Here is a 226,206-nt window from a genome sequence, read left to right on the forward strand (position 1 = left end):
GCTGCTGTGGCTGGTCGAGGCCGTCTGCCTGCAGCACCAGCTGCAGGTCGGCCAGGGCGGGCGTGCCGAGCAGCGTCAGGACGCAGCCGAGCAGCCAGGCACGCGCGCGCATCACAGGGCGAGGATGGCTTCGGCCAGCACCTGGTCGCTGGCGTCGCGGGCTTCCGGCACACGGGTGCGCAGGGTGTCGAAGGCCGCTTCGAGCTGGGCGCCACGGATGTTGCCGTTGCTGGCGACGAAGCTGGCGGCGTCGTCGTGGGCTTCGCGGATGACTTTCGAATCGCGAATCGAGGTGGTGGTGTCGGAGGTGAAATCGATCGTGCGCGCCGAGGCACGGACGATGATATTGCTGGTAGCCACCAGCGTGTGAGCCTGGGCCATGTCGGCCAGCAGCAACATGCCGAGGGAAGCGGCGATCAGCGATTTACGCATGGAGCATCTCCAGAAGGTACAAAGGCGTAACAGGTAATTATTGGACGAGGATGGCTTCGGCCAGTTCAAGGTCGCCGACAGAGTGACAACTGTGCACCTGGCGCAGCGAAACCAGCGCCGCCTGAAGGCGCGCACCGCGAATCAAGCCATCACTGGCAACGAAGGCAGCAGCGTCGTCACGGGCGGCGGCGACGATCTTGCGATCGAACGGCGCGGTGGTCACCTGGCTGGTGACATAGCCGGTGGCAACGAGGCTCTGGGTGGTGACATCCATGGCATGGGCGCTTCCCATACCGGCGAGGGCTAACAGCACTGGCGGCAGATAACGCATGGGCTCTCTAGGCGGTGGTTTCGGGCAACGAAGGCTACCCCGGATGCACCGGCCGGGGCCAGTGAATCCGGGTGTGAAGGCTTGTGCTAGAGCGCGAGGATGGCGCGGGCCAGTTGCGCGTCGCTGGCTTGCAGCGTGGGCTGCTGCTGGCGAATGTGCACCAAGGCGCTTTCCAGCTTGGCGCCGCGGATCGCGCCTTCGCTGCCAACGAAGCTGGCGGCGTCGTCACGGGCTGCCTGCACGATCTTGTCATCGCGGAAGGACGAGGTTACGTCGGAAGTGGCATCGGTGGTTGCGGCAACGGCACCGACTACCGCGTCAGTGGTCACCACGAAGCTGGTGGCATTGGCCGCACCGGCGAGGGACAGCAGCACGGCGGCGCCTAACAGATGATAACGGGACATGATGGGTGGACTCCTGCGCAGGGTCTGGATGGTTCTGGTTATCGGACGCTCGCTTGGCTCGTCACGGTACGGTGTTGCCAGGCGTGTAGGACAAGCGTAACACGCCTCGGTTCAAGCGCCTGGGGCGGCGAAAGACCACAATTGGTAACTGTACCTGCCAATATACAATTTTGTGAAACTGTACCTGTTGTGTTGCGATGGCTCTATCTCGCGGCGGACAAACAAAAAACCCGTCGCGGTTTCCGGCGACGGGTTCTTGTGTATTCGCGGTGCCGGCGTTGGCCGGCGGCCGAGGCTTAGCGCCAGAACGGCTTGCTCAGCTCTTCGTAGCGCTGCGACTCGCTGATACCGGCGTCGGCCAGCAGGCGGGAGTCCAGACGAGCCAGCTGACGGCGGCTGGCCATGCGGCGTTGCCACAGCAGCAGGGTCGACAGGGCGCGCAGAGGCAGGGAAGCGTGGGAAGCTTGGGCGTTGCTTTCGAAAACCAGACCGGAACTGAGGGTGCGTTCCATGATGTTTCATCCTTCCGCTTGTGGCGGCATTAGGGAGTGATTTAACTGGTGCCCATCTTCCTCCTCTGCTGTCCATAACAGTAGATACAGTTCTGTAGTAAAGCGATGGCTCAGTTAACTGTGTAACCCTACTGTTGCACCTGAAATTGGCGTAACTGTACTGGTCTGCACTGATTTAGTGCGAATTCTAGATTTTGCAGGAAATGAGGCGAGGCCAGAGCAGATAATTACCAGTACAGTAGTACAGTTTTATCTGTGCATTTGGCAGGGGACTGTGTGAGCGGGTTCACCCGAAAGTGTCTGTATGGCCACTGCAGCATTCGCGGGTAAACCCGCTCCCACAGATAGCTCATTTGGGTGAAACGATCGCGGGGCAAGCCCGCTCCCACAAGTACCTGTGGGAGCGGGCTTGCCCCGCGATGGTTGTAGCGTTGACGGGTCAGCCAGCCAGCATGCGCCCGCTTTCTTCCAGGTTCTCGTGCCAGCTCAGGGCTTCGCGCAGGATGTGCGGGGTGTGGCCGCCGCGCTGGCAGGCGCGTTCGAAGTAGTCGTTCAACGCAGCGCGATAGTCCGGGTGCACACAGTTGTCGATGATCGCGCGGGCACGCTCGCGTGGCGCCAGGCCGCGCAGGTCGGCCAGGCCCTGTTCGGTGACCAGGATGTCGACATCATGCTCGGTATGGTCGACGTGGCTGACCATGGGCACGACGCTGGAAATCGCGCCGCCCTTGGCGATCGACTTGGTGACGAAGATCGCCAGGTGGGCGTTGCGGGCGAAGTCGCCGGAACCGCCAATGCCGTTCATCATCCGGGTGCCGCAGACGTGGGTGGAGTTGACGTTGCCGTAGATGTCGAACTCCAGCGCCGTGTTGATGCCGATGATGCCCAAGCGACGCACCACTTCAGGGTGGTTGGAGATCTCCTGCGGGCGCAGCACCAGCTTGTCCTTGTAGCGCTCGAGGTTGCCGAACACGTCGGCATTGCGGCGGCTCGACAGGGTGATCGAGCTGCCCGAGGCGAAGCTCAGCTTACCGGCGTCGATCAGGTCGAAGGTCGAGTCCTGCAGCACTTCGGAGTACATGGTCAGGTCTTCGAACGGCGATTCGATCAGGCCGCACATCACGGCGTTGGCGATACTGCCGATGCCGGCTTGCAGCGGGCCGAGCTTGTTGGTCATGCGGCCGGCGTCCACCTCGCCCTTGAGGAAGGCGATCAGGTGGTCGGCGATGCCCTGAGTCTCGTGGTCAGGCGGCAGCACGGTGGACGGCGAGTCCGGCTGGTCGCTGATGACGATGCCGACGATCTTGGCTGGGTCGATCGGGATTGCGGTGCTGCCGATGCGGTCATCGACTTTCACCAGCGGGATCGGCGTGCGGGTCGGGCGGTAGGTTGGGATATAGATGTCGTGCAGGCCTTCGAGGTTGGCGTTGTGCGACAGGTTGATCTCGACGATGACCTGCTTGGCGAAGATCGCGAAGCTGGCCGAGTTGCCGACGGAGGTGGTCGGCACTATATGGCCTTCTTCAGTGATCGCCACTGCTTCGATGACCGCGATGTCCGGCAGGGTCAGCTGCTTGTTGCGCAGTTGCTCGACGGTTTCCGACAGGTGCTGGTCGATGAACATCACCTGGCCGTCGTTGATGGCCTTGCGCAGGGTGCTGTCGACCTGGAACGGCATGCGCCGGGCCAGTACGCCGGCTTCGGTCAGTTGCTTGTCGAGGTCGTTGCCCAGGCTGGCGCCGGTCATCAGGCTGATTTTCAGCGGCGACAGCTTGGCGCGCTCGGCCAGTGCGTGGGGCACGGCCTTGGCTTCGCCGGCGCGGGTGAAGCCGCTCATGCCGACGGTCATGCCGTCCTCGATCAGGCCAGCGGCGTCAGCCGCACTCATTACCTTGCTGTGCAGGGAGGACAAGCGGATGCGATCACGGTACATGGATTGTTATCTCAGGCTACTGAAGCTACTGGAAGCGCAGTCTAGAGATTTAGCCCGGTGCCGTCCCGCGACCATGGTCGTAGGCGAAGCCTTGGAATAGAGCCGTTGATCTGGATCATGCAAATGAAAAAGCCCCCGGGCATAACACCCGGGGGCTTTAGACGCTTCTATATATAGAGGCGGGTGTCAGTCCACGGCCTTGACCATGTCTTCGATGACCTTCTTCGCGTCACCAAACACCATCATGGTCTTGTCCAGGTAGAACAGTTCGTTGTCCAGGCCGGCATAGCCGCTGGCCATGGAGCGCTTGTTGACGATGATGGTCTTGGCCTTGAACGCTTCGAGGATCGGCATGCCGGCGATCGGCGACTTGGGATCGTTCTTCGCCGCCGGGTTGACCACGTCGTTGGCGCCCAGCACCAGCACAACGTCGGCCTGACCGAATTCGGCGTTGATGTCTTCCATCTCGAACACCTGGTCGTACGGCACCTCCGCTTCGGCCAGCAGTACGTTCATGTGGCCTGGCATACGGCCGGCAACCGGGTGGATCGCGTACTTCACGGTCACGCCGTTATGCACCAGCTTCTCGGTCAGCTCTTTCAACGCGTGCTGGGCGCGGGCCACCGCCAGGCCGTAGCCGGGAACGATGATCACGCTGTCGGCGTTGCTCAGCAGGAAGGTGGCGTCGTCGGCCGAACCGGACTTCACCGGGCGCTGCTCCTTGGAGCCTTGCGCCGCGCCGACGTCGGTGTCGCCGCCGAAGCCGCCGAGGATGACGTTGAAGAACGAACGGTTCATCGCCTTGCACATGATGTACGAGAGGATCGCACCGCTCGAACCCACCAGGGAGCCGGCGATGATCAGCATCGAGTTGTTCAGCGAGAAGCCGATACCCGCGGCCGCCCAGCCCGAGTAGCTGTTGAGCATCGACACCACTACCGGCATGTCGGCGCCGCCGATCGGGATGATGATCAGTACGCCCATGATGAAGGCCAGGGCCAGCATCAGGGTGAAGGCGCTGTAGTGGCCGGTGAAGGTGAACAGCAGGCCCAGGGCGATGGTGGCAAGGCCGAGGATCAGGTTCAGCTTGTGCTGGCCGGCGAACTGTACTGGTGCGCCTTGGAACAGGCGGAACTTGTACTTGCCCGACAGCTTGCCGAACGCGATGACCGAGCCGGAGAAGGTGATGGCACCAATGGCCGCGCCGAGGAACAGCTCCAGGCGGTTACCGGTGGGGATCGGGTCGCTGATGCTGGCGACGATGCCCAGCGATTGCGGCTCGAGTACCGCGGCAATGGCGATGAACACCGCGGCCAGGCCGATCATGCTGTGCATGAAGGCGACCAGCTCGGGCATCTTGGTCATCTCGACGCGCTTGGCCATGATCGAACCGGCGCTGCCGCCGACCAGCAGGCCGACGATGACATAACCGATGCCGGCAGTGGCAAGCTCGGCGCCCAGCTTGTAGATCAGCCCGACCGTGGTGAGGATGGCGATACCCATGCCGATCATGCCGAACAGGTTGCCCCGGCGTGAGGTAGTGGGGTGCGAGAGGCCCTTGAGCGCCTGGATGAAGCAGATCGAGGCGACCAGGTACAGAAGCGTTACCAGATTCATGCTCATGCTTACTTCTGCGCCTCGTTCTTGGTTTTCTTCTTGAACATTTCCAGCATGCGGCGGGTGACCAGGAAGCCACCGAACACATTGACCGCGGCCAGCGCCACGGCGAGGGTGCCCATCACTTTGCCGGCCGGGGTGACGGTCAGCGCGGCCGCGAGCATGGCGCCGACGATGACGATCGCCGAAATGGCGTTGGTGACGGCCATCAGTGGGGTGTGCAGTGCCGGGGTGACGTTCCATACCACGTGGTAGCCCACGTAGATGGCCAGCACGAAGATGATCAGGTTGTAGATGCCGTGGGAAATCAGCAGGTCTTCCATTGTCGAGCTCCTCAGCCGTTCTTGCGTACGACCTGGCCGTCGCGGCACATCAGGCACGCGGCGACGATGTCGTCTTCGAGGTTGATCACCAGCGCGCCGTCCTTGTCGAACAGCAGCTTCATGAAGTCCAGCAGGTTGCGGGCGTACAGCGCCGAGGCGTCTGCGCCGACCTGGGCCGGCAGGTTGGTTGGGCCGACGATGGTTACGCCGTTTGCCTGTACCACCTGGTCAGCGACGGTCAGCGGGCAGTTGCCGCCCTGGGCCGCAGCGAGGTCGATCACCACCGAGCCGGGTTTCATCTGCGCGACGGTCTCGGCGCTGAGCAGCGTCGGCGCCTTGCGCCCGGGGATCAGCGCAGTGGTGATGACGATATCGGCCTGTTTGGCTCGTTCGTGCACGGCCTGGGCCTGGCGTTGCATCCAGCTGGCTGGCATGGGGCGGGCGTAACCGCCGACGCCTTCGGCGCACTCGCGCTCTTCATCGGTCTCGTACGGCACGTCGAGGAACTTGGCGCCAAGCGACTCGATCTGCTCTTTCACGGCGGGGCGCACGTCGGAGGCTTCGATCACCGCACCCAGGCGCTTGGCCGTGGCGATGGCCTGCAGGCCGGCGACGCCAGCGCCGAGGATCAGAACACGGGCGGCCTTTACGGTGCCGGCGGCGGTCATCAGCATGGGCATGAAGCGTGGGTAATGATGCGCGGCCAGCAGCACGGCCTTGTAGCCGGCAATGTTGGCTTGCGACGACAGCACGTCGAGGCTCTGGGCCCGCGAGGTACGAGGCGCGGCTTCCAGGGCGAAGGCGGTGATGCCACGTTCGGCCATCTTGCCGATCAGCTCGTTGTTGAACGGGTTGAGCATGCCGGCCAGCACGCTGCCGCTGTTGATCAGCGCCAGTTCCTGGTCATTGGGTGCAACCACCTTGAGCACCAGCTGCGCGCCGAAGGCATCGGTCGCTTCACCCAGTGTGGCGCCAACGGCCTCATAGGCACTGTCCGGAATGCTGGCGTTGAGCCCTGCCCCCCGTTGCACGGTGACCTGATGGCCCTGGCTAACCAGTTTCTTGATGGTTTCCGGGGTCGCAGCGACCCTTGTCTCACCCGTCTGCGTCTCGAGAGGAACACCAATGTGCACGACTTTGTCTCCTGCGGTGACCTTTTGTGTTTGTTTGAACCAGCTCACTTCGGGTGGCGCGCTGGGTGGTCGTAGAGCACGACCCCGCCTGAATCCGGGGCGGGGAGGCATTTTGCAGATGAACCATTGGGGCTACAACCGGTTCTGAAGCGAAACGAACTCAAAACTACAAGTCACCCTGTGACCGTATGTCGCAATGATTCGAAACAAACCCGTCAAGCACGCGCTATTCGGAGCTTAGGGGAAAATCTGAAAAAAATTCTGCTGTTTTCGGCCTTGGCGCTGTGAATGTCGCAAAATAACCGTCAAACCCGCATGGCAACTAGGGTTGATAGGGATTTTCAGGTCAGCCGGAACAGATTACGTATTTGCGACAAATACATATATCTGTAGGTGTTTAAAATAATTGACTACGGGGTCAGCTTATCGGCTTTCGCAGTGTACTGCTGTGCCTGCGCTATTAGCCAGTCGCGAAAAGCCCGTAGCGAAGCCGACTCCACCTTGCGCTCTGGAATCATCAGATAGTAGGCCTTGTCACTGGACAGGGCATGCCTGTTAGCGACCACCAACCTACCCTCCTCGAGCTCGCGCTGGATCAGGAACGGTGGGATCAGCGCAATGCCCATTTCGTGCATGGCCGCCTGGGCGAGCATCGAGAACAGTTCATAGCGCGGACCGGCCATGTCGCATTCAACGCTCATGCCCAGCCCATCGAACCATTGCCGCCAGGCATACGGGCGGGTGGTCTGCTGCAGCAGTGGCAGCTCGGCGATGCGCTGGGCGTCGAGGCCGCCCTGCCCGTCCAGCAGCTTCGGGCTGCACACCGGTACCGGGTTTTCTCCCATCAGGCGGTGGGCCTGGGTGCCGGACCAGTCGGCGTCGCCGAAGTAGATGGCCGCATCGAAGGGCGTGTCGGCGAACAGGAACGGCCGGGTGCGGTTGGTCAGGTTGACCGTGACCTCCGGGTGGCGTTGCTGGAAATCCTTCAGGCGTGGCAGCAACCACTGGGTGCCGAAGGTCGGCACCACGGCCAGCTCGATCACGTTGGCGCCCTGCTGGCGCATGACCGACAGGGTGTCGCGCTCTACGGCGTCCAGTTGGCTGGCCACCTGACGACTATAGGACAAGCCTGCCTCGGTGAGCTTCACGCCCCGGCGCGAGCGGCGGAACAATTCGACGTTGAGAAACGCCTCCAGCCCACCGATCTGCCGACAGACGGCGCCCTGGGTCAGGGCCAGTTCGTGGGCGGCCTTGGTGAAGCTCTCGTGACGCGCGGCCGCCTCGAAGCAGACCAGGGCGGTGGTGCTGGGGATCTTGCGGCGCATGTACATCAACCTCACTTGTATGCTTGTCAGTACGGCGTTTTGTCGATCACGGAGTGAGAAAATATCACTAAAGCGTGCGCAATCCTCGTTTGTCCCGACAGCCGATCAAGCCTAGGATCAATCCAACGCAAGAATCCGCTCCCATCTTTGTTTCGAGGAACACGCACATGGCCGGTAAAGCAAGCTTCAACTGGATCGACCCGCTGCTGCTGGATCAGCAGCTCACTGAAGAAGAGCGCATGGTGCGTGACAGCGCCTTCCAGTTCGCCCAGGACAAGTTGGCGCCGCGTGTGCTGGAAGCCTTCCGTCACGAACAGACCGACCCGGCGATCTTCCGCGAGATGGGTGAAGTCGGCCTGTTGGGCGCGACCATCCCTGAACAGTATGGTGGCAGCGGCCTCAACTATGTGTGCTACGGCCTGATTGCCCGTGAAGTGGAGCGCATCGACTCTGGTTACCGCTCGATGATGAGCGTGCAGTCGTCGCTGGTCATGGTGCCGATCAACGAATTCGGTACCGAAGCGCAGAAGCAGAAGTACCTGCCCAAGCTGGCCAGCGGTGAGTGGATTGGTTGCTTCGGCCTGACCGAACCCAATCATGGCTCCGACCCGGGGTCGATGATCACTCGGGCGCGCAAGGTCGACGGCGGCTATCGCCTGACCGGTAGCAAGATGTGGATTACCAACAGCCCGATCGCCGATGTGTTCGTGGTCTGGGCCAAGGATGATGCCGGCGACATTCGCGGCTTTGTTCTGGAGAAAGGCTGGCAAGGCCTCAGTGCCCCGGCTATCCACGGCAAGGTTGGCCTGCGCGCTTCGATCACCGGCGAGATCGTCATGGACAACGTGTTCGTCCCGGAAGAGAACATCTTCCCGGATGTGCGCGGCCTGAAGGGTCCGTTCACCTGCTTGAACTCGGCCCGTTACGGCATTTCGTGGGGTGCGCTGGGCGCCGCCGAAGCCTGCTGGCACACCGCGCGCCAGTACACCCTGGACCGCCAGCAGTTCGGTCGCCCGCTCGCTGCCAACCAGCTGATCCAGAAAAAACTGGCCGACATGCAGACCGAAATCACCCTGGCCCTTCAAGGTTGCCTGCGTCTGGGGCAGATGAAGGACCAAGGCACCGCTGCGGTGGAAATCACTTCGATCATGAAGCGCAACTCCTGCGGCAAGGCCCTGGATATCGCCCGCATGGCGCGTGACATGCTGGGCGGCAACGGTATCTCCGACGAGTTCGGCGTGGCCCGCCACCTGGTCAACCTTGAGGTGGTCAACACCTATGAAGGTACCCACGACGTGCATGCGCTGATCCTCGGGCGTGCGCAAACCGGTATCCAGGCGTTCTACTAATAGAGGAGCCAGGCCATGGGTGCGCTTTCACATCTGCGGGTGCTGGACCTTTCTCGGGTGCTCGCCGGCCCATGGTCCGGCCAGATCCTCGCCGACCTTGGTGCCGATGTGATCAAGGTCGAGCGCCCGGGCTCGGGTGACGATACCCGTGCCTGGGGGCCGCCCTTCCTCAAGGACTCGCGTGGCGAGAACACCAGTGAGGCGGCCTACTATCTGTCGGCCAACCGCAACAAACGCTCGGTGACCATCGATTTCACTCAGCCCGAAGGCCAGCGCCTGGTGCGCGAGCTGGCGGCCAAGTCGGACATCGTCATCGAGAACTTCAAGGTCGGCGGGCTGGCGGCCTATGGTCTGGATTACCAAAGCCTGAAGGCGATCAACCCGAAGCTTATCTATTGCTCGATCACAGGCTTCGGCCAGACCGGGCCGTATGCCAAGCGTGCCGGCTACGACTTCATGATCCAGGGCTTGGGCGGGCTGATGAGCCTGACCGGGCGGCCGGAAGGTGAGGAAGGTGCCGGGCCGATGAAGGTTGGAGTGGCCTTGACCGACATCCTTACTGGCCTGTATTCGACGGTGGCGATCCTGGCTGCCCTCGCCCACCGGGACCAGGCTGGGGTTGGTCAGCATATCGATATGGCCTTGCTGGATGTGCAGGTGGCTTGCCTGGCCAACCAGGCGATGAACTACCTCACCACAGGAAACCCTCCACGGCGGTTGGGTAATGCGCATCCCAATATCGTGCCTTACCAGGACTTCCCGACGGCGGACGGCAATTTCATTCTTACCGTGGGTAATGATGGGCAGTTCCGCAAGTTTGCCGAAGTAGCTGGGCAGCCGCAGTGGGCGGATGATCCGAGGTTCGCTACCAATAAGCAGCGTGTGGCACATCGGGCCGAGTTGATTCCGCTGATTCGCCAGGCCACGGTGTTCAAGACTACGGCTGAATGGGTGAGTGAGCTGGAGAAGGCTGGTGTGCCTTGTGGTCCCATCAATGACTTGGCGCAGATGTTCCAGGATCCGCAGGTATTGGCTCGCGGGCTGGCGGTGAACATCCCGCATCCGTTGGCGGGGAACGTGCCGCAGGTGGCCAGCCCGATCAGATTGTCGGAGACACCGGTGGAGTACCGGCAGGCACCTCCTCTGCTGGGGGAGCATACCGAGGCAGTGCTGCGTGATGTGCTGGGGCTGGATGCGATGGCGGTGCACGAGCTGCGTACTGCTGGCGTACTCTGACGCTGTAGCTATGTAGAGAGCGGGGAGGCCGACAGGCCTCCCCGCTTTGTTTTTGAGGTAAATAAAGCTTTCTTGAAATTAAAGGTTGACGGGGTTTCAGATCCCCTTATAATGCGCCCCACTTCCAGCGACAACGGAACGCAAAACTCCTTGAAATTCAATGAGTTAAGCGATTCGAAGGCTCCGGAAGCGTTTCGGTCTCACGATCGGCAGCGGTGAAAAAGGTGGTTGACAGCAGGTTGTAACGCTGTATGATTCGCCTCCCGCTACGAGGGATCGCAGCGAGTTAAGCGGTTGAAGCTAAACGAGTTTCTCGGAAAGAACTTCAAAATAAACGCTTGACAGCAAATGAGGAAAGCGTAGAATGCGCGCCTCGGTTGAGACGAAAAGTTCTTAACCAAACGCTCTTTAACAAATTGAATCAAGCAATTCGTGTGGGTGCTTGTGAGTACGGACTGATAGTCAAAAAGATTATCAGCATCACAAGTGGCCATGCGAGAAATCACATAGTCATTTGAGATTGCTGAGCCAAGTTTAGGGTTTCTTAAAAATCCAAGCAGTATTGAACTGAAGAGTTTGATCATGGCTCAGATTGAACGCTGGCGGCAGGCCTAACACATGCAAGTCGAGCGGATGAGAAGAGCTTGCTCTTCGATTCAGCGGCGGACGGGTGAGTAATGCCTAGGAATCTGCCTGGTAGTGGGGGACAACGTTTCGAAAGGAACGCTAATACCGCATACGTCCTACGGGAGAAAGCAGGGGACCTTCGGGCCTTGCGCTATCAGATGAGCCTAGGTCGGATTAGCTAGTTGGTGAGGTAATGGCTCACCAAGGCGACGATCCGTAACTGGTCTGAGAGGATGATCAGTCACACTGGAACTGAGACACGGTCCAGACTCCTACGGGAGGCAGCAGTGGGGAATATTGGACAATGGGCGAAAGCCTGATCCAGCCATGCCGCGTGTGTGAAGAAGGTCTTCGGATTGTAAAGCACTTTAAGTTGGGAGGAAGGGCAGTAAGTTAATACCTTGCTGTTTTGACGTTACCGACAGAATAAGCACCGGCTAACTCTGTGCCAGCAGCCGCGGTAATACAGAGGGTGCAAGCGTTAATCGGAATTACTGGGCGTAAAGCGCGCGTAGGTGGTTCGTTAAGTTGGATGTGAAAGCCCCGGGCTCAACCTGGGAACTGCATCCAAAACTGGCGAGCTAGAGTATGGTAGAGGGTGGTGGAATTTCCTGTGTAGCGGTGAAATGCGTAGATATAGGAAGGAACACCAGTGGCGAAGGCGACCACCTGGACTGATACTGACACTGAGGTGCGAAAGCGTGGGGAGCAAACAGGATTAGATACCCTGGTAGTCCACGCCGTAAACGATGTCAACTAGCCGTTGGAATCCTTGAGATTTTAGTGGCGCAGCTAACGCATTAAGTTGACCGCCTGGGGAGTACGGCCGCAAGGTTAAAACTCAAATGAATTGACGGGGGCCCGCACAAGCGGTGGAGCATGTGGTTTAATTCGAAGCAACGCGAAGAACCTTACCAGGCCTTGACATGCAGAGAACTTTCCAGAGATGGATTGGTGCCTTCGGGAACTCTGACACAGGTGCTGCATGGCTGTCGTCAGCTCGTGTCGTGAGATGTTGGGTTAAGTCCCGTAACGAGCGCAACCCTTGTCCTTAGTTACCAGCACGTTATGGTGGGCACTCTAAGGAGACTGCCGGTGACAAACCGGAGGAAGGTGGGGATGACGTCAAGTCATCATGGCCCTTACGGCCTGGGCTACACACGTGCTACAATGGTCGGTACAGAGGGTTGCCAAGCCGCGAGGTGGAGCTAATCTCACAAAACCGATCGTAGTCCGGATCGCAGTCTGCAACTCGACTGCGTGAAGTCGGAATCGCTAGTAATCGCAAATCAGAATGTTGCGGTGAATACGTTCCCGGGCCTTGTACACACCGCCCGTCACACCATGGGAGTGGGTTGCACCAGAAGTAGCTAGTCTAACCTTCGGGAGGACGGTTACCACGGTGTGATTCATGACTGGGGTGAAGTCGTAACAAGGTAGCCGTAGGGGAACCTGCGGCTGGATCACCTCCTTAATCGACGACATCAGCCTGCTGATGAGCTCCCACACGAATTGCTTGATTCATTGTGTAAAGACGATGCTGTAACGCAACCCTGTTATAGGTCTGTAGCTCAGTTGGTTAGAGCGCACCCCTGATAAGGGTGAGGTCGGCAGTTCAAATCTGCCCAGACCTACCAATTACTTGGTGCGGCTGGTCAAATGGGGCCATAGCTCAGCTGGGAGAGCGCCTGCCTTGCACGCAGGAGGTCAGCGGTTCGATCCCGCTTGGCTCCACCACTCTTTCAGGTTTCGCAGCACTGCTCAGAACTTAGAAATGAACATTCGGCAATGAATGTTGATTTCTGACTTTTGTCAGATCGTTCTTTAAAAATTCGGATATGTGATAGATAGACTGACATGCACTTTCACTGGTGTGTGATCAGGCTAAGGTAAAATTTGTGAGTTCTGCTCTTAACTGAGCGAAATGCGAATTTTCGGCGAATGTCGTCTTCACAGTATAACCAGATTGCTTGGGGTTATATGGTCAAGTGAAGAAGCGCATACGGTGGATGCCTTGGCAGTCAGAGGCGATGAAAGACGTGGTAGCCTGCGATAAGCTTTGGGGAGTCGGCAAACAGACTGTGATCCAGAGATCTCTGAATGGGGGAACCCAGCCAGCATAAGCTGGTTATCTTGTACTGAATACATAGGTGCAAGAGGCGAACCAGGGGAACTGAAACATCTAAGTACCCTGAGGAAAAGAAATCAACCGAGATTCCCTTAGTAGTGGCGAGCGAACGGGGACCAGCCCTTAAGTTGGTTTGAGATTAGTGGAACGCTCTGGAAAGTGCGGCCATAGTGGGTGATAGCCCCGTACACGAAAATCTCTTATCAATGAAATCGAGTAGGACGGAGCACGAGAAACTTTGTCTGAATATGGGGGGACCATCCTCCAAGGCTAAATACTACTGACTGACCGATAGTGAACCAGTACCGTGAGGGAAAGGCGAAAAGAACCCCGGAGAGGGGAGTGAAATAGAACCTGAAACCGTATGCGTACAAGCAGTGGGAGCCTACTTTGTTAGGTGACTGCGTACCTTTTGTATAATGGGTCAGCGACTTATATTCAGTGGCGAGCTTAACCGAATAGGGGAGGCGTAGCGAAAGCGAGTCTTAATAGGGCGCTTTAGTCGCTGGGTATAGACCCGAAACCGGGCGATCTATCCATGGGCAGGTTGAAGGTTAGGTAACACTGACTGGAGGACCGAACCGACTACCGTTGAAAAGTTAGCGGATGACCTGTGGATCGGAGTGAAAGGCTAATCAAGCTCGGAGATAGCTGGTTCTCCTCGAAAGCTATTTAGGTAGCGCCTCATGTATCACTGTAGGGGGTAGAGCACTGTTTCGGCTAGGGGGTCATCCCGACTTACCAAACCGATGCAAACTCCGAATACCTACAAGTGCCGAGCATGGGAGACACACGGCGGGTGCTAACGTCCGTCGTGAAAAGGGAAACAACCCAGACCGTCAGCTAAGGTCCCAAAGTCATGGTTAAGTGGGAAACGATGTGGGAAGGCTTAGACAGCTAGGAGGTTGGCTTAGAAGCAGCCACCCTTTAAAGAAAGCGTAATAGCTCACTAGTCGAGTCGGCCTGCGCGGAAGATGTAACGGGGCTCAAACCATGCACCGAAGCTACGGGTATCACCTTTTGGTGATGCGGTAGAGGAGCGTTCTGTAAGCCTGTGAAGGTGAGTTGAGAAGCTTGCTGGAGGTATCAGAAGTGCGAATGCTGACATGAGTAACGACAATGGGAGTGAAAAACTCCCACGCCGAAAGACCAAGGTTTCCTGCGCAACGTTAATCGACGCAGGGTTAGTCGGTCCCTAAGGCGAGGCTGAAAAGCGTAGTCGATGGAAAACAGGTTAATATTCCTGTACTTCCAGTTATTGCGATGGAGGGACGGAGAAGGCTAGGCCAGCTTGGCGTTGGTTGTCCAAGTTTAAGGTGGTAGGCTGAGATCTTAGGCAAATCCGGGATCTCAAGGCCGAGAGCTGATGACGAGTGCTCTTTAGAGCGCGAAGTGGTTGATGCCATGCTTCCAAGAAAAGCTCCTAAGCTTCAGATAACTGGGAACCGTACCCCAAACCGACACAGGTGGTTAGGTAGAGAATACCAAGGCGCTTGAGAGAACTCGGGTGAAGGAACTAGGCAAAATGGCACCGTAACTTCGGGAGAAGGTGCGCCGGCGAGGGTGAAGGACTTGCTCCGTAAGCCCATGCCGGTCGAAGATACCAGGCCGCTGCGACTGTTTATTAAAAACACAGCACTCTGCAAACACGAAAGTGGACGTATAGGGTGTGACGCCTGCCCGGTGCCGGAAGGTTAATTGATGGGGTTAGCGCAAGCGAAGCTCTTGATCGAAGCCCCGGTAAACGGCGGCCGTAACTATAACGGTCCTAAGGTAGCGAAATTCCTTGTCGGGTAAGTTCCGACCTGCACGAATGGCGTAACGATGGCGGCGCTGTCTCCACCCGAGACTCAGTGAAATTGAAATCGCTGTGAAGATGCAGTGTATCCGCGGCTAGACGGAAAGACCCCGTGAACCTTTACTATAGCTTTGCACTGGACTTTGAGCTTGCTTGTGTAGGATAGGTGGGAGGCTTTGAAGTGGGGACGCCAGTTCTCATGGAGCCATCCTTGAAATACCACCCTGGCAACCTTGAGGTTCTAACTCAGGTCCGTTATCCGGATCGAGGACAGTGTATGGTGGGTAGTTTGACTGGGGCGGTCTCCTCCCAAAGAGTAACGGAGGAGTACGAAGGTGCGCTCAGACCGGTCGGAAATCGGTCGTAGAGTATAAAGGCAAAAGCGCGCTTGACTGCGAGACAAACACGTCGAGCAGGTACGAAAGTAGGTCTTAGTGATCCGGTGGTTCTGTATGGAAGGGCCATCGCTCAACGGATAAAAGGTACTCCGGGGATAACAGGCTGATACCGCCCAAGAGTTCATATCGACGGCGGTGTTTGGCACCTCGATGTCGGCTCATCACATCCTGGGGCTGAAGCCGGTCCCAAGGGTATGGCTGTTCGCCATTTAAAGTGGTACGCGAGCTGGGTTTAGAACGTCGTGAGACAGTTCGGTCCCTATCTGCCGTGGACGTTTGAGATTTGAGAGGGGCTGCTCCTAGTACGAGAGGACCGGAGTGGACGAACCTCTGGTGTTCCGGTTGTCACGCCAGTGGCATTGCCGGGTAGCTATGTTCGGAAGAGATAACCGCTGAAAGCATCTAAGCGGGAAACTTGCCTCAAGATGAGATCTCACTGGGATCTTGAATCCCCTAAAGGGCCGTCGAAGACTACGACGTTGATAGGTTGGGTGTGTAAGCGCTGTGAGGCGTTGAGCTAACCAATACTAATTGCCCGTGAGGCTTGACCATATAACACCCAAGCAATTTGAGCACGTAATGCCAAATTGTGGTGGTGAAGACGAAAGACCCGAAAGATTCGCAACATCACAAATCACATATCTGAATTAGCCAAGAGTGTTCACAAGACATTCTGGGCAACCGAATTTCTTGACGACCATAGAGCATTGGAACCACCTGATCCCATCCCGAACTCAGTAGTGAAACGATGCATCGCCGATGGTAGTGTGGGGTTTCCCCATGTGAGAGTAGGTCATCGTCAAGATTCATTTCGCAAAACCCCTATCTGCGCATGCAGGTAGGGGTTTTGTCTTTAAGTAGGAACTACAGAGATTCGCAGGCACGTCCGAGAGACGGGCCAGCACACAGAATTTCTTGACGACCATAGAGCATTGGAACCACCTGATCCCATCCCGAACTCAGCAGTGAAACGATGCATCGCCGATGGTAGTGTGGGGTTTCCCCATGTGAGAGTAGGTCATCGTCAAGATTCAAATCCAAAGCCCCTGATCGCAATGCGATCAGGGGCTTTGTCTTTTCAGGGCCGTAGCCTGCAACGCATGGCGTTACGCTAGCGCAACCAGCTCAGGAACCCACCTTTCTTCACTTCCGTAGGCTTCTGCATGAGCAGTGACTCTCTACTCTGCCGGCGGAACCGCTGCAACTTGGTCAACGCCGACTGCACCTCACTACGTTGCTCAAGGCAACTGCGTACCTGTTCCTTCTCGATGCGGTAAAGCAGGCATCCGGTCAGGGTACGGAATTCGGCGAAAGAGTCATCGTCGTCAACCAGCCCCTCGATCCCGAGCACCTCGCCCGGGCCCATGCGGCCGGCTTCTACCAGTTTGTCCCCATTACGCACCGAGGCCTGAATCACACCGCTGCCAATCACCAGCAGGTGGTCCGAGTTGTCGCCGATGCCCAGGATCACCTGGTTGGCCAGGTACTCCACCGCCGTCATGCGCTGGCTCAGCGTGTCACGCTCCTCACCGCTGAGCGAGCGGAATACCCGCACCTCATCGATGAGCTCGCGCTGACGGCTGCGTGGCGCAAGCGTCAGGTCGACGTTCCACATCACCCCGCTGGCCTCCAGGTGGCGATGGGCAAGGTCGAACAATTGGTTGCGTACCTCGGTCTTGAGCGCCATGTCGGCAACGAAAGCACTGGCCTCGTATTCCACCGACTCCAGGGAAGAAGTTTTAACCGTTACCTTAGGGGCAGGAGAGGCGAGCAAGGCACTGGTGCCTTGCAGGGCCTTCTCCAACGCATCGAACACGTGCTTTGGCCGGACCTTGGCCGGCACCACCACGCTGATCACAATCCCATGCCGATCAGCTGGGCGGCTGTGGTTAAGCAGCCGCGCCTTGGCCGCCACCGAATTGGGTATTACCGCCAGGCTACCGGTGCCGGTGATCATTCGCGTGGCGCGCCAGTCGATATCCACCACCTTGCCTTCGGTACCGTCGATGGAGATAGAGTCGCCTATCTGATAGGGCCGTGTGGTATTGAGCACGATGCCGGAGAACACATCGCTCAACGTGCTTTGCAAGGCCAGGCCAATGACGATGGCCATCACCCCGGACGTGGCCAGCAACCCCTTGACCGGCAGCTGCAGCACATAGGCCGCTGCGGCCACCACTGCGGCCAGGAAGATCAGCGCCCCAATCACATCCTGCAACAGGCGCCCGCCATGGCTGCCACGTGCCCCCAGCAGCAGGCCGAACACCACCGTCACCGTGCGCGCACCGAACAGCCACCAGCCAATGGCGAGCACCGTTGCCATCAGGTTGCGCGACACTTCGTCAATCCAGGGTGGTGGCTGCAGCGGGCTCATGCCGGCAGCGACCAGCACGGCGCTGAACAGCAGGAAGATCACCAGCCGTGAGGCAATACGCCAGATGCGATGCTGCTGGGGGATCAGCTGCCAGAGCAACAAGTCGCCAATGATCAGGCACGTGCCGAGCAGCAAGGGGTAGGACTGGATGAGCGCCAGCATGGTGTTCTCGCTGCAGGGGGCTGAACGTCAGTAATAGAGCAGGTTGAGCGGGCAGGCAATGGGTGCCCACCCCATGCAGTTCAATCCACATCCGACTCGAACAGGCGCGCCAGTTCCACCCGCGCTTCCTTGGCCGTCTGCATGACCTTGGCCCGATCGTCACGCACCCGGCCCTGGGCTTCCAATACCTGCTCGTCATGCTCGGTAAAGCGTGCGATGCGGTCGGCGGCCTGCTCATCCGATAGCCCCAGCCCGGCCAGCGCACGACGGCTCATTTCCAGGCTGGAATAGAACGTCTCGCGGATCGGCTCCGCGCCGACATCCATCAGCTTGTGCACATGCTGACGGTTGCGTGCCCGAGCGATGACCTTGAGGTGCGGGTACAGGCGCTTGACCCGCTCGGCGGTGCGAATGGTCACCTCGGGGTCGTCACTGGTAATGATGAAATACTCGGCCTCGCCGACCTTGGCCGCATGCAGCACTTCGGGGCGCAGCGGGTCGCCGTAGAACACCGGCGCCTGTTCGAACATGCGCGTCATCTCGATGGCGTCCACCGAGGTCTCCAGGGCGATGAAGGGGATCTTCTGTGCACGCAGGATGCGCGAAACGATCTGGCCCATGCGGCCCATGCCGACAATCACTACCCGAGGGCTACCGGCATCTATGCTCTTGTACTGCTCGGGCACCTCGCGCACTGCTTGCGGGCGCTTCAGGGCGCGGGCGCAGCCGAGCATCAGCAGTGGGGTGATGGCCATCGACAGGGTGATGGTCATCAGCAGCAGGTCGTAGGTTTGCGTATCGAACAGGCCCTGATCCTTGCCCAGCTTGAATACCACGAAGGCGAACTCGCCGCCGGCCGCCAGCACCATGCCCAGGCGCAGCGCGCTTGCGCTGTTGAGGCCACCGGCCAGGCGGCCGACGCCGATCAGCAGTACCAGCTTCACCGCGATCAGCAACAGGGTCAGGCCCAGCAGCACCAGCGGCATGTCCACCAGCAGGCGCAGGTTGGCGCCCATGCCGACACTGATGAAGAACAAGCCCAGCAGCAGGCCCTTGAACGGTTCAATCTGCGACTCCAGTTCATGACGGTACTCGGAGTCCGCCAGCAGCAGGCCGGCCAGGAAGGCGCCGAGCGCCATGGAGATTCCTGCCTCTTCCATCAGCCAGGCGGTGCCGATCACCACCAGCAACGCGGTGGCGGTGGACACCTCCGGCAAGCCGGTGCGGGCCACGGTTCGGAACAACGGACGCAACAGGTAGCGGCCGCCGACGATGACGATTGCGATGCTGGCAAACACTTTCAGGCCATGTTCGAGGCTGTCGCCATGGCTGGTGTCCGGGCCACTGGCGGCCAGCAACGGCACCAGGGCAATCAGCGGGATTGCAGCGATGTCCTGGAACAGCAGGATGGCAAAGGCCAGGCGGCCATGGGGCGCATTGAGCTGCTTGCTCTCGGCCAGGCTCTGCAAGCCAAGGGCGGTGGAAGACAGTGCCAGCCCCAGGCCGAGCACGATGGCGGCCGGCAACGTCTGGCTGAAGCCGAACAAGGCGATGGCGCCGATCACCGCGCCGGTCAACAGCACCTGGGCGGTGCCCACGCCGAACACCGATTTGCGCATCAGCCACAGGCGTCTGGGGGACAGCTCCAGGCCAATGATGAACAGCAGCAAGACCACGCCCAGTTCGGAGATGTGCGCGACGCTTTCGGTGTCGCGGATCAGGCCCAGCGCTTGCGGGCCGATGGCCACACCGGCCAGCAGGTAGCCGATCACGGCGCCCAGTTGCAGGCGCTTGGCCAGGGGCACGGCGACCACGGCGGCAAGGAGGAAGATGACTGCGGTTTGTAGAAGGCTGCCTTCGTGCGGCATTGCTCGTACTCCTTGAACTGCGTGAGGCAGCGCTTTAGGGAACGGATGACAGGTTGCCGAAGCTTATGCCATCGGTGGAAGAGGCGAGCATTTTCGGGTGCTGCGGGAAACAGGACAATTCCAGCCTAACGGGAAGCATCGTTCTGAAAGTGGAACCTTTGATTGGCCAATCGCGGGGCAAGCCCGCTCCCACGCTTGCGGCTGTGGTAGCGGGCTTGCACCAACCCCTTACTGCAGATGCGCTTTAAGGGCCTGTGCCGCCTGGTCCATGGCACTGCGGACAGTGGGTACGGTGCTCAGCACATTGAGCAGGCCATAGTCATGGATCATGCCGTTGTAGCGCACCGCAGTCACCGGCACCCCGGCGGCGTCGAGCTTGCGGGCGTAGGCTTCGCCTTCGTCACGCAGCACGTCCATTTCGGCGGTCTGAACCAGGGCCGGTGGCAGGCCCTTGAGTTGCTCCAGGCTGGCACGCAGCGGCGAGGCATGGATGTCGTCGCGCTGACGCGGGTCTGTGGTGTAGCTGTTCCAGAACCACTGCATCATGTTGCGGGTCAGGAAGTGGCCCTCGGCGAACTGGTTATAGGAGGCGTTGTTGAAGTTGGCATCGGTCACCGGCCACAGCAGCGCCTGGAAGCGCAGCTTCGGCGTGCCGGCCTCCTTGGCCTTTATCGCCACCACCGCGGCCATGTTGCCGCCGACGCTGTTGCCGGCGACCGCCAGGCGGCTGCCGTCGACGCCGATCTCCTGGCCATGCTCGGCGACCCAGCGGGTGGCGGCATAGGCCTGGTTGATCGCGGTGGGGAATTGCGCTTCTGGCGAAGGCGTGTAGTCGACGTATACCGCCGCTGCGCCGGAGCCGACCACAAGATCGCGGATCAGCCGTTCGTGGGTGGGGTAGTCGCCCAGCACCCAACCACCGCCGTGGAAGAACATGAACACTGGCAGTTCGCCCGTGGCGCCCTCAGGGCGTACCACGCGGATCTGCAATGGCTGGCCGTCGGCCTGAATGGTCCGGCGCTCAACGCGGATACCCGACACATCGACTTTCACCCCGGCCTGGGCTCCGCTCAATACGGCGCGTGCGTCTTTCGGCGCCAGGGTTTCCAGCGGCTTGCCGCCGCCTGCGGCAAGCGCATCGAGGAAGCCTTGGGTGTTGCGTTCGACGCCAGGGCTGCCAGCGGCGAAGGCGCTGTTCACGGCCAGGGCCAGCAGGCCGGCGGTCAGAGTACGGGACAGTTTCATGTGCGGGTTCCTCTGCGTACGAGCCGGCGGCTCAGTTCTGGTTGGCAAGGGTGGTGGGCTGGCTGTAGCTCACGGCTTGCAATTGGCCGTTGCTGTCGCGGTAGGTCAGGATGGCGGTGCTGGCGTGGCCCTCAATCGCGCTGGGAGCCTCGACGGAGACCACCTGAGCGATGTCCAGCTTCATCCCGTAGCGGTAAGCGCTGGCTTCAGTGGCGAAGGCCCCGGCGCTGGTGCCGATGGCCAGGGTGGTAACGCCGAGGGCGAGGATTGTGCGAAGGGTCATGATCGTTCTCCAGGATGTGTTGAATGGGTTTGGCGACTGCTTGCTGCGTGAGATGAATATTGAGCGCAAATAGTTAGCGCGCAAAATATATTTCAGCTATGGAGAAGATTGACCCTGTGCATGATCCGTCAGCTGCCTGGTCGGTACTGCATCGCTTCGGCCAGATGGGCCCGACCAATGGCCTCGGCTTGTTCCAGGTCCGCCAGCGTACGCGCCACCTTGAGCAGGCGATGGGCCGCCCGCAGCGACAGCGTGAGGCGTTCGCAGGCGGTTTCCAGCCAGGCCTGGTCGGCCGATGTCAGCAGGCAATGCCGGCGCAGGCCGTTGAGATCGAGGAAGGCATTGGCGCAGCCCTGGCGACGTTGCTGCAGCGCGCGGGCCTCGGCCACGACAGCGGCGACACTGGCGCTGGTTTCGCCACTGGGTTGGTTATCGAGCACGGTATTCTCCCGGGCCACCGTCAGGTGCAGGTCGATGCGGTCGAGCAGGGGGCCGGAGAGTTTGTTGCGATAGCGTTGGATCTGCTCGGGGCTGCAGCGGCAGCGGCCGGTGGGGTCGCCAAAATAGCCGCAGGGGCAGGGGTTCATCGCCGCCACCAACTGGAAGCGTGCCGGGAAGCGCACCCGGTCCCTGGCCCGGGCGATCACGATCTCGCCCGATTCCAATGGCTCGCGCAACACTTCCAGCACGCGCCGCTCGAACTCTGGCAGTTCATCAAGAAACAGCACGCCATGGTGTGCCAGGGTGATTTCGCCCGGCTGCGGGCGGCTGCCGCTGTGACATGGAGAAATAGATGCAGGTTTTGGGTTGCCGAGGCCGCATTCCTCCGTAAGCTTTTGGAGCAATAGGTGCAAGAAATTTTACCAATAGCTGCCACTGGCCGAAAAATGGATAGAAATAGCTGCAACCAGCCTCATCTCACCCCTGTTCGGCGTATCAAATCTACGCGTCGTAGCCTCTCTGGCGTGTACGCTTTCCGCGGAGATGCGGTTGCGTACGAGTCGACCCTCGAGCGCGACTTCCTGCAGCGCATCGACTTCAACCGGAATGTCGTCGCGGTAGTCTCTCAGCCGGTGAGCCTGGATTTCGTCGCGCGCAACGGGCGGAGCTACACCTACACCCCAGACTTTCTCGTTTACTTCAAACCTGATAGTGGCCTACGGCCGATGCTGGTGGAGGTCAAGCCGGAGGACCAGTGGCGAGCGAAGTGGCGGGAATGGCTCCCCAAGTGGAAGGCGGCCTGGAGGTATGCCTCTGAGCAAGGTTGGAGCTTTCACATCTACGACGAGTCTCGGATCAGAGACCAAGTGCTCGAGAAAATCCGGTTCCTCGAGAGATTCAAGCGAGGGGACTTCGCGCGTGAGGACTTGGATGCCGTTGTTCAGTCCGTGGCTGAGATGGGCGTAGCGCGTTTTCAGTACCTAATAGCTCGACATTACACAGGATTCGAAGGCGAAGGTTCCTCAGTCATTTTCCATCTGCTGGCGACGCGTGAGCTGGATTGCGATGTCAGCGAATCGTTTGACGACTTCCTCGAGGTGTGGGTGGTGAAATGAGCGATCAAGACGAGTCGCGGCCTCAAGGCATCAAGCTGGACCGATCGTTTGTGAGTCTGACGGTGGGCACCTTGGTTTGCTGGCAAAAGGAAATTTTCCGCATCACCCAGGTGCTGGATTTCCAATCTGTCATGGGTATCAATGTTGAAACAGGTCGCGCGAAGCTATTGCAGATGGCGGAGCTTAAACCTGTGCTGGCCGAGAAGGTCAAGGGCGCCTACATACATCATGACTTGGAAGACATCACAAGCGAGGAGTGGGCTACCGCCCAAATGCGCTACTCGGTGATCGCGCCCTTGCTGGTTGGGGTAAAGCTCGACAAAGGAGCTGTAGAGGCGCGGGCAAAGGAAGCTGGCATTGATGCGACCACGATCTATCGGTGGATCAAACGGTACAAAGATTACCGCGAGGTCACGGCGCTGATCCCCATGAAGCGGGGCTGGGCGAAAGGACGTGTCAGAGTTACCGATAAAGTCGAGGAACTCATCGGAGAGGTGATCAATGAGTTTCACCTCACTAGGCAGCGGCCGACGCTGACGGCGACTTATGAGAAAGTTAAGGATCGTTGCAAAGCGTTGAGGATTGACCATCCAACGCTTAAAACGGTCAGGGCGCGTGTCATGCAGATCAGCGACAAAGAGCTGCTGCGAGGGCGCGGTTACAAGGAACTCGCGGACAATAAGCATTCGGCGCGCCCTGGTAGCCTGGAGGCTGAATATCCGCTCAAGATCGTACAGATTGACCACACCCCCACCAACATCATGCTGGTTGACGATGTCCATCGCAGGCCGATTGGGCGACCTTGGCTCACGTTAGCTATCTGCGTCCACTCCAGGATGATCACCGGTTACTTCCTGTCGATGAATGCCCCGTCGGCCGTCTCGGTCGCTATGTGTCTGGTGCACTCGATCCTTCCCAAGGAACGTTGGCTAGCGCTACATGGTGTAGATGCCAAATGGCCGGTATGGGGTAAGCCGGTCACGGTTCACTCCGACAATGGCCCTGACTTTAAAGCCCGTAGTCTGGTCCAGTCGTGCATCAATCACGACATCAAGCGCGAATTCCGCCCGGTCAAAACCCCTCATTGGGGAGGGCATATCGAACGGCTGCTGGGTACGTTTTCTTTGCTGGATAAGAAGGACAAGGGCACAACGTTCAGCAATCCAACCGAGCGCAAGGGTTACGACTCTGAGAAGGAGGCCATCTACACCTTCGAGGAGTTCGAAACCCGGTTGGTACGCAATATCATCAAGTACAACAACACCTTCCATTCCGCGATCAGCATGGCCCCTCTGCGTAAATGGAATCTGGCTTTCTTCGGCGATCAGGAAAACGCTCCACTGGTACCGCTGCCACCCAGGGTGGCTGATCCTTGGGCGTTCCAGCTGGACTTTCTGCCTTCAGCCCGCAGGGTCGTTCACCACTACGGCGTTGAGTGGGATGCCATGTATTACGCAGAGGCGTTGCGGCCATGGATCGGCGTCAGTGACCCTGAAACGGGCAAGGCAAAACAATGCCTGTTCAGGCGAGACCCGCGCGACATCAACCGCATCTGGTTCTATGACCCTGTGCTCAAAGAGTATTTCGAGGTCCCCATTACACATGCTAAGCATCAAGGGACCACGGTTGCTGAGTACGTTGCCGCTAAGAAAAAGGCGAGAAAGCAGGGTATGGATACGGTTGACGAGGAAACGATCGACCGCATGCTTGAGGAGAATCGCCAGCAAGAAATTGAGGCTGCGGCGAACACCAAGGAAGCCCGCAGGAAAGCACAGACGCGTACCAACAATACCAAGGGCGTCACTCCTGCAAGGCCTGAGCGACATATGGCACCGACCAAAGCGCCATCGGCGCTTCCCATGCCAGATGCATCCGGCCTGCTGGCAGAAGACGACGTCGACACGTTTGGAGATGTCTTTTGACCGACTACTCGCACATCGCCCCTCAGTTTCGCTCAGTCATGGAGCGCTCCGATGTCGAGCGGATTGAGTTTCTGAATGAGGCTCGCTGGATTGAGTACCGTGCCGGCAGCAAACTTCTCGAGTTGCTGCAGTCGCTCTTGTTCAAGCCGCCTCGGCCGCGGATGCAGAACCTCGTGATTGTCGGGGACTCCAATAGCGGCAAGACCACTTTGATCGACCGTTTTCGCACAACGACGGGCCAGCCTTACATCAGTGATGATGGCGTGAGTGTCCGTCCGGTGATCTACGCCGAAATTCACAAGCCGAATGAGCAGGAGCTTTTCAGCGCAATCCTCGACGGTTTTTGGGCACCTCACAATCCGGCAGCGCCGCTTCCTAAGCTCCGTCATCAAGCGATGCACCTCATCCGCAGCGCTCGGACTCGCATGCTGATCATTGACGAGGCACACACCATTATGAATGGGTCGCCGGTGCAGGTGATCAACCTCATGAATGAGCTGAAGATGCTAGCCAACAAGTTGCAGATCCCACTTGTATTGGTAGGCACCCGGTTGGCGGCGAAGTTGATTGACCTAGATCCTCAGTACTCGAGTCGTTTCGAAGTGATCTCGTTGCCGAACTGGGCGGTGGACGTGGATTTCCAGCGGTTCCTGAAGACGTTCGAGTCGGTGCTGCCATTGAAGAAGCCTTCGAAGCTGTACAGCCCCGACCTCGCTACACTGATTCATGCGATCTCGGATGGGGTTACAGGGAACGTTGAATACCTGCTGCAGGAATGCGCGAAAGAAGCTATTCAAAGCGGCGCGGAGGAGATCGACCGCGCCCTCCTTCAGAGGAACAAATGGATGCGCCCCACCAATGGCAAGCGGGAGCGAACCCTCTAGCTCCCATTTGGCCGCTCGTACCTCCGCTCAAGCCGGACGAGGTTTTTTCGTCTTGGCTCGTAAGGTGTGCTTTGGCAATGGGGTGTGACCCTCTGACGCTTACCAACAGCCTGTGGCCGGGGGTTCGTTTCTGGTGCCGCGATCCTGACCGGAATCTCAATCCCCACCAGGTCAAAGAGTTATCCGTGCTTGCTGGTATTCCAGCTGATCTCTTTGCTGCATCGGTGCTCTCCAGGATTCAGAGTCTCTTAGTTGGCCGGCGGGAAGATCCAAACCATGCTGCCCAATGGGTGCTGTGTTTGGGAGCACGCAATCGTCGTAGAGCTGGTGGTCTTCAGTATTGCCCTGCGTGTTTCGCAGAGGAAGGTGCCTACTACAAGGTTCAAAGTCGCTTGGCCTGGCATTGCTCCTGCCCAAGACACCGGCTCACGTTGCTGAGCAGCTGTCAGTCCTGCAATGCGCCCCTATGTCCTCACCTGTTGATGCCGCCCGAGATCGACCTGCGTTGCTGCCACCGATGCCACTTTGAGCTCGCATCAGCGTTGGCGCGGCCGGCGCTGCTGCCAACGCTGGATTTTCAAGAAACCGCAGATGGTTTGTTTTCAGGACGCCAAGCAGTCTACGGCTCGTATCTACTTGAGCTGGAGGAATGGTTCTACGTTTGTCGCTGGCTGTTGGGCATACTGCGTTGGGCCGCTCGGTTTCACAGTGCGTGCACCCGACCGTTCTTCACGAGCTTCGGTGTGGATTACATGGGCCTAACAGTGCCGGCATTGGGTCTGCCTTTTCAATACCTGCCCCCGGCTGATCGGGCGAGGTTACTGGGGGATACGTGGGCAATGTTGCAGGCTGGCCCCGATAAACTCTCGGCCGCCGCGCAACGGTTGCCGGTACCGCCTTCGATGATGCGCTTGCCTGCAGGTGATCCGCCGGCGTGCGTTCAGTCGATTTTTGCCGACGTACATGGTCGGCACAATACCGAGGCAGTGCACCACCGTGCTCACGCTGATCATACGACGAGGAACGTGTTGATGCAGTGGCAGAGATTGCTTAGGAAACTCCAACGATGACTGCCATTGAGGCCCCCCTTCAGGCTTGCGACGAATGCTGCAGGTCCATGGCGAAAGCCAAGAAGGTCCATCGCGGCAAGCGGTACTGCGAGACATGTTACGCACGGCTGTTCAAGCGGCGGGCATGTCCAGGCTGTGGGAATTTCGCGCGGCTACCCATCTTCCACATCGGGGCCAAATGTCGGACCTGCGAGTTGAATGAGCCGTGTGTTCGGTGCAAGCGGGCTGGTCGGTCGGTGGGCATGCTTACGCCGTACGGTCCTGCCTGTAACAGCTGTGCTCACTACTTCAGGACCCCCGAGGCTTGTGATGTTTGCGGGGAGCATTCGACGCGATTAACACGAGTGCTGAAGTCCGGTTCTGATGTCCGCTGCTGCCCTAAGTGCGCCCGCAGCGAGGCCGCAACCTGTCCGAGTTGCAGGAGGCATCGGGTGTTGATCCCTCAGGGTGATGCTCCGGCGTGCTGTCGGGCATGCGCAGAGCAGGGAGAAGTACCGTGTCAGCGTTGCGGCGAAGCAATGCCAGCGGGGTATGGGAAAACATGTGAGTCGTGCTACTGGAAGAACTCGTTGGTGCAGCGCTTGGCAATCAAGCAGGAGGCCTTTGAGCAACCGCATACTCGGAGCTTGTTCGTTGAGTTTGTTCAGTGGCTGGAGACTCACGTGGGAGCCCAGCGCGCGTCGCTCAAGATCGGTCGATATCATCCTTTCTTCGAGTTCATCGAGCGCTACCCTCTGGAGATTCCTTCTTATGCTGACCTGTTTGAGCACTTTCAGGCAGAAGGGCTGAGACAGTTCCGTACACCGATGAAGTGGCTGAAGGAACACTATGGCGTGTACGCTGACCCTGCTTTGCAAGAGCGAGTGACCGAGAGTCGCAGAATCGAGGCGCTGCTCGGTAAGCCTGTACCAGGACCGGCAAGGACGATACTGCATAGCTTCCATGCAGAGATGATGGCCAGGCTCGCTGCGGGCACCGTCGCGTTGAGAAGCATACGAATCTCGCTCAGGGCTGCGGTGGCCTTACTTGAGGAGGCATCAGCGAGCTTTGGCAAAGTACCTGACCAGCCTGATGTGCGCCGCTACTTGCTCAAGAAACCTGGGCAGCGGGCAGCCGTGCAGGGCTTCGTTCTTCACTTGAATCGGACTCATGGGCTGACCTTGAGTACGGATGTTGACGATAAAGCCATATCCAGGGCCCGGCGCAAGTATCTGGAAGCGCAGCTCATCGGCATGATGGGTAGCGGCGAGTCAGGTGAGCAGTTCGAACGCAACTGGATCAAGGTAGCGCTCATGCTGTTCCATGACGTCGCCCGACCAAGCAAGCGCAAGCTCAGCTACGAACACCAGGTGATCGATAGTCAGGAAGGGTTTGCCGTGCGCAGCGGTAGCAAAGATTATTGGGTGCCGGCACCTCTTCGCCGGTAGCGCTAGGTGCAGTCGCTCCGGGTTCAATGGCTGACGATAATTTTGAGCGAAAGCTCTTAACGTTTCGTTAGCGCATTGAGCGCTAGCCGAAGCGTACGTGCGGCCAAAAAAGTTTCGCCGGCCATGTAATGCCGGTAAAAATGGGGCGTGTACCGTTGAATATCCGGAATTTTTCTGAATTTCCCCATCTGTAGTCGTACTTGTGAGCAGATGTAGGGGATTTCTGCTTGGGCCGGTTTATCGCCGGGAAGTGTTATGACAAGGCCAGATATTTTTTCTTCGTAGCTAACGCCTTTTTTTGCTTTGCGCTTTCTCTGAAGTTCAAAGAGGTAGTAAGGCTTGCCCGACATCTTGAAGCGAGCAATGAGTATTCCGCGTCTGCCGCTTCTGTTCTTGAAGGAAAGCCAGTTTTTAAGACCTGAAGGACCACCTTCATCGAGATCTGGAAGCGTATGGAACCGATATTCCCTGTCATTCCTAAAGCCGAACTTCTCGTGGTACCAGCCGAGTTCCGAAATACCCTTCCGGTTCTGTAAGTCAACTAACGCGCCCCAGATCTCATTGACGATACCGCCATTGCCGATGATCATTTCAGCTTGGGGAACGACCCTGCCCACACCGTCTTCGCCTTTCCCGTCGCCGGTCGAGTTGCGCTCCTTGTCGACATGATCCACAGGAACCTGTGTCTTCCTCGAGTACGTGAGGTTTACTTTGGTTACCTCGTGGGGACAATCCTCCCCCAGCATTCGAAATCCAGGATCGCCTATGACTTTGGGCCTGGCATTGGCTTCAGGCTCTTCATCATCGGTCACGTAAATCGGCGTCTTGGGTTGATCTTCCGGACCATCAGGTACAGGGGTGACGATCGGCTTGCCTGTTTCTAAATCCTTCTCCGCATACACTGCCTTCGCAAGGACATAAGAATGAAACCTGGGCCGGCTCATGCCAGTTAGCTCGGTACACAGAAACGTCTTTCCACCGTTCGTCCAGATGCCGCGGCACGCTACTTGAGCGATTCCTTCAAACCACGGCTTGACCTCCAAGCCCGCTGGCAAGCGGCCCTTTGCGAGGGCGTGGTCGAACTGGCTGTAAATGTATTTAGCGGCGCTTCGGCTATAGGGCGAGTACAGCATGTGCGCCAGGATTAGGGCGTCCTGGTCGGGGATGAAATTGGCAGGTGTGACTGTCCATCGGACGGGATCGGGATCAATGCACCCGTAGAGACGCTCTTGTACGCCGTCCCAATCGTAGGTGGTCAGGACGCGCCTGATCTCTGCCGAGGCTCCATAGCCACGAGCCAGGAACTCAAGGCACGGGATCAGCAGGTTCTTGCCTTTTTTCCCTATGATCGGGAAGTTGAGGAGCTTCGCATCTGACCGGTTGAAGTGCAGTTCATAGTCATGTTTGGAGAATGGCAACGTCCGATCTCCGAAGGTGGAGAAGCTCCACTTCTTTTCGGTGAAGTCGACAGTGAACTCCTCTTCTGGTCCTCGATCGATCTCATTGATGCAAACGCCATTCTTCCAGATGGTACCCTTCCGGAAGGTGCCCAGTCTGCTGATGCCAATCGAGAATGGCACATAGCCATGCGGGATGTCGTTTTCATCCAGATAACGAAAAACAACATCCGCTCTGATAATCGTGGAAAACGAACCATCAGGCTTTTCAACCACGTGGCGGTGAGGCCGTTCGTACCACCATACAACCATCTCCTTCGCGACGTGCTCGATCACTCCACCATGGTTTTCAGAACAGATGGTTTCCCTTGGCAGGGTTCGGATGACCGGGCTCGTCACTGCAACATCTCCTTGTGAGTACGGCGGGGAAGCTAGTCCAGCTTCCGCTCATCACTGATCAGCCCATGAGTACGGGCATTACTGATCCTCTGCAGGAGGCCTTTGAGGCGAGCATGTTCAAGCCTTGGCCACGTCTGGCGATCACGCGGGTTCGTAATCAGAGAAAATCATGTCAGAGATAGCGAATTATGCTGTCAGGATATCGAGCATAGCCACTATAGGGCCATTACTTTCGAAGGCGCCGCTGGAAGGTACAGATGGCCCGATTGAGGCGGCCAGCGGGATCGTGTAGCTAATGAGGAGGCGGTTTTCGTCGGCGCCGCGGCTTAAGTCGGATAGGTAAGCGGCATTCCTCCAGTGAACCCCGACATCTTTCAACGGGCCGCTTTGAAGGATGTACTGCAATTCGGCGTTTCGCTCCTATTCCGTACCGTCTCCGCTATTGGGTCTCTGAGCGTTCCAGTCGTTGATGTGCCGGGTCATGAAGGTCAGGCCTGCTAGGCCGATGTCGTCGAAGTTGAAGTCATACCGCAGCTGCCAGGACTTTTCCTTCGCGCCGGCGAAGTCATTGATCTGGAAAAAGTTGACAAGGTAAGGGGCTATCCCATCGATGTAGGGGAAGGCAGTCGCGCCTGACATTTGCTGACAACCCGCCCCCAGGCTGTGGCCATCTAGGCTGTAATAGAGTGCAGATGTCCACATTCCATGGAACGTGGACGATTTCTTCTACAAAACTCATGGTAGTCAAGTGAAATCTACACAATTTGGGATATTTATGTCGGGAAACCATCTGCATGCGCTCTTAAGCCTGAAGCACGCGCATCCATTACCCGGTGCCCTAGGGGTAAACTGAATACTGCGCTACCAGATGACTCGCGAGATACGATCACTCCCCTGGTACGGGGCGTAACGCCGTCAAAGCCGCTGCTCGTTACAGCCAGGCAGAGAGGGCCTGAAGAATGCTGCAAGAGTTGCTTAAGGGGACAGCGGCGACAAGCGTATTCGCACGGACGAGCCGCAAGGTTGCAGCGAGCTGCGATAGCACTGTCACGACTCCAAGGTTTACACCACCAAGTGTAGATGCTCCAGTTTAAATTTCGCTTCTGTATATTCAACGGCGGTTATTAACGTGTGCGCCGTTCCAATGAGTTTTGGAGCGGGAGCGCCAATACTCTAAAATTCCTCTAGCTATTGCCCGTCGGCCAAAGTTACCATCACATGGCTGGCATTCAAGAAGACTTGCCAGTCTGAGGTGTTGAGCTGACTATCTTGGTCTGAGCAAATCATCTCCTGGTACTGCGGGTTGCTATTTGTGGATATTATACTTTAGTAGAGGTCGCCTCGATTAAATTGTTACTGTTTGTGATTTGACTGAAATGTTTGGCGGCTCAGCGGCATTCGACCATAAATTGCTCTTCTGTTACGGCTAAAGTTGATCGTACTCCCAGCGCTCTGCTGGTGACCGAAGTGGTTGCCGTATTAAAGAATTGTGTATGCCTGCCGTTAAACAAGATGAGGTGTCTCTTGCACCACTGTAAACGCACTGAATTACCCTTCTTGCACTTTAGCGGAGGGCTTCGGGGCAGCATGCGCTGTGAGCTTCGGGTAGCTAAGGAAAGGGATTTATGAACAGTATTCCGACATTCAATTCATATTCTGTTGCCGACAATAAATCTAGTCAGATTTTTCAGGTAACTAAACCAGCCGAAGCCAACCTTGGCAATGTGCCCGCTGTCAATGAGGGTGCAGGGCGGACGGAGTCTGGCAACAATGTGCAAATTAGCCAAGAAGCATTAGATAAATATAGAAACTACGCCGAAGCGTTAAAGGCGGCCAACTCTAGCGGCGGTAAGTCAGGGCTTTCTGACGGAGTCCAAATTGTTGACCCCAATGCACTGAGCGAAGAAGAAAGCAAAAAATTAGTCTCCAGCATGTCTAGGGACTCCCTTGCCATACAGTTGGATGAAATAAGCAAAAAATTTGAGTCCATTGAGGTGGCATATGTTCGCCACCGTGCTGTGGATGATCAGATAGATAAAACTTATCTCGATGTTCTTAAAAAGATAGCTACCGATCACCCTGACTTAAAGGGTGCGTCCTTCGGTTTCAGTGTCAGCGCAGCGAGGGAAATAGTCCTCGTGAACGCTGATGAGCTTACCAAGGACCAAGCGGATCGGCTGCTCAAGGTACTAAACGGATCAGAGCTCTTAGTGAAGCAGGCCAATGAATTGGCCGACGCTCAGATTGCAGTCTTCGCAGCCGAAAGCTTCAATGATAGTAGCGTGGAGTTCAATCGACGAAACTACGCCAAAACTATTGATATAAGTGCACAGGTCCTGTCCAGGATTGAGGCTCGTAACGCGCCTCGGGACGGTTCTGCGGTCGAGGTGCATCAAAAGAACTGGAATAATAACTGGAGGCAGCAGTTGTGGGCCAAAGGAGAGAGGGTATAACTGCACACGATTCGCCGCTTGGGAGCAGAGCCTGTGGGTGACTGGTAAGCCCGCTCACAGGCCCGCCTCGACATTGGGGCTCAGTCATAAGCTTTCGCCAGCACTCGACTCTTTTCAAAATCCCGCTTGAGCAGTCCGGAGAGCACTATGGCATTCGGATGGACTGCCTCGCCTCTGGCAATAGTGTCAGTATCAGCACCTCAGTCGCCGCCCACATCTGGTAGTCGTTGATGGCTTGGACAGCGACTCTGCCTGAGTTTTCAGGCGCTCAACAGGTGGCGCCCCAAGAAACTTCGCTCCGTGCTAGAGCTTCATGGCCTCGGCTGTCTGGAGCATCTGCTGGGTGTCCGGCATGATTATCTTTTCAACACCGCTTTTCACAGCTCAGTTCCAGTCATTTGATCAGTGCACTGTAGGAGACTTGGTAGCGACCAGGAGAACCTACAAGGCGGTGGGTGCCAGCAGAAACGGGCAAGTGGCTGAAGGTGCCATCACGAGTTGATCATCGTGATGGTGTGTATAGATTGTTAAATTTCCCCCATACCTAACGGAGTAGAGTACCTGATGAGTTTGATGGTCACGCGCAGACAGTTGATTGGGGCAGGCATTGGTTGTTCGGTTGCTATGGCAGCGCCGGCCTGGGCCTCCAGTTCACTGGCGCATGAGTTGGAGGCGCTGGAGCACTCATTGGATGTAACGCTCGGATTATGGGCGCTGGATACGGGCACAGGAAAGATCGTCTCTTATCGTGCCGGAGAACGATTCGCCTTCTGCAGTACTTTCAAAGTCGTGCTAGCTGCTGCAATTCTCGCGAAGAGCGCTGACGACAAGGGGTTACTTGACCGAAGGATCACCTACTGTGAAGACCAACTGGTCGTTTACTCGCCAGTAACGGAGAAGCATGTGGGCGATGGTATGACGGTGTCTGCGCTGTGTGCCGCGACCCTACAATACAGCGATAACACGGCTGGAAATATCCTCCTAGAACAGGTCGGTGGGCCAGTCGGATTGACAGCCTTTGCTCGTAATCTCGGCGACCCGGCATTCCGCCTGGACCGCAATGAGCCTGAACTGAATACTGCGCTACCAGATGACCCGCGAGATACAACCACTCCGCTGGCAATGGGTATGACGCTGCAAAAGCTGCTGCTCGGTAACAGTCTGGCAGAGGCGGGCAGACTACAGCTGCAAGAGTGGCTCAAGGGGAACACTACCGGCGATAAACGCATTCGCGCGGGTGTGCCGCAAGGCTGGGTAGTTGGAGACAAAACTGGTTCAGGCGATTACGGCGTTGCCAATGACGTTGCGGTCATATGGCCTCCCGGTAAGGCACCGTGGATTCTGGTTGTATTCACTCGGGGGCAGCAGAAGGCCTCTTCATGGAGCAATGAAGCTATCTCCTCGTCTGCACGGGCTGTGGTGAAATCTTTGGGCTAATAGCGGTTCTGATGTTATCCGGGGCTGAGCTGTCGTGACCCATTAGGCTCTATACAGCTGGCGCCGTTTACGGCCCTTCGCAGCACAAAGAATTACTGCCTCTCTATGGCGCGGCCTCCTGCTGCGCTGCGAATAAGCCCCAGCCCTTTGTATTAGATATGGCCGGTCGCCCACATGGCTGCGGGGACGAAAGCAATAATTCACCACTGGCAGCTAGCGACCCAAAGCAGACACTTGATAACGAGGCCGCTTAGCGACCCACACAAGCTCCACGCTTGTGCCCGTGGCCACCTTACTATCACTCAGATGCTGGGGCTCCGAGATTTGCTTAAGCGCGATGGCTCAATCTGTCAGCAGTATGAAGCGCTGAAGCTTCAATTGGAGTCGAATAGTACTGGTGGGATGGTTGAGTATCTGGAGAAAAAATCTCCGCTTATTTTTGCGGCACTACTTCATTCCGGTATGACCATTCCTGAATGGCCGATTGGGCCCGGCGGTCTGATATAAAACGTCTCTGGTCAGCGTGGGCGCACACTCGATGTAGCTCAGAATTTCTGAGCATCGAGAGGTGAGTATGACCAGAGACAGGTATGGGTTAGATAACGATCGGCTGGGTAGCAAGCCAGCCAAAAGCGACGGTTCGTCGGAGGGGCAAGGTGGCGAGGGAAAAAGAGCGCTCCCCGAGGATCGCGATGACTACATCGACAAGCGCCCCTTTCATCGCGAGAAGAGGCAGGGGCCGCCGGACCCATCGCGGGCCTCCAATGCCGAGCGCTATAGCCATTACAAGCGCCCATTGGAGTAATTCACAGGCCGGCATCTGACTGCATGGCTGATGAGCTTCTTCGGCAGCTCGAACAGAGAACCTCGCGCCAACTCAAGGCACTGGCATGTAGGGCAGCAGGCGTTCGGTCTCTTTCTTTACCACGGCGTAACATTCGCAGCTCAGCAGTTCCAAGCGTGCCCTGTCGAGGACTTTGATCTGCCCGCGGTTGTACTCGATCACCCCAAGGCGCTGCAGCTTGCCTGCAGCATCCGTCACGCCCTCGCGGCGCACCCCCAGCATGTTGGCGATCAGCTCCTGGGTCATGCACAGGCGATCGCCTGGCAGGCGGTCGAGCGACAGCAGCAACCAGCGGCACAATTGCTGGTCGATGGAGTGATGGCGGTTGCACACTGCCGTTTGCGCCATCTGGGTGATCAGTGCCTGGGTGTAGCGCAGCATTAGCATCATCATCTCGCCATGGCGGTTGAACTCGTCCTTGAGCCTTTGCACGGGTAGGCGGTAGGCATGTCCTGCACTTTGCACGATGGCCCGGCTGGGTGTGCTTTCCCCGCCCATGAACACGGCGATGCCCACCAGCCCCTCGTTACCCACTACCGAGATTTCGGCTGATGCGCCGTTTTCCATCACATAAAGCAATGAAACGATCGCATCGGCCGGGAAGTGGACATAGCGCAGGGTGTCGCCGGACTCGTACAGAGCCTTGCCCAGGGGCAGGTTCACGTGCTCCAGGTCCGGCGCCAGCCGGCTGAACGTTTCTGCCGAAAGTGCAGCCAGCAAGTGGTTCTGCAAGGGTGGGGGAGCGGGATGCATACGCGGGACCATTGACGGCAAGGGGTGTCGGAACAAGATTAGCCTAGCGAGGCCGAGGCTTGTGTTCGTCAGGCCTTTGCTCGCCCAACGGTTCAGTTTATGGGCAAAGAGCAGCTCTGGCACTGGGCCATGACGTGGTGCAGGAGCCCATCATCCTCCAGCTGCAGCCAGGCTTCGGCAAGCGCCTCACCGTCCAAGCTCAGGGCCAGTTCGTCGCAGTTGCCGTTGCATACCTCGATGCGGTACCAGGTGCTGCCAAAACGGTAGTGCAGGACATACCCCGGCCAGCCTGCCGGCAACAGTGGCTCCAGGCGCAGGGTGTCGCCATTGCGTTTCAGGCCGAGCAGACTTTCGATGATCAACCGGTACATCCAGCCGGCAGATCCGCTGTACCAGCTCCAGCCCCCCCTCCCGGCGTGGGGCGCAACGGCGTAGACATCGGCGGCCATGACATAGGGTTCGACCTTGTAGGTGTCGATCAACGTGCTGCAGCCCTGACGTACCGGGTTGATCAGGCGCAGCAGTTCCCAGGCTTCATGGGAGTCGCCCAGGCGTGCATAGGCCATGCTCGCCCAGATGGCCGCATGTGTATATTGCCCGCCGTTTTCACGCACGCCTGGCAGGTAGCCTTTGATGTAGCCAGGGTCCAAGTCACCTTGGTCGAAGGGCGGGTCGAGCAGTTTGACGATGCCGATGTCGCGGCGTACCAGGTGGTTGTCCAGTGCGGCCATGGCCTGGCGGGCACGTTCGGGCGAGGCGACCCCGGACAGCACGGCCCAGCTTTGCGCCAGCGAGTCGATTCGGCACTCCTGATTGCTCGCTGAGCCCAGTAACTGGCCATCGTCGAACCAGGCGCGGCGATACCAACCGCCATCCCAGGCATGCGCCTCCAGCTTTTCCGCGAGTACGCCGGCCTGGTTGGCGCACTGCAGCGCAAAGCCACTGTCGCCGTGTCGCAAGGCGACGCTGCCGAAAGCCCGCAGCACCTCGTGGCCAAAGAAGCCCAGCCATACGCTTTCGCCTTTTCCTTGTTCGCCGACCCGGTTCATGCCGTCATTCCAGTCGCCGCTGCCCATCAACGGCAAGCCGTGAGCCCCGCACTGCAGGGCATGGGCGATGGCGCGCTGGCAATGCTGGTAAAGGCTCTCGACCAGCTCCGAGTGCGCGGGCAGATCATAGTAGGACTCCTCACCGGCATTGAGTGCACGCCCCTGCAGATATCCGACCGGTTCGTCGAGCACGCTGTAGTCCCCTGTGACTTCCACGTAGCGGCTGGCTGCCAGTGGCAGCCACAGCAGGTCGTCCGAGCAGTGGGTACGCACACCTCGCTGCAGCGGTGGGTGCCACCAGTGCTGTACATCACCTTCGGCATACTGGTGAGCGGCGCAGGTCAGGAGGTGTTGGCGCACCGCCATCGGGGCTGCATGGACCATGGCCATGCTGTCCTGCAACTGGTCACGGAAACCGATGGCGCCCCCGGACTGGTAGTAGCCGCTGCGCGCCCAGAACCGGCAGGCGATCACTTGGTACATCAACCAGCCATTGGCCAGCACATCAAGCTCGGGTTCCGGCGTCTCGATCTGTACGGTTTCCAGTGTCCGTCGCCAGTAGGCGCGGACCTTGTCGAGCGTGTCCCTGGCGGCTTGCAGGCCACGATATTGCTGGACGCAGCGGGTGGCGGCACTGGCGTCCTGGGCGGCGCCCAGGCGAAACACCACTTCATGACTTTCGCCAGGCTCCACCTGCAGCGCCACCTGCAGCACCGCGCACGGGTCCAGGCCCCCGCCAGTGCGTCCCGACAGCCGCGTCTGGCGCATACCCAAGGGTGCATGACAATCGCCGTTGGGTCCCAGGAACTCGCTGCGATCACAGGTCTGGCACTGCACGGGCAAGTCGCAATCGAGAAACGCCACCTGGGTGGAAAACTCCACTGCGAAACTGTTACGGGCAAACATTGCACCGCTGACCGGGTCAGTCTCACTTACCACATGCATGGCGGTTCTGCGGCGCAGGTCGCCCAGTACCCACTCGGCGAAGCAAGTGACTGACAACCGTCGTACCCGAGCTGAGGTGTTGTGCACCTTGAGCCGGCTGAACTTGACCGGGGCATCCAGTGCAACATGCACCCAGAGCTCCGTATTTAGGCCGTCTTCGGCGTACTCGAACACGCTGTAGCCAAAGCCATGGCGGGTGCGGTAACGGCCAGGGCCCGGGCAGGGCTGCGGGGTCGGCGACCAGTACTCGCCGCTGTCTTCGTCGCGCAGGTAGAAGGCTTCGCCGCTGGGGTCGGCGACCGGGTCGTTGTGCCAGGGCGTCAACCGGTACTCGTGAGCGTTCTCGTACCAAGTATAGGCGCTACCGACCTCGGAGACCACGCAGCCGAACTGCGGGTTGGCCAAGATGTTGACCCACGGCGCCGGCGGCGGTGTGCCGGGAAGCAACGGGATGACGTATTCGCGGCCGTCGGCGCTGAACCCGCCATAAGGGTTGCGCAGCATCAACGCCGCCTGCTCCAGCGGCAGATGGCTGGCGGTTGATGGCCTGGGGTTAGGCGCACTGGCCTGGAGGGCTGGGGGAACCGGTGGCTGTCGCCGCAAGTGCAGTTGCTCGGCCAGCGTACCGAGCCTGTCATCGAGCACCAGCCGCGCTACCGACAGGGTCAGCAGCCGGTCCTCGGCGGACAGTTGCTGCGCAGGACGTACGAAGATGCCGCCGGGGCGGTCGAGCAGGGCCGCTTCGCTGCCGGAAGCAACGATTCCCATGATCAGTTCCTGCAGTTGCTGGCGGTAGCCCGCCTGGTCCTCGTTCCAGATCACCAGGTCGAGCGCCAGCCCTTTCTGGCGCCAGTAGGCATGGGCCAGCACCATCTGCTTGACCAGATGGATGTTGGCCGGGTCGCCGATCTGCACCAGCACGATCGGCAGGTCACCGGACAAGCCCTGGCCCCACAGGCCGGACTGGCTTCGTCGGTTGCTGGCCAGCAGTGCTCCGCTGGCGCGCAGGCTGGCATTGGGGTAGAGCACCGAGGCGGCCATCTGCTCGAAGAGCCGGGCGTCGGTCAGCGAGCCGTTAAGCTGGTGCAGTAGCACCTGGCTGTGCGGCCAGGCCAGGTCGAACACCCGGTCAGCCAAGTGTTGGTCGCGGTACTTGGCGACCTGTTGCAGGCAGGCGTCGCGGCTGTCGGCCACGCCGGTGACCAGATCAAGCGTGGTCGCATGGCCGGGCATCAAGGTGATGCGGCAGCGGATGGCCACGATCGGGTCCAGCACGGCCCCTGCGCTGCCGGACAATGCTTCGGTGCCGCGGTCCAAGGCTGCCGGCCTTGCCAGAGTCCGCCCACGGCCTATGAAGCGAGCCCGATCGGTCTCGTAGGACAGCGCATCGATGTTGGCCCCGTGCACTGCCAGCACGTGGCACATCCACGGCACGGGATCTTGTTGCGAACGCGGCCGCCGCGTGCAGAGAATCGCTTGCAGCGGGCGGATCAGTTCGGTCTGGATGAACAACTTGCTGAAGGCCGGGTGCAGGGCATCGCTCAAGGCCGGTGCCAGCACCACTTCAGCGTAGCTGGTCAGCTCAAGGGTGCGGGGCTGGTCGCCATGGTTGGTCAGGTGCAGGCGGCGCAGTTCGATGTCGTCCTCGGGCGACACGGCAATTTCTGTGTGGCAGTCGAAGTCTCGCTCGCGCACGCGAAACTCCGCGCGGCCGTCGCTGAAGATCGCCTCCTGGACTTTCGTGCGGTGCCGTGTCGGCTGGTAGGTGGTGGACCAGTAAGCGCCACTGGCAACATCTCGCAAGTAGCAGAAGCTGCCCAGGTCGCTGCAGCTGGTGTCTTCGTGCCAGCGAGTTACCGCCAGTGAATTGTGCTGACTGTAGCCACTGCCCACGTGATTGACCATGACGTGATAGCGCCCGTTAGACAGCAGTTGCACGGCCGGGTGGCGCCGGTTTGGCTCGACGAACACTCGGAGGCGTATCTCGGGGGCGCGCTCGGCAGTCTCCACGATCGGGGCCTGGAGAGTATGCAGGTACGGCGCAGCGGTTTTCGGTACGCGCTCCTGTAAAAGCAGCATACTGGCCTGGAACTGTGGGTCGGATGCAAAGCGCCGTTGCATGGGCTTGTTCAGCAGCACAGCGGTCAGAGCCAGGAAACTCATGCCCTGGTGGTGGGCCATGAAGGAGCGGATTATCACGGCGTCCTGCCCGGGCGGCAGGCGTGCCTCGCTGTAGTCCACGGCTTCGTACAGCCCGAAGCGGCCAGCCAGCCCGAGCGTGGCCAGTCGTTGCAGGTTACGACGGGCGGCATTGGGCGCCACCATCAAGGCCAGCGCGCTGGCGTAAGGGGCCACCACCCGGTCTTCACCCAGGCCGCGCTTGAGGCCGAGTCCCGGAACGCCGAACGCCCGGTACTGGTAGTTGAAGTGCGCGTCCAGCGCATTGTAGGCCGACTCCGAGACGCCCCAGGGCAGGCCAGACTGCCTACCATGTTCGATCTGGCGATTGACAGCGGCCTGGCAAGTCTGGTCGAGCAGTGTGCCCTCATAGTTCGGCATCACCAGCAGCGGCATCAGGTACTCGAACATCGAGCCGGACCAGGAAAGCAGCACAGGAACCCCAGCATTGCTGGTGAGCAGCCGGCCCAGTGCGAACCAGCTGTCCTGGGGCACCTGCCCCTGTGCGATGACCACGAAGTTGGTCAAGCGCATCTCCGATGCCAGCAGGTCGTAGAACGCGGCATCCAGGCGATGCTCGTCGGCGTTGTAGCCGATGGAGAACAGGTTGCGATGGCTGTCGTAAAGGAAGGTGAAGTCCATGTCGGCCAAGGTTTCAATGCGGCTGGCCAGGGCGTGCGCCTGGGTGATGCGTTGGCGGGCAAGCGCCCTGACGTTGGCCACGGCAAGTCGCTTGGGCTCCGGCCACTGCTCTACGTCCAGCTGTGCCAGATGACGCCAGCTCAACGGGGCCGGGGGCTGCTGATCGTTGCCTGACGGCAATTGCAGTTGCTGCAATTCTCCGCTCAGGTCCACGCATTGCCGATACAGGGCATTTAGCCAGAATGCAAAGTCGTCAGTCGCTTGCGCCCCTGGCGCAACGGCAGCCGGTTGCGTGATCAGCGCCTGCAGCTGTTCTACAAGCATCGGCAGCAGTGCGGCCGACTCGTTGCCCGCCTGCACATGGGCCTGCCACACCTGCTCGCGCAGAGCCTTTATCGGCTGGGCGTCACAGCTTGTGCTGGGGCAGACGTCCAGTAGCGTGTCGAAGGTGTCGAGCAACCCCTGGGTCAGGCGCAGGTCAAGCAGCGGCGTTTCGGCCATTTCCAGGAGCCCGGGCCTGAGTGTCAGCAACAGGGCGGCCAGGTTTCCGCTGTCCACGCTGGAGATATAGAGCGGCGACAGCGGCTTGAGGGTCTGGGTATCGTACCAGTTGTAGAAGTGCCCTCTGAAGCGCTCCAGGCGGTCCATGCTGTCGAGCATCTGGGCTAGGCGTTCGAAAAGACGACCGGCACTGAGGTAACCAAAGTCATGGGCCGCCAGGTGCGAGAGCAGGGCCATGCCCATGTTGGTCGGCGAGGTGCGATGAGCGATGCTGGCGAAGGGTGGCTCCTGAATGTTGTCGGGCGGCAGCCAGTTGTCGGCAGGGCCGATGTGGCTGTCGAAGAAGGCCCAATTGGCGCGGGCCAGTCGATGCAGGAATGCCAGGTCTTCAGCGCCTGGCATGAACTCGGCCCGGCTGTTCGGGCGGCTGAGCCACCAGGCCAGCGCCGGGCCGAGCAGCCAAAGGGCAAGGATCGGCGATGCCATCAGCAGCATCACTGGCTGCATCGCCAACGCACCGCCCAGCAGCAGAACCAGGACCGGTTGCCCCCATTGCTCACGGTACATCGCCTGCAGGGTGTCGGCGCTGCTGCGTTCGTCTTCGCGCGAGGGGTTCCACTGCAGCAGGCGCCTTTTGCTGACCACGAGCCTCCACAGGGTGCGCATGATGGCATCGAGGCTGAAGTAGGCCTCGAAGGGTAACCAGGCCAGAGACAGACCGGTACGCAAGAAATAGGTGCCAGATGTGTGCAAAGCCGCCAGCAGGTGTTCTGAAACGGGCACATCGGTGGTCTTGCCCAGCACTTCGAGCAGAGAGTCGAGCAGTGGGCGCGTCAGCAGCAACGCCAGCAGCGATAACATCCAGGCAAGTGGCGTGACACTCGCCAACCAGCCCCACAGCAGCAGGGTCAGCAGCGCCGCCGGCTCCAGGCTGCGGCGCAGGTTGTCGAAAATCTTCCAGCGCGACAGGGCGCTGAGCGAGCTTTGCGCCAGGCCCTGAGTGCCAGTGCGCAGCCACGGCAGCAGCCACGGCAGTAGTTGCCAGTCGCCGCGTATCCAGCGGTGGTGGCGTTTGCTGTCGGCGCTGTAACGGGCCGGGTAGGCTTCGAACAATTGCACATCGCTGAGCAGACCAGAGTGAGCGTAGCAACCCTCGATCAGGTCATGGCTGAGTATGCGGTTGTCAGTGAAGCGGCCCTCCAGAGCCTGCTCGAAGGCATCCACTGCATAGATGCCTTTGCCGATGAACGAGCCGCTGAGAAACAGGTCCTGGTAGACATCCGAGACAGCCTGTGTGTAGGGGTCGACCCCGGCGTCGCTGCCAAACAGCCGCGCATAGCGCGAGCGCGACACACTCGGCAGGCTGATGCCCACCCTCGGTTGCAGGATTGCATAACCTGCCTGGATACGACCGGTATGTGCGTCGAAGCGCGGGCGGTTCAGCGGGTGCTGCATGGCGCCGACAAATTGATGGGCGGCACCGCGAGGCAGCTGGGTGTCGGTGTCCAGGGTGATGACATAGCGCACGTGGCCGAGGGTTTGCAGGTTGCCGACGATGCGCATGAAGCACTCGTGGCCGTGGCCGCGCAACACCGCGTTCAGCTCGGCGAGCTTGCCGCGTTTGCGCTCGCGCCCCATCCAGCAGCCTTCGGCGTTGTTCCATATGCGTGGCCGGTGAAACAGAAAAAAGCGCTCGCTGCCAGGGCCTGGATACTTGTGGTTGAGCCCCCGGATGCCTTTGCTGGCGAGCTCGAGCAGTGCTTCGTCTTCGGGCCGTGTCTGCTCGCGGGCATCCATGAAGTCGCTGAGCAGGGCGAAGTGCAGATGCTCGTCACGGTTAGCCAGGAAGCGTACCTCCAGCCCTTCGAGCAGTTCCTCGACATCGTCGGCAGTGGCCAGCAGGGTTGGCACCACCACCAATGTGCGGGCCTCTGCGGGAATGCCGGCGGAGTAGTCCAACCGCGGCAGGAAGGACGGTTTGACGGTCAGGGTCACCAGCCAGTTCACCAGGCCGATGGCCAGGCGGCTGGTGCTCAGCAGTATCGGCACGGCCATGCCGGCGAGCACCGCGATGGGCCATCCCTCCAAGTCGATGGCGCGTATGAAACCCCACGCAAACAGGCAGGAGAGAAGGGCCACAGGCACCAGATAGAACGCCAGCGGTGCCCGGTGCAACAGGCGCTGCCACCGCTCGGCCAGCGGCACCCGCGCAGCCAGGCGCTGCTCCAGCAAAGGCAGTCCGGCACCTGCCAGGTAAAAGCCCACATGTTCGGCCTCTTCACCGTGTGCGGCCCCCGCCGCCTGGGCCAGTTCGATAGCCGTGCGTGCCACGGCGGCTTCGCTGAAGGCGCAGTGGCGTGCCAGGCGTTCGACAACGTGCCGGTAATGGTCGCGGCTGGTGAAGTCCATGGCTGGGTAGACGGCGGCCGGGTCGCGGCACAGTGTCTGCTCTACATGGCTCAGGTGCTCGACGAACAGTCGCCAATCGATGGTCGACAGCAGTCGCAGGCTGCCGATGCTGTTACTGATGGAGACCTGATCGATGGCTTGCTGCTGAGCATCGAGCTGCACATAGCGCTCGATGCTCAGTGCCGACTCGCTGAGCATCTGCTCCACCCACAGCAGCGGCTGGGTCAGCGAAGCGCTGTGGCCCTGTAGCCTCCTGGCCAGCTCGGCAACGAAGGCGGCGGTCATCGGCGGTTCCGAACGGGCCATGTCGGCGACCACAAGCACCACGCTCTTGGCATCGCGCTCGGCGGTATCGCCAAGCCGGTCGGCCCAGACATTGGCCAGGTCGCGGTCAGCCCAGTTGGCCATTACCCGCGCCGCCACCCGTCGCAGGTTCTCGATCAGGGCCAGGCGGAGCATTATCGGGATCGCCCAGAGCTCTCCCAGGGTCAGGGTGGCGGCCTGCTGATAGGCCTCGGCGAAACGGCTGAGGCTTTCGGCGTCGATCCGCCCGTCACCATGGGAAATGGCCTCCAGCGCGATGTCGTAGACACGCGGCAGGCCGGTGGAGGGGCCATTGTCCAGCCTTGGCAGCTGCAGGCTGTAGTCGGCTGGCAGGTGGCGTTTGGCAATACGTATCTGGGTTTCGACCAAGTAGAAGTTGTCGAGCAACCACTGCGCAGCGGGCAATGCCGGACGCGAACTGGGCAGGGTGCCGGCGAGGGCAGTGCAACTGGTGGAGAGCATGCGCTCGTTATCGGCCAGGCGGTCGAGCAGCGCGTCGTCCGCCGGCAATCGGCTCAAGCGATGATGATGGGCCAGCCAGAGGCCGTGCTCGGCCATCTGGTCGGCGTTGTACAGCTCTGAGCGCAGCAGGCTTTCATAGGTGAATGTATTTGGGTACGAGCGCCAACGCCCGACATGTGCGTACAGGCGACGAAGGTAGGCGAGTGCATTGAGCCAAGGACTGTCCATGGTGTGCTGGTTTGCCTATCTAGCCTTTCAGCTGTCAGTCTGCGGCGGTCGTTGAGCAGAGTCTGTACGGTAGCGAACAGACGCGCACCGGGCCGGCGCCCAAGCTGACTACATGCACCGTTTGACATAGCGGCGGTGCTTCTAACCCTGTCTACCCGGCAGGGGCGGCAATATCCGCTCGCTGGAGGCCCCCCTTGAACGCGCTTTTAAAGGAAACCGTTAATTTGGCGTGCATCTGCACGGACGTAGCATCGCAAATACGGGAAGACACTTCAGATTGCGGGTTGCTGTTGACATCGCAGAACGGGCAGATCGCCAGCGCGAATGCGGCATTGTGCCGCCTGCTGGGGTACAAACATGAAGACTTGGTTCGCATGCGGCTTCAGCAACTTCTTACAATAGAAGCCAAGGCCCTTCACCAGTTGTACTGGCAGCCACTGATGGGGACATTGGGGGCGGTGGCAAACGTCAAGTTTGATTTCGTGCACTGTAAGGGCTTCACCCTGCCGCTGATATCTAATGCTATTACCTGCGCGCATTCGAATGGCATCGTTCACGAGCTGACCATGTTTAACTCTGACGAACAGCGTTACGAGCGTGATCTGCTGCGCGCGCGCCTATTGGCCGAACGCTGTCTGGCTAAAAACCTCAAGACACAGCGCGCATTACTGTCTCCTAGCCATGTCTGCGTGATACAGCCTACTGAGAGTGCACAAACCCTGCCGGCCGAGCAAATACTTGGTATCGTCAGTCATGAACTGCGTACGCCACTTCTGGCAATCAGAATGGCGACCGACTTGTTGACACGACGCTCACATGCGGCCGAAAGCCCCAAGTTGCTCACAGCGATCAGCCACTCCGTATCACGCGCGCAGCGGCTCGTGGCGGACTTGCTGGATTTCACGCTCATCCAGGCCGGGCGCGGTATCTCCATTCAGCCCAGGGTTGCTGACCTGCCGCACACCGTGGAGGGGTGCCTCGATGAATTGCGGCTAACGTTTCCAGGTCGTCAACTGACTTATCAGCATACCGGCGAACGTAGCGCCCTGATCGACTCCGACCGCCTGTACCAGCTGATCGGCAATCTGGTGGCTAACGCAGTGGCCTATGGCGATCCAAGCAAGTCCGTTTACGTGACATCCTGCATCAAAGAAACGACAGCAACCCTGACGGTGCACAACAGCGGCGCGCCGATTTCCCTTGAACTGCTAAAGCATGTTTTCGAACCTTTAGTGCGTGGGAATCAGCGACTTGGGGGCGCTACCAGCATAGGCCTCGGACTCTTTATCGTGAGCCAGATAGCTAAGGCTCATGCGGGATGTGTGTCAGTCGATTCTACAAAGCAGAACGGCACCACCTTCACTGTGAGACTATCGCAGCAGAGTGCAGGCACAGACTCGACCTCGACTCCCACTTTTCCGTCACCTTGAGCTTCATCCTTGGGAAGTTTTATACGGCATGAGCCTGTGCAGGCTTCGGTTTGCAGGGGAAGTCTCTTGCAATTGCAGATTTAAACAAGAGAAAGACTAACCAGCTTGTAAAAGTAGCCCGCATCTAGGCGGATGATTTCGCCACAGAGTCCCTTGCTGCTTTCCGCGAAGGGCAGCTATGGGTCGTTAGCAGCCGGTCGCGGACGACCGCTTTTGACCCATGGCGGTCACTGGGAGCATTAGTATCAAAAACTGCCGCGAAACCTGTGGGAGCGGGTTTATCGAGGCGTCCCGCTCCCACAGAGATCACCTCTGGCATGACTGTCAGCTACGGGTCGTTAGCGGTCAGTCGCAGAGCCCCATGGCTGCCGTTCGTTGAGGGCGGCTAACGGCCAGAAGCGGACAGTCGTTCAATCAGGATGCGCTAATCACAATACTAATTGTGAATCGCCCCTGGTTTCGTAGACACTTCGAAGGCTGCAAAGGGTCTAAAGCATCCGCTCATAGCTGACCGCTAACGAACAGCTGGGTTTGCGTGTGGGGCGTCCTATAGTTTTCTAGCCAAACCAGTAAGGTAATGTCATGAAGCGAAGCATCGAAGGGCTAGCTCAGGCAGGCGAGCCGATTGTCCGCGAGGCCCTTGAGGCAGTACGCATGACTAAAGACGCTGCTGCACCAGTCGAAGAGGTGAGATGGCTCAAGCTGCTTGCCGATTCGCTTTACCAGGCAGTAACTGACTACCAGCTTCTTGGTTGCTGGCAGTCTCTCGTCGACGATCCAATAAGAAGGCCGAGAGCATGAAACGACCGGTACCACTCCTGCCTGACCACCCGATGTACACAGATGCTGTAGCTGCATTCAAGCGATACAAGGAAGCACAGGATGCCGGCGCACCCGCAGAAGAGCTCGACCAGCTACGGCAGCATGCTGAGTTCCTGCACCAGTCAGTGACGGACTACCAGCTTCATGCATTGGGAGGCCAGCCGCTTATCTGTCACTGAATCGCCTCGATGAGATCTGCGCCCTGATCTCGCGCGTATCCAGCGCAGCATCACTCGAAAACAGTGAATTGTTGCTGTCTAGCTGTCCGACCGGCAACCGCCGTCCCATAGCTGCCAATGAGGAACAGCTGCATCCTTTTCTACAGCCAGCCCCTGACCTGTCTGTAGTGAAATAGCCCGTATCCTGCTGCGCTGCGAATCAGCCCCAACCCCAATTAAGCCGTACGGAACCGGCTCACCAGTTTCTGCTGATGCTCCGCCAGACGCGCCAGCTCTTGGCTAGTCACCGCTGTTTGCTCTGCACCGGCACTTACCTGAATTACTAGGTCGTTGATCTCGTTGACGTTGCGGTTGATGTCTTCGGAAACCGCACTTTGCTCCTCGGCTGCAGAGGCAATTTGAATGTTACGGTCACTGATGCGTGCGACGCCTTCAGTGATTGAGGCCAGCAGCTCGCCGGCGCGGCCAATGCGGCTAGCGCCCGACTGAGCCTTACCCAGCGTTTCGAGCATTGAGCTGCTGGCACGGTCGGAGCCGGCCTGCAGGTTACTAATCATTTCTTGGATGTTTCCGGTCGACTCCTGGGTGCGCTGCGCCAGCGTGCGCACCTCCGAGGCCACCACTGCAAAACCTCGACCATGGTCGCCGGCACGGGCAGCTTCGATGGCCGCGTTCAGCGCCAGCAGGTTGGTTTGTTCTGCAATGCCGCGGATCACGTCGAGCACCGATGAAATCGCATCACTTTCCTGCTTCAAGTCATCGATGATTGCCGCTGTCTGCTCAGCCTGGGTCGATAGTTCGCGAATCAAGTCGATTGTGCCGTCGACTTCTATACGGCCTTGGGTGGTGCTGGCGTGGATCTGTTGCGACAGGCTGGCCGCATCGTTGGTGCTCTGCGCCACCTCGCGCACGGTGGCGCTCATTTCGTTGATGGCGGTGGCCACCAGCTCGGTGCTCTGGCGCTGCTGCTCGACGCTGCGGCTGGTTTGCAGGGTCACTGCTGAGGACTCTTCGGCTGCCGTGGCCACCTGCGCCGTGGCGTTGCCGATTTCCTGGACTATCTCGGCCAGCTCGTTGGCCATGCGGTTAAGGTTCTCGGCGATCTGGCCGAATTCATCCTTGCTATGGTAGCCAGCACGTGCGGTCAGATCACGGCGCGCCAGGCCGTCGAGGGCAGCATTGATGTCTTTGACCGCCAGGCCGATGCTGCTAATGATGAGCGACGACAACAGCGCGACCATCACCAGGGCCAGCAATGCGCCAGCTATAGTCAGCCACAGCGCCTGACTGGCTTCGCCACGGGCGTCGTCGGCCAAACGAGTAACGCCTTGTGCCAGCGTCTGTTCAACCTCGCCCATTTGATCGATGCGCTGGGTAGCCGTTTCGAACCAGGCTTCAGGCTTGACGCCCAGCGCCTCGCCCAGTGGTAGCTCGAATGCCAGGCGTTGAAGCTTGGCCACTTCTATTGCGGCCGGGGTCTGTTGGCTTTGCTGGTACTGGCTGAGCACCGCTGCAGGGGCCTTGCGCTGGAAACCTTCGGCATACGCGGTGAACTCGCCCAGATTGCGGCTGAAGCGCGACAGCAGCGAGGCATCGAAGTGATCTTGGTTGAACGCAAGGCCGAGGATCACGCGCTCGCGACCAGCCCGCTCTTTAAGTTCGATGAACTGGTTCAACGCGCTGAGGGCATGGACGACATCGGTATTACTGACGCGGTTCTCCAGGGAGTGGGTGTAGCCGACCAAGGTCTTGATGATCTCGGTGTAGCGGGAGCCCGACTCGCCGCTGTCAATCGCCAGCTTGTCGACCTGCTCGCGCAGTGCTGCGAGGGTTTCGAGGGTGCTACGCACTTTACCGATCTCGGCGTCGCCATGGGTCGGCAGACGGCGCACAGCGTCGATTGCTGCGTTGCTTTCGCTGCGCATTTGCGCCAAACGCCTGCCCATCGTGGCGCCGCGGCTGCCGATGAACACCCCGCTAGCGCCTCGCTCGCGTTGCAGCAGAGTAATCAACTGGCTCAACGACTGGGCGTTGCTGCTGGTAGTGACAGTGTTTTCCATGTCGCGCAGCGTGCGGTAGTTATCGGAGATATAAACCGCGGTCAGAGCCAGAAAGCCAAGGAGTGGGAAAAACAGAATCAACAGCAGTTTCAGGCGAAGCGGCGCATTGGTCAGCATCCTTCTGGCCTCATAGGTAGTGGAAAAATTGGGGGCGGGTGTGCGCCGCTGAGCGACTGATAGATGGCTAATGGCCATTATTGTACGGTCATTCAATAAAAAAACAAAGACCACAACCACATGCCGTTAGAAATATCAATCAATTTCGGGAGCCAGCTATGCATCCCCTCATTGCGCTTTTCCATGACCTCGGCGGATAGATTCAGTCCGATTTATGCTGAGAGGGTGTTCTGCATCTATTGGTAAAAACCTGCATTTATTTGTAAATGTCACAGCCGCCACCGACCAGTGCCGGGCCCGAGGCGGAGTGATGGGGGTGGCGAAACGGCCGCTGCGGCCAGCTGTCCAGCGGTGCGTGGCCGCTGACCGAGCGGATTGCCGCCACCTCCAGCGCCTCGCGCTCGTCCAGCGGCGGCAGCAGGCCGGGCAGGCGGCTGGCGAGCAGGGTCTTGCCGGTGCCGGGCGGCCCGGTGAACAGCAGGTTGTGTCCACCGGCAGCCGCCACCAGCAGGGCACGTTTGGCCGCGGTCTGGCCCTGTACTTCGCTGAGGTCAGGGTAGGGCCGCTGTTCCAGCAGCAAGCCGTTGGCCGCAAAGGGTGGCAGCGGCAGTTGCCCGCTCAGGTGCGCCACCAGCTCCTGCAGATGCCCCACCGCGTACACCACCAGCCCGCTGGCCAGGCTGGCTTCCTCGGCGTTCTCGCGTGGTACCACCAGCGCCCGCCCGGCGTCGCGTGCCGCCAGCGCGGCGGGCAGCACACCTTGTTAGTGTGACTAGCGAATCCCACCTGCGCTGTTAGCCCCTTTCTATATATCGCAAAAGAGTGCTGTGGAGATGGTCTACCGTTGATGACTGGATGAAAAGTTTTCCTTTAACAAAGCGGAGAACCGTCTATGGCGATCCTGGTCCACGTCGATTTCACTTCCGCTGAGGATCCTCTCCTCGCTCGCGTTACATATAAACTTCCGCAGTTTTTTTCTTGCGATGGGGTCCCCTACGGCCCAGAGAATCAGTACATTCGATTCCTCGCACTGAGACTCAGCGAAAAAAGTATAAAGACAGTTAGTGAACACATTAAAGAATTTCTTTTATGGCGAGTCGCTCTCGGGATAGAGCTGGTCGATATCTGTGATAGGGATGTTGATTACTATATCGAGGCGCAGTGTGCTCACTCTAAAGCTCCGGGAGTAGGGCTCGCGTGGAATACTGTGAATAGTCGAATCTCCGGCGCTCATCGGTATCTTATTTGGTGTCGAAATAGGGGCCATAATATAAATATCTCCTTGGAGGAGGAAGGCTCCAGGTACTTTGGAGCGAGAGTCAGATTTGTAGTCAGGGGTCATCCAAGTCGAAAGCTGATTCAGTCAACCAAATTCCTGTTATTAGATGTCGCCGTGAATTTAATTGCGGAAGTTACCTCGGTTTCCGCAAAAAGAAATACTGGTCTGGGCGTACGTAATTCTCTGATTGCAAAGCTAATGCTCCAGTGCGGGTTGCGTTTATCTGAAGCGGTAAATTTCCCATTGAACGACCTGCCAGATATAAACCACCGAGGGCACTCTACACCTGCTCGAGTTTTAGGGAAAGGGAATAAGGCAAGAGTTATTTTAGTGCCAAATCGGCTTTTGGCAGATATCTGGGGATACGTTGACATGGAAAGAGCACTATGGCTTGAGAGGATGGCGTATAAGAAGCCTAGTACGACGACGCCACCATTTCTATTTATCAGTCCAATAGGAAAGCCACTAACTGGAAATTGGATTGAAAAAATATTTGCAAAAGCAAGTAAAAATCTTGGGATAGATGCGGTGCCTCATTCTCTGCGGCACACATTTGGCACGTATCATTACTTATACAATAAAGATCTCTTGGCTTTGTCCAAGATTATGGGGCATGAGAGTGAAAGGACTACAGAGAAATTCTATGTTCATAACGCAATATTAATTTCGCATGCGGCTACATACGAACAGTTGCAAAAAGATATAGATAAGATGTGCGGAGGCATATCGTGAGGTCCGCAAATGGAAAAACTATATCTGGCCTGCTTGCCGACGAGGCTCGGGTTGTTAAAGATTTAGCATTTACAGCAGTGTGCAAAAATACCGGCAAGGTTAATGTTTATAATTTCGGCGGAAGATCAGAGTTTGAAAGTCTGCGGGACATCGTTGGGATTTTTGCGTGGGCCGTTTACAAGCGAAGAAATAATGTGGGGCACATAACTAGGATCACCGTACGTGAAAACCTTTGGCGCTTCTTAAGATTCCTCAAAGAATTTCGGATAGAAAAACCGGAGCAATTGCGTGGTACCACTCTTACTTTGTACGCAGCCTGGTTGAAAAGATCCGTTAATATCTCGTATTCGTCGGCTGCAGCAAGTTATAGGCTTCTTGTTCCATACTTCAAGGTAATGAGTCAGCACGAGTCGATTAACAACGACTTTAAGCCGCAAAAAAATGCTTTTCCGAAAGCCTCTTCTCTGCAAGTCGCAAACCCTGGATATGATCAGAAAGAGCTAGAGGCCATAGTCCGCGCAGCCGTGGCGGGTATGCGGCAAACTATGAGTAAATGTAATAATAAATATATACCAAGGTGGTTGGGAAAGGCTGCCCCCCTTGATGACGTTGCTCCGCTGAGCGACGTAGGTGGTAGAAGTTTTTGGAATAGTTTCGAGTATAAAGTTTGGTGGTGGGAAAATAAGTGTGACTGCAAAAGGCTTGGCTTTGCAGACTATCGTGTTATTGCTCAGGGGGAAGTGTTTGTATCAAGCTTTAAAGAGCCAGGAAGAAAAAGAATGAGAGGTGTCGAGGCTTTTTACGAGCTGATTGGCGCCGGTCAGAATTACGTTCCTAGATATTTAGGTAGACCGTGTCCGGTGAGTTATCTATCTCCTTGGAGGAAAATGGATTATTTGATTTGGTACTGGGAAAATCATCTTGGTTGTGAATTTCTTACTGAAGGAGAGTTGAGAAAGCGTGCTCCGAAGTTTATGGGGGCTATCCATGACCACTACAAAGGGCGTCTTAACGACTTTTTTACTGCATTAGGAGTTTATCGGCAAATTAATGCTGGGGACTTGGTGCCTTTTTTCATCATGCTGCTAATTAGGACGCAGTTAAATCCATCTACAATAGAAAGATTGAAGATAGATTGTCTCGTGCCGGACCCCACAGACTCGTCACGGTTTCACTTAGAATGGGTAAAATACCGCTCATCGAAAAAAGGTAAAACAGTACCTTTAAGTGAAGGTCACAGCAGCTGGCCGATAATGTTGGTGAAGAAAGTCAGGGCAATTACTAGTCGTATAAGAGGAGAAGGGCAAACGGAATTATGGATTACTAATGGTGCTAAGCTCGGCATGTCAAAACCATTAGCGCATGGGGGATTTAGAAAAGCTATGAGGGAGTTTTCTGCTGAACATAATTTGAAACATACTTCGGGAGAGCCTCTTTTCATTCAAGCGCGCCTAATAAAGCCTACAATGGGTTGGAAAGAGTATATTCGAACGGAGGATATGCGTTTTCTCCAGGCGATTTTGGGGCACGAAAAAATCTCAACCACAGCAGATTATTTACGGAGGGTAGGTGACCCCGTATTCAAGGTTCGGCGGGGATTACATATAAATACAATGTTCCTGACGCTCGGGGGCGATCAAGAGTCGGGGGCATTGAAGGGTAAGCTAACTGAAGGGTTCTTAAATCATTGCGCGGACCCTAAAAATTCCCCAGTGCCGGGGCAGAAAGAAGGCGAATACTGCAGCGCTAAACACGAAGTTTGTACGGGCTGCCCTAATTTAATAATCACATTTGAGGATATAAAGAAATATTTTTGCTTCATTGCGTATCACGAGAGATTAAGAGATGCAGGGTTAGTTGATGATGTTGAGTTTCGGATTGCTACGTCAGAAAAAATATTTGCATGGGAGAACTCAATACTTCCGCGCTACAGTCTAGAAGTGATTGAGAGAATTAGAGAGGATGCTCGTATTAATCCGATAGATATTTGGTCATTTAATAGTTAGGAAATATACATATGGTGAGGGCGGAACGCAAACAGATCTTCGCTGGTCACTTGATAGCAAAGTCGGAAAGTTCGCATCTACTTGATACGTTGATTGGAGTGTCAGATGAAAGACGTAACATAATCAGGCTCTCAAAAAAGTCATTTTACGCCGATGATGTTTGGGATCTCTCCGATGAGCATCCGGATCTACGCCCTGTTGAAGTGGCTCTCACAATTTCTAGGCTAGTAGGGGTTGCAGACACTTTAGGTAGTAATCACCGCGAGATTAGGCTTCTCAGGAGTGTCAAGGAGTATCTGTATTCACTTATTGTTGATCCTCCGGCGATGCATCCTAAATGGTCAACAATTTGTAAGGTGGCGACGAAAGGTCTAAGGCAGTTAGTTTCCTATATGAGGAAATCGAGAATCTACCAGTTCTCTGATATTACGGAATTAGACCTTGAATTGTTTCTGGAGGAAGTGTCTTCAGCGCCGGTTAAGGGAGGTGCTGTAACTACAGATCGCACTTTGCGCTCTAGGGTTGCCGGGTTGGATTGGGTTTTCGAGCAGTCGTCAAAAGTCGAGGATGGGTTGAAATTTGACCCATTTAGGCAGTACGGATCAATAAGCAAGTGGTCGAATAAATTGTGTCGGCGGGTAGCGCCGAGAGTTGGGCTTACGAGAGAAATTCCTGATGAATTAGCAGTTCGGATTTTTGAGTGCGCAATTAGTGATATTGGTTTGGTAGATTCTATAGTTGAAATAAATTCTGCCAGATCTGTTCATGCAGCACAATCCGCAGTAGATGTTCGAAATGGTTCAAATAATATTTTTCCATGGCGCGACTATGCTATCAGTTCATATCCGGCCTTTAGAGGTTTGGAGAGCAAGTTCACAGTTGCTTGCTACATTTTGATCGCAATGCTAACTGGGATGCGGTTTCACGAAATAGTTGCGCTACGGTCTGGTGGGAGGAATAACTGGCAGGAGGAGGAACTGGAAGTTGATGAGAAAGTGTTTAGGGTTTATTTTGTCGTTAGTAGCACGAATAAGCTTCAGGCAGAGCCGACAAGTTACAAGTGGCAGACAGTGCCATTCGTGAAAATTGTCTTGGATTCGGCCGAGCGTGGGTTAGCTGCAAGGCGCGGGGGTGGCACTTTTCTCTTTCCCTCTCATAATTATGTGAACGGGAGGATTTCATCCACGGTAATCTGTAGGCAGTTAAAAGAATTCGCAGTTCGCCATGATCTGAAGTTTAATGATTCAATTTGGGCTTTGGCCTCTCATCAGTTTAGAAAAACATTTGCCAGGATAATGACTAGGCAAGGGCTGGGGATCAAGGAGCTACAGGACCAGCTGAAGCATTTCGATATTGAGAATACCCGTATTTATGGCGATATGAGTCTCTATTTGGAGCTGCAGCAGGAAAAGTTTAAAATTTCAGAGGAAAAATATGATGAACTTTTATCAGGCCAAGTTCCAATTATCGGAGGTGGAGCAGCCGAATTTGGTGAGTATCAGAAAAAGTTTTTAGGTATGACAAAAAATGAGCAAGCAGCTTTTCTTCAAGAGCTTCCTAAAAATGCACTTATTGAACAGGTGGATGATGGGCTGTGCATGTTTAGGTCTGCAAAGGCTTTATGTGGGGGTGATAAGTCTTCTTGTCGTCCGGCGGACTGCAACAACTCAATAATGCCTGCGGCATCCAAGCGGAAGGTTTTCGAGTGGCGATTACGTGAAAATACACGGATGCTCGAACATTTCAAGAAAGACCCGCTTAAAGTTTCTTACCTGCTAGGCCGAATATCGGAGCTCAATAAGTTGATCTCGCAATTGGATGCTTTAGACCGGGAGGCAGGGGATGCGCGCTAAGCCACGAGGCAGCATGAAGGGATTGCAGAAAAGCCAGTGCGAGATGAAAGCACGTAATACTTCCGCTTTACTGGGGGTGATCGCTGATTTTAGGATTGAGAAACCTAACACACGGTGGACGTATCGAGAAATTTGCTCTCGTGCTGGGTTGAGGAGCCCAAATGCATTAGATCGCCCGTGGAATGCACACATTCGCGCTGAGATTGAGGCGCATAACTCCCGAGTAAGGAGTTCTCAGCTGCCTCTCTTAGAAACTACTGAAAAAGCTACTCCTCGACATGAGATTAAAGATCTGAGAAGCGAGCTTACTATCTGTAAAGCTCAGCGAGACAGTGCTCTCTCTCGTATTGCTCAATACTCGGCAGATTCAGAGTATCTTCGAAAGAGATGCGATGATCTTCAGCGGATCATAGACCGGCTTTTACGCGAGCAATCTGAAGCAACTAGCTAATTCAGAATTTACCTACAAAAGGTAATGTCCAGCTTTCATTCTACTTCACCATCCGTTTTTTCGTATATGCGAATGTGCTGCTGCCATCGGAAGTTTCTTGTCCTGTGTCAGGTGACCACTCATGCGTAAGCAGATTTTTCGGATCACCTGCTCTGTGGTTTGGCACACCACTAAAAAGATATTTCGGGTAGATGAGGCAACTTTAGGCTTCTAGGAGACAGCCTCGCGTTTTGGCATCAGGCGGTCTCAGTCCGGCCCGTTCTGTGAAGCGGTAGCCACATATCTTGCTGCAGAATCTCTGAGCTTATGAAGGTCTCATTCAGCTCCTTGTTGCCGAGTTTCATCCCTCTGAGTACTCTTAAATACCTCATGTCCGACACGGATGAATTTATGAATAAGCCTGGCAGAAATAGCCCTTGCTACTGTAACAGCGGAAAGAAATTTAAGCGTTGCCATGGGGCGCCGGCGTATGCGGATCTGCAGCAATCTGCTTACTTTCAACGACATGAGGCGCGTGAGTTTCAGCGTCGGGAACAACAAGGCTTGGGTAGGCCAATTATCTCTGCAAAGGTTGATGAGCATCGGCTTGTCGCTGTAGGTAACCGGCTTCACGCCGCTAAGAATTGGGGGACATTTCATGATTTCTTGCGCGACTACCCCAGGATAGCGCTTGGAGAAGACTGGTGGCAGGGCGAGATCCAAAAGTCCACAGACTCCCAGCATCGAGTCGTTGCCTGGTATACGAGAGCTTGCGAACAAGCGGCACTTGAGCTTCCTAGCGACAAGGTTGGAACTCCATCTACAGGTGCTCTGTCAGCGTATATGCACTTTGCATATGACCTGTATGCACTGAAGCACTCTACTCATGTTGAATCGCTGCTCATTGAGCGGATAAAGAATACTCTAAGCTTTTCAGGTGCTACGTATGAGGTGAGGGTAGCAGCTTCGTTCTTACGGGCGGGCTTCACTATCGAATTCGAAGATGAAACAGACCGTCGCTCAACTCATGTGGAGTTTGTGGCCACCCATACGCGCACTGGTGCGAAATTTTCGGTAGAAGCTAAGCGCCGGGAAGGCGCTAGGCTCAGGGTTAATAAGCTTTTGTTCAGCGCTCTAAATAAGGAAGCCAAGTACCCTAGAATTGTTTTCATTGATACGAACGACGGCAGGCTAGAACATCATAAGCGTGAAAATATACCCATGCCTTTGTCAGAAACAAGGACGATGCTTAAGAAGTATGCTGAAGACCCTATTGGTCGAACACTGCCGGCAGCTTATGTGATTGCGACACATACTCCTCAAGAGCATCACCTCGCCACAGTTGGCGTCCCACTCGCTTTATTGCTGTTGGGGTTCCATGTGGATGACCTTCAACCGGGCTATAAAAATCTCCTAGCGCAGGTAGAAGTAAGAAGGCGAAATTTGCCCGTGTTTGAATTAATCGAGTCGATGAGTGAGCACATGAGGATACCGGTGTCATTCGACGGTGAGGCGGACGTGTTTGCTACTCGACAACCGTCGGATAAATTTCAGATTGGTTCACGCTTTATCGTTACTAGGCCCGACGGTGTGGAAGTTGATGGGCTTTTAGAGAGCGGTTTTGTCATGTCGGGGGAAAAGAAAGCGTATTGCATATTTGTTACCGCTGACGGGACAAGGTTTATGGGCGCTGTGCCTCTGACGGCGGTTGAGTTGGAAGCATACAATCAACATCCATCTACGTTTTTTGGAACGCTTGATTACAGTGCTCGGCGCAAGCCTATCAGAACTGAGATGGATTGTTTTAATTTTCTTTGGGCGTCATACGAGAAAGCTTCTAGAGATGATCTTTTAGAGTGGATGAAAGAGTCTGCAGATATATCTGATCTGCATTTGCTATCGCAGCCAGATATTGCTACGCACTACTGTGTGCGCATGGCGGAACAAATGATGTCTGGCATGCGTGTATCTGCCGGTTATGAAAGCTAATTTTGGAAGAGATTTTTAAATTGGGAAGGTGAGTGGCATGGATTACGCAAAAATATTGAAAAAGCTATATAGATTGCCATCATTGAGTCCTTCTTTAATAATAGAGGAGTTCAAGCGAAGGGAGGGTGTTTCGGTTTCCGTCGAGGAGGTTGATGTAGGAAAGCCGGGGTTCAAAATTCTTAGCGGCAGTAGGTCTTTTCTTCTGCTTGAGCATTCTGTTGAGCATTACAATAAAAAGTGGGGCCGGGCAACCAGTACCCAGTCTAGGTTACTACCTTTCGGAATTCCTATTCCGCTATACCTTGGTCAAGGAGAAATGTCGAACGGCATAAACAAGGCAATAAATTCAGAAGATCCGTCCGCTGCTATGGAAGAGTGGTTGCATAATATTTTTGAAATAGATCTTGTTGCGGCTTATTTCTTGAATTTTTTTTCGAAAAGCGAATCGCTTAAAGAGTATCGTTTAATAATACTTGAAGCGATTGAGTCTTTTTATATGGGGCTAGATCATGCTGCAATAATGTCTTTGATTCCTGTTTTTGAAGGCGGCTTGCGTAATCTTCAAAATCTACTGCTTGAAGAGGATTGTGGGAATGTAGCAGGAGTGGTATTTGAAAAAAGATTAAGAGCCATATTGAAAGGTTGGGGTGCTCGTAGGGTCAGCGGTTACGACTGGCATCCGGGCGTTTATGGGGTGGAAAGTGTTGAAGTGGATTTTTATACACATATCTGCCCTCAGTCAGACGTCATAAACTGCTTTAGTCTGTTCTTCAAAGATGTCCTGTATAAACCCGCTGGGCTGGGTAATATTGGATTTAATAGGCACGTAATAGTTCATATGTTGGGAGGTGATTTCAATAGGTCTGCGAATTTTTACAGGGTGTTCCTCGCACTTACGCATATTACGTTCATTGAAAGTCTGACGAGCGAGAATGTGCCATTTTTTTGGACTGGTTATGATGATGAATCGAGGCGGATGGGGGAATACCTCAGGAAAATATCAAAAATCATGGATGGTCGGCGTAACTTTATAAGAACTTTTGGAGTGCCAGATTATCCTCGTGAACTTTAGAGGTCAGATTTGATTTGATCTTCGAAGGAAATCCCTGCTGAGAAGAATTCAGGCTATGATTCTGAGCAACAACGCAGCCTCAATTTTTGTGTTGAGCATTTTTGCAGCGTGAATAAATGTCATGTGCTGACGCGCCAGGTTCTCTAGTTTTTCTGCGCGCCATTCGCATGGGTGCCTAACGGGAGCTCGTGCGAGAATTGTGACCAATCTTGCCTGGGCAGGAGTAGATGGCTTTTGAAACTCAGAGTCGTTCGGCGGAGCGAACCCGCTTAATCTGCTAGTCAACCCTAAGATCCTGAAGCTCTTGTTTTATTTGCACGAGTAGTGCGTCTAGATCGCCGTCAATCAATCCGTCTTTCTCCAGATAGGTTGCGATTAGTAGGGTTGCGGGATGGACGCCCAGAACCCCTGCCAGCTGATCCACTTTTTCGATCGTTGCTCCTTTCAGGCCCCGTTCCAGCGAACTGAGATAGGTCCGACTGCTTACCACGGAAAAATCCTCTTGGGTCAGATTTTTGAGATTGCGAATGTGCTTTAGCGCAAGGCCGAACGCCGTGGTCAGTTCCATTTTGTAGTATCCACAAAACGGAAAATCAAGCCTTGTTGAGCCCTATAGGGCTACAATCTATAGGATTCATTTTTGCGGAGGCATTATGTTTACGACTCATCGCGCAGCAGAAATGCTTTTGGACTTGGGGCCAGAGTATGCCGATAGACAGATATGGGCATTCATCGAGCAGGAGATTATTTGGCCTTGGTTCTACGTGGGGGTGGTTCGAGGGCGCGGCCGGGACCAAGTCACTAGCATGCTGATGCTTCCTCATGCTCAGGACCTTCAGCAGTTGCTCAAAGCATCCCCAGCGGCATTTCGGGTCGAGAGTGTCAGCCTTGTGAGCCCACCTCATATCAACGGCAGTGAGGAATGGTGTATGGAACCGCTACTGGAACTGAACACAATTAACTACGAAGGGACAGATGAGCATGGTTTTCTGTACGTAGTCGCTGGCGGTGAGACCTACATCGTAGCGCCGGAAGGAAAATCGGGGAGCTACAGAGTGATAGAGCAAATTTTTTCGTCGCTTAGTCTTTCGTGATTCCTGCACGGGGTGGAGGCGCCTGCGTTCTGAACTAGCTATTTACGTAGCTGATATTTTCGAAATCCTATCCACGTTGTGAGGCCAAGAAACTTAGAGGTTAAGGGAGATAGATTGTTGACAGTCCTCCTAATGCCTGCACTGGCCGCAGCGCCCCGGACAGGGCCAGTTCACCCAGGCATTCGATGTCTTCGAGCGCAGCCACCGGCACCTGGCCATTGGCGGCGAGGATCCCCAGGGCGATGGCCAGATCGTAGCGCCCACCGTCCTTGGGCAAGTCGGCCGGGGCGAGGTTCTGGGTGATGCGCCGGGCCGGGTATTCCAGCCCGGCGTTGACGATGGCGCTGCGTACCCGGTCCTTGCTTTCCTTGACCGTGGCCTCCGGCAAACCAACCAGGGTAAGCGACGGCAGGCCGTTGGCCAGGTGGGTTTCGACACTGACGGCGGGTGCCAGCACGCCCACCTGGGCGCGGCTGTGGACGAGGGCGAGGGACATGGGCGCTCCGTGTTCGCGTGATTCAGGCCGCATCCTGCGGCCCGGCAAAGCATAGTGGTGTCCCTGGCGGGCACGCTGGAAAGAGTGCGTCGAGGTTTTTCCGCAGCCTCATCTAGCGGCGAGGCTGCTTGCCGCACACCACTGCAACCCCCTCACCCCGCGCCCGAGCCAGCAGTTCCTCGGTATCGTCTGCGCCCGGCAAAGCCAGCACCAGGTCTGGCCGGCTGTCACGCAGCATGAAAACGTTGCGCAAGCGCTCAGCCAGTTTGCCGTGCAACTGCCAGTTGGGCGGGTAGCGGACGATGTCCGCACCGTGCTCCCGCGCCCAGGCTTCGATATCGCCACCCAGGTACTGGCTGCCGCCGTGTATGAGCACCTGGATCGGTTGCTGTCGCTGCAGTTCGTCCAGCGCCCGACGGCAGCGCTGGTGGTCGGCGTAGTTGCGCCCCGCACAGATCAGTACACGCATACGCCCCCCTCAGAACCACTGGCCGAAGCGGCGGATGTACAGGGTCTTCATGCCTTGCGCCACCAGGCAGTAGCCCAGCAGGGTGGCGGCCAGCCAAGGGAAGTACTCCCACGGCAGCGGCACCAGCCCGACCATCGCCCCCAGTGGCGAGAACGGGATGTAGATACCCAGGCACATCACCAGGCCCGTGGCGAGGATCACCGGCAGCGCCGCAGTGCTCTGCAGGAACGGCACCTTGCGGGTGCGCAGCATGTGCACCACCAATGTCTGCGACAGCAGCCCTTCGATGAACCAGCCGGACTGGAACAGCGCCTGCATCTCCACGCTGTTGGCAGCGAACACGTACCACATCAGGGCGAAGGTGGTGATGTCGAAGATCGACGAGGTGGGCCCGATCCACAGCATGAAGCGGCCGATGTTGCGGGCATCCCATTTGCGCGGCTCGCGCAGAAACTCCTTGTCCATGCGGTCCCAGGGCAGCGACAGCTGAGAGAAGTCGTACATCAGGTTCTGCAGCAGCAAGTGGATCGCCAGCATCGGCATGAACGGGATGAAGGCGCTGGCCACCAGTACCGAAAACACGTTGCCAAAGTTGGAACTGGCAGTCATGCACAGGTACTTCATGATGTTGCCGAAGGTTTCGCGGCCTTTGAGCACACCTTCTTCGAGCACCATCAGGCTCTTTTCCAGCAGGATGATGTCGGCCGATTCCTTGGCGATGTCGGTGCCGCTGTCCACCGAAATGCCCACGTCGGCGTCACGCAGGGCTGGGGCGTCGTTGATACCGTCGCCGAGAAAACCGACGGTGTGGCCGTTGGCCTGCAAGGCTTTGAGCACCCGCGACTTCTGCAACGGGGTGAGCTTGGCGAACACCGTACGTTCTTCGACCAGCGCCTTGAGCTGGGCGTCGTCCAGCCGCTCGATGTCCTGCCCAAGCAATGGCTGGCCGGGCTCCAGGCCCACTTCGCGGCAAACTTTGCAGGTGACCACAGGGTTGTCGCCAGTCAGCACTTTCACCTTCACGCCCATCTCACGCAGCGCGGCAATGGCCGGGCCGGCTGTTTCCTTGGGCGGGTCAAGGAAGGTCAGGAAGCCGCGGATCACCAGGCTGCGCTCGTCAGCGGTGCTGTACTGAGCCTTGCGCTCGGTGGCGGGGATTTCGCGGGTGCCGATCAGCAGCACGCGAAAGCCATCCTGGTTGAACGCGCTGGCGGTGGCCAGCAGTTGCTGGCGCTGGGCCTCGTCGAGGTGGATGCGCAGGCCGTTCTCTTCTACATGGGTGGCGATGGCGAGCATTTCCTCGACCGCGCCCTTGCTGACCAGCAGGTGATCGCCGAGCGCATCCTTGACGATCACCGACAGGCGCCGGCGAATGAAGTCGAAGGGCAATTCGTCGACCTTGGCGTAGGCGTAGGGCGGCTGGAAGCCGCTGTTCTCGCCAGCGAAGCGCAGCACGGCCTGGTCCATCAGGTTCTTCACGCCGCTCTGGTGGTGGCTGTTGAGCCAGGCCAGCTCGAGCAGTTGCGGGTCGGTGCGGCCGCTCGGGTCGACATGGTGTTCGAGGATGATGCGGTCCTGGGTCAGGGTGCCGGTCTTGTCGGTGCACAGCACATCCATCGAGCCAAAGTTCTGGATGGCGTTCAGGCGCTTGACCACCACTTTGCGCCTGGCCATGGCCACGGCGCCCTTGGCCAGGTTGGCACTGACGATCATCGGCAGCATTTCCGGGGTGAGGCCCACGGCCACGGCCAGGGCGAACAGGAAGGCATCGCTCCAGTCGCCCTTGACCACGCCATTGAGCACGAACACCACCGGCACCATCACCAGCATGAAGCGGATCAGCAGGCTGCTGACGCTGTTCACGCCGCGGTCGAAGGCGGTCTGGCTGCGCGAGCCGGCAATCGCTCTGGCCAGCGAGCCGAAGTAGGTGCGCTTGCCGGTGGCCACCACCACGGCGCGGGCGCGACCGCTGACCACGTTGGTGCCCATGAAGCCGATGTTCGGCAGGTCGAGCAGGCTGCCTTCGTCAGTGGCGCTGTCTGCGGCGGACTTCGGTGCGATGTGGCCGAGGGTGTCGTACTTTTCCACCGGCAGCGCTTCGCCGGTGAGCACGGCCTGGCTGATGAACAGGTCGCGCGATTCGATCAGGCGGATATCGGCAGGGATCATGTCGCCAGCGGCCAATTGCACGATATCGCCGGCCACCAGCTCGTTCATGGGCACTTCGCGCAGCTGCGCGGGGGTGTCGTGGCGCTCGCGACGCAGCACCGTGGCGGTGGTGCGGACCATCGCCTTGAGTGCTTCGGCCGCCTTGCTCGAACGGTATTCCTGCCAGAAGCGCAGCAGGCCGCTGACGCTGACCATGGTCAGGATGATGATCACCTTGGTCAGGTCGAGGTCGTCGAAGTCACCGGCGCGCAGCGGCAGCCAGTAGTCAGTGACGAAGCTGATGGCGGCGAGGGTGAGCAGTACATAGATGAAGGGGTTGTGCAGCGCCTTGAGCAGTTGCACCAGGGCCGGTTGCGGTTTGTCGTGGGCGACCTCGTTGGCGCCATCGCGCTGCAGGCGCTTGGCGGCTTCGTGCTCGGTCAGGCCGAGCTCGCTGGCGTCGAGGTTGGCGAGGGTGACGGCCAGGCCATTGCGCGCCTCACGGGCGGCGCGCATGGACAGGCGAGCGTCCGGAGTCGTGGTGGTGTTGCGGTCTTTGACGGTCATCGGGCTGTGCTCCTGCCGCAGGAGGCGGCACGAAACACAGTCGACTCACGGTTGGGCGGGTGAGTGCGCGTGTTTCGGGCCGCGATCATTCGATCGGTAAATAACGTTGTCTTTCCGGCGGTTGAACGTTCGCTGGCGCGTGCCGGAGTTAATGTCGGCAGCGAACTTTCTACTGGCTGAGTCCATGGTGTCGTTATTCCCCTGGTAACTTTCAGGCAATAAGAATCCCGCGAACTTTAATGATGGAAAGTTCGTGTCTTATTGGTGGCAATTCAATAGGTAAGTGGCGACGCGCCCGTCAGCCGAAACACAACAAGGCGCGCCATCGACTCGGCGGTTCCTGGCCGTCGTCGGCATGCCAGTGCAGGCGCAGGCAGCCTTTGCCAGGTTGCGATAGCCAGGCGGCACGCAGGCGAGAACCACGCGCGACGGGGGCGGGGAAGGGCGGCGGGGCCGCATGGGTGCAGGTGTGCAGCGCCCCGAGTCGGGCGTGCAGGTGTGTACGGATAAAGGTGATGAGGTTCATGAGCTTGCCTCCGACCGGGCTGGCACCCGGGGCGGCAAGCTACGGCGGAGCATCAGGCTCTGGCGCGGCTTGCCCAGCCAGGGAGGCGGGCCCGGAGTTCCGGTTCAAGTGCCTGACAGCCAGGGGCGGCCAGGCAGCGACTAGATACTGTGTCCATTGAATTCTTCGTGAGTTGAAATAAAGGCCCGGTTTTCAGGGCGGGTGAACTTTATGCAAAGCATAGCGGGCAAGTCAACCCGCAAGGTGAAACTGAATTAAGTTTCATCTGGTTTAATCAGCGCAATTATATGTTGGAAACTCCAACGGCAGGGTGCGCTGCCTGCAGGAGCGGCAGGGCCGCTCCAGAGACGGGATGATTATTGCTCTGATGCTGGCGCTGGCGCGATCCGCGCTTCCAGCTCGGCGAACTGTTTCTCCAGCGCTTCAAGGCGGGCGCGGGTGCGGGCCAATACCACCATCTGGCTGTCGAACTCCTCGCGGCTGACCAGGTCGAGCTTGCTGAAGGCACCCTGCATCAGCACTTTGAACTGGCTCTCCAGTTCGGCACGGGGCTGAGCGGTGTCACCGCTGAACAGGCGCGAGGCCTGGTCGCTCAGGGCATCGAGAAGGGCTTTGGGCGCGAGCATGTCAGGCTATCCGTTGATGGGTGAAAGGGCGGCAGTGTATCACGCCCCTTTTCGCGGGTTGCCCTGCACACTTTTTGCGCAGGGCGGCCAAAGGTCGCGCACCGAAGTTGTGCAGCTTTTCCCTGCTGGCGACTGGCCAATCCCGACTGTTTCACGCAACTACCTGTTTTCTGGCGTTTTCCCGGAGCTGGCAAGGTTTCTGCAAAGACCTGGGTGAGCCATGCACTGATGCGGTCCGCTGTGACCAGGCAGTGCGTAGCCCAGTGGTAAGGCCCTTGGTCACCGCCACAAGGTGTCGCGGCGGGGAGGATGGAGCCGACGACGCGTTACAAAGCCAGGCGCTGCGCTTAGACTTGAGACGGGTTTGTTTTCCTGGGGCAAGTCCACCAAATCGGGAGAGAGTTTCATGAAGCTAGTCACTGCCATCATCAAGCCGTTCAAGCTGGACGACGTGCGCGAGTCGCTGTCGGAAATCGGCGTGCAGGGCATCACCGTGACCGAAGTCAAAGGCTTCGGCCGGCAGAAGGGTCACACCGAGCTGTATCGCGGCGCCGAATACGTGGTCGATTTCCTGCCCAAGGTGAAGATCGATGTCGCCATCGACGACAAAGACCTTGATCGGGTGATCGAGGCCATCACCAAGGCGGCCAACACCGGCAAGATCGGTGACGGCAAGATTTTCGTGGTCAATCTGGAGCAAGCGATCCGCATCCGTACCGGCGAAACCGATACCGACGCGATCTAAACGCTACAAAAAAGCCTCACCAAACCCAACGCCCCAGGAGAAAACAACATGACTCTGCGTAAGATCGCAGGGCTAGGAGCCCTATTGTCCCTCGTAATGCCAGGGTTGGCCCTGGCCGAGGAAACTGCCGCCCCGGTGCTCAACTCCGGCGACACCGCCTGGATGCTCACCTCGACGGCGCTGGTCCTGTTCATGACCATCCCGGGCCTGGCCCTGTTCTACGGCGGCATGGTGCGTTCCAAGAACGTGCTGTCGGTGATGATGCAGTGCTTTGCCATCACCGGGCTGATCAGCATCCTGTGGGTTATCTACGGTTACAGCCTGGCATTCGATACCGCGGGTATGGAAAAGGGCGTGCTCAACCTGAATTCCTTCATCGGTGGCTTCTCCAAGGCCTTCCTCAACGGCGTCACGCCGTCGGGCCTGACCTCTGCCACCGCGTTGTTCCCTGAAGCTGTGTTCATCACCTTCCAGATGACCTTCGCCATCATCACCCCGGCGCTCATCGTCGGTGCCTTTGCCGAACGCATGAAGTTCTCGGCCATGCTGATTTTCATGGGCGTGTGGTTCACCCTGGTCTATGCGCCGATCGCGCACATGGTCTGGAGCGGTGACGGTGCGCTGATGTGGGATTGGGGCGTACTGGACTTCGCCGGCGGCACCGTGGTGCACATCAACGCCGGTATCGCCGGCCTGGTCTGCTGCCTGGTGCTGGGCAAGCGCAAAGGCTACCCGACCACGCCGATGGCGCCGCACAACCTGGGCTACACCCTGATGGGCGCGGCCATGCTGTGGATCGGCTGGTTCGGCTTCAACGCAGGCTCTGCGGCGGCCGCTAACGGCACCGCCGGCATGGCGATGCTGGTCACCCAGATCGCTACCGCCGCCGCCGCCCTGGGCTGGATGTTCGCCGAGTGGGTCTTCCACGGCAAACCGAGCGCACTGGGCATCGCCTCGGGTGTGGTAGCCGGCCTGGTCGCCATTACCCCGGCCGCCGGTACCGTCGGCCCGATGGGCGCGCTGGTGATCGGCCTGGTCTCGGGCGTGGTCTGCTACTTCTGCGCCACCAGCCTCAAGCGCAAGATGGGTTATGACGACTCGCTCGACGCCTTCGGCGTGCACGGTATCGGCGGCATCGTCGGTGCGCTGCTTACCGGTGTGTTCGCAGCGCCGGCCCTGGGCGGCTTCGGCGCGGTCACCGACATCGCCGCGCAGTTCTGGATCCAGGCCAAAGGTGTGCTGTTCACCGTGGTCTATACCGCCATCGTCACCTACGTGATCCTCAAGGTGCTGGACCTGGTGATGGGCCTGCGGGTCAGCGAAGAAGAAGAGTCGGTCGGCCTCGACCTGGCTCAACACAACGAGCGCGGCTACAACCTGTAACCGCCACGCTGGAAATCTTGCCCGGTTCGCCGGGCATTTTTTTGCCTGTAGTTTGCCGTTTTACGCCCGGCAAACGGTTTCGCTGTCCTGTTCGCGACCCAGGCAGAAAACTTACAAGTCATTGGGCGTTTCTGGTGCTTTGCTTTTTCTGCGAGCGCGCTAGAATGCGCGCCGAAGGGTGTGGGACGAGTAACCCGCACACTTCGCCACCCTTTGCTAGGCTTGCAGTAGCCTGTGGCCAGCCAGGGTAAGAACAGTGTTGTCAGGCCTTGCCAGGAGCAGGGCCTGCTGGGTGCCGGGCCTCCCATCAGGAGCTGGACACCCGAGGCAGTGGCCAACCCACGGCCAGTTGAATTTTCACCGGTGACTGCCGTCTACGGTCGCACCGGTCTATAACTAACCTGCTTTTCGCAAGTCATGAGGTAGAACATGAGCGACGACGATCTGGAAAATGATGACCTCGAAGTAGGTGACGAAGACGAGGCTGATGAAGGCCTCGAGGCGGCAGCCGACGATGGTGCGGAAGATGCTGGCGATGACGACAGCAGCCCCGCGCCGACCGCCAAGGGCAAGTCCAAGGCGGCTGTTTCGGTAGACGAAATGCCGAGTATGGAAGCCAAGCAGAAGGAGCGTGATGCCCTGGCCAAGGCGATGGAAGAGTTTCTTTCGCGCGGTGGCAAGGTGCAGGAAGTCGAGGCCAATGTGGTCGCCGACCCGCCCAAGAAGCCGGACAACAAGTACGGCAGCCGCCCTATCTGAGTGGCTGATAGCAAAGAAGCCCGCCGTCGCTGCGGGCTTTTTTGTGGCTGTGAGATCTGTGTTGCCTGTACCGGCCCAATCGCCGGCAAGCCGGCTCCCACAGGAATCGCGCAAGTACCAGGCCCATGCAGTACTTGTGGGAGCCGGCTTGCCGGCGATTGGGCCGCAAAGCGGCCCCTGTCAGCGCCAGCGCGCCAGCACCTCGGGCAACTGCGACAACCGCTGAATCTGCGCATCCGGCGCTTGCTCGCCCGTCCAGGCCTTGTGCTGCGGGTTGAACCACACCGCGCGCAACCCGGCCCGCTGTGCCCCGGCGATGTCGTCGCCCGGGTGGTCGCCGATGTGCACCGCCGCCCCAGCGTCCACGCCACCCAGTTTCAGGGCCTCCATGAACGGTGCCGGATCCGGCTTGCCTACGCCCAGGTCCTCGGCGCACAGGGCAAAGCGGAAGTAGTCCGCCAACCCGAGCCGGCGCACGTCGGCGTTGCCATTGGTGACCACCCCGAGCGTGTACTGGTGGCGCAGGATCTCCAGCACCGGCTGCACCTCGGGGAACACCTCGACCTGGTGCCGCGCATGGAGGAACACCTCGAAGCCTTCGTTGGCCAGTTCCTGGGCGTGCTTCTCGCTGTAGCCGACCTCTTCCAGGGCGTGGAACAGCACACGCCTGCGCAGGGCGCTGATGCGGTGCTTGAGGCCGGGTTCGGCCTGCACCAGGCGTTCACGGATGGCGAACAGGTGCTCGACCGGCACCGCGCCCAGAACCGGCGCATTGGCGGCGAGCCAGTCGCGCAGGACGGTTTCGGCACTGGCGATGACCGGCGCGGTGTCCCACAGCGTGTCGTCCAGGTCGAAGGTGATCAGCTTGATGCTCATGAGTCTGTGCCTTTGCTGCGTTTGGCCCGGGGGTGGGCGCTGTCGTACACCGCGGCCAGGTGCTGGAAGTCCAGGTGGGTGTAGATCTGCGTGGTGCTGATGTCGGCGTGGCCGAGCATTTCCTGCACCGCGCGCAGGTCCTGGGACGATTCCAGCAGGTGGCTGGCGAAGGAATGGCGAAGCATGTGCGGATGCAGGTGCTGGCCGAGCTCACGCTCGCCGGCGGTCTTGACCCGCAGCTGAATGGCCCGTGGGCTGAGGCGCTTGCCCTGGCGGGTGATGAACACCGCGCCGTCCTGGGGGCCACCGATGCCGCGCAGGCGCAGCCACGCCTGCAGCGCCTCGCGCGCCTTGCGCCCGACCGGCAATACGCGGCTCTTGCTGCCCTTGCCCTGCACCTGTACCAGCCCGGCGGCCAGGTCGAGGTACTCGAGGTCGAGGCCGGCCAGTTCCGACAGGCGCAGGCCGGAGGAGTAGAACAGTTCGAGGATGGCCTGATCACGCCGAGCGATGAAGTCATCGTCAACGCCGCCATCGAGCAGCTGCAGCGCGCGGTCGGTGTCGAGCACTTTGGGCAGGCGCCGCTCGCCCTTGGGGGGCGCCAGGCCATCGGCCGGGTCGTGCTGGCACAGGCCTTCGCGGTTGAGGTAGCGGTACAGCCCGCGCACCGCCGAAAGCAGGCGCGCCAGGCTGCGTGAGGACTGCCCGTGATGGTGCTGGCGCGCCACCAGTTGGCGCAGCTGCTGGACTTGCAGCGCAGGCCAGCCGCCAATGCCCTGGCTGTTGCAGTAGGCAATGACCTTTTCCAGGTCGCGGCGGTAGGCCAGCAGAGTGTGTTCGGACACCTGGCGCTCGTTGCGCAGGTGCGCGCAATAAGCCTCCAGCTGGCGCTCCATCAGCGCACCGAGCGTAGCGTCTGGGTGAAGCGTGGCACCACGCGGCCCAGCACTTCGGCGATGTAGCTGAGGAACAGGGTGCCGACGCTGCTCTTGTAGTGTTGCGGGTCGCGGCTGCCGATCGCCAGCACGCCATGCAGGCCCTGGTACTCCAGGGTGGCCACGGCGCTGGAGCCGACCTCCTTGTGCTGGTCATTGCCGAACAGGAAGGCCAGCTCGTGCTCGCGCAGGCTGCCGCTGATGGTCTTGCCGCCACCGATCAGCCCGCCGATGGCCTGCTGGGCCTCGCTGCCGGACACCCAGCGGCCGACCGGCGCGGCATTTTCGCCGAACAGGATCAAGCTGACGAAGGGCACCTTGAACTCCTGGCGCAGGCTGTCTTCGACCGCCATCACCACTTCTTCCAGGCTGCCGGCATCCAGCAGGTCGAGGATCAGCCGGCGAGTCTTGTCGAACAGCCGGTCGTTGTCACGGGCCACGTCCATCAGTTGCGACAGGCGATGGCGCATCTCGATGTTGCGGTCACGCAGCAGCTTGAGCTGGCGCTCCACCAGCGACACGCTGTCGCCGCGCTGGTGGGGGATGCGCTGCTCGATCAGCAGCTCGTCATGCTCGGCGAAGAACGTGGGGTGGGCGCGCAGATAGGCGACCACCGCGTCGGCGTCGAGCTCGGGTACAACGTGCGGCTGTTCAGTCATGGCGGCTACTCGCTTAAAGACGAACCTGTCCTTCGAATACACGTACGGCCGGGCCGGTCATCAATACCGGCTGGCCGGGGCCAGCCCACTCGATGCTCAGGCGCCCGCCGGGCAGGTCGATGGTCACCGGCGAGTCCATCCAGCCCTGGGCGATGGCCGCGACGGCGGCGGCGCAGGCTCCGGTGCCGCAAGCCTGGGTCTCGCCGGCGCCACGCTCCCACACCCGCAGGTTGGCGCGGTGGCGGTCAACGACCTGGATGAAGCCGGCATTGACCCGCTGCGGGAAGCGCGGATGGTGCTCGATCTTCGGCCCCAGCTCATGCACCGGCGCGCTGCGCACGTCATCGACGCGCAGCACCGAATGCGGGTTGCCCATCGACACGGCAGCGATCTGGTGCACCTGGCCGTCGACTTCCAGCGGGTAGCTCGAAGCCTGCTCATCGGCGATGAACGGGATGTCGGCCGGGACGAAACGCGGCGGGCCCATGTCGACACAGATCTGGCCGTCGTTGCGCACGTCCAGTTCGATGATGCCGCTCTTGGTTTCGACGCGGATACGCTTTTTCGCGGTCAGGCGCTTGTCCAGCACGAAGCGGGCGAAGCAGCGCGCGCCGTTGCCGCATTGCTCGACCTCGGAGCCGTCCGCGTTGAAGATCCGGTAGCGGAAATCCACGTCCGGATTGTTCGGCGCTTCGACGATCAGTAGTTGGTCGAAGCCGATGCCGGTGTTGCGGTCACCCCATTGCTTGGCGTGCTTGGGCTGGATATGCGCGTGCTGGCTGACCAGGTCGAGGACCATGAAGTCGTTGCCAAGCCCGTGCATTTTAGTAAAACGCAGCAGCATGGGTTCACTCCGGCAGCAGGCTTTCGCCGGCGAACAGTTCAGCGATGGTTTCGCGGCGACGCACCTCGAAGGCCTGGTCACCATCGACCAGTACTTCGGCGCAGCGGCCACGGGTGTTGTAGTTCGAGCTCATGACGAAACCATAGGCGCCGGCGGACTGCACGGCCAGCAGATCGCCTTCGGCCAGGTTCAGCACACGGTCCTTGCCCAGGAAGTCACCGGTCTCGCAGATCGGCCCGACCAGGTCGTAGGCGCGGCCTTCACCTTCACGGGGTTTGACTGCGCTGACACCCATCCAGGCCTGGTACAAGGCCGGGCGGATCAGGTCGTTCATTGCCGCATCGATGATGGCGAAATCCTTGTGCTCGGTGTGCTTGAGGTATTCCACGCGGGTCAGCAGCACGCCGGCGTTGGCCACGATGTAGCGGCCCGGTTCGAACACCAGGGCCAGGTCACGGTCGCCGACACGCTCGCGGATGGCCTTGATGTAGTCGGCTACCAATGGCGGCTGCTCATCGCGGTAACGCACGCCGACACCGCCGCCCAGGTCCAGGTGGCGCAGGTGGATGCCGCATTCGGCGAGGCGATCGACCAGCACCAACAGGCGGTCCAGCGCATCGAGGAACGGCTCGACGGTGGTCAGCTGCGAACCGATGTGGCAGTCGACGCCGACCACTTCCAGGTTTGGCAGCTGCGCGGCGCGCACGTAGATGGCTTCGGCATCGGCGATGGCGATACCGAACTTGTTCTCTTTGAGGCCGGTGGAGATGTACGGGTGGGTGCCGGCATCGACATCCGGGTTCACCCGCAGCGACACCGGGGCCACCTTGCCCAGCTCGGCGGCTACCACTTGCAGGCGCTCGAGTTCGTCGGTGGATTCGACGTTGAAGCAGTGCACGCCGACTTCCAGGGCACGACGCATGTCTTCGCGGGTCTTGCCGACACCGGAGAACACCACGCGATCGGCACGCCCGCCGGCTGCCAGTACGCGCTCCAGCTCACCGCCGGAGACGATGTCGAAACCCGAACCCATCCGGGCCAGCAGGTTCAGCACGGCGAGGTTGGAGTTGGCTTTGACCGCGAAGCAGACCAGGTGCTCGACACCCTGCAGGGCATCGGTATAGCTACGGTACTGGGCCTCGATGTGGGCGCGCGAATACACGTAGGTGGGGGTGCCGAAACGCTCGGCGATGGCTGACAGGCCCACCCCTTCCGCGAACAGCTCGCCGCCACGGTAGTTGAATGCATCCATGGGATTTCCTTACTGCGCGGGAGACTGCTCGGGCTGCTCCAGCTCGTCTTGCTGTTCGGCCGGCTGGGCGTGCTTGTGCTGCTGGTGCGACTTGCTCGGGCCTTTGCCGTCCTTGCCGTCTTCCGGCAGGTACAGGGGGCCCTTCTGACCGCAGGCCGAAACGAGGCAGGCAACCGCGACCAGCGCCGCGAGGGAGGAAATCAGGCGCTTCATTGGTGAAATCCTTTGAAATAAGCAGTATTGCGCCCGAGTATACCGAGCGACCACCCGATTGCCTATGCAAGGGCCGGCCCGCCGGGCGGCGTTATTCTTGGGCTGTCAGTGCCAGCCCCGTCACGGGTAAACCCGCTCCACAGGAGCGTTGTGGGAGCGGGTTTGCCCGTGACGGGGCCCGCCCAGGCATCCGCTAGTCTTTGCATTCAACTGCTGGCGCCCGTATCTTCCCCGCCTTGCTTGCAACGCAGCCATTATTCGAGGTCCATGCACATGAGTTTGAGCGAAGCGCGTTTCCACGACCTGGTCGACGCGACCCAACAGGCCCTGGAAGACCTGTTCGACGAGAGCGGCCTGGATCTGGACATGGAAAACTCCGCCGGTGTCCTGACCATCAAATTCGACAACGGCAGCCAGCTGATCTTCAGCCGCCAGGAGCCACTGCGCCAATTGTGGCTGGCGGACAAGTCCGGCGGTTTCCACTTCGACTACGACGAAGAGAGCGGCAAGTGGGTGTGCGAGAAAAGCGAGGAGCTGCTCGGCGAGATGCTCGAGCGCATCGTCTGGGAGCGTGCCGGCGAGAAGCTGGACTTCGACGAAATCTGACATGAGCGACCAGCCTCGGCCCCCCAAGCCGCTGTACAGCAATGTCAGCCCAGCCGTGCCGTCACCCTGCATCAGCGTGTGCCGCCTCGATGAACACAAGGTCTGCACCGGCTGTCATCGCCATGTCGAGCATATCCGCGAGTGGCGTGCGGCCGACGACGACCGGCGCCGGCAGATCTGCCGCGAGGCCCTGGCCCTGAAAGCGCGGGCCCAGGCATAACCCCATTGATGCTGCGGGCTTGAGTATTTGCCCTGCTGTGGTAGTGTCGGGTCTTGCGTCGGTGACGCCACAGCATTCACAAACCCCGCCCTTGGGCGGGGTTTTGCTTTATCTGCCTCAAGCAAATTGCCTGTTCAAAGGAGTCTGACTGGATCATGAGCACCAAACCTTCCCTCACCCTCACCCGATTGGACGTACAGCGTCTCGAGCGCCTGATCGACAGCCTCGATGAAAGCACCCCGGGTGTGCTCGCCCTGCAGGACGAGCTGGACCGCGCCGAGCAGGTGGTCGGTCACGAAGAGGTGCCGGCTGGCGTGGTGACCATGAATTCGCGCGTGCACTGCCGTGAGATCGCCAGCGGCAAGGACTATCACCTGACCCTGGTTTATCCGAAGGATGCCGGCCCCGAGGGCAATGTCTCCATCCTGGCGCCGATCGGTTGTGCGTTGCTGGGGCTGTCGGTGGGTGACCAGATCGACTGGCCGGCCCCCGGTGGCAAGACCCTCAAGCTCGAACTGCTGGCCGTGGAGTACCAGCCGGAAGCAGCGGGTGACTTCGACCTCTGACGCGGCCCTTGGGCCTCAGGGCTCCAGCGCCGCCTGCAGTTGCTCCAGGCCATCGTTCAAGGCCTGCTCAAGCTCGCGCTTGTAGCGCAGGCACAGGCTCGTCGAGCCTGGGTCGTCGCCCAGCAGATCGGACAGGTCCAGGTCGGTGATATAGCAGCGGTAGCTGCCGGCGCTGTGGCGCTGGCGCAGGATCTGCCGGGCGGCCACGGCATACAGCTGGTCGCCGTGTTCCAGCTCGGAAAATTCCTGCTGATCGCAATAGAGCGTGACGTGCACGGCGCCGCCCGCACCGCCCTGCACAATCGCCTGGACCTCGTAGTAAGGCTGGCTGCGGCCGTCCAGCGGCGCCTGGCGTGGCTCCAGGCTGCGAGCCTTGCCCAAGCCTGAAGGCAGCAACTGGCAATAGGCGATCTCCAGCGACGCTTGCTGCAGGCTCTCCAGTGGCAGTTGGGCATCGCGGCGCATCACCATCGACCGCAGAAAACGATGCAGTGGCAGCAACAGGTGTTGCTCGTCCTGCAGCACCACGCGCTGCTGCCACAAGACGTTGTGCTCATCCAGTACATACAGGTCGGCCCAACCATCGAGCAGGCGGTAGAACACCTGGATACAGCCTGGCCGGCCTTGCTCGAGGACCAGCGGCAGGTCGTGGTCCTGCAGGGCGTTGGCATCCAGATGCAGTGGGCTGTAGGCGCTGCGGACCTCGCCCAGTGCCGCCAGCACGGCATCCTGGTCGTCGAGGGTGGCCAGGGTGACCTGCCCCGGCAGCAGCTCCAGTACATGGGTGTGCTGGGCCACCTGCAGCAGGTAACGGTGGTTGAGGCCTTGATCGAGCAGCCGTTGCGCGGTCGCGAAGATCTCCTCTACCCGCTGGCTGATGGCCTGGGCGCGGTTGTGGCAGTAGCAGCGCACCCGCACCCGCGGGCGGTGGTTGCGCCGGCCAAGGCTGTTGAGGTGGTCGCGCAGGCAACGCATCAGGGCATGCTCGCCGTCATAGCGCTGCACCAGCACCTCGTTCCAGCTGTTGAGGGTGATCTGGTCGAGGGTCAGCACCAGGTTTTCGCGCACCCCGGCGTAACTGAGCGAGTCGGTGCGCTCGGTGGTCATCAGGATGTTCAGGTCGCGGTGATGGCGCAGCGGGTCGACAGCGACGTTGACCAGCAAAAGGATTTCGTCGGCCACGCTCGGTTGCAGCAGGCGGGCTTCACTGACCGTCTCCAGCGGCAGCACGATGCTCTGCTGCAGGCTGCCGATCAGGTTGAACAGCTCGAAATCATTGAGATCGCTGACACCCGGGTGCAAGGCGATCCGCGTGCTGCCGTCGATCACCCCGTTGCGGTGGGCCCAGGTGAGCAGTTCGAGCAGTTCGCGGCAGCGCTTGATCGGGCTGAAGTGCTCCCATTCGTGCACTCCCAGGTTGCCGTTGTACAGCCCCCAGTGATGCGTGCCGGGCTCCTTGCGGTTGGCCGACTGCACCAGGGTCAGGGTGTCTTCGGCCAGGTCCGGGGCGATGCCCGGATTGATCACCTCGATCTTCCCGGCGCGGCGCTCGAAGGCGGCGTACAGGCGCCGGCCGAGCACGTTGAGTTCGCGCGGGTCGGCGCGGCTGTCGGCCTGTTGGTTGCGGGCAAACTCGCTGAGGAAGCGGTAGCTGTGGTTCAGTTCGGCCACCAGCTCACGGCGCTCGACGGCCACCTGGCGCACCTTCCATTGGCTGCGGCTGTCGAGCAGGGCCAGTTGGCGCTCGTCCCAGCCCCACTCCTCGGCCAGCTTCGCCAGCAAGCGGCGTTGCCAGCCACCGCTGCGCGAGGCGAGGTTGCTGAGCTTCTTGTTCACTTTCAGGTAAAGGCTGCGCCGCACCCGTTCCAGGCGGGCGGTTTCGCCGCGTTGCAGCAGGTAACTTTCGATGCGCCGATAGACCATCACGTAGGGGTCGAGCGCGTCCAGCTCCAGGTGGTTGGCGAACACCGCCTGCTTGAAGTCCAGGCTCAGGCAGCGCACCTGTGGGTGTTCGCTGGCGTAGACCTCGGTGAGCAGCAGCTTGAGCAGTGACTTGTAGGGCGAGTCGATGCCCTTGAACAGCTGCCACAGCCCGGCGCCAACGTATTCCTCCTGGGGAATGTGCGCCAGGTGGCCCAGGTCGATGTCGTCACGGGCCCGAATGAAGCGCTTGGACAGCAAGGTCTGGGTGTAGTCGCGGTAATTGTGCTCCTGGTAGACCGGCACCAGCCACCACAGCGGGGTGCGCCCGGCCAGCCAGATGGCGGTGCGGTAGAACTCGTCGAGCAACAGGTAGTGCTGGGTGGTGCCGCAGTCGTCCGAGCTGAGCTGGCTGTCGCGCGCGCCCTGGACGAAGCCCTGCGCATCGATGAGGAAGCAGTGCACCTCGGCCCCCTGGCTGGCCGCCCAGGCTTCGAGCAGCTGGCATTTGCGGCGCAGTTCGCCCAGGGCCTGTTCGCTCAGGTCCGGGGCGTGGCACACCCACACGTCCATATCGCTTTGCTCGGCCTGGGCCAGGGTGCCCAGGCTGCCCATCAGGAACAGCCCGTGGATCGGTTGCGGTGGGTTGCCGTGGCGGGCCTTGTAGGTGAACGAGCGGGTCAGGCGCTGGGCTTCGGCCAGCAATTCGGCGTCTGGCTCGAAACCCGAGACACCTGCGGGTGTAGTACTCGAGACATAGCCTGGCAACAGAGGGTGGTTGACGTGGAAGAACAGCGGCAACAGCGTGATCACCTGTTGCTGGCGCGTCGACAGACCCTCCATGGCGCGCCCCAGACGCCCCTGGCTGACCTTCAGAAAGCGCGCGCGCAGCCGCGACAGCTCCTTGCGGTCGATGCCTTGGGCGATATCGGGGCGAATTTCGTGAGGGTGGTTCATTGCGCACTCAGGCGGGCTGCGGAGCAGTGGCGAGTTTAGCCTGAGTGGTGCGGTCGGATAAGGGGTTGCTGGCTTTTTGGCGTCAGATTTACAGCGCCGGTTTGCGGCGCATCGTGGGGCAAGCCCGCTCCCACCAGACGTGGCAGCGGGCTCGGCGAAATCAGGCCGGCTGTGGTGTCTTGAGGATGTTCAGGAGCAACCGGACGCTTTCGGCGGCATCGTTGCCCAGGCTGGTGAGGTAGCCACCATCAGGCTGGTCGGTGAGCTCTTTGTCGTACAGGCGCTGGGCTGCGGCGATAAGGGCGGGGGAAGCGGTGCTGCCTACCTTGATGCCTTCCTGGTGATTGTCCAGGTTGAACAGGGCGAGCACTTCCAGTTCGGCGATCAGTTCGGGGGTGAAGGACATAGGGCGACTCCTGACTTCCAGACAAGGATGAAGTCAGGAGTGTAGTCAGGGTTACTCGATGTCGCCTTGATCCGCCTCAGGTGGCAGCTCCGGCAGGGCGCGTAGGGCGGTTTCGTACCACTCGGTGTCGAACGGGCGGTCCTCGTCGAGCATGGCGTCGATCTCGATGGCCAGCACGTGGGCCATGAGGTTGAGGATGTCTTCACGCTCGTAGCCGACCAGGGTCAGCTTGTTGAACGTGGCCTTGGCCGCGGGCGGTTCGCCGCTTTCGATCTGGTTTTCGATGGCCTGGGTCAGTGTGGCCTCGGCGAAGTCTTCTTCATCATTGCTGTCGATGTCTTGGGGTTCGCTCATGGCGGTGCTCCTGTGGTGAGGTGCACAGTTTGCCATGCCTGCTTCGGCAATGCCCGGCCATCGACCGCGCCCATGACGCTGGCCATGGTTGGGGAAGGGCGCTATAACAGCCCGGCCATCCCCACACGGCCTGGAGGCTGTCTCAATGCTCAAGCTTCATGGATTCGCGGTCAGCAACTACTACAACATGGTCAAGCTGGCGCTGCTGGAGAAAGGCTTGCCGTTCGAAGAGGTGCTGTTCTTCGGCGGCCAGGCGCCCCAGGCCCTGGCGGTGAGCCCGCGCGGCAAGGTGCCGGTGCTGGAGACCGAGCATGGTTTTCTCAGCGAGACCGGCGTGATCCTCGACTACATCGAGCAGACCCAGCCCGGCAAGGCGCTGCTGCCCGCCGATGCCTTCGGCCAGGCCAAGGTCCGCGAGCTGCTCAGGGAAATCGAGCTGTATATCGAGCTGCCAGCCCGTACCTGCTATGCCGAGGCGTTCTTCGGCGCGGCGGTGGAGCCGCTGATCAAGGAGCGGGCGCGGGCCGACCTGCTGGCAGGCTTTGCCACCCTCAAGCGCAATGGCAAGTTCGCGCCGTATGTGGCGGGTGAGCAACTGACCATCGCCGACCTGATGTTCTGCTTCTCGGTGGACCTGGCCTGCCTGGTGGGCAAGAAGGTGCTGAACATCGACTTCCTGGAAGACTTCCCGCAAGCGAGGGCGCTGCTCGACAAGCTGCGCGAGAACCCGCATATGGCGCGGATCGTGGCGGACAAGGACGCGGCGATGCCGGCGTTTATGGAAATGGTCAAGAGCGGCAAGCGCTAAGGCCTGAAACGATCGCGGGGCAAGCCCGCTCCCACGCAGCCTTGCACGGGCTGCGTGGGAGCGGCGGTGCGCCGATGCGACTTGCCCCGCGATTGGTCCTACGGCTGATCGCTTAACGCGAAGCCAGCAGCTCTTTGCCGCGCACCACGGCCGCACGCACCTGCGCCGGCGCGGTACCGCCGATGTGGTTACGGGCATTGACCGAGCCTTCCAGCGTCAGTACGGCAAACACATCCTGCTCGATCTGGTCGCTGAACTGGCGCAGCTCGTCCAGGCTCATCTCGGCCAGGTCCTTGCCGGTGTCCACGCCATACTTGACCGCATGGCCAACGATCTCGTGGCAATCACGGAACGGCAGGCCACGGCGCACCAGGTAGTCGGCCAGGTCAGTGGCGGTGGAGAAACCGCGAAGGGCCGCTTCACGCATGATCGCGTGCTTGGGCTTGATCGCCGGGATCATGTCGGCAAAGGCACGCAGCGAGTCGCGCAGGGTGTCGGCGGCGTCGAACAGCGGCTCTTTGTCTTCCTGGTTGTCCTTGTTGTAGGCCAAAGGCTGGCCTTTCATCAGGGTCAGCAGGCCGGTCAGGGCGCCGAACACACGGCCGCTCTTGCCACGCACCAGCTCGGGTACGTCCGGGTTCTTCTTCTGCGGCATGATCGAGCTGCCGGTGCAGAAGCGATCGGGCAGGTCGATGAACTGGAACTGGGCGCTGGTCCACAGCACCAGCTCTTCGGAGAAGCGCGACAAGTGCATCATCGCGATGCTGGCGGCAGCGCAGAATTCGATGGCGAAGTCACGGTCCGAAACGCCATCCAGCGAGTTGCCGGCCACGGCTTCGAAGCCCAGCAGCTTGCAGGTCAGCTCACGGTCGATCGGGTAGGTGGTGCCGGCCAGTGCGGCGCTGCCCAGGGGCATGCGGTTGGCGCGCTTGCGGCAATCGACCAGGCGCTCGTAGTCACGGCTGAGCATTTCGAACCAGGCCAGCAGATGGTGGCCGAAGGTCACCGGCTGGGCGGTCTGCAGGTGGGTGAAGCCGGGCATGATGGTCTCGGCTTCGCGCTCGGCCTGCTCCAGCAGGCCCTGCTGCAGGCGGGTGATCTCGGCCAGGATCAGGTCGATCTCGTCGCGCAGCCACAGGCGGATGTCGGTGGCCACCTGGTCGTTGCGGCTGCGGCCGGTGTGCAGCTTCTTGCCGGTGATGCCGATGCGGTCGGTCAGGCGTGCTTCGATGTTCATGTGCACGTCTTCCAGGTCGACGCGCCAGTCGAAACTGCCAGCCTCGATCTCGCCCTGGATGGTCTTCAGGCCATCGATGATGGTGTCGCGCTCGGCATCGCTGAGCACGCCGACCTGCGCCAGCATGGTGGCGTGGGCGATCGAACCCATGATGTCGTGGCGGTACAGGCGCTTGTCGAAATCGACCGAGGCGGTGAAACGGGCGACGAAGGCGTCGACGGGCTCACTGAAGCGGCCGCCCCAGGACTGATTGGTCTTGTCGGTGCTCATGGATTCACTCGTTGAAGGCGTGAACGAAAAAAGTGCCGCGATCATAGCAGGGTTGCGCCCGCCACCGCAGGGGCGCTGGTCGAGAGAATCGTCTGATATAGAGGGCGCATGGCAGATTCAACGATTGAACGGCAGTGTTCCACGGACCGTCTACAGTTGGACAAAGGACTGGCGGTGAATCTGCCAGGCCAGTGAATCTTTGGCCTTCGCACCGGTCTGTAGCGTGACCGCTTACCAGTCACCCCACACCTGTCTACGCTATACCCGTGCGAGACTCACTCAGGAATCCAGCGCAATTATGAATGTCCTGATCGTTGATGACGAACCCCAAGCCCGTGAACGCCTGAGCCGGTTGCTCGGCGAGCTGGAGGGCTACACCGTGATGGAGCCCAGCGCCACCAACGGCGAGGAGGCCCTGGCATTGATCGAGAGCCTCAAGCCCGACGTGGTGTTGCTCGATATCGGCATGCCGGGCCTCGATGGCCTGCAGGTCGCCGCGCGGCTGTGCGAGCGCGAGGCGCCGCCTGCCGTGGTGTTCTGCACCGGCGATGATGAATACGGCAGCCAGGCTTTCAAGGAAAGCACCCTCAGCCATGTCGACAAGCCGATCCAGCCCCAGGCCCTGCGCGACGCGCTGCGCCGCGCCGAAAAACCCAATCGCGCCCAGCTGGCGGCGTTGACTCGGCCTGCCGGTGAAACCGGCGGCCCACGCAGCCACATCAGTGCCCGCACGCGCAAAGGCATCGAGCTGATCCCCCTGCCGCAGGTCATCTATTTCATCGCTGATCACAAGTACGTCACCCTGCGCCACGAGGCCGGTGAAGTCCTGCTCGATGAACCACTCAAGGCGCTGGAGGACGAGTTTGGCGAGCGCTTCGTACGTATCCACCGCAACGCCCTGGTCGCCCGCGAGCGCATCGAGCGCCTGCAACGTACGCCGCTGGGGCATTTCCAGCTCTATCTCAAAGGCCTGGACGGTGACGCGCTGACCGTCAGCCGGCGCCATGTGGCCGGTGTGCGCAAGATGATGCAGTCGTTGCACTGAGAGCTTCCCGTACTTTCGCGGGTAAACCCGCTCCCACAGGCCTGCGATCAACCCTGTGGGAGCGGGTTTACCCGCGAAAGAACCAGCACGGATTGATGATCTGAATCTGCGGGCACAGCAGGAGGAGCTGTTATCATCAGCGGTATTTCTCTGGCTCGGGGCGTTTCATGTCCACTCGCGAAATCCGTATTGCCACCCGTAAAAGTGCCTTGGCCCTGTGGCAGGCCGAGTATGTAAAAGCCCGCCTGGAACAGGCCCATCCTGGCCTCTTGGTCACCCTGGTGCCGATGGTCAGCCGCGGCGACAAGCTGCTCGACGCGCCGCTGGCGAAGATCGGCGGCAAGGGCCTGTTCGTCAAGGAACTGGAAACCGCCCTGCTCGACAACGAAGCCGACATCGCCGTGCATTCGATGAAGGACGTGCCCATGGACTTCCCCGTAGGCCTGGGCCTGTATTGCATCTGCGAGCGTGAAGACCCGCGCGATGCCTTCGTTTCCAATACCTTCCAAAGCCTCGACGCACTGCCGGCCGGCAGCATCGTCGGCACCTCCAGCCTGCGTCGCCAGGCCCAATTGCTGGCGCGCCGCCCCGACCTTCAGATCCGTTTCCTGCGCGGCAACGTCAACACCCGCCTGGCCAAGCTCGACGCCGGCGAGTACGACGCCATCATCCTCGCCGCCGCCGGGCTGATCCGCCTGGGCTTCGAGGACCGCATCACCGACACCATCAGCGTCGACGACAGCCTGCCGGCCGGTGGCCAGGGCGCGGTGGGCATCGAATGCCGCAGCGCCGACAGCGAGATCCATGCGCTGCTGGCGCCGCTGCACCATGTCGATACCGCCGACCGGGTGGTTGCCGAGCGTGCCCTGAACAAACGCCTGAACGGTGGTTGCCAGGTGCCCATTGCCTGCTACGCGGTGCTCGAGGGCGAGCAGTTGTGGCTGCGTGGCCTGGTCGGCCAGCCATCCGGCGGCACCCTGCTGGTGGCCGATGCCCGCGCTCCGCGCGCCAATGCCGAGGCGCTGGGCGTGCAGGTTGCCGAGGACCTGCTCGGCCAGGGCGCCGAGGCGATCCTCAAGGAAGTCTACGGCGAGGCCGGCCACCCGTGAGCCCCTGGCGCCTGCTGCTGACCCGCCCTGAAGAGGACTGTGCGGCACTGGCGCAGTCATTGGCCGAGGCGGGCATTGCCAGTGCCAGCCTGCCTTTGCTGGCGATTGAAGCGATCGCGCCGGACCCGGCGCAGCTGCATCGCCTGCGCGGCATCGCCCAGGCGCAGGCGATCATCGTGGTGAGCAAGCCGGCTGCGCGCCTGCTGCTCGAGCAGCTCGACCAGGCCGGCATCGCGCCACCGCCCGAGGGCTGGTTCACGGTGGGCGAGGCGACGGCGCGGATCCTCCAGGGCCGCGGGTTGCGAGTAAGCTTCCCGGCGACCGGTGATGACAGCGAGGCCCTGCTCGCCCTGCCGGCCCTGCGCGAGGCCATCACGCGGCCTGTGCCCCGTGTCCTGATCGTGCGTGGCGTGGGAGGTCGCGAACTGCTGGCCGAGCGTCTTGCAGAGCAAGGTGCTAGTGTCGATTATCTGGAACTGTATCGCCGCTGCCTGCCGCACTATCCGGCGGGCACGCTGGCGCGTCGGGTCGATGGGGAACGCCTCAATGGCCTGGTGGTCAGCAGTGGGCAGGGTCTTGAACACTTGCAACAGATAGCGGGAACGGACTGGCCACGGCTTTCACGCCTGCCCTTGTTCGTGCCCAGCCCGCGGGTCGCTGAACAGGCCCGCGCGTTGGGCGCCCGACAGATTGTGGATTGCCGTGGCGCCAGTGCCGCGGCCTTGCTGGCAGCCGTGCAGCAAACTGCTGTACCTGCCCCTTAAGGCGCTAAGCTTGAGCGATGCGCCGCCATGCAAAGGATGGATACGTGAGCGAAACGGTCTTGCCCCACACTGAACAGAAATCGGTGCCCGAGGCGCCGGAAATCACTACCGCACCTGCTCGACGCTCTGGCAGCGGCGTGGCGGTGCTGGCCCTGCTGCTGGGCGCCGCCGGGGTCGCGATCGGCGGCTGGGGTGCCTGGCAGGTGCGCCAGCTGCAAGGCAGCGAACAGGGCCAGGGCGAGCATCTTCAGGCGCTCAACCAGCGCGCCGATGCGTTGCAGCAACGCGAGCAGCAGCTCACCGCACAACTGGCCAGCCTGCCCGCAGCCAGCGAGCTGGAGGACCGCCGGCGGCTGGTGGCGCAACTGCAGGGCGACCAGCAGCGGTTGAGCCAGCGCCTGGAAACCGCTCTCGGCGAAAGCCGCAAGGAATGGCGCCTGGCCGAGGCCGAACACTTGCTGCGCCTGGCCACGCTGCGCCTTTCGGCACTGCAGGACATCGCCAGCGCCAAGGCGCTGGTCGAGGGTGCCGACGAGATCCTTCGCGAGCAGAGCGATCCAGGGGCTTTCGCCGCCCGCGAGCAACTGGCGCGCAGCCTGGCCACGCTCAACAGCACCCAGCAGCCAGACCGCACCGGGCTGTTCCTCAAGCTCGCCGCCCAGCGTGAACAGGTGCAGCAGCTCAGTGCCCAGTCGCCGGAATTCGACAGCCAGGCCGATGCCATGGGCGCGCTCACCGCCGACGGTGACGGCCCCAGCCGCTGGTCGCAGTGGTGGGCGGAGCTCTCCAAGTACTTCCAGATCGAGTTCAACGCCGACGACAACGTGCGCCCGCTGCTCTCCGGTCAGTCGCTCAACCAACTGCGCCTGGCGCTCAGCCTGACCATCGAGCAGGCCCAGTGGGCTGCACTCAACGGCGAGGCCAAGGTCTACAACCAGGCGCTGGACGATGCGCGCAGCGTGCTGCTGGCCAACTTCAACCCGGACAACCCGCAAAGCAAAGCCATGCTCGACAGCCTCAACCAGCTGGCCGAGCAACCGGTGTCGGTGGTGACCCCAGACCTCAGCGAAAGCCTGGCCGCCGTGCAGGCCTACATCCAGCGTCGCCACCTGCCGGCCGAAGCTGAAGGGGCCAAGCCATGAAGCGCGTCTACCTGCTGGCGGTGCTGGCGATCGTCGTCGCCGCGGCGCTGGGCATTGCCATCGCCAAGCACAGCGGCTACGTGCTGATCGCCTACGGCGGCTTCCGCTATCAGTCGGGGCTGTGGGCGGCACTGGGGGCGCTGGTCGGCATCGTTGTGTTGCTGCTGGTGCTGCGCTACCTGGTGGGGCTGGTGCTGACCTCCAGTGGCGTGGTCAACCCCTGGTCGCGGCGTAACCGTGGCCGTCGTACCCGGATCGCCATCGAGCAAGGCCAGCTGGACCTGGCCGAAGGTCGCTGGAGCAGCGCCCAGCGCCACCTGCAGCGCGCCGCCGAATCCGAACGGCAACCCCTGCTTTACTACCTTGGCGCCGCCCGCGCCGCCAACGAGCAGGGCCGGGTCGAAGACCGCGACAACCTGCTCGAGCGAGCACTGGAGCGTCAGCCCCAGGCCGAACTGGCCATTGCCCTCACCCATGCCCAGTTGCAGATGGACCGTGGTGAAAGCGAAGGTGCGCTTGAAGCGCTGCAGGCCATGCAGGAGCGTCATCCGAACAACGCCCAGGTGCTGCGCCTGCTGCAGCGCCTGCACCTGGAGCGCGATGATTGGCCGGCGCTGATCCGTCTGCTGCCCGACCTGCGCAAGCACAAGGTGCTGCCGGCCAACGAGCTGGCCGAGCTTGAGCGGCGCGCCTGGGGCCAGAACCTTGGCCTGGCGGTGACCCGTGGTACCGACCCACAGACCGCGCGCCAGGCGCTGGAGCGTGCCTGGCAGCAGCTCACTGCGGCGCAGCGCCAGGAGCCAGGGCTGGTGCTGGCCTACGCCGAGCAGCTGCGCCAGCTGGGTGCCCAGGGTGAGGCCGAGCAGGTGTTGCTCGGCGCGCTCAAGCGCAATTACGAAAGCCACCTGGCGCGCCTTTATGGCTTGGTGCGCGGCGATGACCCGGCGCGTCAGCTGCAGGCTGCCGAGGGCTGGTTGAAAGACCATTCGCAGGACCCTAGCCTGCTGCTGACCCTCGGCCGCCTGAGCTTGCAAAACCGCTTGTGGGGCAAGGCCCGCGATTACCTGGAAAGCAGCCTGCGGCTGCAGCGCAACCCGGAAACCTGCGCCGAACTGGCGCGGCTGCTGGCCGGGCTGGGCGAGACCGAGCGCAGCAACCAGCTGTTCCAGGAGGGTTTGGGGCTGCTCGATGAGCGCCTGCTGGCCCTGCCGCTGCCCGAAGGCGTTCAGGCCTGACCACTTGCCAAGCCCGTACGCTGGTGCGGGCTTGGCAAGTGGTTCACATCTTCATGTGACCAAGCGATTTTTCCCCGTCAGCCGCCGGATTATTCCTACCTTCCACAGCATTGATTCGTTGCCAATCAGCGACTTGTCTCTGCTGTAGCGCCTTGATACAAAGCGCCCCTTTCCTCTACCGTTTCAAGTCACTTTTTCCTCTTGCGGACATCCATAGCCCATGTCGCTGGCCTGCTTGCGCAGCTTGTTCCTTCCCGCTTTCCTGGCCTCGTTTGCCGTGCTCGTGGCGTCGTTTCGCCTGGAGTCCGTCGTTGGCCTGGTACCCTGCGCCCTGTGCTTCAGCCAGCGCCTGATGCTCGGGCTGTACGCGCTGATCAGCCTGGTGGCAGTCATCCATTTGCCGGGGGTACGTGGCCTGCGCGGTTATGCGTGGCTGACGCTGCTGTGCGCGCTTGGCGGCGCGCTGCTGGCCGGGCGGCAAGTCTGGTTGCAAGGCGAGCCGCTGCCGGTGGTGGATTGCCAACTGCCGATCACGCATCTGATGCAGCGGCCAATTGGCGAAATCGCCAGGTTGCTGTTGCTCGGTAGCCCGGATTGCGTATCCATCAGTTGGAGCTTCCTCGACCTGACCTTGCCGGAGTGGAGCCTGCTGGCATTCCTGTTGTTGGCCGCACTGCCGCTGTCTTGGCTGCTGGCGTTTCGGCTGCGCCAGGGCGCGGCGGGTTGATCCAACGCAATGCACAAGGTGTTGCTCGACCAACGGTGTGTAGGAAGGGTATTAAACGCTTGTATGAACTTTGTGTGCTGCGTACCTTGAAGGCCAAGTCGCACGGGAATAATCTCCCAGCACGGATACCGAAATCACAACTGCCCGATGCCGTCCTGCTGATGTCACCTTTGTGCCACGCACTTGTGTCGCGAGGTGCAGCGGCATCTACCCAGAAGGGAAGAGATCGCCATGCTCGATAGTTGCCAGAACGCCCAGGAACGCTGGGGCGGTGTTCACAAGCTGATCGATCGTTGGCTGGAGGAACGCCAGGAATTGGTGCAAGCCTTCCGCGCATTGCGCGATGCCAAGCCGGCCTTTGCCGACAAGGACCAGAACCGTGATTTCTGCGGGGTGCTGGTCGACTACGTGTCAGCCTGGCACTTCGAAGTCAGCGAGCAACTGGTCAGTGAAGCCAAGGCCTTTGGCGACACCCGCGGCCTGGAGCTTGCCACGCAGATCAACCCCCGCATCGATGAAAGTACCCAGATTGCCCTGGCTTTCAATGACCATTGCGACAAGGGCGAATGCACCGACCCCGAGCGCTTCGCCGAGAAGCTCGGCAAGCTGGGCAGCCTGTTGCACGAGCGTTTCGAGCTGGAAGACTGCCTGATCGAAGTGCTGCACAACGCGCACAAGGCCGAGGACGCGGTGCAGGCCTGATTCAGTCGGCCACGGCCAGCAGTTCGATCTCGAACACCAGGGGGGTGTAGGGCGCGATCAGGTCGCCCGCACCTTCGGCGCCATAGGCTTGCGCCGAAGGGATCACCAGCCGCCATTTCGACCCCGCCTTCATTTTTGGCAGTGCCACCTGCCAGCCCTCGATGACCGAGCCGAGCTTGAACCACTGCGGTTTCTCGCTCTGGTCGAACACTGTGCCATCCGGCAGCTTGCCCACATACCGCACCTGCACGCTGCCGCTGGCTTTGGGTTGCGCGCCGGCGCCGCTGGCCAGCTCGCTGTAGAGGATGCCCTCGGGCAATTCGTGTACACCCGCACGCGCACGTTCCGCGGCCATGAAGCGCTTTTCTGCTGCCAGCAGCGTGTCCACCCGGGCCTGCTCTGCAGCCGCGCTGGCCTGTTCATCGTGCTGTTGCAGAAGCGCCTGCATGCGTGACTTGGCCACCCGTGGTGGTTCGCCCTGATAAGCCTGGCGCAAGCCTTCGACCAGCGCATCGAGTTGCAGGCCCGGCACTTCCTGGCGCAGCCGTTCGCCCAGGCTGGCGCCGATGCTGTAGGCCAGGTCGTTGTCGGTATTACTTTCGGGGGCGGCCAGCGCAAGCGGGGCCGCCAGGCACAAGCCGAGCATCAGATAACGTGGCATGGTCGAGTCCTGCTGCAGTGAGGGCGAAGTATGCCAGCCTTGTTGGCGGAATATGTGCAAATGTCCGCAATACAATAATGACCAACTACACTTGTTTTTTGCTGCAAGACAACAACTTTGCCCAGGCATGCAACGCGGCGCTACTGATACTGTCAACATGCCCTAGCGGCAGTAGCAGCAGAAGCATAGTATGAGCCGCACTCTCGTCAGCCAGGAGGTAAATCATGTCGGCTAAAAAGAAGCCAGTCAGTACGCCATTGCACCTGCTTCAGCAACTTTCGGGCAGCCTGCTCGAACATCTGGAAGATGCCTGCTCTCAAGCGCTGGCGGATGCCGAGAAACTGTTGGCCAAGTTGGAAAAACAACGTGGCAAGGCTCAGGAAAAACTGCACGGTGCCCGTCTGAAGTTGCAGGACGCTGCCAAGGCCGGCAAAGCCAAGGCACAAGGCAAGGCACAGAAAGCCGCTGGTGAACTTGAAGGGCTGCTCGAATCGCTCAAGGATCGCCAGGCCCAGACCCGTACTTATATTCAGCAACTCAAGCGTGATGCCCAGGAAAGCCTGAAACTGGCCCAGGGTGTCGGCAAGGTGCGCGAAGCGGCGGCCAAGGCACTCGACCTGCGCGCGGCGGCACCAAAAGCTGCTGCCAAGCCAGCCGCCAAGCCAGCCGCCAAGCCTGCAGCAGCAAAAGCCCCGGCCAAAGCCGTCGCTGCCAAGCCAGCCGCCAAACCTGCTGCTGCCAAAGCCCCGGCTAAAGCTGCTGCTGCCAAGCCAGCCGCCAAGCCTGCAGCAGCAAAAGCCCCGGCCAAAGCCGCCGCCAAGCCAGCCGCCAAACCTGCTGCTGCCAAGGCCCCGGTCAAAGCTGCCGCCGCCAAGCCAGCCGCCAAACCTGCTGCTGCCAAAGCCCCGGTTAAAGCTGCCGCCGCCAAGCCAGCCGCCAAACCTGCTGCTGCCAAGGCCCCGGCCAAAGTTGCCGCCGCCAAGCCGGCCGCGAAACCTGCTGCCGCCAAAGCCCCGGCCAAGCCAGCCGTAGCCAAGGCACCAGCCAAACCGGCCGCCAAGCCCGCTGCCGCCAAAGCGCCAGCCAAGCCTGCCGCCGCCAAAGCCCCGGCCAAACCCGCTGCCGCCAAACCTGTCGCCAGCAAGCCAGCGGTGCCTGCCGGCAACGCAGCACCTGCCGCAGCGGCCAGCCCGGCTACACCAGCAGCACCCGCCAGCACCCCGGCTCAGTCGCCGTCCACGGCCTCCTGAAGCTCCCGGGCCGCGACGCGCAGCTGTTGCAGCGCGTCGTGGTCATGGGCCTGGGCCGGTGCAAGCCGGCTCAACCATCCTTCGCTGTCGCCAGCTACAGCAGGCCACGCCTGCGCCACTAGCGCCAAACGCTCCAGCAGTGTGCGTTCAGCCTGTAACTCCAGCGCCTTCACGTGTTCGCGCAGCACGGCCAGTTGCGGGTCGGCCAGTGCGTGTTCGCGCCATTGTCGGCGCAGTGCCCGCAGCGGCATGACCACCTCCCGCTGCCAGGGGCCGGCCACGGCCTGCAGCGCCTGGATGCGTGTTTCGTCAACGGCCACAGACTGCGCCTGCAGCCAGGTACCGCAGAGCAGCAGGCAAACATCGCCGCCCAGCTCCTGCAGGGTCAGGCAGGCGGCTTCGACGCCCGGCCGCGCATATAGCGCCAGGGCATGATTCCACAGGTCGGTGTGCATGGTTTCACTCGCGCTAGTGGTCAACGAAGCTGGTAGACTCCGCGACCATCATGATCAGACTATCCAACCTCACTTTACAGCGTGGTCCGCAGCGCCTGCTAGAAGGCGCCGAGATGACCCTGCACACCGGTCACAAGGCCGGCCTGATCGGCGCCAACGGCGCCGGTAAATCCAGCCTGTTCGCCTTGCTGCGCGGTGAGCTGTCGCCCGATGGCGGCGACTGCCTGCTGCCGGGCGACTGGCGCATCGCCCACATGCGCCAGGAAGTCGATACCCTCGAGCGCATCGCCGTGGACTATGTGCTCGATGGCGACGTGCGCCTGCGCAAGGTCCAGGCCGAGCTGGCGGCTGCCGAGCAGGCGCACGACGGTACCGCGCTGGCACGCCTGCACAGTGAGCTGGACAGCGCCGACGGCTACACGGCCGACGCCCGTGCGCGCAAGCTGCTGGCCGGCCTTGGTTTCACCAACGAGCAGATGGACCGCCGCGTCGGTGACTTCTCCGGTGGCTGGCGGATGCGCCTGAACCTGGCCCAGGCACTGATGTGCCCGTCCGACCTGCTGCTGCTCGACGAACCGACCAACCACCTCGACCTCGATGCCATCCTGTGGCTGGAAGACTGGCTCAAAGGCTACCCGGGCACGCTGCTGCTGATCTCCCACGACCGCGACTTCCTCGACGCCGTGGTCGACCATGTGCTGCACGTCGAGCAGCGCAAGCTCAATCTCTACAAGGGCGGCTACAGCGCCTTCGAGCGCACCCGCGCCGAACGCCTGGCGCAACAGCAGCAGGCCTACGAGAAGCAGCAGGCGCAGCGCGCGCACATGGAAAAATACATTGCCCGCTTCAAGGCCCAGGCCACCAAGGCCCGCCAGGCGCAGAGCCGGATCAAGGCCCTGGAGCGCATGGAAGAGCTGACGGCGGCGCATGTCGATTCGCCGTTCGACTTCGTCTTCCGCGAGTCGGAGAAAATTTCCAGCCCGTTGCTCGACCTGTCCGAAGCCCGCCTGGGCTATGGCGACAAGGCCATCCTCGAGAAGGTCAAGTTGCAGCTGGTGCCAGGCGCGCGCATCGGCCTGCTTGGCCCCAACGGCGCGGGCAAGTCGACGCTGATCAAGAACCTCGCCGGTGAGCTGCAGCCGTTGGCCGGTCGCCTGGTGCGCGGCGAGAACCTCGCCGTCGGCTACTTCGCCCAGCACCAGCTCGACTCGCTGGACGACAAGGCCAGCCCGCTGCTGCACCTGCAGCGCATCGCGCCAACTGAGCGTGAGCAGACGCTGCGCGACTTCCTCGGTGGTTTCGACTTCCACGGCAACCGTGTCGACGAGCCGGTGGTCAACTTCTCTGGTGGCGAGAAGGCCCGCCTGGCCCTGGCGCTGATTGCCTGGGAACGGCCCAACCTACTGCTGCTCGATGAACCCACCAACCACCTCGACCTCGAAATGCGCCTGGCCCTGACCATGGCCCTGCAGGAGTTCGAAGGTGCCGTGGTGGTGGTCTCCCACGACCGTCACCTGCTCAAGAGCACCACCGACGACTTCCTGCTGGTGGCCGACGGCAAGGTCGACACCTTCGACGGCGACCTCGACGACTACAGCCGTTGGCTGGTCGAGTACCGCCAGCGCAACGCGCCCGTCAGTACTGCGCCGGTCAATCCGGACAAGACTGACAAGAAGGCTCAACGCCAGGCCGCTGCCGCCCTGCGTCAGCAGTTGGCGCCGCACAAGAAAGCCGCCGACAAACTCGAAACCGAGCTCAACCAGGTGCATGCACAGCTGGCAGAAATCGAGGCCGCGCTGAGCGACAGCGGGCTGTACGAGGCCGCGCGCAAGGATGAGCTGCGCGACCTGCTGGCCCGCCAGACCAAGCTCAAGCAACGCGAAGGCGAGCTGGAAGAGGCCTGGATGGAGGCGCTGGAAACCCTGGAAAGCATGCAGTCCGAGCTCGAGGCGCTGTCCTGATGGAGGAGCTGCGTTCCTTGCTGCCAGGGCAATGGATGGACACGTTCTGGTTGGGGTTGCAGATCCTGCTGATCCTGATCGTTGCGTTCGTCCTGCAACGCATGGTCGCCCGTGGGCTGAAGAGCCTGGGCGAACGCTACCCCTTGCCGCACGAGCTGATGGTGCCGGTGCGCGGTGCCCTGCGCTGGTTGATCATGGGCAGCGGCTTGCTGTTCGTGCTGGAGCGCATGGGCGTGTCCGCCACGGTGCTGTGGACGGCCTTGTCGGGCTTTGTTGCAGTGGCGGCGGTGGCCTTCTTCGCCATCTGGAGCGTGCTTTCCAACCTGCTGTGCGCGGTGCTGATCTTCACCGTCGGGCCATTTCGCATCGGCGATGTGGTCGAGCTGGTCGACACCACCGACAAGCCAGGGGTGAAGGGCCGGGTGATCGCCATCAACCTGCTCTACACCACGCTGATGGAAACCCCCGAGGCGGGCGGGGCGCTGGTGCAGGTGCCGAATAGCCAGTTCTTCCAGAAGGCCGTGCGGCGTTGGCGTGGCGCCGAGGTTGCGACTGTGGCCAAGGATTCTGTCGTCGAAGCTGACTGAGGCGTTGTTGATGCCTGTTCGGCCGCCTTCGCGGGTAAATCGGGGCGCCGAACCGCCGCTCCCACAGGTACAGCGCATATCCTGTGGGAGCGGGTTTACCCGCGAAGAGGCCGGCACAGGCACTGCAAAAACCACTGGTTATTTTTTCGCCAAAACCGTAGCTTAACGTTTTGTAACAATCGTTCGAGCGAGGTGTGTGATGTCGATGGAAACCTGGTTGGCCTTCTTTGCCGCGTGCTGGGTCATCAGTCTGTCGCCGGGCGCCGGGGCCATTGCCTCGATGTCCAGCGGCCTGCAGTACGGTTTCTGGCGTGGCTATTGGAACGCCTTGGGCCTGCAACTGGGCCTGATCCTGCAGATCGCCATCATCGCCGCCGGTGTCGGCGCTGTCCTCGCCGCCTCGGCCACCGCCTTCCAGCTGATCAAGTGGTTCGGTGTCGCCTACCTGGTTTTCCTCGCATACAAACAATGGCGTGCACTGCCGTTGGACATGAGCGACGAGTCCGGCGTGCGGCCAATCGGCAAGCCGCTGAGCCTGGTGTTCCGCGGCTTTCTGGTCAATGTCAGCAACCCCAAGGCGCTGGTGTTCATGCTCGCGGTGCTGCCGCAGTTCATCGACCCCCATGCACCGCTGCTGGCGCAGTACCTGGCGATCACCGTGACCATGATCAGCGTCGACCTGCTGGTGATGGCCGGCTACACCGGGCTGGCTTCGCGGGTGCTGCGCCTGCTGCGTACGCCCAAGCAGCAAAAGCGCATGAACCGTACCTTCGCCGGCTTGTTCATCGGCGCGGCGACCTTCCTCGCCACGCTGCGCCGCGCGCCGGTCTAAGTCACTTTTGCGGTGGTCGGTCGACCAGCCCCTTGAGCAGGTCGATCGGCAACGGGAAGACGATGGTCGAGCTCTTGTCCCCGGCGATGGAGCCCAGCGTCTGCATGTAGCGCAGCTGCATCGCCCCGGGTTCCTTGCCCAGCATCTGCGCCGCCTGCATCAGCTTCTCCGAGGCCTGCAGCTCACCCTCGGCGTGGATCACCTTGGCCCGCCGCTCGCGTTCGGCTTCTGCCTGGCGGGCGATGGCGCGGATCATCGACTCGTTCAGGTCGACATGTTTGATCTCGACGTTGGCCACCTTGATGCCCCAGGCATCGGTCTGGGCGTCGAGCACTTGGCGGATGTCGCCATTGAGCTGTTCGCGCTCGGCCAGCAGTTCGTCCAGCTCGTGTTTGCCAAGCACCGCGCGCAGGGTGGTCTGGGCCAACTGGCTGGTGGCCGCGAGAAAGTCCTCGACCTGGATGATCGCCTTCTGTGGGTCGAGCACACGGAAGTACAGCACCGCGTTGACCTTGACCGATACGTTGTCGCGGGTGATCACGTCCTGCGGTGGCACGTCGAGCACCACCGTGCGCAGGTCGACCCGCACCATCTGCTGTATCCCCGGGATCAGGATGATCAGCCCCGGGCCTTTGACCTGCCAGAAGCGCCCAAGCTGGAACACCACGCCGCGCTCGTATTCGCGCAGGATGCGCAGCGCCGACAGCAGCAGTAGCGCCACCAGTACGAGCAGTGTGCCGAAACCGAATTGCATGAACATCGTCACTCTCCTGACGCTGTTGGCGCGGTGGCGCTGACTTCCAGCATCACGCCATTGCGTGCGGTCACCCGCACATGCTGGCCGGGTTGCAGTGGCGTGGCGCACTGCGCCTGCCATTGTTCGCCCTGGGCCTGTACCGAGCCGTGGAAGGGGTTGTCCGCCTGCACGAAGGTCACCGTGACCAGGCTGCCCACCAGCCCGGCGTCACCACTGACCAGGGCTCTGCGGCGTGCCTTGATCGCCATGCCCAGCACGCCACCGAGCAACAATGCCGAGAGCACGGCCAGGCTGGCGATCAGCGCCAGCGGGATGCCGAAGCCGGGGGCGTCGGTGTCCATCAGGATGACGGCGCCAGCAATGAACGCGACGATGCCGCCGAAACCGACCACGCCGAAGCTGGGCAGGAACGCCTCGGCGACCATGAACGCCAGCCCGAGCAGGATCAGCGCCACGCCGGCATGGCTCACCGGCAGCAGCTGCAGCGCATACAGCGCCAGCAGCAGGCAGATACCGCCGACCACCCCGCCGACCCCTGTGCCAGGGTTGATGAACTCGAACAACAGGCCGTACACCCCGATCATGATCAGGATCAGCGCCACGCTGGGGTTGGTGATCACTGCCAGCAGGCGCGTGCGCCAGTCCGGCAGGTGCTCGACCACAGTGGCGCCGACAGTGTTCAGTTGTACGGTCTGGCCGGCGGCAACCAGGCTCTGGCCATCGAGCTGGCGCAGCAGTTCCGGCAGATCGCTGGCCACCTGATCGATCACTTTCAGGCGCAGGGCCTCGCTGGCCGACAGGCTGACCGCCTCGCGCACGGCCTTTTCCGCCCAGTCGGCATTGCGCCCGCGCAGCTGGGCCAGGCCACGGATGTAGGCGGCGGCGTCGTTGACCTGTTTACGGGCGAGGGTGTCTTGGTTGTTGTCGGCGGCCTTCTCGGGGCTACCCGGCATGCCGATCTGCACCGGCGTGGCGGCGCCCAGGTTGGTGCCGGGGGCCATGGCCGCGATGTGGCTGGCGTACAGGATGTAGGTGCCGGCGCTGGCCGCCCGGGCACCGCTGGGGGCAACGTAGGTGGCCACCGGCACGGGGCTGGCAAGGATGGCCTTGTTGATCTGGCGCATGGCGCTGTCGAGCCCGCCGGGGGTGTCGAGGCGGATCACCAGCAATTGCGCGCCCTGCGCCTGTGCCTGTTGCAGCCCGCGCAGCAGGTAGTCGGCGCTGGCCGGGCCGATGGCGTCGTCGATGCTCAGCAGCCACACACTGCCCCCGGGCGCGGCTTGCCCACCCGGGGCAAAGCCGAGCAGCAACAGCAACAGCAACACGCGCCAGCCGTGAGCGATCACCTGTCGTCACCTCATGGGGGCCTGTAATTGAAGTTTAGCTGTGGCCGTCTGGCTGCGGCCTAAACTTGTGGATGGGGGCGAAACCGGAGGTGCATCATGCGTATGGCCAAGACCCTTCAGCAGCGCCTGGACCAGGCCAACTGCGATTACGACATTGTTCCCCATCCACATTCGGCCACCAGCCTTGAGTCAGCCCGCACGGCAGGCGTACCTGCTGAACGGGTCGCCAAGTCGGTGATGCTCGATGACCGCCATGGCAACTACATCATGGCCGTGCTGCCGGCCAACCGGCATCTGGACATGACCGAGGTGCGGATGAGCGGCGCCTGGCAGCTGACCCGTGAAAGTGCGCTACCGATGCTGTTCGGTGATTGCGAACGTGGCGCCGTGCCGGCACTGGGGGATGCCTATGGCATAAAAATGCTGCTCGATTCGAGCCTTACCCGCCAAGGTGATGTCTATCTTGAGGCGGGTGACCACGATCACCTGATTCACATGAGCATGGAGCAATACTTGAAACTGGTGCCGCACGCTGAAGTGCGCGAACTGAGCTGATGCTCACAACCAACGCCGGGCTGGCGTCGTGGACGATCGGCCCGGCCCAAGGAGTGAACCATGGAAGCGCCGATCCATAAGTTTTCCGAACTGTTCAAGCAACTGGGCCTGCCCGACGACCCTGTCGGTATCGACCAGTTCATCACTAGCCACTCTCCCCTCAAGGGTGATGTGAAGCTGGTCGACGCACCCTTCTGGAATGATGCCCAGCGAGGCTTTCTGAAGGACAGCATCAATGAGGATGCCGACTGGGCGGAGCTGTTCGATCAGCTCAATGAAGCCTTGCGTCGCCCCCGTAAATAAAGCGCCGAGCGGCACCTGATGGGTGACGGGGCCGTTGCTATGCTCAGGAAAACAACAAGGGGATGGCGCGATGAAAGATCCCTACGCACCGGGTTTCTGGTGCACCGTGACGATCCTGGGCACCCTGACCGCCGGTTACTTCTACGGTATCCGGCACACCCAGCAGATGAACCAGGCCGTGCAGTTCCTGTATGCCGCCGCCGCCGTCACCGCGGCGGTTGCCTTGTGCGGGCTGGCATGGATCGCCTGGGAATACCTGCACCTGAACAGGCGCGAAGTCGCCCAGGGCCGAACGTTGCTGACCATCTGGAACACCAAGGTCGCCCTGCGCCGGGTCGAGACCGTGTTCGATCGCTATTTCTGGGGCAGCTACTGGCATTCCGGGCGGACCTTCGAAGAGGTCATGGGTGAGCTCAAGGGCACGCCGTTGGAGCAGAGCCTCGACGCCCTCAAATTGCAGTGCCGTGAGCTCGACCGGGAAATCCACGATCACCACCATCATTGGCTGGCCAATGCCCGCGACCTGTCCAGCGTGGCCACGGCCATGGCCCGTGAGCGCTATCAGTTGGACCTGTGTGACGCGCCGATACGTGATGGCGGCAATACCGCCGTGCTCAATCGCGATCTGGAAGTGCTGGTGTACACCTGGTCGGCGCGCCTGCGCAGCTTCGACCATCAGCTGGACGAGCTGGAGCGCGCCTATCACTAGCGAGGGGTCGGGTCATTCGCCGCGGATGTACTGCTCCAGTTGCTGGATCAGGTTGGCCTGCTCGGCGATGGTTTCCTTCACCAAGTCACCGATCGACAGCAGCCCCAACAGCGCGCTGCCATCCACTACCGGCAGATGGCGCAGGTGGCGATCGGTCATCAGTTGCATGCAGTGATCGAGTTTTTCCTTCGGCCCTACAGTGACCACAGGTGCGCTCATGATTTCGCGCACGGGCGTGGCGGCCGAAGAGCGCCCTTTGAGCACCAACTTGCGGGCATAGTCGCGTTCGCTGACGATCCCCACCACCCGGTTGTCCTCCACCACCGGCAGTGCGCCGACGTTTTTCTCGGCCAACATTTTCAAGGCATCCAGTACCGAGTCATCAGGGCCGATGGTGTAGACGGTCTGATGCTGGGCCTTGGTCTTGAGGATTTGTTCGACGTTTTTCATGCGAGCCTCGGTGGGTGAAAAAGCGCTGTGTCGGAGTAAATAAAGCATCCGGTACGGCGCTCTGCACGGCAATGCAGGAAACGGCATCGAGACGATTGAAAAACGTCATGGTTGCAGGCGTATGGAAAAAGGCGGCCCGAAGGCTAATGCAATTGGGGCCGCTGTGCGGCCCTTCGCGGGTAAACCCGCTCCCACAGGTTTCGGCAATCCTGTGGGAGCGGGTTTACCCGCGAAGGGCTGCAAAGCAGCCCCATTAGTGGCGATGAAACGTTATCTGACCGGAATCAGCCCGCAGGCCGCCTTGTCATTCCTGCACAGGCTGCACTCAGACCAGGCCTTTGGGGCTTGGGCCGAAGCGGTTGTTGCCAGGGGTGCCATCTATGAACAGGAATACCAGGCCAACGATCGGCACCAGCAGCCACCAGCCGCGGTGATCGCTGTCATGCAAGCGGCGCACAGCCACGGCAATGCTCGGGATCATGAGCACCAGGGCGTACACCAGGCTCAGCAGCGGGTTGGTGCCGAGGACGTTATCGAGGTAGCCGAAGGCGATCGTGATCAGGAAGTTGATCAGCACGAACAACCAGTATTCCTTGCGGCGTGCACGGCCTTTGAACACTGCGTACTTCTTCAAGACTTCGAGGTAGGGAGTGCCGCTGCTCACTTCGACGCTACCCACGAAGCCACCGTTGGTGGCCGTGGCGGCCTGGGTTGCGCCGCAGCCTGGGCAGCTCAAGGCCGATTGATGGATCTGTTTGGCGCAGCCTCGGCAGAACACCATGCTCATTTGTTTTCCCTCACATTTGGATTAGCTTGCGGATTTCAGGCCGACCAGGCGCAGCAGCCAGATTTTTGCCGTGACAACGCCGGCGCTCGCCAAGCCGTTGTCGGGTTTGTTCTGGTTGATGCCAACGACACCGAGGATCAGGCTTGCGCTTGCGAGCAGGCCTGGCCCCAGGAGGGTTTCGCCCTCCCAGGCGGAATCATCGAGCAGGGTCATGGCACACAGAATGCCAAGCATCAGGGAAACGATACCCATCCACGGCGATTCGCCGCGGTCAGGTCTCCTGGAGGACGTTGCGTGCTGTGGAGCACTGCATTGGGGGCAGGCAGGTGCCGTTTTGTGCAACTGTCTGGCACAGCCGCGGCAATAACCATTGCCATCGCAAATCCTTTTGTGGCGTTCGCCGAACGCATCCCTGTTCGCATACCGTGTCACCCGTCCGGGTGGCCGGCGCAGAGGTTACTATATATTTCACAAGTGGCGAAATAGTGGCGCCAAGAAATTCGCATCCCGCTCTGTAGCAACGAAAAAAGGCGCCCGCAGGCGCCTTCCGGTTGCAATTTCGAGGCTCAGAGCTTCGGCATCTGCCCGATCCGCGCCACCATCTCGCTGACGATCTGCAAATCGAGCATGAACTGCTCCACGGTCTTGAACTCGTTGTCGTTGTGCCCGGTGTACTTCACGCCTGGCATGGCCAGGCCGAACTGCACGCCGTTGGGCAGGTCATGTACCGAGGTGGCGCCGGCAGAGGTGCCGAACTCGTGCTTCATGCCCAGGTTCTCGCTGGCCACCGCAAGCAAGGCCTTGACCCATTCGCCCTGCGGGTTGCGGTACATCGGCTCGTCCAGGCTGTAGTCGAACGCCACAGCGGTCTTGCTCTTGGCAGTCCAGCTGTCGAGTTTGCCGGAGATCTCGCCCTTGAGCGTGTCCAGCGCCTTGCCCTTGGGGATGCGCAGGTTCACCGCCAGCTTCAGCGCCTTGTCATCCAGGCCGACGAAGGTCAGCGAAGTGGTCAGCGGGCCCATGAACGCATCCTTGAAGCCCACGCCGAGCTTGTTGCCCAGGTAGTCCAGGCCCCAGTTGTCGGCGGCGTAGCGGGCGGCGTCGGTGATGTGGTTGTGCTTGAGCGGCACCTCTTTGCCCAGGCCATTGAGGAACACCAGCATGCGCGCCACCGGGTTGACCCCCGACTCGGGCTCGGAGGAATGCGCCGACACGCCGGTCACGGTCAGCAGCACCTGCTTGCCCTCGACCTTGGCGTCGATGCTGAAGTTGCCACCGTTGTGTTTGACGAAAGCAGCACCGGCCTTGTTCAGGGCCTTGGCCAGGTCGGCCGGCTTGTCGCTGAGCAGGGTCGCCACCGAGTTGCCGGGGATCTGGTTGGTGGCCAGGCCACCGGTCAGGTTCACCACCTCGGCGCCTTTGCCGCTGCCGGCGCGCTTGGCGAAGGTGGCCATGACCGTGCCGTAGCCTTTCTCGGCGATCACCACCGGGTAGCCGCCGTCCAGCGCCAGGTTGTAGTCGGGCGTGGCGTTGCGCTCGAAGTAGTAGGGGATGGCGTCGCCGGTGGTTTCCTCGGTGGTGTCCACCAGCAGCTTGAACTGGCGGGCCAGCGGCAGCTTCTCATCCTTGGCCACTTTCAGCGCATAGAGCGCGACGACGATGCCGTTCTTGTCGTCCTCGGTGCCGCGGCCGTACATGCGGTCGCCCACCAGGGTGACCTTGAACGGGTCGAGCTTGGTGCCGTCGGCCAGCTTCCAGTTGGCTGGGGTGACCGGTACCACGTCGGCGTGGGCGTGGATGCCGATGACTTCCTTGCCTTCGCCGAGGGAGATCTCGTAGACACGGTTGTCGATGTTGCGGAAGGTCAGGCCGAAGCCTTCGGCCAGGGCCTTGATCTTGTCGGCGATCTTGAGGAACTCGGGGTTCTCGTGCTGCTCCACGCCCTCTTTGCGATAGGTCGGGATTTCCACCAGCTCGCGCAGGGTTTCGGTGGCGGCCTTGCCGTACTTGATGCGCGTGTACAGGCCCAGCAGGCGGTTGATCTCGTCCTGTTGTTCGGCTGCCAGCGGCTTGCCGGCCAGGTACTGCTTGAGGGTTTCGTCGAGCTTGTCGGCCTTGGCCAGGTCACTGCCGGCCAGCTTGCCGAGGAATTGCTTGAAGTCGGCCGGGTCGCTGCCGTCGTAGGCCTTGATGATGGCAGCGGACTGTTGCTGGGACAGGTTGGCCTGGGCCGGGATCGAGAACATGGCCACGCTGGCCAGCAGCAGCGATGTGGCGGAGAGCTTGGTAAATGGCATGGTCGTGCGCATTCCTTTGCAAGTGGGGGAAGTGTGTCCGTTTACGCAAACGGAAGATGCCCACGCTAACACCAATGACTGCCTGCGGGGGAGAGGTGGCAATGTGCACTCAGTCGCAAATCGGCAGGCACAAAAAAGCCCCGCCGGTGTGAACCGGGCGGGGCTTTCTGGGCGCTGTCAGCGATACAGGGGGTGCCGCTGACAGCGTGAAATTCATGGCGCACTCGGCGGGATTCGAACCCACGACCCCTGCCTTCGGAGGGCAGTACTCTATCCAGCTGAGCTACGAGTGCAACGGGCCGCATGATACCCATCTGCGCCGGTGGCGTCCATCGCCTTGATATGAGGGTGTTTTTCCAGGGAGCCCGAGCGCGGGGCAAGCCCGCTCCCACGCAGGGAAGCTGATCTATCCATATGCAATCTTGGTATTTCTCACGGCGCTGTTATGCCCGTTATCTTCTGGTCACAACTTGTTATAACAAGTCAGCCGACAGAGAAGACCATGGCCGAACTGCTCCCGCTTTCTCCCGTACCGCTCTACACCCAGCTCAAGGAACTGCTGCGCGAGCGCATCCTCGACGGCAGCTACCCACCGCACAGCCGCATGCCCTCGGAAAGCGAGCTGGGCAAGGCCTTCGACGTCAGCCGCATCACCGTGCGCCAGGCCCTGGGCGACCTGCAGAAAGAAGGGCTGATCTTCAAGATCCATGGCAAGGGCACCTTCGTCGCCAAGCCCAAGGCGTTCCAGAACGTCAGCACCCTGCAGGGCCTGGCCGAGTCGATGACCCAGATGGGCTACGAAGTGCTCAACCGCCTGCGCAGTTTCCGCCATGTCCCGGCCAGTGCGCTGGTGGCGCAGCGGCTGCAGGTCGAGGAGGGCAGCATGGTCACCGAGATCCGTCGGGTGCGTCTGATCAACCGCGAGCCGGTGTCGCTGGAAATCACCTGGCTGCCGCACAACGTCGGCGAGAAGCTGGAGAAGGCCGACCTGGTAACCCGCGACATCTTCCTGTTGCTGGAGAACGACTGCGGCCTCGCCCTCGGCCATGCCGACCTGGCCATCGACGCGGTGCTCGCCGACAGCGACCTGACCCAGGCGCTGGATGTGGAAGAGGGCGCGCCGATCATGCGTATCGAACGCCTCACCCACACCGCCGACGGCGCCCCGCTGGACTTCGAACACCTCTATTACCGTGGCGACGCGTTCCAGTACCGCCTGCGTATCGACCGCCAGAAGGGGAGCAAGGCATGAGCATCCAGACCCAGGACTACGACATCGTCGTCATCGGTGGCGGCACCGCCGGGCCCATGGCCGCGATCAAGGCCAAGGAGCAGGACAAGACCCTGCGCGTGCTGTTGCTGGACAAGGCCAACGTCAAGCGCAGCGGCGCCATCAGCATGGGCATGGACGGCCTTAACAACGCCATCATCCCCGGGCATGCCACGCCCGAGCAGTACACCAAGGAAATCACCGTCGCCAATGACGGCATCGTCAACCAGGCTGCGGTGCATGCCTACGCCACCAAGAGCTTCGAGACCATCGAGCAGCTCGACCGCTGGGGCGTGAAGTTCGAGAAGGACGAAACCGGCGACTACGCGGTGAAGAAGGTCCACCACATGGGCGCTTATGTGCTGCCCATGCCCGAGGGCCACGACATCAAGAAGGTGCTGTACCGCCAGCTCAAGCGCGCCCGGGTGGAGATCAGCAATCGCATGGTCTGCACCCGCGTACTGCTCGATGCTGCAGGCGCCGCAGCCGGGGTGCTCGGTTTCGACTGCCGCAGCGGCGAGTTTCGGGTGATCCGCGCCAAGGCGGTCGTGCTCGCCTGCGGCGCCGCGGGGCGCCTGGGCTTGCCGTCGTCGGGCTACCTGATGGGCACCTACGAAAACCCCACCAATGCCGGTGACGGCTATGCCATGGCCTATCACGCAGGCGCCGAACTGGCCAACCTGGAGTGTTTCCAGATCAACCCGCTGATCAAGGACTACAACGGCCCGGCCTGCGCCTACGTCACCGGTCCCTTGGGCGGCTACACCGCCAACAGCAAGGGCGAGCGCTTCATCGAGTGCGACTACTGGAGCGGGCAGATGATGTGGGAGTTCCACCAGGAACTCGAAGGCGGCAACGGCCCGGTGTTTCTCAAGCTCGACCACCTGGCCGAGGAGACCATCCAGAACATCGAGGAGATCCTGCACAGCAACGAGCGCCCCAGCCGTGGCCAGTTCCACGCCGGGCGCGGCACCGATTACCGCCAGCACATGGTCGAGATGCACATCTCCGAGATCGGCTTCTGCTCCGGGCATTCGGCCTCGGGGGTGTGGGTCAACGAAAAGGCCGAGACCAGCGTCAAGGGCCTGTACGCCGCCGGCGACATGGCCGCGGTACCGCACAACTACATGCTCGGCGCTTTTACCTATGGCTGGTTCGCCGGGGTGAATGCCGCGCAGTACGTGGCTGGGCGCGAGTTCGCCGAGGTCGACACGCAGCAGGTCGAGCGCGAACAGGCACGGGTGTTCGCACCCTTGCAGCGTGAGCACGGCCTGCCGCCGGCCCAGGTCGAGTACAAGCTGCGACGCATGGTCAACGACTACCTGCAGCCGCCCAAGGTGACCAAGAAGATGGAAATCGGCCTGGCGCGCTTCGCCGAAATCGAACGCGACCTTGAGCAGATGAAGGCCAACAACCCCCATGAGCTGATGCGTGCCATGGAAGTTTCGGTGATCCGCGACTGCGCCGAGATGGCTGCGCGGGCCTCGCTGTTCCGCAAGGAGAGCCGCTGGGGGCTGTACCACCACCGGGTCGATTTCCCCGAGCGCAATGATGGCGAGTGGTTCGTGCATTGCCATCTGAAGAAGGGCGAGGACGGCGAGATGACCAGCTTCAAGAAAGCGGTGGAGCCGTACCTGATCCCGCTGGATGCCGAGGAACAGACCGCGTACGACCGGCTGCGTGTAAAGGCCGATGCCGCATAGGCAACACCGAACCCTGTGGGAGCGGGTTTACCCGCGAAGAATCCAACACGGTGCATGGCACCGGCTTCGCCGGTGTTCGCGGGTGAACCCGCTCCCACAGTGACTTGTGCAAGCCTCAAGATAAAGGGCGCCCAAGAAGGCCCCAAGGACCCCGTGAAAATGGCCTACCAACCCCAGGAAATCTTCTTTCGCAGCAGCGCTCCGGTGACCATCGACGAAGACAAATGCATCGCCGAGAAAGGCTGCACGGTCTGCGTCGAGGTCTGCCCCATGGACCTTTTGGCCATCAACCCGGCCACGCAGAAGGCCTACATGGCCTTCGACGAATGCTGGTACTGCATGCCCTGCGAGAAGGACTGCCCCACCGGCGCGGTGAAGGTCGATATCCCGTACCTGCTGCGCTGAACCCGAACCACCCGCCATCCGGCCGAACCACCGGACGCCCACCTGCAATGCCCCCTCGTTTCCCACCACCCATGCCGGGCGGCGGAGACGACACCAATACCTAAAACGATTCGAGGGGAACACCCATGCGCCTTGTAGCAACCGTGGCCGGCTTTGCGCTGGCAATCACCGGCCTGAACGCCAGCGCCGAAACCATCCGTATCGCCATCGGCACCCAGGACACCACCATCAACTGCGCCACCGGCGGCCTGTTGATCCGCGAGCTGGGCCTGCTCGACAAATACCTGCCCCATGACGGCAAGTACAAGGACGCCCAGTACCAGGTCGAGTGGAAGAACTTCACCAGCGGCGCGCCGCTGACCAACGAGATGGTCGCCGGCAAGCTCGACTTCGGCGCCATGGCCGACTTCCCCGGCTCGTTCAACGGCGTTGCCCACCTCGACGCCGGCAAGCGCAGCCTGTTCATCAGCGTGCTGTCCGGCAGCGTGCACGGCAGCGGCAACGGCATCGTGGTGCCGGCCGCCTCCAGCGTGCAGTCGCTGGCCGAACTCAAGGGCAAGACCATCTCTGTGCCGTTCGCCTCCACCGCCCACGGCATGCTGCTGCGCGCGGTCGCCGCCCAAGGCTGGGACCCGCAGAAGGACGTGAAGATCATCGCCCAGGCCCCGGAGATCGCCGGTTCCGCCCTGCGCAGCAACCGCATCGAGGCCCACGCCGACTTCGTGCCCTTCGCCGAGCTGTTCCCCAACCGCGGCTTCGCCCGCAAGATCTACGACGGCGCCCAGGCCAACGCGCCGACCTTCCATGGCGCGCTGGTGGACGCCGACTACGCGAAAAAGTACCCGGAAGTGGTCACCGCCTACCTGCGTGCCAGCCTCGAAGCCGACCGCCTGCTCGCCGCCGAGCCAGAGAAGTACAGCGAGCTGATCGAAAAGGTCACCGGTATCGAAGCCGAGGTGAACTACCTGTTCCACGGCCCGCTCGGCCTGCAGACCCGCGACCTCACCTGGAAGCCCGAGTACCGCCAGGCCGTGGCCACCTCCATCGACACCCTCAAGCTGCTGAAGAAGACCGACCGTGGTCTGGACACCGCGCAGTTCATCGACGACCAGTACATCCGCAGCGCCTACAAACAGGCTGGGCAGGACTACGACAAGGCGCTGAAAAACTACGACCCGCTGCCACTCAAGGCCGTTGATGCCGCGACCGGCAAAGCCATCACCGACTTCAGCCGCCTGGCGCAGATCTGGGTGCGCGGCGAGGACAAGGTGCGCCACTACGCCTCCCCGGAGGCCGCGCTCACCGCCCTGGCCCAGCTGGAGCAGGAGGGCAAGGACATCCGCGCGATCTACGCCCAGGCCGCCGACAGCGGCATCAAGCTGCTGGCCAACCAGGCCTGGTTCGTGCGCAACGGCCAGGGCCAACTGGCGGCCTTCCTGCTCAAGGACCAGGCCGAGCAGTACGCCAAGGCCCATGGCGGCGAGGCGCTGGACTTCGTCCACGCCAACCAGAAGCTGCTCGCCCAGCGCTGACCGGGAGCCGCCGCCATGACCCGTGACCTTGCGCGCTGGCCCCTGCGCCTGGCTTCGCTGCTGGCCTGCCTGCTGTTCTGGCAGCTGGCCGCGAGCCACAAGCTGGACCTGCTGCTGCTCACCTTCACCTACGTGCCCACACCCGGCGCGGTGCTCGACGCCGCCTGGCAACTGCTGGCCTCCAACACCTTGCTGGCGCACCTGGGCAGCAGCCTGGCGCGGGTGTTCGCCGGCTACGGCGTGGCGGCGCTGCTGGGGGTGAGCCTGGGCCTGTTGATCGGCCGCTCGCAGTGGCTGGAGGACACGCTGATGCCGCCGCTGGAGGTGTTGCGGCCGATCCCGGCGGTGGCCTGGATCCCGCTGGCGATCCTGATGTTCCCCTCATCGGAGCTGTCGATGGTGTTCATCACCTTCACCGGCGCGCTGTTCCCGATCCTGCTCAACACCGTGCACGGCGTCGAGGCGATCGACCCGCGCCTGGTGGCCTCGGCGCGCAGCCTGGGCGCCGGACGCTGGGCGATCCTGCGCGAAGTGGTGCTGCCGGGCGCGCTGCCGAGCATCGTCACGGGGCTGGCCATCGGCATGGGCACCTCATGGTTCTGCCTGGTGACCGCCGAAATGATCGCTGGGCAATTCGGTATCGGTTACTACACCTGGGAGTCCTACACCTTGCAGAACTACCCCGACATCATCGTCGGCATGCTGCTGATCGGCGTGCTGGGCATGGGCAGCAGCGCGCTGGTCAAGCGCCTTGGCGCGCTGGCCACGCCGTGGATACGGAGGAGCGCGTGATGAGCAGTCATCAACAGCTGCCCGGGCGTATCGACGCGCAGGGTTTGTCGATTCGCCTGGGCCATGGGCGTGACGCGTTCGAAGCGGTGCAGGCGCTGGACTTTGCCATCGCCCCGGGCGAGTTCGTCTGCATCCTCGGGCCGTCCGGCTGCGGCAAGTCCACGTTGCTCGGCGCATTGGCCGGGCACCTTACCCCGGCCAGCGGCCAATTGCGGGTGGACGGGCAAGCGGTCGATGGCCCTTCGCCGCAACGGGGCATGGTGTTCCAGCATCACACCCTGCTGCCGTGGCGCAGCGTGCTCGACAACGTGGCCTTCGGCTTGAAGATGCAGGGGCAGGGCAAGGCCGAGCGCCAGCACCAGGCCGCCGAGATGCTGCAACTGGTCGGCCTGGGTGACTTCGCCCAACGCTGGCCCAGCCAGTTGTCCGGCGGCATGCAGCAGCGCGCCGAGATCGCCAGGGTGCTGATCAACCGCCCGCGCCTGTTGTTGATGGACGAACCCTTCGGCGCCCTTGATGCGCAGACCCGTGCGCGCATGCAGGAACTGCTGCTGGATATCTGGGCGCGCATCCGCACCACGGTGGTATTCGTCACCCATGACATCGACGAGGCGCTGTTCCTGGCCGATCGCATCCTGGTGATGAGCCCCCGGCCTGGGCGCTTTATCGAAGACCTGCGGCTGGACTTCGCCCGCCCGCGGCGCGCGAGCCTGCTGACCAGCCCCGAATTCACCCACCTCAAACGCCATTGCCTGGCGCTGCTGCGCCATGAAGAAGGCCGCGAACTGCCGCGCCTGACACCCTTGGGCCTGCCCGACACCGACCATCCTCCGCTGCGGATTGCGCTATGACTGAACGATTTACAGACAACCCCGATATCGTCGACCTGCTGCCACGCCTGAACGACCTGGATGCCGGTGTGCGGCGCATCGCCCTGATCGAACTGGCCGACCTGGAAGACCCGGACGGCCTGCCCTGGCTCACTGATGCGCTGTTGGTCGATGCCAATGCTGAGGTGCGCGCCGAAGCCGCGCGCCTGCTCGAAGCCTGGGAGACGCCGGAAGTGGTGCAGGGCCTGTGCGCCGCATTGGCCGACCCCGCCGAGCCGGTACGCCTGGCGGCTGCCCAGAGCCTGAGCGAGCTCAAGACCCAGGAGGCCGGGCAACTGATCCTGCCCTGGGCCACCCATGCCGATGCGTTCGTGCGGGCCAGCGCCCTGCGCGCCCTGCGCGAGCTGCGCCTGGAGGACGCCGCGGTGCCTGCGTTGCAGGCGTTGGCGGATGTGGATGCCGGCGTGCGCCGCGAAGCGGTGGGCATCCTGGGCTGGCTCAAGCATGCGCCGGCCTTGCCCGCGCTGGCGCAGCTGGCAGCCAACGAGCCGGATACCGAAGTGCGCCGCGCCGCCATTGGCGCGCTGGGCCTGGCCCGCGATGCCCGTGTGCTGCCGGCGCTGATCGGCGCCTTGGCCGATGAGGCCTGGCAGGTGCGTGAAGAGGCGGCGACCACCCTGGGCAAGGTCGGCCAGGCGGAAGCGGGCCAGGCCTTGATCGCGGCCCTGGCCGACAGTTACTGGCAGGTGCGCTTGCGCGCGGCGAGGGCCTTGGGCCGGCTGCGCCATGTGGCAGCGCTGGATGGGCTGGCGCAGTTGCTTGGCCATGGCATCGCCAACCTGCGCAAGGAGGCGGCGCTGGCGCTGGGTGAGCTGGGTGAAGCCCGGGCATTGCCGGCGTTGCAGGCGGCCGAGGCCGACAGCGATCCGGAAGTGCGCAAGGCGGTGCGCATCGCCTTGGCGCAGTTGCAGGGGGCGGTGTGATGAGCGCGCCCAGTGCATTGCGCAACCGCCGCGAACGCGGTGAGCTGCTGGTGCAGTGGGGCGAGGTCGAGCAGGTGATCAGCCACGCCCGACTGCGCGGTGCCTGCCCTTGCTCACAGTGCCGCGCGGCGCGGTTGAAGGGCGCGATTTCGCTGGTGGGCGAGGATGTCCGCGTGGCGCGGATCGAGGCCCAGGGGTATGGGGTGCAGCTGGTGTTCAGCGATGGGCATGAGCGGGGGATTTATCCTTGGGCCTATCTTCGCGAACTGGGCTGAAATCTATCGCGGGGCAAGCCCGCTCCCACGCTGTGGACTGCCCCCAAGACAATCCAATCCTTGGGGCAGTCCAGTTCGTGGGAGCGGGCTTGCCCCGCGATAGGGCCGGTACAGGCTTAAAGAGCAATCAACTCCGGCCGCAACCCTTCCACTCTTTGCACCACCGGCCGCAGATACCCGCCATCCCCGGTAATCTGGTGCAGCACCTTCTCGCGCAAGCCATGCAGCGCCACCCCGGTGCGTTGGCGCGGATGTGGCAGCCCAATCTCCACCACCGCCTTGATCCGCCCCGGCCGCGGTTCCAGCACCACCACCCGGTCGGCCAGGTAGGTCGCCTCTTCGGCATCGTGGGTCACCAGTAGAATGGTCACCCCCGAGCGCTCGCGAATCGCCAGCAGCTCGTCCTGCAACTGCTGGCGGGTCAATGCATCCAGGGCGCCGAACGGCTCGTCGAGCAGCAGGATGCGCGGGCTGGCCACCAGCCCCCGGGCGATCGCCACGCGTTGGGCCATGCCACCGGAGAGCTGGTGCGGGTAGGCCGATTCGAAACCGACCAGCCCCACCAGTTGCACGAACTCATGCACCCGGCGGGCGCGCTCGCCCTGGGTGAGCTTGTCGTTGACCAGCCCAAGGGCGATGTTCTGCTCCACCGTCAGCCAGGGGAACAGGCGGTGCTCCTGGAACACGATGCCGCGCTCGCCACCGATGCCGCTGACCACCTGGCCATCGACGCGGATCTGGCCGCTGTAGTCGTTGTCCAGGCCCACCAGCAGGCGCAGCAGGGTGGACTTGCCGCAGCCCGACGAGCCGACGATGGCGATGAATTCGCCCTGCTCGATCGACAGGTCGAAGTCGCGAATGGCTTCGAACGGCTGGCCGTCCACGCTGAAGGTCTTGCCGACTTTTTCGAAGCTGACCAGCGGTGGCGTGGCGTCAGGTTGATTGGCCGCGTGCAGGGCCGGGGTGATGAAGGCGTTCATGCGGATCTCCAGCGCGTGGCGCGCGATTCGAGGCGTTGGCCAAGGTGGCCGAGCAGGGCGCCGACCAGGCCGATCAGGACCATGGCGGCCATCACCTGGTCCATGCGGAACAATTGCTGGGCGCCGATCATCAGGCTGGCGATGCCGCCGTCCGAGGGCATGAAGTATTCGGCGCCGATGGTGCCCAGCCAGGCGTAGATCAGCGACAGGCGCAGGCCGGCGAAGATCGCCGGCGCAGCACCCGGCAGCACCAGCAGGCGCAGGCGTTGCGCCAGGCCCAGGCGCAGCGCCTGGGCCGCCTCGCCCAGCTGCGGCGACAGGCTGGCGATGCCGCGCTGGGTGGCGATCAGCAGCGGGAAGAACGCCGCCAGGGCGACGAACACCAGCTTGGCGCCTTCCCCCAGGCCGAACCAGGCGGTGAGCAAGGGTACCCAGGCAAACAGCGCCACCTGGCGCAGCGCCGACAGGCTCGGGCCGAGCAGGCGCTCGCTGCGTTGCGACAAGCCCAGCAGCAGCCCCAGGGCAAAGCCCGCGCCGCCACCGAGCAGCAACCCGGCCAGGGTGCGTTGCAGGCTCAGGCGCAAGGCTTCGCTCAGCGAACCATCCAGCAGCCCGGCAGACAGGCTGCGCAGTACATCCAGTGGTGAGGCGAGGATATTGACGTCTACCCAGCCAAAACTGTTGGCGCACTGCCACAGGGCCAGCAGCGCTGCCGGCAGCAACAGGCTCTGCCAGCCCTTGGCCACGGCGCCACGCGGCTGCTCGCCGGTGGCCGGTTGCGGCCAGTACAGCAGGCTGCGCTCCAGGCGCGAGAAGCCACGGTCCATCACCGCGCCGACCATGCCGATCAGCAGGATGCAGAGGAACACCAGGTCGAGCATGAACAGCTGGCGGCCCCAGACCATCAGGTAGCCGATACCTTCGCTGGAGGCCAGCAACTCGACCGCCAGCAGCGACGTCCAGCCGGTGGCCAGGGCCAGGCGTACCCCGGCGAGAAAGGCGGGCAGGGCAGCTGGCAGCAGCAGGCGCAGGAACAACAGGTGCGCGGGCAGGCGCAAGGTGGCGGCGGCTTCGCGCAGCTTGGGTTGGGCGTCGCGCACACCGACCAAGGTGTGCAGGGTGACCGGTACCACCACCGCCTTGACCAGCACCACCAGCTTGAGCACTTCGCCAATGCCGAAGAACAGCATGAACAGCGGGATCCAGGCCAGCGTGGGGATTTGCGCCAGGGCCACGAAGGTCGGCAGCACCAGGGTCTGCGCCCGCCGCGAAGCCCCCAGCCAGGTGCCCAGCAGCAGGCCACTGGCGATGCCCGCCAGCAACCCCCACAGCAGGCGTTGCAAGCTTATCCACAGGTGGCTCCACAGCTCACCGGAGCCAAACTCCAGGGCGCTTTGCCAGACCAGCGACGGCGCCGGCAGGATCTGCTCGCTCATCCAGTGCTCGCGGCTGGCCACCAGCCACAACGCCGCCAGCAGCACCGGCACGACCCAAGGCAGCGCGGCATGGCCGTAGGCGCGGCCTTGCGCCGCGAACGGGCCACGCAGCGGCCCCAGAAGCCATCTGGGCTTGCTCAAAACTCCGCTCATCCGGCCATCTCCCAAACCGTTCCTTGTTTATTCATTTATGGAATTAAAAGTTCACACAAATAACATTCAAGAGATAAGAGCATGCGCTCCCTGCATCGGGAAGCCCCAACCCGTTGCGTTTTCCTCATATTTTCCATGCGCTGCCTGCAAGCCGCCCCAAGGCCCGCATGGCCGCTGTTTTATGCCTTCTGGTTACTGAAGAATGACGTATTGATCTTTGTAGGTTCTAACCGGACCTGCCTAGCTTCTGGCCAAAGCGCCGGCCATCGCCGGTGGCAGCTTGCCAAGGAGCCTTGCCATGAAAACCCCTTTTCGCCACCTGCTCACCCCGCTGCTCGCCGGCTTGCTGAGCGCCTTGCCGCTGGCGGCGCTGGCCGCGCAGCCCGACGTGATCCGTATTGCCGTGCCCGACCTCAGCGCCGGCAGCAAGCCCAGCGCTGGTGGCGTGGTCGATGTATTGCGTGACCAGCAGTTGCTGGAAAAAGAGTTTGCCAAGGACGGCATCCGTATCGACTGGCGCTTCTTCAAGGGCGCCGGCCCCGTGGTCAACGAGGCGTTGGCCAACGGCCAGGCCGACTTCGCCTACCTGGGTGACCTAGCCGCCATCATCGGCAAGGCCAATGGCCTGGACACCCGCGTGCTGTCGGCCGGTGTGCGCGGGGTCAAGAGCTACCTCGGCGTGGTGCCGGGCTCGGGCATCCACAGCCTGGCAGACCTCAAGGGCAAGCGCGTGGCGGTGTTCCGCGGTACCGCCAACCAGCTGTCGTTCGCCAGCGCTCTGGCCAGCCAAGGGCTGTCCGAGCGTGAGCTGAAAGTCATCAACCTGGACTTCAACGCCGCCAACGCCGCGCTGGCGGCCAAGCAGATCGACGCCACCTGGGGCCTGTCCAACCTGTTGTCGCTGCGCGAACGCGGCCTGGTCGAGCTGCCGGTCAACTCCCGCGACCTCAAGGGCGCCGGCAGCACCCAGGCGGTGCTGCTGGGTACCGGCGACTTCATCCGCCAGCACCCCGAACTGGTGCAGCGCCTGGTCAATGCCCAGCTGCAGGCGGTGAAGTGGCTGCGCGACGAGCACAACCGCGACGCCTACATCGACCTCGTGGCCACCACCGCCAACTGGCCGAAGAGCATCCTGCGCGATGACCTGGCCCAGGAAAACCTTGCCGCCTACTTCGACCCGCGCCTGGACGCCGGCTTCGTCGGCCTGCTGCAACAGGGCGTCGACCTGGCCGCCAAGGAGCGCCTGATCCGCCGGGATTTCCAGGTAAGCGAGTGGGTAGAACCGCGCTTCCTCGATGCCGCCCTGCGACAGGACCAGGCCGTGCAGGCCGCCCGCTGATTCAAAACCCCGACAAAAACCCTGAGGACCACGACCATGAGCAACGCCGCACTGGCTACCGCGCCACACACCCTTGAGCTGGATATCCACCCCGTCGCCGGGCGCATCGGCGCCGAGATCCGTGGCGTCAAACTGTCCGCCGACCTCGACCCGGCCACCATCGACGCGATTCAGGCGGCGCTGGTGCAGCACAAGGTGATCTTCTTCCGCGGCCAGGACCACCTCGATGACATCGGCCAGGAGGCCTTCGCCCAATTGCTGGGCGAGCCGATCGCCCACCCCACGGTGCCGGTGGTGGACGGCACCAGCTACTTGCTGCAGCTGGATGGCGCCGAGGGCCAGCGGGCCAATTCCTGGCACACCGACGTGACCTTCGTCGATGCCTACCCCAAGGCCTCGATCCTGCGCAGCGTGGTGGCCCCGGCTTCGGGTGGCGACACGGTATGGGCCAACACTGCCGCCGCCTACCAGGAGCTGCCGGAACCCCTGCGCGCGCTGGCCGACCAGCTCTGGGCGGTGCACAGCAACGAGTACGACTACGCCAGCGTGAAGCCGGACGTGGACCCGGCCAAGCTCGAGCGCTACCGCAAGGTGTTCACCTCGACGGTGTACGAAACCGAGCACCCGGTGGTGCGGGTGCACCCGATCAGCGGCGAGCGGGCGCTGCAGCTGGGGCATTTCGTCAAACGCATCAAGGGCTATTCACTGGCCGATTCACAGCACCTGTTCGCGGTGTTGCAGGGGCATGTGACGCGCCTGGAGAACACTGTGCGCTGGCGCTGGCAGGCGGGGGATGTGGCGATCTGGGATAACCGCGCGACCCAGCACTACGCGGTGGACGACTATGGCACCCAGCCACGCGTGGTGCGCCGGGTCACCCTGGCGGGCGAGGTGCCGGTGGGGGTGGATGGGCAGTTGAGCCGGACCACACGCAAAGGTTAAGACCACGTAATGCCAGTCAGCTAAGGCAGTTGGGGTCGCTGTGCGACCCTTCGCGGGTAAATCGCAGCGGCGAACCGCCGCTCCCACAGGTTCCGTGCGATCTCTGTGGGAGCGGGTTTACCCGCGAAGGGCTGCAAAGCAGCCCCAATAGGTGCGATGAAGCCCTAACTGACTGGCATTAGCCGCTTGCGGTGCGGGGTTTACTTGTCACCTTCGTGGGTCAACTCCAGCACCCGGTCCACCAGCTTGTAGATGCCGCCGGCAGCTTCGCTGATCGACTTGGCCAGCATGTAGGCCGGGGTGGTCACCAGCTTGCGCTGGGTGTCTTCGACGATGTCATGCACATCGCACTCCTGGTGGGTGCCGCCCATCTTCACCACAGCCGCGCTGGTGCCGGTGTCGTTACCGATGGTGCAGACCACGCCTGGGCCGTAGATCTTGGCTGCCAGGGCTGGCGAGATGCACATCAGGCCCACCGGTTTGCAGGCATCGGCGAAGGCTTCAGCCAGGGCCAGCACGTCGGGGTTAACGCTGCAATTGGCGCCTTCAACGGCGAAGTTGGAGAGGTTCTTCGCGGCGCCGAAACCGCCGGGTACGATCAGCGCGTCGAAGTCTTCGACCTTGGCCTCGCGAATGTCCTTCACCTCGCCCCGGGCGATGCGTGCCGACTCGACCAGCACGTTGCGCGACTCGGGCATCTGTTCGCCGGTCAGGTGATCGATCACATGCATCTGCGCAATGTTCGGTGCGAAGCACTGCACCTGGGCGCCGCGCTGGTCGAGGCGCAGCAAGGTGATCACGCTCTCGTGGATTTCGGCGCCGTCATAGACGCCACAGCCGGAAAGGATCACCGCTACTTTCTTGGTCATGCTCATTACTCCAGTGTCGAGGCGCTAAATGTCCTCTAGTTTGGCAGATGTGGCCATAGGGGTTCGGCCAGGCGCGGCCTAGGCTTTGTACGAAAAGTGCCTGCGCGACGATCATGCTGCGTTGAAAACAGGCTCGGAATGCTCATTTGCAACCAGCAAACTCCGCTTCCTCGCCTGTTTTCGCCTTGCCTGATCGCCGCTCGGCGACTTTTCGTACAAACCCGAATCTCTTGCGACACCCTTGGAGACTGCCGCCGATGGACCTGATTCTGCTGGCTGTGCCGATGTTCTTTGTGCTGATCGCCGTGGAGCTGGTCGCCGACCGCGTGCGCGGCCAGCGCAACTATCGACTGGCCGATTCGATCAACAGCCTGAGCACCGGCGTGCTGTCGACCAGTACCGGCCTGCTGGCCAAGGGCGTCGGGCTGCTCACCTATGCCCTGGCCTGGGAACACCTGGCGCTGCTGCGCCTGCCGGCCGAGGCCTGGTGGGTATGGGTGGGCGCCTTCGTGCTCTACGACTTCTGCTATTACTGGCTGCACCGCATGGGCCACGAGCGCAACGTGCTGTGGGCCGCGCATTCGGTGCATCACCAGAGCGAGGAATACAACCTCACCACGGCGCTGCGCCAGACCAGCAGCGGCTTCATCTTCTCGTGGATCTTCTACCTGCCGCTGGCGCTGCTCGGCGTGCCGCCGGTGGTGTTCATCACCGTGGCGTCGCTGAACCTGCTGTATCAGTTCTGGGTGCATACCCGCCATGTGCCCAAGCTGGGCTGGCTCGAATGGGTGCTGATCACGCCGTCCAACCATCGTGTCCACCATGCGCAGAATCCTCGCTATTTGGATTGCAACTACGGCGGTGTGTTCATCTTCTGGGACCGGCTGTTCGGCACCTTCCAGGAAGAGGACGACGATGAGCCGGTGATCTTCGGCGTGACCACGCCGTTGGCCAGCTGGAACCCGCTGTGGGCCAACCTGCAGTTCTATGCGCAGCTGTGGGCGGATGCCCGGCGCACCGGCCGCCTGTGGGACAAGCTGCGCATCTGGTTCATGCCCACCGGTTGGCGCCCGGCGGATGTGGCGGCTGCCGATCCGCACCCCAAGCAGGACCTGGCGCGTTTTCGCAAGTTCGCCATCGCGCTGCACGGCATGCAGCAGCTGTACGTGGTTGTGCAGTTCGCGGTGTACGTGGCGCTGGGCAGTTACTTGATGGACGTGGCCGAGCGGGTGCCGTTCGCCGCGCTGCTGCTGGGCTGGGCGGTGATGGCGTTCGGCTTGTTCGCGTTGGGCGCGGCGCTGGAAGACCGGCCCTGGGCAGGGCGCATGGAGTTGCTGCGGCTGCTTTTGAATGCGCCGGCACTGTATCTGGCCGGCGCTTCGGGGTTAGTGCTGGTCACGCCCCTGGCTTGGGGGCTGCTCCTGGCTTACAGCTTGCTCAGCTTGTGCTTCCTGGCCTTCTGCCGCCGCGCGGCGCTCGGCGCGCTGGGTACGGAAGCGCCGGCGCAGCCAGAGCAGCAAGCCCAGGCCCAGCAGGGCGCCGAGCACCCATAGCTCGTACTTCTTGATACTGCCCAGCATGCCTTCGAGGATGGCGCCGAAGTGGTAGGCGGCAAGCCCCAGCGCGAGGGCCCAGACCGCGGCGCCAATACCATTGAGCAGCAGGTAGCGGCGTGGCGGGTAGCCGGACAGGCCGATGGCCACTGGCATCACCGTGCGCAGGCCGTAGACGAAGCGGAAACTCAGGACCCAGAGGTCGGGGTGGCGGCGGATATGCTCCAGCGCCCGGTCACCCATGGCCTGCCAGCGCGGCTTGCGGGCGAGGATCTTGCGCCCGTGGCGGCGGCCCATGAAGTACCACAGCTGATCGCCGGCATAGCTGCCGCAGAACGCCACCAGCACCACCAGCTTGATGTCCATGTATTCGCGGAACGCCAGAAAACCTGCGAGCACGAGAATGGTCTCGCCTTCGAAGAACGTGCCGAGAAACAGGGCGAAATAGCCGAAATCGTTCAGGAATTGTTGAAGCATTTTCTGACGTGCTGGCGAAATGAACGCGCAGCCTACCCCTTCGTGCTCGTTCGGGAAAGTGTCCAAATGTGTCTCGACGTGAACATTTCCTACAAGGACAATGACTGCGGCCACAAGTCGCAGGGTTGCCCTTGGGTGTAACACAGGCGTCATAATGGCCGCTTATAACTGTCGCGCTCGCCCGCCTGCGCGGGCTCAGGAGTCTGCCGTGAGCTTTACCCCCGCCAACCGTCTGTTTCCTGCCACCCGCCTGCGTCGCAACCGCCGGGACGACTTTTCCCGTCGCCTGGTTCGCGAGAACACCCTGACCGTCGATGACCTGATCCTGCCGGTATTCGTCCTGGACGGCGAGAACCGCCGTGAGGAAGTACCCTCGATGCCGGGCGTCGAACGCCTGTCGATCGACCTGCTGCTCGAAGCTGCACAGGGCTGGGTGGAACTGGGCATTCCGGCGCTGGCGCTGTTCCCGGTAACGCCGACCGAGAAGAAATCCCTCGATGGCGCCGAAGCCTGGAACCCGGACGGTATCGCCCAGCGTGCCACTCGTGCCCTGCGCGCGCGCTTCCCGGAGCTGGGGGTGATCACCGACGTGGCGCTGGACCCGTTCACCACCCACGGCCAGGACGGCATCCTCGATGAAGAGGGTTACGTTCAGAACGACATCACCGTCGATGCCCTGGTGCGCCAGGCCCTGTCCCACGCCGACGCCGGCGCCCAGGTCGTCGCCCCGTCCGACATGATGGACGGCCGCCTCGGTGCAATCCGCGAGGCCCTGGAACTGGCCGGCCACGTCAACGTGCGCATCATGGCCTACTCGGCCAAGTACGCCAGTGCCTACTACGGCCCGTTCCGCGACGCGGTCGGCTCGGCGCTGAACCTGGGCAAGGCCAACAAGGCGTCCTACCAGATGGACCCGGCCAACAGCAACGAAGCCCTGCACGAAGTGGCCCTGGACCTGGCCGAAGGCGCCGACATGGTTATGGTCAAGCCGGGCATGCCGTACCTGGACATCGTCCAGCGGGTGAAAGCCGAGTTCAAGGTGCCGACCTTCGCCTACCAGGTCAGTGGCGAGTACGCCATGCACATGGCCGCGATCCAGAACGGCTGGCTCAGCGAAGCCGTGATCCTCGAATCCCTTACCGCCTTCAAACGGGCAGGTGCCGATGGCATCCTGACGTATTTCGCCGTGCGCGCCGCTCAAATGTTGAGAGGGCAATAACGCCCTCACAGGAACCTCAGATGAATAACGAAGTGCTCACACCTGTCGCGATCAAGGATGCCCAGGCCGTGCCCGAAGAGATGGTGCAGACCCCGCCCGACCTGCCGCCGGCAGCAGAGGCCGAGCCTGCGCCTGTGGTCGAAACCGTGGCCCCAGCACCGGCGCCGGCCCCGGCAATCGCCGTGCCGAGCCTGGACGACAGCAGCCTGTACATTCATCGCGAGCTTTCCCAGCTGCAGTTCAACATCCGCGTGCTGGAGCAGGCGCTGGATGAGTCGTACCCGCTGCTCGAGCGGTTGAAGTTCCTGCTGATCTTCTCCAGCAACCTGGACGAGTTCTTCGAGATCCGCGTGGCGGGGCTGAAGAAGCAGATCAACTTCGCCCGTGAGCAGGCGGGGGCCGACGGCCTGCAGCCGCACCAGGCGCTGGCGCGAATCAGCGAGTTGGTGCACATCGAGGTGGAGCGCCAGTACGCGATCCTCAACGACGTGTTGCTGCCGGAGCTGGAGAAGCACCAGATCCGCTTCATCCGCCGCCGCTACTGGACGCCCAAGCTCAAGACCTGGGTGCGCCGCTACTTCCGCGACGAGATCGCCCCGATCATCACCCCGATCGGCCTCGACCCGACTCACCCGTTCCCGCTGCTGGTGAACAAGAGCCTGAACTTCATCGTCGAGCTCGAAGGCGTCGATGCCTTCGGCCGCGACTCGGGCCTGGCGATCATCCCGGCGCCGCGCCTGCTGCCACGGGTGATCCGTGTGCCGGAAGAGGTCGGCGGCGCTGGCGACAACTATGTGTTCCTGTCGTCGATGATCCACGCCCACGCCGATGACCTGTTCCAAGGCATGAAGGTCAAGGGCTGCTACCAGTTCCGCCTGACCCGTAACGCTGACCTGGCGTTGGACTCCGAAGAGGTCGACGACCTGGCCCGCGCCCTGCGCGGCGAGCTGTTCTCGCGCCGCTATGGCGACGCGGTACGCCTCGAGGTGGCCGACACCTGCCCGAAACACCTGTCCGACTACCTGCTCAAGCAGTTCAGCCTGAGCGAGAGCGAGCTGTACCAGGTCAACGGCCCGGTCAACCTGACCCGTCTGTTCAGCATCACCGGCCTCGACAGCCATCCGGAGCTGCAGTACACGCCGTTCACCCCGGCGATCCCCAAGCTGCTGGTGAATGCCGACAACATCTTCAGCGTGATCGGCAAGCAGGACATCCTGCTGATGCACCCGTTCGAGTCCTTCACCCCGGTGATCGACCTGCTGCGCCAGGCCGCCAAGGACCCGCACGTGCTTGCCGTGCGCCAGACTCTGTACCGTTCGGGCGCCAACTCGGAGATTGTCGACGCCCTGGTGGACGCGGCGCGTAACGGCAAGGAGGTCACTGCGGTGATCGAATTGCGCGCCCGCTTCGACGAAGAGTCCAACCTACAGATGGCCAGCCGCCTGCAGGCCGCCGGCGCGGTGGTGATCTACGGGGTGGTGGGCTTCAAGACCCACGCCAAGATGATGCTGATCCTGCGCCGCGAGCAGGGTGAGATCGTGCGTTACGCGCACCTGGGCACCGGCAACTACCACGCCGGCAACGCCCGCCTGTACACCGACTACAGCCTGCTGACCTCCGACGACGCCCTCACCGAGGACGTCGGCAAACTCTTCAGCCAGCTGATCGGCATGGGCAAGACCCTGCGCATGAAAAAGCTGCTGCATGCGCCGTTCACCCTGAAGAAGGGCATGCTCGACATGATCGCCCGGGAGACCCAGTTCGCCCTGGACGGCAAGCCGGCGCACATCATCGCCAAGTTCAACTCGCTGACCGATGCCAAGATCATCAAGGCGCTGTACAAGGCCAGCCAGTCGGGCGTGCGCATCGACCTGGTGGTGCGTGGCATGTGCTGCTTGCGTCCGGGCATCCCGGGGGTGTCGCACAACATCCACGTGCGCTCGATCATCGGCCGCTTCCTCGAGCACACGCGGGTGTTCTACTTCCTCAATGGCGGCGAGGAGCAGATCTACCTGTCCAGTGCCGACTGGATGGAGCGCAACCTCGACAAGCGAGTGGAGACCTGCTTCCCGGTGGAAGGCAAGAAATTGCTGCTGCGGGTGAAGAAGGAACTGGAAGGCTACCTGACCGACAACACCCAGGCCTGGACGCTGCAGCCGGACGGGCGCTACGTGCGCAGCTCGCCGACCGGCAACCAGAACCCGCGCAGTGCGCAGGCGGCGTTGCTGGAGCGGCTGAGCAACCCGGTGCTGAACGTACGCTAGCTGTGATGGCGAGCCGCTTCCCCTGTGGGAGCGGCTTCAGCCACGAAGCAGGCGACGCGGTGGATGGCACCGGCTACGCCGGTGTTCGCGGCTAAAGCCGCTCCCACATGGATCGTGGCAAGCATCGTAACTGTAGGAGCTTGCTTGCCAGCGATGAGGCCAGCACTGACAACACAAGACAGTTGCTCCCACAGGGATCGCGCTAGCCTTGCGGCAAGCATCGTAACTGTGGGAGCTTGCTTGCCAGCGATGAGGCCAGCACTGACAACACAAGACAGTTGCTCCCACAGGGATCGCGCTAGCCTTGCGGCAAGCATCGTAACTGTGGGAGCTGGCTTGCCAGCGATGAGGCCAGCACTGACAACATAAGACAGTTGCTCCCACAGGCCTCTGCCAAAACTGGCTTTCAGCGCACGCTAAGAACGAACCCAACCCGAGTCAGCCACTCCGCCTCGTTGGCGAAGTCGGCCTGGGTCAGCTGGTTCTGCTCCAGCCAGCCGTCAGGGAACACCACTTCCAGGCTGTCATCAGCGGCTTGCAGTTCCACCTTTGGCATCTGCTGGGTGCCGCGGATGTGGTGGAACAGGATGGCGAAGCGCAGCAGTACGCACAGGCGAATCAGCTTGACGCCTTCGTCGCCGAACTCGGCGAACTTGTCCTTGGGGATGTTGCGGCGGTGGCCGCGCACCAGCAGGGCCATCATCTGCTGGTCCTCGCGGGAGAAGCCCGACAGGTCGGAATGCTCGATCAGGTAGGCGCCGTGCTTGTGGTAGTGATAGTGGGCGATGTCCAGCCCCACTTCGTGCACTTTCGCTGCCCAACCCAGCAGATCGCGCCAATTGCCCTCTTCAAGGTCCCATGCCGCTGCCACCTGGTCGAAAGCGTGCAAGGCCTTGCGCTCGACGCGCGCGGCCTGGCCCTGATCGACGTGGTAGCGCTCCATCAGCGAGTTCAGGGTGCGTTCGCGCACGTCTTCATGGTGGTGGCGGCCCAGCAGGTCGAACAGCACGCCTTCACGCAGGGCGCCGTCGCAGTGGTCCATGCGTGCCAGTTCCAGGGCGTCGAAGATGGCCTCCAGGATTGCCAGGCCGGCCGGGAAGATCGCCCGGCGGTCGGGCTTGACCCCTTCGAAGTCGATCTTGTCGGTTTCGCCGAGCTTGAACAGTTTGCGCTTGACCCAGGCCAGGCCCTCGGCGTTGACCTCGCCGTTGCCCAGGCCGCCGGCCTTGATCGCCGCGCCGATGGCGCGGATGGTACCGGACGAGCCGATGGCCTCGTCCCAGGTCAGGCGGTGCAGGGCGTTTTCGATGCTCATCAGCTCCAGGCGCGCGGCGGTGTAGGCCTGGGCATAGCGCGCCGGGGTGACCTTGCCATCGCGGAAGTAGCGCTGGGTGAAGCTGACGCAGCCCATCTGCAGGCTTTCGCGCAACAGTGGCTCGAAGCGCTGGCCGATGATGAACTCGGTGCTGCCGCCGCCGATGTCGGCGACCAGGCGCTTGCCGGGGGTATCGGCGAGGGTGTGGGAAACCCCCAGGTAGATCAGGCGCGCTTCTTCACGGCCGGAGATGACCTCGACCGGGTGGCCGAGAATGGCTTCGGCGCGCAGGATGAATTCGTTGCGGTTACGCGCTTCGCGCAGGGCGTTGGTGCCGACGATGCGCACCGCGCCGGCGGGCATGCCGTTGATCAGTTGGGCGAAGCGCTTGAGGCACTCCAGGCCCCGTTGCATGGCTTCTTCGCTGAGCTTGCGCTCTTCGTCGATGCCGGCAGCGAGCTGAACCTTTTCCCCGAGCCGCTCAAGAATGCGGATTTCCGTGTGATGGGCCTTGGCCACGACCATATGGAAGCTGTTGGAGCCCAGGTCGATGGCGGCGATCAGAGACAGGTTCTTCGCGGTGGTATGCGGCATGGTCTGGGGGTTCTCGGTCGTTAACCTGGCAATCGTGCCACGATCGTGGCCATCCGCCAACGCGCAGCACTGCAAGGCTTTGATGCATGGCAATGTGATAGCGATGTTATGACGGTGATATGACAGTTTCGATTCGTGGGGTCTTGCACAACTATAGATACAGTCAATCGCCCATGGCTTCCTGTCGCGTCAGGGTGCCGCTATGATGGGCAACGTTTTTTCTGCTTACGACCTTGGAGATTTCCATGAGCGACAAAATCAAACACGTCACCGACGCCAGCTTCGAAGCCGACGTACTCAAGGCCGAAGGCGCGGTATTGGTCGACTACTGGGCTGAATGGTGCGGCCCATGCAAGATGATCGCTCCGGTACTGGATGCCATCGCTGAAGACTACGCAGGCAAGCTGACCGTCGCCAAGCTGAACATCGACGAAAACGCGGAAACCCCGGCCAAGCACGGCGTGCGCGGCATCCCGACCCTGATGCTGTTCAAGAACGGCAACGTCGAAGCCACCAAGGTCGGCGCCCTGTCCAAATCGCAGCTGACCGCGTTCATCGACGCCCACCTGTGATGTGAAAAAGCCCCGCAAATGCGGGGCTTTTTTTATCTGTCGCAGTTGATCTGCGTGGGAGCGGGCTTGCCCCGCGATGGCGCCAGCCCAGATAAAAACCTGTCGATGTGTGTGGTCAAAACCACTAGACGTCGAAAAATGCAAGTGTTACATTCGGCCTCGCACTGCTTCTTTCAGTGCCCTCTGCACGCCGTCGCCGAAGCATCCCAATTCGAATCAGTACGCGATCCTGTCGCCATCTAGCGGCGCGGCCTCATTAAGCCAAAGCTTAACTCTCTCCCTTCTTACATGATTACGTCACTCCCCTTATGAACCTGACTGAACTCAAGCAAAAGCCGATTACCGATCTTTTGGAAATGGCCGAACAGATGGGCATCGAAAACATGGCCCGTTCGCGCAAACAGGACGTGATTTTCGCCCTGTTGAAGAAGCACGCGAAAAGCGGCGAAGAGATCTCGGGTGACGGCGTGCTGGAGATTCTCCAGGATGGTTTCGGTTTCCTGCGTTCCGCCGATGCCTCTTACCTGGCCGGCCCCGACGATATCTACGTTTCGCCCAGCCAGATCCGACGCTTCAACCTGCGCACTGGCGACACCATCGTTGGCAAGATCCGCCCACCGAAGGAAGGGGAGCGTTACTTCGCGCTGTTGAAGGTCGACACGATCAACTTCGATCGCCCGGAAAACGCGAAGAACAAGATCCTGTTCGAAAACCTGACGCCGCTGTTCCCGAACAAGCGTCTGAAGATGGAAGCCGGCAACGGCTCCACCGAAGACCTCACCGGTCGTGTCATCGACCTGTGCGCTCCAATCGGCAAAGGCCAGCGTGGCCTGATCGTCGCGCCGCCTAAAGCCGGTAAGACGATCATGCTGCAGAACATCGCGGCCAACATCACCCGCAACAACCCCGAGTGCCACCTGATCGTCCTGCTGATCGACGAGCGCCCGGAAGAAGTGACCGAAATGCAGCGCACCGTGCGCGGCGAAGTGGTCGCCTCCACCTTCGATGAGCCACCGACCCGCCACGTGCAGGTTGCCGAAATGGTCATCGAGAAGGCCAAGCGCCTGGTCGAGCACAAGAAGGATGTGGTCATCCTGCTCGACTCCATCACCCGTCTGGCCCGTGCCTACAACACCGTGATTCCGAGCTCCGGCAAGGTGCTGACCGGTGGTGTCGATGCCCACGCCCTGGAGAAGCCGAAGCGCTTCTTCGGTGCCGCGCGTAACATCGAAGAGGGCGGCTCGCTGACCATCATCGCCACCGCGCTGGTCGAGACCGGCTCGAAGATGGACGAAGTGATCTACGAAGAGTTCAAGGGCACCGGCAACATGGAGCTGCCACTGGACCGCCGCATCGCCGAGAAGCGTGTGTTCCCGGCCATCAACATCAACAAGTCCGGCACCCGCCGCGAAGAGTTGCTGACCGCCGACGACGAACTGCAGCGCATGTGGATCCTGCGCAAGCTGCTGCACCCGATGGACGAAATCGCCGCCATCGAGTTCCTGGTCGACAAGCTCAAGCAGACCAAGACCAACGACGAGTTCTTCCTGTCGATGAAGCGCAAGTAAGCTTCGCGTCTGGCTGCAACTGGGGCTGCTGTGCAGCCCATCGCTGGCAAGCCAGCTCCCACAAGGATCACACCTGACCCTGTGGGAGCTGGCTTGCCAGCGATGGGTCGCGCAGCGGCCCCAAGTCATTTTTGGCCTTTACCCCGCCAACGGCGCTACACTCTGCACCCCCGACCGATACGGCCAATACGAGGCTCATGCATGCAGTATCGCGATTTGCGCGACTTCATCCGTGGCCTGGAACAGCGCGGTGAACTCAAGCGCATCCAGGTTCCCATCTCCCCTGTCCTGGAAATGACCGAAGTCTGCGACCGCACCCTGCGCGCCAAGGGCCCGGCATTGCTGTTCGAAAAACCCACCGGCTTCGACATCCCGGTACTGGGCAACCTGTTCGGCACCCCCGAGCGCGTGGCCATGGGCATGGGCGCCGAGTCGGTCAGCGAGCTGCGCGAAATCGGCAAGCTGCTGGCGTTCCTCAAGGAGCCCGAGCCGCCGAAGGGCTTGAAGGACGCCTGGTCGAAACTGCCGATCTTCAAGAAGGTCGTGTCGATGGCGCCGAAGGTGGTCAAGGACGCGGTGTGCCAGGAGGTGGTGGTCGAGGGCGATGACGTCGACCTCGGGCAACTGCCGATCCAGCACTGCTGGCCGGGCGACGTGGCGCCACTGATTACCTGGGGCCTGACCGTCACCCGCGGCCCGAACAAGGACCGGCAGAACCTGGGTATCTATCGCCAGCAGGTGATCGGCCGCAACAAGGTCATCATGCGCTGGCTGAGCCACCGCGGCGGTGCCCTGGACTACCGCGAGTGGTGCGAAAAGCACCCCGGCCAACCCTTCCCGGTGGCCGTTGCCCTGGGTGCGGACCCGGCGACTATCCTCGGTGCCGTGACCCCGGTCCCGGACACCCTGTCCGAATACGCCTTTGCCGGCCTGCTGCGCGGTAACCGCACCGAGCTGGTGAAATGCCGTGGCAGTGACCTGCAGGTGCCGGCCACCGCCGAGATCATCCTCGAAGGTGTGATCCACCCGGGCGAAATGGCCCCGGAAGGCCCGTACGGTGACCACACCGGCTACTACAACGAGGTGGACAGCTTCCCGGTGTTCACCGTCGAGCGCATCACCCATCGGCAAAAACCGATCTACCACAGCACCTACACCGGCCGCCCGCCGGATGAGCCGGCGATCCTCGGCGTGGCGCTGAACGAAGTGTTCGTGCCGATCCTGCAGAAGCAGTTCCCCGAGATCGTCGACTTCTACCTGCCGCCCGAAGGCTGCTCGTATCGCATGGCGGTGGTGACCATGAAAAAGCAGTACCCAGGCCATGCCAAGCGCGTGATGCTGGGTGTCTGGTCGTTTCTGCGACAGTTCATGTACACCAAGTTCGTTATTGTCACCGACGACGATATCAACGCCCGCGACTGGAACGATGTGATCTGGGCCATCACCACGCGCATGGACCCCAAGCGTGATACGGTGATGATCGACAACACTCCCATCGATTACCTCGACTTCGCGTCGCCGGTGTCGGGGCTGGGGTCGAAGATGGGCCTGGATGCCACGCACAAATGGCCGGGCGAGACTACACGCGAATGGGGCCGGGTCATCGTCAAGGACGAGGCCGTCACCCGCCGTATCGATGAGCTGTGGGATCAGTTGGGAATAGATTGATGCAGGTAACCTTGCAGCCGTCCGGCGCGGTGCTGGCGGTGGAACCGGGCGAAAGGATTCTGGATGCGGCGCGGCGCCTGGGCTACGACTGCCCGAACAGCTGCCGTAACGGCAACTGTCATGTCTGCGCCGCGCTGTTGGTGGAAGGGCGTATCCGTCAGGAAGGCGTCATTCGCGATCACGGTGAGTTGTTCACCTGCATCGCCGAGCCGCTGGAGGACTGTGTCTTGCTGTGGGACGGTGTGCTGGCCCTGGGCGAGCTGCCGGTGCGCAAACTGGCCTGCACCGTCAGCGAGTGCGTCGACGTCGGTGGCGATGTCTGGCGCGTGCGCCTGCGCGCACCCGCTGGCAAGCCGCCGCGTTACCACGCCGGGCAATACCTGATGATCGAGCGTGAAGGGGCGGACAAGGCCGCTTTCTCGCTGGCCTCTGCGCCCCATGGCGGGCGTGAGCTGGAGCTGCATGTGCTGGCTCGTGAAAGCAGCGCCGTGCAGTTGATCGAGCAGTTGCGACGCAATGGCCTGGCGCGCATCGAGCTGCCCTTCGGTGATGCGCATCTGGCCGAACTGCCCGATGGCCCGTTGGTGCTGATTGCCGCCGGTACCGGCATGGGCCAGATGCACAGCCTGGTCGAGCACTGCCGCGCCCAGGGCTTCAAGCACCCGGTGCACCTGTACTGGGGCGTGCGGCGGCCCGAGGACTTCTACCAGATCGAGCACTGGGCCGAGTGGGAGCGCCTGGCCAACCTGTTCCTGCACAAGGTGGTCAGCGACCTGTGCGGTTGGGAAGGGCGTTGCGGCCTATTGCACGAAGCGGTCTGCGAAGACATCGGTGACCTCAACCAGGTACACGTCTACGCCAGTGGCTCGCCGAACATGGTCTACGCCACCCTCGATGCCCTGGTAGAAGCCGGCATGGACCCGCATCGCATGCGCGCCGACGTCTTCGCCTACGCGCCGCGCGGTTGATACCCGGCGGCACACCGCAAGGGTGTGCCGTTATTAATAACCAACTTTTTTCCCGTTGATTATATGGCGTGGATTATTGCCGAGACGGTTAATAACTTTCGCTATACTCGAAACATTACTTCCCGTTCGGCGGAAGATTTAATGAAATCTTGCATTCAGGCTTGAGACCGACGTGCGATCTACTTTACGTTAGGCGCAGTGGCATTCGCGGGTGAACCCGCTCCCACAGGGCCGGCGTTGCTCTTGTAGGAGCGGGTTTAGCCGCGAATACGTTGGTTCAGGCTCTGCAGTAATCGCGATCGAACGCGCACTTCAGTAGTTCACAGGAAATAATGGCGGCAGCTCATGTCGACACTTGAAAGTTTGTCCTGGCAAATCTCATATCCGCCGTCACTCGATTTCGGGCAGCAATTGACCCGCGAACAACTGCAGCACTCGATGCAGCAAACAATGGCCCAGCACACGGGTGGCCCGGTGTGGCTGTTCGCCTATGGCTCGTTGATCTGGCGCCCTGAGTGCAATTCGGTCGAGCGCCAGCGGGCGCGGGTGCATGGTTATCACCGTGGCCTTTACCTGTGGTCTCACGAGCATCGCGGCACCCCGGAATGCCCTGGGCTGGTGTTCGGCCTTGATCGTGGCGGTTCGTGCAGCGGTTTCGCCTACCGCCTGGACGAGAGCAACCTGGACGATTCGCTGATGGCCCTGTGGCAACGCGAGATGCCTTATCCGGCCTATCGCCCGCACTGGCTCAGTTGCCGCCTGGGTGACGGCAGTAAGGTGCAGGCCCTGGGCTTTGTGCTGGAAAGGCACCTGCCGTGCTACGCGGGTAACCTGCCAGACACCCTGTTCAGCCAGATCCTCGCCAGCGCCACAGGGCGCTATGGCACCACGCGCGAATATGTGGAGCAGACGCTCAATGCCCTGCGCAGCCACCAGATGCCGGACCGCAACCTGGAGGCGCGGTTCAGGCGTTGCCATAACCTGCGTGAGGTCTGATCGCGGGGCAAGCCCGCTCCCACGCCAAGGGCCGAGATCGAGCTGCCGCGCGTGGGAGCGGGCTTGCCCCGCGATGAGGTCTATCGGGCCACCACCACCAGCTTGCCCACCGCCTGGCGCTGCGCCAGCCGCTCGATCGCCGCACCCCCTTCAGCCAATGCATAGGTCTGCGAAACCAACGGCTTCAGCTTGCCCTCGGCATGCCAGGCAAACAGCTGGCGGAAGTTGGCCGCGTTGTCCTCCGGCTGGCGCTGGGCGAACGCTCCCCAGAACACCCCGATCACTGCCGCGCCCTTGAGCAGCGCCAGGTTCACCGGCAGCTGCGGGATCGTGCCGCTGGCAAAGCCCACGACCAGCAGCCGCCCTTTCCACGCCAAACCGCGCACGGCCTGGTCGAACAACGCACCGCCCACCGGGTCGTAGACCACGTCCACCCCCTGGCCGCCGGTCAGGCGCTTGATCTCGTCCTTCAGGCTGGCCTGGCTGTAGTCGATCAGTTCATCGGCCCCGGCTGCTTTGGCCACCGCCAGCTTGTCGGCGCTGCTGGCGGCCGCGATCACCCGAGCACCCAGGGCCTTGCCGATTTCCACCGCAGCCAGGCCCACGCCCCCCGAGGCGCCCAGCACCAACAGGGTCTCGCCGGCCTTGAGCTGGCCGCGCTGGGTCAGCGCGTGCATCGAGGTGCCGTAGGTCATGCCGAAGGCGGCGGCGGTGGTGAAGTCCATGCCCGCGGGGATCGGCAACAGGTTGTAGAACGGCACCGCCACCTGCTCGGCGAAAGCGCCCCAGCCGGTCAGGGCCATGACCCGGTCACCGACCTTGAACGCGCCGGCCTTCTCGCCGACCGCTGCGACCACGCCGGCCGCCTCACCACCGGGCGAGAACGGCAGGGGCGGCTGGAACTGGTACTTGCCTTCGATGATCAGGGTGTCGGGAAAGTTGACCCCGGCGGCATGCACCTCGAGCAGGATCTCGTTCTTCTTCGGCGCGGGGCTGGCGACCTCTTCCAGAACCAGGTCCCGCGCCGGGCCCAGGGCTTTGCACAACAAGGCTTTCATCAGGGCTATTCCTTTGCGTGTGGTGGCCGATAAGTGTAGGAGGGCCGTTTGGCGGGTCAACGAGCATGGTCCGCCCTGATGTGCCGGCATAAGCCCGGGCTTGGGTTTGCCCGGCGCGCTGGGTAAGCTGGCGCCAACTGTATTGAGGAGCGTAATTGGTGAAAGCGTGGATCTTGATGGTGCTGGCCCTGATGCTGCCAGCCGCGGCGATGGCCGAGGAGGCCAAGGAAGGGGCGCCCAAGGTGAGCTATATCAGCCTCAGCCCGCCCTTCGTCGGCAACTATGCCCTCGACGGCAGCCCCAAGCTGCGTGTGTTCAAGGCCGACGTTGCCCTGCGCGTGACCGGCGATGCCGCCGCCGCCGCGGTCAAGCACCACGAGCCGCTGATCCGCAACCAGCTGGTGGCGCTGTTCACCCAGCAGGGTGTGGACAACATGAGCAACGTCGAAGCCAAGGAAAAACTGCGCCAGGACGCGCTCAAGCAAGTGCAGCAGGTGATGGAAGCCGAAGAGGGCAAGCCGATCGTCGAGGACCTGCTGTTCAACAACCTGATCGTGCAGTGATCAACGGCCCAGGGCGATGATCGCCGCCCACTGGGCCGCGGTCACCGGCATCACCGACAGGCGGCTGCCCTTCTGCACCAGCGGCAGTTCTTCGAGGGCGGCCTGCTGTTTGAGCAGGCCCAGGCCGAGTACCTGGCGGAAGGTCTGCACATGCTCTACGTCCACGGCGCTCCAGGGGTTCTTGTCGGCGTTGGCCTTGGGGTCGTGATAGTGGCTTGCAGGGTCCAGCGCGGTCGGGTCCGGGTAGGCGGCGGCGCTGATCCGGGCTATGCCGGCCACGCCGGGTTGCGGGCAGCTGGAGTGATAGAAGAAAAACTTGTCACCGACGCTCATGGCCCGCAGAAAGTTGCGCGCCTGGTAGTTGCGTACCCCGTCCCAGCGGGCGCTGCCGAGCTTTGCCAGGCCTTCGATGGAGAGCTCGTCGGGCTCGGATTTCATCAGCCAGTAGGCCATGGATACTGCTCCTGAAAGGGTTTGAAATAACTCGTTGCATCAAACCGACAGCCGGTTGGCGTCAACGTTTGCGTGTGGGCTCACGTTGGCGGAAAATGCGCCGATTTTAAAGACAGACGCTCCGGCCGCCACCCATAAAGGCGCCGAGCACGGACAGTTTGCCTAGGGGGGCATTCGATGAAACAACGTAAACCGGACCTGCTCTGGATCCTCGCCTTCATTTTTGGCCTGGGCGTGGTGACTACCGGTTATGCGCAGGGCCTGTGGGAACGCAAGCTGGACGCCGCCAGCCAGCAGATGCCGGTCGACCCGGCGCAACAGCGGCGCTGATCCACATTTTCGAGCCTGATCACCTCGGCGCCAGGTACCTGTCACGGTCCGAGACCGTCCCCCGCAGCGGTACATCCCAGCTGGCCTGAGCGAGGCGTTCGACCTTCTGGCATTCGTGCGCCAGCCCCAGCAGCAACGGCTTCTTCCAGGCCTTGCGCCGCCCCAGGTAGGCCAGGCTGCGGTCGTAGAAGCCACCGCCCATACCCAGGCGCCCCCCCATTTCATCGAAGCCAACCAGCGGCAGCAGGATCAGGTCCAGCGCCCAGACTGGTCGTTGGCGCTTGCGCTCGATCATCGGCTCCGAGATCCGGAAGCGATTAGGCCTTAGTTTCTCGCCCTGCTCGAAGCGCTGGAACACCATGCGCGTGCGTGGCCAGGCGTGCAGCACCGGCAGGTAGACGCGCTTGCCGCGCTTGTGGGCCTCGCGCAACAGCAGGCGCGGGTCGATCTCGCCGTCGTTGGGCAGGTACAGGGCAATGTGGCGGGAGCGGCGGAACACCGGATCCTGCGCCAGCTGGCGGTACAGGCCAAGGGCGGCCTGGCTTTGCTGGGCGGGTGTGAGGGCGCGGCGCGCATTGCGCAGCAGGCGGCGAAGCTGGGGGCGGGTGAGCGGCGCGGTGTCGGTCATGGCACGGGCGATCCCTGAAGAAACGAAAAGCCCGCCGTTGGAGGCGGGCAGTTCTGAATGCAGGCTCCCCGACAAGACCGCTATCGGTGTAGCCCTTGAACCCGAAAGTTCAAGGTGGAGATTGCAGGGGGCGTTAAGGCTTTCCGTCGGGCGGACATGCACACCGGCCCCAGCGTGCAACCCCCGTGGTTGTGCGTATCGGCTCAGGGACATAACCGACTGGCGCATCCCCCAGGGAGTGGCGCCAGTATACCAATCTCAGTCGCTTTTGCTAACCGGATCGTCGGACAGCGCCTGATCGACCCGTTCCAGCAGGTCACGCACCTGCTCGCGGGTGGTGCCACCACTGCTGGCCGCTTCCGGTCGGTCCTGGCGGTGCAGCAGCTCGTGGGTGATGTTCAGGGCGGCCATGACCGCGATGCGGTCGGCACCGATCACTTTGCCGCTGCTGCGGATCTCGCGCATCTTGCCGTCGAGGTAACGGGCGGCGCCGACCAGGTTGTTGCGCTCCTCGGGCGGGCAGATGATCGAGTATTCCTTGTCGAGGATCTGGACGGTGACGCTATTGCTTGAACTCATGAGTCTTGCTCCAGGGCCTTGAGGCGCAGGATCATCGATTCGATCTTGCGCTTGGCGATCTCGTTCTTTTCGATGAGGTGGGCGCGCTCCTCGCGCCAGGTTTTTTCCTGCGCTACTAAGAGTGCGTTTTGCCGTTTTAGTTGCTCGACCCGCTCGATCAGCGACTCGAACCGGCTCATCAGCGCTTGCAGGTCGTTCTCTTGCATGGGTTGCACTCGATTCGCTCCATCGTCGACTCACCTTGCGATCATGCCCGCACAGTCGCCACGCGGCCAGTGCTGATGGTCTTGGCGCGCCTGCCGGTGCTAGGATACAAGGCCTTCATTCTAGTCATTGCGCCGTCTGGCGCCTAGCTGCCCATGCCCAATACCCAATCGCCCTACATCGCCTTCGCCATGCTGCTGTCCAGCAATGGCCACACTGTCACCCCGGCCGAGCTGCATGGCCTGCTGATCGGCCGCAGCTGCGCCGGTGCCGGCTTCGATGCCGATGCCTGGCTGGCCGACGCCGCCCAACTGCTGGAAACCGAACCCGGCGACACGGTCCGCAATGCCCTGGTCGGCCTGCAGGAGATGGTCAAGGCCGAGCTGACCGGCGAAGACGTCGCCATCGTGCTGCTGCTGCCTTCCGACGATGCCGCACTGAGCGACCGCGCCACCGCGCTGGGCCAGTGGTGCCAGGGCTTCATCACCGGTTTCGGTTTGAACGCCGGCGGCAAGGACCTGTCCACCGATGCCAAGGAAGTGCTCCAGGACCTGGTAGCCATCTCGCAAGTCCAGGAAGCGCTGGAAGAGTCCGAGGACGGCGAGAGCGACTACATGGAAGTCATGGAGTACCTGCGTGTCGCGCCGCTGCTGCTGTACACCCAGCTGGCCGCCCCGGCCGCGCCCGCGCCCAAGCCATCGCTGCACTGATCGATTCGGGGTCGTTTGCCCATGAGCCACATACCCAAGGCGGAGTACGCCCGTCGGCGCAAGGCGCTGATGGCGCAGATGGTCCCCAACAGCATCGCCATCCTGCCCGCCGCCGCCGTTGCCATTCGCAACCGCGACGTCGAGCACGTCTATCGCCAGGACAGCGACTTCCAGTACCTCAGCGGCTTCCCCGAGCCCGAGGCGGTGATTGCCCTGATCCCCGGCCGCGAGCATGGCGAGTACGTGCTGTTCTGCCGCGAGCGCAACCCTGAGCGCGAGCTGTGGGATGGCTTGCGCGCCGGCCAGGACGGTGCGATGCGCGATTTCGGTGCCGATGACGCCTTCCCCATCACCGATATCGACGAGATCCTGCCCGGCCTGATCGAAGGCCGCGAGCGGGTCTACAGCGCCATGGGCAGCAACCCCGAGTTCGACCGCCGGCTGATGGACTGGATCAACGTGATCCGTTCCAAGGCCCGCCTGGGCGCGCAGCCACCGAACGAATTCGTTGCCCTGGATCATCTGCTGCACGACATGCGCCTGTATAAATCGGCGGCGGAAGTGAAAGTCATGCGCGAGGCCGCGGCGATCTCGGCGCGGGCCCATGTGCGGGCCATGCAGGCCTGCCGCGCCGGGCTGCACGAATACAGCCTGGAAGCCGAGCTGGACTACGAGTTCCGCAAGGGTGGGGCGAAGATGCCGGCCTACGGCTCGATCGTCGCGGCCGGGCGCAACAGCTGCATCCTGCATTACCAGCAGAACGACGCGCCGCTCAAGGACGGTGACCTGGTGCTGATCGACGCCGGTTGCGAGATCGACTGCTACGCCAGCGACATCACCCGCACCTTCCCGGTCAACGGGCGTTTTTCGCCGGAGCAGACGGCGATCTACGAACTGGTGCTCGCGGCCCAGGCCGCGGCCTTCGCGGTGATCGCCCCCGGCAAGCACTGGAACCATGCCCACGAGGCCACCGTGCGGGTGATCACCGAGGGCCTGGTGGAACTGGGCCTGCTCAAGGGCGAGGTGCAGGCGCTGATCGACAGCGAGGCCTATCGCGCCTTCTACATGCACCGCGCCGGGCACTGGCTGGGTATGGATGTGCACGACGTGGGCGAATACAAGGTCGGTGGCCAGTGGCGCGTGCTCGAACCGGGCATGGCCCTGACCGTCGAGCCGGGCATCTACATTGCCGCCGACAACCAGAACGTCGCGAAGAAATGGCGCGGCATCGGCGTAAGGATCGAAGACGACGTGGTAGTCACCAGGCAAGGTTGTGAAATCCTCACCTCGGGCGTGCCGAGAACCATCGCCGAAATCGAAGCGCTGATGCTCGATGCCCGCAAGGCTGTGGCATGAGCCGGGTCAACCTGGCGATCATCGGTGGCGGGCTGGTTGGCGCCAGCCTTGCCCTCACACTCCAGGCCGGGGCCAAGGCCCGCGGCTGGAAAATCCTGCTGATAGAGCCGTTCGCCCCGGGCGACAGCTTCCAGCCAAGCTACGACGCGCGCTCCTCGGCGTTGTCCTACGGCACCCGACAGATCTACGAGCAGTTGGGCTTGTGGCAGGCCATCAGCCGCCGCGCCGAGCCGATCAGCCAGATCCAGGTATCCGACCGTGGCCGCTTTGGCGCCACCCGCCTGGATGCGCGCGAAGAGGGCGTGCCGGCGCTGGGTTACGTGGTCGAGAACGCCTGGCTCGGCCAGTGCCTGTGGCAAGCCATCGACAACGAGGTGGTGAGCTGGCGCTGCCCGGCCGAGGTCAAGGCGATGCAGGCCATCGCCGGCGGCTACCGCCTGCAACTGGACGACGACACTTCGCTGGAGTGCGACCTGGCAGTGCTGGCCGACGGCGGCCGCTCTGGTTTGCGTGAACAGTTGGGCATCCATGTGCGCAGCACGCCCTATGACCAGAGCGCGCTGATCGCCAACATCACTCCGGGCGAGGCTCACCGCGGCCAGGCGTTCGAGCGTTTTACCGAGCAAGGCCCGATGGCGTTGCTGCCGTTGCCGGAAAACCGCTGTGCGCTGGTCTGGACCCGCCAGGGCATGGACGCCCGACGCCTGGCCGAGCTTGACGAGCGCAGCTTCCTGCGTGAACTGCAGGACGCCTTCGGCTACCGTCTCGGCGCCTTGCGTCAGGTGGGCGCAAGGCACCTGTACCCGTTGGCGCTGGTCGAGGCCCAGGAGCAGGTGCGCCCGCACCTGGTAGTGCTCGGCAACGCCGCCCACAGCCTGCACCCGATTGCCGGCCAGGGCTTCAACCTGTCGCTGCGTGACGTGCAGTCGCTGGCCGACGCACTGCTGGCCGGCCCGCAACAACCCGGCGACCTGGCCACCCTGCAGGCTTACCAGCAGCGCCAGCGGCTCGACCAGGCGCTGACCATCGGCTTCTCCGACCAGGTCACCCGCGTGTTCGGCAGCAACCAGCCACTGATCACCACCGGGCGCAACCTCGGCCTGCTGGGCCTCGACCTGTTGCCACCGGCAAAAAGCTGGTTCGCCCGCCAGGCCATGGGCCTCGGCACCCGCCCCGACCCGCGGGGCCGCCCATGAGTGATCCCCGCAAGCTCGCGCGCAAGGCCCGCCTGCTGCGCTGGCTGCTCAACTGCTACCCGCCCTACCTGGGCGCCGGCATCCGTGTCCTGGCCATCAGCCCGGACATGCGCAGCGTCAAGGTGCGCATGAAACTGACGCGGTGGAACCGCAACTACGTCGGCACCCAGTTCGGCGGCAGCCTGTACTCGATGGTCGACCCGTTCTACATGCTGCTGCTGATCGAGCAGCTGGGGCGCGAATACATCGTCTGGGACAAGGCCGCCAGCATCGATTTCATTTCGCCGGGCAAGGGCCCGGTGTACGCCGAATTCCACGTCGACGACGCGCTGCTGGACGAGATTCGCCAGCAGACCGCCAGCGGCAAGAAATACCTGCCCAGGTTGCAGGTGGAGATCCGCGATGGCGCCGGCGAGCTGGTGGCGCGGGTCGACAAAACCCTATATGTGCGGCTCAAGCCGCAAGCGAGGCAGGCGTAAGGCATGGAAATGCGCGCAGATCTTTTGATTGTCGGTGCCGGTATGGTCGGCAGCGCCCTGGCCCTGGCCCTGCGCCACAGTGGCCTGGAAATCCTCCTGCTCGATGGCGGCCCGCTGTCGGTCAAGCCTTTCGATGCCCAGGCGCCATTCGAGCCTCGCGTCAGTGCGCTATCGGCGGCCAGCCAGCGCATCCTTGAGCGCCTTGGCGCCTGGGACGGCATCGCCCGGCGGCGGGTCTCGCCGTACTCGGACATGCATGTCTGGGATGGCAGTGGCACCGGGCAGATCCACTTCTCGGCGGCCAGCGTGCATGCCCAGGTGCTCGGCCACATTGTCGAAAACCGGGTCATCCAGGATGGCCTGCTGGAGCGCCTGCACGACAGCGATGTCGGCCTGCTGGCCAACGCTCGCCTGGAGCAGCTGCGCCGCTCCGGCGATGAGTGGCTGCTGACCCTCGCCGATGGCCGCACACTGCGAGCGCCGCTGGTGATCGCCGCCGACGGCGCCAATTCGGCGGTGCGCCGCCTGGCCGGTTGCGAAACCCGCGAGTGGGATTACCTGCACCACGCCATCGTCACCAGCGTGCGTTGCAGCGAAGCGCACCGCACCACGGCCTGGCAGCGTTTCACCGACGAAGGCCCGCTGGCCTTCCTGCCGCTCGATCGCGATGGCAAGCAGGACTGGTGCTCGATCGTCTGGTCGACTACTCCGGAGCAGGCCGAGCAGGCCATGGCGATGGACGACGCGGCGTTCTGCGCTGCGCTGGAGCGTGCCTTCGAGGGGCGTCTGGGCGAGGTGCTGGAAGCGGACCCGCGGGTGTGCGTACCGCTGCGCCAGCGCCATGCCAAGCGTTATGTGGAGGAGGGCCTGGCGTTGATCGGCGATGCCGCCCACACCATTCACCCGCTGGCGGGGCAGGGGGTCAACCTGGGCTTCCTCGATGCCGCGGTGCTGGCCGAGGAACTGGTGCGCGCCACCGAGCGTGGCGAGCGTCTGGCCGATGTGAAGGTATTGAGCCGCTACGAGCGCCGGCGCATGCCGCACAACCTGGCGCTGATGGCGGCGATGGAGGGCTTCGAGCGATTGTTCCAGGCCAACCCGTTGCCGTTGCGCTGGTTGCGTAACAGCGGCTTGAAGCTGGTGGAGCAGATGCCTGAGGCCAAGGCGATGTTCGTGCGTCAGGCGCTGGGGCTTAGCGGTGACTTGCCGGAGCTGGCCAGGGCTTGAGGTCCAATCGCGGGGCAAGCCCGCTCCCACGCCAGTCCTGTGGGAGCGGGCTTGCCCCGCGATTGTTTGCAACATCTGGTAACTGCTCGGCAGGTGAGCCAGAAAATGGGATTCACTACCATTCGCACCTCTCATATCAGCGAGGAGTGCCCCCCATGTTGCCCCGCAAACCCCTACTGGCCGCCCTGGCCCTCACGCTGTTCGGCGGCACCGCCCAGGCGGCGGACGAAGTGGTGGTGTACTCCTCGCGTATCGACGAGCTGATCAAGCCGGTGTTCGACGCCTACACCGCCAAGACCGGCGTCAAGGTCAAGTTCATCACCGACAAGGAAGCGCCGCTGATGCAGCGCATCAAGGCCGAGGGCCAGAACGGCGTGGCCGACCTGCTGCTCACCGTCGATGCCGGCAACCTCTGGCAGGCCGAGCAGATGGGCATCCTGCAGCCGATCAAGTCGGACATCATCGACAAGAACATCCCCGCGCAATACCGCGCCTCGTCCCATGACTGGACTGGCCTGAGCCTGCGTGCGCGGACCATCGTCTACTCCACCGAGCGCGTGAAACCCTCGGAGCTGAGCACCTACGAAGCCCTGGCCGACAAGCAGTGGGAAGGCCGCCTGTGCCTGCGCACGGCGAAGAAGGTCTACAACCAGTCGCTGACCGCCACGCTGATCCAGAACCACGGCGAGGCTGAAACCGAAAAGCTGGTCAAAGGCTGGGTCAACAACCTGTCTACCGACGTGTTCTCCGACGACACCGCACTGCTCAATGCCATCGCTGCCGGACAGTGCGACGTGGGCATCGTCAACACCTACTACTACGGCCGCCTGCACAAAGAGAAGCCTGACCTGCCAGTGAAGCTGTTCTGGCCCAACCAGGGCGACCGTGGCGTGCACGTCAACCTGTCGGGTATCGGCCTGACCAAGCATGCACCGCACCCGGAAGCGGCGAAGAAGCTGGTGGAGTGGATGACCGGTGAGGAAGCGCAGAAACTGTTCGCCGACATCAACCAGGAGTTCCCGGCCAACCCCAAGGTAAAGCCTTCGGAAGAAGTGGCGGCCTGGGGCAGTTTCAAGGCTGACAGCATTCCGGTGGAAGTGGCCGGCAAGCGCCAGGCCGAGGCTATTCGCTTGATGGATCGGGCTGGCTGGAACTGAGTTTCAGCGCTTATCCTTGCGGGGCCTTCAAGGCCCCCTTCGCGGCTAAAGCCGCTCCCACAGGTTTTGTGCTGCCTGCAAGGTTTGCCCGGCCCCTGTGGGAGCGGCTTTAGCCGCGAACGACCGCGCAGCGGTCGCAATCCGTAACCGAGATCCCTGCCTTGCCCCACGCCCCCCAACGCCGCTGGTACCCCCCGGTCTTTCTCATTGCCGCGCTGGTCCTGCTGCCGCTGAGCGTCCTGCTGTTGTCCTGGCAGACGGTCGACCTGCAGATCTGGTCGCACCTGCTCGACACCCAGATGAGCCGCCTGCTGGGCAACACCTTGACCCTGGTGCTGGGTGTCGGTGTCGGCGTGACCGTGGTGGGCGTGAGCCTGGCCTGGCTCACCAGCCTCTGCGAGTTCCCCGGGCGGCGCTGGCTGGATTGGGCGCTGATGCTGCCATTCGCCATCCCGGCCTATGTCCTGGCATTCGTGTTCGTCGGCCTGCTGGATTTCGCTGGCCCCGTGCAGAGTGCCCTGCGCGAAGTCTTCGGGCCGATGCGCCTGCCCCGGGTGCGCTCCACCGGTGGAGTGATCACCGTACTGGTGCTGGTGTTCTACCCCTACGTCTACCTGCTGGCGCGCACCGCGTTCATGGCCCAGGGCAAGGGCCTGATGGAGGCGGCGCGGGTGCTGGGGCTGTCGCCGTTGCAGGCGTTCTGGCGGGTGGCATTGCCCATGGCGCGGCCGGCCATCGGTGCGGGTATCGCCCTGGCGCTGATGGAGACACTGGCCGATTTCGGCGCGGTGTCGGTGTTCAACTTCGACACCTTCACCACCGCCATCTACAAGACCTGGTACGGCTTCTTCAGCCTGTCCAGCGCCGCGCAGCTGGCCAGCCTGCTGCTGCTGGCCGTGATGCTGGTGCTGTACGGCGAGCGGCGTTCACGCGGCGCCAGCCGCAGCGGCCACGAACGGCCACGGGGCCAGGCGCTCTACCACCTGCGGGGCATCAAGGCGTTCGCCGCCAGCAGTTGGTGCCTGCTGGTGTTCGCCTGCGCCTTCGTCATCCCGCTGCTGCAACTGCTGGTGTGGTGCTGGCAGCGGGGCCGGCATGACCTGGACGAACGTTATCTCGGGTTGGTGCTGCATACCCTCTACCTGGGTGGCATGGCGGCGCTGATTACCGTCTGCGCCGCCTTGCTGCTGGCCTTTGCCCGGCGCCAGGCGCCGACCACCGGCATCCGCGCCGGGGTCGGCCTGGCGAACCTGGGCTATGCCTTGCCGGGCTCGGTGCTGGCGGTGTCGATCATGCTGGCGTTCAGTTACCTCGACAATCAACTGGTGATTCCGTTTTCGCAATGGCTGGGTGGGGCGGGCAAGCCGCTGCTGCTGGGCAGCCTGTCGGCGTTGCTGCTGGCCTACCTGGTGCGCTTCATCGCTGTCGCCTACGGCCCGCTGGAAAGCAGCCTGGAGCGCATCCGCCCGTCGCTGCCGGAGGCTTCACGCAGCCTTGGGGTCGCCGGGCCGAGATTGTTTTTCAAGGTGTATCTGCCGTTGCTGGTGCCGGGTGCCCTGAGCGCTGCGTTGCTGGTGTTCGTCGACGTGCTCAAGGAAATGCCGGCCACCCTGCTGATGCGCCCGTTCGGCTGGGACACCCTGGCCGTGCGGGTGTTCGAGATGACCAGCGAGGGGGAATGGGCGCGCGCCTCGTTGCCGGCGCTGAGCCTGGTGCTGGTCGGCCTGCTGCCGGTCATCGGTTTGATCCGCCGCTCAGCCCATCGTCCGGGGCAACCGCGCTAAAGGTGTCAGGCCGACAGCTTGCGGCTACAATGCGCGGCATTCGCAGCGGCGGCTCCTACAAGAACAGGTGATGACTGAACATCGCCGACTGCCGCCGCCTCGCCACGCCCGGAAGGAGAAACCCATGGGACAGCGTACGCCTCTGTATGACCTGCACCTGGCGCTCGGCGCCAAGACGGTCGATTTTGGCGGTTGGGACATGCCCCTGCACTACGGCTCGCAAGTCGAGGAACACCATCAGGTGCGCAGTGACTGCGGGGTCTTCGATGTCTCCCACATGACCGTCATCGACATCGATGGCTGTGCCGCCACCCCTTGGCTGCAACATCTGCTGGCCAATGACGTGACCCGCCTCGACACCCCCGGCAAGGCCCTCTACAGCCCGCTGCTGAACGCCGACGGCGGGGTGATCGATGACCTGATCGCCTACCGCACCGAGGATGGCTATCGCCTGGTGGCCAACGCGGCTACCCGCGACAAGGTGCAGGCCTGGCTGCAGGCGCACAGCGCCGGTTTCGCCATCAATTTCAAGCTGCGCCCGGAACTGGCGATCCTCGCCATCCAGGGCCCGCAAGCCCGCGAGAAGGTCGCGGCCCTGCTCAGCCCCGCACGCGCGGCCCTGATCCGCGAGCTGCGCCCGTTCGAAGGCGTTGCCGAAGGTGACTGGTTCATCGCCCGCACCGGCTACACCGGCGAAGACGGCCTTGAGATCATCCTGCCCGGCGCGCAGGCCCCGGCGTTCTTCAACGACCTGGTCGGTGCCGGCATTGCCCCGAGCGGCCTGGGTGCCCGCGACACCCTGCGCCTGGAGGCCGGCATGAACCTCTATGGCCAGGACATCGATGAAGCCCACACCCCGCTGACCTCCAACCTGGGCTGGAGCGTTGCCTGGGAGCCGGCCAGCCGCGACTTCATCGGCCGGGCCGGCCTGCTGGCGGAAATCGAGCAAGGTGTGCAGGAAAAACTGGTCGGCCTGGTGCTGGAAGAGCGCGGCGTGCTGCGCGCCCATCAGGTGGTCCGTGTGTCCGGGATTGGCGAAGGGGAGATCACCAGTGGTAGTTTCTCTCCTACGCTGAGCAAGTCCATTGCCCTGGCCCGCGTGCCCATTGCTACTGGCGAACGCGCCGAGGTGGAGATCCGCGGCAAGTGGTACCCGGTGCGGGTGGTCAAACCGACCTTCGTGCGCCACGGCAAGATCCTGATCTGACTACTTAAACGGCGGGCCAACCGCTGACCTAATCGAGGAATAAAAGACTATGAGCGATATCCCCGCCGACCTGCGTTTTGCCGAAAGCCATGAATGGGCCCGCCTGGAAGCCGACGGCACAGTGACCGTTGGTATCAGTGACCATGCCCAGCAAGCCCTGGGTGACGTGGTGTTCGTCGAGCTGGCCGAAGTCGGCAAGGTGTTCGCCGCAGGCGACGCTGCCGGCGTGGTCGAGTCGGTGAAAGCTGCCTCCGATATCTACGCCCCGATCGGTGGCGAAGTGATCGCGGTCAACGAAGAGCTGGCCGACAGCCCGGAGCTGCTCAACGAAGAGCCATACGAATCGTGGATCTTCAAGCTCAAGCCGAGCGACAAGTCCGAGCTGGACAAACTGCTGGATGCCGCGGGCTACAAGGCTGCCATCGGCGAGTAAGCCTGAGGGCCCTATCGCGGGGCAAGTCGCACCGGCGCACCGTCGCTCCCACAATCTGGATACTCCCAAGGATTGGGTGGTGTCCTCGACCTGGCGTGGGAGCGGGCTTGCCCCGCGATGGCCCTGGCACTGCAAGCGCAAGTTTTCCCGCACCATCGCCGATCCCTTCCTAGACTTGTAAGTCTCCATGAGAACTGGTCCAGGAAGAGATCGTCGCCATGTCCCAGTCGCCGTCCCTGCATCAACTGCAAGCACCCAACTCATTCCTGAGTCGCCACCTGGGGCCCGATGCCCAGGAGCAGCAGGCCATGCTCGATGCCCTTGGCGTCGCCAGCCGCGGCGAACTGATCGAGCAGACCGTGCCGCCTGGCATCCGCTTCAACCGCCCGCTCGACCTGCCGCCGGCCCTCGATGAACAGGCCGCCCTGGCCAAGCTCGCCGGCTATGCCGCGCAGAACCAGCTGTGGACCAGCCTGATTGGCATGGGCTACCACGCCACCGTCACCCCCACCGTCATCCTGCGCAACGTGCTGGAGAACCCGGGTTGGTACACCGCCTACACGCCCTACCAGCCCGAGATCGCCCAGGGGCGCCTGGAAGCGCTGCTGAACTACCAGCAGATGGTGATCGACCTCACCGGCCTGGCCCTGGCCAACGCCTCGCTGCTGGACGAGGCCACTGCCGCCGCCGAGGCCATGGCCCTGGCCAAGCGCGTGGCGCGCAGCAAGAGCAACGCGTTCTTCGCCGACGAGCATTGCCATCCGCAAACCCTGTCGGTGCTCAAGACCCGCGCTGAAGGTTTCGGCTTCGACCTGATCATCGACTCTGTGGATAACCTCGCCAGCCACCAGGTGTTCGGCGCCTTGCTGCAATACCCCGACACCCACGGCGAAGTGCGTGACCTGCGCCCGCTGATCGACCAGTTGCACGCCCAGCAGGCCCTGGCCTGCGTCGCGGCGGATATCCTCAGCCTGGTGGTGCTCACCCCGCCAGGCGAGCTGGGCGCCGACGTGGTGCTCGGTTCCACCCAGCGGTTTGGCGTGCCCATGGGCTTCGGTGGCCCTCACGCGGCCTATTTCGCCTGCCGTGACGACTACAAGCGGGCCATGCCCGGGCGCATCATCGGGGTGTCCCGCGATGCCCGGGGCAACACCGCGCTGCGCATGGCCCTGCAAACCCGCGAGCAGCACATCCGCCGCGAGAAGGCCAACTCCAACATCTGCACCGCGCAGGTGCTGCTGGCCAACATTGCCAGCTGCTACGCCGTCTACCACGGCCCCGAAGGCCTGCAGCGCATCGCCCAGCGGGTGCACCGGCTGACCTTCATTCTTGCCGCCGGGCTTCAAAGCAAAGGCATCAAGCGCCTCAACCAGCACTTCTTCGACACCCTCACGCTGGACGTCGGCGGCACTCAGGCGGCGATCATCGAAAGCGCCGAGGCTGCCCGCATCAACCTGCGCATCCTTGGCCGTGGGCATCTGGGCCTGAGCCTGGACGAAACCTGCGACGAAGCCACGGTGCTCAAGCTGTTCGACATCTTCCTTGGCGTCGACCACGGCCTGGACATCGCCACCCTGGACCAGCAAGCCCTGCCCGAGGGCATCCCCGGCGCCCTGGTGCGGCGCACGCCGATCCTGCAGCACCCGGTGTTCAACCTGCACCACAGCGAAACCGAGATGCTGCGCTACCTCAAGCAGCTGGAGAACAAGGACCTGGCGCTCAACCAGTCGATGATTCCGCTGGGCTCCTGCACCATGAAGCTCAACGCCACCAGCGAGATGATCCCGATAACCTGGCCCGAGTTCGCCCTGCCGCACCCGTTCGCCCCGGCCGCCCAGGTGCAGGGCTACAAGGCGATGATCGATGAGCTGGAAAGCTGGTTGTGTGCCATCACCGGTTTCGACACCATCTGCATGCAGCCCAACTCCGGCGCCCAGGGCGAGTACGCGGGGCTGATGGCGATCACCCGCTACCACCAGAGCCGTCACCAACCCAAGCGCACCCTGTGCCTGATTCCGTCCTCGGCCCACGGCACCAACCCGGCTTCGGCGCAGATGGCCGGCATGGAGGTGGTGATCGTCGAGTGCGACGAGCAGGGCAACGTCGACCTCGACGACCTCAAGGCCAAGGCCCAGGCCGCCGGCGAACGGCTTTCCTGCCTGATGATCACCTACCCCTCGACCCATGGCGTGTATGAGGAGGGCATCCGCGAGATCTGCGAGGTGATCCATCAGCACGGCGGCCAGGTGTACATGGATGGCGCCAACCTCAACGCCCAGGTGGGGCTGGCGCGCCCGGCCGACATCGGCGCCGACGTCTCGCACATGAACCTGCACAAGACCTTCTGTATCCCCCATGGCGGCGGTGGCCCGGGCATGGGGCCGATCGGCATCCGGGCGCACCTCAAGCCGTTCGTTGCCAGCCACCCGGTTGTGCCGGTGCCTGGGCTGGACCCGAACAACACGGCGGTGAGTGCCGCGCCGTGGGGCAGCGCAAGCATCCTGCCGATCAGCTGGATGTACATCGCCATGATGGGGCCACAGCTGGCCGATGCCAGTGAGGTGGCGATCCTGTCGGCCAACTACCTGGTGAGCCAGTTGCGCGATGCCTTCCCGGTGCTCTACAGCGGGCGCAACCAGCGGGTGGCCCACGAGTGCATCCTCGATTTGCGCCCGCTCAAGGCGCTGACCGGCATCAGCGAGGAGGACGTGGCCAAGCGCCTGATGGACTACGGCTTCCATGCCCCGACCATGTCGTTCCCGGTGCCGGGCACCTTGATGGTCGAGCCCACCGAGAGCGAGTCGAAGGCCGAGCTGGACCGTTTTGTCGAAGCGATGCTGGCGATCCGCGCCGAGATCGCGCAGGTGCAGGACGGCAACTGGCCGGCCGAGGACAACCCGCTCAAGCATGCCCCGCACACCCTGGCCGACGTGCTGGCGCCGTGGAACCGGCCCTACAGCATCGAACAGGGCATCGCCCCCAGCGCTCACGCGCGCCAGCATAAATACTGGCCGGCGGTGAACCGGGTCGACAACGTGTATGGGGACCGGAATCTGTTCTGTTCGTGTGTGCCGGTGGAGGCGTACCGATAAAGGAACTGTGCCCTGTAAATAGGCAGCGAGCCCTCCAGGAGAGCGATCCGCTCACCTGGGCGGTTTGCTGCTGGCCGTCGCTCGGTGATTTGTCGTGTTTATGAATAGGCATGATAAGTGATGGCGCATAGTAGTGCGCCGGCAGCCATGAGGAGTTCGCCGATGAAAAGTTGGTATTTCAGAGACTTTGGGAAGTTGTCTATTTCTTCTTTTTTTATTTTTCCAAGGCGGATATGCATATGCTTGGTCGGCCAATGCAATAAGCCGGCGATGGAGCCGGTTATCATTAATTTCCCCCAAGCCCCGAACATGCACCATAAAGCGCTTTGAAGCCTTAGCCAATCACTGCTTTTCAAGGCTGAGAGCATGATGTTCAGATTTTTGGTCCATGCCAGGCGAGCAATGATGAAAAGCCCAGTTAGCAGGATCACACACGGGGTAAGGGCAATGAAAAGTTTCCAGGACTTCGAGGATGATGCCAATTCAACAAGTAGGCTCATGTTGTAGTCACTCCGAGTACAGGGATTCAAAAAGGACATCGCCAATGTTTTCTCCCACCGCCATTCCGCTCATGCTCCCTGCCAGAGTTGTTGCGCCAGTTACGGCTATGACGCAAACGGTCGCACTGACCGGGCCAAGGCTGATGCACGCAGCCCCAGTTACAGATTTTTGCCTAGGCGTCGCTCGGTTATTTTTCGTATTTATGAATAGGCATGATAAGTTATGGCGCATAGCAATGCGCCGATAGCTATGAGGAGTTCGCCGATGAGAAGTTGATATTTTAGGGGTTTGGGAAAATTATCTATTTCTTCCTTTTTTATTTTCCCAAGGCGGATGTGCAAATTTTTTATCGGCCAGTGTAATAAGCTTGCGATGGTGCCGGTTATCATGAACTTCCCCCAAAGTCCAAACATGCACCATATCGCGTTTTGAAGTCTTAGCCACTCGCTGCTTTTCAAGGCTGAGAGCATTATTTTCAGATTTTTGGTCCATGCCAGGCGAATAATGATGAAAAGCCCTGTTAGCAGGATCACCCACGGGGTAAGGGCAATGAAAAGTTTCCAGGATTTTGAGGATGACGCTAATTCAACAAGTAGGCTCATGTTGTAGTCAATCCGAGTACAGGGATTCAAAAAGGACATCGCCGGTGATTTCTCCCGCCGCCATTCCGCCCATGCTTCCTGCCAAGGCTGCTGCGCCAGTTACGGTTATGAAGCAGACAGTTGCACTAACCGGGCCAAGGCTAAGGCACGCCGCCCCAGCTACATAGTTTGCGACAAAGTCGGCAGTCGCACCGCCAGCAAGGCCCCCTGCAAAATTTCCAGACTCAGTGAAACGAATTTTTTTACATGCAGTCGTTTCACCGGCTCGGCACGCCTCTTGGATTTTCAAAAGCGATGAAGAACCACCAAGGATAATCCCTACGCTCCCTCCATACTTCAGGTAGTTGGACATTTTTGCCAATTTGTCCAAGTGGGTTGAGTAACCCGGAATTTGTCCCGGCCCGCCGGCCTTGCTCCAGTGATGGACCAGGCTTCTGCTTGATATACCAAGGTCTCTACGCAAGGCGTCATGGCTGCCAAGGTCCATATGCTTGTTGAGAAAGGTGATCTTTAACTGTGCATCCAGTTTTTTGAAGAGCTCCTTGCGCGCACTGAAGAACTCCGAGCTTTTCAGATGGCCGTGCTTCGTGAATTGTTGCTGATGCAAGTGCTCTATACCGCGCAGTGTGCCCTGCAACTCCTCAAGTGATCTGGCCATCATCGTCTGGACAACGCCCATCGATAAGCTTGTATCTGCGAGCAGGCCTGCAATATCGCTCTGGTGGCGCATCATGAAATCCGCCTCCTCGGCGTTCATTTCAGTCAGTGCCTCCCGTGCCCTCTGCGCTGCGGCCATCAACTCGGCCTCTTCGCGGGTGCAGGCATGGCTATTGTCCGGGTCGCCGATGACGAAGATCTCTCCGGCCTTGAAGCCTTGAGCGAAGGTGGGGTTCAGCCGTTGCAAGCGGGCGACTGGCAGCGAGCCGCGCACCTCGAACAGGCGCATGAGCAACTGAGGGAACGAGGTGCTGCGTTGCACTATGTGAAACCCAGGTTCAAGGCCGCCGGGGGCTGCCGAAGCCATGGGCGATGTGGCGCGAGCAAAGGCCTGTGGCTGGGGTGGAGCGTTGCGACGCAAGCTATCGGAGGTGGGCAGGTGTGCCGAATTCGCCAGTGCCGCGACTTGCTGGTTCATTGGAGCCAAGACGTAGTTGCTACCTGCTGGGCACCCGCATTTTACGGGGGTGCCATCTACAGCGACGGGGATGCCATCCTGAAGCCAGCGTGACTCGCCATCGACGATCGTGCCTTGCTTGCCGCACCGCGGACATGGCGTGGTACGGTCACCCTCGAGTAGCCAGCGGCGGCCATGGAAAGTACCGCGTGCCTGGCCAGCGATACAGGTGGCATCAGTACTGGTGAGATCGCCGTCCAGGCCTTGGCCTTTACCGAAGATGTTCATGCGCTGGCTCATGCTGCTGCTTCCTTGTGAGTGGAAGCCGGACGCTAGCAGCCTGGGAACTGTCTTTTTTCAGCTCAGGAGAGTTAGAGAAAGGTCCTACGGCATTTGACGATTTGTATGGCGCTGCCGTATGGAAATAGGGCGCCTCGGAGCGGCATTTGAGCGTTGTATGGAGACCGGAACCCGTTCTGTTCGTGTGTGCCGGTGGAGGCGAATTGCTGAAATTGCCCCGCCCTGTGGAAGCAGCAATTTTGTGTTGCTTGTACTGGCCTCATCGCTGGCAAGCCAGCTCCCACAAGGCTTGCGCATGGCCTGGGCTGATGCGGTCGGAGTGGGAGCCGGCTTGCCGGCGATTGGGCTACACAGCAGCCTCCTGGATCACTCGGCTACGGCATTCTTGGCCAGGATTGCGTTGGCCAGTTCCATGTCGCTGGCCTGCACGCCTGGGTTGTCGGCGCGAACCTGGTTGATGGCAGCTTCCAGGAACGGCCCGCGAATCGCACCGTCACTGGCAACGAAGCTGCCGGCGTCATCCTGGGCGGCGACGATCAGCTTGTGGTCCTTGAAGGTCAGGTAGGTCGAGGCAGTGGTGGCACCCGAGGAGATGACGTTACGCCAGAACGTGTCGGCCATGGCGGAGCCAATGGGCAGCGCGAACAGGACAGTGGCTGCGATGGCTGTTTTGAAACGCATGATGAATCACCTCGGTCTTTGAGGGCTGTTTGAGATGCCCGTTGGATCATGCCTGCCCAGGCCAAGTTCCCGTTCACACAGGGGATTTATCACTTATCCACAGACCCGCAGCACCTCCTCCAGGGTGGTCAGGCCCTGCTCGACGCGGTCCTGGCCGCAGCGTTGCAGGTCACGCAGGCCGTCGGCCTGTGCCTGCCGGCGCAGGGCGGCCAGGTCGGCGCCCGGGGTGATCCGTTCACGCAGGCTGGCGCTGACCCTGAGCAACTCGAACAAGCCTGTGCGGCCCTGGAAACCGCTGCCCCGGCATTGACGGCAGGCCTGCTCCTGCTGGGCGCTGTCGCGGCAGGCCGGGCACAGGGTGCGCACCAGGCGCTGGGCCAGCACGCCGATCAGCGTGGCCTTGATCAGGTAGTCGGCCACACCCAGTTCCTGCAGGCGGGTAATGGCCCCGCAGGCATCGTTGGTGTGCAGAGTGGACAGCACCAGATGCCCGGTCAGCGCCGCTTGCACGGCTACCTGCGCGGTCTCGGGGTCACGGATCTCACCGATCATGATGATGTCCGGGTCCTGGCGCAGCAGGGCGCGTACGCCGTCGGCAAAGTTCAGGTCCAGGCCCGGCTGGACCTGCAGCTGATTGATGGCAGGTTCCAGGCGTTCGATGGGGTCCTCGATGCTGCACAGGTTCACCTGTGGTGTGGCCAGGTGCCTGAGGCTGGCATACAGCGTACTGGTCTTGCCCGAGCCGGTGGGCCCGGTGACCAGCAGGATGCCCTGGCGCTGTTGCAACAGCGTCTGCCACTGCTGCAGCAGCGGGCCGCCCAGCCCCAGGCGTTCGAGGGTGTCATGCCGTTGCCGGGGGTCGAACAGGCGCAGCACCAGCTTCTCGCCGAACGGCGTGGGCAGGGTGGAGAGCCGCAACTCGATGTCCGCCCCACCCGGTAGACGGCTTTTAAGCCGGCCATCCTGGGGCCGGCGTTTCTCCGCCACGTTCATCCGCCCCAGGTGTTTCAGGCGGCTGACCATGGCCAGTGCAACCGCCGCCGGGAAGGCGTAGACCGCGTGCAGCAGGCCGTCGATGCGCAGGCGCAGGTGGCCTTGCGCCTGGCGCGGCTCCAGGTGGATGTCGCTGGCGCCTTGCTCGATGGCGTACTGCAGCATCCAGTCGACGATGTGCACGATGTGGGCGTCGTCGGCACTGGCTTGAGCATGGCTGGCGCCCAGCTCCAGCAGTTGCTCCAGTTCGCCCAGGCGCGGCGACTGCTGCTGCCCGGCACCGTGCACCGAGTGGGCCAGGTCGTAGAAGGTCGTCGCCAGCTGGCGCAGTTGCCTGGGGCTGGCCAGCACCCGGCGTACCTGCTTGCCAAGGCTCAGGGCAAGGTCGGCTTCCCACTCGCGCTGGTAGGGCTGGGCGCTGGCCACGGTAATGCTGCTGTCGTCCATGGCCACCGCAAGGATGCCGTGGCGCTGGGCAAATGCCGCAGAGACCAGGTTGCCGAGGCGCGCCAGGTCGATCTGTAGCGGGTCGATGTGCAGGAACGGCTGGCCAGCCTGATGCGCCAGCCAGCGGCAGAGGCTATCCAGCCCGAGGGCCTGGCCTGGGTGCAGTGGGTCTGGCAGGGCCAGGCCGGCAATCAGTTCCAGAGGATGGTCGGCGGGGTGGGACCTTGCCCGTTCCAGTGCCTGCAGGGCATCGCCGGCGGTGATCCGCTGCTCGGCCAGCAGGGCGTCGAGCAGGCGGTTGAGGTCGAGGTCATGGCTATCCTTGGCGAGCATGGCGGCGTCCTGGCCAGGTGATCGAAGGCCTGGAAAGGCTAGACCGGGTGGCCCACCCGCGGTGCGGCAAAGGATTTCCGGATCTTGCCGCCGGCGGCCTTCAGCTGACTGCCGCGTGCGCCAGGCGCGGCAGGTTGTGCAGGCTGACGTCGGCGACGCAGACCAGGTTGCGCAATTTTTGCGCGATCACTTCGGCGCGGTGCCAGCTCAGGCCGCCGATACCGATCTGCACGTCGAGCAGGTCGTCGCACTGGCTCACCTGCACGCTGTGCGGGGTGAGAAATTGCAGCGCGAACAGGTTCAGCACTCGGCACAAGGTGTCCGGCTCGGCTTCGGCCTGCAGGTGGTAGTGCACGGTGCTGTGCGCGGCCGTGGCGGCCCAGGCGTCGGTGCGGGGCGAAGTGAGGGGGCGTTCGAGTGCGTTCATGCTGGGTCTCCGCGAAAGTGCAGAAATTCTTGCACGTTCGGCGGGGCATATTTTCGCTATGATTCGGCCATTTACGGTTTTGACGAATTAGTTAATTCGTTTTATGGCGCGTTGGAGAATCAATCATGCAAAGCGAACTGGACGCCTATGACCGGCGCATTCTCGAGGTGCTGCAGGCGGACGCTTCACTGTCCAGTGCGCAGGTCGCCGAGCGCGTCGGCCTGTCGCAATCGCCCTGCTGGCGCCGCATTCAGCGTCTGAAAGAGGAGGGGGTGATCCGCGGCCAGGTGACCCTGCTGGATCGCAAGAAGGTGGGGCTGAATACGCAGATCTTCGCCGAGGTGAAGCTCAATGCCCACGGCCGCTCGAACTTCGCCGAGTTCACCGAGGCGATCCGCGGCTTCCCCGAGGTGCTGGAGTGCTACGTGCTGATGGGCTCGGTGGATTTCCTGCTGCGGATTGTCACCCCGGACATCGAAGCCTACGAACGGTTCTTCTTCGAAAAGCTGTCGAATGTGCCGGGGATCCAGGAGGTCAATTCGATCGTGGCCCTGTCCGAGATCAAGTCCACGACCAGCCTGCCCTTAACGCGCTGAGGGCGACTTGAGCAGGTACTTCCAGGCGCGGTTCTGTTCGATGGCACGGGCCTGCTCGATGCGTGCTTCCAGCAGCTCGTCCTTGTGCTCATCGACCAGCGCTTGCTCGGCCAGCTCATGCAGCTTGTTCAGCTCACCGTACAGGCGGTCCTGCTGGGGCAGGTCGAGCACCTGGCGGGCATGGTGCATCCAGGCCTGTACCGACTCGATGCGCGGCAGCTGCTCGGCCAGGTCTTCCGGGCGCTGTACGTACAGCGGCAGTTTGAGGGCGCGGGCTTCCTCGCCGAGCAGGTGCTGCAGCCAGCTGGCCAGTTGCGCCTTGCCCTGGCGTTCGCCACGGCCTTTGCGCTCGACGGTCCAGGCACGGGCGTTCAGCCAGCGCGCGGTCTGCAGGGAGAACTGGCCCCAGCGCGGGTCTTCCAGCTCTTCGGTGAACTGCTCGGGCGCGGCGCGGCGGATGTCTTCGTCCTCGTTGCCGGCCAGCACCAGCGGGCGCCAGTCTTCCAGCAGGGCGTCGAGGCTGGCGCGCAGCTCGCGGGTGGCAGCGCGCGGCGCGGCCTGACCAAGGCTGCCCGTGAGTGCGCGCAGTTCGGCCAGGCAGCGTACCCAGTCCTGCAGCAGGCGCCAGTGGCCGGTGTGGCGGAACTGCTCGGCCAGGCGCTGGCTGCTGCCCAGCAATTGCCAGGCGAGGGCGGCGAAGGCGTCGTCCACCGGCATTTCGGCATCCAGCTCGGCGGTCGGCAGGTCCAGCTCGTAGCTGCCTTCGTCGAGCAGGCGGTAGCCGCGTTCGGCCTTGCTGATGTCACAGGGCATCAGTGGCAGCGTGGCGGCCAGTTCGGCGGCCAGCTCCAGCAGCGCTTCGGGCGCGCCTTCGCGCAGCTCGAGCTCCAGCTCGCAGATGGCTTCCTTGCGTTTGCCGGCGATCACGAAGCCTTGGTCCAGTGCAGCCTCGATCACCACCTTGGCCTTGCCACGGCCCCAGGAAATCTCCGCGTACTCGCGGGTGAAGTCGGTGGTGAACAGCGGCTTGATGGTTTTCTTGTCGAGCTCGGCCAGTTGCTCGGGCCAGCAGCTGGCGTCGAGCTTCTTCAGGTCGAGCTTGACCTTGTCCAGTTGCCACTCGTGCTCGTTGCGCTCGGACAGGCCGGCCACGCTCTGGCCGCGGCACTTGAGGGTCTGGATGATCACCTCGCCGTCACGGCGCAGGCGCAGGGCGACCCGGGCGGCGGACAGCTCACGCTCGGGGGTGTCGAAATACTGATTGAGCAGTTCGCGGGTCTGCCAGCCGGACTTGTTGCGCTTTTTCAGCAGCGGGTGCTCGCGCAGGGCGGCAAGGGTCTCGGGGCTGGCGCGGAGTTTGAGTTCGGTTTCAGTGTGCATCGCGGGCTCGCAGGGAGGGGGCATCGTTGCCGGGCAGTCTACAGCACTTACGTCATGAATCATCGTGGGAGCGGGCTTGCCCCGCGATAGATGGCACCGGCTGCGCCGGTATCGCGGGGCAAGCCCGCTCCCACGAAGGATGATCGATTTGCTTTGTCAGGCATCTGCATTGCTATGATGCCCCCATGCTTTTGAGGAGTCCGCGCATGCCGTTGCCGTCGCTGAAAGACCAGTTCGCCGCCCTGATCGCCGCCCCGTCGGTCAGTTGCACCCAGCCTGCGCTGGACCAGTCCAACCGCCCGGTCATCGACCTGCTGGCCGGTTGGCTGGGCGACCTGGGCTTCAAATGCGAGATCCAGCAGGTCACCCCCGGCAAGTTCAACCTGCTGGCCAGCCGCGGCACCGGCCCGGGCGGGCTGGTGCTGGCGGGGCACAGCGATACCGTGCCCTACGATCCGCAGCTGTGGAAAAGCGACCCGCTGAAGCTGACCGAGGTCGATGGCCGCTGGGTCGGGCTGGGCAGCTGCGACATGAAGGGCTTCTTCGCCCTGGTCATCGACGCGGTGATTCCGCTGCTGGAACACGACTTCAAGCAACCGCTGCTGATCCTCGCCACCTGCGATGAGGAGAGTTCGATGTCCGGCGCCCGCGCCCTGGCCGAAGCCGGCCAGCCGCTCGGCCGTGCGGCGGTGATCGGTGAGCCCACCGGGCTCAAGCCGATCCGCATGCACAAGGGCATCCTCATGGACCGCATCGACATCCTTGGGCGCAGCGGCCATTCGTCGGACCCGTCCCTCGGCCACAGCGCCCTGGAGGCCATGCATGCGGTGATGGGCGAACTGATGAGCCTGCGCCGCGGCTGGCAGGAAAAGTACCGCAATCCCCAGTTCACGGTGCCCACGCCAACCCTGAATTTCGGCTGCATCCACGGCGGCGACAACCCCAACCGGATCTGTGGCCAGTGCGCGCTGGAGTTCGACCTGCGCCCGCTGCCGGGCATGGATGTCGAGCAGCTGCGCGCGGCCATTCGCGGCAAACTGGCGCCGCTGGCCGAGCGCCACGAGGTGCGCATCGACTACGCGCCGCTGTTCCCCGAGGTGCCGCCCTTCGAGCAGGCCGCCGACTGCGAACTGGTGCAACTGGCCGAACGCCTGACCGGCCATCGCGCCGAAGCGGTGGCCTTTGGCACCGAAGCGCCTTATCTTCAGCAGCTCGGCTGCCAGACCATCGTCCTCGGCCCGGGCGACATCGCCTGCGCCCACCAGCCTGGCGAGTACCTGGAAATGTCACGTATCGAGCCTACCGTGCGTCTATTGCGTGACCTGATCCGGCACTATTGCCTGAGCTAAACGTCCATTGAGCTGATTCGTTCCTGCCTAGAGGAGACCGCGCGTGACCGCAAGCCTGTTCCGACGATGACTTTCGAACGTTGTGCGCCTTTTCGTTCTCCGTTCACTTATCCACAGGCCTCGTCATGCCCGATTACGTCAACTGGCTGCGCCATGCTTCTCCCTACATCAACGCCCACCGCGACTGCACCTTCGTGGTCATGCTCCCAGGCGATGGTGTGGAACACCCGAACTTCGGCAATATCGTCCACGACCTGGTGCTGCTGCACAGCCTCGGCGTGCGGCTGGTGCTGGTGCACGGCTCGCGCCCGCAGATCGAAAGCCGCCTGGCCGCCCGCGGCCTGACCCCGCACTACCACCATGGCCTGCGCATTACCGACGCGGCTACCCTCGACTGCGTGATCGATGCGGTCGGCGCTCTGCGCCTGGCCATCGAGGCGCGCCTGTCGATGGACATGGCGGCGTCGCCGATGCAGGGCTCGCGCCTGCGCGTGGCTTCCGGCAACCTGGTCACCGCGCGGCCGATCGGCGTGCTGGAGGGGGTCGATTACCACCACACCGGCGAAGTGCGCCGGGTCGACCGCAAGGGCATCAACCGCCTGCTCGACGAGCGCTCCATCGTGCTGCTGTCGCCGCTGGGCTACTCGCCGACCGGCGAGATCTTCAACCTGGCCTGCGAAGACGTGGCCACCCGCGCCGCGATCGAGCTGGGTGCCGACAAGCTGCTGCTGTTCGGCGCCGAACCCGGCCTGCTGGATGAGAAGGGGCAACTGGTACGCGAACTGCGCCCGCAACACATTGCGCCGCACCTGCAGCGCCTGGGCAGCGATTACCAGGCGGAATTGCTGGACGCGGCCGCCGAGGCCTGCAAGGGCGGGGTGGCGCGCAGCCATATCGTCAGCTACGCCGAAGATGGCGCGCTGCTGACCGAGCTGTTCACCCGCGGTGGCGGCGGCACGCTGGTGTCCCAGGAGCAGTTCGAAGTGGTGCGCGAGGCGACCATCGACGATGTCGGCGGCCTGCTGGACCTGATCAGCCCGCTGGAAGAGCAGGGCATCCTGGTGCGCCGTTCGCGTGAGGTGCTGGAGCGGGAGATCGAGCAGTTCAGCGTGGTCGAGCGCGAGGGCATGATCATCGCCTGTGCGGCGCTGTACCCGATTGCCGATTCCGAGGCGGGGGAGCTGGCGTGCCTGGCGGTGAACCCGGAGTACCGGCATGGCGGGCGTGGCGACGAGTTGCTCGAACGCATCGAAGCGCGGGCTCGGCAGTTGGGGTTGAAGACCTTGTTCGTGCTGACGACCCGGACCGCGCACTGGTTCCGCGAGCGTGGCTTTGCGCCCTGTGGCGTGGAACAGCTGCCGGCGGCGCGAGCGTCGCTGTATAACTTCCAGCGTAATTCGAAGATTTTCGAGAAGCCGTTGTAGGCGCATGCTTGTTGGGGCCTTTTCGCGGGTAAATCGCAGCGGCGAACCGCCGCTCCCACAGGTTATGTGCAAGGCCTGTGGGAGCGGGTTTACCCGCGAAGAAAGCGTCGCTGCAGCCAATAAAAAACGCCGCCCCTGAGGGCGGCGTTTTCGTTTACACGGTATGCAGATACCAGTTGTACTCGAGGTCGGAGATCGAATGCTCGAACTCCTCCAGCTCGCTCTCCTTGCACGCGACGAAGATGTCGATGTACTTCGGATCGATGTACTTGTTGAGGATCTCGCTGTCGTCCAGCTCGCGCAGGGCATCGCGCAGGTTGTTCGGCAGGCTCTGCTCCAGCTGCTCGTACGAGTTGCCTTCGATCGGCTCACCCGGTTCGACCTTGTTGGTCAGGCCGTGGTGCACGCCGGCCAGCACGGCCGCCATCATCAGGTACGGGTTGGCATCGGCACCGGCGACGCGGTGTTCGATGCGCACCGAGTCCGGGGAACCGGTGGGTACACGCAGGGCCACGGTGCGGTTGTCCAGGCCCCAGCTCGGCGCGTTGGGCACGTAGAACTGCGCGCCGAAGCGACGGTACGAGTTGACGTTGGGGCAGAGGAACGCCATCGAGGCGGGCAGGGTCTCGAGCACACCGCCGACAGCGTGACGTAGCGCGGCGTTCTGCTCGGGATCCTCGCTGGTGAAGATGTTGTTGCCATCTTTGTCCAGCACGGAGATGTGTACATGCAGGCCGTTGCCTGCCTGGCCCGGGTAGGGCTTGGCCATGAAAGTGGTGTCCATTTCATGGTCGTAGGCGATGTTCTTGATCAGCCGCTTGAGCAGCACCGCATAGTCACAGGCCTTGAGTGGGTCGGCAACGTGATGCAGGTTGACTTCGAACTGTGCCGGGGCGCTTTCCTTGACGATCGCGTCGGCCGGGATGCCCTGCTCTTTCGCGCCTTCGAGGATGTCTTGCAGGCAGTCGGCGTATTCGTCGAGGTCGTCGATCAGGTACACCTGGGTCGACTGCGGGCGCTTGCCCGAAATCGGCGAGCGTGGCGGCTGCGGGCGGCCGTTCACGTTCTCCTGGTCGATCAGGTAGAACTCCAGCTCGAACGCGGCGCAGATGGTCAGGCCCATGTCGGTGAACTTGCTCACCACCTGGCGCAACACTTCACGCGGGTCGGCGAAGAACGGCTCGCCTTCGAGTTCGTGCATGGTCATCAGCAATTGCGCGGTAGGGCGCTTCTGCCAGGGTTCGTTGCACAGGGTGTCGGGGATCGGGTAGCAGATGCGGTCGGCATCGCCGATGTCCAGACCGAGGCCCGTGCTTTCGACGGTCGAACCGTTGATGTCGAGGGCGAAGAGGGAGGCCGGCAGGTTGATGCCTTTCTCGTAAACCTTGTGCAGGCTCGTGCGCTCGATGCGCTTGCCACGAACCACACCATTCATATCTGCAATCAGAAGGTCAACGTAGAGAACCTCAGGATGTTCCTTAAGGAACGCGTTCGCTTCGTTAAGCTGAACGGCACGCGGGGGTACCGACATGATGCAACACCTTTGTTGTTAAAAATATCAATCAAGGGGGGCTTGCAACCCCAGTCAATCGGAAAGACCGGGTTAAGTCAAGCCAGCCCCATGATGCCCTGAAATGGCACGTCTACGGCAGATTTGCTGCATATCGGGGCGTGCCATTATCCGCTATTTTCGTGCTGAAGGGTTATCCAGAGCGGGCCGTGTTTTATTTTTTACGGAGTGGTTGTGTAAAAAAATGAACAAGGCTAAGCTCGGTCACAACCCAAAACACAATAATACGAGGGTCACATGGTCCGCCTGTCGAGACCTGCCAGCACCGCATGCACGGTGCGCTCAGGTACATCTCCCGGTTACCGTCCGATCATTGCACGCCTGCAACAGTGGGTGGCTGCAGTGGCCGCAATAATTGACGGTTCGCACAAAAAAACCATGCCTCGTAATGCGTTACTGCACGTCTTCCTTTCTATCTGCCCTTTGCTTTCACTGCGGAGCCACTCTTATGGAGTGTATCCACTGGCGTCCTGCGCGCAGGTTTTTGCTTTAGCAATGCACTCCATCCAGAATCAAGGCGCGGGCCTGTCCAGGCCCCTCGGCGCTGTGTGCGCCGACTTTGACCGACGCCAGGCGTCAATGGCAGCCGGTTCCCTGCAACCGGGCCACATTACCTCCTGAGGTATTTATGAGTAACAACCTCGACCAGCTCACCGATTGGTTGAAAGAGCACAAGATCACCGAAGTGGAATGCCTGATCAGCGACCTGACCGGCATCACCCGCGGCAAGATCTCGCCCACCAACAAGTTCATCGCCGAAAAAGGCATGCGCCTGCCCGAGAGCGTGCTGCTGCAGACCGTGACCGGCGATTACGTCGACGACGACATCTATTACGAACTGCTCGACCCGGCCGACATCGACATGATCTGCCGCCCCGACGAGAACGCGGTGTTTCTCGTGCCATGGGCCATCGAGCCGACCGCCCAGGTGATCCACGACACCTACGACAAGAAGGGCAACCCGGTCGAACTGTCGCCGCGCAACGTGCTCAAGAAAGTCCTCAAGCTCTACGCCGACAAGGGCTGGCAGCCGATCGTCGCGCCAGAGATGGAGTTCTACCTGACCAAGCGCAGCGAAGACCCGGACTTCCCGCTGCAGCCGCCGGTAGGCCGCTCCGGCCGCCCGGAAACCGGCCGCCAGTCGTTCTCGATCGAGGCCGCCAACGAATTCGACCCGCTGTTCGAGGACGTCTATGACTGGTGCGAACTGCAGCAGCTGGACCTCGACACCCTGATCCACGAAGACGGCACCGCGCAGATGGAAATCAACTTCCGTCACGGCGACGCCTTGCACCTGGCCGACCAGATCCTGGTGTTCAAGCGCACCATGCGCGAGGCGGCGCTCAAGCACAACGTGGCCGCCACCTTCATGGCCAAGCCGATGACCGGCGAGCCGGGCAGTGCCATGCACCTGCACCAGAGCGTGGTCGATGCCACCACCGGCAAGAACATCTTCTCCAATGCCGATGGCAGCATGAGCGAGCTGTTCCTCAACCACATCGGCGGCCTGCAGAAGTTCATCCCCGAGGCGCTGCCGCTGTTCGCCCCCAACGTCAACTCGTTCCGCCGCTTCCTGCCGGACACCTCCGCGCCGGTGAACGTCGAGTGGGGTGAAGAGAACCGCACCGTCGGCCTGCGCGTGCCGGATGCCGGCCCGCAGAACCGCCGGGTCGAGAACCGCCTGCCGGGCGCCGACGCCAACCCGTACCTGGCCATCGCCGCCAGCCTGCTGTGCGGCTACATCGGCATGGTCGAAGGCATCCAGGCCAGCGCGCCGGTACAGGGCCGCGGCTACGAGCGCCGCAACCTGCGCCTGCCGCTGACCATCGAGGATGCCCTCGAACGCATGGAAATCAGCCGGGCACTGGAGCAGTACCTGGGCAAGAAATTCATTGCCGGCTACGTCGCCACCAAGCGCGCCGAGCATGAAAACTTCAAGCGCGTCATCAGCTCCTGGGAGCGAGAGTTCCTGCTGTTTGCTGTGTGATCAACCCTGAGGCCGCCTGGGCGCGGCCACCGGACCATGGAGAAGCACATGAGCGTCAACAACCCGCAAACCCGTGAATGGCAGACCCTGAGCGGCGAGCACCACCTTGCACCTTTCAGCGACTACAAGCAGCTGAAGGAGAAGGGGCCGCGCATCATCACCAAGGCGCAGGGCGTGCATTTGTGGGACAGCGAGGGCCACAAGATCCTCGACGGCATGGCCGGCCTGTGGTGCGTGGCGGTCGGCTATGGCCGTGAAGAACTGGTGCAGGCGGCAGAAAAGCAGATGCGCGAGCTGCCGTACTACAACCTGTTCTTCCAGACCGCTCACCCGCCCGCGCTGGAGCTGGCCAAGGCGATCACCGACGTGGCCCCCGCGGGCATGACCCATGTGTTCTTCACCGGCTCCGGCTCCGAAGGCAACGACACCGTGCTGCGCATGGTCCGCCACTACTGGGCGCTCAAGGGCAAGCCGCACAAGCAGACCATCATCGGCCGCATCAACGGCTACCACGGCTCCACCTTCGCCGGCGCGTGCCTGGGCGGCATGAGCGGCATGCACGAGCAGGGCGGCCTGCCGATCCCAGGCATCGTGCACATTCCTCAGCCGTACTGGTTCGGTGAGGGCGGTGACATGAGCCCCGACGACTTCGGCGTGTGGGCTGCCGAGCAGCTTGAGAAAAAGATTCTGGAAGTGGGCGAAGACAACGTCGCCGCCTTCATCGCCGAGCCGATCCAGGGCGCTGGCGGTGTGATCATCCCGCCAGAGACCTACTGGCCGAAGGTCAAGGAGATCCTGGCGAAGTACGACATCCTGTTCGTCGCCGACGAAGTGATCTGTGGTTTCGGCCGCACCGGCGAGTGGTTCGGCTCCGACTACTACGACCTCAAGCCTGACCTGATGACCATCGCCAAGGGCCTGACCTCCGGTTACATCCCCATGGGCGGTGTGATCGTGCGTGACAAGGTGGCCAAGGTGATCAGCGAAGGGGGTGACTTCAACCACGGCTTCACCTATTCCGGCCACCCGGTGGCGGCCGCTGTGGGCCTGGAAAACCTGCGCATCCTGCGCGACGAGCACATCGTCGAGAAGGCGCGCACGGAAGTGGCACCCTACTTGCAAAAACGACTGCGTGAGCTGCAGGACCACCCACTGGTGGGCGAAGTGCGCGGCCTGGGCCTGCTCGGCGCGATCGAGCTGGTCAAGGACAAGGCCACCCGCAGCCGTTACGAGGGCAAGGGCGTGGGCATGGTCTGCCGCAACTTCTGCTTCGAAAACGGCCTGATCATGCGCGCCGTGGGCGACACCATGATCATCGCCCCGCCGCTGGTGATTACCCATGCCGAGGTGGACGAACTGCTGGAGAAGGCGCGCAAGTGCCTGGATTTGACATACGAAGCGATCAAATGACGGTCTGCTAGGCTGGCGAGGTGACATTAAGTCATTACAAGGCTCTGGTTGTGTTGAAACAGCGCCTTGTAACTTGCCAGACTAACGGCTGTTTCAGTCGCCCAGCGCGTGCACCGTGGGCCCTGGCTGCTGAACAGATGGCTTGATAATAAATTCTGGAGCATTACGCATGAAGAAATTGGGCAAGACGCTGCTGGCCGCCGCCCTGATGGGTGCCGTGGCGACCGCTGTTCAGGCTGATGACAAAGTGCTGCACGTCTACAACTGGTCGGACTACATCGCCCCGGACACCGTGGCCAACTTCGAGAAGCAGACGGGCATCAAGGTCGTCTACGACGTCTTCGATAGCAACGAAACCCTCGAAGCCAAGCTGCTGGCGGGCAAGTCGGGCTACGACATCGTCGTGCCGTCCAACAACTTCCTGGCCAAGCAGATCAAGGCTGGCGTCTACCAGGAGCTGGACCGTTCCAAGCTGCCCAACTGGAAAAACCTCGACCCGGCCCTGCTCAAGGCCGTCGGCGACGCCAGCGACCCAGGCAACAAGTTCGCCTTCCCGTACATGTGGGGCTCCATCGGCATCGGCTACAACCCGGAGAAGGTCAAGGCCGCGCTGGGCGTGGACAAGATCGATTCGTGGGACGCCGTTTTCAAGCCTGAGAACATCGCCAAGCTCAAGAGCTGCGGCGTGAGCTTCCTCGATGCACCGACCGAGATGATCCCGGCCGCGCTGCACTACCTGGGCAAGCCAAGCGACAGCACCAAGAAAGAAGACCTGAAGGCCGCCGAAGACCTGTTCCTCAAGATCCGTCCTTCGATCACCTACTTCCACTCCTCCAAGTACATCTCGGACCTGGCCAACGGCAACATCTGCGTGGCCGTGGGTTACTCGGGTGACCTGGAGCAGTCCAAGGCCCGTGCCCACGAGGCCGGCGACAAGGTCAAGCTGAGCTACACCATTCCCAAGGAAGGTGCCGGCACCTTCTACGACATGGTTGCCATTCCTAAGGACGCCGAGAACGTCGAAGCGGCCTACAAGTTCATGGACTACCTGCTGCAACCGGAAGTGATGGCCGGCATTACCAATGCCGTGCGCTTCCCGAACGGCAACAAGGCGGCCACCCAGTTCGTGGACAAGGACATTACCAGCGACCCGGCTATCTACCCTTCCGATGAAGTGAAGGCACAGTTGTACGCCATCAAGGCGCCGGAGAAGGCTGCCCAGCGCGACATCACCCGTAGCTGGACCAAGATCAAGTCGGGCAAGTAAGCCCGATGCGGGACCCTCTGGGCCGGGCCTTTGCGGCCCAGAGGCAGCTTTAGGCAAATAAGTTTGCGGCATCGAAGCCGTGAAGGTAAGTTGCGCGCCGGTTTTGCGTGAGCGGCCAGGTTTTCCGCCCGCAAAGGCACTGATTGTAAGGAGCCCCCACTTGTCTATTTCTGTATTGCGCAAGGCCTTGATGGCTGGAGCGGGCCTGACGCTGGCTTGCAGCGTCCAAGCGGCGCCCACGGTGCATATCTACAACTGGTCCGACTACATCGGGCCGACCACCCTCGCGGATTTCGAGAAAGAAACCGGTATCAAGCCGGTGCAGGACGTGTTCGATTCCAACGAAACCCTGGAAGGCAAGCTGCTGGCCGGCAAGACCGGCTATGACGTAGTCGTGCCGTCCAACCATTTCCTCGGCAAGCAGATCAAGGCGGGCGCGTTCCAGAAGCTCGACAAGGGTCTGCTGCCCAACTATGCAAACCTCGACCCGGCGCTGATGAAGCGCCTCGAGAAGAACGACCCGGGCAATCAATACGCCGTGCCCTACCTGTGGGGTACCAACGGCATCGGCTACAACGTCGAGAAGGTCAAGGCGGTGCTGGGCACCGACAAGATCGACTCCTGGGCCGTGCTGTTCGAACCCGAGAACATGAAGAAGCTCAGCAAATGCGGCGTGGCCTTCCTCGACTCGGCCGACGAGATGCTCCCGGCGGTGCTCAACTACATGGGCCTGAGCCCCAACAGCACCGACCCTGAAGACTACAAGAAGGCCGAAGCCAAGCTGTTGGCCGTGCGCCCCTACGTGACCTACTTCCACTCTTCGAAATACATCACCGACCTGGCCAACGGCGACATCTGCGTCGCGGCAGGTTTCTCCGGTGACGTGTTCCAGGCCAAGGCCCGCGCTGCTGAAGCGAAGAAGGGCGTGAACCTGGCCTACGCAATCCCGAAAGAAGGCGGCAACCTCTGGTTCGATGTGCTGGCGATCCCCAAGGACGCCAAGAACCTCAAAGAGGCCCACGCCTTCATCAACTATTTGCTGAAGCCTGAGGTTATCGCCCAGGTCAGTGATTACGTCGGTTACGCCAACCCGAACCCCAAGGCTGGCGACCTGATGGACCAGGCCGTGAGGACTGACGCCGCGGTTTATCCACCGCAGGAAGTGCTGGACAAGATGTTCGTCAACGCAGAGTTGCCACCCAAGGTGCAGCGCCTGATGACCCGTAGCTGGACCAAGGTCAAGTCGGGCAAGTAACAACAATCCAGGCCCGCCACGGCCCCTGTAGCAACAGGCCGTGTGGGCATATAAATCTTGTTGGGAGTTTCACTCATGGCAGTTGCCTCCGGTGCCTATAAGAAAGCCCTCGAGGGTGGCCAGCAACCCAAGCAGGTGCTGGTCAAAATCGACCGGGTCACGAAGAAGTTCGACGAAACCATAGCCGTGGACGATGTGTCCCTGGAAATCCGCAAAGGCGAGATCTTCGCCCTGCTGGGTGGCTCCGGTTCCGGTAAATCGACCCTGCTGCGCATGCTCGCCGGCTTCGAGCGCCCGACCGAGGGGCGGATCTTCCTCGACGGTGTCGACATCACCGACATGCCGCCCTACGAGCGGCCGATCAACATGATGTTCCAGTCCTACGCGCTGTTCCCGCACATGACCGTGGCGCAGAACATCGCCTTCGGCCTGCAGCAGGACAAGATGCCCAAGGCCGAGATCGACGCCCGCGTGGCCGAGATGCTCAAGCTGGTGCACATGACTCAGTACGCCAAGCGCAAGCCGCACCAGCTGTCCGGTGGCCAGCGCCAGCGTGTGGCCCTGGCCCGTTCGCTGGCCAAGCGCCCCAAGCTGCTGCTGCTCGATGAACCGATGGGCGCGCTGGACAAGAAGCTGCGCTCGCAGATGCAACTGGAGCTGGTGGAGATCATCGAGCGCGTGGGCGTGACCTGCGTGATGGTGACCCACGACCAGGAAGAGGCCATGACCATGGCCCAGCGCATCGCCATCATGCACCTGGGCTGGATTGCCCAGATCGGCAGCCCGATCGACATCTATGAAACCCCGACCAGCCGCCTGGTCTGCGAGTTCATCGGCAACGTCAACCTGTTCGAAGGTGAAGTGGTCGAAGACGCCGAAGGCCACGCCGTCATTGCCAGCCCGGAGCTGGAGCGCAAGATCTACGTCGGCCACGGCATCACCACCTCGGTGGAAGACAAGCACATCACCTACGCCCTGCGCCCGGAGAAACTGCTGGTCACCACCACGCAGCCAACCTGCGAGCACAACTGGTCGCGTGGCAAGGTTCACGACATCGCCTACCTCGGTGGCCACTCGGTGTTCTACGTCGAGCTGCCCAGTGGCAAGGTCGTCCAGTCGTTCGTCGCCAACGCCGAGCGTCAGGGCACCCGCCCTACCTGGGGTGACGAAGTGTACGTGTGGTGGGAAGACGACAGCGGCGTGGTACTGCGGTCATGAAACTGCGCAAGCTCAAGCGAGCCTTCCAGCGCCTGACCCCGGAGGGGCGGCACCTGGTGATCGGCGTGCCGTTCATCTGGCTGTTCCTGTTCTTCATGCTGCCGTTCTTCATCGTGTTGAAGATCAGCTTCGCCGAAGCCGATGTGGCGATCCCGCCCTACACCGAGATCTACACCTATCTCGAAGGCAAGGTGCAGCTGGTGCTGAACCTGGCCAACTATGGCCTGCTCACCGAAGACGAGCTGTACATCTCGGCCTACCTCGGTTCGTTGAAGGTCGCCCTGTTCAGCACCCTGCTGTGCCTGCTGATCGGCTACCCGATGGCCTATGCCATCTCCAAGGCCAAGAAGGAGTCGCAGACCGTCCTGCTGCTGCTGATCATGATGCCGACCTGGACTGCGATCCTGATCCGCGTCTACGCCTGGATGGGCATCCTCAGCAACAACGGGCTGCTCAACAGCTTCCTGATGTGGCTGGGGCTGATCGACCAGCCGCTGCAGATCCTCAACACCAACCTGGCGGTGTATATCGGCGTGGTCTATTCGTACCTGCCGTTCATGATCCTGCCGCTGTACGCCAACCTGGTGAAGCACGACGAAAGCCTGCTCGAGGCCGCATCGGACCTGGGTTCGAGCACCTTCAACAGCTTCTGGAAAATCACCGTGCCGCTGTCCAAGAACGGCATCATCGCCGGTTGCATGCTGGTGTTCATCCCGGTGGTGGGCGAGTTCGTGATTCCTGAACTGCTCGGCGGCCCGGAAACCCTGATGATCGGCAAGGTTCTGTGGCAGGAGTTCTTCAACAACCGTGACTGGCCGGTAGCGTCCGCGCTGGCAGTGGTGATGCTGGCGATCCTGATCGTGCCCATCCTGCTGTTCAACCGCAGCCAGGCCAAAGAGATGGAGGGTCGGGCATGAAACGCTTCAGTTTCTCCAACCTGATGCTGATCATCGGCTTGCTGTTCATCTACCTGCCGATGCTGATCCTGGTGATCTACTCGTTCAACGCCTCCAAACTGGTGACGGTGTGGGGCGGCTGGTCGGTGAAGTGGTACGTCGGCCTGCTCGACAACAGCCAGCTGATGGGTTCGGTGATGCGCTCGCTGGAGATCGCCTGCTACACGGCGGTCGCCGCCGTGGCACTGGGCACCCTGGCGGCCTTCGTGCTGACCCGGGTCACCCGCTTCAAGGGCCGCACGCTGTTCGGTGGCCTGGTCACCGCGCCGCTGGTGATGCCCGAGGTGATCACCGGTCTGTCGCTGTTGCTGCTGTTCGTGGCCATGGCGCAGATGATCGGCTGGCCCCAGGAGCGTGGCATCGTCACCATCTGGATCGCCCACACCACGTTCTGCGCCGCCTACGTGGCGGTGGTGGTGTCGGCACGCCTGCGTGAGCTGGACCTGTCGATCGAAGAAGCGGCCATGGACCTGGGTGCCAAGCCGTGGAAGGTGTTCTTCCTGATCACCATCCCGATGATCGCGCCATCGTTGGCGGCGGGCGGCATGATGTCGTTCGCCCTGTCGCTGGACGACCTGGTGCTGGCCAGCTTCGTGTCCGGCCCCGGCTCGACCACGCTGCCGATGGAAGTGTTCTCGGCCGTGCGCCTCGGTGTTAAGCCCGAGATCAACGCCGTGGCCAGCCTGATCCTGCTGTCGGTGTCGCTGGTGACCTTCCTGGTCTGGTACTTCAGCCGCCAGGCCGAAGAACGTCGCCGCAAGGCGATCCAGCAGGCCATCGAGGAAGGCGCCGCGGCCAACGTTTCGCAGCCGCAGGTGCGTCGCCCCGCTCAGGTCGCCACTTCGGCCTGAGTCCTTCGCGGGTAAACCCGCTCCCACAGGGACGGCGGTGTCCTCGGACATGGCGCCAGCCCTGTGGGAGCGGGTTCACCCGCGAATGCTTCACCCCGGTTTCAAAGCCAGATGGCATCCCAATGCGGATACTCCCTGACACTCCCCACCAGCCCAGCCCGCAATGGATTGGCAACGATATACCTGGCAACCCATTTCACATCCTGGTCTCGACGTAGTGCTCTGTCCTGATAGCCGGGCTGCCATACCGGGTCCTGCTCAACTCCCGACTTGTGCAAGGCCAGGCTCGATCGCGATTTGAATCTGCGCATCAGCGTGGCAAGCGTCACCGAATGCAGCTCGATAAGCCAATGCTGATGGTCTGGCATGACCACCCACGCCAGCGATTGGCAAGATTGTTCCTGGTCGGATCTGCGCAGTTCGTTGATGACGAGCCGGGCATTATGGAAATCCATGAACAATGGTTTTCGTTGGTGGGTGATGGTGGTCAGTAAATAGATCCGGCCCGGTTCAGAGAACCGTCCTCGGCGGAGCAGATACGACTGGGCCAGGCTCATGCAGGTCGTCCTTGAATAGGGGCTCGCCATGAACACTAGTGGCGCGTCTTGAAACCACGCGTGGCTGATGTTTTCAGAATGTGGCAGCGGTCGTAGACCATTGATCCAGTTCGGCCCTGTGGGAGCGGCTTTAGCCGCGAAGCGGGCAACGCGGTGCTTGGCACCGGCAACGCCGGTGTTCGCGGGTAAACCCGCTCCCACAGATACCGCGCCAGATTTCAGATTTGATGCAAGACAGTTGCTCCCACAGGGGAATTGCCCACCGTCCCATGCCGTTTGTCGATCCCTGATCTACGCTTCTCCCACGCGTCGTACAAACCATTCGTACAAGCGAGGAGCCTGCATGTCGGTATCGCATCCGATCATGGTCGGTGGCCTGGGGCTGTTGTTGATGCTTGCGGGCTGTGACAAGGAAGAAGCCGCCCCGGTATTGCCCAGGGTTGCGGTGCAACAAGTCCAACCTACCGATTTCGCCGCCCGGGTCACCCTCACCGGCGACGTGCAGGCGCGGGTGCAGACCGACCTGTCGTTTCGCGTGGGCGGCAAGATCATTTCCCGCAGCGTCGATGTGGGCGACCACGTCAAGGCCAACCAGGTGCTCGCGCGCCTGGACCCGAAAGACCTGCAGAACACCGTCGATTCGGCCAAGGCCGAGGTGTTCGCCGAACAGGCGCGGGTGACCCAGAGCAGCGCCGCGTTCATCCGCCAGCAGAAGCTGCTGCCCAAGGGCTACACCAGCCAGAGCGAATACGATTCCGCCGAAGCCGCCCTGCGCAGCAGCCAGAGCGCGCTAAAGGCGGCCCAGGCGCAGTTGGCCAATGCCAACGAGCAGCTGAGCTATACCGCCCTGGTGTCCGAGGCCGATGGCGTGATCACCGCGCGCCAGGCCGAAGTGGGGCAGGTGGTGCAGGCCACCATGCCGATCTTCAGCCTGGCGGTGGACGGCGACCGCGACGCGGTGTTCAACGTGTACGAATCCCTGCTGGTCAAGCCGCCCAGTGACGAAGGCGTGGTGGTCAGCCTGCTGGACAACCCGGCGGTGAAGGCCGAAGGCCGGGTTCGCGAGATCACCCCGACAGTGTCCGCCGAAAGCGGCACGGTGCAGGTCAAGGTGGCCCTGCGCAACGTGCCGGCCGGCATGCAACTCGGTTCGCCGGTGACCGCCACCGGCAACGCCCAGGGCCGACCAAGCATCGAGTTGCCCTGGGCCGCGCTGACCAAGGCGCTGCATGAGCCCGCAGTGTGGGTGGTGGGCGAGGGCGACAAGGTCGAGCTGCGCAAGGTCCAGGTGTCGCGCTACCTCACCGGCAAGGTGGTGATCGCCGACGGTATCAAGGGCGGCGAGACCGTCGTGGTGGGCGGCGGGCAATTGCTGCACCCCGGCATGCAGGTGGTGAAAGTCACCGCCAAGGACGGAGGGGCCGCGCCATGAAACGCCTGTTGTCGATCCTCTGCGCCAGCCTGATGCTCGGTGCCTGCGGCGGTGAAGAGATGGCGCCGGAGATGATCCGCCCCGTGCTGTCGACGCTGGTCGAGCCGCAAGTGCAATCGCAACTGGGGCGTTTCGCCGGCACCATCCAGGCGCGCTTCGAAAGCACCCTCGGTTTTCGCGTGTCTGGGCGTATCGCCCGGCGCTGGCTGGATGTCGGTGCCCGGGTGCAGCCCGGCGATACCCTGGCCACCCTCGACCCTACCGATCAACAGAACCAGCTGCGCGCCGCCGAAGGCGACCTGGCCAAGGTCCAGGCGCAGTGGATCAACGCCCAGGCCAACGCGCGCCGCCAGCAGCAGCTGTACGACCGTGGCGTCGGCGCCCAGGCCCAATTGGATATCGCCCAGACCGACCTGAAGACCACCAGCGCGGCGCTGGAGCAGGCCCGCTCGGCGCTCAGCCAGGCCCGCGACCAGTTGGACTACAGCACCCTGCGCACCGACCATGCCGCCGTGGTCACCGCCTGGCAGGCCGAAGCCGGGCAGACCGTCAGCGCAGGCCAGGCCGTGGTCACCCTGGCACGCCCGGACATCAAGGAAGCGGTGATCGACCTGCCGATCCCCCTGGCCGAGCAGTTGACCAAGAACCTGACCTTCACCGTGGCCTCGCAGCTCGACCCGAGCATCAACACCACCGCCACCTTGCGCGAGCTCGAGCCCCAGGCCGACGCCACCACCCGCACCCGGCGTGCCCGGCTGACCCTGGCCAGCACCCCGGATGCGTTCCACCTGGGCACCGCGATCAGCGTCACCCTGAGTTCGGCGGTGAGCCCGCGCAGCGAGCTGCCACTGACCGCACTGCTCGAACGCGATGGCAAGACCCAGGTGTGGGTCGTCGACCCGCAACAGAAAACCGTGGCCACCCGTGACGTCGCGCTGCTCGAACGCACCGCCGACCGCATCGTCCTGGCGTCCGGCGTGCAGCCCGGGGAGCGGGTGGTGACGGCCGGTGTGAACAGCCTCAAGCCTGGCCAGAAAGTGACCTTCGACGAGGACCCGCAATGAAAGGAAGCTTCAACCTCTCGGAGTGGGCCCTCAAGCACCAGTCCTTCGTCTGGTACCTGATGTTCGTCGGCGTGCTGATGGGCATCTTTTCGTACTTCAACCTGGGCCGTGAGGAAGACCCGTCCTTCACCATCAAGACCATGGTGATCCAGAGCCGCTGGCCGGGTGCGACCCAGGACGAAACGCTCTACCAGATCACCGACCGCATCGAGAAGAAGCTCGAAGAACTCGATTCGCTCGACTACGTGAAGAGCTACACCCGCCCTGGCGAGTCCACGGTCTATGTCTACCTGCGCGACACCACCAAGGCCAAGGACATTCCCGAGATCTGGTACCAGGTGCGCAAGAAGATCCAGGATATTCGCGGGCAGTTCCCCCAGGGCATCCAGGGCCCGGCCTTCAACGACGAGTTCGGCGACGTGTTCGGCTCGATCTACGCCTTCACCGCCGACGGCCTGACCCTGCGCCAGTTGCGCGACTATGTGGAGGTGGCCCGCGCCGAAGTTCGCGAGGTGCCCAACATCGGCAAGATCGAGCTGATCGGCACCCAGGACGAGGTGCTCTACCTGAACTTCTCGACCCGCAAGCTGGCGGCCCTGGGCATCGACCAGCGCCAGGCCATGCAGGCCCTGCAGCAACAGAACGCGGTGACCCCGGCCGGGGTGATCGAGGCGGGGCCGGAGCGCATCTCGGTGCGCACCACCGGGCAGTTCGCCTCGGAGAAAGACCTGGAAACGGTGAACTTGCGCATCAACGACCGGTTCTTCCGCCTGGCCGACATCGCCGACATCGAGCGCGGCTACGTCGACCCGCCTGCGCCGATGTTCCGCTACAACGGCCAGACCGCCATTGGCCTGGCGATCGGCATGAAGGCCGGCAGCAACATCGAGGTGTTCGGCGCGGCGCTGAAAGAGAAGATGGACGAGGTGGTGCGCGACCTGCCGGTCGGCGTGGGCGTGCACAACGTGTCCGACCAGGCCGTGGTGGTCAAGCAGGCGGTCGGCGGCTTCACCAGCGCGCTGTTCGAGGCCGTGGTGATCGTGCTCGCCGTGAGCTTCGTCAGCCTCGGCATACGCGCGGGGCTGGTGGTGGCCTGCTCGATTCCGCTGGTGCTGGCCATGGTCTTCGTGTTCATGGAGTACAGCGACATCACCATGCAGCGGATCTCGCTCGGCGCGCTGATCATTGCCCTGGGCCTGCTGGTGGACGATGCGATGATCACCGTCGAGGTGATGGTCACGCGGCTGGAGATGGGCGAGACCAAGGAGCAGGCGGCCACGTTCGCCTACACCTCGACGGCCTTCCCGATGCTTACCGGCACCCTGGTGACGGTGGCCGGCTTCGTGCCGATCGGCCTCAACGCCAGCTCCGCGGGCGAATACACCTATACCCTGTTCGCGGTGATCGCCGTGGCCCTGATCGTGTCCTGGGTGGTGGCGGTATTCTTCGCCCCGGTGCTCGGCGTGCACATCCTCAATAGCAAGGTGAAGGCCCACGAGGCCAAGCCCGGGCGCCTCGACCGGGCGTTCGAGGGCGGGTTGCTGTGGTGCATGCGCAATCGCTGGCTGACCATCATCGGCACCATCGTCCTGTTCGCCCTGGCGCTGTTCTGCATGCGCTTCGTGCAGAACCAGTTCTTCCCGTCCTCGGACCGCCCGGAAATCCTCGTCGACCTCAACCTGCCGCAGAATGCCTCGATCGAGGAAACGCGCAAGGTGGTCGACCGCCTGGAGGCCAGGATCAAGGACGACCCGGACCTGGTGCGCTGGAGCACCTACATCGGCCAGGGCGCGATTCGTTTCTACCTGCCCCTCGACCAGCAGTTGCAGAACCCCTACTACGCCCAGCTGGTGATCGTCAGCAAGGGCTTCGAAGAGCGCCAGGGCATGATGGACCGCCTGCAGAAGCTGCTGCATGAGGAATTCGTCGGCGTGGGCACCAACGTGCAGTCGCTGGAGATGGGCCCGCCAGTGGGGCGGCCGATCCAGTATCGGGTCAGCGGCAAGGACATCGACCAGGTGCGCCGGCATGCCATCGAGCTGGCAACCTTCCTCGACAGCAACGAGCACATCGGCGAGATGATCTACGACTGGAACGAGCCCGGGAAGGTGCTGCGCATCGAGATCGCCCAGGACAAGGCCCGTCAGTTGGGGCTGTCGTCCGAGGACGTGGCCAACGTGATGAACAGCATCGTCAGCGGTGTGCAGGTCACCCAGGTCAACGACAACATCTACCTGGTCAACGTGGTCGCGCGCGCCGAGGACAGCGAGCGTGGTTCGCCCGACACCTTGCAGAACTTGCAGATCGTCACGCCCAGCGGCGCGTCGATTCCGCTGCTGGCCTTCGCCACCGTGCGCTACGAGCTGGAGCAGCCGCTGGTGTGGCGGCGTGACCGCAAGCCGACCATCACCATCAAGGCCTCGGTGGTCGGCGACATCCAGCCCACCGACCTGGTGGCCCAGCTCAAGCCGGGCATCGATGAGTTTGCCAGCAAGCTGCCGGTCGGCTACGAGGTGGCCACCGGGGGTACGGTCGAGGAGAGCGCCAAGGCCCAGGGCCCGATCCGCAAGGTCGTGCCGCTGATGCTGTTCCTCATGGCGACCTTCCTGATGATCCAGTTGCACAGCGTGCAGAAGCTGTTCCTGGTGGTCAGCGTGGCGCCCCTGGGGCTGATCGGCGTGGTTGTGGCGCTGGTGCCCACGGGCACGCCCATGGGCTTCGTGGCGATCCTCGGGATTCTTGCCCTGGCCGGCATCATCATCCGCAACTCGGTGATCCTGGTGACCCAGATCGACGAATTCGAGGAACAGGGCCTGTCGCCCTGGGAGGCGGTGCTGGAGGCCACCAACCATCGCCGGCGGCCGATCCTGCTGACGGCGGCGGCCGCCAGCCTGGGCATGATCCCGATTGCCCGCGAAGTGTTCTGGGGGCCGATGGCCTACGCCATGATCGGCGGCATCATCAGTGCAACGCTGCTGACGCTGCTGTTCCTGCCGGCGCTGTACGTGGCCTGGTACAAGATCCGCGAGCCGCAAAAGACTCCCTGAGAACCACGCGGACCCTGTGGGAGCTGGCTTGCCAGCGATGGCGTCGTCAGCCTCACCGACGCTATCGCTGGCAAGCCAGCTCCCACAGGGTTCGTCGTTCACGCTAATGGTTATATAAACATTCTTAAACAGTATTTTTAAGAATAACCCCGCCTCACTACTATGGCTCTCACGCCAGGCGCATATCCCCTTCAATCCTCTGCCCGGCACCCTTACTCCAAGGAGAACGAGCATGAGTGCATCACTGCGCAGCATCGACGGTCAGGACGAAGCCACCATCTTGCGTGAAATCCAGAGTGCCCTGCGCGACCTGCGCTTCGGCGCCGTGGAGATCACCGTGCACAACGCCCAGGTGGTGCAGATCGAACGCAAGGAGAAGTTCCGCCTGCAGCAGCCCGGCAACAAGGCCGGCTGACCACGCAACAACCCCTAATTAGAAAAAATGCCAATCGGGAGCTTCACCATGTCCATCCGCCGTTATGCGCTTGCCGCCCTGGCCAGCGCCGTTTTTGCCGGTTCCGCGATCGCCAAGGACTTCGAACTGTTGAACGTGTCCTATGACCCGACCCGCGAGCTGTACCAGCAGTACAACGCCGAGTTCATCAAGCACTGGCAAGCCGCTCACCCGGGCGACAAGGTGAAGATCCAGCAATCCCACGGCGGTTCGGGCAAGCAGGCCCGCGCGGTGATCGATGGCCTGCGCGCCGACGTGGTCACCCTGGCCCTGGCCGGCGACATCGATGAAGTCGCCAAGCTCGGCAAGACCCTGCCGGAGGACTGGCAGAAGCGCCTGCCGGACGCCAGCACCCCGTACACTTCGACCATCGTGTTCCTGGTACGCAAGGGCAACCCGAAAGGCATCAAGGACTGGGGCGACCTGATCAAGAAGGACGTCTCGGTGATCACCCCCAACCCGAAAACCTCCGGCGGCGCCCGCTGGAACTTCCTCGCCGCCTGGGCCTACGGCCTGAAATCCGGCGGTAGCGAAGACAAGGCCAAGGCCTACGTGCAGGAGCTGTTCAAGCACGTACCGGTGCTGGATACCGGCGCCCGTGGTTCGACCATCACCTTCGTCAACAACGGCCAGGGCGATGTGCTGCTGGCCTGGGAGAACGAGGCCTTCCTGGCGCTGAAAGAAGACGGTGGCGCCGACAAGTTCGAGATCGTCGTGCCGTCGCTGTCGATCCTCGCCGAGCCGCCGGTGGCCGTGGTCGACAAGAACGCCGAGAAGAAGGGCAACGAGCAGATCGCCGAGGAATACCTCAAGCACCTGTACAGCCCGGCTGGCCAGAAGATCGCCGCCGAGAACTTCTACCGTCCGCGTGACGCGAAAGTCGCCGCCGAGTTTGCCAAGCAGTTCCCGAAACTGGACCTGGTGACCATCGACAAGGACTTCGGTGGCTGGAAGACTGCGCAGTCGAAGTTCTTCAATGACGGCGGTGTGTTCGACCAGATTTATCAGGCACAGTGATCGGCAATGAAATGAATAGGAGCGGGGCCGCTTTGCGGCCCTTTCGCCGGCAAGCCGGCTCCCACAGGAAGCGGGTATGCACTGCAACTGTGGGAGCTGGCTTGCCAGCGAAAGGGTTGCGTAGCAGCCCCACAAAGAAAACCCTTCAGTAGCCTGCATGTGCCCGGGACCGACCCCGGGCTTCGTGCGTTCAACCAGGGACCTTTATGTCACGTCGTATATCCCCCGTCATACCCGGCTTCGGGCTGACGCTGGGCTACACCTTGGTGTACCTCAGCCTGATCGTGCTGATACCGCTGGCGGCCATGTTCATCCATGCCTCGCAGCTGACCTGGGAGCAGTTCTGGAACATCGTCAGCGCGCCGCGGGTCATCGCCGCGCTGAAGCTGAGTTTCGGCACCGCCCTGTTTGCCGCCATCATCAACGGCGTGATCGGCACCCTGCTGGCCTGGGTGCTGGTGCGCTACACCTTCCCCGGGCGCAAGATCATCGACGCGATGATCGACCTGCCGTTCGCCCTGCCCACGGCCGTGGCCGGTATCGCCTTGACCGCGCTGTACGCGCCGGCAGGCTGGGTCGGCCAGTTCGCCACCGACCTGGGCTTCAAGATCGCCTACACCCCACTGGGCATCACCCTGGCACTGACCTTCGTCACCCTGCCGTTCGTGGTGCGCACGGTGCAGCCGGTGCTGGCCGACATCCCGCGTGAAGTGGAAGAGGCCGCCGCCTGCCTGGGCGCGAAGCCCTTGCAGGTGTTCCGTCACATCCTGGCGCCGGCGCTGCTGCCAGCCTGGCTGACCGGCTTCGCCCTGGCCTTCGCCCGCGGCGTGGGCGAGTACGGTTCGGTGATCTTCATCGCCGGCAACATGCCGATGAAGACCGAGATCCTGCCGCTGCTGATCATGGTCAAGCTCGACCAGTACGACTACACCGGCGCCACCGCCATCGGCGTGCTGATGCTGGTGGTTTCCTTCATCCTGCTGCTGCTGATCAACTTGCTGCAGCGGCGCATCGAAACCCCTTGAAGGAGGCCCGCTAATGTCTTCATCGACCCTTGGCGCGAGCGCTGCCGCCAACGCCGCCCGGCGTGGCAGCGCCACTTCGCGCCGCGTGCTGATCACCCTGGCCTGGATCGTCTTCGCCCTGTTCCTGGCCTTGCCGCTGGTGATCGTGGTGTCCCAGGCGCTCAAGAACGGCTTCGGTACTTTCTTCGAGGCGATCTTCGAGGCCGATGCGCTGTCGGCGCTCAAGCTCACCCTGCTGGCGGTGGCCATCTCGGTGCCGCTGAACCTGCTGTTCGGGGTCAGTGCCGCCTGGTGCGTGAGCAAATACACCTTCCGTGGCAAGAGCCTGCTGGTGACCCTGATCGACCTGCCGTTCTCGGTGTCGCCGGTGATCGCCGGCCTGGTCTACGTGCTGATGTTCGGCGCCCAGGGCCTGTTCGGTCCGTGGCTGCAGGACCACGATATCCAGATCGTGTTCGCCCTGCCGGGCATTGTCCTGGCGACCATCTTCGTCACCGTGCCGTTCGTGGCCCGTGAACTGATCCCGCTGATGCAGGAGCAGGGCACCCAGGAAGAAGAGGCCGCGCGCCTGCTCGGCGCCAACGGCTGGCAGATGTTCTGGCACGTCACCCTGCCGAACATCAAATGGGGCCTGATCTACGGCGTGGTGCTGTGCACCGCGCGGGCGATGGGCGAGTTCGGCGCGGTGTCGGTGGTGTCCGGGCATATCCGTGGCGTTACCAACACCTTGCCGCTGCACGTGGAGATCCTCTACAACGAGTACAACCATGTCGCGGCCTTCAGCGTGGCCAGCCTGTTGCTGATCCTGGCGCTCTTCATCCTGCTGCTCAAGCAGTGGAGCGAGAACCGTATTAACCGCCTGCGCCACAGCGCCGCGGAGGAATGATTCATGTCGATCGAAGTTCGTAATGTCAGCAAGCGCTTCAACAGCTTCCAGGCCCTGAACGCCATCAACCTGGATATCCACAGCGGCGAGCTGGTGGCCCTGCTCGGCCCGTCCGGCTGTGGCAAGACCACCCTGCTGCGCATCATCGCCGGCCTGGAAACGCCGGACGACGGCAGCATCGTGTTCCACGGCGAGGATGTCTCGGGCCACGACGTGCGTGACCGTAACGTCGGCTTCGTGTTCCAGCACTACGCGCTGTTCCGCCACATGAGTGTGTTCGACAACGTCGCGTTTGGCCTGCGCATGAAACCCAAGGGCGAGCGCCCGAGCGAGAGCAAGATCGCCGAGAAGGTCCATGAGCTGCTGAACATGGTCCAGCTCGACTGGCTGTCCGACCGTTACCCCGAGCAGCTGTCCGGTGGCCAGCGCCAGCGTATCGCCCTGGCCCGTGCCCTGGCGGTGGAACCCAAGGTGCTGCTGCTCGACGAGCCGTTCGGGGCGCTGGATGCCAAGGTGCGCAAGGAGCTGCGCCGCTGGCTGGCGCGCCTGCACGAGGACATCAACCTGACCTCGGTGTTCGTCACCCACGACCAGGAAGAGGCCATGGAAGTGGCCGACCGCATCGTGGTGATGAACAAGGGCGTGATCGAGCAGATCGGCTCGCCGGGCGAGGTGTACGAGAAGCCGGCCAACGATTTCGTCTACCACTTCCTCGGCGACTCCAACCGCCTGGCGCTCAGCGAAGGGCACCATGTGCTGTTCCGTCCGCACGAAGTGTCGCTGTCGCGCCATGAAACCGAAGGCCACCATGCCGCCGAGGTGCGTGACATTCGCCCGCTGGGCGCGACGACCCGGGTGACCTTGAAGGTGGAAGGGCAGAGCGAGCTGATCGAGGCCGAGGTGGTCAAGGACCACGACAGCCTGACCGGGCTGGCGCGCGGCGAGACGCTGTTCTTCCGGCCGAAGGTGTGGCAGAAGGTGGCCGATATCTGAGCGACTGGATGTGAATGAAGAACCCGGGCCTGGTCCCGGGTTTTTTTTGCCTGCACCATCGTATTCGCGGGTAAACCCGCTCCCACAAGGACCGGCGCCAAAGTCTGTGGGAGCGGGTTTACCCGCGAACGAGGGCGCAGCCCTCGCAGCGATTCGATGCCTTTCACAAATATTTTCAATGCAGGCCAGGCATCGTTGACTTGGCGGCCTGCTACAAGCCACGAACGACGCGGCCTGCAAACAGCACATCAAAATCAATATTCATAAAAGCTATAACGTTAACTTTAAACATTACTTTATGGCCTAAGCCCCTGCCGTCGATGATTCAGCCACACACCTGAATCGAGACCCCAGGAGTTTCAGCAATGGGTAATGTCCAGTCGGCCGTCAGGGCCTTTGAGCAGCCATGGCACCCGGCATCGGGCGACCTGGTCGAGCTCGGACGCACACTGCGCCTGCCGCTTGGCCAGTTGCGCCTGCAGCGCACGCCGGTGAGCGGCCTCAAGCGCCGCGACAAGCTCGCGCTGGGCCTGCTGGTGCTGGCGCTGCATGGCGCCGCCGCCTACTGGATCAGCCAGGCGCCGACCCCGGCGCTGCCGGTCGTGCCGCCGCAGATCCCGCCCATGACCATCGAGTTCGCCGCGCCCGCCCCGCCGATCGTAGAGCCGCCGCCACCTGCCCCGGCACCGCCTGTGGTGGAACCGCCACCGCCGGTGGTCGACGAGCTGGCCGCCAAGCCAAAGCCCAAGCCGAAACCGGTGCCCAAGCCGGTGGCCAAGCCGCAACCCAAGCCGCAGCCGAAACCGGTCGAAGCACCGCCGCCAACGCCGGTGGCTGCCCCTGCACCGCCTGCGCCAGCCGCACCGCCCGCGCCGGCCCCGGTGACCCCGGCATCGGCCAACGCCGCGTACCTGAAGAACCCGGCCCCCGAGTACCCGCAGATGGCCCTGCGCCGTGGCTGGGAAGGCACCGTGCTGCTGCGCGTCGAGGTGCTGCCCAGCGGCAAGCCCGGGCAGATCCAGCTGCAGAAGAGCAGTGGCCGTGACGCCCTGGATGCTGCCGCGCTGGCCGCAGTCAAGCGCTGGAGTTTCGTCCCCGCCAAGCAGGGCGACGTGGCCCTGGCCGGCTGGGTCAGCGTACCCATCGATTTCAAGCTTCGTTAATTCGCCACCGCACAAAGGAAGGACATCACCATGAGCCTGTTGGCATCCCCCCTCGAATCCGTTGAAAGCGCCGTCATCTGGCTGTTGGTCGGTTTCTCCGTGGCCACTTGGGCGCTGGCCCTGGTCAAGGTTGTGCAGTTCGTGCGCCTCAAGCGCCAGGACAAGCGCTTTCACCAGCAGTTCTGGGCCGCATCCAGCCTCGACTCCGCCGCCGAAATCAGCCACCAGCAACCCGGCCCCGCCGCCCGCGTCGCCCAGGCCGGTTACGCCGCCATCGCCGTCGGCGAACCCGGCCAGGCCAATGACCTGAGCCAGGCCATCAACCATCAGGACCGCCTCGAGCGTGCCCTGCGCCAGCAGATCGTGCGCGAGCGCCGCTCGCTGGAAACCGGCCTGGCGGTGGTCGCCAGTATCGGCAGCACTTCGCCCTTCATCGGCCTGTTCGGCACCGTGTGGGGCATCATGGAAGCGCTCAAGGGCATCAGCGCGGCAGGTTCCGCCAGCCTGGAAACCGTGGCCGGCCCGATCGGCGCGGCGCTGGTCGCCACCGGCGTGGGTATCGCCGTCGCGGTGCCGGCAGTGCTGGTCTACAACTACTTCCTGCGCCGCCTCAAGCTGACCGCTGCCGACCTCGACGACTTCGCCCACGACTTCTACAGCCTGGCGCAGAAGAGTGCCTTCCGCGTGCTGCTGCACCCGGCGGTGCAGCGCCAGCAGGCCGGCTTCAACCAAGCTGTGAAGGAGGCCTCCTGACATGGCCTTCTCGACCCAGGACAGCGATGAAGTATTGAGTGAAATCAACGTCACGCCACTGGTGGACGTCATGCTGGTGCTGCTGGTGGTGTTCATCGTCACCGCGCCGCTGCTGACCAACGCCATCCCCATCAACCTGCCCAAGACCGAGGCCGTGGCCCCGGTGGAGCAGAAGGACCCGCTGGTGGTGAGCATCGATGGCAGCGGCAAGCTGTTCATCAACAAGGACGAGATCCAGCCCGACCTGCTGGAAACCAACCTCAAGGCCGCCAAAGGCAAGGACGCCGAGCTGCGCGTGCAGCTGCAGGCCGACGATGGCGTGAACTACGGCGAAGTCGCCCGGGCCATGGCGGCCATCGAACGGGCCGGCATCACCAAGCTGGCGGTGATTACCGCGCGCTGACCGGCAATACCCTCTTCAGGCAAGTGCTTATGGGCCATTTTCCTTGGCAGGGGATGGCCCTTTTTTTATGGGACCTTCACTGCACTGTGTTGCGTTGCTGGTGCTGGCCTCATCGCTGGCAAGCCAGCTCCCACAGGGTTCGCGCATGGCGGGGTATATGCGGTCGAGGTGGGAGCTGGCTTGCCAGCAATGAGGCCTGAGGGATTGCATAGTCATAAAACGAATAAACAAATGAAAAAATATGATTTATGGATATATGTGACCAGCTGTTAAGGTCAGTTCCATCCAGCGGGGCCAACCCCTCGCGGCCCTGCAATCGAATCGAAGGAAGCGCTTTCAATGCTGGTTGTTTCTGTCGGTGGTAGCCCCAGTCTTCGTTCACGCTCCGGCGTGCTGCTAGAACGCACCCGCGACTGGCTGCAGGAGCGCGGTGTCGAAGTGGTGACCTTCCAGGTGCGTGAGTTCAACGCCGAAGACCTGCTGCACGCGCGCTTCGACAGCCCGCAGGTGCGTCACTTCATCGAACTGGTGGCCCAGGCCGACGGCCTGGTGGTGGCCACCCCGGTGTACAAAGCCTCGTTTGCCGGCGCGCTGAAGACCCTGCTCGACCTGCTGCCCGAGCGTGCCCTGGAGCACAAGGTGGTACTGCCGGTGGCAACCGGCGGCAGCATCGCCCACATGCTTGCCGTGGACTACGCGCTCAAGCCGGTGCTGTCTGCCTTGAAGGCGCAGGAGACCCTGCAAGGGATCTTCGCCGACGACAGCCAGATCGCCTACGGCGAAGGCAACCGCCCTGCACAGCTGGCCCCGGCCCTGGAGCAGCGCCTGCAGGATTCGCTGGAAACCTTCCATGGCGCCCTGGCGCGGCGGCCTCGGCCGGTCGCACCGGGTGTGCTCAACGAACGCCTGCTCAGTGCCCGCTGGAGCATCTGAGCCACTGATCCATCGCTTCACTGCTGTCCCACCTTACTCGCCCGTCAACGAGGCAAGCAGGTGCAACCCGAACCCAACTCGCACAGGAGAGCGCCATGCGCACAGTCTTCTTGCGTCGTGGTCTGGTCGCCCTGTTTGCGGCGGCTGTGTCCTTCGGCGCCATTACCCAAGCCCAGGCCGAGAGCCTGCGTATCGGTTACCAGAAATACGGCACCCTGGTGCTGCTCAAGGCCAAGGGCTCGCTGGAGAAGCGCCTGAAGGAACAGGGCATCGACGTGCAATGGACCGAGTTCCCCGGCGGCCCGCAGCTGCTTGAAGGGCTCAACGTCGGCTCGATCGACTTCGGTGTCACCGGTGAAACCCCGCCGGTATTCGCCCAGGCCGCGGGCGCCGACCTGCTCTACGTCGCCTATGAGCCGCCAGCCCCGCACAGCGAGGCGATCCTCGTGCCCAAAGGCTCGTCGATCCAGTCGGTGAAAGAGCTCAAGGGCAAGAAAGTCGCGCTGAACAAAGGCTCGAACGTTCATTACCTGCTGGTGCGTGCCCTCGAAGACGCCGGCCTCAAATACACCGACATCCAGCCGGTCTACCTGCCGCCGGCCGACGCCCGCGCCGCCTTCGAGCGTGGCAGCGTCGATGCCTGGGTGATCTGGGACCCGTACCAGGCCGCCGCCGAGCAACAGCTGCAGGCGCGTACCCTGCGTGACGGCAAGGGCCTGGTCGACAACCACCAGTTCTACCTGGCCACCCGCAGCTACGCCACGCAACACCCGGCGGTGATCAACACCCTGGTCGAGGAAGTGCGCACCGTGGGCCAGTGGTCCCAGGCCAACCCCCAGGAGGTGACCGACCAGGTCGCGCCGCTGCTCGGCCTGCCCGCCGACATCACCCTGACCTCGGTGAAGCGCCAGGGCTACGGTGCCGCGCCGCTGACCCCGGAAGTGATCGCCGCGCAGCAGAAGATCGCCGACACCTTCCAGGCCCTGAAGCTGATCCCCAAGCCCTTGAGCATCAAGGACGTGATCTGGACACCCCCCGCCAAGGTCGCCAGCGCGCCTTGACCGATTCGCCAGCGCCGGGGCCAGGCCCCGGCTCGAGCCACCCTTGAGGAGACAACTCCAATGAGCCTGAACATCTTCTGGTTCCTGCCCACCCACGGTGACGGCAAGTACCTGGGCACCAGCGAAGGCGCCCGCGCCGTCGACCATGGCTACCTGGCGCAGATCGCCCAGGCCGCCGACCGCCTCGGCTTCGGCGGCGTGCTGATCCCCACCGGGCGGTCCTGCGAGGACTCCTGGCTGGTCGCCGCGTCGCTGATCCCGGTGACCGAGCGCCTGAAGTTCCTGGTCGCTCTGCGCCCGGGGATCATTTCGCCGACCGTGGCCGCGCGCCAGGCCGCTACTCTCGATCGCCTGTCCAATGGCCGTGCGCTGTTCAACCTGGTGACCGGCGGCGACCCTGACGAGCTGGCCGGTGACGGCCTGCACCTGAACCACCAGGAGCGCTACGAGGCCTCGGTGGAGTTCACCCGCATCTGGCGCAAGGTGCTGGAAGGTGAAAACGTCGACTACGACGGTAAACACATCCAAGTGAAGGGCGCCAAGCTGCTCTACCCGCCGATTCAGCAACCACGTCCGCCGCTGTATTTCGGCGGTTCGTCCGAGGCCGCCCAGGACCTGGCCGCCGAACAGGTCGAGCTGTACCTGACCTGGGGCGAGCCACCGAGCGCCGTTGCCGAGAAAATCGCCCAGGTGCGCGAGAAAGCCGCCGCCCAGGGCCGTGAAGTACGCTTCGGTATCCGCCTGCACGTGATCGTGCGGGAAACCAACGAAGAAGCCTGGGCTGCCGCCGACAAGCTGATCTCGCACCTGGACGACGACACCATCGCCCGCGCCCAGGCTTCGCTGGCGCGCTTCGATTCGGTCGGCCAGCAACGCATGGCTGCGCTGCACAACGGCAACCGCGACAACCTGGAAGTCAGCCCCAACCTGTGGGCCGGCGTCGGCCTGGTGCGCGGCGGTGCCGGCACCGCGCTGGTGGGCGATGGCCCGACCGTGGCGGCGCGGGTCAAGGAATACGCAGACCTGGGCATCGATACCTTCATCTTCTCGGGTTATCCACACCTGGAAGAGTCGTACCGCGTCGCTGAACTGCTGTTCCCGCATCTGGATGTGCAGCGCCCGGAGCAACCGAAAACCGGTGGTTACGTGAGCCCGTTCGGCGAAATGGTCGCCAACGACATCCTGCCCAAAGCCGTGTCGCAGAGCTGAGGGCCGGACCATGGGTGCTGATACCTCAACCTCCTGGGCCAAGCGCCTGGCGCCGTGGGCGCTGCCGGTGCTGCTGTTGGCAGTCTGGCAGCTGGCGGTCAGCGCTGGCTGGCTGTCGACGCGCATCCTCCCGGCACCCAGCGCAGTGGTCAGCGCCGGGGTCGAGCTGGTGCGCAGCGGCGAAATCTGGACGCACCTGGCCATCAGTGGCTGGCGTGCCGGGCTGGGCTTCGCCATCGGCGGCAGCCTCGGCCTGCTGCTGGGCTTCATCACCGGCCTGTCGAAGTGGGGCGAGCGCCTGCTCGACAGCTCGGTGCAGATGATCCGCAACGTGCCGCACCTGGCGCTGATCCCGCTGGTGATCCTGTGGTTCGGTATCGACGAGTCGGCAAAGATTTTCCTGGTGGCGCTGGGGACCTTGTTCCCGATCTACCTGAACACCTACCACGGCATCCGCAACGTCGACCCGGCGTTGGTGGAAATGGCGCGCAGCTACGGGCTGTCGGGCTTCGGCCTGTTCCGTCAGGTGATCCTGCCGGGGGCGCTGCCGTCGATCCTGGTCGGTGTGCGCTTCGCCCTGGGCTTCATGTGGCTGACCCTGATCGTCGCCGAGACCATTTCGGCCAACGCCGGCATCGGTTACCTGGCGATGAACGCCCGTGAGTTCCTGCAGACCGACGTGGTGGTGCTGGCGATCGTGCTGTACGCCGTGCTCGGCAAGCTCGCCGACCTGGCCGCCCGTGGCCTGGAGCGTGTGTGGTTGCGCTGGCACCCGGCCTATCAGGTCGCCAAGAAGGAGGGTGCGTGATGACCGTGCTCAAAGAGCAGCCGCCACGCCTGCTGCGTGGCATCCCGCTGGCCGCCAACGGCCTGCGCAAGACCTTTGGCCAGCGCGAAGTGTTGAAGGGCATCGACCTGCACATTCCGGCCGGCCAGTTCGTCGCCATCGTTGGCCGTAGCGGCTGCGGCAAGAGCACCTTGCTGCGCCTGCTGGCCGGGCTCGACAACCCCAGCGCCGGCGAATTGCTGGCCGGTGCCGCGCCGCTGGCCGAGGCCCGGGAGGACACCCGGCTGATGTTCCAGGACGCCCGCCTGCTGCCGTGGAAGAAGGTGATCGACAACGTCGGCCTTGGTTTGTCCGGCGACTGGCGGCAACGGGCGTTGGATGCCCTGGAGGCGGTCGGCCTGGCTGACCGCGCCAATGAGTGGCCGGCGGCCTTGTCCGGCGGCCAGAAGCAACGGGTGGCCCTGGCCCGAGCGTTGATCCATCAGCCGCGCCTGTTGCTGCTGGACGAGCCGCTGGGCGCGCTGGACGCATTGACCCGTATCGAGATGCAGCAACTGATCGAACGCCTGTGGCGTCAGCACGGTTTCACCGTGCTGCTGGTCACCCACGACGTCAGCGAAGCCGTCGCCGTGGCTGACCGGGTGATCCTGATCGAGGACGGCGCCGTCGGCCTCGACCTGCTGGTCGACCTGCCGCGCCCTCGGGCGCGTGGTTCGCACCGCCTGGCAAGCCTGGAAAGTGAAGTGCTGGACCGTGTTCTGTCCGCCCCGGGCACCCCGCCCGAGCCGGAACCTGTAGCCCCTTTGCCCACGCAGCTGCGTTGGGCGCATTGAACCCCGAAGCCAATCAAAGGAAATCAGCCATGACCATCAAAGCCATCAACGTTCGCAACCAGTTCAAAGGCACCGTGAAGGAAATCCTCGAAGGCCCGGTACTGTCGGAAATCGACGTGCAGACCGCCTCGGGCGTGGTGACTTCGGTGATCACCACCCGTTCCGTGAAGGAGCTGGAGCTGCAGGTGGGCAGTGAAGTGATTGCCTTTGTGAAATCGACTGAAGTGTCTATCGCCAAGCTGTGATGCTGCTCGCTATCGGGGCTGCTTCGCAGCCCTTCGCGGGTAAACCCGCTCCCACAGGGTCCGCGCAAGATTTTGACCCTGCGCAGTACCTGTGGGAGCGGGTTTACCCGCGAAGGGTGGCCCCGATAACTTCAGCTGGAGCGCTTGGCCAGAAACGGCGGCAGGTACAGCCCCAGATACGCCTCGAACACCCGCATCCCTTCTTCCGCCATGCGCGGGGTGATCTGCTCGTGCAGCTGCATTGAGCGGGCATACACCCGATCGCTCAGCTCCATCGCCAAGGCGAACACATGCACATCCTGCGGCATCGCCGGCAACTGGAAATGGCGGTCGAACAGCTGGTGCATCAACTCGCCCAGTTCCAGGTCGTGCTGGCGGTCAGCCTGGACCACTTCGCTCAGGCCATGCTGGGCCAGGATCAGTTGCCGCGCTGCGGCGTCCTCGTTGTAGATGTCGAGCATGCGCTGCTCGATCAACCGTGACAGGCCATGCCAGGTGCTGAACGCCGCGCTGTCGATCGGTGCGCTCAAGGCTTCGCGAAAGGCCCGGTGCACATCGGCGGTCAGCGCTTCGAGCAGGGCCGGTACGCTGGCGAAGAAGTGGTACACCGACGACGGCGGGATCTGCGCCCGCTCGGCGACGTTGTAGATCGACAACCCCGCCACCCCTTGCCCGGCCAGCAGCTCGCGCGCAGCTGCCAGGATCGCTTCGATCCTGGCCTGGCTGCTGGCGCGCGGTTTGCGCGGGGTGGCGGTGCGGTTCATCAGTTGCTGATGGCCAGGATGCTGGCCTGGTAGGCGCCGACGAACAGGTCGAAGTCGCCGACTTCCTGCTGTTCCAGGCGCGACTGCTCGGCCAGGGAATCGCGGGCGAGGGTTTCGAAGGCCTGTTGCTGCTCGGCGGGCAGCGGCTGTTCGCGGAAGGTCTCGGCGTGCACGCGGCTCTGGCGCAGGGAGAACTCGATGAAGCTTTCATCGTGTTCGGTCATGCGCGCCAGTACCTGGGCCGACGGGGTCAGTTCAGGGTCATCGACCTTGGCCTGTTGGGCTTGCAGGGCCTTGGCGTGCTCGTTGCCGCCTTGGGCACGGTCGAGCAGCTCGGCCATCTGGCCGATACGGCCGATGAGCTCGCTGGCCCAGTCCTTGAGCGCGATCGGCTGGCCGTTACGCTGCAGCGCAAGGCCCGGGCGACGGCCTTCCTTGACCACGGTCAGGAAGTTGCTGGTGCACTGGCCGCATTCGCCGTTGTCCAGCTGCGGGCTGTCGTCCAGCGCACAGAGCAGCAGGAAGGCGTCGAGGAAGCGCGCTTCGGTGAGGTCGATGCCCACCGGCAGGAACGGGTTGATGTCCAGGCAACGCACTTCGACGTACTGCACGCCACGGGAGATCAGGGCCTGGATCGGCCGCTCGCCGGTGTAGGTCACGCGCTTGGGGCGGATGTTCGAGTAGTACTCGTTCTCGATCTGCAGGATGTTGGTGTTGAGCTGCACCCACTCGCCATCCTTGTGCGTGCCGACCTCGACGTAGGGCGGGTAGGGCGTGCCCACCGCCTTGCGCAGGCTGTCGGTGTAGCTGGCGAGGTTGTTGTAGCAGGGCGTGAGGCCCGCCTGGGCGTTGCTCTGGTAACCCAGGTCGCTCATGCGCAGGCTGGTGGCGTAGGGCAGGTAGAGGGTGTTGGCGTCGAGCTCTTCGAGCTGGTGCGGGCGGCCGCGCAGGAAGCCTTTGTCCAGGGTCGGCGAGGCACCGAACAGGTACATCAGCAGCCAACTGTAGCGGCGGAAATTGCGGATCAGCGCGATGTAGGCCGAGGACTGGTAGTCGCGGTCGTCCTCTGCGCTGCCTTCTTCGGCGCGCAGCAATGGCCACAGTGCTTCAGGCAGCGAGAAGTTGTAGTGGATGCCGGCGATGCACTGCATGGTGCGGCCGTAGCGCAGGGCCAGGCCCTTGCGGTACACGTGCTTGAGCTTGCCGATGTTCGAGGTGCCGTACTCGGCGATCGGGATGTCCTCCTCGGCCGGCAGCGCGCAGGGCATCGACGGGCTCCACAGCAACTCGTGGCCCAGCTTGCTGTAGACGAAGCGGTGGGTCTGTTCGAGGCTTTCGAGCACCTTGGCCGGGTCGGCCAGGGCTGGGGTGATGAACTCCAGCAGCGACTCGGAATAGTCGGTGGTGATCTGCTCGTTGGTCAGCGCCGAACCCAAGGCTTCGGGGTGCGGGGTCTGGGCCAGGCGACCGTCTTCGGTCACGCGCAGGCATTCGCGCTCAATGCCGTGCAGGCACTGCTTGAGCAGGTCGAGGTTGTCGCCGAGCAGGCTCAGGCGGCGGTTGAGGAGGTCGCTCAAGATGGATTCCTTCACGCGTCAGTCGCCCCAATATGGGGGTAGGTATGACGGTCTACAAGGGTAGTTGGGAAAGGAACTGGCGTTGTCGCCTGGTTGCGCGGTTCCGACGCCAATAACGCGGGACCGCTGCGCGCTCCATCGCCGGCAAGCCGGCTCCCACAAGACCCTGTGGGAGCCGGCTTGCCGGCGATGGGCTGCAGAGCAGCCCCAACAGCTATTGCCGGCAAAAATACCGCAGATGGGTCGGTGTCAGCTAGAGAACCGCGAAGGTTCCCTGCGCCTTGGCCACCAACTTGTCGCCCTGGAGCACGTCGGCGTCGACCACCAGCGTGCGCCGCCCGGCATGCAGCACGCGGGCGGTGCACAGCACCTCACCCTCGCTCACGGCGCGCATGTAGTTGATCTTGCACTCGATGGTCACGCTCTGCTGGTCGAAACCATGGCTGGCCGAACAGGCCAGGCCCATGGCGATATCGACCAGGCTGAAGATCGCCCCGCCGTGCAGCTTCTGGCCACGGTTGCGCAACTGCGGCTCGAGCGCCAGGGCTACCTCGGCAACGCCGCTGTCCAGGCGTTGCAGGCGGCAGCCCAGCAGTTGGCTGAAGGCGCTTTCGACGTACTCTTTCGGGACGTCCATCACTTCTTCTTCAACTGCTTGGCGTTGGCGAACAGCGAGGCCATGGCGTTGTTGGCCGGTGCGGCGGCAGTGGTTTCACGCGGGCGCGGTGCCTGCTGCTGGCGGTTGCCGCCATTGCCGCCACGGCTGCCGCCACGGTTGCCTTCGACCTTCTCGCCCGGGGTGTCGCTCATGCGCATGGACAGGCCGACCCGCTTGCGCGGGATGTCCACTTCCATGACCTTGACCTTGACCACATCGCCGGCCTTGACGGCTTCGCGCGGGTCCTTGATGAACTTCTCGGACAGCGCCGAGATGTGCACCAGGCCGTCCTGGTGCACGCCGATGTCGACGAAGGCACCGAAGTTGGTGACGTTGGTCACCACGCCTTCGAGGATCATGCCCGGCTCCAGGTCCTTGAGGTCCTCGACGCCGTCCTGGAAGGTGGCGGTCTTGAACTCGGGGCGTGGGTCGCGGCCGGGCTTGTCCAACTCCTGCAGGATGTCGGTGACGGTCGGCAGGCCGAAGGTTTCGTCGGTGAACTGCTTCGGGTCCAGGCGCTTGAGGAAGCCGCTGTCGCCGATCAGCGAGCGGATGTCGCGCTCGGTGCCGGCGGCGATGCGCTGCACCAGCGGGTAGGCCTCGGGGTGCACGGCGGAGGCGTCCAGCGGGTTGTCGCCGTTCATCACACGCAGGAAGCCGGCGGCCTGTTCGAAGGTCTTTTCGCCGAGGCGGCTGACCTTTTTCAGCGCGGCGCGGGTGGCGAACGGGCCTTTGGCGTCGCGGTGGGAAACGATGTTCTGCGCAAGCGTGGCGTTGAGGCCGGAGATGCGCGTCAGCAGCGCCACCGAAGCGGTGTTGACGTCCACGCCCACGGCGTTCACGCAGTCCTCGACCACGGCATCCAGGCCACGGGCCAGTTTCACCTGCGACACGTCGTGCTGGTATTGGCCGACGCCGATGGATTTCGGGTCGATCTTCACCAGTTCCGCCAGCGGGTCCTGCAGGCGGCGGGCGATCGACACGGCGCCACGGATCGATACGTCCAGATCCGGGAACTCCCGGGCGGCCAGTTCCGAGGCCGAGTACACCGAGGCGCCGGCTTCGGAGACCATGATCTTGGTGATCTTCAGGGCTGGGTATTTCTTAACCAGCTCGGCCACCAGCTTGTCGCTTTCGCGGCTGGCGGTGCCGTTGCCGATGGCGATCAGCTCCACCGAGTGCTTGGCGCACAGGGCGGCCATGATCGAGATCGTGCGGTCCCAGTCGTTCTTCGGCGCGTGCGGGTACACCGTGGTGTAGTCCAGCAGCTTGCCGGTGGCATCGACCACGGCGATCTTGCAGCCGGTGCGCAGGCCCGGGTCGAAGCCCAAGGTAGCGCGCGGGCCGGCCGGGGCGGCCAGCAGCAGGTCGTGCAGGTTGTGGGCGAACACGTTGATCGCCTCGCCTTCGGCGTTGTCGCGCAGCTCGCCGAACAGGTCGGTTTCCAGGTGGGTGTAGAGCTTGACCTTCCAGGTCCAGCGCACCACTTCGCCCAGCCACTTGTCGGCCGGGCGGTTGCGGTTTTCGATGCCGACGTGGTTGCCGATCATCACTTCGCACGGGTGCAGGGTGCCGGGCAGCTCTTCGCCGACTTTCAGCGAGGCGCTCAGCACGCCCTCGTTGCGCCCGCGGAAGATCGCCAGGGCGCGGTGCGACGGGGCGGTGCGCAGCAGTTCGTCATGGGCGAAGTAATCGCGGAACTTGGCGCCTTCCTCTTCCTTGCCGGCCACCAGGCGGGCGCTGAGCACGGCTTCCTGCTTGAGGAAGTTGCGCAGTTTTTCCAGCAGGGCGGCGTCTTCGGCGAAGCGCTCCATGAGGATGTACTTGGCGCCTTCGAGCGCTGCCTTGACGTCGGCCACGCCTTTTTCGGCGTCGATGAAGCGCGCCGCTTCGCTTTCCGGATTCAGTTGCGGGTCGTTGAACAGGCCGTCGGCCAGCTCGCCGAGGCCGGCTTCCAGGGCAATCTGGCCCTTGGTGCGACGCTTCTGCTTGTAGGGAAGGTAAAGGTCTTCGAGGCGGGTCTTGGTGTCGGCGAGCTTGATTTCGCGGGCCAGTTCCGGGGTCAGCTTGCCCTGCTCCTCGATGCTGGCGAGGATGCTGGCGCGCCGATCGTCGAGTTCGCGCAGGTAGCGCAGGCGCTCTTCCAGGTGGCGCAGCTGGGTGTCGTCCAGGCTGCCGGTCACTTCCTTGCGGTAACGGGCGATGAAGGGCACGGTCGAGCCTTCGTCCAACAGGCCCACGGCCGCTTCGACCTGTTGTGGGCGCACGCCCAGTTCCTCGGCGATACGGCTGTTGATGCTGTCCATGAGAACCACCTGACAAATAGTGAATGCAAGGCCGCGGGTGGCTGTTCAGGCCCGGCGGCGCTGGGTGAAAGGCGCGCATTATACCCATCGTGCCGGGCTTGCGGTGATGGCGCCGGGCCATGGGCCGCGGCCTGGAAGTGGCACCATGGGAAAAATCTGCTAACAATGCACACGGCACGCGCTGCAATGGCTACGCCATAATGCGCGGCGATCTCAGAGGAGCAATTCATGACCAGCACCGCAAACGCCGCAGATGGCGACAAGATTCTCATCGTCGACGACGACCCAGGCCTGAGCAGCCTGCTGGACCGTTTTTTCACCAGCAAGGGCTTCCGTGTGCGCACCGTGCCCAACGTCGAACAGATGGACCGCCTGCTGGCCCGTGAGGTGTTCAACCTGGTGGTGCTCGACCTGATGCTGCCGGGCGAGGACGGCCTGTCCGCGTGCAAGCGCCTGCGCGCGTCGAACAACCAGATCCCGATCATCATGCTCACCGCCAAGGGCGACGAGCTCAGCCGTATCAAAGGGCTGGAGCTGGGCGCCGACGACTACCTGGCCAAGCCCTTCAACCCCGACGAGCTGGTGGCCCGGGTCAAGGCCGTGCTGCGTCGCCAGTCGCCGACGGTGCCGGGCGCGCCGGGCAGCGAGGAAGAGACCGTCACCTTCGGTGACTACGAACTGTCGCTGGCCACCCGCGAACTCAAGCGTGGCGACGAAACGCACATGCTTACCACCGGCGAATTCGCCGTGCTCAAGGCCCTGGTGATGCATGCCCGCGAGCCGCTGACCCGCGACAAACTGATGAACCTGGCCCGTGGTCGCGAGTGGGATGCGCTGGAGCGCTCCATCGACGTGCAGATCTCGCGCCTGCGCCGGATGATCGAACCCGACCCGTCCAAGCCGCGTTACATCCAGACCGTGTGGGGCGTGGGCTACGTCTTCGTGCCGGACGGAAACGCCGGTAAATGAGCCAGCCGGCTCGTTGCGACGGTGCAGGGCGGCTCGCAGGAGCCGCCCTGTTTTCGTCTGTGGCGCGCGGCTTTTCCACGTTGCCTTTGCTGATTAGTAGTGATCGATGAAAACCCCTCTCTGGTTCCCGCAAAGTTTCTTCGCCCGCACCCTGTGGCTGGTGCTGATCGTCGTGCTGTTCTCCAAGGCGCTGACCTTGGTGTACCTGCTGATGAACGAGGACGTGCTGGTCGATCGCCAGTACAGCCATGGCGTGGCCCTGACGTTGCGCGCCTACTGGGCGGCGGATGAAGAGAACCGTGACAAGATCGCCGAGGCTGCCGGGCTGATCCGGGTCACCGGTTCCGGCGTGCCGGAAGGCGAGCAGCACTGGCCGTACAGCGAGATCTACCAGCGCCAGATGCAGGCCGAACTGGGTGATGACACCGAGGTGCGCCTGCGCATCCACGCGCCACCGGCGCTGTGGGTGAATGCGCCGAGCCTGGGCCCGGGCTGGCTCAAGGTGCCGCTGTACCCGCATCCATTGCGCGGGCAGAAGATCTGGAACGTGCTGGGCTGGTTCCTGGCCATCGGCCTGTTGTCCACCGCCTCGGCGTGGATCTTCGTGCGCCAGCTCAACCAGCCGCTCAAGCGCCTGGTGTTCGCCGCCCGCCAGCTGGGCCAGGGGCGCAGCGTGCGCCTGCCGGTCAGCGACACCCCCAGCGAGATGACCGAGGTGTACAAGGCGTTCAACCAGATGGCCGAGGACGTCGAACAGGCTGGGCGTGAGCGCGAGTTGATGCTGGCCGGTGTCTCCCATGACTTGCGCACGCCCTTGACCCGGCTGCGCCTGTCGTTGTCGCTGATGGGCAACGACAGCGACCTCAGCGACGACATGGTCCGCGACATCGAAGACATGGATGCGATCCTCGACCAGTTCCTGGCGTTCATCCGTGACGGGCGCGACGAGCCGGTGGAGGAGGTCGACTTCAACGAGCTGATCCGTGAAGTGGTGGCGCCGTACAACCAGCCCAAGGAGCGCGTGCGCCTGTGCCTGGAGCCGATCCCGCCGTTCGCGCTGCGCCGTGTGTCGCTCAAGCGCATGCTCGGCAACCTGATCGGCAACGCCCTGCACCACGCCGGCAAGGGCGTGGAGGTGGCGGCCTATGTGTCGGGTGACCAGAGCGCGCCTTATGTGGTGCTCAGTGTGCTGGACCGTGGTACGGGCATCGATGAATCGGAGCTGGAGACCATCTTCAACCCGTTCATCCGTGGCGACCGGGCACGGGGTGGCAAGGGCACCGGGCTGGGGCTGGCGATTGTCAAGCGGATTGCCGCGCAGCATGGTGGCAATGTCGAGTTGCGCAACCGGTCCGGTGGCGGGATCGAGGCGCGGGTGAGACTGCCGCTGGGGTTGCTGTTGCCGCGTAACGCCGTCTGATCGTTGTTGCTTGTACCGGCCTCTTCGCGGCTAAAGCCGCTCCCACAGAGAACATGCAAAACCCTGTGGGAGCGGCTTTAGCCGCGAAGAGACCGGTACAGGCACCATCAACCCTTGCCCTTGGTCCGGGTCTGATTCGGCCCGCCATTCTTCTCCAGGTGCTCGATGATCATCCCGGCCACATCCTTGCCGGTGGTCACCTCGATCCCCTCCAGGCCCGGTGAGGAATTCACCTCCATCACCAGCGGCCCGTGATTGGAGCGCAGGATATCCACACCCGCCACGCTCAGCCCCATCACCTTGGCCGCGCGGATCGCCGTCATGCGTTCCTCGGGGGTGATCTTGATCAGGCTGGCCACGCCACCGCGGTGCAGGTTGGAGCGGAATTCGCCGGGCTTGGCCTGGCGCTTCATCGAGGCGATCACCTTGTCGCCGACCACGAAGCAGCGGATGTCGGCGCCGCCGGCCTCCTTGATGTACTCCTGGACCATGATGTTCTGCTTCAGGCCCATGAACGCCTCGATCACCGACTCGGCGGCCTTGGTGGTTTCGCACAGCACCACGCCGATGCCCTGGGTGCCTTCGAGCACCTTGATCACCAGCGGTGCGCCGTTGACCATCTGGATCAGGTCAGGAATGTCGTCCGGCGAATGGGCGAAGCCGGTGATCGGCAGGCCGATGCCGCGGCGCGACAGCAGCTGCAGCGAGCGCAGCTTGTCCCGCGAGCGGGCGATGGCCACCGACTCGTTGAGCGGGTAGACGCCCATCATCTCGAACTGGCGCAGCACCGCGCAGCCGTAAAAGGTGACCGAGGCACCGATGCGCGGGATCACCGCATCGAAGCCTTCCAGCGGCTTGCCGCGGTAATGGATCTGCGGCTTGTGGCTGGCAATGTTCATGTAGGCCCGGAGCGTGTCGACCACCACCACTTCATGGCCCCGCTGGGTACCGGCCTCGACCAGGCGGCGGGTGGAATACAGACGCGGATTGCGCGACAGCACAGCGATCTTCATGCAGCACCTGTGACAGGGGAAAGGGTGGCCGGGAAGGCCGGTTTGTCCTGGACGTACTTGAGGCCGGGGTTGACGACCAACTGGCCATGGATGAGCGCTTTGGAGCCCAGCAGCAGCCGATAACGCATGTTCTTGCGGCAGGCCAGGGTGAACTCCACTTCCCAGACCCGGTCGCCAAGTGCCAGGGTGGTGCGGATCACGTAGCGGGCCTGGGCCTGGCCGTTGGAGCTCTTGATGCTTTTCATGGTCACCAGCGGCGCCTCGCAGCGCCGATGGCGCAGTTGCACCACCGAGCCCAGGTGCGCGGTGAATCGCACCCAGGGCTGGCCATCGCGCTCGAAGGGTTCGACGTCGGTGGCGTGCAGGCTCGAGGTGCTGGCGCCGGTGTCGATCTTGGCGCGCAGGCCGGCCAGGCCGAGGTCGGGCAGGGCGACCCACTCGCGCAGGCCGATCACAGTCAGGTGGTCAAATGTCTTCACGGAGCGTGCCCTGCGGATAAGGTGGTGAACTGTAATGACGGCACGGACTTTTTGCATCCGTCAGTCACGGTAGTACAGTTCCGTGAAAGACAGAATTCGAGGAAAAACCATGGCACAAAAGCCCGAAGACGATGACAAGGTCCGCCTGGACAAATGGCTGTGGGCGGCACGCTTCTACAAGACCCGCGCACTGGCCAAGGCGGCCATCGAGAGCGGCAAGGTGCACTGCCGGGGCGAGCGTTGCAAGCCAGGCAAGGAGCCACGGGTGGGCGACGAATTCCTGCTGCGCACGGGCTTTGACGAGCGCACCGTGGTGGTCAGGGCGTTGTCGGCGGTACGCCGTGGCGCGCCGGAGGCGCAAGCGTTGTATGAAGAAACCGCCGAGAGCGTGAAGCGCCGCGAGCAGGCGGCCGAGCTGCGCAAGGCAGGGGCGATGGGCGTGACTACCGACGGGCGGCCGAACAAGAAGCAGCGACGGCAGATTCACCAGCTGCATGGCAGTTTCGAGTGATGGGATTACGTAGTTTGTAGGAGCGGCCTTGTGCCGCGATGGGCTGCAAAGCAGCCCCAGAATCTCTGCCTTTGCACAAATTCGGGGGCTGCTTCGCAGCCCATCGCGGCACAAGGCCGCTCCTACAGGGACCGCGATCAGTTGATCACATGGCGCGCATCACGCTCATGCGCCCGACCAGCGGCAGTTTGCCGAACAGGTCGAACAGCGGCGCCGTCCAGCGCACCAGCGCCCGGCTGGCGTTGGCCGCCAGCGGCGTGTGGCAGCTCCAGCCCAGGGCCAGCACCGCCATCAGCAGGCCACCGATGTAGTCATCCTGGCCCCAGTGGGCGCCCGCTACCAGGCGCGGCAGCATGAACAGGCAGGCCAGCGCCCAGATCACCAGGTGCTGTACCAGCCGGCGGCTGAACAGGCTCATGAACAGCGCCCAGACCAGCAGCACCGAGGCATGGTCACCCGGGAAGCTCTGGCCGGAACGGTCCTTGAGCTCCCACTTGGCTTCCAGGTTCGGGTAGAGGTCGCTCAGGTGAACAGCGTTGTCGATGACCATCGACGGGCTCTTGTGTTGCCAACCCATTGCACCGACCCACTTGGAAAACAGCGCACGAATCACCACTAAGAGTAAAAGGGTCACCAGGAAGCCGAAAAACGCCTGGCGCACCTGAATTGCCTTGAATACCCAGTCGCCGCGGATCAGCAGCGACAGCATGATCACCCCGACCAGGAGGTCGAACGGGCGAAGGCTGCCGACGGCCCAGATGGAGCGCCAGAGCACGTGGTCGGCCAGTGGGGCGTTGAGGCTGTGGAACAGCCACTCGTCGAAAGTCAGGCACAGGTTCTGGCCAACGGGCCATAACCAGAAACACAGTAGTGCGATGGGCACCAACGTGCAGGCTGCCAAGGGTCCCCAGGACCACCTTGCTTGGAACAGTGGTCGATTATCCATAAAATACCTCGATCTCCAGCGGGAATTAGCGCCTTGTGAGCGCTCTATGACGGACCTTTCAGTCTCCTGCAATTATTTTGTCATCATTTTCAGATAGCCAGACAACCATGAGCGACTTGCCAGATACAGATTTCACCCAACGCTTCCTGTTCGACGACCGCGACGTGCGCGGCGAGATGGTCGCGCTGGAACGCAGCTACGCCGAGGTGCTGGCCAAGCACGATTACCCGCGCCCAGTCCAGCACTTGCTGGGCGAGCTGATGGGCGCCGCTGCGCTGCTGGTCGGCACGTTGAAGTTCGATGGGCTGCTGGTGCTCCAGGCTCAATCCCAGGGCCCGGTGCCGCTGCTGGCCATCGAATACACCAGCGAGCACGAGATCCGCGGGCTGGCGCGCTATGAGGCCGAGCAGATCAAAGAGGATGCGAGCCTTGCCGACCTGATGCCCGGCGGCCACCTGGTGCTGACCATCATTCCGGTCAACGGCCAGCGCTACCAAGGCACCGTCGAGCTGGATGGCAAGGACCTGTCGGAGTGCTTCACCAACTACTTCGTCATGTCGCAGCAGGTGAATACCAGCATCACCCTGGCCGCCGATGGCGTGCGCGCCCGTGGCCTGCTGGTGCAGCAACTGCCGGCCGAGATCCACAAGGACATCGAGGAACGCGACGAAAGCTGGGCCCACGTGAAGGCGCTGGCCAACACCGTGAAGGCCGAAGAGCTGATCGGCCTGGACAACGAAACCGTGCTGCACCGCCTGTACCACGAGGACGCGGTTCGCCTGTTCGATATCCAGCCGCTACGCTTCCGCTGCAGCTGCTCGCGCGAGCGTTCCGGCAACGCCCTGATCAGCCTCGGCGAAGCCGATGCCAAGGCGCTGGTGGCCGAATGCGGCGGCCAGGTCGAGATCGATTGCCAGTTCTGCAATGAACGCTATCTCTTCGATGCAAGCGATGTTGAGCAATTGTTTGCCGGTGGTGGCACCGACGCACCATCAGAAACTCACCACTGAAACGGTTAACTACAGGACTTTCTCCTGTCGAATTGCGCAAAAGCGCAGTTCTGACAGGAGGGGCCTACTTTTTTTGGGCGTTTCTGGCATAATCCGGCCACTTTTTTCGCTGTAGTAGTTTTTTCGAGACAACTACAAAACGTTTGGAGCACTCGGCCTCGGGCCGGATGGGGTATCTCATGACGCAAGCCAACAACACCGTGTACACCGACCTGAGCGTCGATGAGCTGGTAAAAGAAGCGCTGTCCCGCGGTGAAGGCGTGCTGGCCGATACTGGCGCGCTGGTGGTGGAAACCGGTCATCGCACCGGCCGTTCGCCGGCTGACCGTTTCATCGTCGAAGAACCTTCCACCCAGGACCAGATTGGCTGGGGCCCGATCAACCGCAAGTTCCCGGCCGACAAGTTCGATGCCCTGTGGGACCGCGTGGAGGCGTTCAACAACGCCCAGGATCACTTCGTTTCCTACGTTCACGTAGGTGCCGCGGCCGAGCACTACCTGCCGGTCAAGATGACCACCCAGACCGCCTGGCAAAACCTGTTCGGCCGTTGCCTGTTCATCAACCCGGAGCAGTACAACCCGGCTGGCCGTGGTGAGTGGCAGATCCTCAACGTCGCCAACTTCGAGTGCGTGCCTGAGCGTGACGGCACCAACTCCGATGGCTGCGTGATCATCAACTTCGCTCAGAAGAAGGTGCTGATCGCCGGCATGCGTTACGCCGGTGAAATGAAGAAAGCCATGTTCTCGGTGCAGAACTTCCTGCTGCCGGCCGCCGACGTGCTGCCGATGCACTGCGCCGCCAACATCGGCGAAGAGGGTGACGTCACCCTGTTCTTCGGCCTGTCCGGCACGGGTAAGACCACCCTGTCGGCCGACGAAAGCCGTTACCTGATCGGTGACGACGAGCACGGCTGGGGTGAGGGTGTGGTCTTCAACATCGAAGGCGGTTGCTATGCCAAGTGCATCGACCTCTCCGAGAAGAACGAGCCGGTCATCTGGAAAGCCATCAAGCACGGCGCGGTGCTGGAAAACGTCGTGATCGACGCCAACAAGCACGCCGACTACGCCGATGTAAGCCTGACCCAGAACAGCCGTGCCGCCTACCCGCTGGCGCACGTCGAGAAGGTTTCGGCAGAGAACCTGGGCGGCGAGCCGAACGCGGTCATCTTCCTGACCTGCGACCTGACCGGCGTACTGCCGCCAGTGTCGATCCTGAACAACGAGCAGGCGGCCTACCACTTCCTGTCCGGCTACACCGCGCTGGTCGGTTCCACCGAAATGGGTTCGGGCGGCGGCATCAAGTCGACCTTCTCCACCTGCTTCGGCGCGCCGTTCTTCCCGCGCCCGGCTGGCGTTTACGCCGAGCTGCTGATCAAGCGCATCAAGGCGTTCGGCTCCAAGGTCTACCTGGTCAACACCGGCTGGACCGGCGGTGGCTACGGCGTTGGCAAGCGCTTCAGCATCCCGACCACCCGTGGCGTGATCGCCGCCATCCAGAGCGGCGCTCTGGTCGGTGCCGAAACCGAGCACCTGGACATCATCAACCTGGACGTGCCGAAGGCCGTTCCGGGCGTCGAGACCGAGCTGCTCAACCCGCGCAACACCTGGGCTGACAAGGCTGCCTACGACGAAGCTGCCCAGGGCCTGGCCAAGCTGTTCATCGAAAACTTCAAGAAGTTCGAAGTTTCCGACGCCATCAAAGGCGCTGGCCCGCAACTGTAAGCGGCTGCCGGTTCGAATGAAAAAGCCGCCCTTCGGGGCGGCTTTTTTGTTTCTGCCCTCAGGGCCATTGTTGTCGAGCGTGCAGAATGCGGATGATCTCGATCTGATCCACCAGGGTTCGGTAGACCATTACATAGTTCGGGTGCACGACGATTTCGCGTGTTCCGGGTCGGCGCCCGGGCTTGTATAGGGCTGGGTACTGTGCGGCGCGCCTAGCCTTATCCCTGAATGTTTCATCCAGCACTTCGGCTGCAATCGGATTGTCCTCGGCAATAAGCTCAAGGATCCGCAAGCGATCCTTGTAAGCCATGGACGACCAGGTAAGGCGCATCAGCCTTTTTTGGCTCGCAACTCAGCGCGGCGGGCGGCAAAGAATCTTTCTACCTCGGCATCATCCATAGCGGGCGAGGGATCGCGCAGGCTCGCTTCGACCTGCTCGACGAACCAGGCATCGTAAGCGGCGGCCTCATGGGCGCGCTTGAGTGCTTGCGCGCGATCCGGTCGTTGATAGGTACTGGTTTGTTGTGGATCGTAGGTTGAGGTGTCGACCTGAAAATGGTCGATGCCCAACTCGTGCAGGTAGCTGACAAGTGTTTCGAATTTTTTGAACAGCCTTACATTGCCGCTACGCTGCGCAGTAAGCACGTGCTCCTGGTCATTGATGTCGACCTGAATGGCCCAGCCGCCAGGCTGCCCGACGATATGGGTGGCGTTGATGCGCCCATTGACGGCCATGCGGCTGAGGATGGTGTGATCCAGCTGTTGGGTAGGCACCGGCGAGTGTCTCGGTTTCATGAAGATGGACCATGCTATGCAATCTATTGTTGATTGCGACTATAGGCGTTCCCAAGTCCATGTGGGAAGCTTCCCTGATGTGCAAAAGACAACACAGGACAAACCATGACCGAATCCCCTCAACGCGCCGCTTTCTCCCATTTCCACCCGATCCTCACTCGCCCCCAGGACAACGACCTCAACGGCCACCTCGCCGGTTCCACCGTGCACGGCTTCTTCGAGACGGCCATCCAGGCATTCCTCGTCGAACAGGCCGAACTGGACCTGCGTGACGGCGAACTGGCCGGTTTCGTGGTCAGTTCGGCGGCAGACTTCTTCGCGCTGCCTGGCTTCCCCGACGTGCTCGAAGTGGGCCTGGGCATCACGCGCCTTGCGGGCAGCACGGTGGAATATCGCCTGGCGCTGTTCCGTCCTGGCGAGGCCGAAGCCTGCGCGGCAGGCACCTTGGTGCAGGTATTCGTCGAGCGTGCTTCGGGGCGCCCGGCCGCATTGCCAGAGACGCTGCAATTGATCCTCGCCGGGCTGTCGCTCAATCGTTGAGGCGGATGATCCCTTCTCGTACGGCAAACAGCACCAGCCCCGGCACGTCGTGGATCTGCAGGCGGTGCATGATCTGCGAGCGGTGCGCCTCCACCGTCTTGATGCTCAGGCCCAGGCCATCGGCGATGGAACGGGTGGTTTCACCACGGGCGATCAGCCGCAGGATCTCCAGCTGGCGGGTGGTCAGCGGCGTCTGCACCTGACCTGTCGGGCGTTTGCGGCTGTGCTTGAGGGCCAGGTCGATGACCATCGGCAGCACCGCCGATGACAGGTACTGGCCTCCGTGGCGCAGGGTCTGCAGGGCCTGCTCCAGCTCACCCACCGAGGCATTCTTGAGCAGGAAGCCATGGGCGCCGAGTTGCAGGCAGTTGAGCACGTGTTCCAGCTCGGAGCGTGCGGAAAACATCAGCACACGGCTGGCCGGGGCGCGAATGAACAGTTCCTGCAGGGCTTGCTGGTTGTCCAGCTCACCGCTCATGTCGAGCACCACGATATGCGGCTTGAGTTTCTCGGCGAGGTTCACGGCAGCCATGGCATCGCCGGTGTCGCCGACCACGGCGAAGTCCTTTTTCTGTTCAAGCAGGGCGCGCAGGCCGGCGCGAAAGAGCGGCGAATCGTCGGCAAGCAGGATACGGCAAGGCATGGGTCAGGGCCTGTTTCGCAAGGGAAGGGGGGGCGGCAGGCCGGCACGATCCGCAAGGGCACTGCGGCGCGGGGGCGCAGTCAGTGCCTCTGATCATAAGCGTTCGAACACCGAGGGCAGCAAGGGGCGCAGGGGCAGGTCCAGCTCGTGGATGCTCTCGCTGTGCCCGATGATCAGCAAGCCGCCGGGGCGCAGCTGTGCCAGCACACGCAGCAGCACCTCGCACTTGTACGTTGGGGCGAGGCTGGACAGCAGGTTGCGCAGCAGGATGGCGTCGAACTGGCCGAGCCGTTCCGGCAGAGGCTGAATCAGGTTGATCGCCTCGAAGCCTACCTGCCCGCGCAGGGCGCAGGCTACGCGCAGTCGCCCGGCCATTTCACCCACCCCGCACAAGCAGTGGCGGGCCAGCCAGCCTTCCGGGAAGTAACGGGCCTGGGCAATGTCGTAAATGCCGGCGGCTGCGTGCTCCAGCACCTGCGGATCGAAATCGCTGGCCAGCACCTGCCAGCCTGGGTGACTGGCGTTTTCGGCGGCGACCATGGCCAGGCTCCAGGCTTCTTCACCGGTGGCGCAGGCGGCGCTCCACAAGCGCACGGGGTGCTGGTGCTCAGCCAGCCAGCCGGCCAGCCATTCGAAATGGCGGTGTTCGCGGAAGAAGTAGCTGTCGCGGGCTACCAGCAGGCGCAGCAGGTGCTCGTGTTCCGTTGTGCCCTGTTCGCTGTCGAGCAGGGCCAGGTAGTGCTCAAAGTCTGCCAGGCCATGGGTTTTCAGGCGCTTGTGCAGCCGCGCTGCGACCACTGCCCGGCGGTCGTTGGCCAGATGTACGCCGGTCGCCTGCACAACCCGTTGGCGAATGCGTGCAAAGCTGGTTTCACTGAGCAGTGGCGGGCGAGTGCGGGTGGGCATGTTTCAACCTCCCAGGGCTGGAGGCGAGCAGATGAAGAGGGGGCTGATCGCGCGCATTCCCTGCGTCCTGTTCAAGGTGGAAGCAGGGAATGATAGCTAGTGGCAACTGGCCTCCATATCGGGGCGGCCCCTAATCCTCGGGCATTGGCGCAAACGAAAAGGCCCCGCCGATGAGGGCGGGGCCTAGGCGCAAGGCTTAAGCCTGGCGATCAGTCGCGCCAGTGGCGCTTGTGCTTGCGGTGGCCGTAGTGGTGGCCGCGGTCGTAGTAACGGCGATCATCGTAGTCGCGGCGATAGCGACGCGAATCGCGGCGTTCGTCTTCGTCGGCCTTGTTGCCCATGTAGTTACCCAGCGCGCCACCGGCGCCGCCGCCGGCAGCCGCACCGATATAGCTGCCAGTGGTGCCGCCCACGGAGCGACCGACCACGTTGCCGCCCGCAGCGCCCAGCGCGCCACCGATGGCCGCTTCGCCACGCTGGCGCTTGTCGGCACCCAGGGCACCGCCGGCAGCGCCGCCCAGGCCGGCACCGATGGCGCCGCCGGTGCTACCACCGATGGAGTTGCCCACCACGGAGCCCAGTACCCCACCCAATGCGCCGCCAATGCCGGCTTCGGTGGTGCCGCCTGCCATGGCCACGCCGCTGAGCAAGCTGAAAGACAACAACAGAATCGAGGAGTACTTCTTCATCAAGAGAGCCTCAGAGGGATGACGAAGCGGAATTTGAGGCCCGGCGAAGCGGCTGGCAATGGAAATCCGACGAGTAGCACGAGTTGTACACAATTCTCTAAGTTATTGAATTATGTATGAAACTTTCCTGAATTTCGGTGGTCTGAGGCTTTTATGACAAAGCCCTGATCCATTGCGGACAGGGCTTTTTTTGTGGGCGACGCCTGGGTGAAGAGAGGCTGCGCAGAGTGCTGCGTGGGAGCGGGCTTGCCCCGCGATAGGCCCTGCCTGGCAACCCCGTTTCGGCGGCTGGCCCTATCGCGGGGCAAGCCCGCTCCCACGCAGTATCTGCGAATTCAGATGATCCGCCCGTCGTCCCGCGCCCGCTCAAGCTTGATGGCAATGAACTTGGACGTCGGTGTATGGCTGCCCTCGCCAATGCTCTCCAGCGGCACCAGCGGGTTCACCTCGGGGTAATAGGCTGCCGCCTGCCCGGCAGGAATGTCGAACGCCAGCAAGGTGAAACCATGCACCCGGCGTACATGCTCATCCCCCCACAGCGACACGATGTCGACCTTCTGCCCCGGCTGGAAGCCCAGGCGGACGATGTCGGCTTCGTTGGCGAACAGCACGTCGCGCTGGCCGCGCACGCCGCGGTAGCGGTCGTCCATGCCATAGATGGTGGTGTTGTACTGATCGTGCGAGCGCATCGACTGCATGATCAGGTCCGGCAGTTGGCCGCTGGCCCGCACCCGCTCGTCGAGCAGGCTGTCGGGCAGCAGGTTGGCCTTGAAGTTGGCGCGGCCGGTGGCGGTTTTCCACTGGCGGCTGGCGGCGCTGTTACCCAGGTAGAAACCGCCCGGCAGGCGCAGGCGCTCATTGAAGTCGGCAAAACCCGGGATGGTGTCGGCGATCAGCGCGCGGATGCGGTCGTAATCGGCCACCAGCCAGTGCCAGTCCACCGGCTGCTTGCCCAGGGTGGCGGCGGCGATGCCGGCGACCACGGCGGGCTCGGAGCGCATCTGCCTGGACAGCGGCTTGAGCTGGCCGTTGGAGGCATGGACCATGCTGAACGAGTCCTCCACCGTGACTGCCTGCGGGCCATCGCTTTGCAGGTCGATATCGGTACGGCCCAGGCACGGCAGGATCAGCGCCTGCTTGCCGTGGACCAGGTGGCTGCGGTTGAGCTTGGTGCTGATCTGCACGGTCAGTTCGCAGTTGCGCAGGGCCTGGGCGGTGCGTTCGGTGTCCGGGGTGGCCTGGGCGAAGTTGCCGCCCAGCCCGATGAACACCTTGGCGCGGCCTTCGAGCATCGCGTGGATCGCCTCGACGGTGTTGTGGCCGTTGTGGCGCGGCACGGCAAAGCCGAAGCGCTTTTCGATGGCGTCGAGCAGGAACACCGGTGGGCGCTCGTTGATGCCCATGGTGCGGTCACCCTGCACGTTGCTGTGGCCGCGTACCGGGCACAGGCCTGCGCCGGGTGCGCCGAGGTTGCCGCGCAGCAGCATCAGGTTGACGATTTCCTGGATGGTCGGCACCGAGTGGCGGTGCTGGGTGATGCCCATGGCCCAGCACATGATCACCCGCTTGCCTTTGCAGTACATGCGCGCCGACAGTTCGATGTCGCTCAGGGCAAGGCCGGACTGCGCCTCGATCTGCTCCCAAGGCGTGGCATCCACCACCGCCAGGTACTCGTCCACGCCATGGCCGTGCTCGGCGATGAAGGCGTGGTCGAAGATCGCCGGTTCGCCCTTGGCCTGCGCTTCGCGCTCCCACTGCAGCAGGAACTTGGCCATGCCGCGCAGCAGTGCCATGTCGCCGCCCAGGGCCGGGCGGAAGAACGCGGTGTTGGTCGGGCGATCGCTGTTGGTCAGCATCTCCAGCGGGTTCTGCGGGTGCTGGAAGCGTTCCAGGCCACGCTCTTTGAGCGGGTTGACGCACACCACCTGGGCGCCGCGCTTCACCGCGTCACGCAACGGGTCGAGCATGCGCGGGTGGTTGGTGCCGGGGTTCTGGCCCCAGACGAAGATCGCGTCGGCGTGCTCGAAGTCGTCGTAGGTGACCGTGCCCTTGCCCACGCCAACGCTCTGGCTCAGGGCAACGCCGCTGGCTTCGTGGCACATGTTCGAGCAGTCGGGGAAATTGTTGGTGCCGTAGGCGCGCACGAACAGCTGGTAGAGGTACGCCGCCTCATTGCTGGCCCGGCCGGAGGTATAGAACTCGGCCTGGTCGGGGCTGGCCAGGTTGTTCAGGTGGCGGGCGATCAACGCGAATGCCGCGTCCCATTCGATCGGCTGGTAGCGGTCGGTGACCGGGTCGTAGACCATCGGTTCGGTCAGCCGGCCCTGGTATTCAAGCCAGTAGTCGCTTTGCTGGCGCAGCGCGCTGATGCTGTAGCGGGCGAAGAAAGCCGCATCGACGCGGCGCTTGGTGGCTTCCCAGTTGACCGCCTTGGCGCCGTTCTCGCAGAACTTGACCATGCCGCTCTCGGGCGAGTCGCCCCAGGCGCAACCGGGGCAGTCGAAGCCGCCGTTCTGGTTGGTCTTGAGCAGGGCGCGCAGGTTCTTCAGGGCGTTGTCGCTGCCAACCCAGGCCTTGGCCACGCTGCGCAGCGCGCCCCAGCCACCGGCGGGGCCGGGGTAAGGCTTGTAGCGAGGGGAAGAGGCGGGGGCGTTGTCCGGGAGTTTTTCGTACGAGGTCACGGCTGTTACTACTCCGCCGCTGGGCTGAATACCCGCGGTGCGCTGTGTTTGGGCAGATGGATAAGGTTGAGGTTGTGCTTGCGTGCCCATTGCAAGGCAAGGCCCGTGGGCGCCGAGAGGCTGACCAGGGTCTGGATGCCGGCGCGCAGCACTTTCTGGATCAGTTCCAGGCTGCAGCGGCTGGTGACGATGGCCAGGCCACCCGTGGTGTCGATGCGCTGGCGCAGCAGGGCGCCGATCAGCTTGTCCAAGGCGTTGTGCCGGCCGATGTCCTCGCGACCCAGCAGCAGCTGGCCGTCGCGGTCCATGAACAGCGCGGCGTGCACAGCGCCGCAGTGCTGGCCGAGGGGCTGGAAGGCATCGATGCGTTGGCGCAGGTCCTTGAGCCAATGGGCCGGAGGCAAGGGGGCCCCGGGTAGCACCTTCAGTTCGGGCAGCGCCTGCTCCAGGGCTTCCACACCGCACAGGCCGCAGCCGCTGGTGCCGGCCATCTGGCGGCGCTGGTTCTTCAGGTCCCAGAAGGCACGGCTGGAAATTTCCAGGTCGGCATACAAGGCCGAGCCGCTGCCGGAGAGCTTCACGTCATAGATTTCGTCAGTGCCGCTGACGATGCCGCTGCCGACGCTGAAACCGACCGCAAAGTCTTCAAGGTCGGTGGGGCTGACCAGCATCACCGCCTGGTTGAGGCCGTTGTAGACGATGGCCAGCGCGACTTCCTCGGCCAGCGGCGTGTTGTCACGCGCAGCATCGGTGAGCTCGAGGTAGTCGTAGGTGTTGCTGGCGGCGGGCAGATCGAATGACGAAGGCGCCGCGCAGACCGGAGGCTTGCTGTTCATCGGGGCGAATACCGGCGGCAGTTTGATGCCACAAGCCTAGGCCGCCGGGCAGGTGGCGTCTAATCGCTAGCGTCTATGCCGTGATAGACCGCGTCGATTGGTTGCACAGGGGCAGGGGGCGGGATCCTGGCCTAGACTCCTGCTTCCACGGATTCACCCTAAAAGGAGCGCCACATGAGCCTGTTCAGTTTCGTGAAGGAAGCCGGTGAGAAGTTGATCGACCTGCTGACCCCGGGCAATGCCAATGCCGAGGAGCAGTTGAAGAAACACGTCGAAAGCGTTGGCCTGGGCAACCCGAACATCTCGGCCACTGTAGAGGGAGACAAGGTCATCCTCAAGGGCGAGGTCAGCAGCCAGGAAGAGAAGGAGAAGATCATCCTGGCGGCCGGCAACATTGCCGGTGTGGCTGCGGTGGAGGACCAGATCGTTGTCACCGGGCCGATTGCCCAGGCGGCGGTGTTCGTCACCGTGGTGAAGGGTGATACGCTCAGTGCCATCGCCTTGAAGGTGTATGGCAATGCCAACCAGTACAACAAGATCTTCGAGGCCAACAAGCCGATGCTCAAGCATCCGGACAAGATCTATCCGGGGCAGGTATTGCGTATTCCCAACTGACCTCATCGCGGGGCAAGCCCGCTCCCACCGGGTCGTGGGAGCGGGCTTGCCCCGCGATTGGGCCTAGAGTCCTGTCAACAACTCCCGGTAATCCTCGACCGCCGCGAACTCCTGGGTATCTCGCGGCTCGGCCCGACTATCCGGCTGACGCACCGCCAGCAGGTGCCCCACCCCAAATTGCCGAGCACTGCGCAGAATCGCCAAGGTGTCATCGATGAACAGGCTGCGCGCCGGTTCAAAACCGATGTCCGCCTGCAACGCGTCCCAGAACTGCGGGCTTTCTTTCGGATATCCGTAGTCATGCGAGCTGATCAACCGCTCGAAATACGGCGCCAGTTCCACCCGCTCCAGTTTCAGCGACAGTGAGTCGCGGTGCGCATTGGTGATCATCACCACCCGCTTGCCGGCCTTGCGGATGGCGGCGAGGAAGGTGTCGGCATCCGGCTTCAAGGCGATCAGGTCGGCGATCTCCTGCTTCAGCTCGCGGATCGGCAGGCGCAGCTCGCGGCTCCAGAAGTCCAGGCAGTACCAGTTCAGCGTCCCGGCATGCTGTTCGAACAGCGGCTGCAGCTCCATTTCGGCCATCGCCCGGCTCACCCCGTGCAGCTCGGCGTAGCGCTGGGGCAGGTGCTGCAGCCAGAAGCGGTTGTCGTAGTGCAGGTCGAGCAGAGTGCCGTCCATGTCCAGCAGGACAGTATCGATGGCGGACCAGGGAAGAACGGGCATGGGAAACTCTCGATCAGATGGCAAGCCACGGTATAGTAACCCGTTCACGCCAAGGAGCCGCCCCATGCGCCAGAAACCCACCGTCCTCAGCCGCGAGATCGTCGCCAGCAGCCGCCTGTTCCGCGTCGAAGCCGTGCAGTTGCGCTTTTCCAACGGCACCGAACGCACCTATGAGCGACTGGTCGGCCGGGGCAATGGTTATGGCGCGGTGATGATCGTGGCCATGCTCGATGCCGAGCACGCAGTGCTGGTCGAGGAATATTGCGGCGGCACCGATGAATACGAACTGTCCCTGCCCAAAGGCCTGATCGAGCCGGGTGAGGACGTGCTGGCCGCCGCTGACCGCGAGCTCAAGGAAGAGGCTGGTTTCGGCGCACGCCAGCTGGAGCACCTGACCGAGCTGTCGTTGTCGCCCGGTTACATGAGCCAGAAGATCCAGGTAGTGCTGGCCACCGACCTGTACGAAGAACGGCTGGAGGGTGATGAGCCGGAGCCAATGCGGGTCGACAAGGTCAACCTGCGCGAGCTGTCGGCGCTGGCCATGCACCCGCAGTTCAGCGAAGGCCGGGCACTGGCGGCGTTGTACCTGGCGCGTGACCTGCTGATCCAGCGTGGGGTGCTGAGCGCATGAACGATGTTCAACTGATGCAGCACGTGGTGAAGCTCGCCCAGTTGGCCGGCGAGGCCATCCTGCCGTTCTGGCGCGCAGGCGTGGCAGTCACCACCAAGGCCGACGACTCGCCGGTGACCGCTGCCGACCTGGCTGCGCACCGGATCATTGCCGATGGCCTGCAAGCGCTGGCGCCACAGATCCCGGTGCTGTCCGAGGAAGACTGTGATATCCCGCTGCAAACCCGCGCTGCCTGGCAGCGCTGGTGGTTGGTCGACCCGCTGGACGGTACCAAGGAATTCATCGCTGGCAGTGAAGAGTTCACCGTCAACATTGCGCTGATCGAGCAGGGCGAGGTGGTGTTTGGTGTGGTGGCGATGCCGACCAATGGCCGTTGTTACTTCGGCGGTCGCGAGCTGGGGGCCTGGCGTGCCGAGCGCGATGCCGAGGCGCAGGCGATCCAGGTGCGCAATGCGCCGCCACAGGATGGCCGCTTCACCGTGGTCGCCAGCCGCCGGCATTCGAGCCCGGAGCAGGAAGCGCTGCTGGCTGGCCTGACAAGCGCCGTGGGTGAGCTGGAGCTGGCCAATATCGGCAGCTCGTTGAAGTTCTGCCTGCTCGCCGAAGGCGCTGCCGACTGCTATCCGCGGCTGGCACCGACTTCGCAGTGGGACACCGCTGCCGCGCAGGGCGTACTGGAGGGGGCCGGTGGCGAGGTGATCGGGCTGGATGGTCAGGCGTTTCGTTACCCGCCACGGGAATCGTTGCTCAACCCGTTTTTCCTGGCGTTGCCCAAGGCTGCCGATTGGCGGCAGGCGTTGATCGAGCTGGCGGGCGCGATCCGAACTTGAGTAAGCCGGGGCTGCTTTGCAGCCCATCGCGGCACAAGGCCGCTCCTACAGAACGGCACATGATTTTCTGATTTGGCAGGGCCCTGTGGGAGCGGCTTTAGCCGCGAACACCGGCAACGCCGGTGCCATCCACCGCATCGCCTGCTTCGCGGCTAAAGCCGCTCCCACAGGGGTGTGATGCGATTGAACAATGGTTCCTCTACGCAGCCTCCTGCTGGGAAGATCAACGGTGCAGCACGTACTGGCCGCTGAACCTCACCGCAGGCTCGTCACTGCCCTCATTGCTCACCACCGTCTCCAACGTCAACCGCGCCCGCCCGCGGCGCTGGTACATCGTCAGGAACCGCTCCCAGGCTTTCTCGTCCGGCGCCGGGCAACGTGCCACGGCGGTACCGGTCACCGGCAGTGGATAACTGATCTGCCCCTCCTGGATGACGATGTGCCCGTCATCGATGCCCAGCTCACGCAAGCGCAGGTGCAGCCAGCCCCAACCCACCAACACCGCGCCGCAATACAGGCTGCCGCCGAACATGGTGCTCTTGTGGTTGACGTTGGGGGCCAGCGGCAATTGCAGGCGCAGGCAGTGGCCTTGCCAGTCGATGACGGCCATGCCCATCTCGCGGGTCAGGGGAATGTCGCTGTGCAGTACGGCTTGCAGGTACTGGCTGTCGGTGCTCATTGACGGTTGTCCTCATGGTCGTCGTGCCCGCCGCTGGCGCCGTCGAAGCTCATGCCATGCTTGCGCAGCTTGTCGTGCAGGGTCTTGCGCGGGATGCCGAGGGCTTCGGCAAGGCTGCGCATGGAGTTGTGTGGCTGGGCCAGTTCGGCGGCGATCAGCGAGCGTTCGAACTGTTCGACCTGCTCGCTCAGGTTGCCGCTCGGCACGGGCAGGTGAACGTCGTTGGGGGTGGCTGGCGGCTGCCCGTCGAGGGCCAGTTCAAGGCCCAGGGCGAAGCGTTCGGCGGCGTTCTGCAGCTCGCGCACGTTACCCGGCCATTCGTGGCGCAGCAGCATGGCGCGCTGGGCGGGTTGCAGGCTGTGGGGCGCCAGGCCGTGGCGCTCGCTGGCGGCATCGGCGAAATGCTGGAACAGCACCAGGATGTCGTCGCCACGCTCGCGCAGTGCCGGGATGCGCAGCGGCGCGACGTTCAGCCGGTAATACAGGTCGGCACGGAAGCGGCCCTGATCGGCGGCTTGGCGCAGGTCTTCCTTGGTCGCGGCGATGATGCGGATGTCCAGCGGGATCAACTGGTTGCCGCCCAGGCGCTCGACCACCCGCTCCTGCAACAGGCGCAGCAACTTGACCTGCACATCCAGGCTCATGCTCTCGATCTCGTCGAGGAACAGCGTGCCGCCGTTGGCGAACTCGAACTTGCCGATGCGGCGCTTCTGCGCGCCGGTGAACGCCCCTGGCTCGTGGCCGAACAGCTCGCTCTCGACCACCGATTCGGCCAGGGCGCCGGCGTTGATCGCCACGAACGGGCCGTCGCGGCGGCTCGACAGGTCGTGCAGGGCACGCGCCACCACCTCCTTGCCGGCGCCGGTCTCACCGAGGATGAGCACGTCGGCGCGGGTGCCGGCGAGGGCGCCGATCTGCTCGCGCAGGCGCAGCATGGCCGGCGACAGGCCGACCAGGCGCGTGGCCAGTTGCTGGCGGTCGCTCAGGGCCAGGCGCAGGCTGCGGTTGTCCAGCACCAGCCGGCGCAGGGCCAGGGCACGGCGCACGCTGTCGAGCAGGGCGTCAGTGGCAAAGGGCTTTTCCAGGAAGTCATAGGCCCCGGCACGCATCGCCTGCACCGCCAGCGGCACATCGCCGTGGCCGGTGATCAGCAGCACCGGCAGTTCGCTGTCACGGGCGTGCAGTTGCTCCAGCAGTTGCAGGCCATCGATGCCGGGCATGCGGATGTCGCTGACCACCACGCCCGGCCAGTCGGCCTCGATGCGCGCGGCCAGGCCCTGGGCATCGGCCAGCGCCACCACCTTGAGCCCGGCCAGGTCGAGGGTCTGGCTCAGCGCCTGGCGCAGGTGCGGGTCGTCATCGACCAGGATCACCTGGGCGTGGCTGTCGATCAGTGTCTCGGTGGTCATGCCGAGGTGTCCTCCGAAGATTGCAGGTTGGCGCCGGGCTTGGCCACGCGCAGTTGCAGGGTCAGCAAGGCGCCGCCTTCCGGGTGATTGGCCAGCAGCAGCTCACCGCCCAGGGCGCGCATCAGGCTCTCGCAGATGGCCAGCCCCAGCCCCAGGCCCTGGGTGCGGGTCTTGGTGGTGAAGAACGGCTCTTTGGCGTGCTCCAGAGCCTGGCGGCTGAAGCCTGGGCCGTTGTCGCGAATGTACAGGTAGACGCAATCGTCCTGGCGCTCGGCACTTAGCCACAGCTTGCGGGGGTTGGCCTTTTCGGTGAGCGCGTCCAGGGCATTGGCCAGCAGGTTGCCCAGTACCTGGCGCAGGCGGGTTTCGCCGGCCTGCACCCACAGGGTGGCTTCCGGCAGGTCACGCACCAGCTCCACGGCCATGGCCCGGCGGCGCTTGGCCAGCAGCGCCAGGGCGTCGTCCAGCGCCGGCTGCAGGGCCACGCTTTCCGGGGCGTGACGGTCGCGGCGGGCAAAGGCGCGCAGGTGGGCGATGATCGAGGCCATGCGCCCGGTCAGTTCGCCGATCAGCTTGAGGTTGCCGCGCACGTCCTCGGAACGCTGGTGGTCGAGCAGGATCTCGGCGTTTTCGGCGTAGCTGCGGATCGCCGCCAGCGGCTGGTTGAGTTCGTGGCTGATGCTCGCCGACATGGTGCCGAGCACCGACAGCTTGCCGGCCTGCACCAGCTCGTCCTGGGCGCGCACCAGCTCCTGCTGGGCGTTCTCGCGCTCCAGCACGGCGCTTTTCAGCCGGGTGTTGAGGCCTTCGAGGTCGGCGGTGCGCTCCACCACGCGGTTTTCCAGCTCATGGCGGGCGCGGGCTTCGAAGTCGATGCGGTCGATGTAATGGCGGCGGCGCTGCATCACCAGGCCAGCGAGCAGCATGGTCACCAGCAGCGCACCGGCGCCGATGGCCATGACCGTCTGCACCGAGCGGTCGACCAGGGTGCGCGGCGCGAGGATGCTGACCTGCCAGCCGGTTTCCTTGATGTCGCGGGTCTGCGTGAGCCAGGCGTCGTGGTTCAGGCTCAACGGTTGCGGCGCCTGGGTCGGGTACGGCTGGATGGCGATGATCGCCTGGCGCTCGGCCTCGGTCAGTTCACGGGTGGCGCGAAAGCGCCAGTCCGGGCGCGAAGTGAGCACCACCACGCCGTTCTGGTCGGTCAGCAGCAGCTGCTCGGGGGTGCGGCCCCAGAGGGTTTCGGTGTGGTCGAGGTCGACCTTGACCACCAGCACGCCGATCACCCGCTCACGGTCGTGCACGGCGGCGGCGAAGAAGTAGCCGCGCTTGGCCGATGTCGTGCCCTGGCCGAAGAAGCGCCCCAGGTGGCCGTCCATGGCTTCGATGAAGTACGGCCGGAACGAGAAGTTGCGGCCGACGAAGCTGTCCTGCTTGTCCCAGTTGGAGGCGGCCAGGGTGTTGCCGCTGACATCCATCAGGTACATCACTTCGGCGCCGGTCTGCTGGGTGATGTGCTTGAGCAGGCGGTTGGCGTTGGTCACCGCCTCGAGCTTGAACGGGTCGGCCAGCACGCCGCGCAGGGCAGGCAGTTCGCCGAGGATCTGCGGCAGGGTCTCGTAGCGGTGCAGGGTGCCGAGCAGGTTGGCGACGTAGAGGTCGAGGGTCTGGCGGTTCTGCGAGGCCAGTTCTTCCTGGTAGTAGCGCTCGGCCAGGTGATGCAGGGGCCACAGCAGTGGGGTCAGGCACAGCGCCAATAGGGCAAGGCTGCGCCAGCGGGGGCGGCGAGGTGGCGTGGGTTTGGGAATCATCGGTAAAGGGCGCCAGAAGAGTCTGGCGCAATTATGCGCTACTTGAGGCAGTCGATCAGCGCCTCGTGCCAGTGCGGCTGCGTAACCTGCCATTCACGCGCCAGGCGCGAGCAGTCCAGTCGCGAGTTGAGCGGCCTTTGCGCGGGAGTGGGGTATTCGCTCGACGCGATCGGCAGCAGCTCGGCGCACGGCAGGCCTTGTGCCTTGAGCTGCTGCGCGATGGCCTGGGCAAAGCCGAACCACGACGTTTCGCCCTGGGCGGTCAGGTGATAGGTGCTCCAGGCGCCGGCCTGGCCCTGTTGCCAGCGCTCGATCAGGGCGCGGGTGCTGGCGGCAAGGGTGCCGGCCCAGGTGGGTGCGCCGATCTGGTCGTTCACCACCTTCAATTGCGGGCGCTCCTGCAGCAGGCGCTGCATGGTCAGCAGGAAGTTGCGCCCGTGCCGCGAGTAGACCCAGCTGGTGCGCAGGATCAGGTGCTCGCCGCCGACTGCCGTGATGGCCTGTTCGCCGGCAAGCTTGCTGCGGCCATAGACGCCCAGCGGGTTCGGTGCATCGTCTTCGGCATAGGGCACCGCCTTGCTGCCATCGAAGACATAGTCGGTGGAGTAGTGGATCAGCGGCACGCCCAGGTGCGCGGCCTCTTCGGCGAGCACCCGGGGGGCCTCGGCGTTGATGGTGAAAGCCAGTTGCGGCTCGCTTTCGGCCTGGTCCACTGCGGTGTAGGCCGCGGCGTTGATGACCAGGTCGGGCCTCAGCTCGCGCAGCGGCGCGCGCAACTGCTGCGGGTGGGCAAGGTCGAGCTGCCCGTGGCCCAGCAGGTGCACCTCGCCCAGGCCGGCCAGCGCGCCTTGCAGTGCCTGGGCCACCTGGCCATTGCGACCGCACACGAGCACTTTCATGGCAGCAGGCTCCCTGCCTTGCGCAGTTCGCTGAAGCGTTTGCCCAGCTTGTCCTTGTCGGAAAGCTTTGGCTCTACACCCTGCAACTGCCAGTCGATGTTCAGGTCGGGATCATCCCAACGGATGCAGTGCTCGGCTCTGGGGTTGTAGAAGTCGGTGGTCTTGTACAGGAACTCGGCCGACTCGCTCAGCGCCACGAAGCCATGGGCAAAGCCGGGCGGGATCCACAACTGGCGACGGTTTTCGGCGGACAGGCGCACCGCGACCCACTGGCCACAGGTCTTGGAGCTGCAACGCACGTCCACCGCCACGTCCAGCACTTCGCCGTGGACCACCCGCACCAGCTTGCCCTGGGTGTTCTGTACCTGGTAGTGCAGACCACGCAGCACGTTGTGCTCTGAACGCGAGTGGTTGTCCTGAACGAAGTCGCCCTTGAACCCGGTCAGTTCGGCGAACGCCCGGACGTTGAAACTTTCGAGGAAAAACCCCCGATCGTCACGGAACACCTTGGGTTCGATGATCTTTACGTCGGGTATCGTGGTGGCAATGATGTTCATGCGGACTCTTTGGCCAGTTTGCCCAGGTATTGACCGTATCCGGTCTTTTTCAGTTTTTCGGCCTTGGCCAACAACTCTTCGCGGCTGATCCAGCCTTGGTTGAAGGCGATCTCTTCCAGGCAGGCCACTTTCAGCCCTTGGCGGTTCTCGATGGTCTGCACGTACTGCGAGGCGTCCAGCAGGCTCTCATGGGTGCCGGTATCGAGCCAGGCAAAGCCGCGGCCGAAGCGCTCCACGCGCAGGTTGCCGCGTTTTAGGTAGGCATTGGTGATGTCGGTGATTTCCAGCTCACCGCGTGCCGAACGGCGTACACCCTTGGCGATGCGCACCACATCGTTGTCGTAGAAATACAGGCCGGTCACGGCGTAGTTGGACTTGGGCTGCAGTGGCTTTTCCTCGATCGACAGGGCATTGCCCTGTTCATCGAACTCGACCACACCGAAGCGCTCGGGGTCCTTGACCCAGTAGCCGAACACGGTGGCCCCGGACCCATGGTTCACGGCGCGTTGCAGCTGTTCGGTGAAACTCTGCCCGTGGAAGATGTTGTCGCCCAGGATCAGGCACACTGAGTCGTCGCCAATGAACGCTTCGCCGATCAGGAAGGCCTGGGCCAGCCCGTCCGGCGAGGGCTGTTCGGCGTAGCTGATGTTGAGGCCGAACTGGTCGCCGTCGCCGAACAGGTTCTTGTACTGCGGCAGGTCCTGGGGGGTGGAAATCAGCAGGATTTCGCGGATCCCGGCGAGCATCAGCACCGAGATCGGGTAGTAGATCATCGGTTTGTCGTAGATCGGCAGCAGCTGCTTGGAGACACCGAGGGTGATGGGGTGCAGGCGGGTGCCGGAGCCACCGGCCAGAACGATACCTTTGGTCATGCGATCAAGTCCTTGATGTTGGAGTTGCCCAGGCGTTCACCTTGATAGCTGCCGTCCTGTACGCGGCGGCACCATTCGAGGTTGTTCAGGTACCACTGCACGGTCTTGCGCAGACCGCTTGCGAAGGTTTCTTCGGGGACCCAGCCCAGCTCGCGTTCGATCTTGCTGGCGTCGATGGCATAGCGCAGGTCGTGGCCGGGGCGGTCCTGCACGTAGGTGATCAGGTCCTGGTAATGCGCTATGCCGACCGGGCGTTGTTCGGGGGCCAGCTCTTCAAGCAGCTTGCACAGCTCGTGCACCACGTCGATGTTCTTCTGCTCGTTATGCCCGCCGATGTTGTAGGTCTCGCCGACCTGGCCCTCGGTCACCACCTTGAGCAGCGCCCGGGCGTGGTCCTCGACGTACAGCCAGTCGCGCACCTGCTGGCCGTTGCCATACACCGGCAGCGGTTTGCCGGCCAGGGCGTTGAGGATCATCAGCGGGATCAGTTTTTCCGGGAAATGGTAAGGCCCGTAGTTGTTCGAGCAATTGGTCAGCAGTACCGGCAGCCCATAGGTGCGCTGCCAGGCGCGGACCAGGTGGTCGGACGCCGCCTTGCTGGCCGAATAGGGCGAGCTGGGCGCATAGGGCGTGGTTTCGGTGAACAGGTCGTCGACGCCATGCAGGTCGCCATACACCTCATCGGTGGAAATATGGTGGAAGCGAAAGGCTTCGCGCTGCGCCGCCGGCAGTCGGGACCACCAGGCGCGGGTGGCTTCGAGCAGGGCATAGGTGCCGACGATATTGGTCTGAATGAAGGCCGCCGGGCCATCGATGGAGCGGTCCACGTGGGACTCGGCCGCCAGGTGCATGATCGCCTGGGGTCCGAAGCGTTCCAGCACCTTCGCGACCGTTGCCTGGTCGGCGATGTCGGCCTGGACGAACTCGTAGCGGCTGTTGCTGGCGATGGGCTGCAGCGATTCCAGATTGCCCGCGTAGGTCAGCTTGTCGAGGTTGAGTACCTCATGCTCGGTGTTGCCGATCAGGTGGCGAATCAGGGCCGAGCCAATGAAGCCGGCACCGCCGGTGACGAGAATGCGCATGTGCAAATGCCTTTGCTGAGGGCTTTGGCGAAAAGCCTAGCTGGTTTGTTTGTGGCCGCTCGTCGTAAATCGTGCTGGCGCACGGTGTCCGTCGCCTGGTGCGAGCTGCCTCTTGAATATCGGCAACAGTAGTGGCGATATAAGCGGCAAAAAAACGAGGTCCCCCGCATGCCCCTGAGCACCCTGATCCAGCGTTCGAGCCAGCCCAGCCCTTCACTCGGTGAAGCCCAGGCCCATGCCCTGCTGCGCTCGCATTATGACCTGCGGGGCGAGTTGCAGGCACTGGGTAGCCAGCAGGATGTGAATTTTTGCGTAGACAGCGCCCAGGGGCGCTATGTACTCAAGGCCTGCCACGGCAGCTATGCCGAAGTCGAATTGCAGGCCCAGCACGCCGCCCTGGCGTATTTGCGCGAGCGTGGCGTGCCGGTGCCGCAGGTGCAGCCATCACTTGCCGGTGAGGCGCTGCTGGCGCTTGAGGTCGATGGCCAGCCCCTGCGGGTGCGGCTGCTCAGTTATATCGAAGGCCAGCCGCTGACCCGCCTCAAGCACCTGCCGGTGTCGGTAGTGGCTGAGCTGGGCAGGCTGTGCGCGCAGGTCGACCAGGCGCTGGCAGGTTTCGAGCACCCGGGCCTGGACCGCACCTTGCAGTGGGACCCGCGGCATGCCCAGGCACTGGTCGAGCACCTGCTGCCGGTAGTCACTGATCCGGCACGCCGCCAGCAGGTTGCCCAACTGGCCCGCCAGGCCGCAGACAAGCTGGCGCCGCTGGTCGGGCAACTGCCGACCCAGGCCGTGCACCTGGACATCACCGACGACAACGTGGTCTGGGCCCGTGACGGGCAACGGGAGTGGCAAGTGCAGGGGGTGATCGATTTCGGTGACCTGCTGCGCAGCTGGCGCATCGCCGACCTGTCGGTGACCTGTTCGGCGCTGCTGCATCACGCCGAAGGCGACCCGCTGCGCATCTTGCCGGCGGTGGCCGCCTACCAGGCCGCCAACCCGCTTGAAACGGCCGAATTGCAGGCGCTCTGGCCGCTGGTGCAGCTGCGTGCCGCCGTACTGGTGCTCAGCAGCGAGCAGCAGTTGGCGATCGACCCGCTCAATCAGTACACCCGCGACAACATCGCCCACGAATGGGAAATCTTCGACACCGCCTGCGCGGTGCCCGCCGCGCTGATGGAAGTGGCGATCCTGCAGGCTGCCGGCCAGCGGCCCGCTAGCGCCGACTTCAGCGGTTGCCTGCCGTTGCTGCCAGCGCTTGCCGGGCAGGCAGTCAACCGGGTCGACCTCGGTGTGCTGAGCCCGCACTGCGAGGCCGGCAACTGGGAACAGCCGGGCTTCGACCAGCGCCTGCTGGCCAGCCAGCCTGCGCCGGCCAGCAGCCTGCACGGCCAGTACCGACTGTCGCAAACCCACATCGACCGCCCCGAGGAGCCCGCCACCTGTGCCTTGGGTGTGGAACTGAACCTGGTGCCCGGCAGCCTGCTGCAGGCACCTGCCGAGGGCGTATGGCAGCGTGCCGGCGACAACCGCGGCTGCCTGCGCACCGCGCACTGGAACCTGTGGCTCAACGGCCTGGAAGAGGCCCCGGCCGACGGCCAGCTGCTTGCCAGGGGCCAGGCGCTGGGCGCCACCTGTGGCTTCCTCAGTGTGCAGTTATGCCTCGATGGCCAGGCCGTGCCGCCGTTTTTCGCCACGCCCAGTGCCGCCGCTGCCTGGCTGGCCCTGTGCCCTTCGCCTTCGGCGCTGCTGGGCTTTGATTGCGCTGCCGAGCCCCTGGCCGATGCGCAGGCGCTGCTGGCCCGCCGCGATGCCAGCTTCGCCCGCTCGCAGAAGCACTATTACGAGCAGCCGCCGCATATCGAACGCGGCTGGCGCAACTACCTGATCGACATGCAGGGCCGCTCGTACCTGGACATGCTCAACAACGTCGCGGTGCTCGGCCATGGCCACCCGCGCATGGTCGCCGAGTCGGCGCGCCAATGGTCGTTGCTCAACACCAACTCGCGCTTCCACTACGCGGCCATTGCCGAATTCTCCGAGCGCTTGCTGGAAGTGGCGCCGGAAGGCTTCGACCGGGTGTTCCTGGTCAACAGCGGGACCGAGGCCAACGACCTGGCGATCCGCCTGGCCTGGGCCTACAGCGGCGGGCGCGACCTGCTCAGCGTGCTGGAGGCCTACCACGGCTGGTCGGTGGCAACGGATGCGATCTCCACCTCCATCGCCGACAACCCCCAGGCCCTGGAAACCCGCCCGGACTGGGTGCACCCGGTTGAGGCGCCGAACACCTTCCGTGGTCGCTTCCGGGGCGCCGACAGTGCCGCTGACTACCTGCGCGATGTCGACGCCAAGCTCGCCGACCTCGATGCCCGTGGCCGCCAGCTGGCGGGCATGATCTGCGAGCCGGTGTACGGCAACGCCGGCGGCATCTCGCTGCCGGCCGGCTACCTGCGCGAGGCCTACGCCAAGGTGCGCCAGCGGGGCGGGGTGTGCATCGCCGACGAGGTGCAGGTGGGCTACGGGCGCCTGGGCGAGTACTTCTGGGGCTTCGAAGAGCAGGGCGTGGTGCCGGACATCATCACCATGGCCAAGGGCATGGGCAACGGCCAGCCGCTGGGGGCAGTGATCACCCGCCGCGAGATCGCCGAGGCGCTGGAGGCCGAGGGTTACTTCTTCTCCTCGGCCGGCGGCAGCCCGGTCAGCTGCCGTATCGGCATGGCGGTGCTGGACGTGATGCGTGACGAAGGGCTGTGGGACAACGCCCGTGACGTGGGGCGGCATTTCAAGGCGCGGTTGCAGGCGCTTGTCGATAAGTATCCGCTGGCGGGTGCCGCCCATGGTTCGGGCTTCTACCTGGGGCTGGAACTGGTGCGCGACCGGCAGACGCTGGAGCCGGCCACGCAGGAGACCATGCTCCTGTGCAACCGCCTGCGCGAGCTGGGGATCTTCATGCAGCCAACCGGCGACTACCTGAACATCCTCAAGATCAAGCCGCCGATGTGCACCACGCGGGCAAGCGTGGACTACTTCGTCGACAGCGTGGAGCGGATCCTCGCCGAAGGGCTTTGAAATCGATTGTTATCGAGTTGAAGGCATTCTTTATGCGAAATTGGTCTTCATTGCACCTTTGAAAGCGGATATTTATCGGCTATAAATGTTCGCCATCAGCCGGTGGGACCGCTTTGCGGTCCTTTCGCGACACAAGGCCGCTCCTACACAGGGGACGCGATTCCCTGCAGGGGCGGCCTTGTGCCGCGAGAGGCGCGCACAGCGCGCCCCACCCTTCCGCCAGTTGCCCCAGAGGTTATTGATGAAAACCCTCAACACGACTCCCCGCGCCGACGGCTTCCACATGCCCGCCGAATGGGCCCCGCAAACCCAGGTGTGGATGGTCTGGCCGGAGCGCCCGGACAACTGGCGCCTGGGCGGCAAGCCGGCGCAGGCCGCGCACGTGACCCTGGCCAAGGCCATCGCCCGTTTCGAACCGGTCACCGTGGCGGTTTCCGCCGGCCAGTACGAGAACGCCCGGCGCCAGCTCGACGTGCCCAACATCCGCGTGGTCGAGATCAGCAACGACGACGCCTGGGTGCGCGACACCGGCCCGACCTTCGTGATCAACGACCAGGGTGAAGTGCGTGGCGTGGACTGGGGCTTCAACGCCTGGGGTGGCTTCGATGGCGGCCTGTACGCACCGTGGAACCGCGACGAGGAACTGGCGGCCAAGGTGATGGAAATGGAGCGCGTGCAGCGTTACCACACCGAAGGTTTCGTGCTTGAAGGCGGCTCGATCCATGTCGATGGCGAAGGCACCCTGATCACCACCGAAGAGTGCCTGCTCAACCGCAACCGTAACCCTCACCTGACCCGCGAGCAGATCGAAGACATCCTGCGCGAGCACCTGGCGGTGGAAACCATCGTCTGGCTGCCGGACGGCCTGTACAACGACGAAACCGACGGCCACGTCGACAACTTCTGCTGTTACGTCAGCCCAGGCGAAGTGTTACTGGCCTGGACCGATGATTCCAACGACCCCAACTACGCACGCTGCCATGCGGCCTACGATGTGCTGAAAAACAGCCGCGACGCCAAAGGCCGCGAGTTTGTGGTGCACAAGATGCCGATCCCTGGCCCGCTGTTCGCTACCGAAGCCGAATGCGCCGGTGTCGACCATGTGGCCGGCAGCCAGGAGCGTGACCCGTCGGTGCGCCTGGCCGGTTCCTACGTGAACTTCCTGATCGTCAACGGCGGCATCATCGCGCCGAGCTTCGACGACCCCGCCGATGCGCAGGCCAGAGCGATCCTGGCCAAGGTCTTCCCGGATCACGAAGTGGTCATGATCCCCGGCCGCGAGCTGTTGCTCGGCGGCGGCAACATCCACTGCCTGACCCAGCAACAGCCGGCGCCGTTCAAGCGCTGATTCAAGCTGAATGAAAAAAGCCCGTCTGATGACGGGCTTTTTTTTGTGGCGACGTTCGGTGGCGGCGAATGGCACAGCTCTTGTATTAGTTTTTCATTGTGTTTCAGAGAGATAGGCCCACGCCGTTCTGTAACAAACCTTAAGTAAGTTGGCCGCTCACGGGCCCAGGGAGTGCGTGTTGAAATGAATGCAGCAAGTGAGTCGGCTATGCCCCCATCGGCAGTGAATCACCAAACGCTTGAAATACTGGCGCAGTGGTTGCGGGACCATGGATGCATCCGGGTCAGGAAGACCGACCCACGACGTCTGCTGAACGGGCGTTATCCGCAGGGCTTGATCAGTGATGCGGAGCTCGAAGCGCTGCTGGCTGTATGGCACTGACCGGGTATCGACCCGTCGCAACGAAAAACGCCACCGCTCATGCGGTGGCGTTTTCGTTTGTGGCACAGGCCTGGCCGGTTTGGCCGCAATGCCCATGTGGCACTTGTACTGGCCTCATCGCCGGCAAGCCGGCTCCCACATAGCAAGCGCATAGTTTGGGTTTATGCGGTCAAGGTGGGAGCTGGCTTGCCAGCGATGGCGTCAGAAGCTGTAGCTGCCGGTCACCACCAGGCTACGCGGATCGCCATACTGGATCTGCGCCGCGCTGGTGGCCGAATCGTAGTAGGTCTTGTCGGTGATGTTCTTCAGTGCCGCGCGCACGTCCCAGTCATGGGTGCGATAGCCGGCCAGGGCATCCCAACGGCCATAACCCGGCAGGATCACGGTGTTCTGGTTGTCGGCGTAGCGGTCACCCACCAGCGTCATGCCGGTTTCGGCATACCAGCCCAGCTCAGGCTTCCAGGTCACGAACAGGCTGGCGTTGCGCCGGGCCACGTCGTTGATGCGGTTGCCTTCCTGGCCATTGTTGTCCTCGACGATCTTCGCGTCCTGCAGGCCGATGCCGCCGCGTACATACCAGTTGCCGACCACATTGCCGGTGGCGGTCAGCTCGATGCCGCGCGAGCGCTGCAGGCCAGACATCAGGGTGATGTTCGGGTCGAGCGGGTCGCGGGTGCGGCGGTTGTATAGCTCCAGTTCGTAGAGCGCCAGGGTGGTGGTCAGGCGCTCGTCGAACCAGTCGCTCTTGACCCCGATTTCTTTCTGCCGGGTCAGCTCCGGCTCGGTCTCGTTGGTGTTGCCGGCCGCGCCAGGGGTGATGCCGATCAGGCCGCCACCGACGGGGGAGTAGGTCTTGCTCCAGGAGGCGTAGAAGGAGTGGTCGCGCCATGGCGTATAGACCACGCCCAGGCGCGGGCTGAAGCTGTTGTCGTTCTGCTTCTCGGAGAGGTTGCGCAGTTTGTTGGTGGTTTCCACCTCGAACTGGTCGAAGCGCACCCCGGCAAGGATCTGCCACTGGTCGTTCAGGCGGATCTGGTCCTGCAGGTAGATGCCACGGCTCTCGACCACCGTGTGGTTGTTGCTCGACACCGCCATACGGCCATTGTGCTGCAGGTTGCGGTTGGGGCTGTCGAGGTTCAGGGCCGGCACCGGGCGCGCGCCAGGGCCCGAAGTGGCGGCGTTGTACAGCGTCGGGTCGCGGCGCTGGCTGCCGAATTCCAGGCCCAGCAGCAGTTTATGCTCCAGGCCCCAGGTGCTGACATCGCCCTCGGCCTCGAGGTTGTTGAACAGGTTGCGGGTGTTCAGGTCCTGCTGCCAGCGCTGGCGGGTGACCAGGTTGGTGCGCGGGTTGTAGGCGGTCTGGTAGGTGTTGTCGAACTCACTGTCGAGCTTGAACAGGCCCAGGGTATGACGCAGTTGCCAGTTGTCGCTGAGCTGGTAGTTCAGCCGCGAGCGCAGCGACTGGGCGCGGTCGTCGATGTAGTCGCGCTGGGTATCGCCATAGGTGGCGCTGCGGCTGACGTCCGCCGGGCGCCCGGTCAACGGGTTGCCGGGGATGCCGCGGTCCGGCGTGCGGTTGTAGCGGCTGTACTCGTACTGCACCAGCCAGTTCAGGTCGGGGTTCAGCTGCCAGCTCATGGACGGGGCGAACAGCTGGCGGTTGCCATCGACGCCGTGGCGGAAGCTGTTGCTGTCTTCATTGCCCATGTTAAGGCGCAGGCTGATGGTGTCGCTGGGGTCGGCGCTGAGGTCGGCGTACAGGCTGCGCAGGTCCTGGCTGCCACCCTGGGCTTCGATGGTCGAGCGGCGGCCATGTTCCGGCGCCTTGCTCACCCGGTTGACGATGCCACCCTGGCTGCCTCGGCCATACAGCACTGCGGCCGGGCCCTTGAGCACTTCGACCCGCTCGATGTTGTGCAGGTCGCGGGTGTACTGACTGTCGTCGCGGATACCGTCCAGGTAGAAGTCGTTGCTGGCCTCGAAGCCGCGGATGCGTACGCTGTCGAAACGCGTGTCGGCGCCGCTGCTGACGTTGGGGATACCTTCCAGCGCTTCGCCCAGGGTGCTGCTGCCATAGTCCAGCACATTGCTGGTCTTCACCGTGTCGATGGCCTGGGGCACGTAGCGCACCGGTGTCGAGGTGCGGGTCGCAGTGCTCACTTCGCGTACCCGTGGGTTGTCCTCCTCGCGCTCGCTGTCGGCGGTGACTGCGGTTTCCGGCAGGGTGGTGGTGGCGGCGCTGGCCAGGCCTGCGCTGAACAACAGCGACAAGCCCAGGGTCAGGGGTGAAAGGCGGCAAGGGGCGGGCATTGCAGGCATCCATCTACGCAAGTGAGAAATTGGGCGCGAATGGTAATGCTTGCTATTTGCTGTTGCTCGCCTATTCGTAAAGAGTTGTCTTTACGTTTGTATCACTTTGTAACTAGTCCTTTCTGGGCGATTCGACCGCGTGTGCGCGTTGCCCACTTAGATGACCGTTGTGCGAGATTTTTCGGAAAAACCTGAAAGAGACAAATTTGCGCAGAAGCTGGGCATTAGTGCGTGGAAATGCACTGTTCCAGACCTTCTTTTTGGTTATATCAACCTGCAATTCACGATTTTTTGACATGTATAAGCAGGCACGGCTAGGATTCGGCCTCTACGCCTGCTGGCCATGACTTGGCCATGCGGCTGTAAGGCCCGTTGCAGACCATCAGCGGGGCCTTGCGGCCTGGATCCGCATAGCGTCGAACCTACGAAGGGGCGTTGGTTCCTGGCGTTCTCATGCAGAGCGTTTTTGATTAAGCAATAAGGAAAATAAAATGTTGAAAACCAGGATCAGCCTGGTCGCCCTGGCGATGATCACCGCGACCCAGGCCCAGGCCAACGAGCAGGCCGACAGCAAAGGTTTCATCGAGGACAGCCACGCCAACGTCCTTCTGCGCAACGCTTACATCAACCGTGACAAGAAGCACGGCACCGATGACCAGATCGAATGGGGCCAGGCCTTCATCGGTAACTTCTCTTCGGGCTTCACCCAAGGCACCGTCGGTGTCGGTGTCGACGCCTTCGGCCTGTACGCCGTGCGTCTGGACGGCGGCAAAGGCCACAACGGTGGTGGTGGCGTCGACTTCTTCAAGCCGCACAACACCAAGAACGCCGACGGCAACGCCAGCAGCCCACACGACCTGGCCCGTGCCGGCGCAGCCGTGAAATTCCGCATCTCCAACACTGTGCTCAAGTACGGTGACCAGATGCCGGCCCTGCCGGTGCTGAACTACGACGACGGCCGTCTGCTGCCAGAAAGCTTCACCGGCACCATGATCACCTCCAAGGAGATCAAGGGCCTGGAGCTGAACGCCGGCCACTTCACCCAGGAAGCCCGCAAGAGCGCCGAAGGGCGTGACAGCGGCGGCCTGAAGTCGATCGACGTGCTGGGTGGTAGCTACAAGTTCACCGACAACTTCACCGCTTCGCTGTACACCGCAGACAACGAAGATGTGATGAAGAAGCACTACCTGGGCTTGAACTACGTCTTCCCGATCGCCAATGACCAGTCCCTGACCCTGGACTTCAACGGCTACAAGACCAGCATCGACAAGCAATTCGTGCGTTCGGCCGAGCTCAATGGTGACTCCAACACCATCTGGAGCCTGGCGGCCACCTACGCCTTCGGCCCGCACTCGATCACCCTGGCGCACCAGCGCAGCACCGGCAGCACCGGCTACAACTACAGCGGCTACCAGAGCGCAGGTGGTACCAGTGACGGTGGTTCGACCATCTACCTGGCCAACTCCTACTGGTCCGACTTCAACGCCGAAGACGAGCGCTCCTGGCAGCTGGGCTACGGCCTGGACTTCGGCGCCTTCGGCGTGCCGGGCCTGACCTACAAGGTCGCCTACGTAGTGGGTGACAACATCAACACCCGCAACCTGAAGAACCCGGAAGGCTTCGGCGAAGGCAAGGAGCGCGAGATCTTCAACCAGCTGCGCTACGTCGTTCAGGAAGGCCCGGCCAAAGACCTGTCGATCAAGCTGCGTAGCTCGTTCCTGCGCACCAACAACGCGGTCCAGCAGAACGGCTACAACGACGACGGCAACGAAGTTCGTGTATTCGTCGAGTACCCGATCAGCATCTTCTGATCCTGATCTGGCGTCATCAGCAGCCCCGGCCTATGCCGGGGCTGTTTCTTTGTGGCGTGCCACGTTCGCCCCAGGCACCCCTTCGACTTCCCCCATCTGCGGCGCAAAGCTGTCACCCCGCGCCATCCGCCACATCCGTGCATAGAAGGCATTTTCGATCGAGCCGCTGAGCAATTCACCCGGTTTGAGGAACGCGTGCAGCTGCGAAAACAGGCTGATCTCACTGGGGCTGATACGCCGTGCCAGGTGCTTGGGCTTGAGCTCGGACGGGTGATCCAGCCCCGCAGCGGCGAGCATTTCGGCCAGGGCATGCAGGGTGTTGCGGTGAAAACTCGCAACCCGCTCGGCTTTCTCCGGTACCACCAGCGCACGCTGGCGCAGCGGGTCCTGGGTGGCCACGCCGGTGGGGCACTTGTTGGTGTGGCAGCTTTGCGACTGGATACAGCCGATGGCGAACATGAAGCCGCGTGCCGAGTTGACCCAGTCGGCGCCGATGGCCAGCACGCTGGCGATGTCGAACGCGCTGACGATCTTGCCCGCCGCGCCGATGCGCACGCGTTCGCGCAGGTTCAGGCCCACCAGGGTGTTGTGCACGAACATCAGGCCGTCACGCAACGGCATGCCCATGTTGTCGGAGAACTCCCGGGGCGCAGCGCCGGTGCCGCCTTCCTTGCCATCGACGACGATGAAGTCCGGAGTGATGCCGGTGGCGAGCATGGCCTTGGCAATGCCCATGAATTCCCACGGGTGGCCCAGGCAGAACTTGAAGCCTACCGGTTTGCCGCCTGACAGCTCGCGCAGCCTGGCGACGAACTGCAGCAGCTCCAGCGGGGTGCGGAAGGCGCTGTGGGCGGCTGGCGAGATGCAGTCCTGGCCCTCGCGCACCCCCCGGGTGGCGGCGATCTCGGCGCTGACCTTGTGCCCCGGCAGGATGCCGCCATGGCCCGGCTTGGCGCCCTGGCTGAGCTTGATCTCGATCATCTTCACCTGGCCATCGCGAGCCTGCTCGGCGAAGCGTTCGGGGTCGAAGCGCCCGTCCTCGGTGCGGCAGCCGAAATAGCCGCTGCCGATTTCCCAGATCAGGTCGCCGCCGTGTTCGCGGTGATGAGGGCTGATGCTGCCTTCGCCGGTGTCATGGGCAAAGCGCCCCAGGCGCGCCCCTTTGTTCAGCGCGGCGATGGCATTGGCACTGAGCGCGCCGAAGCTCATGGCCGAGATATTGAAGATCGACGCCGAATACGGCTGGGTGCACTGCGGCCCGCCGATGCGAATGCGAAATGACGCAGGATCGGCCTGTGGCACGGGCAGCATCGAATGGCTGATGAACTCGAAGCCCGGCTTGTACACATCATTGAGGGTGCCGAAGGCCTTCTCGGCGCTCTCGTTCTTGGCCCGGGCATAGACCAGCGAACGTTGCGCGCGGGAGAACGGCAGCTTGTCATCGTCGCCCTCGATCAGGTACTGGCGAATCTCTGGCCTGATGGTCTCGATCAGGTAGCGGAGGTTGCCCAGGATCGGGTAGTTGCGCCGCACCGCGTGGTGGCTCTGGCGCAGATCATTGAGGCCGACCAGGCTGAGCAGCGCGGTCACCAGGGTGAATGGCCACAGCCAGCTGTGCTGGATCAGGAAGGGGATGCTGGCAAGGGTGAAGACCAGGCACAGGGCCAGGCAGGCATAACGGCTGGGGAGTGAATCGTTCATGGGTCCATCGCAGGCGGGATGACGCGGCCTAGGATAGGCAAAGCCTGTGCGCGGAAAACCAGGGGTTTCGGTAAAAGACTCTTGCATGGGCGTGGGGTGTGGCGTTTGCGCCGCAAGATCCGGCATCACTTGCGTGCCTGCCTTCTTCTGTCCCCTGACCATACTTCCCCTCCAGGAGGCCCGCTGGTCGGATTGGTGGGTATGGTGTTGATAGATCGCATTCGGTGGTTATACTAACCACCGCTGCGAACAGCCCAAGGAAGGGTTCATGAACAGCCGCGTAATGATTTCGGTGATCGAGGCCGATGGTTGGTACCTGGTGCGATCCAAGGGCAGCCACCATCACTTCAAGCACCCCCACAAGGCTGGGCTGGTGACCATCCCGCACCCGAAGAAGGACCTGCTGCCCGCCACTGCGGCCAGCATCCTGCGCCAGGCGCGGATCGGCTACGCCAGCTGACCAGGAGAGCCACTGCCATGTTATTCCCCATCGCCATCCTGCCCGGCGACGATCAGCACGCCTGGGGCGTGGAAGTCCCGGACATCCCGGGCTGCTTTTCGGCCGGTGAAGACCTCGATGACGCCATTGCCATGGCCCGCGAGGCCATCGAGGGCCACCTCGAACTGCTCGCCCAGGACGGCGAGGAAATCCCCAAGGCCAGCAAGGTGAGCGTGCATGCGGCCAACCCTGACTACGCCGGATGCACCTGGGCACTCATCGACATCGATATCACCCGCTACCTGGGTAAGGCCGAGAAGCTCAACATCACACTGCCGGCCTACCTGCTCACCCGCATTGATGCCTACGTGAAGAACCATCCAGAGCAGAAAAGCCGCTCGGGCTTCCTGGCTGAAGCGGCGCTGAGAATCCTGCAGGGCGACTGCAAATAGCTACGCTGGGCCCGCGTTGGGCAGCCGTCAGGTGCCCGAGGCTTCGCGGCGCAGGTTCAGCAAGTAGCCTTGGTTGCGGATGGTGAGGATCTGCGCGGCTTGGCCCGGCGCACGGCGCAACTGTTGGCGCAGGCGGCTGATGCACATGTCCACCGAGCGGTCGTCGGGCAGGTGGTCGCGGCCGAACGCGCTACGTGTCAGATGATCGCGGGATACCACGCGGTTATCGGCCTGCAGCAGTTCGTGCAGCACCCGGTAGTCGGAGCGTGGCAGGGTCAGGGCCTTGCCGTCGGGGTGGGTGAGCAGTCGTCTGATGGGGTCCAGTTCAAAGCCTGCGAATCGCTGCGGCTGGGTAGCGCTTTCGTCGCCGTTGGCTTCCAGCTGTAGGGGCCGGCGCAGCACAGCCTTGATCCGGGCAACCAGCTCGAGGGGCTCGAAGGGCTTGGCCAGGTAGTCGTCGGCGCCTGCTTCCAGGCCAGTGATGCGGTCCAGGGTGCTGCCCTTGGCCGACAGCAGGATCACCGCCGGCCCCGGCAGCCCCTGCAACTGCCGGCACAGGCTCAGGCCATCCTCGCCGGGCAGCATCAGGTCCAGCACCACCAGGTCGACCTTGTGCAGGGCCAGTTGCGTGCGCATCTGCTCGCCATCTGCGGCCGGCAATACCTGGTAGCCGGCATCACTCAGATAATCGCAAAGAAGTTCGCGAATCTCGTCGTCATCGTCGACAACCAGCAGGGTGGTGCTCATGGAAGGGTACCTGTAAAAATGCGAGCGGCAGCGCCCGTTACGATCAACGTTATCCCCGCGCAGACCGGCATGCCGGCAGTGCGTGAAACGACGCAATCGTAACAAAAAATCATCTGCGAATACGAAGTCTTCGCAAATGCTGCCGATCGCCGCTAGCGAATCGGTCCAGGCGCTTCCAGCTGTTTCATCAGGTCGTCATTCCATTGCCCTTCGACCTGCACGTGCGCAGCGGCACCCAGCATCACGGCCTCGATCAGGTTGTGATTGAGGTAGGTGTACAGGCCGGGCTGGCGGAAGGTGTACAGCGCCGCGCCTGCGGCACCGCCGGGGATAAACCAGGTTTCCAGGTTGCGCTGCGGCGGGTTGGCGAACTTGCCGGCGGCCCACACGTAGTCGCCATGGCCGCCGATCAGGTGCGGGCGGGTGTCGCGGTTGGCTTGCGAGTGGACGAGCAGCACCGTTTCGCCGAGCGTGGCGGTGAGCGCGTGCTGGCCGGTCAGCGCGCCGACGCTGCCATTGAAGACCACGTGCGTGGGGATGAGCCCCTTCATTACCTGGTACATGTCGGCGAAGCTCGCCGATGGGCTGGCGTAGCGCTTGTACTTGCCGTCCTTGTCGCGCGGGATGTAGTAGTCCTGCTCGCCGATGTACCAGACCTTGTCGTATTGCAGCGCACGCCCGTCGCCGTCCCGCAGGCCGTCCCGCGGCAGCACCATGATTGCGCCGTTCATGCCGCACACCACATGCCAGGGGATCATCACCCCGCCCGGCGCGCAGTGGTACACGAACACCCCGGCGCGGTCCGCCTTGAAGCGCAGCTTCACCTGCTCGCCAGGCTTCACATGGGTTAGCTCACCACCGCCAAGCGCGCCGGTGGCGGCATGGAAGTCGATGTTGTGCACCATGCTGTTGCTGGCCGGGTTGACCAGGGTGAGCTCCATGTAGTCGCCCTCGTGCACCACCATCAGCGGGCCGGGCACCGAGCCGTTGAAGGTCATGGCATGGATGTAGGCCCCCTCGCTGTCGACCGCCAGTTCTTTCTCCTCGATCTCCATGCGGAACTCGACGATCCGCGGTTTGCCAGGCGCGCGCTGGCTGTGGGCATGTACCTGGGGTGGTGCCACCAGCTCGACCCGGGTGCGTTCCAGCTGGGTCAGGTCCGTGGGCGGATTATTGGTCGCCGCCGCCGCCGCCCGGGCCAGGCCGCTGGCCAGCACGCTGCTGCCAACCCCCAGCAATACACCCCCCGCCAGCACCCCGCGCCGCGTCAGGGCTACGCCTTGTTGCTCACTCATGGGACTTCTCCTTAAGTCGACGAAAGCCGTCGGCACAGGAATACCCATTTTGAAAGCAGGGTTTATTGAGCCCAAACAAGAAATCGAGCGGCAGGGCAATCTGTCGCAATTGTGGCCGATAGCTACTATGGAGTTACGCGGGCTGCCACGCGCAGCGACTCAGGGAGCACAGGGAGTGAGCCGTTTCGTCAGTTTCGAGGTCAGCAATCACCGTCAGTATGTGATCAGCATCGATCACATCATTGCGCTTTATCCGCTTGCTCAGGAAAGGACGTTTGCTAAAGGAGGGATCGTGCTGATCAACGGGCTGGGGAAGGAGGGCAAGCATGTGGCGCTGGAGCTTAGCGGGCCGGAGATCAGGAAGCTGCATAAGGCGTTGTTGTTGGAGTGACGGGGTGGGGTGTATGGCTGGATGATCCCCAGAAACGCAAAAGCCCCGACTGACGTCGAGGCTTTTTGAGTGTGGTGCCGGCACCAGGAATCGAACCCGGGACCTACTGATTACAAGTCAGTTGCTCTACCATCTGAGCTATACCGGCACAGGGGCGTCATTATAGCGATGGATTCGCGGCTGTAAACTACTTCTTGCAATCAATGCGTAACGCCCTAAGTCACCGAGCGCAAAGGAGAATTCTCCTACCAGCCGCGGTGGATGGTGGTGACGCTTGGTTCGGTCTTGCCGGGGTTGAAGAACAGCTTGTCGTTGTCGCAGCCGCGCTTGCGGCAGGGGGTGGCGACGTGCAGCGGCAGGCCGCGGTCGCCGCCGAGCTGCATGCCGGGCATGTTCCAGTCCAGCGGTGTCGGCTTGGCCGGTGGCGTGCTGCTGGCGCAGCCAGTCAGGGCCAGGGCGACGGTCAGCAGGGCGAAGGGCTTGGCGTGTTTCACGATGTTCGAATCCGTTCCAAGGTCAGTCTGTGTTCTAGAGGCGGCTGCAATGTTAGCTGCTCCCTCGCGGGGGCCAGTAGCTTGGGTATTGGCAGCTGTGACGCGCGTCCCGTTAATACGATGAGGCCATGCCCCTACGCGAACAATCACGGTTGTTGGCATCCTTGATCATTTTTCGCACAGTGCCGGCAGATCACCGGGCGGGTGGTTCTGCGCGTGTTGGCTCGATTGAACAGTGCATGATCACGTGGACAGCCGGCGATCATACACCGAACGAGCCGATGAAGCTTAGCCGTGCTGTGGATGACTTGCGGGGCCACGAGGCATGCTGTGTTCCAGTCGCTCCATGGGTGGTTAATATAATTTACGTGCCGTTCTGGATGTTTTCAGGAGTTTGTTCGGTATCACTGCAATTTAACAGCGTCTTTATTTGTGTTTTTTCTATCGTTTTGACTTTTTCGATTGCCTAAGCTAATTTGTTGTTCATTATGTTGAACAGTAAAGCTTTCAAGCTCCTCTCCACCTCCCGCCTGGTTTCCCGTGAGCGTCACTGGACCGGCGACCTCTAGCGCCA

The 226,206-nt window shown here is 62.4% G+C and carries 198 protein-coding genes, 4 tRNA genes, 4 rRNA genes, 1 other RNA gene and 6 pseudogenes (1 of these 213 only partly in view); 118 read left to right on the forward strand and 95 right to left on the reverse strand.

All coding sequences use genetic code 11. The features are described from left to right. The 10 genes from LOY51_RS00530 to LOY51_RS00575 form a co-directional block, all read right to left on the reverse strand. Window positions 1–115 carry the start of a DUF7844 domain-containing protein gene (locus tag LOY51_RS00530; RefSeq protein ID WP_258643930.1) on the reverse strand. It extends 1,844 nt beyond the left edge of the window, so 115 of the gene's 1,959 nt are visible here — the first part of the coding sequence; the start codon lies at window positions 113–115; its stop codon lies off the left edge, out of view. Beyond that, window positions 112–432: a DUF2388 domain-containing protein gene (locus tag LOY51_RS00535; protein ID WP_125462101.1), complete on the reverse strand. Its 321-nt coding sequence runs from the start codon at window positions 430–432 to the stop codon at window positions 112–114. Before LOY51_RS00535 ends, LOY51_RS00530 begins: the two co-directional genes overlap by 4 nt. Before the next feature lie 37 nt (window positions 433–469). After that, a complete protein-coding gene (locus LOY51_RS00540; protein ID WP_110995044.1) occupies window positions 470–763 on the reverse strand; it encodes a DUF2388 domain-containing protein in 294 nt (97 codons plus the stop codon). Between the two features lie 86 nt (window positions 764–849). Then, entirely contained in the window at window positions 850–1,167 is a 318-nt protein-coding gene (locus LOY51_RS00545; protein WP_125462102.1) for a DUF2388 domain-containing protein, read from the reverse strand. 296 nt (window positions 1,168–1,463) lie between these two features. Further along, entirely contained in the window at window positions 1,464–1,679 is a 216-nt protein-coding gene (locus tag LOY51_RS00550) for a DUF1127 domain-containing protein (protein ID WP_125462103.1), read from the reverse strand. Between the two features lie 439 nt (window positions 1,680–2,118). Next, window positions 2,119–3,612 carry a succinyl-CoA:acetate CoA-transferase ScpC gene (scpC, locus tag LOY51_RS00555; protein WP_110995047.1) on the reverse strand — a complete coding sequence of 498 codons (1,494 nt, stop codon included), beginning with the start codon at window positions 3,610–3,612 and terminating at the stop codon, window positions 2,119–2,121. Window positions 3,613–3,798: 186 nt separating this feature from the next. Next, window positions 3,799–5,235 (reverse strand): NAD(P)(+) transhydrogenase (Re/Si-specific) subunit beta, encoded by a 1,437-nt coding sequence (locus LOY51_RS00560; protein ID WP_125462104.1) that lies wholly within the window; start codon window positions 5,233–5,235, stop codon window positions 3,799–3,801. A 2-nt stretch (window positions 5,236–5,237) separates the two neighbouring features. Then, the gene (locus tag LOY51_RS00565; RefSeq protein WP_110995049.1) at window positions 5,238–5,552 is read right to left on the reverse strand and encodes an NAD(P) transhydrogenase subunit alpha part 2; all 315 of its coding nucleotides are present in this window, start codon (window positions 5,550–5,552) and stop codon (window positions 5,238–5,240) included. A gap of 11 nt (window positions 5,553–5,563) precedes the next feature. After that, window positions 5,564–6,685, reverse strand: a complete 1,122-nt coding sequence (locus tag LOY51_RS00570; RefSeq protein ID WP_125462105.1) for a Re/Si-specific NAD(P)(+) transhydrogenase subunit alpha — start codon at window positions 6,683–6,685, stop codon at window positions 5,564–5,566. Window positions 6,686–7,095: 410 nt separating this feature from the next. Beyond that, the gene (locus LOY51_RS00575) at window positions 7,096–8,010 is read right to left on the reverse strand and encodes a LysR family transcriptional regulator (protein ID WP_258643937.1); all 915 of its coding nucleotides are present in this window, start codon (window positions 8,008–8,010) and stop codon (window positions 7,096–7,098) included. A 167-nt stretch (window positions 8,011–8,177) separates the two neighbouring features. On the opposite strand from LOY51_RS00575, the gene LOY51_RS00580 reads away from it, so the two are divergent. The 8 genes from LOY51_RS00580 (at window position 8,178) to rrf (LOY51_RS00615) (ending at window position 16,576) form a co-directional block, all read left to right on the forward strand. Further along, a complete protein-coding gene (locus LOY51_RS00580; protein ID WP_110995052.1) occupies window positions 8,178–9,359 on the forward strand; it encodes an acyl-CoA dehydrogenase in 1,182 nt (393 codons plus the stop codon). Between the two features lie 15 nt (window positions 9,360–9,374). After that, window positions 9,375–10,595 carry a CaiB/BaiF CoA transferase family protein gene (locus LOY51_RS00585; protein WP_125462107.1) on the forward strand — a complete coding sequence of 407 codons (1,221 nt, stop codon included), beginning with the start codon at window positions 9,375–9,377 and terminating at the stop codon, window positions 10,593–10,595. Between the two features lie 564 nt (window positions 10,596–11,159). Continuing rightward, window positions 11,160–12,696 (forward strand): 16S ribosomal RNA (locus LOY51_RS00590). 86 nt (window positions 12,697–12,782) lie between these two features. Continuing rightward, a tRNA-Ile gene (locus LOY51_RS00595) sits at window positions 12,783–12,859 on the forward strand. 24 nt (window positions 12,860–12,883) lie between these two features. Further along, window positions 12,884–12,959, forward strand: a tRNA-Ala gene (locus LOY51_RS00600). A gap of 245 nt (window positions 12,960–13,204) precedes the next feature. Continuing rightward, window positions 13,205–16,098: ribosomal RNA gene (locus LOY51_RS00605) — 23S ribosomal RNA — on the forward strand. Window positions 16,099–16,235: 137 nt separating this feature from the next. Then, window positions 16,236–16,351, forward strand: a 5S ribosomal RNA gene (rrf, locus tag LOY51_RS00610). 109 nt (window positions 16,352–16,460) lie between these two features. Then, a 5S ribosomal RNA gene (rrf, locus tag LOY51_RS00615) occupies window positions 16,461–16,576 on the forward strand. Together the 16S, 23S and 5S rRNA genes with 2 tRNA genes alongside form the textbook arrangement of a ribosomal RNA operon. An 81-nt stretch (window positions 16,577–16,657) precedes the next feature. Here the strand turns inward: rrf (LOY51_RS00615) and LOY51_RS00620 are convergent. The 5 genes and pseudogenes from LOY51_RS00620 to LOY51_RS00640 form a co-directional block, all read right to left on the reverse strand. Further along, window positions 16,658–18,082 (reverse strand): mechanosensitive ion channel family protein, encoded by a 1,425-nt coding sequence (locus LOY51_RS00620; RefSeq protein WP_258643939.1) that lies wholly within the window; start codon window positions 18,080–18,082, stop codon window positions 16,658–16,660. Between the two features lie 80 nt (window positions 18,083–18,162). After that, window positions 18,163–19,950: a monovalent cation:proton antiporter-2 (CPA2) family protein gene (locus tag LOY51_RS00625; RefSeq protein ID WP_125857040.1), complete on the reverse strand. Its 1,788-nt coding sequence runs from the start codon at window positions 19,948–19,950 to the stop codon at window positions 18,163–18,165. A gap of 228 nt (window positions 19,951–20,178) precedes the next feature. After that, on the reverse strand, window positions 20,179–21,195 hold the full coding sequence (locus LOY51_RS00630; protein ID WP_125462110.1) for an alpha/beta hydrolase: 1,017 nt from the start codon (window positions 21,193–21,195) through the stop codon (window positions 20,179–20,181). A gap of 31 nt (window positions 21,196–21,226) precedes the next feature. Beyond that, on the reverse strand, window positions 21,227–21,478 hold the full coding sequence (locus LOY51_RS00635; RefSeq protein WP_125857041.1) for a DUF2790 domain-containing protein: 252 nt from the start codon (window positions 21,476–21,478) through the stop codon (window positions 21,227–21,229). A gap of 128 nt (window positions 21,479–21,606) precedes the next feature. Then, a pseudogene (locus LOY51_RS00640) lies at window positions 21,607–22,251 on the reverse strand (ATP-binding protein); the annotation flags it as partial. Between the two features lie 75 nt (window positions 22,252–22,326). Here LOY51_RS00640 and LOY51_RS00645 point away from each other — a divergent pair. From LOY51_RS00645 to LOY51_RS00660, 5 genes are all read left to right on the forward strand, one after another. Then, window positions 22,327–23,034, forward strand: a complete 708-nt coding sequence (locus LOY51_RS00645) for a TnsA endonuclease N-terminal domain-containing protein (RefSeq protein WP_309475587.1) — start codon at window positions 22,327–22,329, stop codon at window positions 23,032–23,034. Continuing rightward, on the forward strand, window positions 23,031–24,956 hold the full coding sequence (locus LOY51_RS00650; RefSeq protein WP_258643941.1) for a TnsB C-terminal domain-containing protein: 1,926 nt from the start codon (window positions 23,031–23,033) through the stop codon (window positions 24,954–24,956). The genes LOY51_RS00645 and LOY51_RS00650 overlap by 4 nt, the downstream gene beginning before the upstream one ends. Next, the gene (locus LOY51_RS00655) at window positions 24,953–25,840 is read left to right on the forward strand and encodes a TniB family NTP-binding protein (protein ID WP_258643948.1); all 888 of its coding nucleotides are present in this window, start codon (window positions 24,953–24,955) and stop codon (window positions 25,838–25,840) included. Before LOY51_RS00650 ends, LOY51_RS00655 begins: the two co-directional genes overlap by 4 nt. Further along, window positions 25,798–26,910 (forward strand): TniQ family protein, encoded by a 1,113-nt coding sequence (locus LOY51_RS27015; RefSeq protein ID WP_374046888.1) that lies wholly within the window; start codon window positions 25,798–25,800, stop codon window positions 26,908–26,910. Before LOY51_RS00655 ends, LOY51_RS27015 begins: the two co-directional genes overlap by 43 nt. 581 nt (window positions 26,911–27,491) lie before the next feature. Then, complete coding sequence (locus tag LOY51_RS00660; RefSeq protein ID WP_258643950.1) at window positions 27,492–28,337, forward strand: hypothetical protein; 846 nt, start codon at window positions 27,492–27,494, stop codon at window positions 28,335–28,337. Window positions 28,338–28,393: 56 nt separating this feature from the next. Here LOY51_RS00660 and LOY51_RS00665 read toward each other — a convergent pair whose 3' ends face one another. Together LOY51_RS00665 and LOY51_RS00670 are read right to left on the reverse strand one after the other, a co-directional pair. Further along, window positions 28,394–30,133: a hypothetical protein gene (locus tag LOY51_RS00665; RefSeq protein ID WP_258643951.1), complete on the reverse strand. Its 1,740-nt coding sequence runs from the start codon at window positions 30,131–30,133 to the stop codon at window positions 28,394–28,396. 186 nt (window positions 30,134–30,319) lie between these two features. Beyond that, window positions 30,320–30,835: pseudogene (locus tag LOY51_RS00670) on the reverse strand (OprD family outer membrane porin). Between the two features lie 923 nt (window positions 30,836–31,758). On the opposite strand from LOY51_RS00670, the gene LOY51_RS00675 reads away from it, so the two are divergent. From LOY51_RS00675 to LOY51_RS00685, 3 genes are all read left to right on the forward strand, one after another. Next, window positions 31,759–32,586, forward strand: coding sequence for a hypothetical protein (locus LOY51_RS00675; protein WP_258643953.1), 828 nt, complete (start codon window positions 31,759–31,761; stop codon window positions 32,584–32,586). A gap of 564 nt (window positions 32,587–33,150) precedes the next feature. Continuing rightward, complete coding sequence (gene bla / locus LOY51_RS00680) at window positions 33,151–34,023, forward strand: class A beta-lactamase (RefSeq protein ID WP_258643955.1); 873 nt, start codon at window positions 33,151–33,153, stop codon at window positions 34,021–34,023. A gap of 174 nt (window positions 34,024–34,197) precedes the next feature. Then, window positions 34,198–34,530: a GrpB family protein gene (locus LOY51_RS00685; protein ID WP_258643964.1), complete on the forward strand. Its 333-nt coding sequence runs from the start codon at window positions 34,198–34,200 to the stop codon at window positions 34,528–34,530. Window positions 34,531–34,900: 370 nt separating this feature from the next. Here LOY51_RS00685 and LOY51_RS00690 read toward each other — a convergent pair whose 3' ends face one another. Continuing rightward, window positions 34,901–35,620, reverse strand: coding sequence for a Crp/Fnr family transcriptional regulator (locus tag LOY51_RS00690; protein ID WP_186517558.1), 720 nt, complete (start codon window positions 35,618–35,620; stop codon window positions 34,901–34,903). Window positions 35,621–35,712: 92 nt separating this feature from the next. Further along, window positions 35,713–44,358, reverse strand: a complete 8,646-nt coding sequence (locus LOY51_RS00695; protein ID WP_258643985.1) for a glycoside hydrolase family 94 protein — start codon at window positions 44,356–44,358, stop codon at window positions 35,713–35,715. Between the two features lie 194 nt (window positions 44,359–44,552). Here LOY51_RS00695 and LOY51_RS00700 point away from each other — a divergent pair, with 194 nt between their 5' ends. Next, entirely contained in the window at window positions 44,553–45,788 is a 1,236-nt protein-coding gene (locus LOY51_RS00700) for a sensor histidine kinase (RefSeq protein WP_258643987.1), read from the forward strand. 582 nt (window positions 45,789–46,370) lie between these two features. Further along, window positions 46,371–46,589: a hypothetical protein gene (locus tag LOY51_RS00705; protein WP_258643989.1), complete on the forward strand. Its 219-nt coding sequence runs from the start codon at window positions 46,371–46,373 to the stop codon at window positions 46,587–46,589. Between the two features lie 415 nt (window positions 46,590–47,004). Here LOY51_RS00705 and LOY51_RS27020 read toward each other — a convergent pair whose 3' ends face one another. The 3 genes and pseudogenes from LOY51_RS27020 to LOY51_RS00720 form a co-directional block, all read right to left on the reverse strand. Then, a complete protein-coding gene (locus LOY51_RS27020) occupies window positions 47,005–47,871 on the reverse strand; it encodes a methyl-accepting chemotaxis protein (protein WP_374046939.1) in 867 nt (288 codons plus the stop codon). Then, window positions 47,866–49,044: pseudogene (locus tag LOY51_RS27025) on the reverse strand (nitrate- and nitrite sensing domain-containing protein); the annotation flags it as partial. The gene LOY51_RS27020 and the pseudogene LOY51_RS27025, both read right to left, overlap by 6 nt. Window positions 49,045–49,240: 196 nt before the next feature. Beyond that, window positions 49,241–49,729: pseudogene (locus tag LOY51_RS00720) on the reverse strand (ATP-binding protein); the annotation flags it as partial. Window positions 49,730–49,858: 129 nt separating this feature from the next. On the opposite strand from LOY51_RS00720, the gene LOY51_RS00725 reads away from it, so the two are divergent. The 5 genes from LOY51_RS00725 to LOY51_RS00745 all read left to right on the forward strand — a co-directional run bounded on the left by LOY51_RS00725 (window position 49,859) and on the right by LOY51_RS00745 (window position 58,327). After that, window positions 49,859–50,977 carry a tyrosine-type recombinase/integrase gene (locus LOY51_RS00725; RefSeq protein WP_258644001.1) on the forward strand — a complete coding sequence of 373 codons (1,119 nt, stop codon included), beginning with the start codon at window positions 49,859–49,861 and terminating at the stop codon, window positions 50,975–50,977. Beyond that, window positions 50,974–52,983, forward strand: a complete 2,010-nt coding sequence (locus tag LOY51_RS00730; RefSeq protein ID WP_258644003.1) for a site-specific integrase — start codon at window positions 50,974–50,976, stop codon at window positions 52,981–52,983. The genes LOY51_RS00725 and LOY51_RS00730 overlap by 4 nt, the downstream gene beginning before the upstream one ends. Window positions 52,984–52,994: 11 nt before the next feature. Further along, window positions 52,995–54,836 carry a tyrosine-type recombinase/integrase gene (locus LOY51_RS00735; RefSeq protein WP_258644005.1) on the forward strand — a complete coding sequence of 614 codons (1,842 nt, stop codon included), beginning with the start codon at window positions 52,995–52,997 and terminating at the stop codon, window positions 54,834–54,836. Between the two features lie 841 nt (window positions 54,837–55,677). Beyond that, entirely contained in the window at window positions 55,678–57,255 is a 1,578-nt protein-coding gene (locus tag LOY51_RS00740; protein WP_258644008.1) for a YecA family protein, read from the forward strand. A gap of 37 nt (window positions 57,256–57,292) precedes the next feature. Beyond that, a complete protein-coding gene (locus LOY51_RS00745; protein WP_258644010.1) occupies window positions 57,293–58,327 on the forward strand; it encodes a hypothetical protein in 1,035 nt (344 codons plus the stop codon). A gap of 277 nt (window positions 58,328–58,604) precedes the next feature. On the opposite strand, the gene LOY51_RS00750 is transcribed toward LOY51_RS00745, so the two are convergent. Further along, the gene (locus LOY51_RS00750) at window positions 58,605–58,895 is read right to left on the reverse strand and encodes a helix-turn-helix domain-containing protein (protein WP_258644012.1); all 291 of its coding nucleotides are present in this window, start codon (window positions 58,893–58,895) and stop codon (window positions 58,605–58,607) included. 85 nt (window positions 58,896–58,980) lie between these two features. Here LOY51_RS00750 and LOY51_RS00755 point away from each other — a divergent pair, with 85 nt between their 5' ends. Further along, a complete protein-coding gene (locus LOY51_RS00755; RefSeq protein ID WP_258644013.1) occupies window positions 58,981–59,421 on the forward strand; it encodes a hypothetical protein in 441 nt (146 codons plus the stop codon). Window positions 59,422–59,551: 130 nt separating this feature from the next. Here the strand turns inward: LOY51_RS00755 and LOY51_RS00760 are convergent. From LOY51_RS00760 to LOY51_RS00780, 5 genes and pseudogenes are all read right to left on the reverse strand, one after another. Continuing rightward, window positions 59,552–59,917: pseudogene (locus tag LOY51_RS00760) on the reverse strand (magnesium chelatase domain-containing protein); the annotation flags it as partial. Between the two features lie 112 nt (window positions 59,918–60,029). Next, the gene (locus LOY51_RS00765; RefSeq protein ID WP_258644015.1) at window positions 60,030–60,386 is read right to left on the reverse strand and encodes a DUF2493 domain-containing protein; all 357 of its coding nucleotides are present in this window, start codon (window positions 60,384–60,386) and stop codon (window positions 60,030–60,032) included. A 9-nt stretch (window positions 60,387–60,395) separates the two neighbouring features. Further along, complete coding sequence (gene mgtA, locus LOY51_RS00770) at window positions 60,396–63,101, reverse strand: magnesium-translocating P-type ATPase (RefSeq protein WP_258644027.1); 2,706 nt, start codon at window positions 63,099–63,101, stop codon at window positions 60,396–60,398. 298 nt (window positions 63,102–63,399) lie between these two features. Further along, window positions 63,400–63,627, reverse strand: coding sequence for a hypothetical protein (locus LOY51_RS00775; protein WP_125857044.1), 228 nt, complete (start codon window positions 63,625–63,627; stop codon window positions 63,400–63,402). Window positions 63,628–63,983: 356 nt separating this feature from the next. Then, the gene (locus LOY51_RS00780) at window positions 63,984–64,253 is read right to left on the reverse strand and encodes an accessory factor UbiK family protein (protein ID WP_125462116.1); all 270 of its coding nucleotides are present in this window, start codon (window positions 64,251–64,253) and stop codon (window positions 63,984–63,986) included. Between the two features lie 406 nt (window positions 64,254–64,659). On the opposite strand from LOY51_RS00780, the gene glnK reads away from it, so the two are divergent. The 3 genes from glnK (at window position 64,660) to sutA (ending at window position 67,140) form a co-directional block, all read left to right on the forward strand. Beyond that, entirely contained in the window at window positions 64,660–64,998 is a 339-nt protein-coding gene (gene glnK / locus LOY51_RS00785; RefSeq protein WP_002555808.1) for a P-II family nitrogen regulator, read from the forward strand. Window positions 64,999–65,046: 48 nt separating this feature from the next. Further along, window positions 65,047–66,381, forward strand: a complete 1,335-nt coding sequence (locus tag LOY51_RS00790; RefSeq protein ID WP_125462117.1) for an ammonium transporter — start codon at window positions 65,047–65,049, stop codon at window positions 66,379–66,381. Between the two features lie 429 nt (window positions 66,382–66,810). Next, window positions 66,811–67,140: a dormancy-specific transcriptional regulator SutA gene (gene sutA / locus LOY51_RS00795; protein ID WP_056794110.1), complete on the forward strand. Its 330-nt coding sequence runs from the start codon at window positions 66,811–66,813 to the stop codon at window positions 67,138–67,140. A 180-nt stretch (window positions 67,141–67,320) separates the two neighbouring features. Here sutA and LOY51_RS00800 read toward each other — a convergent pair whose 3' ends face one another. The 6 genes from LOY51_RS00800 to lptM are packed head-to-tail and all read right to left on the reverse strand — an operon-like array spanning window position 67,321 to window position 71,919. Beyond that, window positions 67,321–68,016 carry an HAD family hydrolase gene (locus LOY51_RS00800; RefSeq protein ID WP_125857045.1) on the reverse strand — a complete coding sequence of 232 codons (696 nt, stop codon included), beginning with the start codon at window positions 68,014–68,016 and terminating at the stop codon, window positions 67,321–67,323. Beyond that, a complete protein-coding gene (gene xerC / locus LOY51_RS00805) occupies window positions 68,013–68,912 on the reverse strand; it encodes a tyrosine recombinase XerC (RefSeq protein WP_125462119.1) in 900 nt (299 codons plus the stop codon). The genes LOY51_RS00800 and xerC overlap by 4 nt, the downstream gene beginning before the upstream one ends. Continuing rightward, the gene (locus tag LOY51_RS00810; RefSeq protein ID WP_125857046.1) at window positions 68,912–69,610 is read right to left on the reverse strand and encodes a DUF484 family protein; all 699 of its coding nucleotides are present in this window, start codon (window positions 69,608–69,610) and stop codon (window positions 68,912–68,914) included. Before LOY51_RS00810 ends, xerC begins: the two co-directional genes overlap by 1 nt. Before the next feature lie 13 nt (window positions 69,611–69,623). Further along, a complete protein-coding gene (gene dapF / locus LOY51_RS00815; RefSeq protein ID WP_125857047.1) occupies window positions 69,624–70,454 on the reverse strand; it encodes a diaminopimelate epimerase in 831 nt (276 codons plus the stop codon). 4 nt (window positions 70,455–70,458) lie between these two features. Beyond that, window positions 70,459–71,706: a diaminopimelate decarboxylase gene (gene lysA / locus LOY51_RS00820; RefSeq protein ID WP_125462122.1), complete on the reverse strand. Its 1,248-nt coding sequence runs from the start codon at window positions 71,704–71,706 to the stop codon at window positions 70,459–70,461. 9 nt (window positions 71,707–71,715) lie between these two features. Continuing rightward, entirely contained in the window at window positions 71,716–71,919 is a 204-nt protein-coding gene (gene lptM, locus LOY51_RS00825; RefSeq protein WP_125462123.1) for an LPS translocon maturation chaperone LptM, read from the reverse strand. A gap of 273 nt (window positions 71,920–72,192) precedes the next feature. Between lptM and cyaY the strand changes: the two genes are divergently transcribed. The 3 genes from cyaY to rnk all read left to right on the forward strand — a co-directional run bounded on the left by cyaY (window position 72,193) and on the right by rnk (window position 73,311). Beyond that, window positions 72,193–72,525, forward strand: a complete 333-nt coding sequence (gene cyaY, locus LOY51_RS00830) for an iron donor protein CyaY (RefSeq protein ID WP_125462124.1) — start codon at window positions 72,193–72,195, stop codon at window positions 72,523–72,525. A gap of 1 nt (window position 72,526) precedes the next feature. Continuing rightward, a complete protein-coding gene (locus tag LOY51_RS00835) occupies window positions 72,527–72,745 on the forward strand; it encodes a DUF1289 domain-containing protein (protein ID WP_125462125.1) in 219 nt (72 codons plus the stop codon). A 155-nt stretch (window positions 72,746–72,900) separates the two neighbouring features. Next, the gene (rnk, locus tag LOY51_RS00840; protein WP_125462126.1) at window positions 72,901–73,311 is read left to right on the forward strand and encodes a nucleoside diphosphate kinase regulator; all 411 of its coding nucleotides are present in this window, start codon (window positions 72,901–72,903) and stop codon (window positions 73,309–73,311) included. Between the two features lie 15 nt (window positions 73,312–73,326). Here the strand turns inward: rnk and LOY51_RS00845 are convergent, their stop codons facing one another. The 3 genes from LOY51_RS00845 to LOY51_RS00855 form a co-directional block, all read right to left on the reverse strand. Then, window positions 73,327–76,188, reverse strand: coding sequence for a class I adenylate cyclase (locus LOY51_RS00845; RefSeq protein WP_125857049.1), 2,862 nt, complete (start codon window positions 76,186–76,188; stop codon window positions 73,327–73,329). Window positions 76,189–76,348: 160 nt separating this feature from the next. Continuing rightward, window positions 76,349–76,594 (reverse strand): TIGR02647 family protein, encoded by a 246-nt coding sequence (locus tag LOY51_RS00850; protein ID WP_125462128.1) that lies wholly within the window; start codon window positions 76,592–76,594, stop codon window positions 76,349–76,351. A gap of 51 nt (window positions 76,595–76,645) precedes the next feature. Then, complete coding sequence (locus LOY51_RS00855) at window positions 76,646–76,948, reverse strand: hypothetical protein (protein WP_046853681.1); 303 nt, start codon at window positions 76,946–76,948, stop codon at window positions 76,646–76,648. Between the two features lie 145 nt (window positions 76,949–77,093). On the opposite strand from LOY51_RS00855, the gene LOY51_RS00860 reads away from it, so the two are divergent. Continuing rightward, window positions 77,094–77,756 carry a glutathione S-transferase gene (locus LOY51_RS00860; protein WP_258644049.1) on the forward strand — a complete coding sequence of 221 codons (663 nt, stop codon included), beginning with the start codon at window positions 77,094–77,096 and terminating at the stop codon, window positions 77,754–77,756. A gap of 112 nt (window positions 77,757–77,868) precedes the next feature. Here LOY51_RS00860 and argH read toward each other — a convergent pair whose 3' ends face one another. Continuing rightward, on the reverse strand, window positions 77,869–79,263 hold the full coding sequence (gene argH, locus LOY51_RS00865; RefSeq protein ID WP_110995743.1) for an argininosuccinate lyase: 1,395 nt from the start codon (window positions 79,261–79,263) through the stop codon (window positions 77,869–77,871). A 298-nt stretch (window positions 79,264–79,561) separates the two neighbouring features. Here argH and LOY51_RS00870 point away from each other — a divergent pair, with 298 nt between their 5' ends. The 7 genes from LOY51_RS00870 to rsd all read left to right on the forward strand — a co-directional run bounded on the left by LOY51_RS00870 (window position 79,562) and on the right by rsd (window position 85,987). Further along, entirely contained in the window at window positions 79,562–80,308 is a 747-nt protein-coding gene (locus LOY51_RS00870) for a LytR/AlgR family response regulator transcription factor (RefSeq protein WP_125462130.1), read from the forward strand. 167 nt (window positions 80,309–80,475) lie between these two features. Next, complete coding sequence (hemC, locus tag LOY51_RS00875; protein ID WP_258644055.1) at window positions 80,476–81,417, forward strand: hydroxymethylbilane synthase; 942 nt, start codon at window positions 80,476–80,478, stop codon at window positions 81,415–81,417. Then, on the forward strand, window positions 81,414–82,181 hold the full coding sequence (locus LOY51_RS00880; protein ID WP_258644057.1) for a uroporphyrinogen-III synthase: 768 nt from the start codon (window positions 81,414–81,416) through the stop codon (window positions 82,179–82,181). The genes hemC and LOY51_RS00880 overlap by 4 nt, the downstream gene beginning before the upstream one ends. Before the next feature lie 44 nt (window positions 82,182–82,225). Further along, window positions 82,226–83,323 carry a uroporphyrinogen-III C-methyltransferase gene (locus LOY51_RS00885; protein WP_125857054.1) on the forward strand — a complete coding sequence of 366 codons (1,098 nt, stop codon included), beginning with the start codon at window positions 82,226–82,228 and terminating at the stop codon, window positions 83,321–83,323. Continuing rightward, a complete protein-coding gene (locus LOY51_RS00890) occupies window positions 83,320–84,558 on the forward strand; it encodes a heme biosynthesis HemY N-terminal domain-containing protein (protein ID WP_125462134.1) in 1,239 nt (412 codons plus the stop codon). Before LOY51_RS00885 ends, LOY51_RS00890 begins: the two co-directional genes overlap by 4 nt. A gap of 220 nt (window positions 84,559–84,778) precedes the next feature. After that, a complete protein-coding gene (locus LOY51_RS00895) occupies window positions 84,779–85,285 on the forward strand; it encodes a disulfide bond formation protein B (protein ID WP_125857055.1) in 507 nt (168 codons plus the stop codon). A 231-nt stretch (window positions 85,286–85,516) separates the two neighbouring features. After that, on the forward strand, window positions 85,517–85,987 hold the full coding sequence (gene rsd, locus LOY51_RS00900; protein ID WP_110995736.1) for a sigma D regulator: 471 nt from the start codon (window positions 85,517–85,519) through the stop codon (window positions 85,985–85,987). 1 nt (window position 85,988) lies between these two features. On the opposite strand, the gene LOY51_RS00905 is transcribed toward rsd, so the two are convergent. Continuing rightward, window positions 85,989–86,648 carry an FKBP-type peptidyl-prolyl cis-trans isomerase gene (locus LOY51_RS00905; protein ID WP_125462136.1) on the reverse strand — a complete coding sequence of 220 codons (660 nt, stop codon included), beginning with the start codon at window positions 86,646–86,648 and terminating at the stop codon, window positions 85,989–85,991. Window positions 86,649–86,872: 224 nt separating this feature from the next. On the opposite strand from LOY51_RS00905, the gene LOY51_RS00910 reads away from it, so the two are divergent. Next, window positions 86,873–87,898 carry an AlgP family protein gene (locus LOY51_RS00910; RefSeq protein ID WP_125857056.1) on the forward strand — a complete coding sequence of 342 codons (1,026 nt, stop codon included), beginning with the start codon at window positions 86,873–86,875 and terminating at the stop codon, window positions 87,896–87,898. On the opposite strand, the gene LOY51_RS00915 is transcribed toward LOY51_RS00910, so the two are convergent. Next, window positions 87,874–88,353 carry a TIGR02444 family protein gene (locus LOY51_RS00915; protein WP_125857057.1) on the reverse strand — a complete coding sequence of 160 codons (480 nt, stop codon included), beginning with the start codon at window positions 88,351–88,353 and terminating at the stop codon, window positions 87,874–87,876. The genes LOY51_RS00910 and LOY51_RS00915 overlap by 25 nt on opposite strands. Before the next feature lie 50 nt (window positions 88,354–88,403). Here LOY51_RS00915 and LOY51_RS00920 point away from each other — a divergent pair, with 50 nt between their 5' ends. The 3 genes from LOY51_RS00920 to LOY51_RS00930 all read left to right on the forward strand — a co-directional run bounded on the left by LOY51_RS00920 (window position 88,404) and on the right by LOY51_RS00930 (window position 91,733). Continuing rightward, window positions 88,404–90,314 carry an ATP-binding cassette domain-containing protein gene (locus LOY51_RS00920; RefSeq protein WP_125857058.1) on the forward strand — a complete coding sequence of 637 codons (1,911 nt, stop codon included), beginning with the start codon at window positions 88,404–88,406 and terminating at the stop codon, window positions 90,312–90,314. Further along, window positions 90,314–90,901, forward strand: a complete 588-nt coding sequence (locus tag LOY51_RS00925) for a mechanosensitive ion channel family protein (RefSeq protein WP_258644070.1) — start codon at window positions 90,314–90,316, stop codon at window positions 90,899–90,901. Before LOY51_RS00920 ends, LOY51_RS00925 begins: the two co-directional genes overlap by 1 nt. A 199-nt stretch (window positions 90,902–91,100) precedes the next feature. Further along, window positions 91,101–91,733 (forward strand): LysE family transporter, encoded by a 633-nt coding sequence (locus LOY51_RS00930; protein ID WP_125462141.1) that lies wholly within the window; start codon window positions 91,101–91,103, stop codon window positions 91,731–91,733. Between the two features lies 1 nt (window position 91,734). Here the strand turns inward: LOY51_RS00930 and LOY51_RS00935 are convergent, their stop codons facing one another. After that, window positions 91,735–92,493, reverse strand: coding sequence for a slipin family protein (locus tag LOY51_RS00935; RefSeq protein ID WP_125462142.1), 759 nt, complete (start codon window positions 92,491–92,493; stop codon window positions 91,735–91,737). 2 nt (window positions 92,494–92,495) lie between these two features. Then, the gene (locus tag LOY51_RS00940) at window positions 92,496–93,836 is read right to left on the reverse strand and encodes an NfeD family protein (RefSeq protein ID WP_125857060.1); all 1,341 of its coding nucleotides are present in this window, start codon (window positions 93,834–93,836) and stop codon (window positions 92,496–92,498) included. A gap of 96 nt (window positions 93,837–93,932) precedes the next feature. On the opposite strand from LOY51_RS00940, the gene LOY51_RS00945 reads away from it, so the two are divergent. From LOY51_RS00945 to LOY51_RS00955, 3 genes are all read left to right on the forward strand, one after another. Further along, entirely contained in the window at window positions 93,933–94,391 is a 459-nt protein-coding gene (locus tag LOY51_RS00945; RefSeq protein WP_125857061.1) for an aminoacyl-tRNA deacylase, read from the forward strand. A gap of 60 nt (window positions 94,392–94,451) precedes the next feature. Further along, window positions 94,452–94,694, forward strand: coding sequence for a DUF2789 domain-containing protein (locus LOY51_RS00950; RefSeq protein WP_125857062.1), 243 nt, complete (start codon window positions 94,452–94,454; stop codon window positions 94,692–94,694). A 70-nt stretch (window positions 94,695–94,764) separates the two neighbouring features. Next, complete coding sequence (locus LOY51_RS00955) at window positions 94,765–95,403, forward strand: NADH:ubiquinone oxidoreductase subunit N (protein WP_125857063.1); 639 nt, start codon at window positions 94,765–94,767, stop codon at window positions 95,401–95,403. A 12-nt stretch (window positions 95,404–95,415) separates the two neighbouring features. Here LOY51_RS00955 and LOY51_RS00960 read toward each other — a convergent pair whose 3' ends face one another. The 5 genes from LOY51_RS00960 to LOY51_RS00980 all read right to left on the reverse strand — a co-directional run bounded on the left by LOY51_RS00960 (window position 95,416) and on the right by LOY51_RS00980 (window position 99,230). Further along, window positions 95,416–95,853, reverse strand: a complete 438-nt coding sequence (locus tag LOY51_RS00960) for a CBS domain-containing protein (RefSeq protein ID WP_125462146.1) — start codon at window positions 95,851–95,853, stop codon at window positions 95,416–95,418. Between the two features lie 325 nt (window positions 95,854–96,178). Then, window positions 96,179–96,640: a DUF805 domain-containing protein gene (locus tag LOY51_RS00965; RefSeq protein WP_347151425.1), complete on the reverse strand. Its 462-nt coding sequence runs from the start codon at window positions 96,638–96,640 to the stop codon at window positions 96,179–96,181. Window positions 96,641–96,661: 21 nt separating this feature from the next. Then, entirely contained in the window at window positions 96,662–96,853 is a 192-nt protein-coding gene (locus LOY51_RS00970; protein ID WP_258644076.1) for a hypothetical protein, read from the reverse strand. Window positions 96,854–97,206: 353 nt separating this feature from the next. Beyond that, window positions 97,207–98,937, reverse strand: coding sequence for a dipeptidase (locus LOY51_RS00975; RefSeq protein ID WP_258644078.1), 1,731 nt, complete (start codon window positions 98,935–98,937; stop codon window positions 97,207–97,209). Window positions 98,938–99,153: 216 nt separating this feature from the next. Beyond that, window positions 99,154–99,230: transfer RNA gene (locus LOY51_RS00980), tRNA-Arg, on the reverse strand. A gap of 209 nt (window positions 99,231–99,439) precedes the next feature. Here LOY51_RS00980 and LOY51_RS00985 point away from each other — a divergent pair. From LOY51_RS00985 to LOY51_RS01020, 8 genes are all read left to right on the forward strand, one after another. Then, window positions 99,440–100,189, forward strand: a complete 750-nt coding sequence (locus tag LOY51_RS00985; RefSeq protein ID WP_258644081.1) for a GntR family transcriptional regulator — start codon at window positions 99,440–99,442, stop codon at window positions 100,187–100,189. Then, complete coding sequence (locus LOY51_RS00990; RefSeq protein ID WP_258644083.1) at window positions 100,186–101,910, forward strand: fumarate reductase/succinate dehydrogenase flavoprotein subunit; 1,725 nt, start codon at window positions 100,186–100,188, stop codon at window positions 101,908–101,910. Before LOY51_RS00985 ends, LOY51_RS00990 begins: the two co-directional genes overlap by 4 nt. A gap of 159 nt (window positions 101,911–102,069) precedes the next feature. Next, the gene (locus LOY51_RS00995) at window positions 102,070–102,315 is read left to right on the forward strand and encodes a 4Fe-4S dicluster domain-containing protein (protein ID WP_008096634.1); all 246 of its coding nucleotides are present in this window, start codon (window positions 102,070–102,072) and stop codon (window positions 102,313–102,315) included. 125 nt (window positions 102,316–102,440) lie between these two features. After that, window positions 102,441–103,847, forward strand: coding sequence for an ABC transporter substrate-binding protein (locus LOY51_RS01000; RefSeq protein ID WP_125857067.1), 1,407 nt, complete (start codon window positions 102,441–102,443; stop codon window positions 103,845–103,847). A gap of 15 nt (window positions 103,848–103,862) precedes the next feature. Continuing rightward, the gene (locus LOY51_RS01005; protein WP_125857068.1) at window positions 103,863–104,639 is read left to right on the forward strand and encodes an ABC transporter permease; all 777 of its coding nucleotides are present in this window, start codon (window positions 103,863–103,865) and stop codon (window positions 104,637–104,639) included. Continuing rightward, on the forward strand, window positions 104,639–105,490 hold the full coding sequence (locus tag LOY51_RS01010; RefSeq protein ID WP_258644089.1) for an ABC transporter ATP-binding protein: 852 nt from the start codon (window positions 104,639–104,641) through the stop codon (window positions 105,488–105,490). The genes LOY51_RS01005 and LOY51_RS01010 overlap by 1 nt, the downstream gene beginning before the upstream one ends. Continuing rightward, window positions 105,487–106,452 carry a HEAT repeat domain-containing protein gene (locus tag LOY51_RS01015; protein ID WP_258644091.1) on the forward strand — a complete coding sequence of 322 codons (966 nt, stop codon included), beginning with the start codon at window positions 105,487–105,489 and terminating at the stop codon, window positions 106,450–106,452. The genes LOY51_RS01010 and LOY51_RS01015 overlap by 4 nt, the downstream gene beginning before the upstream one ends. After that, entirely contained in the window at window positions 106,452–106,727 is a 276-nt protein-coding gene (locus LOY51_RS01020; protein ID WP_258644092.1) for a DUF971 domain-containing protein, read from the forward strand. Before LOY51_RS01015 ends, LOY51_RS01020 begins: the two co-directional genes overlap by 1 nt. Before the next feature lie 116 nt (window positions 106,728–106,843). Here the strand turns inward: LOY51_RS01020 and LOY51_RS01025 are convergent, their stop codons facing one another. Both LOY51_RS01025 and LOY51_RS01030 read right to left on the reverse strand, forming a co-directional pair. Further along, entirely contained in the window at window positions 106,844–107,707 is an 864-nt protein-coding gene (locus tag LOY51_RS01025; RefSeq protein WP_125857072.1) for an ABC transporter ATP-binding protein, read from the reverse strand. Next, the gene (locus tag LOY51_RS01030; protein WP_258644093.1) at window positions 107,704–109,296 is read right to left on the reverse strand and encodes an ABC transporter permease; all 1,593 of its coding nucleotides are present in this window, start codon (window positions 109,294–109,296) and stop codon (window positions 107,704–107,706) included. The genes LOY51_RS01025 and LOY51_RS01030 overlap by 4 nt, the downstream gene beginning before the upstream one ends. A gap of 298 nt (window positions 109,297–109,594) precedes the next feature. On the opposite strand from LOY51_RS01030, the gene LOY51_RS01035 reads away from it, so the two are divergent. Then, window positions 109,595–110,635: an ABC transporter substrate-binding protein gene (locus tag LOY51_RS01035; protein ID WP_125857074.1), complete on the forward strand. Its 1,041-nt coding sequence runs from the start codon at window positions 109,595–109,597 to the stop codon at window positions 110,633–110,635. Window positions 110,636–110,671: 36 nt separating this feature from the next. Next, window positions 110,672–111,577 (forward strand): TauD/TfdA dioxygenase family protein, encoded by a 906-nt coding sequence (locus LOY51_RS01040; protein ID WP_110995712.1) that lies wholly within the window; start codon window positions 110,672–110,674, stop codon window positions 111,575–111,577. 200 nt (window positions 111,578–111,777) lie between these two features. Here LOY51_RS01040 and elbB read toward each other — a convergent pair whose 3' ends face one another. Then, window positions 111,778–112,446, reverse strand: a complete 669-nt coding sequence (gene elbB / locus LOY51_RS01045; protein WP_125462161.1) for an isoprenoid biosynthesis glyoxalase ElbB — start codon at window positions 112,444–112,446, stop codon at window positions 111,778–111,780. Between the two features lie 284 nt (window positions 112,447–112,730). Between elbB and LOY51_RS01050 the strand changes: the two are divergent. Further along, window positions 112,731–113,330, forward strand: a pseudogene (locus LOY51_RS01050) (sterol desaturase family protein); the annotation flags it as partial. 501 nt (window positions 113,331–113,831) lie between these two features. On the opposite strand, the gene LOY51_RS01055 reads toward LOY51_RS01050, so the two are convergent. Further along, complete coding sequence (locus tag LOY51_RS01055; protein ID WP_110995710.1) at window positions 113,832–114,476, reverse strand: DedA family protein; 645 nt, start codon at window positions 114,474–114,476, stop codon at window positions 113,832–113,834. Window positions 114,477–114,684: 208 nt separating this feature from the next. On the opposite strand from LOY51_RS01055, the gene hemB reads away from it, so the two are divergent. Together hemB and ppk1 are read left to right on the forward strand one after the other, a co-directional pair. Further along, window positions 114,685–115,695, forward strand: a complete 1,011-nt coding sequence (gene hemB / locus LOY51_RS01060; RefSeq protein WP_110995709.1) for a porphobilinogen synthase — start codon at window positions 114,685–114,687, stop codon at window positions 115,693–115,695. A 20-nt stretch (window positions 115,696–115,715) separates the two neighbouring features. Next, window positions 115,716–117,959, forward strand: coding sequence for a polyphosphate kinase 1 (gene ppk1 / locus LOY51_RS01065; RefSeq protein ID WP_125462163.1), 2,244 nt, complete (start codon window positions 115,716–115,718; stop codon window positions 117,957–117,959). Between the two features lie 406 nt (window positions 117,960–118,365). On the opposite strand, the gene ppx is transcribed toward ppk1, so the two are convergent. Beyond that, window positions 118,366–119,868, reverse strand: coding sequence for an exopolyphosphatase (gene ppx, locus LOY51_RS01070; RefSeq protein ID WP_125462164.1), 1,503 nt, complete (start codon window positions 119,866–119,868; stop codon window positions 118,366–118,368). Between the two features lie 245 nt (window positions 119,869–120,113). On the opposite strand from ppx, the gene trxA reads away from it, so the two are divergent. The 5 genes from trxA to LOY51_RS01095 all read left to right on the forward strand — a co-directional run bounded on the left by trxA (window position 120,114) and on the right by LOY51_RS01095 (window position 125,640). Beyond that, on the forward strand, window positions 120,114–120,440 hold the full coding sequence (gene trxA / locus LOY51_RS01075; protein WP_125462165.1) for a thioredoxin TrxA: 327 nt from the start codon (window positions 120,114–120,116) through the stop codon (window positions 120,438–120,440). Between the two features lie 308 nt (window positions 120,441–120,748). Further along, window positions 120,749–122,008, forward strand: coding sequence for a transcription termination factor Rho (gene rho, locus LOY51_RS01080; RefSeq protein ID WP_011536308.1), 1,260 nt, complete (start codon window positions 120,749–120,751; stop codon window positions 122,006–122,008). A 201-nt stretch (window positions 122,009–122,209) separates the two neighbouring features. Further along, window positions 122,210–123,676: a 4-hydroxy-3-polyprenylbenzoate decarboxylase gene (gene ubiD, locus LOY51_RS01085; RefSeq protein WP_110995705.1), complete on the forward strand. Its 1,467-nt coding sequence runs from the start codon at window positions 122,210–122,212 to the stop codon at window positions 123,674–123,676. Beyond that, complete coding sequence (locus tag LOY51_RS01090; protein WP_258644102.1) at window positions 123,676–124,644, forward strand: CDP-6-deoxy-delta-3,4-glucoseen reductase; 969 nt, start codon at window positions 123,676–123,678, stop codon at window positions 124,642–124,644. Before ubiD ends, LOY51_RS01090 begins: the two co-directional genes overlap by 1 nt. A gap of 345 nt (window positions 124,645–124,989) precedes the next feature. Next, on the forward strand, window positions 124,990–125,640 hold the full coding sequence (locus tag LOY51_RS01095; protein ID WP_125462167.1) for a gamma-glutamylcyclotransferase: 651 nt from the start codon (window positions 124,990–124,992) through the stop codon (window positions 125,638–125,640). A gap of 80 nt (window positions 125,641–125,720) precedes the next feature. Here the strand turns inward: LOY51_RS01095 and LOY51_RS01100 are convergent, their stop codons facing one another. Next, the gene (locus LOY51_RS01100) at window positions 125,721–126,698 is read right to left on the reverse strand and encodes an NADPH:quinone oxidoreductase family protein (RefSeq protein WP_258644106.1); all 978 of its coding nucleotides are present in this window, start codon (window positions 126,696–126,698) and stop codon (window positions 125,721–125,723) included. Between the two features lie 158 nt (window positions 126,699–126,856). Here LOY51_RS01100 and LOY51_RS01105 point away from each other — a divergent pair, with 158 nt between their 5' ends. Next, window positions 126,857–127,261, forward strand: a complete 405-nt coding sequence (locus LOY51_RS01105; RefSeq protein ID WP_125462169.1) for a flagellar basal body-associated protein FliL — start codon at window positions 126,857–126,859, stop codon at window positions 127,259–127,261. Here LOY51_RS01105 and LOY51_RS01110 read toward each other — a convergent pair whose 3' ends face one another. Continuing rightward, window positions 127,262–127,714 carry an EVE domain-containing protein gene (locus tag LOY51_RS01110; protein WP_258644108.1) on the reverse strand — a complete coding sequence of 151 codons (453 nt, stop codon included), beginning with the start codon at window positions 127,712–127,714 and terminating at the stop codon, window positions 127,262–127,264. It lies immediately after the preceding gene. Window positions 127,715–127,891: 177 nt separating this feature from the next. On the opposite strand from LOY51_RS01110, the gene LOY51_RS01115 reads away from it, so the two are divergent. Continuing rightward, on the forward strand, window positions 127,892–128,044 hold the full coding sequence (locus tag LOY51_RS01115) for a hypothetical protein (protein ID WP_189654507.1): 153 nt from the start codon (window positions 127,892–127,894) through the stop codon (window positions 128,042–128,044). Between the two features lie 19 nt (window positions 128,045–128,063). Here LOY51_RS01115 and LOY51_RS01120 read toward each other — a convergent pair whose 3' ends face one another. From LOY51_RS01120 to LOY51_RS01135, 4 genes are all read right to left on the reverse strand, one after another. Further along, entirely contained in the window at window positions 128,064–128,672 is a 609-nt protein-coding gene (locus LOY51_RS01120) for a 5-formyltetrahydrofolate cyclo-ligase (RefSeq protein WP_125462171.1), read from the reverse strand. 61 nt (window positions 128,673–128,733) lie between these two features. Then, window positions 128,734–128,913, reverse strand: a non-coding RNA gene (gene ssrS / locus LOY51_RS01125) — 6S RNA. A 17-nt stretch (window positions 128,914–128,930) separates the two neighbouring features. After that, on the reverse strand, window positions 128,931–129,251 hold the full coding sequence (locus LOY51_RS01130) for a cell division protein ZapA (protein ID WP_125462172.1): 321 nt from the start codon (window positions 129,249–129,251) through the stop codon (window positions 128,931–128,933). Further along, window positions 129,248–129,457 carry a TIGR02449 family protein gene (locus LOY51_RS01135; protein WP_110992146.1) on the reverse strand — a complete coding sequence of 70 codons (210 nt, stop codon included), beginning with the start codon at window positions 129,455–129,457 and terminating at the stop codon, window positions 129,248–129,250. The genes LOY51_RS01130 and LOY51_RS01135 overlap by 4 nt, the downstream gene beginning before the upstream one ends. A 153-nt stretch (window positions 129,458–129,610) precedes the next feature. On the opposite strand from LOY51_RS01135, the gene LOY51_RS01140 reads away from it, so the two are divergent. From LOY51_RS01140 to gcvP, 10 genes are all read left to right on the forward strand, one after another. Then, entirely contained in the window at window positions 129,611–130,165 is a 555-nt protein-coding gene (locus LOY51_RS01140) for a YecA/YgfB family protein (protein ID WP_258644111.1), read from the forward strand. Between the two features lie 21 nt (window positions 130,166–130,186). Continuing rightward, window positions 130,187–131,521, forward strand: coding sequence for a Xaa-Pro aminopeptidase (gene pepP / locus LOY51_RS01145; protein WP_258644113.1), 1,335 nt, complete (start codon window positions 130,187–130,189; stop codon window positions 131,519–131,521). After that, a complete protein-coding gene (gene ubiH / locus LOY51_RS01150; RefSeq protein ID WP_258644114.1) occupies window positions 131,518–132,717 on the forward strand; it encodes a 2-octaprenyl-6-methoxyphenyl hydroxylase in 1,200 nt (399 codons plus the stop codon). The genes pepP and ubiH overlap by 4 nt, the downstream gene beginning before the upstream one ends. Continuing rightward, window positions 132,714–133,196 carry a DUF4442 domain-containing protein gene (locus tag LOY51_RS01155; protein WP_125462176.1) on the forward strand — a complete coding sequence of 161 codons (483 nt, stop codon included), beginning with the start codon at window positions 132,714–132,716 and terminating at the stop codon, window positions 133,194–133,196. The genes ubiH and LOY51_RS01155 overlap by 4 nt, the downstream gene beginning before the upstream one ends. 9 nt (window positions 133,197–133,205) lie before the next feature. After that, complete coding sequence (locus LOY51_RS01160; protein WP_189654548.1) at window positions 133,206–134,423, forward strand: 2-octaprenyl-3-methyl-6-methoxy-1,4-benzoquinol hydroxylase; 1,218 nt, start codon at window positions 133,206–133,208, stop codon at window positions 134,421–134,423. A 155-nt stretch (window positions 134,424–134,578) separates the two neighbouring features. After that, a complete protein-coding gene (locus LOY51_RS01165; RefSeq protein WP_125462178.1) occupies window positions 134,579–135,580 on the forward strand; it encodes an extracellular solute-binding protein in 1,002 nt (333 codons plus the stop codon). A gap of 161 nt (window positions 135,581–135,741) precedes the next feature. Further along, on the forward strand, window positions 135,742–137,364 hold the full coding sequence (locus tag LOY51_RS01170) for an ABC transporter permease (protein ID WP_258644115.1): 1,623 nt from the start codon (window positions 135,742–135,744) through the stop codon (window positions 137,362–137,364). Window positions 137,365–137,488: 124 nt separating this feature from the next. Continuing rightward, window positions 137,489–138,571 carry a glycine cleavage system aminomethyltransferase GcvT gene (gene gcvT, locus LOY51_RS01175; RefSeq protein ID WP_125462180.1) on the forward strand — a complete coding sequence of 361 codons (1,083 nt, stop codon included), beginning with the start codon at window positions 137,489–137,491 and terminating at the stop codon, window positions 138,569–138,571. Window positions 138,572–138,620: 49 nt separating this feature from the next. After that, a complete protein-coding gene (gcvH, locus tag LOY51_RS01180; protein WP_258644116.1) occupies window positions 138,621–139,004 on the forward strand; it encodes a glycine cleavage system protein GcvH in 384 nt (127 codons plus the stop codon). Window positions 139,005–139,222: 218 nt separating this feature from the next. After that, window positions 139,223–142,096, forward strand: coding sequence for an aminomethyl-transferring glycine dehydrogenase (gcvP, locus tag LOY51_RS01185; RefSeq protein ID WP_258644117.1), 2,874 nt, complete (start codon window positions 139,223–139,225; stop codon window positions 142,094–142,096). 98 nt (window positions 142,097–142,194) lie between these two features. Here gcvP and LOY51_RS01190 read toward each other — a convergent pair whose 3' ends face one another. The 6 genes from LOY51_RS01190 to LOY51_RS01215 form a co-directional block, all read right to left on the reverse strand. Then, window positions 142,195–142,596 (reverse strand): hypothetical protein, encoded by a 402-nt coding sequence (locus LOY51_RS01190; RefSeq protein ID WP_125462183.1) that lies wholly within the window; start codon window positions 142,594–142,596, stop codon window positions 142,195–142,197. A 201-nt stretch (window positions 142,597–142,797) separates the two neighbouring features. Beyond that, window positions 142,798–143,199 carry a hypothetical protein gene (locus LOY51_RS01195; RefSeq protein ID WP_125462184.1) on the reverse strand — a complete coding sequence of 134 codons (402 nt, stop codon included), beginning with the start codon at window positions 143,197–143,199 and terminating at the stop codon, window positions 142,798–142,800. Between the two features lie 7 nt (window positions 143,200–143,206). Beyond that, complete coding sequence (locus LOY51_RS01200; protein WP_258644118.1) at window positions 143,207–144,613, reverse strand: PAAR domain-containing protein; 1,407 nt, start codon at window positions 144,611–144,613, stop codon at window positions 143,207–143,209. Between the two features lie 366 nt (window positions 144,614–144,979). Continuing rightward, window positions 144,980–145,294, reverse strand: a complete 315-nt coding sequence (locus tag LOY51_RS01205) for a DUF2388 domain-containing protein (RefSeq protein WP_125462185.1) — start codon at window positions 145,292–145,294, stop codon at window positions 144,980–144,982. Window positions 145,295–145,387: 93 nt separating this feature from the next. Then, window positions 145,388–147,067, reverse strand: coding sequence for a GspE/PulE family protein (locus LOY51_RS01210; protein ID WP_258644120.1), 1,680 nt, complete (start codon window positions 147,065–147,067; stop codon window positions 145,388–145,390). 100 nt (window positions 147,068–147,167) lie between these two features. After that, complete coding sequence (locus LOY51_RS01215) at window positions 147,168–147,494, reverse strand: ACT-like domain-containing protein (protein ID WP_125462187.1); 327 nt, start codon at window positions 147,492–147,494, stop codon at window positions 147,168–147,170. Between the two features lie 125 nt (window positions 147,495–147,619). Here LOY51_RS01215 and LOY51_RS01220 point away from each other — a divergent pair, with 125 nt between their 5' ends. After that, window positions 147,620–148,090: an Lrp/AsnC family transcriptional regulator gene (locus LOY51_RS01220; RefSeq protein WP_110992159.1), complete on the forward strand. Its 471-nt coding sequence runs from the start codon at window positions 147,620–147,622 to the stop codon at window positions 148,088–148,090. On the opposite strand, the gene LOY51_RS01225 is transcribed toward LOY51_RS01220, so the two are convergent. After that, the gene (locus LOY51_RS01225; protein WP_258644122.1) at window positions 148,079–149,470 is read right to left on the reverse strand and encodes a CYTH domain-containing protein; all 1,392 of its coding nucleotides are present in this window, start codon (window positions 149,468–149,470) and stop codon (window positions 148,079–148,081) included. The two genes, LOY51_RS01220 and LOY51_RS01225, sit on opposite strands and share 12 nt — an antisense overlap. A gap of 206 nt (window positions 149,471–149,676) precedes the next feature. On the opposite strand from LOY51_RS01225, the gene argE reads away from it, so the two are divergent. Then, window positions 149,677–150,819, forward strand: a complete 1,143-nt coding sequence (argE, locus tag LOY51_RS01230) for an acetylornithine deacetylase (RefSeq protein ID WP_125857089.1) — start codon at window positions 149,677–149,679, stop codon at window positions 150,817–150,819. Between the two features lie 125 nt (window positions 150,820–150,944). Beyond that, window positions 150,945–152,243: an amino-acid N-acetyltransferase gene (gene argA / locus LOY51_RS01235; RefSeq protein ID WP_125462190.1), complete on the forward strand. Its 1,299-nt coding sequence runs from the start codon at window positions 150,945–150,947 to the stop codon at window positions 152,241–152,243. A gap of 154 nt (window positions 152,244–152,397) precedes the next feature. On the opposite strand, the gene LOY51_RS01240 is transcribed toward argA, so the two are convergent. Further along, on the reverse strand, window positions 152,398–153,774 hold the full coding sequence (locus tag LOY51_RS01240) for a glutamine synthetase family protein (RefSeq protein ID WP_110992163.1): 1,377 nt from the start codon (window positions 153,772–153,774) through the stop codon (window positions 152,398–152,400). 667 nt (window positions 153,775–154,441) lie between these two features. On the opposite strand from LOY51_RS01240, the gene LOY51_RS01245 reads away from it, so the two are divergent. From LOY51_RS01245 to LOY51_RS01275, 7 genes are all read left to right on the forward strand, one after another. Continuing rightward, window positions 154,442–155,800, forward strand: coding sequence for a glutamine synthetase family protein (locus tag LOY51_RS01245; RefSeq protein WP_258644123.1), 1,359 nt, complete (start codon window positions 154,442–154,444; stop codon window positions 155,798–155,800). Window positions 155,801–155,848: 48 nt separating this feature from the next. Beyond that, window positions 155,849–157,210 (forward strand): aspartate aminotransferase family protein, encoded by a 1,362-nt coding sequence (locus LOY51_RS01250; RefSeq protein WP_258644124.1) that lies wholly within the window; start codon window positions 155,849–155,851, stop codon window positions 157,208–157,210. 169 nt (window positions 157,211–157,379) lie between these two features. Further along, the gene (locus LOY51_RS01255; RefSeq protein ID WP_258644125.1) at window positions 157,380–158,477 is read left to right on the forward strand and encodes a polyamine ABC transporter substrate-binding protein; all 1,098 of its coding nucleotides are present in this window, start codon (window positions 157,380–157,382) and stop codon (window positions 158,475–158,477) included. A gap of 160 nt (window positions 158,478–158,637) precedes the next feature. Beyond that, window positions 158,638–159,732 carry a polyamine ABC transporter substrate-binding protein gene (locus LOY51_RS01260; RefSeq protein WP_258644126.1) on the forward strand — a complete coding sequence of 365 codons (1,095 nt, stop codon included), beginning with the start codon at window positions 158,638–158,640 and terminating at the stop codon, window positions 159,730–159,732. A 75-nt stretch (window positions 159,733–159,807) separates the two neighbouring features. Beyond that, a complete protein-coding gene (potA, locus tag LOY51_RS01265) occupies window positions 159,808–160,950 on the forward strand; it encodes a polyamine ABC transporter ATP-binding protein (RefSeq protein ID WP_110992168.1) in 1,143 nt (380 codons plus the stop codon). Next, window positions 160,947–161,867, forward strand: a complete 921-nt coding sequence (locus tag LOY51_RS01270; protein ID WP_167409790.1) for an ABC transporter permease subunit — start codon at window positions 160,947–160,949, stop codon at window positions 161,865–161,867. Before potA ends, LOY51_RS01270 begins: the two co-directional genes overlap by 4 nt. Then, on the forward strand, window positions 161,864–162,757 hold the full coding sequence (locus tag LOY51_RS01275) for an ABC transporter permease subunit (protein WP_125462197.1): 894 nt from the start codon (window positions 161,864–161,866) through the stop codon (window positions 162,755–162,757). The genes LOY51_RS01270 and LOY51_RS01275 overlap by 4 nt, the downstream gene beginning before the upstream one ends. A gap of 101 nt (window positions 162,758–162,858) precedes the next feature. On the opposite strand, the gene LOY51_RS01280 is transcribed toward LOY51_RS01275, so the two are convergent. Then, the gene (locus LOY51_RS01280) at window positions 162,859–163,314 is read right to left on the reverse strand and encodes an REP-associated tyrosine transposase (RefSeq protein ID WP_258644127.1); all 456 of its coding nucleotides are present in this window, start codon (window positions 163,312–163,314) and stop codon (window positions 162,859–162,861) included. 343 nt (window positions 163,315–163,657) lie between these two features. Here LOY51_RS01280 and LOY51_RS01285 point away from each other — a divergent pair, with 343 nt between their 5' ends. The 17 genes from LOY51_RS01285 to LOY51_RS01365 all read left to right on the forward strand — a co-directional run bounded on the left by LOY51_RS01285 (window position 163,658) and on the right by LOY51_RS01365 (window position 180,619). After that, a complete protein-coding gene (locus LOY51_RS01285) occupies window positions 163,658–164,746 on the forward strand; it encodes an efflux RND transporter periplasmic adaptor subunit (RefSeq protein WP_125462200.1) in 1,089 nt (362 codons plus the stop codon). Further along, window positions 164,743–165,810 (forward strand): efflux RND transporter periplasmic adaptor subunit, encoded by a 1,068-nt coding sequence (locus tag LOY51_RS01290; RefSeq protein ID WP_258644128.1) that lies wholly within the window; start codon window positions 164,743–164,745, stop codon window positions 165,808–165,810. Before LOY51_RS01285 ends, LOY51_RS01290 begins: the two co-directional genes overlap by 4 nt. Next, window positions 165,807–168,857 carry an efflux RND transporter permease subunit gene (locus LOY51_RS01295; protein ID WP_125857096.1) on the forward strand — a complete coding sequence of 1,017 codons (3,051 nt, stop codon included), beginning with the start codon at window positions 165,807–165,809 and terminating at the stop codon, window positions 168,855–168,857. The genes LOY51_RS01290 and LOY51_RS01295 overlap by 4 nt, the downstream gene beginning before the upstream one ends. Window positions 168,858–169,089: 232 nt before the next feature. Further along, window positions 169,090–169,272, forward strand: a complete 183-nt coding sequence (gene oscA, locus LOY51_RS01300; RefSeq protein WP_016712582.1) for a sulfur starvation response protein OscA — start codon at window positions 169,090–169,092, stop codon at window positions 169,270–169,272. A 48-nt stretch (window positions 169,273–169,320) separates the two neighbouring features. Then, complete coding sequence (locus LOY51_RS01305; protein ID WP_258644130.1) at window positions 169,321–170,328, forward strand: sulfate ABC transporter substrate-binding protein; 1,008 nt, start codon at window positions 169,321–169,323, stop codon at window positions 170,326–170,328. 206 nt (window positions 170,329–170,534) lie between these two features. After that, window positions 170,535–171,353, forward strand: a complete 819-nt coding sequence (cysT, locus tag LOY51_RS01310) for a sulfate ABC transporter permease subunit CysT (protein WP_110992174.1) — start codon at window positions 170,535–170,537, stop codon at window positions 171,351–171,353. A 13-nt stretch (window positions 171,354–171,366) separates the two neighbouring features. Continuing rightward, a complete protein-coding gene (cysW, locus tag LOY51_RS01315; RefSeq protein WP_110992175.1) occupies window positions 171,367–172,239 on the forward strand; it encodes a sulfate ABC transporter permease subunit CysW in 873 nt (290 codons plus the stop codon). A 3-nt stretch (window positions 172,240–172,242) separates the two neighbouring features. Continuing rightward, window positions 172,243–173,232, forward strand: a complete 990-nt coding sequence (locus LOY51_RS01320) for a sulfate/molybdate ABC transporter ATP-binding protein (protein WP_110992176.1) — start codon at window positions 172,243–172,245, stop codon at window positions 173,230–173,232. 365 nt (window positions 173,233–173,597) lie between these two features. Next, the gene (locus tag LOY51_RS01325) at window positions 173,598–174,395 is read left to right on the forward strand and encodes an energy transducer TonB (protein ID WP_125857098.1); all 798 of its coding nucleotides are present in this window, start codon (window positions 173,598–173,600) and stop codon (window positions 174,393–174,395) included. 30 nt (window positions 174,396–174,425) lie between these two features. Then, on the forward strand, window positions 174,426–175,148 hold the full coding sequence (locus LOY51_RS01330; RefSeq protein ID WP_125857099.1) for a MotA/TolQ/ExbB proton channel family protein: 723 nt from the start codon (window positions 174,426–174,428) through the stop codon (window positions 175,146–175,148). A gap of 1 nt (window position 175,149) precedes the next feature. Continuing rightward, on the forward strand, window positions 175,150–175,551 hold the full coding sequence (locus LOY51_RS01335) for an ExbD/TolR family protein (protein WP_110992180.1): 402 nt from the start codon (window positions 175,150–175,152) through the stop codon (window positions 175,549–175,551). 339 nt (window positions 175,552–175,890) lie between these two features. After that, window positions 175,891–176,484, forward strand: coding sequence for an NADPH-dependent FMN reductase (gene ssuE, locus LOY51_RS01340; RefSeq protein WP_125462205.1), 594 nt, complete (start codon window positions 175,891–175,893; stop codon window positions 176,482–176,484). Between the two features lie 95 nt (window positions 176,485–176,579). Continuing rightward, on the forward strand, window positions 176,580–177,545 hold the full coding sequence (locus LOY51_RS01345; RefSeq protein WP_110992182.1) for a sulfonate ABC transporter substrate-binding protein: 966 nt from the start codon (window positions 176,580–176,582) through the stop codon (window positions 177,543–177,545). Between the two features lie 60 nt (window positions 177,546–177,605). Next, complete coding sequence (ssuD, locus tag LOY51_RS01350; RefSeq protein WP_110992183.1) at window positions 177,606–178,754, forward strand: FMNH2-dependent alkanesulfonate monooxygenase; 1,149 nt, start codon at window positions 177,606–177,608, stop codon at window positions 178,752–178,754. 10 nt (window positions 178,755–178,764) lie between these two features. Continuing rightward, window positions 178,765–179,562, forward strand: a complete 798-nt coding sequence (ssuC, locus tag LOY51_RS01355) for an aliphatic sulfonate ABC transporter permease SsuC (RefSeq protein ID WP_110992184.1) — start codon at window positions 178,765–178,767, stop codon at window positions 179,560–179,562. Continuing rightward, window positions 179,562–180,374 (forward strand): aliphatic sulfonates ABC transporter ATP-binding protein, encoded by an 813-nt coding sequence (ssuB, locus tag LOY51_RS01360; protein WP_125857101.1) that lies wholly within the window; start codon window positions 179,562–179,564, stop codon window positions 180,372–180,374. Before ssuC ends, ssuB begins: the two co-directional genes overlap by 1 nt. A gap of 29 nt (window positions 180,375–180,403) precedes the next feature. After that, window positions 180,404–180,619 carry a TOBE domain-containing protein gene (locus LOY51_RS01365; protein WP_101322556.1) on the forward strand — a complete coding sequence of 72 codons (216 nt, stop codon included), beginning with the start codon at window positions 180,404–180,406 and terminating at the stop codon, window positions 180,617–180,619. A 131-nt stretch (window positions 180,620–180,750) separates the two neighbouring features. Here the strand turns inward: LOY51_RS01365 and LOY51_RS01370 are convergent, their stop codons facing one another. The 4 genes from LOY51_RS01370 to LOY51_RS01385 all read right to left on the reverse strand — a co-directional run bounded on the left by LOY51_RS01370 (window position 180,751) and on the right by LOY51_RS01385 (window position 185,924). Then, window positions 180,751–181,383 (reverse strand): TetR/AcrR family transcriptional regulator, encoded by a 633-nt coding sequence (locus tag LOY51_RS01370; RefSeq protein WP_125857102.1) that lies wholly within the window; start codon window positions 181,381–181,383, stop codon window positions 180,751–180,753. Continuing rightward, on the reverse strand, window positions 181,383–182,960 hold the full coding sequence (gene gshA, locus LOY51_RS01375; protein ID WP_190306027.1) for a glutamate--cysteine ligase: 1,578 nt from the start codon (window positions 182,958–182,960) through the stop codon (window positions 181,383–181,385). Before gshA ends, LOY51_RS01370 begins: the two co-directional genes overlap by 1 nt. 253 nt (window positions 182,961–183,213) lie before the next feature. Continuing rightward, window positions 183,214–183,597, reverse strand: coding sequence for a PaaI family thioesterase (locus tag LOY51_RS01380; protein WP_125857104.1), 384 nt, complete (start codon window positions 183,595–183,597; stop codon window positions 183,214–183,216). Further along, entirely contained in the window at window positions 183,597–185,924 is a 2,328-nt protein-coding gene (locus tag LOY51_RS01385) for a Tex family protein (RefSeq protein ID WP_258644134.1), read from the reverse strand. Before LOY51_RS01385 ends, LOY51_RS01380 begins: the two co-directional genes overlap by 1 nt. A gap of 228 nt (window positions 185,925–186,152) precedes the next feature. Between LOY51_RS01385 and ompR the strand changes: the two genes are divergently transcribed. Together ompR and LOY51_RS01395 are read left to right on the forward strand one after the other, a co-directional pair. Further along, window positions 186,153–186,893, forward strand: a complete 741-nt coding sequence (gene ompR / locus LOY51_RS01390; protein WP_110992190.1) for an osmolarity response regulator transcription factor OmpR — start codon at window positions 186,153–186,155, stop codon at window positions 186,891–186,893. A 106-nt stretch (window positions 186,894–186,999) separates the two neighbouring features. Continuing rightward, window positions 187,000–188,313: an ATP-binding protein gene (locus LOY51_RS01395; protein WP_110992191.1), complete on the forward strand. Its 1,314-nt coding sequence runs from the start codon at window positions 187,000–187,002 to the stop codon at window positions 188,311–188,313. Between the two features lie 107 nt (window positions 188,314–188,420). Here LOY51_RS01395 and rimK read toward each other — a convergent pair whose 3' ends face one another. Continuing rightward, on the reverse strand, window positions 188,421–189,326 hold the full coding sequence (rimK, locus tag LOY51_RS01400; RefSeq protein WP_110992192.1) for a 30S ribosomal protein S6--L-glutamate ligase: 906 nt from the start codon (window positions 189,324–189,326) through the stop codon (window positions 188,421–188,423). Then, window positions 189,323–189,805 carry a retropepsin-like aspartic endopeptidase RimB gene (gene rimB / locus LOY51_RS01405; RefSeq protein WP_110992193.1) on the reverse strand — a complete coding sequence of 161 codons (483 nt, stop codon included), beginning with the start codon at window positions 189,803–189,805 and terminating at the stop codon, window positions 189,323–189,325. Before rimB ends, rimK begins: the two co-directional genes overlap by 4 nt. A gap of 109 nt (window positions 189,806–189,914) precedes the next feature. Here rimB and LOY51_RS01410 point away from each other — a divergent pair, with 109 nt between their 5' ends. Further along, window positions 189,915–190,316: an RNA-binding S4 domain-containing protein gene (locus LOY51_RS01410; RefSeq protein ID WP_125462211.1), complete on the forward strand. Its 402-nt coding sequence runs from the start codon at window positions 189,915–189,917 to the stop codon at window positions 190,314–190,316. 145 nt (window positions 190,317–190,461) lie between these two features. Here the strand turns inward: LOY51_RS01410 and LOY51_RS01415 are convergent, their stop codons facing one another. Beyond that, window positions 190,462–191,262 carry a phosphatase PAP2 family protein gene (locus LOY51_RS01415; RefSeq protein ID WP_125857106.1) on the reverse strand — a complete coding sequence of 267 codons (801 nt, stop codon included), beginning with the start codon at window positions 191,260–191,262 and terminating at the stop codon, window positions 190,462–190,464. A 107-nt stretch (window positions 191,263–191,369) separates the two neighbouring features. On the opposite strand from LOY51_RS01415, the gene hslO reads away from it, so the two are divergent. Continuing rightward, a complete protein-coding gene (hslO, locus tag LOY51_RS01420; RefSeq protein WP_258644137.1) occupies window positions 191,370–192,272 on the forward strand; it encodes an Hsp33 family molecular chaperone HslO in 903 nt (300 codons plus the stop codon). A gap of 179 nt (window positions 192,273–192,451) precedes the next feature. After that, window positions 192,452–193,993 carry a phosphoenolpyruvate carboxykinase gene (locus tag LOY51_RS01425; protein WP_125462214.1) on the forward strand — a complete coding sequence of 514 codons (1,542 nt, stop codon included), beginning with the start codon at window positions 192,452–192,454 and terminating at the stop codon, window positions 193,991–193,993. Window positions 193,994–194,051: 58 nt separating this feature from the next. Here the strand turns inward: LOY51_RS01425 and LOY51_RS01430 are convergent, their stop codons facing one another. Both LOY51_RS01430 and LOY51_RS01435 read right to left on the reverse strand, forming a co-directional pair. After that, window positions 194,052–194,324 carry a type II toxin-antitoxin system RelE/ParE family toxin gene (locus LOY51_RS01430; protein WP_125857108.1) on the reverse strand — a complete coding sequence of 91 codons (273 nt, stop codon included), beginning with the start codon at window positions 194,322–194,324 and terminating at the stop codon, window positions 194,052–194,054. Continuing rightward, window positions 194,324–194,788: a ParC-related protein gene (locus LOY51_RS01435; protein WP_258644138.1), complete on the reverse strand. Its 465-nt coding sequence runs from the start codon at window positions 194,786–194,788 to the stop codon at window positions 194,324–194,326. Before LOY51_RS01435 ends, LOY51_RS01430 begins: the two co-directional genes overlap by 1 nt. A gap of 105 nt (window positions 194,789–194,893) precedes the next feature. Between LOY51_RS01435 and LOY51_RS01440 the strand changes: the two genes are divergently transcribed. Then, window positions 194,894–195,328: an acyl-CoA thioesterase gene (locus tag LOY51_RS01440; protein ID WP_258644139.1), complete on the forward strand. Its 435-nt coding sequence runs from the start codon at window positions 194,894–194,896 to the stop codon at window positions 195,326–195,328. Here LOY51_RS01440 and LOY51_RS01445 read toward each other — a convergent pair. The 5 genes from LOY51_RS01445 to fdhD form a co-directional block, all read right to left on the reverse strand. Continuing rightward, complete coding sequence (locus LOY51_RS01445; RefSeq protein WP_125857110.1) at window positions 195,318–195,971, reverse strand: response regulator; 654 nt, start codon at window positions 195,969–195,971, stop codon at window positions 195,318–195,320. The two genes, LOY51_RS01440 and LOY51_RS01445, sit on opposite strands and share 11 nt — an antisense overlap. A gap of 93 nt (window positions 195,972–196,064) precedes the next feature. Then, complete coding sequence (locus LOY51_RS01450) at window positions 196,065–196,877, reverse strand: CheR family methyltransferase (RefSeq protein ID WP_125857111.1); 813 nt, start codon at window positions 196,875–196,877, stop codon at window positions 196,065–196,067. Window positions 196,878–197,086: 209 nt separating this feature from the next. After that, entirely contained in the window at window positions 197,087–197,566 is a 480-nt protein-coding gene (locus LOY51_RS01455; protein WP_125857112.1) for a YMGG-like glycine zipper-containing protein, read from the reverse strand. A gap of 335 nt (window positions 197,567–197,901) precedes the next feature. Beyond that, entirely contained in the window at window positions 197,902–200,247 is a 2,346-nt protein-coding gene (locus LOY51_RS01460) for an FdhF/YdeP family oxidoreductase (RefSeq protein ID WP_258644141.1), read from the reverse strand. A gap of 8 nt (window positions 200,248–200,255) precedes the next feature. Continuing rightward, window positions 200,256–201,083 (reverse strand): formate dehydrogenase accessory sulfurtransferase FdhD, encoded by an 828-nt coding sequence (fdhD, locus tag LOY51_RS01465; protein ID WP_125857114.1) that lies wholly within the window; start codon window positions 201,081–201,083, stop codon window positions 200,256–200,258. Between the two features lie 174 nt (window positions 201,084–201,257). Between fdhD and lysM the strand changes: the two genes are divergently transcribed. Then, the gene (gene lysM, locus LOY51_RS01470; protein WP_258644142.1) at window positions 201,258–201,698 is read left to right on the forward strand and encodes a peptidoglycan-binding protein LysM; all 441 of its coding nucleotides are present in this window, start codon (window positions 201,258–201,260) and stop codon (window positions 201,696–201,698) included. Between the two features lie 63 nt (window positions 201,699–201,761). On the opposite strand, the gene yrfG is transcribed toward lysM, so the two are convergent. Then, window positions 201,762–202,424 carry a GMP/IMP nucleotidase gene (gene yrfG / locus LOY51_RS01475; protein ID WP_258644143.1) on the reverse strand — a complete coding sequence of 221 codons (663 nt, stop codon included), beginning with the start codon at window positions 202,422–202,424 and terminating at the stop codon, window positions 201,762–201,764. Window positions 202,425–202,488: 64 nt separating this feature from the next. On the opposite strand from yrfG, the gene nudE reads away from it, so the two are divergent. Then, window positions 202,489–203,055, forward strand: coding sequence for an ADP compounds hydrolase NudE (gene nudE, locus LOY51_RS01480; protein ID WP_110992208.1), 567 nt, complete (start codon window positions 202,489–202,491; stop codon window positions 203,053–203,055). Beyond that, window positions 203,052–203,885, forward strand: coding sequence for a 3'(2'),5'-bisphosphate nucleotidase CysQ (gene cysQ / locus LOY51_RS01485; protein ID WP_258644144.1), 834 nt, complete (start codon window positions 203,052–203,054; stop codon window positions 203,883–203,885). The genes nudE and cysQ overlap by 4 nt, the downstream gene beginning before the upstream one ends. A 223-nt stretch (window positions 203,886–204,108) precedes the next feature. Here the strand turns inward: cysQ and LOY51_RS01490 are convergent, their stop codons facing one another. Genes LOY51_RS01490 through rfbB form a run of 7 tightly spaced genes read right to left on the reverse strand, consistent with a single transcriptional unit; the run spans window position 204,109 to window position 211,194 of the window. Further along, entirely contained in the window at window positions 204,109–204,564 is a 456-nt protein-coding gene (locus LOY51_RS01490) for a thioesterase domain-containing protein (protein ID WP_258644145.1), read from the reverse strand. Beyond that, window positions 204,561–205,973: a sigma-54-dependent transcriptional regulator gene (locus tag LOY51_RS01495; protein WP_125462228.1), complete on the reverse strand. Its 1,413-nt coding sequence runs from the start codon at window positions 205,971–205,973 to the stop codon at window positions 204,561–204,563. Before LOY51_RS01495 ends, LOY51_RS01490 begins: the two co-directional genes overlap by 4 nt. After that, window positions 205,970–207,784, reverse strand: coding sequence for a sensor histidine kinase (locus LOY51_RS01500; RefSeq protein WP_125462229.1), 1,815 nt, complete (start codon window positions 207,782–207,784; stop codon window positions 205,970–205,972). The genes LOY51_RS01495 and LOY51_RS01500 overlap by 4 nt, the downstream gene beginning before the upstream one ends. 38 nt (window positions 207,785–207,822) lie before the next feature. Next, on the reverse strand, window positions 207,823–208,683 hold the full coding sequence (gene rfbD, locus LOY51_RS01505) for a dTDP-4-dehydrorhamnose reductase (protein WP_258644146.1): 861 nt from the start codon (window positions 208,681–208,683) through the stop codon (window positions 207,823–207,825). Next, on the reverse strand, window positions 208,680–209,240 hold the full coding sequence (gene rfbC, locus LOY51_RS01510; RefSeq protein ID WP_125857120.1) for a dTDP-4-dehydrorhamnose 3,5-epimerase: 561 nt from the start codon (window positions 209,238–209,240) through the stop codon (window positions 208,680–208,682). The genes rfbD and rfbC overlap by 4 nt, the downstream gene beginning before the upstream one ends. Further along, on the reverse strand, window positions 209,237–210,112 hold the full coding sequence (gene rfbA, locus LOY51_RS01515; RefSeq protein ID WP_258644147.1) for a glucose-1-phosphate thymidylyltransferase RfbA: 876 nt from the start codon (window positions 210,110–210,112) through the stop codon (window positions 209,237–209,239). The genes rfbC and rfbA overlap by 4 nt, the downstream gene beginning before the upstream one ends. After that, on the reverse strand, window positions 210,109–211,194 hold the full coding sequence (gene rfbB, locus LOY51_RS01520; RefSeq protein WP_258644148.1) for a dTDP-glucose 4,6-dehydratase: 1,086 nt from the start codon (window positions 211,192–211,194) through the stop codon (window positions 210,109–210,111). The genes rfbA and rfbB overlap by 4 nt, the downstream gene beginning before the upstream one ends. Before the next feature lie 168 nt (window positions 211,195–211,362). Between rfbB and LOY51_RS01525 the strand changes: the two genes are divergently transcribed. The 3 genes from LOY51_RS01525 to LOY51_RS01535 all read left to right on the forward strand — a co-directional run bounded on the left by LOY51_RS01525 (window position 211,363) and on the right by LOY51_RS01535 (window position 215,992). After that, entirely contained in the window at window positions 211,363–214,263 is a 2,901-nt protein-coding gene (locus LOY51_RS01525) for an aminotransferase (RefSeq protein WP_258644149.1), read from the forward strand. Window positions 214,264–214,504: 241 nt separating this feature from the next. Further along, the gene (aguA, locus tag LOY51_RS01530; RefSeq protein WP_125462235.1) at window positions 214,505–215,611 is read left to right on the forward strand and encodes an agmatine deiminase; all 1,107 of its coding nucleotides are present in this window, start codon (window positions 214,505–214,507) and stop codon (window positions 215,609–215,611) included. A gap of 183 nt (window positions 215,612–215,794) precedes the next feature. Then, a complete protein-coding gene (locus tag LOY51_RS01535) occupies window positions 215,795–215,992 on the forward strand; it encodes a hypothetical protein (RefSeq protein ID WP_110992219.1) in 198 nt (65 codons plus the stop codon). Between the two features lie 201 nt (window positions 215,993–216,193). On the opposite strand, the gene LOY51_RS01540 is transcribed toward LOY51_RS01535, so the two are convergent. Beyond that, on the reverse strand, window positions 216,194–218,302 hold the full coding sequence (locus LOY51_RS01540; RefSeq protein WP_125857125.1) for a TonB-dependent receptor: 2,109 nt from the start codon (window positions 218,300–218,302) through the stop codon (window positions 216,194–216,196). A 491-nt stretch (window positions 218,303–218,793) separates the two neighbouring features. Between LOY51_RS01540 and LOY51_RS01545 the strand changes: the two genes are divergently transcribed. Then, on the forward strand, window positions 218,794–220,113 hold the full coding sequence (locus LOY51_RS01545; protein WP_258644150.1) for an OprD family porin: 1,320 nt from the start codon (window positions 218,794–218,796) through the stop codon (window positions 220,111–220,113). Window positions 220,114–220,143: 30 nt separating this feature from the next. Here LOY51_RS01545 and LOY51_RS01550 read toward each other — a convergent pair whose 3' ends face one another. Beyond that, window positions 220,144–221,814, reverse strand: a complete 1,671-nt coding sequence (locus tag LOY51_RS01550) for an FMN-binding glutamate synthase family protein (RefSeq protein WP_258644151.1) — start codon at window positions 221,812–221,814, stop codon at window positions 220,144–220,146. Between the two features lie 268 nt (window positions 221,815–222,082). On the opposite strand from LOY51_RS01550, the gene LOY51_RS01555 reads away from it, so the two are divergent. Both LOY51_RS01555 and LOY51_RS01560 read left to right on the forward strand, forming a co-directional pair. Continuing rightward, the gene (locus LOY51_RS01555; RefSeq protein ID WP_125857127.1) at window positions 222,083–222,274 is read left to right on the forward strand and encodes a type II toxin-antitoxin system HicA family toxin; all 192 of its coding nucleotides are present in this window, start codon (window positions 222,083–222,085) and stop codon (window positions 222,272–222,274) included. A gap of 17 nt (window positions 222,275–222,291) precedes the next feature. Beyond that, the gene (locus LOY51_RS01560) at window positions 222,292–222,705 is read left to right on the forward strand and encodes a type II toxin-antitoxin system HicB family antitoxin (protein WP_125857128.1); all 414 of its coding nucleotides are present in this window, start codon (window positions 222,292–222,294) and stop codon (window positions 222,703–222,705) included. Window positions 222,706–222,732: 27 nt separating this feature from the next. Here LOY51_RS01560 and LOY51_RS01565 read toward each other — a convergent pair whose 3' ends face one another. Together LOY51_RS01565 and nirK are read right to left on the reverse strand one after the other, a co-directional pair. Beyond that, on the reverse strand, window positions 222,733–223,452 hold the full coding sequence (locus tag LOY51_RS01565) for a response regulator (protein ID WP_125857129.1): 720 nt from the start codon (window positions 223,450–223,452) through the stop codon (window positions 222,733–222,735). 152 nt (window positions 223,453–223,604) lie between these two features. After that, window positions 223,605–224,747, reverse strand: coding sequence for a copper-containing nitrite reductase (gene nirK / locus LOY51_RS01570; RefSeq protein WP_258644152.1), 1,143 nt, complete (start codon window positions 224,745–224,747; stop codon window positions 223,605–223,607). A 175-nt stretch (window positions 224,748–224,922) separates the two neighbouring features. On the opposite strand from nirK, the gene LOY51_RS01575 reads away from it, so the two are divergent. Further along, window positions 224,923–225,138: a hypothetical protein gene (locus LOY51_RS01575; protein WP_125857131.1), complete on the forward strand. Its 216-nt coding sequence runs from the start codon at window positions 224,923–224,925 to the stop codon at window positions 225,136–225,138. Window positions 225,139–225,210: 72 nt separating this feature from the next. Here LOY51_RS01575 and LOY51_RS01580 read toward each other — a convergent pair. After that, window positions 225,211–225,286, reverse strand: a tRNA-Thr gene (locus LOY51_RS01580). Between the two features lie 97 nt (window positions 225,287–225,383). Further along, window positions 225,384–225,632 (reverse strand): hypothetical protein, encoded by a 249-nt coding sequence (locus LOY51_RS01585; protein ID WP_110992228.1) that lies wholly within the window; start codon window positions 225,630–225,632, stop codon window positions 225,384–225,386. Window positions 225,633–226,206: the final 574 nt, after the last annotated feature.

The organism is Pseudomonas sichuanensis (genome assembly GCF_024749065.1).
Lineage (GTDB): Bacteria > Pseudomonadota > Gammaproteobacteria > Pseudomonadales > Pseudomonadaceae > Aquipseudomonas > Aquipseudomonas sichuanensis.

What these genes read in the sequence shown, in the direction of transcription:
- LOY51_RS01030 (WP_258644093.1), bottom strand. Translation starts at nt 109,296, where the DNA reads ATGAGCGGAGTTTTGAGCAAGCCCAGATGGCTTCTGGGGCCGCTGCGT.
- LOY51_RS01380 (WP_125857104.1), bottom strand. Translation starts at nt 183,597, where the DNA reads ATGGACGTCCCGAAAGAGTACGTCGAAAGCGCCTTCAGCCAACTGCTG.
- lysM (WP_258644142.1), top strand. Translation starts at nt 201,258, where the DNA reads ATGAGCCTGTTCAGTTTCGTGAAGGAAGCCGGTGAGAAGTTGATCGAC.
- LOY51_RS01565 (WP_125857129.1), bottom strand. Translation starts at nt 223,452, where the DNA reads ATGAGCACCACCCTGCTGGTTGTCGACGATGACGACGAGATTCGCGAA.
- LOY51_RS01135 (WP_110992146.1), bottom strand. Translation starts at nt 129,457, where the DNA reads ATGCAAGAGAACGACCTGCAAGCGCTGATGAGCCGGTTCGAGTCGCTG.
- LOY51_RS01160 (WP_189654548.1), top strand. Translation starts at nt 133,206, where the DNA reads ATGCGCGCAGATCTTTTGATTGTCGGTGCCGGTATGGTCGGCAGCGCC.
- LOY51_RS01385 (WP_258644134.1), bottom strand. Translation starts at nt 185,924, where the DNA reads ATGGACAGCATCAACAGCCGTATCGCCGAGGAACTGGGCGTGCGCCCA.
- LOY51_RS00945 (WP_125857061.1), top strand. Translation starts at nt 93,933, where the DNA reads ATGCGTATGGCCAAGACCCTTCAGCAGCGCCTGGACCAGGCCAACTGC.
- LOY51_RS00790 (WP_125462117.1), top strand. Translation starts at nt 65,047, where the DNA reads ATGACTCTGCGTAAGATCGCAGGGCTAGGAGCCCTATTGTCCCTCGTA.
- LOY51_RS01330 (WP_125857099.1), top strand. Translation starts at nt 174,426, where the DNA reads ATGAGCCTGTTGGCATCCCCCCTCGAATCCGTTGAAAGCGCCGTCATC.
- LOY51_RS01035 (WP_125857074.1), top strand. Translation starts at nt 109,595, where the DNA reads ATGAAAACCCCTTTTCGCCACCTGCTCACCCCGCTGCTCGCCGGCTTG.
- LOY51_RS01140 (WP_258644111.1), top strand. Translation starts at nt 129,611, where the DNA reads ATGCCCAATACCCAATCGCCCTACATCGCCTTCGCCATGCTGCTGTCC.
- LOY51_RS00575 (WP_258643937.1), bottom strand. Translation starts at nt 8,010, where the DNA reads ATGCGCCGCAAGATCCCCAGCACCACCGCCCTGGTCTGCTTCGAGGCG.
- LOY51_RS27015 (WP_374046888.1), top strand. Translation starts at nt 25,798, where the DNA reads ATGGATGCGCCCCACCAATGGCAAGCGGGAGCGAACCCTCTAGCTCCC.
- LOY51_RS01395 (WP_110992191.1), top strand. Translation starts at nt 187,000, where the DNA reads ATGAAAACCCCTCTCTGGTTCCCGCAAAGTTTCTTCGCCCGCACCCTG.
- LOY51_RS00935 (WP_125462142.1), bottom strand. Translation starts at nt 92,493, where the DNA reads ATGTTCATGCAATTCGGTTTCGGCACACTGCTCGTACTGGTGGCGCTA.
- LOY51_RS01215 (WP_125462187.1), bottom strand. Translation starts at nt 147,494, where the DNA reads ATGAACGCACTCGAACGCCCCCTCACTTCGCCCCGCACCGACGCCTGG.
- LOY51_RS00930 (WP_125462141.1), top strand. Translation starts at nt 91,101, where the DNA reads ATGTCGATGGAAACCTGGTTGGCCTTCTTTGCCGCGTGCTGGGTCATC.
- LOY51_RS00745 (WP_258644010.1), top strand. Translation starts at nt 57,293, where the DNA reads ATGGATTACGCAAAAATATTGAAAAAGCTATATAGATTGCCATCATTG.
- LOY51_RS01495 (WP_125462228.1), bottom strand. Translation starts at nt 205,973, where the DNA reads ATGACCACCGAGACACTGATCGACAGCCACGCCCAGGTGATCCTGGTC.
- LOY51_RS01220 (WP_110992159.1), top strand. Translation starts at nt 147,620, where the DNA reads ATGCAAAGCGAACTGGACGCCTATGACCGGCGCATTCTCGAGGTGCTG.
- lptM (WP_125462123.1), bottom strand. Translation starts at nt 71,919, where the DNA reads ATGAAGCGCCTGATTTCCTCCCTCGCGGCGCTGGTCGCGGTTGCCTGC.
- trxA (WP_125462165.1), top strand. Translation starts at nt 120,114, where the DNA reads ATGAGCGACAAAATCAAACACGTCACCGACGCCAGCTTCGAAGCCGAC.
- LOY51_RS00955 (WP_125857063.1), top strand. Translation starts at nt 94,765, where the DNA reads ATGAAAGATCCCTACGCACCGGGTTTCTGGTGCACCGTGACGATCCTG.
- LOY51_RS01195 (WP_125462184.1), bottom strand. Translation starts at nt 143,199, where the DNA reads ATGAGCCTACTTGTTGAATTAGCGTCATCCTCAAAATCCTGGAAACTT.
- LOY51_RS01365 (WP_101322556.1), top strand. Translation starts at nt 180,404, where the DNA reads ATGACCATCAAAGCCATCAACGTTCGCAACCAGTTCAAAGGCACCGTG.
- LOY51_RS01165 (WP_125462178.1), top strand. Translation starts at nt 134,579, where the DNA reads ATGTTGCCCCGCAAACCCCTACTGGCCGCCCTGGCCCTCACGCTGTTC.
- LOY51_RS00585 (WP_125462107.1), top strand. Translation starts at nt 9,375, where the DNA reads ATGGGTGCGCTTTCACATCTGCGGGTGCTGGACCTTTCTCGGGTGCTC.
- LOY51_RS00545 (WP_125462102.1), bottom strand. Translation starts at nt 1,167, where the DNA reads ATGTCCCGTTATCATCTGTTAGGCGCCGCCGTGCTGCTGTCCCTCGCC.
- LOY51_RS00695 (WP_258643985.1), bottom strand. Translation starts at nt 44,358, where the DNA reads ATGGACAGTCCTTGGCTCAATGCACTCGCCTACCTTCGTCGCCTGTAC.
- hemC (WP_258644055.1), top strand. Translation starts at nt 80,476, where the DNA reads ATGTCCACTCGCGAAATCCGTATTGCCACCCGTAAAAGTGCCTTGGCC.
- LOY51_RS01550 (WP_258644151.1), bottom strand. Translation starts at nt 221,814, where the DNA reads ATGAACGATTCACTCCCCAGCCGTTATGCCTGCCTGGCCCTGTGCCTG.
- LOY51_RS00890 (WP_125462134.1), top strand. Translation starts at nt 83,320, where the DNA reads ATGAAGCGCGTCTACCTGCTGGCGGTGCTGGCGATCGTCGTCGCCGCG.
- rsd (WP_110995736.1), top strand. Translation starts at nt 85,517, where the DNA reads ATGCTCGATAGTTGCCAGAACGCCCAGGAACGCTGGGGCGGTGTTCAC.
- LOY51_RS00705 (WP_258643989.1), top strand. Translation starts at nt 46,371, where the DNA reads ATGAAGCGAAGCATCGAAGGGCTAGCTCAGGCAGGCGAGCCGATTGTC.
- LOY51_RS00650 (WP_258643941.1), top strand. Translation starts at nt 23,031, where the DNA reads ATGAGCGATCAAGACGAGTCGCGGCCTCAAGGCATCAAGCTGGACCGA.
- rfbA (WP_258644147.1), bottom strand. Translation starts at nt 210,112, where the DNA reads ATGACCAAAGGTATCGTTCTGGCCGGTGGCTCCGGCACCCGCCTGCAC.
- LOY51_RS00920 (WP_125857058.1), top strand. Translation starts at nt 88,404, where the DNA reads ATGATCAGACTATCCAACCTCACTTTACAGCGTGGTCCGCAGCGCCTG.
- LOY51_RS00915 (WP_125857057.1), bottom strand. Translation starts at nt 88,353, where the DNA reads ATGCACACCGACCTGTGGAATCATGCCCTGGCGCTATATGCGCGGCCG.
- LOY51_RS00675 (WP_258643953.1), top strand. Translation starts at nt 31,759, where the DNA reads ATGAACAGTATTCCGACATTCAATTCATATTCTGTTGCCGACAATAAA.
- argH (WP_110995743.1), bottom strand. Translation starts at nt 79,263, where the DNA reads ATGAGCACCGACAAGACCAATCAGTCCTGGGGCGGCCGCTTCAGTGAG.
- aguA (WP_125462235.1), top strand. Translation starts at nt 214,505, where the DNA reads ATGAAAACCCTCAACACGACTCCCCGCGCCGACGGCTTCCACATGCCC.
- LOY51_RS01190 (WP_125462183.1), bottom strand. Translation starts at nt 142,596, where the DNA reads ATGAGCCTACTTGTTGAATTGGCATCATCCTCGAAGTCCTGGAAACTT.
- LOY51_RS01445 (WP_125857110.1), bottom strand. Translation starts at nt 195,971, where the DNA reads ATGCCTTGCCGTATCCTGCTTGCCGACGATTCGCCGCTCTTTCGCGCC.
- LOY51_RS01250 (WP_258644124.1), top strand. Translation starts at nt 155,849, where the DNA reads ATGAGCGTCAACAACCCGCAAACCCGTGAATGGCAGACCCTGAGCGGC.
- LOY51_RS00780 (WP_125462116.1), bottom strand. Translation starts at nt 64,253, where the DNA reads ATGCTCGCGCCCAAAGCCCTTCTCGATGCCCTGAGCGACCAGGCCTCG.
- LOY51_RS00560 (WP_125462104.1), bottom strand. Translation starts at nt 5,235, where the DNA reads ATGAGCATGAATCTGGTAACGCTTCTGTACCTGGTCGCCTCGATCTGC.
- LOY51_RS01000 (WP_125857067.1), top strand. Translation starts at nt 102,441, where the DNA reads ATGCGCCTTGTAGCAACCGTGGCCGGCTTTGCGCTGGCAATCACCGGC.
- LOY51_RS00630 (WP_125462110.1), bottom strand. Translation starts at nt 21,195, where the DNA reads ATGAAACTGTCCCGTACTCTGACCGCCGGCCTGCTGGCCCTGGCCGTG.
- rfbD (WP_258644146.1), bottom strand. Translation starts at nt 208,683, where the DNA reads ATGAAAGTGCTCGTGTGCGGTCGCAATGGCCAGGTGGCCCAGGCACTG.
- LOY51_RS01540 (WP_125857125.1), bottom strand. Translation starts at nt 218,302, where the DNA reads ATGCCCGCCCCTTGCCGCCTTTCACCCCTGACCCTGGGCTTGTCGCTG.
- cysQ (WP_258644144.1), top strand. Translation starts at nt 203,052, where the DNA reads ATGAACGATGTTCAACTGATGCAGCACGTGGTGAAGCTCGCCCAGTTG.
- LOY51_RS01370 (WP_125857102.1), bottom strand. Translation starts at nt 181,383, where the DNA reads ATGAACCGCACCGCCACCCCGCGCAAACCGCGCGCCAGCAGCCAGGCC.
- LOY51_RS00860 (WP_258644049.1), top strand. Translation starts at nt 77,094, where the DNA reads ATGCTCAAGCTTCATGGATTCGCGGTCAGCAACTACTACAACATGGTC.
- LOY51_RS01450 (WP_125857111.1), bottom strand. Translation starts at nt 196,877, where the DNA reads ATGCCCACCCGCACTCGCCCGCCACTGCTCAGTGAAACCAGCTTTGCA.
- LOY51_RS01545 (WP_258644150.1), top strand. Translation starts at nt 218,794, where the DNA reads ATGTTGAAAACCAGGATCAGCCTGGTCGCCCTGGCGATGATCACCGCG.
- LOY51_RS01270 (WP_167409790.1), top strand. Translation starts at nt 160,947, where the DNA reads ATGAAACTGCGCAAGCTCAAGCGAGCCTTCCAGCGCCTGACCCCGGAG.
- LOY51_RS00925 (WP_258644070.1), top strand. Translation starts at nt 90,314, where the DNA reads ATGGAGGAGCTGCGTTCCTTGCTGCCAGGGCAATGGATGGACACGTTC.
- LOY51_RS01425 (WP_125462214.1), top strand. Translation starts at nt 192,452, where the DNA reads ATGACGCAAGCCAACAACACCGTGTACACCGACCTGAGCGTCGATGAG.
- lysA (WP_125462122.1), bottom strand. Translation starts at nt 71,706, where the DNA reads ATGGATGCATTCAACTACCGTGGCGGCGAGCTGTTCGCGGAAGGGGTG.
- LOY51_RS01440 (WP_258644139.1), top strand. Translation starts at nt 194,894, where the DNA reads ATGACCGAATCCCCTCAACGCGCCGCTTTCTCCCATTTCCACCCGATC.
- LOY51_RS01285 (WP_125462200.1), top strand. Translation starts at nt 163,658, where the DNA reads ATGTCGGTATCGCATCCGATCATGGTCGGTGGCCTGGGGCTGTTGTTG.
- LOY51_RS01110 (WP_258644108.1), bottom strand. Translation starts at nt 127,714, where the DNA reads ATGGCCTACTGGCTGATGAAATCCGAGCCCGACGAGCTCTCCATCGAA.
- yrfG (WP_258644143.1), bottom strand. Translation starts at nt 202,424, where the DNA reads ATGCCCGTTCTTCCCTGGTCCGCCATCGATACTGTCCTGCTGGACATG.
- LOY51_RS00740 (WP_258644008.1), top strand. Translation starts at nt 55,678, where the DNA reads ATGAATAAGCCTGGCAGAAATAGCCCTTGCTACTGTAACAGCGGAAAG.
- LOY51_RS01435 (WP_258644138.1), bottom strand. Translation starts at nt 194,788, where the DNA reads ATGAAACCGAGACACTCGCCGGTGCCTACCCAACAGCTGGATCACACC.
- LOY51_RS01280 (WP_258644127.1), bottom strand. Translation starts at nt 163,314, where the DNA reads ATGAGCCTGGCCCAGTCGTATCTGCTCCGCCGAGGACGGTTCTCTGAA.
- LOY51_RS01410 (WP_125462211.1), top strand. Translation starts at nt 189,915, where the DNA reads ATGGCACAAAAGCCCGAAGACGATGACAAGGTCCGCCTGGACAAATGG.
- scpC (WP_110995047.1), bottom strand. Translation starts at nt 3,612, where the DNA reads ATGTACCGTGATCGCATCCGCTTGTCCTCCCTGCACAGCAAGGTAATG.
- mgtA (WP_258644027.1), bottom strand. Translation starts at nt 63,101, where the DNA reads ATGACCGTCAAAGACCGCAACACCACCACGACTCCGGACGCTCGCCTG.
- LOY51_RS00800 (WP_125857045.1), bottom strand. Translation starts at nt 68,016, where the DNA reads ATGAGCATCAAGCTGATCACCTTCGACCTGGACGACACGCTGTGGGAC.
- LOY51_RS01025 (WP_125857072.1), bottom strand. Translation starts at nt 107,707, where the DNA reads ATGAACGCCTTCATCACCCCGGCCCTGCACGCGGCCAATCAACCTGAC.
- LOY51_RS01325 (WP_125857098.1), top strand. Translation starts at nt 173,598, where the DNA reads ATGGGTAATGTCCAGTCGGCCGTCAGGGCCTTTGAGCAGCCATGGCAC.
- LOY51_RS01120 (WP_125462171.1), bottom strand. Translation starts at nt 128,672, where the DNA reads ATGACCGACACCGCGCCGCTCACCCGCCCCCAGCTTCGCCGCCTGCTG.
- LOY51_RS01275 (WP_125462197.1), top strand. Translation starts at nt 161,864, where the DNA reads ATGAAACGCTTCAGTTTCTCCAACCTGATGCTGATCATCGGCTTGCTG.
- LOY51_RS01295 (WP_125857096.1), top strand. Translation starts at nt 165,807, where the DNA reads ATGAAAGGAAGCTTCAACCTCTCGGAGTGGGCCCTCAAGCACCAGTCC.
- LOY51_RS00835 (WP_125462125.1), top strand. Translation starts at nt 72,527, where the DNA reads ATGAGCGACCAGCCTCGGCCCCCCAAGCCGCTGTACAGCAATGTCAGC.
- LOY51_RS27020 (WP_374046939.1), bottom strand. Translation starts at nt 47,871, where the DNA reads ATGGCCAACGAGCTGGCCGAGATAGTCCAGGAAATCGGCAACGCCACG.
- LOY51_RS00965 (WP_347151425.1), bottom strand. Translation starts at nt 96,640, where the DNA reads ATGAGCATGGTGTTCTGCCGAGGCTGCGCCAAACAGATCCATCAATCG.
- LOY51_RS01255 (WP_258644125.1), top strand. Translation starts at nt 157,380, where the DNA reads ATGAAGAAATTGGGCAAGACGCTGCTGGCCGCCGCCCTGATGGGTGCC.
- gcvP (WP_258644117.1), top strand. Translation starts at nt 139,223, where the DNA reads ATGTCCCAGTCGCCGTCCCTGCATCAACTGCAAGCACCCAACTCATTC.
- LOY51_RS00985 (WP_258644081.1), top strand. Translation starts at nt 99,440, where the DNA reads ATGGCCGAACTGCTCCCGCTTTCTCCCGTACCGCTCTACACCCAGCTC.
- LOY51_RS01555 (WP_125857127.1), top strand. Translation starts at nt 222,083, where the DNA reads ATGAACAGCCGCGTAATGATTTCGGTGATCGAGGCCGATGGTTGGTAC.
- ompR (WP_110992190.1), top strand. Translation starts at nt 186,153, where the DNA reads ATGACCAGCACCGCAAACGCCGCAGATGGCGACAAGATTCTCATCGTC.
- LOY51_RS00550 (WP_125462103.1), bottom strand. Translation starts at nt 1,679, where the DNA reads ATGGAACGCACCCTCAGTTCCGGTCTGGTTTTCGAAAGCAACGCCCAA.
- nudE (WP_110992208.1), top strand. Translation starts at nt 202,489, where the DNA reads ATGCGCCAGAAACCCACCGTCCTCAGCCGCGAGATCGTCGCCAGCAGC.
- rfbC (WP_125857120.1), bottom strand. Translation starts at nt 209,240, where the DNA reads ATGAACATCATTGCCACCACGATACCCGACGTAAAGATCATCGAACCC.
- LOY51_RS01040 (WP_110995712.1), top strand. Translation starts at nt 110,672, where the DNA reads ATGAGCAACGCCGCACTGGCTACCGCGCCACACACCCTTGAGCTGGAT.
- rimK (WP_110992192.1), bottom strand. Translation starts at nt 189,326, where the DNA reads ATGAAGATCGCTGTGCTGTCGCGCAATCCGCGTCTGTATTCCACCCGC.
- LOY51_RS01095 (WP_125462167.1), top strand. Translation starts at nt 124,990, where the DNA reads ATGTCGACACTTGAAAGTTTGTCCTGGCAAATCTCATATCCGCCGTCA.
- xerC (WP_125462119.1), bottom strand. Translation starts at nt 68,912, where the DNA reads ATGGAGCGCCAGCTGGAGGCTTATTGCGCGCACCTGCGCAACGAGCGC.
- LOY51_RS01290 (WP_258644128.1), top strand. Translation starts at nt 164,743, where the DNA reads ATGAAACGCCTGTTGTCGATCCTCTGCGCCAGCCTGATGCTCGGTGCC.
- fdhD (WP_125857114.1), bottom strand. Translation starts at nt 201,083, where the DNA reads ATGAACAGCAAGCCTCCGGTCTGCGCGGCGCCTTCGTCATTCGATCTG.
- elbB (WP_125462161.1), bottom strand. Translation starts at nt 112,446, where the DNA reads ATGACCAAGAAAGTAGCGGTGATCCTTTCCGGCTGTGGCGTCTATGAC.
- LOY51_RS00810 (WP_125857046.1), bottom strand. Translation starts at nt 69,610, where the DNA reads ATGACTGAACAGCCGCACGTTGTACCCGAGCTCGACGCCGACGCGGTG.
- LOY51_RS01115 (WP_189654507.1), top strand. Translation starts at nt 127,892, where the DNA reads ATGAAACAACGTAAACCGGACCTGCTCTGGATCCTCGCCTTCATTTTT.
- cysT (WP_110992174.1), top strand. Translation starts at nt 170,535, where the DNA reads ATGTCACGTCGTATATCCCCCGTCATACCCGGCTTCGGGCTGACGCTG.
- cyaY (WP_125462124.1), top strand. Translation starts at nt 72,193, where the DNA reads ATGAGTTTGAGCGAAGCGCGTTTCCACGACCTGGTCGACGCGACCCAA.
- LOY51_RS00735 (WP_258644005.1), top strand. Translation starts at nt 52,995, where the DNA reads ATGGTGAGGGCGGAACGCAAACAGATCTTCGCTGGTCACTTGATAGCA.
- rnk (WP_125462126.1), top strand. Translation starts at nt 72,901, where the DNA reads ATGAGCACCAAACCTTCCCTCACCCTCACCCGATTGGACGTACAGCGT.
- LOY51_RS00535 (WP_125462101.1), bottom strand. Translation starts at nt 432, where the DNA reads ATGCGTAAATCGCTGATCGCCGCTTCCCTCGGCATGTTGCTGCTGGCC.
- LOY51_RS01200 (WP_258644118.1), bottom strand. Translation starts at nt 144,613, where the DNA reads ATGAGCCAGCGCATGAACATCTTCGGTAAAGGCCAAGGCCTGGACGGC.
- LOY51_RS01490 (WP_258644145.1), bottom strand. Translation starts at nt 204,564, where the DNA reads ATGAGCACCGACAGCCAGTACCTGCAAGCCGTACTGCACAGCGACATT.
- LOY51_RS01015 (WP_258644091.1), top strand. Translation starts at nt 105,487, where the DNA reads ATGACTGAACGATTTACAGACAACCCCGATATCGTCGACCTGCTGCCA.
- LOY51_RS00775 (WP_125857044.1), bottom strand. Translation starts at nt 63,627, where the DNA reads ATGAACCTCATCACCTTTATCCGTACACACCTGCACGCCCGACTCGGG.
- LOY51_RS01305 (WP_258644130.1), top strand. Translation starts at nt 169,321, where the DNA reads ATGTCCATCCGCCGTTATGCGCTTGCCGCCCTGGCCAGCGCCGTTTTT.
- LOY51_RS00725 (WP_258644001.1), top strand. Translation starts at nt 49,859, where the DNA reads ATGGCGATCCTGGTCCACGTCGATTTCACTTCCGCTGAGGATCCTCTC.
- LOY51_RS00905 (WP_125462136.1), bottom strand. Translation starts at nt 86,648, where the DNA reads ATGCCACGTTATCTGATGCTCGGCTTGTGCCTGGCGGCCCCGCTTGCG.
- LOY51_RS01010 (WP_258644089.1), top strand. Translation starts at nt 104,639, where the DNA reads ATGAGCAGTCATCAACAGCTGCCCGGGCGTATCGACGCGCAGGGTTTG.
- LOY51_RS00540 (WP_110995044.1), bottom strand. Translation starts at nt 763, where the DNA reads ATGCGTTATCTGCCGCCAGTGCTGTTAGCCCTCGCCGGTATGGGAAGC.
- rho (WP_011536308.1), top strand. Translation starts at nt 120,749, where the DNA reads ATGAACCTGACTGAACTCAAGCAAAAGCCGATTACCGATCTTTTGGAA.
- ppx (WP_125462164.1), bottom strand. Translation starts at nt 119,868, where the DNA reads ATGCCGCATACCACCGCGAAGAACCTGTCTCTGATCGCCGCCATCGAC.
- LOY51_RS00855 (WP_046853681.1), bottom strand. Translation starts at nt 76,948, where the DNA reads ATGAGCGAACCCCAAGACATCGACAGCAATGATGAAGAAGACTTCGCC.
- LOY51_RS01240 (WP_110992163.1), bottom strand. Translation starts at nt 153,774, where the DNA reads ATGTCGGTACCCCCGCGTGCCGTTCAGCTTAACGAAGCGAACGCGTTC.
- LOY51_RS00580 (WP_110995052.1), top strand. Translation starts at nt 8,178, where the DNA reads ATGGCCGGTAAAGCAAGCTTCAACTGGATCGACCCGCTGCTGCTGGAT.
- LOY51_RS01500 (WP_125462229.1), bottom strand. Translation starts at nt 207,784, where the DNA reads ATGATTCCCAAACCCACGCCACCTCGCCGCCCCCGCTGGCGCAGCCTT.
- LOY51_RS01455 (WP_125857112.1), bottom strand. Translation starts at nt 197,566, where the DNA reads ATGAAGAAGTACTCCTCGATTCTGTTGTTGTCTTTCAGCTTGCTCAGC.
- LOY51_RS01100 (WP_258644106.1), bottom strand. Translation starts at nt 126,698, where the DNA reads ATGAAAGCCTTGTTGTGCAAAGCCCTGGGCCCGGCGCGGGACCTGGTT.
- LOY51_RS00910 (WP_125857056.1), top strand. Translation starts at nt 86,873, where the DNA reads ATGTCGGCTAAAAAGAAGCCAGTCAGTACGCCATTGCACCTGCTTCAG.
- bla (WP_258643955.1), top strand. Translation starts at nt 33,151, where the DNA reads ATGAGTTTGATGGTCACGCGCAGACAGTTGATTGGGGCAGGCATTGGT.
- LOY51_RS01205 (WP_125462185.1), bottom strand. Translation starts at nt 145,294, where the DNA reads ATGCGTTTCAAAACAGCCATCGCAGCCACTGTCCTGTTCGCGCTGCCC.
- oscA (WP_016712582.1), top strand. Translation starts at nt 169,090, where the DNA reads ATGAGTGCATCACTGCGCAGCATCGACGGTCAGGACGAAGCCACCATC.
- LOY51_RS00750 (WP_258644012.1), bottom strand. Translation starts at nt 58,895, where the DNA reads ATGGAACTGACCACGGCGTTCGGCCTTGCGCTAAAGCACATTCGCAAT.
- LOY51_RS01130 (WP_125462172.1), bottom strand. Translation starts at nt 129,251, where the DNA reads ATGAGTTCAAGCAATAGCGTCACCGTCCAGATCCTCGACAAGGAATAC.
- ubiH (WP_258644114.1), top strand. Translation starts at nt 131,518, where the DNA reads ATGAGCCGGGTCAACCTGGCGATCATCGGTGGCGGGCTGGTTGGCGCC.
- potA (WP_110992168.1), top strand. Translation starts at nt 159,808, where the DNA reads ATGGCAGTTGCCTCCGGTGCCTATAAGAAAGCCCTCGAGGGTGGCCAG.
- LOY51_RS00565 (WP_110995049.1), bottom strand. Translation starts at nt 5,552, where the DNA reads ATGGAAGACCTGCTGATTTCCCACGGCATCTACAACCTGATCATCTTC.
- rfbB (WP_258644148.1), bottom strand. Translation starts at nt 211,194, where the DNA reads ATGCGCATTCTCGTCACCGGCGGTGCCGGCTTCATTGGCTCGGCCCTG.
- LOY51_RS00850 (WP_125462128.1), bottom strand. Translation starts at nt 76,594, where the DNA reads ATGTCCTTCACCCCCGAACTGATCGCCGAACTGGAAGTGCTCGCCCTG.
- ssuE (WP_125462205.1), top strand. Translation starts at nt 175,891, where the DNA reads ATGCTGGTTGTTTCTGTCGGTGGTAGCCCCAGTCTTCGTTCACGCTCC.
- LOY51_RS01335 (WP_110992180.1), top strand. Translation starts at nt 175,150, where the DNA reads ATGGCCTTCTCGACCCAGGACAGCGATGAAGTATTGAGTGAAATCAAC.
- dapF (WP_125857047.1), bottom strand. Translation starts at nt 70,454, where the DNA reads ATGCTGCTGCGTTTTACTAAAATGCACGGGCTTGGCAACGACTTCATG.
- LOY51_RS01345 (WP_110992182.1), top strand. Translation starts at nt 176,580, where the DNA reads ATGCGCACAGTCTTCTTGCGTCGTGGTCTGGTCGCCCTGTTTGCGGCG.
- ssuC (WP_110992184.1), top strand. Translation starts at nt 178,765, where the DNA reads ATGGGTGCTGATACCTCAACCTCCTGGGCCAAGCGCCTGGCGCCGTGG.
- LOY51_RS00870 (WP_125462130.1), top strand. Translation starts at nt 79,562, where the DNA reads ATGAATGTCCTGATCGTTGATGACGAACCCCAAGCCCGTGAACGCCTG.
- LOY51_RS00635 (WP_125857041.1), bottom strand. Translation starts at nt 21,478, where the DNA reads ATGACCCTTCGCACAATCCTCGCCCTCGGCGTTACCACCCTGGCCATC.
- LOY51_RS01430 (WP_125857108.1), bottom strand. Translation starts at nt 194,324, where the DNA reads ATGCGCCTTACCTGGTCGTCCATGGCTTACAAGGATCGCTTGCGGATC.
- LOY51_RS00960 (WP_125462146.1), bottom strand. Translation starts at nt 95,853, where the DNA reads ATGAAAAACGTCGAACAAATCCTCAAGACCAAGGCCCAGCATCAGACC.
- LOY51_RS01415 (WP_125857106.1), bottom strand. Translation starts at nt 191,262, where the DNA reads ATGGATAATCGACCACTGTTCCAAGCAAGGTGGTCCTGGGGACCCTTG.
- LOY51_RS00690 (WP_186517558.1), bottom strand. Translation starts at nt 35,620, where the DNA reads ATGCATCCCGCTCCCCCACCCTTGCAGAACCACTTGCTGGCTGCACTT.
- LOY51_RS01005 (WP_125857068.1), top strand. Translation starts at nt 103,863, where the DNA reads ATGACCCGTGACCTTGCGCGCTGGCCCCTGCGCCTGGCTTCGCTGCTG.
- LOY51_RS01210 (WP_258644120.1), bottom strand. Translation starts at nt 147,067, where the DNA reads ATGCTCGCCAAGGATAGCCATGACCTCGACCTCAACCGCCTGCTCGAC.
- argE (WP_125857089.1), top strand. Translation starts at nt 149,677, where the DNA reads ATGCCGTTGCCGTCGCTGAAAGACCAGTTCGCCGCCCTGATCGCCGCC.
- ssuD (WP_110992183.1), top strand. Translation starts at nt 177,606, where the DNA reads ATGAGCCTGAACATCTTCTGGTTCCTGCCCACCCACGGTGACGGCAAG.
- LOY51_RS01020 (WP_258644092.1), top strand. Translation starts at nt 106,452, where the DNA reads ATGAGCGCGCCCAGTGCATTGCGCAACCGCCGCGAACGCGGTGAGCTG.
- argA (WP_125462190.1), top strand. Translation starts at nt 150,945, where the DNA reads ATGCCCGATTACGTCAACTGGCTGCGCCATGCTTCTCCCTACATCAAC.
- hslO (WP_258644137.1), top strand. Translation starts at nt 191,370, where the DNA reads ATGAGCGACTTGCCAGATACAGATTTCACCCAACGCTTCCTGTTCGAC.
- LOY51_RS00895 (WP_125857055.1), top strand. Translation starts at nt 84,779, where the DNA reads ATGTCGCTGGCCTGCTTGCGCAGCTTGTTCCTTCCCGCTTTCCTGGCC.
- gcvT (WP_125462180.1), top strand. Translation starts at nt 137,489, where the DNA reads ATGGGACAGCGTACGCCTCTGTATGACCTGCACCTGGCGCTCGGCGCC.
- LOY51_RS01320 (WP_110992176.1), top strand. Translation starts at nt 172,243, where the DNA reads ATGTCGATCGAAGTTCGTAATGTCAGCAAGCGCTTCAACAGCTTCCAG.
- LOY51_RS01090 (WP_258644102.1), top strand. Translation starts at nt 123,676, where the DNA reads ATGCAGGTAACCTTGCAGCCGTCCGGCGCGGTGCTGGCGGTGGAACCG.
- cysW (WP_110992175.1), top strand. Translation starts at nt 171,367, where the DNA reads ATGTCTTCATCGACCCTTGGCGCGAGCGCTGCCGCCAACGCCGCCCGG.
- ubiD (WP_110995705.1), top strand. Translation starts at nt 122,210, where the DNA reads ATGCAGTATCGCGATTTGCGCGACTTCATCCGTGGCCTGGAACAGCGC.
- LOY51_RS01245 (WP_258644123.1), top strand. Translation starts at nt 154,442, where the DNA reads ATGAGTAACAACCTCGACCAGCTCACCGATTGGTTGAAAGAGCACAAG.
- LOY51_RS00620 (WP_258643939.1), bottom strand. Translation starts at nt 18,082, where the DNA reads ATGCTGGCGCTCATCCAGTCCTACCCCTTGCTGCTCGGCACGTGCCTG.
- LOY51_RS00625 (WP_125857040.1), bottom strand. Translation starts at nt 19,950, where the DNA reads ATGCCGCACGAAGGCAGCCTTCTACAAACCGCAGTCATCTTCCTCCTT.
- gcvH (WP_258644116.1), top strand. Translation starts at nt 138,621, where the DNA reads ATGAGCGATATCCCCGCCGACCTGCGTTTTGCCGAAAGCCATGAATGG.
- LOY51_RS01535 (WP_110992219.1), top strand. Translation starts at nt 215,795, where the DNA reads ATGAATGCAGCAAGTGAGTCGGCTATGCCCCCATCGGCAGTGAATCAC.
- LOY51_RS00950 (WP_125857062.1), top strand. Translation starts at nt 94,452, where the DNA reads ATGGAAGCGCCGATCCATAAGTTTTCCGAACTGTTCAAGCAACTGGGC.
- LOY51_RS00975 (WP_258644078.1), bottom strand. Translation starts at nt 98,937, where the DNA reads ATGCCATTTACCAAGCTCTCCGCCACATCGCTGCTGCTGGCCAGCGTG.
- LOY51_RS00970 (WP_258644076.1), bottom strand. Translation starts at nt 96,853, where the DNA reads ATGACCCTGCTCGATGATTCCGCCTGGGAGGGCGAAACCCTCCTGGGG.
- LOY51_RS01560 (WP_125857128.1), top strand. Translation starts at nt 222,292, where the DNA reads ATGTTATTCCCCATCGCCATCCTGCCCGGCGACGATCAGCACGCCTGG.
- LOY51_RS01225 (WP_258644122.1), bottom strand. Translation starts at nt 149,470, where the DNA reads ATGCACACTGAAACCGAACTCAAACTCCGCGCCAGCCCCGAGACCCTT.
- ssuB (WP_125857101.1), top strand. Translation starts at nt 179,562, where the DNA reads ATGACCGTGCTCAAAGAGCAGCCGCCACGCCTGCTGCGTGGCATCCCG.
- LOY51_RS00685 (WP_258643964.1), top strand. Translation starts at nt 34,198, where the DNA reads ATGGCTGCGGGGACGAAAGCAATAATTCACCACTGGCAGCTAGCGACC.
- pepP (WP_258644113.1), top strand. Translation starts at nt 130,187, where the DNA reads ATGAGCCACATACCCAAGGCGGAGTACGCCCGTCGGCGCAAGGCGCTG.
- glnK (WP_002555808.1), top strand. Translation starts at nt 64,660, where the DNA reads ATGAAGCTAGTCACTGCCATCATCAAGCCGTTCAAGCTGGACGACGTG.
- LOY51_RS00755 (WP_258644013.1), top strand. Translation starts at nt 58,981, where the DNA reads ATGTTTACGACTCATCGCGCAGCAGAAATGCTTTTGGACTTGGGGCCA.
- sutA (WP_056794110.1), top strand. Translation starts at nt 66,811, where the DNA reads ATGAGCGACGACGATCTGGAAAATGATGACCTCGAAGTAGGTGACGAA.
- LOY51_RS00990 (WP_258644083.1), top strand. Translation starts at nt 100,186, where the DNA reads ATGAGCATCCAGACCCAGGACTACGACATCGTCGTCATCGGTGGCGGC.
- LOY51_RS01525 (WP_258644149.1), top strand. Translation starts at nt 211,363, where the DNA reads ATGCCCCTGAGCACCCTGATCCAGCGTTCGAGCCAGCCCAGCCCTTCA.
- LOY51_RS00995 (WP_008096634.1), top strand. Translation starts at nt 102,070, where the DNA reads ATGGCCTACCAACCCCAGGAAATCTTCTTTCGCAGCAGCGCTCCGGTG.
- LOY51_RS01155 (WP_125462176.1), top strand. Translation starts at nt 132,714, where the DNA reads ATGAGTGATCCCCGCAAGCTCGCGCGCAAGGCCCGCCTGCTGCGCTGG.
- LOY51_RS01055 (WP_110995710.1), bottom strand. Translation starts at nt 114,476, where the DNA reads ATGCTTCAACAATTCCTGAACGATTTCGGCTATTTCGCCCTGTTTCTC.
- ppk1 (WP_125462163.1), top strand. Translation starts at nt 115,716, where the DNA reads ATGAATAACGAAGTGCTCACACCTGTCGCGATCAAGGATGCCCAGGCC.
- nirK (WP_258644152.1), bottom strand. Translation starts at nt 224,747, where the DNA reads ATGAGTGAGCAACAAGGCGTAGCCCTGACGCGGCGCGGGGTGCTGGCG.
- LOY51_RS00765 (WP_258644015.1), bottom strand. Translation starts at nt 60,386, where the DNA reads ATGCGTGTACTGATCTGTGCGGGGCGCAACTACGCCGACCACCAGCGC.
- LOY51_RS00845 (WP_125857049.1), bottom strand. Translation starts at nt 76,188, where the DNA reads ATGAACCACCCTCACGAAATTCGCCCCGATATCGCCCAAGGCATCGAC.